The 170,888-nt window shown below is 70.0% G+C and carries 162 protein-coding genes, 1 pseudogene and 1 riboswitch; of the genes and pseudogenes, 60 read left to right on the forward strand and 103 right to left on the reverse strand.

All coding sequences use genetic code 11. From position 1 onward, the window contains the following. Window positions 1-93: 93 nt before the first annotated feature. The 5 genes from AC07OQ_RS07345 to AC07OQ_RS07365 form a co-directional block, all read right to left on the reverse strand. The gene (locus tag AC07OQ_RS07345; protein ID WP_495052450.1) at window positions 94-849 is read right to left on the reverse strand and encodes an ABC transporter ATP-binding protein; all 756 of its coding nucleotides are present in this window, start codon (window positions 847-849) and stop codon (window positions 94-96) included. Further along, window positions 846-1,685 (reverse strand): ABC transporter ATP-binding protein, encoded by an 840-nt coding sequence (locus AC07OQ_RS07350; RefSeq protein ID WP_495052451.1) that lies wholly within the window; start codon window positions 1,683-1,685, stop codon window positions 846-848. The genes AC07OQ_RS07345 and AC07OQ_RS07350 overlap by 4 nt, the downstream gene beginning before the upstream one ends. Window positions 1,686-1,696: 11 nt before the next feature. Then, window positions 1,697-2,611, reverse strand: coding sequence for an ABC transporter permease (locus tag AC07OQ_RS07355; protein ID WP_495052452.1), 915 nt, complete (start codon window positions 2,609-2,611; stop codon window positions 1,697-1,699). 5 nt (window positions 2,612-2,616) lie between these two features. Continuing rightward, window positions 2,617-3,660 carry an ABC transporter permease gene (locus AC07OQ_RS07360; protein ID WP_495052453.1) on the reverse strand — a complete coding sequence of 348 codons (1,044 nt, stop codon included), beginning with the start codon at window positions 3,658-3,660 and terminating at the stop codon, window positions 2,617-2,619. A gap of 117 nt (window positions 3,661-3,777) precedes the next feature. After that, window positions 3,778-5,406 (reverse strand): ABC transporter substrate-binding protein, encoded by a 1,629-nt coding sequence (locus AC07OQ_RS07365; RefSeq protein ID WP_495052454.1) that lies wholly within the window; start codon window positions 5,404-5,406, stop codon window positions 3,778-3,780. 207 nt (window positions 5,407-5,613) lie between these two features. Here AC07OQ_RS07365 and AC07OQ_RS07370 point away from each other — a divergent pair, with 207 nt between their 5' ends. From AC07OQ_RS07370 to AC07OQ_RS07380, 3 genes are read left to right on the forward strand one after another with little or no spacing between them, the layout of a single operon-like run. Next, a complete protein-coding gene (locus AC07OQ_RS07370) occupies window positions 5,614-5,895 on the forward strand; it encodes a DUF2164 domain-containing protein (RefSeq protein WP_495052455.1) in 282 nt (93 codons plus the stop codon). 30 nt (window positions 5,896-5,925) lie between these two features. Further along, the gene (locus tag AC07OQ_RS07375; RefSeq protein WP_495052456.1) at window positions 5,926-6,123 is read left to right on the forward strand and encodes a hypothetical protein; all 198 of its coding nucleotides are present in this window, start codon (window positions 5,926-5,928) and stop codon (window positions 6,121-6,123) included. A gap of 1 nt (window position 6,124) precedes the next feature. Next, on the forward strand, window positions 6,125-6,691 hold the full coding sequence (locus tag AC07OQ_RS07380) for a GNAT family N-acetyltransferase (RefSeq protein ID WP_495052457.1): 567 nt from the start codon (window positions 6,125-6,127) through the stop codon (window positions 6,689-6,691). Window positions 6,692-6,700: 9 nt separating this feature from the next. Here the strand turns inward: AC07OQ_RS07380 and AC07OQ_RS07385 are convergent, their stop codons facing one another. After that, window positions 6,701-7,951 (reverse strand): glycoside hydrolase family 18 protein, encoded by a 1,251-nt coding sequence (locus tag AC07OQ_RS07385; protein WP_495052458.1) that lies wholly within the window; start codon window positions 7,949-7,951, stop codon window positions 6,701-6,703. Window positions 7,952-8,077: 126 nt separating this feature from the next. Continuing rightward, entirely contained in the window at window positions 8,078-8,737 is a 660-nt protein-coding gene (locus AC07OQ_RS07390) for a hypothetical protein (protein ID WP_495052459.1), read from the reverse strand. 21 nt (window positions 8,738-8,758) lie between these two features. Between AC07OQ_RS07390 and AC07OQ_RS07395 the strand changes: the two genes are divergently transcribed. The 4 genes from AC07OQ_RS07395 to AC07OQ_RS07410 all read left to right on the forward strand — a co-directional run bounded on the left by AC07OQ_RS07395 (window position 8,759) and on the right by AC07OQ_RS07410 (window position 11,554). Beyond that, complete coding sequence (locus AC07OQ_RS07395) at window positions 8,759-9,706, forward strand: helix-turn-helix domain-containing protein (protein WP_495052460.1); 948 nt, start codon at window positions 8,759-8,761, stop codon at window positions 9,704-9,706. A 73-nt stretch (window positions 9,707-9,779) separates the two neighbouring features. Further along, complete coding sequence (locus tag AC07OQ_RS07400; protein WP_495052461.1) at window positions 9,780-10,565, forward strand: fumarylacetoacetate hydrolase family protein; 786 nt, start codon at window positions 9,780-9,782, stop codon at window positions 10,563-10,565. A gap of 48 nt (window positions 10,566-10,613) precedes the next feature. Further along, window positions 10,614-10,922, forward strand: a complete 309-nt coding sequence (locus tag AC07OQ_RS07405) for an EthD family reductase (RefSeq protein ID WP_495052462.1) — start codon at window positions 10,614-10,616, stop codon at window positions 10,920-10,922. Window positions 10,923-10,936: 14 nt separating this feature from the next. After that, window positions 10,937-11,554 (forward strand): flavin reductase family protein, encoded by a 618-nt coding sequence (locus AC07OQ_RS07410; RefSeq protein WP_495052463.1) that lies wholly within the window; start codon window positions 10,937-10,939, stop codon window positions 11,552-11,554. Window positions 11,555-11,576: 22 nt separating this feature from the next. Here AC07OQ_RS07410 and AC07OQ_RS07415 read toward each other — a convergent pair whose 3' ends face one another. Both AC07OQ_RS07415 and AC07OQ_RS07420 read right to left on the reverse strand, forming a co-directional pair. After that, on the reverse strand, window positions 11,577-12,452 hold the full coding sequence (locus tag AC07OQ_RS07415) for an EamA family transporter (protein ID WP_495052603.1): 876 nt from the start codon (window positions 12,450-12,452) through the stop codon (window positions 11,577-11,579). A gap of 57 nt (window positions 12,453-12,509) precedes the next feature. Then, on the reverse strand, window positions 12,510-13,037 hold the full coding sequence (locus AC07OQ_RS07420) for an Lrp/AsnC family transcriptional regulator (protein WP_495052464.1): 528 nt from the start codon (window positions 13,035-13,037) through the stop codon (window positions 12,510-12,512). Between the two features lie 229 nt (window positions 13,038-13,266). Between AC07OQ_RS07420 and AC07OQ_RS07425 the strand changes: the two genes are divergently transcribed. From AC07OQ_RS07425 to AC07OQ_RS07440, 4 genes and pseudogenes are all read left to right on the forward strand, one after another. Continuing rightward, window positions 13,267-16,836, forward strand: coding sequence for an indolepyruvate ferredoxin oxidoreductase family protein (locus tag AC07OQ_RS07425; RefSeq protein ID WP_495052465.1), 3,570 nt, complete (start codon window positions 13,267-13,269; stop codon window positions 16,834-16,836). 109 nt (window positions 16,837-16,945) lie between these two features. Next, on the forward strand, window positions 16,946-17,818 hold the full coding sequence (locus AC07OQ_RS07430; RefSeq protein WP_495052466.1) for a DUF2167 domain-containing protein: 873 nt from the start codon (window positions 16,946-16,948) through the stop codon (window positions 17,816-17,818). A gap of 6 nt (window positions 17,819-17,824) precedes the next feature. After that, window positions 17,825-17,968: pseudogene (locus AC07OQ_RS07435) on the forward strand (site-2 protease family protein); the annotation flags it as partial. A gap of 283 nt (window positions 17,969-18,251) precedes the next feature. Beyond that, window positions 18,252-19,796 carry a methyl-accepting chemotaxis protein gene (locus AC07OQ_RS07440; RefSeq protein WP_495052467.1) on the forward strand — a complete coding sequence of 515 codons (1,545 nt, stop codon included), beginning with the start codon at window positions 18,252-18,254 and terminating at the stop codon, window positions 19,794-19,796. Window positions 19,797-19,808: 12 nt separating this feature from the next. On the opposite strand, the gene AC07OQ_RS07445 is transcribed toward AC07OQ_RS07440, so the two are convergent. From AC07OQ_RS07445 to AC07OQ_RS07470, 6 genes are all read right to left on the reverse strand, one after another. Continuing rightward, complete coding sequence (locus tag AC07OQ_RS07445; protein WP_495052468.1) at window positions 19,809-20,024, reverse strand: hypothetical protein; 216 nt, start codon at window positions 20,022-20,024, stop codon at window positions 19,809-19,811. Further along, complete coding sequence (locus AC07OQ_RS07450; protein ID WP_495052604.1) at window positions 19,994-21,928, reverse strand: TRAP transporter large permease; 1,935 nt, start codon at window positions 21,926-21,928, stop codon at window positions 19,994-19,996. The genes AC07OQ_RS07445 and AC07OQ_RS07450 overlap by 31 nt, the downstream gene beginning before the upstream one ends. 2 nt (window positions 21,929-21,930) lie before the next feature. Then, window positions 21,931-22,554 carry a TRAP transporter small permease subunit gene (locus AC07OQ_RS07455; RefSeq protein ID WP_495052469.1) on the reverse strand — a complete coding sequence of 208 codons (624 nt, stop codon included), beginning with the start codon at window positions 22,552-22,554 and terminating at the stop codon, window positions 21,931-21,933. 66 nt (window positions 22,555-22,620) lie between these two features. Then, window positions 22,621-23,763 (reverse strand): TRAP transporter substrate-binding protein, encoded by a 1,143-nt coding sequence (locus tag AC07OQ_RS07460; RefSeq protein WP_495052470.1) that lies wholly within the window; start codon window positions 23,761-23,763, stop codon window positions 22,621-22,623. A 272-nt stretch (window positions 23,764-24,035) separates the two neighbouring features. Next, window positions 24,036-25,469, reverse strand: a complete 1,434-nt coding sequence (locus AC07OQ_RS07465) for an alpha/beta fold hydrolase (protein ID WP_495052471.1) — start codon at window positions 25,467-25,469, stop codon at window positions 24,036-24,038. Continuing rightward, on the reverse strand, window positions 25,460-26,686 hold the full coding sequence (locus tag AC07OQ_RS07470) for a PEP-CTERM sorting domain-containing protein (protein WP_495052472.1): 1,227 nt from the start codon (window positions 26,684-26,686) through the stop codon (window positions 25,460-25,462). The genes AC07OQ_RS07465 and AC07OQ_RS07470 overlap by 10 nt, the downstream gene beginning before the upstream one ends. A 138-nt stretch (window positions 26,687-26,824) precedes the next feature. Between AC07OQ_RS07470 and AC07OQ_RS07475 the strand changes: the two genes are divergently transcribed. Together AC07OQ_RS07475 and AC07OQ_RS07480 are read left to right on the forward strand one after the other, a co-directional pair. Further along, complete coding sequence (locus AC07OQ_RS07475; RefSeq protein WP_495052473.1) at window positions 26,825-27,751, forward strand: LysR family transcriptional regulator; 927 nt, start codon at window positions 26,825-26,827, stop codon at window positions 27,749-27,751. After that, window positions 27,732-28,682, forward strand: a complete 951-nt coding sequence (locus tag AC07OQ_RS07480) for a tripartite tricarboxylate transporter substrate binding protein (protein WP_495052474.1) — start codon at window positions 27,732-27,734, stop codon at window positions 28,680-28,682. The genes AC07OQ_RS07475 and AC07OQ_RS07480 overlap by 20 nt, the downstream gene beginning before the upstream one ends. A 22-nt stretch (window positions 28,683-28,704) precedes the next feature. Here the strand turns inward: AC07OQ_RS07480 and AC07OQ_RS07485 are convergent, their stop codons facing one another. Beyond that, on the reverse strand, window positions 28,705-29,382 hold the full coding sequence (locus tag AC07OQ_RS07485) for a TetR/AcrR family transcriptional regulator (protein WP_495052475.1): 678 nt from the start codon (window positions 29,380-29,382) through the stop codon (window positions 28,705-28,707). Between the two features lie 70 nt (window positions 29,383-29,452). Between AC07OQ_RS07485 and AC07OQ_RS07490 the strand changes: the two genes are divergently transcribed. From AC07OQ_RS07490 to AC07OQ_RS07500, 3 genes are all read left to right on the forward strand, one after another. Further along, the gene (locus tag AC07OQ_RS07490) at window positions 29,453-30,484 is read left to right on the forward strand and encodes a saccharopine dehydrogenase NADP-binding domain-containing protein (protein ID WP_495052476.1); all 1,032 of its coding nucleotides are present in this window, start codon (window positions 29,453-29,455) and stop codon (window positions 30,482-30,484) included. Window positions 30,485-30,585: 101 nt separating this feature from the next. Then, window positions 30,586-33,393, forward strand: a complete 2,808-nt coding sequence (locus tag AC07OQ_RS07495; protein WP_495052477.1) for a M16 family metallopeptidase — start codon at window positions 30,586-30,588, stop codon at window positions 33,391-33,393. 389 nt (window positions 33,394-33,782) lie between these two features. Further along, the gene (locus AC07OQ_RS07500; RefSeq protein ID WP_495052478.1) at window positions 33,783-34,511 is read left to right on the forward strand and encodes a hypothetical protein; all 729 of its coding nucleotides are present in this window, start codon (window positions 33,783-33,785) and stop codon (window positions 34,509-34,511) included. A gap of 107 nt (window positions 34,512-34,618) precedes the next feature. Here AC07OQ_RS07500 and AC07OQ_RS07505 read toward each other — a convergent pair whose 3' ends face one another. Then, window positions 34,619-36,016, reverse strand: coding sequence for a patatin-like phospholipase family protein (locus AC07OQ_RS07505; RefSeq protein WP_495052479.1), 1,398 nt, complete (start codon window positions 36,014-36,016; stop codon window positions 34,619-34,621). 262 nt (window positions 36,017-36,278) lie between these two features. Continuing rightward, window positions 36,279-37,190, reverse strand: coding sequence for a LysR family transcriptional regulator (locus tag AC07OQ_RS07510; protein ID WP_495052480.1), 912 nt, complete (start codon window positions 37,188-37,190; stop codon window positions 36,279-36,281). A gap of 184 nt (window positions 37,191-37,374) precedes the next feature. Between AC07OQ_RS07510 and AC07OQ_RS07515 the strand changes: the two genes are divergently transcribed. Next, window positions 37,375-38,241, forward strand: a complete 867-nt coding sequence (locus tag AC07OQ_RS07515) for an MBL fold metallo-hydrolase (RefSeq protein WP_495052605.1) — start codon at window positions 37,375-37,377, stop codon at window positions 38,239-38,241. Window positions 38,242-38,279: 38 nt separating this feature from the next. After that, on the forward strand, window positions 38,280-38,774 hold the full coding sequence (locus tag AC07OQ_RS07520) for a GNAT family N-acetyltransferase (RefSeq protein ID WP_495052481.1): 495 nt from the start codon (window positions 38,280-38,282) through the stop codon (window positions 38,772-38,774). A gap of 13 nt (window positions 38,775-38,787) precedes the next feature. Here the strand turns inward: AC07OQ_RS07520 and AC07OQ_RS07525 are convergent, their stop codons facing one another. The 14 genes from AC07OQ_RS07525 to AC07OQ_RS07590 all read right to left on the reverse strand — a co-directional run bounded on the left by AC07OQ_RS07525 (window position 38,788) and on the right by AC07OQ_RS07590 (window position 55,813). Continuing rightward, the gene (locus tag AC07OQ_RS07525) at window positions 38,788-39,165 is read right to left on the reverse strand and encodes a VOC family protein (RefSeq protein WP_495052482.1); all 378 of its coding nucleotides are present in this window, start codon (window positions 39,163-39,165) and stop codon (window positions 38,788-38,790) included. Window positions 39,166-39,187: 22 nt separating this feature from the next. Next, on the reverse strand, window positions 39,188-39,649 hold the full coding sequence (locus tag AC07OQ_RS07530) for a thioredoxin family protein (protein WP_495052483.1): 462 nt from the start codon (window positions 39,647-39,649) through the stop codon (window positions 39,188-39,190). Between the two features lie 14 nt (window positions 39,650-39,663). Next, window positions 39,664-40,146 carry a GNAT family N-acetyltransferase gene (locus AC07OQ_RS07535; RefSeq protein ID WP_495052484.1) on the reverse strand — a complete coding sequence of 161 codons (483 nt, stop codon included), beginning with the start codon at window positions 40,144-40,146 and terminating at the stop codon, window positions 39,664-39,666. Between the two features lie 82 nt (window positions 40,147-40,228). After that, window positions 40,229-40,732 (reverse strand): GNAT family N-acetyltransferase, encoded by a 504-nt coding sequence (locus AC07OQ_RS07540; RefSeq protein ID WP_495052485.1) that lies wholly within the window; start codon window positions 40,730-40,732, stop codon window positions 40,229-40,231. A 36-nt stretch (window positions 40,733-40,768) separates the two neighbouring features. Continuing rightward, window positions 40,769-41,662 (reverse strand): alpha/beta hydrolase, encoded by an 894-nt coding sequence (locus tag AC07OQ_RS07545; protein WP_495052486.1) that lies wholly within the window; start codon window positions 41,660-41,662, stop codon window positions 40,769-40,771. Between the two features lie 8 nt (window positions 41,663-41,670). Then, the gene (locus AC07OQ_RS07550; RefSeq protein WP_495052487.1) at window positions 41,671-42,210 is read right to left on the reverse strand and encodes a BON domain-containing protein; all 540 of its coding nucleotides are present in this window, start codon (window positions 42,208-42,210) and stop codon (window positions 41,671-41,673) included. Between the two features lies 1 nt (window position 42,211). After that, entirely contained in the window at window positions 42,212-42,640 is a 429-nt protein-coding gene (locus AC07OQ_RS07555) for a DUF3052 domain-containing protein (RefSeq protein ID WP_495052488.1), read from the reverse strand. A 120-nt stretch (window positions 42,641-42,760) separates the two neighbouring features. Then, window positions 42,761-44,473 carry an alkaline phosphatase D family protein gene (locus AC07OQ_RS07560; protein WP_495052489.1) on the reverse strand — a complete coding sequence of 571 codons (1,713 nt, stop codon included), beginning with the start codon at window positions 44,471-44,473 and terminating at the stop codon, window positions 42,761-42,763. Further along, entirely contained in the window at window positions 44,470-48,540 is a 4,071-nt protein-coding gene (locus AC07OQ_RS07565; protein WP_495052490.1) for a GMC oxidoreductase, read from the reverse strand. Before AC07OQ_RS07565 ends, AC07OQ_RS07560 begins: the two co-directional genes overlap by 4 nt. Further along, entirely contained in the window at window positions 48,506-50,293 is a 1,788-nt protein-coding gene (locus tag AC07OQ_RS07570; protein ID WP_495052491.1) for an ATP-binding response regulator, read from the reverse strand. The genes AC07OQ_RS07565 and AC07OQ_RS07570 overlap by 35 nt, the downstream gene beginning before the upstream one ends. Beyond that, window positions 50,283-50,687: a response regulator gene (locus AC07OQ_RS07575; protein WP_495052492.1), complete on the reverse strand. Its 405-nt coding sequence runs from the start codon at window positions 50,685-50,687 to the stop codon at window positions 50,283-50,285. The genes AC07OQ_RS07570 and AC07OQ_RS07575 overlap by 11 nt, the downstream gene beginning before the upstream one ends. 86 nt (window positions 50,688-50,773) lie before the next feature. Continuing rightward, window positions 50,774-53,161: a two-component system response regulator gene (locus tag AC07OQ_RS07580; RefSeq protein WP_495052493.1), complete on the reverse strand. Its 2,388-nt coding sequence runs from the start codon at window positions 53,159-53,161 to the stop codon at window positions 50,774-50,776. Continuing rightward, window positions 53,154-54,965: a PAS domain-containing protein gene (locus AC07OQ_RS07585; protein ID WP_495052494.1), complete on the reverse strand. Its 1,812-nt coding sequence runs from the start codon at window positions 54,963-54,965 to the stop codon at window positions 53,154-53,156. The genes AC07OQ_RS07580 and AC07OQ_RS07585 overlap by 8 nt, the downstream gene beginning before the upstream one ends. A gap of 281 nt (window positions 54,966-55,246) precedes the next feature. Continuing rightward, complete coding sequence (locus tag AC07OQ_RS07590) at window positions 55,247-55,813, reverse strand: HD domain-containing protein (protein WP_495052495.1); 567 nt, start codon at window positions 55,811-55,813, stop codon at window positions 55,247-55,249. A 139-nt stretch (window positions 55,814-55,952) separates the two neighbouring features. Here AC07OQ_RS07590 and AC07OQ_RS07595 point away from each other — a divergent pair, with 139 nt between their 5' ends. The 7 genes from AC07OQ_RS07595 (at window position 55,953) to AC07OQ_RS07625 (ending at window position 61,998) form a co-directional block, all read left to right on the forward strand. Beyond that, the gene (locus AC07OQ_RS07595; protein ID WP_495052496.1) at window positions 55,953-56,534 is read left to right on the forward strand and encodes a cytochrome b; all 582 of its coding nucleotides are present in this window, start codon (window positions 55,953-55,955) and stop codon (window positions 56,532-56,534) included. A gap of 37 nt (window positions 56,535-56,571) precedes the next feature. After that, window positions 56,572-57,138: a YceI family protein gene (locus AC07OQ_RS07600; protein ID WP_495052497.1), complete on the forward strand. Its 567-nt coding sequence runs from the start codon at window positions 56,572-56,574 to the stop codon at window positions 57,136-57,138. A 37-nt stretch (window positions 57,139-57,175) separates the two neighbouring features. Further along, window positions 57,176-57,745 carry a YceI family protein gene (locus AC07OQ_RS07605; RefSeq protein ID WP_495052498.1) on the forward strand — a complete coding sequence of 190 codons (570 nt, stop codon included), beginning with the start codon at window positions 57,176-57,178 and terminating at the stop codon, window positions 57,743-57,745. Between the two features lie 378 nt (window positions 57,746-58,123). Beyond that, the gene (locus AC07OQ_RS07610; protein ID WP_495052499.1) at window positions 58,124-59,518 is read left to right on the forward strand and encodes a histidine kinase; all 1,395 of its coding nucleotides are present in this window, start codon (window positions 58,124-58,126) and stop codon (window positions 59,516-59,518) included. Then, window positions 59,515-59,937, forward strand: a complete 423-nt coding sequence (locus AC07OQ_RS07615) for a hypothetical protein (protein WP_495052500.1) — start codon at window positions 59,515-59,517, stop codon at window positions 59,935-59,937. The genes AC07OQ_RS07610 and AC07OQ_RS07615 overlap by 4 nt, the downstream gene beginning before the upstream one ends. Window positions 59,938-59,959: 22 nt before the next feature. After that, window positions 59,960-60,808 (forward strand): LytR/AlgR family response regulator transcription factor, encoded by an 849-nt coding sequence (locus tag AC07OQ_RS07620; RefSeq protein ID WP_495052501.1) that lies wholly within the window; start codon window positions 59,960-59,962, stop codon window positions 60,806-60,808. A gap of 143 nt (window positions 60,809-60,951) precedes the next feature. Beyond that, window positions 60,952-61,998 (forward strand): questin oxidase family protein, encoded by a 1,047-nt coding sequence (locus AC07OQ_RS07625; protein WP_495052502.1) that lies wholly within the window; start codon window positions 60,952-60,954, stop codon window positions 61,996-61,998. Window positions 61,999-62,014: 16 nt separating this feature from the next. Here AC07OQ_RS07625 and AC07OQ_RS07630 read toward each other — a convergent pair whose 3' ends face one another. Further along, window positions 62,015-62,686: a lysoplasmalogenase gene (locus AC07OQ_RS07630; protein WP_495052503.1), complete on the reverse strand. Its 672-nt coding sequence runs from the start codon at window positions 62,684-62,686 to the stop codon at window positions 62,015-62,017. Window positions 62,687-62,736: 50 nt separating this feature from the next. Continuing rightward, window positions 62,737-63,948, reverse strand: coding sequence for an alanine transaminase (gene alaC / locus AC07OQ_RS07635; RefSeq protein ID WP_495052504.1), 1,212 nt, complete (start codon window positions 63,946-63,948; stop codon window positions 62,737-62,739). Window positions 63,949-64,259: 311 nt separating this feature from the next. On the opposite strand from alaC, the gene AC07OQ_RS07640 reads away from it, so the two are divergent. After that, complete coding sequence (locus AC07OQ_RS07640) at window positions 64,260-64,832, forward strand: PEP-CTERM sorting domain-containing protein (protein ID WP_495052505.1); 573 nt, start codon at window positions 64,260-64,262, stop codon at window positions 64,830-64,832. 111 nt (window positions 64,833-64,943) lie between these two features. Here the strand turns inward: AC07OQ_RS07640 and AC07OQ_RS07645 are convergent, their stop codons facing one another. Both AC07OQ_RS07645 and AC07OQ_RS07650 read right to left on the reverse strand, forming a co-directional pair. Continuing rightward, on the reverse strand, window positions 64,944-67,034 hold the full coding sequence (locus tag AC07OQ_RS07645; RefSeq protein ID WP_495052506.1) for an ATP-dependent helicase: 2,091 nt from the start codon (window positions 67,032-67,034) through the stop codon (window positions 64,944-64,946). A gap of 67 nt (window positions 67,035-67,101) precedes the next feature. Continuing rightward, window positions 67,102-69,567 (reverse strand): hypothetical protein, encoded by a 2,466-nt coding sequence (locus AC07OQ_RS07650; protein ID WP_495052507.1) that lies wholly within the window; start codon window positions 69,565-69,567, stop codon window positions 67,102-67,104. 79 nt (window positions 69,568-69,646) lie between these two features. On the opposite strand from AC07OQ_RS07650, the gene AC07OQ_RS07655 reads away from it, so the two are divergent. Both AC07OQ_RS07655 and AC07OQ_RS07660 read left to right on the forward strand, forming a co-directional pair. Next, window positions 69,647-70,444 carry a substrate-binding periplasmic protein gene (locus AC07OQ_RS07655; RefSeq protein ID WP_495052508.1) on the forward strand — a complete coding sequence of 266 codons (798 nt, stop codon included), beginning with the start codon at window positions 69,647-69,649 and terminating at the stop codon, window positions 70,442-70,444. A gap of 9 nt (window positions 70,445-70,453) precedes the next feature. After that, window positions 70,454-71,968, forward strand: a complete 1,515-nt coding sequence (locus tag AC07OQ_RS07660) for an alkaline phosphatase D family protein (RefSeq protein WP_495052509.1) — start codon at window positions 70,454-70,456, stop codon at window positions 71,966-71,968. A gap of 16 nt (window positions 71,969-71,984) precedes the next feature. On the opposite strand, the gene AC07OQ_RS07665 is transcribed toward AC07OQ_RS07660, so the two are convergent. After that, window positions 71,985-73,100, reverse strand: coding sequence for a serine/threonine-protein kinase (locus AC07OQ_RS07665; protein ID WP_495052510.1), 1,116 nt, complete (start codon window positions 73,098-73,100; stop codon window positions 71,985-71,987). 155 nt (window positions 73,101-73,255) lie between these two features. On the opposite strand from AC07OQ_RS07665, the gene AC07OQ_RS07670 reads away from it, so the two are divergent. Next, window positions 73,256-74,236 (forward strand): AEC family transporter, encoded by a 981-nt coding sequence (locus tag AC07OQ_RS07670; protein ID WP_495052511.1) that lies wholly within the window; start codon window positions 73,256-73,258, stop codon window positions 74,234-74,236. Window positions 74,237-74,269: 33 nt separating this feature from the next. Beyond that, entirely contained in the window at window positions 74,270-76,672 is a 2,403-nt protein-coding gene (locus AC07OQ_RS07675) for an alpha/beta hydrolase family protein (protein WP_495052512.1), read from the forward strand. Window positions 76,673-76,677: 5 nt separating this feature from the next. Here the strand turns inward: AC07OQ_RS07675 and AC07OQ_RS07680 are convergent, their stop codons facing one another. From AC07OQ_RS07680 to hemE, 3 genes are all read right to left on the reverse strand, one after another. Beyond that, a complete protein-coding gene (locus AC07OQ_RS07680; RefSeq protein WP_495052513.1) occupies window positions 76,678-78,138 on the reverse strand; it encodes a dihydrolipoyl dehydrogenase in 1,461 nt (486 codons plus the stop codon). Window positions 78,139-78,213: 75 nt separating this feature from the next. Further along, window positions 78,214-80,373: a replication restart helicase PriA gene (gene priA / locus AC07OQ_RS07685; RefSeq protein WP_495052514.1), complete on the reverse strand. Its 2,160-nt coding sequence runs from the start codon at window positions 80,371-80,373 to the stop codon at window positions 78,214-78,216. 319 nt (window positions 80,374-80,692) lie between these two features. Next, a complete protein-coding gene (hemE, locus tag AC07OQ_RS07690; RefSeq protein WP_495052515.1) occupies window positions 80,693-81,781 on the reverse strand; it encodes a uroporphyrinogen decarboxylase in 1,089 nt (362 codons plus the stop codon). Window positions 81,782-81,880: 99 nt separating this feature from the next. Between hemE and AC07OQ_RS07695 the strand changes: the two genes are divergently transcribed. From AC07OQ_RS07695 to AC07OQ_RS07705, 3 genes are read left to right on the forward strand one after another with little or no spacing between them, the layout of a single operon-like run. Then, the gene (locus AC07OQ_RS07695) at window positions 81,881-82,510 is read left to right on the forward strand and encodes a LemA family protein (RefSeq protein WP_495052516.1); all 630 of its coding nucleotides are present in this window, start codon (window positions 81,881-81,883) and stop codon (window positions 82,508-82,510) included. A gap of 14 nt (window positions 82,511-82,524) precedes the next feature. After that, complete coding sequence (locus AC07OQ_RS07700) at window positions 82,525-83,430, forward strand: TPM domain-containing protein (protein WP_495052517.1); 906 nt, start codon at window positions 82,525-82,527, stop codon at window positions 83,428-83,430. Further along, the gene (locus AC07OQ_RS07705) at window positions 83,430-83,936 is read left to right on the forward strand and encodes a TPM domain-containing protein (RefSeq protein ID WP_495052518.1); all 507 of its coding nucleotides are present in this window, start codon (window positions 83,430-83,432) and stop codon (window positions 83,934-83,936) included. Before AC07OQ_RS07700 ends, AC07OQ_RS07705 begins: the two co-directional genes overlap by 1 nt. On the opposite strand, the gene AC07OQ_RS07710 is transcribed toward AC07OQ_RS07705, so the two are convergent. From AC07OQ_RS07710 to AC07OQ_RS07795, 18 genes are all read right to left on the reverse strand, one after another. After that, window positions 83,937-84,521: a hypothetical protein gene (locus AC07OQ_RS07710; protein ID WP_495052519.1), complete on the reverse strand. Its 585-nt coding sequence runs from the start codon at window positions 84,519-84,521 to the stop codon at window positions 83,937-83,939. A 12-nt stretch (window positions 84,522-84,533) separates the two neighbouring features. Next, on the reverse strand, window positions 84,534-84,965 hold the full coding sequence (locus tag AC07OQ_RS07715; RefSeq protein ID WP_495052520.1) for a hypothetical protein: 432 nt from the start codon (window positions 84,963-84,965) through the stop codon (window positions 84,534-84,536). 263 nt (window positions 84,966-85,228) lie between these two features. Further along, the gene (locus tag AC07OQ_RS07720) at window positions 85,229-86,110 is read right to left on the reverse strand and encodes a D-hexose-6-phosphate mutarotase (RefSeq protein WP_495052521.1); all 882 of its coding nucleotides are present in this window, start codon (window positions 86,108-86,110) and stop codon (window positions 85,229-85,231) included. A gap of 57 nt (window positions 86,111-86,167) precedes the next feature. Next, window positions 86,168-86,839: a DUF799 domain-containing protein gene (locus AC07OQ_RS07725; RefSeq protein ID WP_495052522.1), complete on the reverse strand. Its 672-nt coding sequence runs from the start codon at window positions 86,837-86,839 to the stop codon at window positions 86,168-86,170. Between the two features lie 26 nt (window positions 86,840-86,865). Then, the gene (locus tag AC07OQ_RS07730) at window positions 86,866-87,249 is read right to left on the reverse strand and encodes a DUF4810 domain-containing protein (RefSeq protein ID WP_495052523.1); all 384 of its coding nucleotides are present in this window, start codon (window positions 87,247-87,249) and stop codon (window positions 86,866-86,868) included. 11 nt (window positions 87,250-87,260) lie between these two features. Next, window positions 87,261-87,941 carry a CsgG/HfaB family protein gene (locus tag AC07OQ_RS07735; RefSeq protein WP_495052524.1) on the reverse strand — a complete coding sequence of 227 codons (681 nt, stop codon included), beginning with the start codon at window positions 87,939-87,941 and terminating at the stop codon, window positions 87,261-87,263. Window positions 87,942-88,105: 164 nt separating this feature from the next. Beyond that, the gene (locus tag AC07OQ_RS07740; RefSeq protein WP_495052525.1) at window positions 88,106-88,519 is read right to left on the reverse strand and encodes a F0F1 ATP synthase subunit epsilon; all 414 of its coding nucleotides are present in this window, start codon (window positions 88,517-88,519) and stop codon (window positions 88,106-88,108) included. 129 nt (window positions 88,520-88,648) lie between these two features. Beyond that, window positions 88,649-90,061, reverse strand: coding sequence for a F0F1 ATP synthase subunit beta (atpD, locus tag AC07OQ_RS07745; RefSeq protein ID WP_495052526.1), 1,413 nt, complete (start codon window positions 90,059-90,061; stop codon window positions 88,649-88,651). A 47-nt stretch (window positions 90,062-90,108) separates the two neighbouring features. Further along, window positions 90,109-90,981, reverse strand: a complete 873-nt coding sequence (gene atpG / locus AC07OQ_RS07750; protein ID WP_495052527.1) for a F0F1 ATP synthase subunit gamma — start codon at window positions 90,979-90,981, stop codon at window positions 90,109-90,111. 54 nt (window positions 90,982-91,035) lie between these two features. Further along, window positions 91,036-92,595: a F0F1 ATP synthase subunit alpha gene (gene atpA, locus AC07OQ_RS07755; RefSeq protein WP_495052528.1), complete on the reverse strand. Its 1,560-nt coding sequence runs from the start codon at window positions 92,593-92,595 to the stop codon at window positions 91,036-91,038. 85 nt (window positions 92,596-92,680) lie between these two features. Continuing rightward, the gene (locus AC07OQ_RS07760) at window positions 92,681-93,214 is read right to left on the reverse strand and encodes a F0F1 ATP synthase subunit delta (protein WP_495052529.1); all 534 of its coding nucleotides are present in this window, start codon (window positions 93,212-93,214) and stop codon (window positions 92,681-92,683) included. Between the two features lie 2 nt (window positions 93,215-93,216). Continuing rightward, window positions 93,217-93,687: a F0F1 ATP synthase subunit B gene (locus tag AC07OQ_RS07765; protein WP_495052530.1), complete on the reverse strand. Its 471-nt coding sequence runs from the start codon at window positions 93,685-93,687 to the stop codon at window positions 93,217-93,219. A 38-nt stretch (window positions 93,688-93,725) separates the two neighbouring features. Continuing rightward, complete coding sequence (gene atpE, locus AC07OQ_RS07770; protein WP_058933479.1) at window positions 93,726-93,974, reverse strand: F0F1 ATP synthase subunit C; 249 nt, start codon at window positions 93,972-93,974, stop codon at window positions 93,726-93,728. Window positions 93,975-94,030: 56 nt separating this feature from the next. Continuing rightward, complete coding sequence (atpB, locus tag AC07OQ_RS07775) at window positions 94,031-94,909, reverse strand: F0F1 ATP synthase subunit A (protein WP_495052531.1); 879 nt, start codon at window positions 94,907-94,909, stop codon at window positions 94,031-94,033. A gap of 2 nt (window positions 94,910-94,911) precedes the next feature. Then, window positions 94,912-95,463, reverse strand: a complete 552-nt coding sequence (locus AC07OQ_RS07780) for an ATP synthase subunit I (protein ID WP_495052532.1) — start codon at window positions 95,461-95,463, stop codon at window positions 94,912-94,914. Window positions 95,464-95,580: 117 nt separating this feature from the next. Beyond that, entirely contained in the window at window positions 95,581-96,492 is a 912-nt protein-coding gene (locus AC07OQ_RS07785; protein ID WP_495052533.1) for an SMP-30/gluconolactonase/LRE family protein, read from the reverse strand. Between the two features lie 39 nt (window positions 96,493-96,531). Further along, window positions 96,532-97,023 (reverse strand): GNAT family N-acetyltransferase, encoded by a 492-nt coding sequence (locus tag AC07OQ_RS07790; RefSeq protein ID WP_495052534.1) that lies wholly within the window; start codon window positions 97,021-97,023, stop codon window positions 96,532-96,534. 17 nt (window positions 97,024-97,040) lie between these two features. Then, window positions 97,041-97,736, reverse strand: a complete 696-nt coding sequence (locus AC07OQ_RS07795; RefSeq protein ID WP_495052535.1) for a cytochrome b/b6 domain-containing protein — start codon at window positions 97,734-97,736, stop codon at window positions 97,041-97,043. Between the two features lie 148 nt (window positions 97,737-97,884). Between AC07OQ_RS07795 and AC07OQ_RS07800 the strand changes: the two genes are divergently transcribed. Beyond that, window positions 97,885-98,352, forward strand: a complete 468-nt coding sequence (locus AC07OQ_RS07800; protein ID WP_495052536.1) for a c-type cytochrome — start codon at window positions 97,885-97,887, stop codon at window positions 98,350-98,352. A 165-nt stretch (window positions 98,353-98,517) separates the two neighbouring features. On the opposite strand, the gene AC07OQ_RS07805 is transcribed toward AC07OQ_RS07800, so the two are convergent. The 7 genes from AC07OQ_RS07805 to AC07OQ_RS07835 all read right to left on the reverse strand — a co-directional run bounded on the left by AC07OQ_RS07805 (window position 98,518) and on the right by AC07OQ_RS07835 (window position 104,372). After that, a complete protein-coding gene (locus AC07OQ_RS07805; protein WP_495052537.1) occupies window positions 98,518-99,132 on the reverse strand; it encodes a glutathione S-transferase N-terminal domain-containing protein in 615 nt (204 codons plus the stop codon). A gap of 100 nt (window positions 99,133-99,232) precedes the next feature. Next, window positions 99,233-99,958: an alanyl-tRNA editing protein gene (locus tag AC07OQ_RS07810; protein ID WP_495052538.1), complete on the reverse strand. Its 726-nt coding sequence runs from the start codon at window positions 99,956-99,958 to the stop codon at window positions 99,233-99,235. Beyond that, complete coding sequence (locus tag AC07OQ_RS07815) at window positions 99,955-100,554, reverse strand: VOC family protein (protein WP_495052539.1); 600 nt, start codon at window positions 100,552-100,554, stop codon at window positions 99,955-99,957. The genes AC07OQ_RS07810 and AC07OQ_RS07815 overlap by 4 nt, the downstream gene beginning before the upstream one ends. Window positions 100,555-100,565: 11 nt before the next feature. Beyond that, window positions 100,566-101,414: a PhzF family phenazine biosynthesis protein gene (locus AC07OQ_RS07820; protein WP_495052540.1), complete on the reverse strand. Its 849-nt coding sequence runs from the start codon at window positions 101,412-101,414 to the stop codon at window positions 100,566-100,568. After that, window positions 101,411-102,628 (reverse strand): aminotransferase-like domain-containing protein, encoded by a 1,218-nt coding sequence (locus AC07OQ_RS07825; protein WP_495052541.1) that lies wholly within the window; start codon window positions 102,626-102,628, stop codon window positions 101,411-101,413. The genes AC07OQ_RS07820 and AC07OQ_RS07825 overlap by 4 nt, the downstream gene beginning before the upstream one ends. Then, complete coding sequence (locus AC07OQ_RS07830) at window positions 102,625-103,440, reverse strand: aspartate/glutamate racemase family protein (protein WP_495052542.1); 816 nt, start codon at window positions 103,438-103,440, stop codon at window positions 102,625-102,627. Before AC07OQ_RS07830 ends, AC07OQ_RS07825 begins: the two co-directional genes overlap by 4 nt. Then, on the reverse strand, window positions 103,437-104,372 hold the full coding sequence (locus tag AC07OQ_RS07835; protein ID WP_495052543.1) for a DMT family transporter: 936 nt from the start codon (window positions 104,370-104,372) through the stop codon (window positions 103,437-103,439). The genes AC07OQ_RS07830 and AC07OQ_RS07835 overlap by 4 nt, the downstream gene beginning before the upstream one ends. Window positions 104,373-104,449: 77 nt before the next feature. Between AC07OQ_RS07835 and AC07OQ_RS07840 the strand changes: the two genes are divergently transcribed. Beyond that, the gene (locus AC07OQ_RS07840; protein ID WP_495052544.1) at window positions 104,450-105,901 is read left to right on the forward strand and encodes an aminotransferase-like domain-containing protein; all 1,452 of its coding nucleotides are present in this window, start codon (window positions 104,450-104,452) and stop codon (window positions 105,899-105,901) included. On the opposite strand, the gene AC07OQ_RS07845 is transcribed toward AC07OQ_RS07840, so the two are convergent. Beyond that, window positions 105,898-106,719, reverse strand: a complete 822-nt coding sequence (locus AC07OQ_RS07845; protein ID WP_495052545.1) for a class I SAM-dependent methyltransferase — start codon at window positions 106,717-106,719, stop codon at window positions 105,898-105,900. The genes AC07OQ_RS07840 and AC07OQ_RS07845 overlap by 4 nt on opposite strands. A gap of 49 nt (window positions 106,720-106,768) precedes the next feature. Further along, a complete protein-coding gene (locus AC07OQ_RS07850; RefSeq protein ID WP_495052546.1) occupies window positions 106,769-108,337 on the reverse strand; it encodes a GGDEF domain-containing protein in 1,569 nt (522 codons plus the stop codon). A gap of 97 nt (window positions 108,338-108,434) precedes the next feature. Here AC07OQ_RS07850 and AC07OQ_RS07855 point away from each other — a divergent pair, with 97 nt between their 5' ends. Next, window positions 108,435-109,220: a glutaminyl-peptide cyclotransferase gene (locus AC07OQ_RS07855; RefSeq protein WP_495052547.1), complete on the forward strand. Its 786-nt coding sequence runs from the start codon at window positions 108,435-108,437 to the stop codon at window positions 109,218-109,220. Window positions 109,221-109,239: 19 nt separating this feature from the next. On the opposite strand, the gene AC07OQ_RS07860 is transcribed toward AC07OQ_RS07855, so the two are convergent. The 6 genes from AC07OQ_RS07860 to AC07OQ_RS07885 all read right to left on the reverse strand — a co-directional run bounded on the left by AC07OQ_RS07860 (window position 109,240) and on the right by AC07OQ_RS07885 (window position 115,663). Further along, on the reverse strand, window positions 109,240-110,916 hold the full coding sequence (locus tag AC07OQ_RS07860; RefSeq protein ID WP_495052548.1) for an FAD-dependent oxidoreductase: 1,677 nt from the start codon (window positions 110,914-110,916) through the stop codon (window positions 109,240-109,242). 103 nt (window positions 110,917-111,019) lie between these two features. Continuing rightward, the gene (locus AC07OQ_RS07865; RefSeq protein ID WP_495052549.1) at window positions 111,020-112,900 is read right to left on the reverse strand and encodes an ATP-binding cassette domain-containing protein; all 1,881 of its coding nucleotides are present in this window, start codon (window positions 112,898-112,900) and stop codon (window positions 111,020-111,022) included. A gap of 54 nt (window positions 112,901-112,954) precedes the next feature. Then, entirely contained in the window at window positions 112,955-113,341 is a 387-nt protein-coding gene (locus AC07OQ_RS07870; RefSeq protein WP_495052550.1) for a Rid family detoxifying hydrolase, read from the reverse strand. Window positions 113,342-113,398: 57 nt separating this feature from the next. Beyond that, complete coding sequence (locus tag AC07OQ_RS07875) at window positions 113,399-114,070, reverse strand: glutathione S-transferase (RefSeq protein WP_495052606.1); 672 nt, start codon at window positions 114,068-114,070, stop codon at window positions 113,399-113,401. Window positions 114,071-114,126: 56 nt separating this feature from the next. Continuing rightward, window positions 114,127-115,101: a tripartite tricarboxylate transporter substrate-binding protein gene (locus tag AC07OQ_RS07880; protein ID WP_495052551.1), complete on the reverse strand. Its 975-nt coding sequence runs from the start codon at window positions 115,099-115,101 to the stop codon at window positions 114,127-114,129. A gap of 43 nt (window positions 115,102-115,144) precedes the next feature. Beyond that, on the reverse strand, window positions 115,145-115,663 hold the full coding sequence (locus AC07OQ_RS07885) for a MarR family winged helix-turn-helix transcriptional regulator (RefSeq protein WP_495052552.1): 519 nt from the start codon (window positions 115,661-115,663) through the stop codon (window positions 115,145-115,147). A 71-nt stretch (window positions 115,664-115,734) separates the two neighbouring features. Between AC07OQ_RS07885 and AC07OQ_RS07890 the strand changes: the two genes are divergently transcribed. Further along, window positions 115,735-116,988 carry a flavin-dependent oxidoreductase gene (locus AC07OQ_RS07890; protein ID WP_495052553.1) on the forward strand — a complete coding sequence of 418 codons (1,254 nt, stop codon included), beginning with the start codon at window positions 115,735-115,737 and terminating at the stop codon, window positions 116,986-116,988. 13 nt (window positions 116,989-117,001) lie between these two features. Here the strand turns inward: AC07OQ_RS07890 and AC07OQ_RS07895 are convergent, their stop codons facing one another. Beyond that, complete coding sequence (locus AC07OQ_RS07895) at window positions 117,002-117,661, reverse strand: class I SAM-dependent methyltransferase (protein ID WP_495052554.1); 660 nt, start codon at window positions 117,659-117,661, stop codon at window positions 117,002-117,004. An 8-nt stretch (window positions 117,662-117,669) separates the two neighbouring features. Further along, window positions 117,670-118,422, reverse strand: a complete 753-nt coding sequence (locus tag AC07OQ_RS07900; protein WP_495052555.1) for a siderophore-interacting protein — start codon at window positions 118,420-118,422, stop codon at window positions 117,670-117,672. A 39-nt stretch (window positions 118,423-118,461) separates the two neighbouring features. Between AC07OQ_RS07900 and AC07OQ_RS07905 the strand changes: the two genes are divergently transcribed. After that, window positions 118,462-118,947, forward strand: a complete 486-nt coding sequence (locus AC07OQ_RS07905; RefSeq protein ID WP_495052556.1) for a MarR family winged helix-turn-helix transcriptional regulator — start codon at window positions 118,462-118,464, stop codon at window positions 118,945-118,947. A gap of 9 nt (window positions 118,948-118,956) precedes the next feature. Here the strand turns inward: AC07OQ_RS07905 and AC07OQ_RS07910 are convergent, their stop codons facing one another. Genes AC07OQ_RS07910 through AC07OQ_RS07925 form a run of 4 tightly spaced genes read right to left on the reverse strand, consistent with a single transcriptional unit; the run spans window position 118,957 to window position 122,623 of the window. Next, entirely contained in the window at window positions 118,957-119,697 is a 741-nt protein-coding gene (locus AC07OQ_RS07910; RefSeq protein ID WP_495052557.1) for a metallophosphoesterase family protein, read from the reverse strand. Window positions 119,698-119,714: 17 nt separating this feature from the next. Next, the gene (gene fghA, locus AC07OQ_RS07915; RefSeq protein ID WP_495052558.1) at window positions 119,715-120,566 is read right to left on the reverse strand and encodes an S-formylglutathione hydrolase; all 852 of its coding nucleotides are present in this window, start codon (window positions 120,564-120,566) and stop codon (window positions 119,715-119,717) included. Beyond that, window positions 120,566-121,672, reverse strand: coding sequence for an S-(hydroxymethyl)glutathione dehydrogenase/class III alcohol dehydrogenase (locus AC07OQ_RS07920; RefSeq protein WP_495052607.1), 1,107 nt, complete (start codon window positions 121,670-121,672; stop codon window positions 120,566-120,568). The genes fghA and AC07OQ_RS07920 overlap by 1 nt, the downstream gene beginning before the upstream one ends. A 15-nt stretch (window positions 121,673-121,687) precedes the next feature. Continuing rightward, window positions 121,688-122,623: a LysR substrate-binding domain-containing protein gene (locus AC07OQ_RS07925; RefSeq protein ID WP_495052559.1), complete on the reverse strand. Its 936-nt coding sequence runs from the start codon at window positions 122,621-122,623 to the stop codon at window positions 121,688-121,690. A 127-nt stretch (window positions 122,624-122,750) separates the two neighbouring features. Here AC07OQ_RS07925 and glyA point away from each other — a divergent pair, with 127 nt between their 5' ends. Then, window positions 122,751-124,100, forward strand: coding sequence for a serine hydroxymethyltransferase (gene glyA / locus AC07OQ_RS07930; protein WP_495052560.1), 1,350 nt, complete (start codon window positions 122,751-122,753; stop codon window positions 124,098-124,100). Here glyA and AC07OQ_RS07935 read toward each other — a convergent pair. Then, complete coding sequence (locus AC07OQ_RS07935) at window positions 124,066-124,188, reverse strand: hypothetical protein (protein ID WP_495052561.1); 123 nt, start codon at window positions 124,186-124,188, stop codon at window positions 124,066-124,068. The two genes, glyA and AC07OQ_RS07935, sit on opposite strands and share 35 nt — an antisense overlap. 139 nt (window positions 124,189-124,327) lie before the next feature. Here AC07OQ_RS07935 and AC07OQ_RS07940 point away from each other — a divergent pair, with 139 nt between their 5' ends. From AC07OQ_RS07940 to AC07OQ_RS07955, 4 genes are all read left to right on the forward strand, one after another. Continuing rightward, window positions 124,328-124,885: a P-loop NTPase family protein gene (locus tag AC07OQ_RS07940; protein ID WP_495052562.1), complete on the forward strand. Its 558-nt coding sequence runs from the start codon at window positions 124,328-124,330 to the stop codon at window positions 124,883-124,885. 64 nt (window positions 124,886-124,949) lie between these two features. Further along, a complete protein-coding gene (locus AC07OQ_RS07945; protein ID WP_495052563.1) occupies window positions 124,950-125,675 on the forward strand; it encodes a class I SAM-dependent methyltransferase in 726 nt (241 codons plus the stop codon). Window positions 125,676-125,710: 35 nt separating this feature from the next. After that, complete coding sequence (locus AC07OQ_RS07950) at window positions 125,711-126,124, forward strand: VOC family protein (protein WP_495052564.1); 414 nt, start codon at window positions 125,711-125,713, stop codon at window positions 126,122-126,124. A 38-nt stretch (window positions 126,125-126,162) separates the two neighbouring features. Further along, a complete protein-coding gene (locus AC07OQ_RS07955; RefSeq protein WP_495052565.1) occupies window positions 126,163-126,693 on the forward strand; it encodes a cupin domain-containing protein in 531 nt (176 codons plus the stop codon). On the opposite strand, the gene gshB is transcribed toward AC07OQ_RS07955, so the two are convergent. The 3 genes from gshB to AC07OQ_RS07970 form a co-directional block, all read right to left on the reverse strand. Then, window positions 126,690-127,652: a glutathione synthase gene (gshB, locus tag AC07OQ_RS07960; protein WP_495052566.1), complete on the reverse strand. Its 963-nt coding sequence runs from the start codon at window positions 127,650-127,652 to the stop codon at window positions 126,690-126,692. The two genes, AC07OQ_RS07955 and gshB, sit on opposite strands and share 4 nt — an antisense overlap. A gap of 71 nt (window positions 127,653-127,723) precedes the next feature. Further along, the gene (locus AC07OQ_RS07965) at window positions 127,724-128,062 is read right to left on the reverse strand and encodes a DUF6172 family protein (RefSeq protein ID WP_495052567.1); all 339 of its coding nucleotides are present in this window, start codon (window positions 128,060-128,062) and stop codon (window positions 127,724-127,726) included. Window positions 128,063-128,261: 199 nt separating this feature from the next. After that, window positions 128,262-129,443 carry a benzoate/H(+) symporter BenE family transporter gene (locus AC07OQ_RS07970; protein WP_495052568.1) on the reverse strand — a complete coding sequence of 394 codons (1,182 nt, stop codon included), beginning with the start codon at window positions 129,441-129,443 and terminating at the stop codon, window positions 128,262-128,264. Window positions 129,444-129,491: 48 nt separating this feature from the next. Between AC07OQ_RS07970 and AC07OQ_RS07975 the strand changes: the two genes are divergently transcribed. Next, window positions 129,492-130,277: a class II glutamine amidotransferase gene (locus tag AC07OQ_RS07975; protein WP_495052569.1), complete on the forward strand. Its 786-nt coding sequence runs from the start codon at window positions 129,492-129,494 to the stop codon at window positions 130,275-130,277. 7 nt (window positions 130,278-130,284) lie between these two features. Here AC07OQ_RS07975 and AC07OQ_RS07980 read toward each other — a convergent pair whose 3' ends face one another. The 7 genes from AC07OQ_RS07980 to gshA all read right to left on the reverse strand — a co-directional run bounded on the left by AC07OQ_RS07980 (window position 130,285) and on the right by gshA (window position 142,315). After that, complete coding sequence (locus tag AC07OQ_RS07980) at window positions 130,285-131,190, reverse strand: ChaN family lipoprotein (RefSeq protein WP_495052570.1); 906 nt, start codon at window positions 131,188-131,190, stop codon at window positions 130,285-130,287. Next, complete coding sequence (locus AC07OQ_RS07985) at window positions 131,187-131,507, reverse strand: DUF2149 domain-containing protein (protein ID WP_495052608.1); 321 nt, start codon at window positions 131,505-131,507, stop codon at window positions 131,187-131,189. Before AC07OQ_RS07985 ends, AC07OQ_RS07980 begins: the two co-directional genes overlap by 4 nt. A gap of 9 nt (window positions 131,508-131,516) precedes the next feature. Next, window positions 131,517-132,092, reverse strand: coding sequence for a MotA/TolQ/ExbB proton channel family protein (locus tag AC07OQ_RS07990; protein WP_495052571.1), 576 nt, complete (start codon window positions 132,090-132,092; stop codon window positions 131,517-131,519). A gap of 20 nt (window positions 132,093-132,112) precedes the next feature. Further along, window positions 132,113-136,195, reverse strand: a complete 4,083-nt coding sequence (gene cobN, locus AC07OQ_RS07995) for a cobaltochelatase subunit CobN (RefSeq protein ID WP_495052572.1) — start codon at window positions 136,193-136,195, stop codon at window positions 132,113-132,115. Window positions 136,196-136,316: 121 nt separating this feature from the next. Beyond that, on the reverse strand, window positions 136,317-138,578 hold the full coding sequence (locus tag AC07OQ_RS08000; protein ID WP_495052573.1) for a TonB-dependent hemoglobin/transferrin/lactoferrin family receptor: 2,262 nt from the start codon (window positions 138,576-138,578) through the stop codon (window positions 136,317-136,319). 410 nt (window positions 138,579-138,988) lie between these two features. Next, complete coding sequence (locus AC07OQ_RS08005) at window positions 138,989-140,836, reverse strand: potassium transporter Kup (RefSeq protein ID WP_495052609.1); 1,848 nt, start codon at window positions 140,834-140,836, stop codon at window positions 138,989-138,991. A gap of 183 nt (window positions 140,837-141,019) precedes the next feature. After that, a complete protein-coding gene (gene gshA, locus AC07OQ_RS08010) occupies window positions 141,020-142,315 on the reverse strand; it encodes a glutamate--cysteine ligase (RefSeq protein ID WP_495052574.1) in 1,296 nt (431 codons plus the stop codon). Window positions 142,316-142,434: 119 nt separating this feature from the next. Between gshA and AC07OQ_RS08015 the strand changes: the two genes are divergently transcribed. Together AC07OQ_RS08015 and AC07OQ_RS08020 are read left to right on the forward strand one after the other, a co-directional pair. After that, on the forward strand, window positions 142,435-143,361 hold the full coding sequence (locus AC07OQ_RS08015; protein WP_495052575.1) for a TraB/GumN family protein: 927 nt from the start codon (window positions 142,435-142,437) through the stop codon (window positions 143,359-143,361). Between the two features lie 16 nt (window positions 143,362-143,377). Beyond that, window positions 143,378-143,755, forward strand: a complete 378-nt coding sequence (locus AC07OQ_RS08020; RefSeq protein ID WP_495052576.1) for a response regulator — start codon at window positions 143,378-143,380, stop codon at window positions 143,753-143,755. Window positions 143,756-143,826: 71 nt separating this feature from the next. Here the strand turns inward: AC07OQ_RS08020 and amt are convergent, their stop codons facing one another. The 3 genes from amt to AC07OQ_RS08035 are packed head-to-tail and all read right to left on the reverse strand — an operon-like array spanning window position 143,827 to window position 146,473. Continuing rightward, window positions 143,827-145,344 (reverse strand): ammonium transporter, encoded by a 1,518-nt coding sequence (amt, locus tag AC07OQ_RS08025; protein ID WP_495052577.1) that lies wholly within the window; start codon window positions 145,342-145,344, stop codon window positions 143,827-143,829. A gap of 43 nt (window positions 145,345-145,387) precedes the next feature. Further along, the gene (gene glnK, locus AC07OQ_RS08030) at window positions 145,388-145,726 is read right to left on the reverse strand and encodes a P-II family nitrogen regulator (protein WP_195795606.1); all 339 of its coding nucleotides are present in this window, start codon (window positions 145,724-145,726) and stop codon (window positions 145,388-145,390) included. Window positions 145,727-145,753: 27 nt separating this feature from the next. Further along, window positions 145,754-146,473 carry a TorF family putative porin gene (locus AC07OQ_RS08035; protein ID WP_495052578.1) on the reverse strand — a complete coding sequence of 240 codons (720 nt, stop codon included), beginning with the start codon at window positions 146,471-146,473 and terminating at the stop codon, window positions 145,754-145,756. Between the two features lie 267 nt (window positions 146,474-146,740). Here AC07OQ_RS08035 and AC07OQ_RS08040 point away from each other — a divergent pair, with 267 nt between their 5' ends. The 9 genes from AC07OQ_RS08040 (at window position 146,741) to AC07OQ_RS08080 (ending at window position 155,233) form a co-directional block, all read left to right on the forward strand. Beyond that, entirely contained in the window at window positions 146,741-148,261 is a 1,521-nt protein-coding gene (locus AC07OQ_RS08040; RefSeq protein WP_495052579.1) for a YifB family Mg chelatase-like AAA ATPase, read from the forward strand. Between the two features lie 119 nt (window positions 148,262-148,380). Then, a complete protein-coding gene (locus tag AC07OQ_RS08045; RefSeq protein ID WP_495052580.1) occupies window positions 148,381-149,343 on the forward strand; it encodes a TRAP transporter substrate-binding protein in 963 nt (320 codons plus the stop codon). Between the two features lie 25 nt (window positions 149,344-149,368). Further along, on the forward strand, window positions 149,369-149,878 hold the full coding sequence (locus tag AC07OQ_RS08050) for a TRAP transporter small permease (RefSeq protein ID WP_495052581.1): 510 nt from the start codon (window positions 149,369-149,371) through the stop codon (window positions 149,876-149,878). An 18-nt stretch (window positions 149,879-149,896) separates the two neighbouring features. Then, window positions 149,897-151,195 (forward strand): TRAP transporter large permease, encoded by a 1,299-nt coding sequence (locus AC07OQ_RS08055; RefSeq protein ID WP_495052582.1) that lies wholly within the window; start codon window positions 149,897-149,899, stop codon window positions 151,193-151,195. 7 nt (window positions 151,196-151,202) lie between these two features. Further along, a complete protein-coding gene (locus tag AC07OQ_RS08060; protein ID WP_495052583.1) occupies window positions 151,203-152,576 on the forward strand; it encodes an acetyl-CoA carboxylase biotin carboxylase subunit in 1,374 nt (457 codons plus the stop codon). Continuing rightward, entirely contained in the window at window positions 152,573-153,283 is a 711-nt protein-coding gene (pxpB, locus tag AC07OQ_RS08065; protein WP_495052584.1) for a 5-oxoprolinase subunit PxpB, read from the forward strand. Before AC07OQ_RS08060 ends, pxpB begins: the two co-directional genes overlap by 4 nt. A gap of 8 nt (window positions 153,284-153,291) precedes the next feature. Further along, window positions 153,292-154,230 (forward strand): 5-oxoprolinase subunit C family protein, encoded by a 939-nt coding sequence (locus AC07OQ_RS08070; RefSeq protein ID WP_495052585.1) that lies wholly within the window; start codon window positions 153,292-153,294, stop codon window positions 154,228-154,230. Then, window positions 154,227-154,997, forward strand: coding sequence for a LamB/YcsF family protein (locus AC07OQ_RS08075; RefSeq protein ID WP_495052586.1), 771 nt, complete (start codon window positions 154,227-154,229; stop codon window positions 154,995-154,997). Before AC07OQ_RS08070 ends, AC07OQ_RS08075 begins: the two co-directional genes overlap by 4 nt. 8 nt (window positions 154,998-155,005) lie before the next feature. Continuing rightward, entirely contained in the window at window positions 155,006-155,233 is a 228-nt protein-coding gene (locus AC07OQ_RS08080) for an acyl-CoA carboxylase biotin carboxyl carrier protein subunit (RefSeq protein WP_495052587.1), read from the forward strand. Here the strand turns inward: AC07OQ_RS08080 and AC07OQ_RS08085 are convergent. From AC07OQ_RS08085 to metH, 4 genes are all read right to left on the reverse strand, one after another. Then, window positions 155,230-156,165: a LysR family transcriptional regulator gene (locus tag AC07OQ_RS08085; protein WP_495052588.1), complete on the reverse strand. Its 936-nt coding sequence runs from the start codon at window positions 156,163-156,165 to the stop codon at window positions 155,230-155,232. The two genes, AC07OQ_RS08080 and AC07OQ_RS08085, sit on opposite strands and share 4 nt — an antisense overlap. A 70-nt stretch (window positions 156,166-156,235) precedes the next feature. Then, window positions 156,236-156,676, reverse strand: a complete 441-nt coding sequence (locus AC07OQ_RS08090; RefSeq protein ID WP_495052589.1) for a glycine zipper 2TM domain-containing protein — start codon at window positions 156,674-156,676, stop codon at window positions 156,236-156,238. Between the two features lie 126 nt (window positions 156,677-156,802). Further along, a complete protein-coding gene (locus AC07OQ_RS08095; RefSeq protein ID WP_495052590.1) occupies window positions 156,803-157,429 on the reverse strand; it encodes a glycine zipper 2TM domain-containing protein in 627 nt (208 codons plus the stop codon). Window positions 157,430-157,509: 80 nt separating this feature from the next. Beyond that, complete coding sequence (gene metH, locus AC07OQ_RS08100; RefSeq protein WP_495052591.1) at window positions 157,510-160,251, reverse strand: methionine synthase; 2,742 nt, start codon at window positions 160,249-160,251, stop codon at window positions 157,510-157,512. A gap of 52 nt (window positions 160,252-160,303) precedes the next feature. Continuing rightward, window positions 160,304-160,397: riboswitch (S-adenosyl-L-homocysteine riboswitch) on the reverse strand. Between the two features lie 87 nt (window positions 160,398-160,484). Here metH and AC07OQ_RS08105 point away from each other — a divergent pair. Continuing rightward, window positions 160,485-161,687 (forward strand): HD-GYP domain-containing protein, encoded by a 1,203-nt coding sequence (locus AC07OQ_RS08105; RefSeq protein WP_495052592.1) that lies wholly within the window; start codon window positions 160,485-160,487, stop codon window positions 161,685-161,687. On the opposite strand, the gene AC07OQ_RS08110 is transcribed toward AC07OQ_RS08105, so the two are convergent. Beyond that, window positions 161,684-162,742, reverse strand: a complete 1,059-nt coding sequence (locus AC07OQ_RS08110; protein ID WP_495052593.1) for a homocysteine S-methyltransferase family protein — start codon at window positions 162,740-162,742, stop codon at window positions 161,684-161,686. The genes AC07OQ_RS08105 and AC07OQ_RS08110 overlap by 4 nt on opposite strands. A 36-nt stretch (window positions 162,743-162,778) precedes the next feature. Between AC07OQ_RS08110 and AC07OQ_RS08115 the strand changes: the two genes are divergently transcribed. The 3 genes from AC07OQ_RS08115 to AC07OQ_RS08125 all read left to right on the forward strand — a co-directional run bounded on the left by AC07OQ_RS08115 (window position 162,779) and on the right by AC07OQ_RS08125 (window position 165,841). After that, window positions 162,779-163,174 (forward strand): rhodanese-like domain-containing protein, encoded by a 396-nt coding sequence (locus AC07OQ_RS08115; protein ID WP_495052594.1) that lies wholly within the window; start codon window positions 162,779-162,781, stop codon window positions 163,172-163,174. 176 nt (window positions 163,175-163,350) lie between these two features. Then, on the forward strand, window positions 163,351-165,465 hold the full coding sequence (locus AC07OQ_RS08120) for a hypothetical protein (RefSeq protein ID WP_495052595.1): 2,115 nt from the start codon (window positions 163,351-163,353) through the stop codon (window positions 165,463-165,465). Between the two features lie 7 nt (window positions 165,466-165,472). Further along, window positions 165,473-165,841: a hypothetical protein gene (locus tag AC07OQ_RS08125; RefSeq protein WP_495052596.1), complete on the forward strand. Its 369-nt coding sequence runs from the start codon at window positions 165,473-165,475 to the stop codon at window positions 165,839-165,841. 45 nt (window positions 165,842-165,886) lie between these two features. Here AC07OQ_RS08125 and AC07OQ_RS08130 read toward each other — a convergent pair whose 3' ends face one another. From AC07OQ_RS08130 to AC07OQ_RS08140, 3 genes are read right to left on the reverse strand one after another with little or no spacing between them, the layout of a single operon-like run. Beyond that, complete coding sequence (locus AC07OQ_RS08130) at window positions 165,887-166,126, reverse strand: oxidoreductase-like domain-containing protein (protein ID WP_495052597.1); 240 nt, start codon at window positions 166,124-166,126, stop codon at window positions 165,887-165,889. A 43-nt stretch (window positions 166,127-166,169) separates the two neighbouring features. After that, window positions 166,170-166,844, reverse strand: a complete 675-nt coding sequence (locus AC07OQ_RS08135; RefSeq protein ID WP_495052598.1) for a DUF4197 domain-containing protein — start codon at window positions 166,842-166,844, stop codon at window positions 166,170-166,172. A 29-nt stretch (window positions 166,845-166,873) separates the two neighbouring features. Beyond that, the gene (locus AC07OQ_RS08140; protein ID WP_495052599.1) at window positions 166,874-168,013 is read right to left on the reverse strand and encodes an alpha-D-ribose 1-methylphosphonate 5-triphosphate diphosphatase; all 1,140 of its coding nucleotides are present in this window, start codon (window positions 168,011-168,013) and stop codon (window positions 166,874-166,876) included. A 30-nt stretch (window positions 168,014-168,043) separates the two neighbouring features. Here AC07OQ_RS08140 and AC07OQ_RS08145 point away from each other — a divergent pair, with 30 nt between their 5' ends. Then, window positions 168,044-168,736, forward strand: a complete 693-nt coding sequence (locus tag AC07OQ_RS08145) for a DUF1045 domain-containing protein (RefSeq protein WP_495052600.1) — start codon at window positions 168,044-168,046, stop codon at window positions 168,734-168,736. On the opposite strand, the gene AC07OQ_RS08150 is transcribed toward AC07OQ_RS08145, so the two are convergent. After that, window positions 168,705-169,649 (reverse strand): nucleoside hydrolase, encoded by a 945-nt coding sequence (locus AC07OQ_RS08150; RefSeq protein WP_495052601.1) that lies wholly within the window; start codon window positions 169,647-169,649, stop codon window positions 168,705-168,707. The genes AC07OQ_RS08145 and AC07OQ_RS08150 overlap by 32 nt on opposite strands. After that, a complete protein-coding gene (locus AC07OQ_RS08155) occupies window positions 169,646-170,653 on the reverse strand; it encodes a fumarylacetoacetate hydrolase family protein (protein ID WP_495052602.1) in 1,008 nt (335 codons plus the stop codon). Before AC07OQ_RS08155 ends, AC07OQ_RS08150 begins: the two co-directional genes overlap by 4 nt. Between the last annotated feature and the right edge of the window lie 235 nt (window positions 170,654-170,888).

Consider the following 170,888-nt stretch of genomic DNA (forward strand, 5'->3'; position numbering starts at 1 on the left):
GACCGCCCGGTGGTCCCCGTCCCGCCAATGCCTGCAGCCAGCCTCAAGCTCGCGCTCCCACCGTAGGCTGCCCGTCCCCCTGAGTAAGCGCCCTCACCCCACCCGCCGAAACCCCGCCGCCGCCTGCATCAGCTGCTTCGTGTAGCCCTGCTCGACCCGGCTCTCGGCCAGCGCCGCCGCGTCCAGCAGTTCCACCTCGCGCCCTCGCTGCATCACCATCAGGCGCTCGCACAGATGCGTCACCACGCCCAGGTCATGGCTGACCATCAGGAACGTCAGGCCGCGCTCGCGGCGCAGCGCCTCCAAGAGGTTCAGCACCTCGGCCTGCACCGAAGCGTCCAGCGCCGAGGTGGGCTCGTCCAGCAAGAGGATCTGCGGCTCCAGGATCAGCGCGCGCGCGATCGCGATGCGCTGGCGCTGGCCACCGCTCAACTGGTGCGGGTAGCGGAAGCGGAATCCCTGGCCCAGGCCCACCTCGTCGAGCGCGCGGCGGATGCGCGCCTCGGCATCGGCGATGCCGTGGATCGCCAGCGGTTCGGCCAGGATGCGGTCCACCGTGTGGCGCGGGTGCAGCGAGCCATAAGGGTCCTGGAACACCATCTGCACCCGGCGGCGGAAGGCCGCGCTGCCGGGCTCGGGCGGGCTGCCCTCGCCCGTCAGCCTCACCGTGCCGGCGCTGCGCGGCGCCAGGCCGCAGATCGCGCGCAAGATGGTGGACTTGCCGGAGCCCGACTCGCCCACCAGGCCGAAGCTCTCGCCCGGCGCCACCGCGAACGTGGCGTCATGCACCGCGGTGAACTCGCCGAAGCGCACCTGCAGGTTCCGGATCTCGATGCCGAGGCGACTCATAGCTTCCAGCTCTCCTGGCGGTCCAGCGTGGGCAGCGGATGGCGCGACTCGCCCAGCCGCGGCAGGCAGTTCATGAGGCCCTGGGTGTAGGGATGCTGCGCCTCATGCAGCGCGCCCGAGCGCACTTCCTCGACCACCCTGCCGGCATACATCACCAGCACGCGGTCGCAGAAGCTCGACACCAGGCGCAGGTCGTGCGAGACGAAGATCAGGCCCATGCCGCGCTCCTTGACCAGCTTGTCGAGGATGGACAGCACCTGCAGCTGCACCGTGACATCCAGCGCCGAGGTCGGCTCATCGGCGATCAGGAGCTGCGGCTCGGCGATCAGCATCATCGCGATCATCACGCGCTGGCCCATGCCGCCCGAGACCTCGTGCGGGTAGAGCCGATAGACGCGCTCCGGGTCGTCGATCGCCACGTCGGCCAGTGCCTGCAGCACGCGCTGTTTGGCCTCCCTGGCCGACAGCCGGGTGTGCACGCGCAGCGTCTCCCCGATCTGCGCGCCGATGCGCATCACCGGGTTCAGCGAGTATTTCGGGTCCTGCAGCACCATCGCGATGCTGCCGCCGCGCAAGGCCCGGCGCTCGGCCTTGCCGGCGGCCAACAGGTCGCGGCCCTTGAAGGCCAGGCGCCTGGCCGTGATGCGGGCCTCGGGCGCCGACAGGCCCAGGATCGCACGGCCGGTCTGCGACTTGCCGGAGCCGGACTCGCCGACGATGCCCAGTCGCTCCCGGCCCAAGGTGAAGGACACGCCGCGCACGGCCTCGAAGACGCCGCCGTTGCGGGTCGGGAAGCTGACGCGCAGGTCGTCGACTTCGAGCAGAGGCGGAGCCATCTCGGGACTACTCATTTTTTGGGGTCCAGCGCATCGCGCAGGCCGTCGCCCAGCAGATTGAAGGCCAGGCTGACGACGAAGATGGCAAGACCCGGCCCCGCCGCGACCCACCACTGGTCCAGCACATATTGCCGGCCGGCCGCGATCATCGCGCCCCATTCGGGCAGCGGCGGCTGCGCGCCCAGCCCCAGGAAGCCGAGGCCGGCGGCGGTCAGGATGATGCCGGCCATGTCCAGGGTGACGCGCACGATCACCGAAGGCAGGCACAGCGGCATGATGTGGCGCAGCACGATGCGGCCGTGCGAGGCGCCGACCAGCTGCACGGCCGCGATGTAGTCGGCCTGACGGATCGTCAGGGTCTCGGCGCGCGCGATCCGGGCATAGGGCGGCCAGGAGGTGATCGCGATCGCCAGCACCGCGTTCTCGATGCCCGGGCCGAGGGCCGCGACAAAGGCCAGCGCCAGGATCAGGCGCGGGAAGGCCAGAAAGATGTCGGTGATGCGCATCAGCGCGGCGTCGATCAGGCCGCCGCCGTTCGCCGAGGAATAGCCGGCCACCGTGCCGACCAAGAGGCCGATCGGCGCCGCCAGCACGGCCACCAGCACGACGACGAACAAGGTGATGCGCGAGCCGTGGATCAGGCGCGACAGGATGTCGCGGCCCTGGTCGTCGGTGCCGAACCAATGCGCGCCCGAGGGCGGCAGCAGGCGCGTGGTGCTGAGGTCGCCGACATTCGGATGGTAGGGCGCGAGCTGCGGCGCGAACGCGGCCATCAGCACCAGGCCCAGCACGATCACCAGGCCCGCCAGCGCCAGCCGGTTGCGCGCGAAATTGCGCCAGCCGGCATAGGCCCGGCCCAATGCGGCCTGGCGGCGCGACTCGGGCCGCTCCGACATCAGCCATTCATGAAGACTTTGTGCGCTCATGTCGTTCAGCGCGCCCGCGTGCGCGGGTCCAGCAGTCGGTACAGCAAATCGGACACCAGATTCAGGGCAATGAAGATCGAGCCGACCACCAGGGTGCCGCCCAGCACCGCGTTCATGTCGGCGTTCTGCAGCGAGTTGGTGATGTACAGGCCCAGGCCCGGCCAGGCGAACACGGTCTCGGTCAGCACCGAGCCTTCCAAGAGGCCGGCATAGGACAGCGCGATCACGGTGACCAGCGGCACCATCGCGTTGCGCAGCGCATGGCGCCAGACGATGCGCGCCTCCGAGAGGCCCTTGGCGCGCGCCGCCACCACGTACTCCTGGCTCAGCTCGTTGAGCATGAAGGAACGGGTCATGCGGCTGATATAGGCCAGCGAGAAATAGCCCAGCAGCGCGCCCGGCAGGGCCAGGTGCGACAGCGCATTGAAGAAGGCGTCCCAGCCGCCGCCGTCCAGCGCGCTCAGCATGGTATCCACCAGCATCAGCCCGGTCACCGGCGTGATGCTGTATTCAAAGGCCACATCGATGCGGCCCGGGCCGGCCACCCAATCCAGCCTGGCATAGAACACGACCAGGGCCATCAGGCCCAGCCAGAAGATCGGCACCGAATAGCCGACCAGGCCCATCACGCGCACCGCCTGGTCCGCCAGGCCGCCGCGCCGCACCGCGGCCCAGACGCCCAGCGGCACGCCGATGCCCGCGCCGAGGATGATGCCCACCGTGGCCAGCTCCAGGGTGGCCGGGAAGACGCGCTTGATGTCCTGCAGCACCGGGTTGGCGGTCAGGATCGAGGTGCCGAGGTCGCCCTGGACCACCTTGCCCAGGTAGATCCAGAACTGCTCCCACAGCGGCTTGTTGAAGCCCATCTCCTCGCGCACCCGTGCGATCAGGTGCTCGGGAGCGCGGTCGCCGACGATGGCCAGCACCGGGTCGACCGGCACCACGCGGCCGATGAAGAAGGTGACGGCCAGCAGCCCCAGATAGGTCAGCGCGATGGTCAGCAGGAAACTGCCCAGCGCGCGCGCGCCGGGCTTCATACGCAAAAACATCAGCACATTTCTCGTTCAACGCCGCGCCGTATTTACCCAGCAGAGCCCGAGGATCCGGCTCCGCCGGTCCTGCGGGCTCGCCCCCTTGAGGGGGCGCGCGCAGCGCGTAGGGGGTGGTTACTTCTTACTGATCGTGAACATGTAGTTGCTGCTGAAGGTCGGCCCCAGCTTCAGGCCTTCGACATTGCTGCGGTAGGCCGCCACCTCGGTCTGCTGGAACAGCATCACGAAGGGGCTCTGCTTGCGGAAGTCCGCCTGGATCTCCTGGTACAGCGCGGCGCGCTTCTTGGCGTCGCGCTCCAGCGCGGCGGCGTCGCTCTTCTTGGTCAGCTCGGGGATGTCCCAGGCATTGCGCCAGGCCAGCGGCTTGTTGGCCGCGCCATCGCTGTTGTCGGGGTTGCGCGCGAAGGTGTCGGCATTGGTGTGCGGATCCCAGTAGTCGGTGCCCCATTGGCCGATGTAGATGTCGTGGCTGCGCGCGCGGTACTTGGTCAGGGTCTGCTTGCCGTCGCCGGGGATGATCTCGATGTCGATGCCGGCGCGCTTGGCGGTCTGCTGGAAGCTTTCGGCGATGCCCTGCACCGGCTGCACGGTGCGCATGTCGATGGTCACCTTGAAGCCGTTCGCCAGGCCGGCCTTGGCCAGCAGGGCCTTGGCCTTCTCGACGTCGAGCCTGAAGGGCTTGTCGCTGCTGGCGCCCAGCAGGCCCACCGGCAGGAAGTTCTGGTGGATGCGGCCGATATGCTGGATCAGCGTGCTGCCGATGCCGTCGTAGTCCACCAGATACTTCATGGCCTCGCGCACCTCGGGCTTGGCGAGGTTTGCGTTCTTCATATTGAAGCTCATGTAGTAGACCGTGCCCTTGGGCTGGGTCGTGGTCTTCACGTCCTTGCTGGCGGCCAGGGCCGTGATGTCCTGCGGCGCCAGGTTGCGCGCGATGTCGATGTCGCCCTTCTCCAGCAGCAGGCGCTGGGTCGCAGCCTCTTTCACATGGCGGTAGATCACGCGCGCCAGCGGGGCCTTGGGTCCACCGGCGTAGCTGGCGTTGCGCTCCAGCGCGATGATCTCGTTGGCGCGCCACTCGCGCAGCTTGAAGGGGCCGGAGCCGGCATAGTTGGTCTTCAGCCAGGCGTAGCCCATGTCGCCATTGGCTTCCTTGCTCTGCACCAGCTTCTTGTCGATCACGGCGGCCACGTCGGCGGTCAGCGCGTTCAGCACCAGGGTGGTCGCATAGGCCTTGTCGGTCTCGATCGTCAGGGTCAGCGGGCCGGTCTGCTTGATGCGGTCCTTGACCAGGTCCTTCTTCAGGCCGAACTGGGTCAGGATGAAGGCCGGCGTCTTGTCCAGCAGCACGGCGCGCTGCAGCGAATAGACGACGTCCTCGGCTGTCAGCGCATTGCCGGATGCGAACTTCAGGCCGGGCTTCAGTTCGAACGTGAAGGTCTTGCCGTCGGCCGAGACGCTCCAGCCCTTGGCCAGGTCACCGACCTGCTTCGACGGATCCTTCAGGTCCAGGCGCAGCAGACGGTCATAGGTATTGCCCAGGATCTCGCCGGCCGACAGCTCGAAGGACTCGGCCGGGTCCATCGAGATGATGTCGTCGAAGGCGAAGGCCTGGACCAGCGTGTCCTTGGGCGTGGCGGCCTGCGCGCCCTGGATGCCATAGGCCAGCGCCAGGCTGGCGGCCAGCAGGCCGTGGACGGCGCGGCGGGAAATTTTCTTCGGGGTCGGCAGGGGGTGGCTCATACGCTCCTCGGCAGGCGGGACAAAACTGGGTGCGGCATCTTAGCCCGCTGATTTTGCCCGCGCAGGAGTCTGCGCCGCGGGTGGAAACCAGAAGCAAGGCCCGCGCGGCGATAGCGCTTGATCGGCCCGCCATAGCCTCAGGGAATGGCGCGTGCGCCAGGCGTGCGGCAGGCACCGGCCACGGGCTCCGCTGCACAATGCGGGCCCATGAGCATCGAACTTCCCAAGGACGCACGCCAGCGCGCGATCGACTCGATCCAGCGCTACTTCGAGGCGAACATGGACGAGCCGATCGGCAATATCGCCGCCGGCGCGCTGCTGGGCTTCATGCTGGAGGAGATCGGCCCCAGCATCTACAACCGGGCGGTGGCCGACGTGCAGGAAAGGCTGCAGCAGCGCGTGGCCGAGCTGGACCTCGAGGTGCACGAGGACGAGTTCGGCTACTGGCGCAAGATCGATGCTGCCGGCCGCAAGAAGACCGCCCGCTGAACCGATGCGCCGGAAGGGAAGTCCGCCGCCATGCTGAAGCTGCTGCTCTGGTGCCTGCTGTTCCTGCTGTGCTGGCCGCTGGCGCTGCTGGCCCTGCTGCTGTGGCCGCTGGTCTGGCTGATCTCGCTGCCCTTGCGGCTGATCGGCATCAGCGTCGAGGCGCTGTTCGCGCTGCTGCGCGCCCTGCTGATGCTGCCGGCGCGGCTGCTGAGCCGAAAGCCACGCTGACATGGACGCCATCGAATTCGACACCGCGCGGCTGCGCCTGCGCGCCTGGCGCGAGAGCGACCGCGAACCCTTTGCCGCGCTGAATGCCGATCCGGCCGTGATGGAATATTTCCCGGCCCTGCAGACCCGCGCACAGAGCGACGCCGGCATCGATGCCTGGATGGCGCAGTTCGAGGCCCGGGGCTGGAGCAACTGGGCCGTCGAGACCCTGGACGGCGGCGCCTTCGTCGGCTTCGTCGGCCTGTCGGTGCCGCGCCGCCCGCTGCCCTTCTCGCCCTGCGTCGAGATCGGCTGGCGCCTGGCGCGCCAGTTCTGGGGCCGGGGCTATGCCAGCGAGGCAGCCCGCGGCGCCCTGGCGCTGGGCTTCGGGCGCCTGCGGCTGGACGAGATCGTCTCCTTCACCGCATTGGGCAACCGGCGCTCGCGTGCCGTGATGGAGCGCATCGGCCTGCGCCCGGACCCGGCCGGCGAGTTCGACCACCCCGCCCTGCCCGAGGGCCATGTCTTGCGCCGGCATTGCCTGTACCGGCTGACGCGCGCCGACTGGGCGGCACGGCCGGGCCGCTAGGGCCTGACCTCAGCGGGTCGAAGGCAACAGCAGATTGCCCACGCCGGCGTTCATCGCGTTCAGGATATCGCCGTTGTCCTGGCTCAGCTCCCAGGCGAACAGGCCCGCCAGCCCCGCTTCGACCACATAGCGGCCCTTGGCCCGCACCGCGCGCGGGTCGTCGTAGCCGATGAAGAGCTGCAGCTTTGGGTGGTGGAGGTTCCAGGCCAGGGTCGTCGCGTCAAAGCCGGCCTCGAAGCCGCGCCGGCCCTGGCCCCGGCGGTCCAGGTAGCGCGTCGCGATCTCGCGGTAGCTGAGCGAGCCGTCGGCACCGGGATAGCCGGCCTTCTTGGCCGCGCCGGTGAGCGGGCGGGCCACGCCGGAGAAGCCGCGGCCATACATCGCGACGCCCGCCACCAGCTTAGGCAAGGGCACGCCGGCCGCCGTCATATTGCGCACCGAGCGCTCCAGGCTGTCGTCGGCCTCGGGCGCGCTGCTCCTGAGCGTCGTGTGGTGGCCCGCCGTCGCCGACCAGCCGCCGTAGAAGTCGTAGCTCATCATGAACACCAGGTCCAGGGACTTCTCGGCCTGCCTGAAGTTGACGCGGTCGACGATGGCACTGGTGGTGTTGACGGCGGTGGTGAGCAGGTAGGGCCGGCCGGTCTCGGCCGTCAGGGTGTTCAGGGCCGCGCGCAACTCCGTCATCAGCTCGGCGTAACCCTGGCCGTCGGCCGAGCTGCCGAGCTGCACGCCATTGGCAGCGCCATTGCCGCCCGGGTGCTCCCAATCGATGTCGATGCCGTCGAAGCCCGGATGCTCGCGCAGGAAGCGCAAGGCCGAGGCGGCAAAGACGGCGCGCCGCGCCGCGTCGTTGGCCAGGTGGAAGAAGGGGTCGGAGCCGCCCCAGCCGCCCACCGAGGCCAGCACCTTGATATGGGGCTGGCGCGTCTTCAGCGCCGCGAAGGCGGCATCGAAGCGCCGGTCCACCGGACCGCTGGCCAGCTCGAAATCCCGCTTGCCCGCGCATTTGGGCGCGTCGACCGGCAGCTGGCCGGGGCCGCAGAGGCGCAGGAAGGCATAGAGGATGTGGGTCAGGCTGCCGTCCCTGATGCGCTCGACCAGGGCCACCGGCTCCCAGTTCGGCACATAGGCGCCCACCACCTTGGCGCTGCTGCGCTCCACCGCCAGCGGGCCTGCGCCGAAGACGGGCTGGGCCTGGGCGGCAAGGCTGGCCCCCAACGCAAGAACGGTGCTGAGCAGCAGGGATCGGGTGGTTCTCATCGGTTTGGCCGGCGACAAAGAAGCACGAAGCCTATCACCAATCAGATACCAATCAAATACCAAAACACGCCATCGCGACGGCAGTGCCGGCGCTCCGTTCAGGCGCCGCTGCGATCCACCGGCCCCTCAGGGCGCCGCGCTGACCCGGACCTGCAGCTCGCGGCCGCCCTGCGACTCGGCATCGCGGCTGCCGATCGCGCCGGGCTCCGGCACATGCGGGCCGCCGCCGCGGCGCGCCACGGTCACCCATTCGCCCAGCGCCAGCTGTACGGTGGACAGGATCTCGGTCTCGCCGGCCCCGCCGGCCGGCGCCAGCGCGCGCAGCTCCACCCGCACCGGCTGGCGCCCGCCCGGCCACAGGGGCGTCAGCGCAAAGCCGCGCCGGCGCTCGACGGGCAGGCTGCGCGATTGCGCATGCAGGCGCGGCTGCGGCCGCGCCGGGCCACCGCGCAGCTCGACGCCGTAGTCCAGCCATTGCAGCAGCTCGGTTTCGGCCAGCATCACGCTGGCGGTCCGACCATTCAGCACCAGCAGCTGCTGGCTCTGGACGATGTCGTCCTCGACGCGCCGGGTCGACAGCGTCGTGCCGCCGGGCCGCGGCGAGACGCTGCCGGCCGTGCCCAGCACCACGCCGCCCTGGCGCGAGCCCGCGATCACGGCGCCGCTGACGCCGGATTCGACCCAGCGCAGCTCCACCAGCAGGTTCTGGCGCGGCGGCTCGGCCCGGGCCGCCGCCGGCGCGAGCAGCAGGCACAGCAGCAGCGAACGACGGCGCAGCGGACTCATGGGGCGAGCATACATGGCAGGATGCGCGCCATGGCCAAGACGACGAGCAGCAATAGCATGGTGCGTACCTACGCGATGGTGGAGCGCTCCGACCATCTGGACTTCGACATCCGCGACCAGGGCCAGCGCGCGCCGCTGACCCAGCCGCACAAGCACGAGTACTTCCAGATCCAGGTGAACCTGGCCGGCGAGACCCAGCAGCATATCGGCGGCACGGTGCGGCCCTTCCCGCCCCGCTGTCTGAGCTTCGTGCTGCCGCACCGCATGCATCTGGTGCCGCACCCGGCCGGCACGCGCTGGCTGGTGGTGAACTTCAGCCAGCGCTTCCTGCGCCCGGACCTGAGCGTCGATCCGCTGGACCTGGAGGACGTGCCGCTGGCCCAGGCCCCCGAGCTGGCGCCCTTCCAGTTCCAGGAGCATCTGGACTTCGTCTTCGACGCGGCGGCGTTCGGCGAGGTGCTGGCCCTGCTGGACATCATGCAGCGCGAGAACGCGGCGCGGCGCCTCGGCTCGGAAGCGGCGATCCGCGGCGCCCTGCTGCAGCTGCTGGCCCTGAGCTGCCGGCACCGCGAGCCCGAGCTGCGGGCGCTGGCCGCGGCCCAGGCCCAGCAGGGCAGCCGACGCGCCGCGCTGGCGCGGGTGCTGCGCTATCTGCGCGAGGAACTGGCCGGCGAGCCCACCTTGGCCGCGGCGGCCGAGGCCGCCTGTCTCTCGCCCAACTACCTGGCCCATCTGATCAAAAAGGAGACCGGCAAGACCTTCACCGAGCTGCTGACCGAGCGCCGCCTGGCGCTCGCCCAGGAACTGCTGCTGGCCACCGCGGACCGCATCTGCGAGATCGCGCGGCGCTGCGGCTTCGCCGACGAGGCCTATTTCGCGCGGCGCTTCCGCCAATGGCATGGCCAGAGCCCGCGCGCCTGGCGCGAGCAGCAGCGCCAGGGGCTGAATTCCGTCCAAGTCTTGCGTTGATGCGTCCTGGTGGCGCGCGCCGCGCGCCCCTAAGCTGGGTGCACAACAGATCCATCGCCAGGAGACAAGACCCATGGACCGTCGCCACATGCTGATCAACACCACCTCCGCCCTGGGCGGGGCCCTGGCCGCCGGTTGCGCCAGCGTCACCGCCACGCCCTCGCAGCCCGCACCCTTCGCGCTGAGCGTGCCCGCCGTTCCGATCGCTGGGTCCGGCGAGGTGTTCCCGGTGCACCGCATCTACTGCATCGGCCGCAACTACGCGGCCCATGCGCGCGAGATGGGCTCGGACCCGACGCGCGAGCCGCCCTTCTTCTTCCAGAAGCCCAGCGACGCCGTGCAGTTCGTCGCCCCCGGCAAGACCGCCGAGCATCCCTACCCCGCGTTGACCAAGAACTACCACTACGAGGTGGAGCTGGTGGCGGCGCTGAAGAGCGGCGGCCGCAACATCCCGATCGACCAGGCGCTCTCGCATGTCTACGGCTACGCGATCGGCCTGGACATGACGCGGCGCGACCTGCAGCGCGCGATGGGCGACCAGAAGAAGCCCTGGGAGATCGGCAAGAGCTTCGACCTGTCGGCTCCGATCGGCCCGATCCACAAGCTCGCGCAGACCGGGCATTTCCTGAAGGGCGCGATCTCGCTGTCGGTGAACGGCCAGGTCAAGCAGAACGCCGATCTCAGCTACATGATCTGGAGCGTGGCCGAGCAGATCAGCCGCCTCTCCGAGGCCTTCGAGCTGAAGGCCGGCGACCTGATCTACAGCGGCACGCCGGAGAACGTCGGCCCGGTGGTCAAGGGCGACTTGATGCTGGCGCGCATCGAAGGCCTGCCGGAACTCAGCTTGCGCGTGGTCTGAGCCCGGGCCTAGCATCGGGCTCCCTCTTCTGCTTCCGGGAGTCCGGTGATGGCCAAGCTGATCGCGCTCTACAACAAGCCGGCCGATGCGGCCGCCTTCGATGCCCATTACTTCGACCGCCATGTGCCGCTGGCCAAGACCATCCCGGGCCTGCGGCGCTACGAGGTCAGCGCCGGCGCGGTGATGACGCCGCAGGGCGAGGCGCCGCTGCACCTGGTGGCCCTGCTGGAGTTCGACTCGGTGCCGGCCATCCAGGCCGCGATGGCCTCGCCCGAGGGCGTCGCCACGGCGGCCGACCTGGCCAACTTCGCCCAGGCCGGCGTGCAGCTGCTGATCTTCGACAGCAAGACGGTCTGAGCTAGGCTCGGTGCATGAACGCCTCCGAGATGCATTTCTACGAACCACGGCTGGGCCACGGCCTGCCGCACGACCCCTTCAACGCCATCGTCGGGCCGCGCCCGATCGGCTGGATCGCCTCGCGCGATCCGGCCGGCCGCCTGAACCTCGCGCCCTACAGCTTCTTCAACGCCTTCTGCTACACGCCGCCGCTGATCGGCTTCGCCAGCACCAGCCGCAAGGACACGCTCAACAATATCGAGGCCAGCGGCGAGTTCGTCTGGAACCTGGCGACGCGCGAGCTGGCCGAGGCGATGAACGCCAGCTGTGCGGCCGTGCCGCCCGAGGTGGACGAGTTCGAGCTGGCGGGGCTGGCCACCGCGCCCTCGCGGGTGGTGGGCGTGCCGCGCGTGGCGGCCAGCCCGGTGGCCTTCGAATGCCGGGTGGCCCAGGTCATCCGGCTGCAGGGCGCCGACGGCGCGCCGACGGACAGCTGGCTGACCATCGGCGAGGTCGTGGGCGTGCACATCGCGCGGCCCCTGCTGGTGAACGGCATCTACGACACCGCCGCGGCCCGCCCGATCCTGCGCGGCGGCGGTCCGGCCGACTACTTCGAGCTGGGCGAGCGCTTTCGCATGCACCGGCCGCGCTGAGCGCGGGCGCCACGCCGCCCGCTCAGGCCGTGGCAATGCGCCGGCGCAGCGGCCACAGCAGATTGAGCGCCAGCCCGCTCAGCACCAGGGCCGCGGCACCGAGCTTCCAGGCCGGCAGCGCCTCGCCCAGCAGCAGCGCGGCGCTGCCCATGCCGAACACCGGCACCAGCAGGGCCAGCGGCACGACGGTGGCGGCGGCATGGCGGGCCAGCAGCCAGCTCCACATGCCGTAGCCGAACAAGGTGTTGCCCAGCGACTGCCACAGCACCGCGGCCCAAGTCCCCCAGCTCGCCTGCGCCAGGCCCTGGGCGATGGCCGCCGGCCCTTCGACCAGCAGGCTCAGCAGCAGCAGCGGCGGCACCGCGAACAGGCTGGTCCAGACCATATAGGCCAGCATGTTCACCCGGCCGGCGCGCTTGCCCACCATATTGCCGCAGGCCCAGCAGAGGGCCGCCAGCAGCACCATCGCGACGCCCAGCACCGTGGTGCTGCCATCCGTGTGCGCGGCGATCACCGCGATGCCGCCGGCCGCCAAGGCCAGCCCCGCCCATTGGTAGGCCTGCACCCTTTCCTTGGCCAGGCGCACCGCCAGCAGCAGCGTGAAGAAGACCTGGGTCTGCACCACCAGCGAGGCCAGACCGGGCGAGATCTGCGCGCGCATCGCGAGATAGAGCACGCCGAACTGGCCCACGCCGATCAAGAGGCCGTAGGCCGCCAGATTGGACCAGGCCACCGCCGGCCGCGGCAGAAAGAAGATGGCCGGCAGCACCGCGAAGGCGAAGCGCAGCGCCGCGAACAGCAGCGGCGGCAGCGCGCCCAGGGCCAGCTTGATGACGACGAAGTTGCTGCCCCAGATGGCGACGATGGCCAGGGCGAGCAGGAGGTGGCGCGGGGGCAGGGCGGCGGAGGAACTCATGGGCGCCAGCCTATCCGATCGCCGCTCGGCCGGCCGGTATCAGGTCTTGCCGGCCGCCTTCAGGTGCGCCAGCGGCAGCGCGCCGCTGGCCTTGACCTCGCCCAGCGAGAAGCTGGTGTGGATGTCCTTCACATTGGGCAGGTTCAGCAGCGTGTCGATCGAGAAGCGGCTGAAGGCATCGAGGTCGGTGGCCATCACCTGCAGCTCGAAGGTGCCGGCGCCCGAGATGTAGTGGCAGGCGATCACCTCGGGCAGCGCGCGGATGGCCGCCTCCAGCTGCTTGGTTGCCGCGCCGGCGCTGCGCTCGGCATCCACCCGCACAAAGGCCAGCACGCCCAGGCCCACCTTGCGGCGGTCGATCTCGGCGCGGTAGCCGGTGATATAGCCCTGCTCCTCCAGCCAGCGCACGCGCCGCCAGGTCGGCGCGGCCGACAGGCCGATGCGCGCCGCCAGCTCGGCGTTCGAGAGCCGCGCCTCGCGCTGCAGTTCGGCCAGGATGGCAATGTGGTAACGGTCCAGCCCCTCGCCCTGCTCCTCGGCGGGCGCCACGGCCGAATTGTTCCTCATGGTTTTCCCTGATTCGGGCTTTCTGGAAGCCAATCCAAATCTCCTTGGCTTAATTGAGCAAGATTATTGCTCCAACACCGGCTGCAGCGCGCCATTTAGAAAGCACCGCGCGGGCCGCTTTCCCTACACTGCGCGGCGGGCCTCGTCAGCCCATACTTGTCGAACGGGAAGGCCGCCACAAGCGGCCCGTTCTCGCTGCATCGACGCCCCCACAGGAGTCCCAAGCCACATGAATGCACCGCTGCCCGAACATATCCTGCGCGCCCTCGAGAAGGTCTCGCTGGACGACAAATACGCGCTGGACCATGGCCGCGCCTTCATGAGCGGCGTGCAGGCGCTGGTGCGGCTGCCGATGCTGCAGCGCACGCGCGACGCGATGGTCGGGCTGAACACCGCCGGCTTCATCTCCGGCTACCGCGGCTCGCCGCTGGGCGGCTATGACCAGATGCTGATGCAGGCCAAGAAGCACCTGGCCAAGCAGAACATCGTGTTCCAGCCGGGCGTCAACGAGGAACTGGGCGCCACCGCCGTGTGGGGCACGCAGCAGCTGGACCTGTTCCCCGAGAAGAACAAGTTCGACGGCGTGTTCGGCATCTGGTACGGCAAGGGCCCAGGCGTGGACCGCTGCATCGACGTCTTCAAGCATGCCAACATGGCCGGCACGGCCCGCCACGGCGGCGTGATCGCGGTGGCCGGCGACGACCATATCGCCAAGAGCTCGACCGCCGCGCACCAGAGCGATCATGTGTTCAAGGCGGTCGGCTTCCCGGTGTTCTTCCCCAGCAGCGTGCAGGACATCCTGGACATGGGCCTGCATGCCTTTGCCCTCTCCCGCTTCTCGGGCGTCTGGTCGGGCATGAAGACGATCCAGGAGATCGTCGAATCCTCCGCCTCGATCAGCGTCGACCCGGACCGCGTCAACATCATCCTGCCCGAGGACTTCCAGATGCCCGAGGGCGGCCTGCATATCCGCTGGCCCGACGCGCCGCTGGAGCAGGAAGCGCGGCTGATGGATTACAAGTGGTACGCGGCGCTGGCCTATATCCGCGCCAACAAGCTGAACTACAACGTCGTCAGCACGCCGCACGACCGCCTGGGGCTGATCGCCAGCGGCAAGGCCTGGAACGACACCCGCCAGGCCCTGCACGACCTGGGGCTGGACGACGACACCTGCCGGCGCCTCGGCATCCGCCTGCACAAGGTCAATGTCGTCTGGCCGCTGGAGGCCACGATCACGCGCGACTTCGCCCAGGGCCTGCAGGAGATCCTGGTGGTCGAGGAGAAGCGCCAGATGATCGAGTACCAGATCAAGGAAGAGCTCTACAACTGGCGCCCCGACGTGCGCCCGAACGTGCTGGGCAAGTTCGACGAGATCGCCGGCGACATGAGCGGCGGCGAATGGAGCCAACCCAACCCCAGCAAGAACTGGCTGCTGCGCCCGCAGGCCGACCTGACCCCGGCCATCATCGCCCGCGCGATCGCCAAGCGCCTGAAGAAGCTGGGCGTGGACGCCGATGTGCAGGCGCGCCTGGATGCGCGCGTCGCGATCATCGACGCCAAGGAGAACGCGCTGAAGGCGGAGGAGAAGACCGCCGGCGGCGCCGATCGCACGCCCTGGTTCTGCTCCGGCTGCCCGCACAACACCTCGACCCGCGTGCCCGAGGGCTCGCGCGCCGTGGCCGGCATCGGCTGCCATTACATGGTCAGCTGGATGCCGGGCCGCAACACCGCCACCTTCACGCAGATGGGCGGCGAGGGCGTGCCCTGGGTGGGCCAGCAACCGTTCACGACCGAAAAGCACATCTTCGCCAACCTGGGCGACGGCACCTACTTCCACAGCGGTCTGCTGGCGATCCGCCAGAGCATCGCCTCGGGCGTCAACATCACCTACAAGATCCTCTACAACGACGCGGTCGCGATGACCGGCGGCCAGCAGGTCGGCGAGCGCCCCGAAGGCCATTCGGTGATGCAGATCATGCAGAGCGTCACGGCCGAGGGCGTGGCCAAGCTCTGCATCGTCACCGACGAGCCGCAGAAGTACAACGGCGTCTCGCTCTTGGCCGGCGTCACCGTGCACCACCGCGACGAGCTGGACTCTATCCAGCGCCAGTTCCGCGAGATCCCCGGCACGACGGCCATCATCTACGACCAGACCTGCGCCACCGAAAAGCGCCGCCGCCGCAAGCGCGGCAAGCTGGTCGACCCGGCCAAGCGCGTCGTCATCAACGAGCTGGTCTGCGAGGGCTGCGGCGACTGCTCGATCCAGAGCAACTGCCTGTCGGTCGAGCCGCTGGAGACCGACTTCGGCCGCAAGCGCCAGATCAACCAGAACAGCTGCAACAAGGACTACAGCTGCGTCAAGGGCTTCTGCCCCAGCTTCGTCACGATCGAGGGCGGCGAGCTGAAGAAGCCGAAGAAGGACAAGAAGCTCAGCCCCTTCGACGCCGCGCTCGCGCCGATCCCGCAGCCGCTGATCCCGAACGCCCAAAGCGACACGGGTGGCGCCTGGGGCATCGTCGTCGCCGGCGTCGGCGGCACCGGCGTGATCACGATCGGCCAGCTCTTGGGCATGGCCGCCCACCTGGAAGGCAAGGGCGTGATCACCCAGGACGCCGCCGGCCTGGCCCAGAAGGGCGGCGCCACCTGGAGCCACATCCAGATCGCCAACGACCCCGCGGCGATCCACTGCACCAAGGTCGGCACGGCCGAGGCCGAGCTGGTGATCGCCTGCGACTCGATCGTCGCGGCCAACAAGAGCACCCTGGCCGTGATGCGCGAGGGCCGCACCTTCGTGGCCCTGAACACCCATGGCTCGCCGACGGCCTCCCTCGTCAACGATGCGAACTGGGCCTTCCCGGGAGCCGCCTGCGAGGCCGCCGTCGGCAAGGCCGTCGGCGCCGAGCATCTGGGCATGTTCGATGCCGAGGAAGTGGCGGTGAAGCTGCTGGGCGATTCGCTCTACACCAACCCGCTGATGCTGGGCTACGCCTGGCAGAAGGGCAAGGTGCCGCTGAGCTATGCCGCGCTGATGCGCGCGATCGAGCTGAACGGCGTGCAGATCGACAACAACAAGGCCGCCTTCGAATGGGGCCGCCGCTGCGCCCATGATCTGGCCGCCGTTCAGGCCCTCTATGCCGCGCGTCAGGTCATCAATATCGTCAAGCGCCCCGGCATCGAAGAGATCGTCGCCAAGCGCGTCGAGTTCCTGAGCGACTACCAGGACGCCGCCTATGCCGAACAGTACAAGGCCTTCGTCGACAAGGTGCGCGCCGCCGAGGGCCCGCTGAACTCGACCAAGCTCAGCGAGGCCGTGGCCAAGTACCTGTTCAAGCTGATGGCCTACAAGGACGAGTACGAGGTCGCGCGCCTGCACACCGACACGAAGTTCACCGACAAGATCGCGGCGCAGTTCGAGGGCGACTACAAGATCGTGCACCACCTGGCCCCGCCGCTCTTGGCCAAGAAGAACGACAAGGGCGAGCTGGTCAAGCGCCAGTTCGGCGCCTGGGTGCGCCCGGCCTTCGGCCTGCTGGCCAAGCTGAAGGGCCTGCGCGGCACGGCCTTCGACATCTTCGGCCACACCGAGGAGCGCAAGACCGAGCGCGCCCTGATCGGCGAGTACCGCGCCAGCATCGACGCGATCCTGGCCAAGGGCCTGACGGCCGAGCGCCTGCCTCTCGCCACCGAGATCGCCCGCATCCCCGAGGAGATCCGCGGCTACGGCCATGTCAAGCACCGCCACCTGCTGGCCGCGCGCGCCAAGTGGGAGGGGCTGATGGGGCAGTGGCGCCAGGCCTGATCCCTGCCGGCTCCCGACAGACCCGCAGCCCCTTTCCGAGGGGCCTGCGGGTTTTTTGTTGGGGCTAGGCTGGGCCGCCCATACCTACAAATCCCGAGGGAGTGCTCACATGAACAAGCTCAAGACTTGGCTGGCCGCCGCGCTGCTGGCCGGCAGCAGCCTGACACAGGCCGCCGATTCGGCCAAGGCCTGGGACGAGGCCCGGCAGGCGGCCAAGGCCGGTCCGCAGGACGTGGCCGTGGCCGGCCAGGCCACCCTGCACCTGCCCGAGGGCCGGGTCTTCATCCCGCAGCCGCAGGCGGCCCAGCTGCTGCGCGCTATGGGCAATCCCGGCGAGCATGCCGATCTGCAAGGCCTGGTGTTCCCGCAGGGCGACAAGAGCGGCTGGTTCGCCACCTTGCGCTACGAGGCTTCCGGCTATATCAAGGACGACGACGCCAAGGGCTGGAATGCCGACGAGTTGCTGAAGAGCTATCGCGAGGGCACGGAGGCCGCCAACGAGGAGCGCGCCAAGATGGGCGTGCCGGCCCTGGAGATCACCGGCTGGGCCGAGAAGCCCGCCTATGCGGCCGACACGCACCGCCTGGTCTGGGCCATGAGTTCGCGCAACAAGGGCGCGCCGGCCAGCGGGGAACAGGGCGTCAACTACAACACCTATGCGCTGGGCCGCGAGGGCTATCTGGGCCTGAACCTGATCACCGACCTGAAGGACCTGGGCGCGCACAAGGGCGAAGCGCAGAACCTGCTGGCGGCGCTGCAGTTCGACGAGGGCAAGCGCTACGCCGACTTCAACAGCGGCACCGACAAGGTGGCCGAGTACGGCCTGGCGGCCCTGGTGCTGGGCGTGGGCGCAAAGAAGCTCGGTTTCTTCGCGCTGGCCTTCGCCTTCGTGGCCAAATTCGCCAAGGTCTTCATCCTGGCCGCGGTCGCCTTCGGCGGCATCCTGATGAAATTCCTGCGCCGCGCCAAGCCGCAGGCCTGAGCCGCGATGAGCAAGCTGCTGCTCCTGCTGTTCTCCGGGCTGAAGTTCGGCAAGATCCTCAGCAGCGGCGGCACCATGCTGCTGTCGCTGGTGGTCTATGCCTTCGTCTACGGCTGGCGCTATGCGGCCGGCCTTGTCGCGCTGCTGGTCGCACCGCAGCTGGTGAAGGCCCGGCGCTACCGCGGCGACAGCGCCGAGGCGCGCGGCTACTACGCGGTACCGGCGGCGCTGAAATGGGAGTACGGCGGCGGCTGCATCGCGCTGGCGGCCTTCCTGGCCGTGATGAGCTACGAGGTGCACCAGATGCTGCCACGCTGAGCCCCATCCGCGGGGGGGACGGCGCAAGCCCTGACCCCATCCGGAGGTTGACAGCCGCGGCGCCGCGGCTTTCAATCGAAGCACCATCCCTCTCGAGGATGGGCAGGAGACAGCAATGGCGCGCATCGGCATCTCGTTCCGTCTCTGGCTGCCCACCCTGGTCACCGCCGCCGTGCTGGCCGCCGTGACCCTCGCCTCCAGCTGGCGCACCTTCAGCGCGCTGGCCGCCGAGCAGGCGGCGCAGGCCGAGCAGCGCGGCAAGGTCGAGATGGCGCTCAAATGGTCCGGCCTGACCCAGGCCAACGCGGCCCGCACGATGGCCGGCCTGATGGGCACGGACCTGGGCCTCGCGGCCCAGCTCAAGCCCGAGATGGACGCCACGTCGGCGCGCATCTCCGAGCTGCAGAAGAAGATCGAGGGGCAGGCCGGCAGCGCGGACGAGAAGGCCATCCTCGCCGACATCGCCAAGGCCCGCGGCGTCTATATCGCGGCGCGCAACGAGGCCGGCAAGGCGCGCGGCGGCGGGGCCGACATCGCGGACCGGCTGGGCGGCGTGCGCCGCGAGCTGGACGCCTATCTGGCCGCCCAGCAGCGCTTCGTCGAGCTGCAGGCCCAGCGGGCGGTGGATCTGGCGGGCGAGGTCGAGAAGGCGCGCACCCTGGACATCAGCGTGACGGCCGCCATCCTGGCGGCGGTGGTCGCGATGCTGCTCGCCAGCACCTGGCTGATGACGCGCTCGATCGTGCCGCCGCTGAAGAGCGCGCTGGACGCGACCCGGCGCATCGGCGCCGGCGACCTGTCGGTGCAGGTGGACGACCGCGGCCGGCGCGACGAGATCGGCAATCTGCAGCGCGGGCTCAACCAGATGGTGGTCTCGCTGCGCCAGCTGGTGCAGGACGTGCGCCACAGCGCCGAGAACATCCGCACCGCGGCCACCGAGATCGCCGCGGGCAACCAGAGCCTCTCCGAGCGTACCGAGGAGACCGCCAGCAATCTGCAGGAAACCGCCTCGACGATGGAGCAGCTGACCGCCACCGTGCGCATTTCCTCCGACTCGGCCGCCACCGCCAACCAGCTGGCGGCCGATGCCGCCCAGGTGGCGCAGAGCGGCGGCGAAGTGGTCGGCCAGGTGGTCACGACCATGGGCCGGATCCACGCCAGCTCGGGCCGCATCAGCGACATCATCGGCGTGATCGACGGCATCGCCTTCCAGACCAATATCCTGGCGCTGAACGCCGCGGTGGAGGCGGCGCGGGCCGGCGAGCAGGGCCGCGGCTTCGCGGTGGTGGCCGGCGAGGTGCGCATGCTGGCGCAGCGCAGCGCCGCGGCGGCCAGGGAGATCAAGACGCTGATCGGCAGCAGCGTCAGCGAGGTGGATGCCGGCTCGGCCCTGGCGGACAAGGCCGGCAGCACGATGAGCGCGGTGGTGTCCAGCGTGCGGCGCGTCACCGACGTGCTCGGCGAGGTCAGCGTCAGCTCGCGCGAGCAGAGCCAGAGCATCGCGCAGGTCAATATCGCCGTCGGTCAGCTCGACTCGATGACCCAGCAGAACTCCGCCCTGGTGGAGGAAAGCGCCGCGGCGGCCGCCAGCCTGCAGGAGCAGGCGCAGAAGCTGGCCGCAATGGTGGAGACCTTCCGGCTGGAGCGCGCCGCGGCCTGAGCGGGCAGGCCGTCAGTCCGGCTCGACCAGATCGCCGTAGGCGTGCCGGCTGGCGTGGGCCAGCCAGGGGAACACGACCACCAGGCCCGGCATCAGGGTGGCGAAGCCGATGGCCGTCAGGGCGGCGATCAGCAGGGCCGGCGCGAGATAGCTGGCCTTCCAGCCGGCCCCCGTCAGCAGCAGGCCGACTACGGCGATCAGCGCCCGTACAGCAGCTGCGGCAGCCACAGGCCGATGCCCGGCCAGAGATAGAGCAGCACGATCGCGATGACCTGGATGCCCATGAAGGGCAGCATGCCGGCGAAGATCTGGTTCAGGGTCACATGCGGCGGGCTGACGCCCTTCAGGTAGAAGGCCGCCATCGCCACCGGCGGACTCAGGAAGGCGGTCTGCAGGTTCAGCGCCACCAGCAGGCCGAAGAACAGCGGATCGACGCCGAAATTGTCCAGCAGCGGGATGAAGATGGGCATGAAGATCACGATGATCTCGGTCCACTCCAGCGGCCAGCCGAGGATGAAGATGATGAACTGCGACAGGATCAGGAACTCGGTCTTGCTGAGGTTCATCGACAGCACCCAGCGCTCCACCAGCTCCTGCCCGCCCAGCAGGGCGAAGGCGGCGGAGAAGATCGCCGAGCCGACGAACAGCCAGCAGACCATCGCGCTGGTCTTGGCGGTCAGGAACACCGACTCCTTCACCACCGTGAAGTTCAGCTGCTTGTAGGCCGCGGCCAGCAGCAGGCCGCCGGCGGCGCCCACGGCCGCCGCCTCGGTGGGCGTGGCCAGGCCGAACACGATGGAGCCCAGCACCGCCAGGATCAGCACCACCAGCGGAAAGAAGGAGGCCAGCAGCATCTTGAAGATTTCCAGGCGCTGGAAGCTCAGCAGCGCGTAGAAGCCGAAGAGCGCCAAGCCACCGACGCCCAGGCCGATCCAGTAGCCGTTCGGCGCGATGCGAGCCCCGCCATCGACAGCGGCCGGCGCGGAGGCCGCGGCATCGCCGGCAGCGGGCGCGCTGGCGGCCTGTTCCTCGGCGCCGGGCGGCAGAGCCAGGGCCCCGTCCGTCTTGGCCTCGGCGTCCTCTTCCTTGCTGCCGGGCGGCTCGGCCAGGCCGCCGGGCTCCTGCAGGCCGGTGCTGCCCTCGTCGACCTTGAGCTCCTCGGCCGGCTGGAAGCGCGCCTCCTGCACCAGCGGCGCGGTCACGTTGCGGTAGCTCCAGCCCGCGACCGCGACAAACAGCAGCGCCGGCAGCAGCACCACGAACAGCTGGCGCAGCACATGCCCCAGCGGCAGCTGCAGATTGCGCCGCCCCTTCAGGGCCGCCAGCAGTGCCGGCAGGGCGCGATTGGAGATCGCGTCGGCGATGCGCTGGGTCGGCGGCGACAGCGGCACGAAGCGCCCCTCGGCCGACAGCGGTGGCATCAGGTTCGGCCTGAGCTTGGCCAGGATGATCACGTAGACGATGTAGAGCCCGGCCAGCATCAGCCCCGGGAAGAAGGCGCCGGCATACAGCTGCACCACCGACACGCCGGCGGTGGCGCCATAGACGATCAGCATCACCGAGGGCGGGATCAGGATGCCCAGGCAGCCGCCGGCCGTGATCGCGCCGGCCGAGACGCGCACGTCGTAGCCGGCCTTCAGCATCTGCGGAAAGGCCAGCAGGCCCATCAGCGTGACCACCGCGCCGACGATGCCGGTGGCGGTGGCGAACACCGCGCAGGTGAACAGCGTGGCCACCGCCAGCGAGCCCGGCACGCGGGCCAGCGACAGGTGCAGCGAGCGGAACAGCTTCTCGATCAGGTTGGCGCGCTCGACCAGATAGCCCATGAAGACGAACAGGGGGATCGAGATCAGCACGTCGTTGCCCATCACCTTGAAGGCCGACTGCACCATCAGGGTCAGCGTCTTGTCGGTGTCGCGGTCGTAGGCCAGCCAGGTGAAGATCATGCCCATGCCCATCAGCGTGAAGGCCGTGGGAAAGCCCAGCATGATGGCCACCACCACCAGCGACAGCATCAAGAGGCCCAGATGCCCGCGCGTGATCTCGGCGCTGAGCAGCAGCATCGCGGCCACGCCGGCCAGGATCAGGGCCATCAGGCCGAAGCCGAACCAGAGTTCCTTGCGAATCTTGATGATCACCTGTGCGTCTCCGTCGGTGGCGTCACGTACTTGTCCAGCGCGGCAATGTCCTCGTCCTTGACCTGGACCATCGCCTTGAGCTTGTCGACGTCCACCTCCTCGACGTCCTGGCCGCGCGACGGCCATTCGCCGTCCCTGATGCAGCGGATGCAGCGCACGATCTCCACCAGGCCCTGCAGCAGCAGCATGGCGCCGGAGATCGGGATCACGAACTTGAAGGGATAGATGGGCAGCGGCTCGGCCGAGAAGGTCTGCTCGCGGATCGCCAGCGCCTCCTGCGCATAGCCCCAGCCCGCCCAGGTCAGCGCCACGATGCCGGGCAGGAAGAACAGCGCGTAAAGCACCAGGTCCACCCAGGCCTGGGCGCGCGGGCTGAAGAAGCTGTAGAGCACGTCGCCGCGCACATGGTTGTTCTTGGCCAGCGTGTAGGCGCCGGCCATCATGAACAGGGTGCCGTAGAGCATGATCTGCGCATCCAGCACCCAGGCATGCGGCTTGTTCAGCGCATAGCGGGAGAACACCTCCCAGGTGATCAACGCGGTGAGCCCCACGATCAGCCAGGCGAACAGCTGCCCCAGCCAGGTCGACAGCCGGTCCACCGCCAGCAGAATGCCTTGCATCGACGACGTCCTTGTTCTTGGAGGAAAGAAAAGCGGCCGGAAGGCCGGCCGCGTTCGGGAGGGGCGTCAGCCCTTCTTTCCAAAGTAATGGTTCCAGGCCATCTTGAAGTCGACCATATAGTCGTTCTGCCACTGGCCGGCGCGCTGCGCAAAGGCCTTCTGCGACTCCAGCACCTTCTTGAACAGCGCGTTCTCGCCGGCCTTCTTCTCGATCACCTTGTCCCAGGCCGCGAGCTGGGCGCGCAGGATGGCGTCGGGCGTCTTGTAGAAGTTGACCTTGTCCTTGGTCTTCAGCTCGATGTAGTCCTGCGAGTTGCGCTGGATCGCCTTCCAGCTCATGTCGGCACTGGCGGCCTGCACGCCATAGTCGATGATGGCCTTCAGCTCCGCCGGCAGCGCGTCGTACTTGCCCTTGTTGAACAGGATCTCGAACTGCTCGCCGCTCTGGTGGAAGCTCTGCAGCATGCAGTTCTTGGCCACGTCGGGGAAGCCCAGCACGCGGTCGCTGGAGGCATTGTTGAACTCGGCCGCGTCGATCAGGCCGCGGTCCAGCGCCGGCACGATCTCGCCGCCGGGCAGCGGGTTCACTGCGGTGCCCAGCTCGGTGAACACGTCGACCGCCAGGCCCACGGTGCGGAACTTCAGGCCCTTCATATCGGCCACCTTGGACACCGGCTTCTTGAACCAGCCCAGCGGCTGCGTCGGCATCGGTCCGTACAGATAGGACACCACGTCCATATTGATGGACTTGTAGATCTCCTCCAGCAGGGCCTTGCCGCCGCCGTAGCTGTGCCAGGCCAGCACCATGTTCGGGTCCATGCCGAAGGCCGGGCCCGAGCCCCACAGCGCCAGCGCCGAGTTCTTGCCGTAGTGGTAGGCCACCACGCCATGGCCGCCGTCCAAGGTGCCCTTGTTGACCGCGTCGAGCAGTTGGAAGGCCGGCACCACCGAGCCGGCAGGCAGCACCTCGATCTTCAGGCGGCCGCCGGCCATGTCGTTGACCTTCTTGGCGAAGTCCTGCGCGTACTCGTGGAAGATGTCCTTGGCGGGCCAGGTGGACTGGAAACGGAAACTGGTGGTCTGCGCGGTGGCGATCATCGGCGCGGCCAGCGCGCCGGCGGCGGCCGTGCCGGTGGCCGCCTTCTTCAGGAAGCGCCGGCGTCCGGCCGGGGTCTTCTCTGGGCAGTCCTTGCTGCTGTTGCTGCTCATCTCGGTCTCCTAGATTTTGATGTTCAAAGTCTTCGCGCCGGATTCGGAATCGCCTGAGGCTCGCTACTACGCCATCGGCCGTCTCTGTGGACCTCACCGCCTGCGCCGGCTCGAATATCGAAGCCCTGTAGTTCGGCAGCAACTGGGTCAAACCCGCGAAGCCCGGGATCGATGGACAGTTTCTGGACAGGCCGCCAGGCCCGAGGCCCCGCCGCCGCAACCGGCAGGCGGGGCCTCGGGACGAGGGGGCGCGACGCCGCGCGCCGGGGACCTCAGGGGCGCTGGCGCGCCGGCACGCGGGTTTCCAGCGCCATGGGCCGGTAGTCCGGCCGGAAGCGGCAGCTCGACGGGAACTTCGCCTGCGCCGCCGCGCAGCCCTGCGCCACCGTCGCCGGCGTGGGCTTGCGGCCCTCGCGCAACCAGGCCTTCAAGGCGTCCAGCAGCGCCACATAGCTGGCATCGCTGAGGTAGCTATGCTCGCGGTCGTCGCTGTAGGTCTGCACCAGCGCGTCGCCGCGCCCGGCCCGGGCCATGGTTTCGGCAAAGCTGTGCTGCATCTCGACGAAGGCGATCGGGTCGTGGATGCCGTGCACCGTCAGCACCGGCACCGGGACGCGGCCGTCCGGGTCGGCGTCGGCGCCGAAGCGCGCCACCGCGGCCGGGTCGGCCGCATAGCGCGGCACGCCGGCGTTGAGCGCGGCATCGTCGTCCGAGCCGAGGTAGCGCACGCCGATATTGCCGAACACATTGGCGCCGCCGCTGCGCCGCTCGGCGATGTCCTGGAAGTGGAAGGTGGCCCAGTTCAGATGGCCCTGGATGCTGCGCTCCGGGATGCGGATCACCTCGGTGATGGTCTTCAGCCTGCGCGCCTGCTCGGCGCTGCGCTCGGCGGCAGGCTTGTCGAGCGCCAGGCAGTCGTTGACGCGCCGCGCCAGCTCGGCCTGGTTCAGCATGCTGCCGGCGGGCAGACCCCGCCACAGCGGGTACTGCGGCTCGTCGGTGCGCGGATGGTTCCCGCACAGGTACTGGTAAACCACGCGCAGGTCCAGGCGGAAGTCGTAGGCGCGCGTGCCGCCGGCCAGCACGCCGCTGGTCAGCAGCACGCCGTCGTAAGGGCGCCCCCCGCCGGCGGGTACACCGTCGGCCCCCCGAGGGGGCTGCGCCGTCCTTGGGAGCGGCCCGGCGGACGGCGCCGACGGCTCGCCCGCCGCGAACATCTCGGCCGCCTTGGCTGCCACGCTGGCGCCCCAGGACTGGCCGTGCAGGATCGTCAGCGTCGGGGTGGCCACATGCCGCACGAACAGGCGGCGCAGGCGCTCGGTGTCCTCGGCAGCGGCGCGCACCGCCACCCCGCCCTGGCGAAAGCTGGAGCCGGCCCAGGCATAGCCGGCGCGCGGCATGATGGACCAGCGCTGCAGATCCTCCTCGATGCGCTGCATCGTCGGCGCGCCGAGGAAGGGGCCGCCATGGCTGTGCAGCACCAGCTCGCCCTGCCAACCCCCGGGGATCGCGATCAGGTAGAAGGCGCCGGCACTGTCCTGCCCGCCCAGGCAGCGCGTGTCGGACGGCACGCCGGCCGGGCAGGCCCGGGCCTGGGGCGGTGCCTCGGCGGACAGGTCGGGCGCCGGCGGCGGATGCCCGCAGCCGCTCAGCAGGGCCAGCGCGACGCCGGCCGACAGGTATCGGGCGACGGCCCCTACCACCATGCGCGTTGCCTCCGCGCGACGAAACCCAGCACGCCCAGCCCGGCCAGCAGTAGCGCAGCGCTCTGCGGCTCGGGCACCGGCGCCGCAAAACCCAGCTGCTCGCTGGCCACGCGCTGCAGCGCCAGCGCCTGCCGGGCCGTCAGCCCCAGATCGCGCGCGGCGATCTCGTCGGCGCCCAGCGAGGCCGGGTCCAGCCCGGTCAGGGTGCCGAACAGGGTCAGCGCGCTCAGATAGGAGCCGTATTTGCTGGCATGGGTGCCGTCGTCGAACCAGAGGTCGATCAGGCCGTCGGTGGCCGCACCCGGCGCATACCTATCGGGCGTCGCGACGCCGGCCGCGATCGCGCGCATAAAGCTCTCGCCCACCGGCGCAATGCCCTTGAAGCCGCCGCTGCCGTCCGCCGCGGCCTGCGCGGCCGCCGTCAGGTAGGCGCTGCGCAGGTCCTCGGTCATCGCCTGCAGCGAGCCGTAGAACGAGGGGGCCGGCGTGCTCGTGGTGTCGATCGCGCCGCTCACCGGGTCGGTCACCGTGGTGAAGGGCGCGTTGACCAGATTGGGCCGCGCCCAGGTCTGGTACAGGTACATCTCGGTGGCCGCGCTGGCGTTCGCGTTGGCCGGAATGCTGCGCAAGGTGCCGCAGGTGCCGGTGGAGGCGCCGGTGATCGCGGCGCATGCGGCGCTGGTGCCGCCGATCAGGTCGCGCTCGCGGTAGCTGAAGGCGCTGCCCTGGTGCACATGGTCCTCGATCAGATCGGCATAGCTCGTGAAATAGGCCGGGTTGGACGAGAGTCCGGCCTGCTTGCTCAGCGGCTCGTCGCTCTGCTCCTGCAGCACCAGCTTGCTCCATGGCTGCGAGGCGATATTGCCGCGCAGGTCCCAGCCGGCCGGGTTGCTGTTGAGGAAATGGCCGCGCAGCGAGGCGGCATTGCGGGTGGACAGGGCCACCTGGTAGTCCAGCCCGGCCTGCACCGTGAACTGCTTGAAGATGCCGGCCACGCCGCCCCAGGGATGGGGCTCGAAGGCATTGCTGCCGGTCGGATTGGCGGCCCACATCGCGGCCGTCAGGTCGCTGACATTGGCGGCGTTGTAGCTCATCACCGGGTCGACGCGACCGAAGGTGTAGCTGTTGCCGACAAACAGCACGCTGACCGTCTCGGCCCGCGCCGGCACCGCGGCGCCGGCCAGGCCCAGCAGCAGGATCGCGAATCTGGTTCTCATCGGGATCTCCTTTTGTTGCTCGGAAGCCGTGACGCGGGCCCGGGTCCAGGCTGTGCCGTCGGCCATGGGGGCGAACCTTAGGTTCCGTGCAACATCGCGTCAAATATACTGACAACGCAAGTTGAATATGTTTTTCATATGGACCTTCGCCAGCTGCGCTACTTCGTGACCGTGGCCGAGACGGGCCACATGACCCGTGCCGCCGCGCAGCTGGGCATCCAGCAGCCGCCGCTGAGCCAGCAGATCAAGGCGCTGGAGCAGCAGCTCGGCATGAGCCTCCTGCTGCGCCACCCGAAGGGCGTGGCGCTGACCGATGCGGGCCGCCTGTTCCTGGCCGAGGCGCGGCGCTTGCTGCAGGATTTCGGCGAGATGCGCGAGCGCATGGCGCGCCTGGCCAGTGGCCAGCAGGGCCTGCTGCAGGTGGGTTTCACCAGCTCGGCCGCCGCGCATGCCTACACGCCCGAAGTGCTGCGCGCCTGCCGCGGCCGCCATCCCGGCATCGCGCTGACGCTCAGCGAGGACAGCGCCGCCGCGCTGATCGAGGCGGTGGCGAAGGCACGCCTGCACTGCGCCTTCCTGCGCGTGCCGGTAGCGCGGCCGGAAGGGCTGGTGTTCGAGACCCTGCTCAGCGAGCCGGCCCTGCTGGCCGTGCCGCTGGACCACCGCCTGGCGCAGGGCCCGCGCGTGCGCAGCACCCCGATCGCCTGGGCGGACCTGGACGGCGAGGCCCTGATCCTGGTGCGCCGCCCCGGCGCGCCCGGGCTCTATGCCAACCTGCTGGCGCTGTGCGAGCGCGAGGGCGTGCAGCCGCGCATCGCCGCCGAGGTGGAACGCATGATGAGCAATGTCAACCTGGTGGCGGCCGGCGCCGGCATCTCGATCGTGCCGGCCTCGATGCGCGGCGTGCATGCGCACTCGGTGCTCTACCGGCCGCTGCCAAAGAACGCCGCACTGGAGGCGCCGCTGACCCTGGCCTACCGCATGGCCGACCATGCGGGGCCGATGCAGACCTTCCTGAACCTGGCGCGCCAGATCGCGGCCGAGCATGCGACTGCGGCGGCGTGAACTGCTGAGCGCGGCCGCGCTGGCCCTGCCCGGCGCCGCGGCCTGGGCCTGGCCGGAGCGCCCGATCCACCTGATCGTGGCCTACCCGCCCGGCGGCGTCAGCGACGAGACCGCGCGCCTGCTGGCCCAGGGCCTGTCCGCGCGGCTCGGGGTGCCGGTGCTGGTGGAAAACCGCGCCGGCGCCGGCGGCGTGGCCGCGATGGAGGCGCTGGCGCGCGCCGCGCCGGACGGCCACACGCTGTGCTACTCGGCCATCAGCCCGCTGGTGCTCGCGCCGCTGCTGATGAAGCCGGCCTACGACCCGCAGCGCGACTTCCAGCCGGTGATGGCGGTGATGCACACCCCGGTGCTGCTGCTGGCCGGCGCGGGCGTGCGGGCGCACACGCTGGCCGAGCTGCTGGCCGCGGCGCGCGCGGCGCCGGGCAGCCTGCGCTGGGCCACCTCGGGCCAGGCCACCGTCGGCCACATGGTGCTGGAGCAGGTGGCCCGGGCCGCCGGCGTCACGGTCACCCATGTGCCCTACAAGGGCGGCGGCCAGCAGCTCAACGACGCGCTGGGCGGCCAGTTCGAGATCCTCAGCTCCAATGTCGCGCCGCAGCAGCTGCAGTACCTGCGCCAGGGCCGGCTCAAGGCCATCGCGGTGGGGGCGCCGCAGCGCCTGGCGGCCCTGCCCGAGGTGCCCACCCTGGCCGAGCTGGGCTTCGCGCGCGCCAACCTGGTGTTGACCTTCGGCATCTTCGCGCCGCGCGGCGTGCCGATGGCGCGGGTGCGGCGCCTCAACCATGCGTTGAGCGAGCTGCTGGCCCGGCCCGCGCTGGCCGAGCGGCTGGCCGCCAGCAGCAATCTGCCGGGCGGCGGCAGCCCCGAGGACTTCGCGCTGCGCATCGCACGGGAACGCGAGCACAGCCTGCGGCTGCCCTTGGCGCGCTGATCCAGCACTGACCTCGCCGCGCTCAGCCCCCCGCCCGCGCTGCGGCCAGCAGGGCCTGCAGCGCCCCCTGCAGCACGGCCGTGGCTTCCGCGGCGCTGAGCAGGGCCGAGCTGACAAAGGCGCCGTTGACCAGCACCGCAAGCTGTGCGGCCAGTGGGTCGGGCCGGGCCACGTCCAGCCGCCTGGCGATGTCCTGCAGACGGCCGCGCAGCGCCAGCATGTGGCGCTGCGCGACCTGGCGGGCCGGGTGCTCCTGCTCGGCGAACTCGGCGGCCACATTGATCTGGGGACAGCCGCGGTAGTTGGCGCGGGCGAGGCGCTCACCGATCCAGCGCATGTGAGCGGCCAGTTCGCCGGCGGGGTCGCCGGCATGCTGCGCGGCCACGCCGTCCCACAAGGCCCAGAACTCGAGATCCTCGCGCTCCAGGAAGGCGACGATCAGATCGTCCTTGGTGGGGAAATAGCGGTACAGGCTGGTCTTCGCCACCGCCGCTTCCTGCACGACCAGATCGACGCCGACGGCGCGCACGCCGCGCTGATAGAACAGGGCCGACGCGGTGTCGAGGATCCGGTTGCGGACATCGGGGACCGGCTCGGCCGCGGCGCCGCCCGCGGCTCTCGCCGGGCGCTTCAAGGCCGCGGCGGCACGGCCGGTCACGGCGGGGTCGCGTGGCAAACGGGGAGCAGGGGGGGTGCGCATGCTTGACATGCTACAGACCTGTCTGTAATCTTCAAAGAACAGACAGGTCTGTATCTTTTGGAGAACCGCCATGCATCCCCTTCCCATCGGCCCGTTCATCGCCGTCTACGGCGCCACCGGTCACACCGGTCAATTCGTCGTCCATGAGGCGCTGCGCCGCGGGCTGCCGGTGGTGGCGGTCGGGCGCGACGCCGCGCGGCTCGAGCAGGCGTTTCCCACGGCGGCCGTGACCCGGCGCGTGGCCATGCTCGACGACCCGCTGAGTCTTGAGACGGCCTTCGCCGGCTGCGCGGTGGTCATCAACTGCGCGGGCCCCTTCCTCGACACCGCGGCGCCGGTGGCGCAGGCGGCGCTGCGTGCCGGCTGCCACTACATCGACGTGACGGCCGAGCAGGCCAGCGCGCAGGCCAGCTTTGCCGACCTCGATGCGCCGGCGCGCGCGGCCGGCCGGGTCGTGATGCCGGCGGCCGGCTTCTATGGCGGCCTGGCCGACCTGCTGGCCAGCGCGCTGGCCTCGGCCGGCCCCATCGACGCGATCACGGTGGCGATCGCGCTCGACCGCTGGTGGCCGACCGCCGGCACGCGCGAGACCGGCGAGCGCAACAAGGTGCCCCGCGTGGTGGTGGAGAACGGCCGCCTGACGCCGCTGGCGCCGGCGGCCGAGGCGCCGGACTGGGCCTTCTCCCTGCCGCTGGGCCTTCAGCCCATGGTCGAGCTGCCGTTCAGCGAGATCATCACGCTGGCCCATCACCTGCAGGCCGGCACGATCCGCTCGCTGCTCAACCGCTCGGCGCTCGCCGACATCCGCGATGCCGCGACGCCGCCGCCCACCGCGGTGGACGACAGCGGGCGCTCGGCCCAGCGTTTCGAGCTGGTGCTGCGGCTCGTGCAGGACGGCGTGACCAAGACGGCCGGGGTGCGCGGGCAAGACATCTATGCCGTGACGGCGCCAATCGTCATCGAGGCCGCCCAGCGCCTGCTGGCGCCCTCGTACCGGCACAGCGGCGCGCTGGCGCTGGCCGAGGCGGTCGACCCCGATGAGCTGCTGCGCGCGCTGCATGGCCGGGCGCTGGAGGTGTTCGGCGACGCCCTGCCCGGCTGAGAAGATCGCGCGCCGCGGAGCCTGCCGGCCTGGCTTTCGCCGGGCCGGCGGCCATGCTGCTACCCTGTGCGCCGCGCATCCCTTCACAGGAGCAGAAACGCATGCAATTGATGTTCACGATCCGCCGCGTCGCCCTGGTGCTCGGCGCGAGCCTCGTCGCCATGAGCGCCGCCGTTGCCCAGGCGCCGCTCGAGGCAACGCAGGGCCGCCCCAAGTTGCCTCAGCCCCCTCGGGGGGCGGGCGGGGCGCAGCCCGGCCCTGGGGGAGCGCTGACGCCGGTCACCAGCGTCGAAGGCATCACCGAGTACCGCCTGCCCAACGGCCTGCAGCTGCTGCTGGCGCCGGACGCTTCCAAGCCCAGCACCACGGTCAACGTGACCTACCGGGTCGGCTCCAAGCAGGAGAACTACGGCGAGACGGGCATGGCCCATCTGCTGGAGCACCTGATCTTCAAGGGCACGCCGACGCACAGGAACGTCTGGGCCGAGTTCGAGAAGCGCGGTCTGCGCGCCAATGGCAGCACCTGGCTGGACCGCACCAACTACTTCGCCAGCTTCGCCGCCAACGACGCCAACCTGCAGTGGTACCTGGGCTGGCAGGCCGACGCGATGGTGAACAGCTTCATCGCGCGCAAGGACCTCGACTCCGAGATGACGGTCGTGCGCAACGAGATGGAGATGGGCGAGAACAACCCCGGCAACATCGTGTTCGAGCGCCTGATGGCCACGATGTACCAGTGGCACAACTACGGCAAGAGCACGATCGGCGCGCGCGCCGATGTCGAGAACGTCGACATCCCGCGCCTGCAGGCCTTCTACCGGCAGTACTACCAGCCCGACAACGCGACGCTGATCGTCTCCGGCAAGTTCGAGCCGGCCAAGGTGCTGGCCTGGGTGCAGCAGAGCTTCGGCAAGCTGAAGAAGCCGGCGCGCAAGCTGCCGCATCTCTACACCCTCGACCCGGTGCAGGACGGCGAGCGCCTGGTCACGGTGCGCCGCACCGGCGGCGTGGCCAGCGCCACCGCGGCCTACCATGTGCCGCCCGGCCCGCAGCCCGACTATGCGGCCGTCGAGGTGCTGAACCTGATCCTGACCGAGCCGCCGGCCGGCCGCCTGCACAAGGCCCTGGTCGAGGGCAGCAAGACCGCCGCCTCGGTCAGCGCGTTCGCCGCGCCGCTGCACGACCCCGGTTTCACGATGATCGGCGCCGACCTGGCACCCGAGCAGTCGCTGGATGCGATGAGCCAGCAGATGCTGCAGGTCATCGAGGGCCTGGCGGCCCAGCCGATCACGGCCGATGAATTGAAGCGCGCCCAGACCCGCTGGCTGAACCGCTGGGAGCAGCAGTTCAGCGATCCCGAGCAGGTCGGCACCGCGCTGTCGGAGACGGTCAGCCAGGGCGACTGGCGACTGTTCTTCCTGCTGCGCGACCGCATCAAGGCGCTCAAGCTGGAGGACGTGCAGCGCGTCGCCAGGGAGCGCCTGATTCCGGCCAATCGCACCTTGGCCCATTACATCCCGACCGACAAGCCGCTGCGCGCACCGGCCCCGGCGATGGTCGACGTGGCCGAGCAGATGAAGAGCTTCGTGCCCGCCGCGGCGCAGGGCCAGGTGGCCGCCTTCGACGCCTCCCCCGCCAATATCGACCGGCAGACCCAGACCCATACGCTGGCCAGCGGCATGAAGCTGGCCCTGCTGGCCAAGCCCACGCGCGGCCAGGCCGTGCAGGGCCTGCTCACCCTGCGCTGGGGCGACGCCGAAAGCCTGAAGGGCCTGCGCGCCGCCGCCGACGCCAGCGCCGCGCTGCTGGACAAGGGCACGGCCACGCTGGACCGCCAGCAGCTGCGCGACCGGCTCGACGCGCTGAAGGTCGAGTTGCAGGTGGCCCCCGGCAGCGAAAGCGTCGGCATCGCCTGGGTGACGCGGCGCGAGCATGCGGCCGAGGCCGTCGCGCTGATCGGCGAGATGCTGCGCCGGCCCCGCCTCGCACCGGAAGGCCTGGAGGAGGTGCGCGCCCAGGCCCTGGCCGCGCTGCAGGCGCAGCGCCAGGAGCCGCAGGCCGTGGCCGCCAACGCGACCGCCCTGGCCTTCAACGGCCCCTACCAGCGCGGCGACGTGCGCCATGCCCGGACCTTCGACGAGATCGCGGCCGACACCCAGGGCGTCAAGATCGAGCAGGTGCGCGCATTCCACCAGCGCTTCTACGGTGCCTCGAACGCGCAGCTGGGCCTGGTGGGCGACTTCGATGCCGCGGCCGTCAGGCAGGCGGCCGACCAGGCCTTCGGCGACTGGAAGTCGCCCTCGCCCTTCACGCGCGTGCCGCGCCCCAGCATCAACCTGCCCGGCAGGCTGCAGCTGCTGGCCACGCCGGACAAGCAGAACGCCGTGCTGGCCGGCCGCATGCCGCTGGCCCTGAGCGACGAGCATGCCGACTACCCCGCCCTGTTGATGGCCAACTACCTGCTGGGCGACGGCGGCGACTCGCGCCTGTGGAAGCGCATCCGCGAGAAGGAAGGCCTGTCCTATGGCGTCTGGTCCTATGTGCAGTGGAGCACGCTGGACGACAACTCGCCCTGGAACCTGGGCGCGATCTTCGCGCCCAGCAACCGCGCCAAGGTCGAGACCGCGCTGCGCGAGGAAGTGGCCCGCGCGCTGAAGGACGGCTTCGGCGCCGACGAGGTGACTTCGGCCAAGCAGGCCATGCTGAGCCAGCGCCGCCTGCAGCGCGCGCAGGACGCCGGCCTGGCCCAGACCCTGGCCGCCAATCTCTACCTCGGTCGCACGCTGGCCAAGAGCCAGCAGGTCGACGAGGCGCTGGCCAGGCTGACGCCCGAGCAGATCAACGCGGCGCTGCGCAAGTACTTCAAGATCGAGGACTTCCAGCTGATCTTTGCCGGCGACTTCAAGTAGAGGGTGATCGATCGCCCGCGAGCCCGGCACCGGGCACGCGAGGAGCGGCCTGCGGGCCGCTTTTTTTTGGCGCTTTGCGTGTTGTTTGGTGATGCTGAAATGACGACGGCCTGGGCGCAGGAGGACGGGCAGACCTGCTTGGCCTTGCGTTTGGTTTTCTCCGCGAGAGCCCAGCGGTGGAGAAGCCGGGACGCCTCGGTGCAGGCTGCGAACCGGCACCACCGGCCGTTTGAATGAACCGCAGCCGACAGCGATGGGGCTTGCCCCTGCGATCGACTCCCGGTTACCCTCGTCGCCAAATGTCATCGTTTCGCCACAATTTTTCGATAGGACCCGTCGAAGCGGATGCGAGGGTGCTGTCGTGGTGGCGGGCTCTTCGCGCGCTTGCCGTGCTGAATGTTTGCCTGTGGCTGGCCGTACTGCACCTGGGGCCCGTCAGCGGTGTCCACGGAGGGCTGCAGCTGGCCTTGTCCGGTGTCTACGTGCTGGTGTGCGCCTACCGCTCGGTGCTTCCTCGGGTGGACCTCGAGCGGCTGGTGGTCGTGGACACGCGACTGTCCAGCATCTTCCTGGGCCGCGCCGCAGCCACGGTCGCCGAGATCTGCTTCGCGCTGCAGCTGGGCTTGCTGGTCCATCAGCTGGGCATGCATGCCGGCATGCCCTGGGTGCAAATGGCCGCGTGGGCGGTCCCGGTGTTCATGGTGGTGGCCCAGGTCTTCTGCTGGCACAGCGTATTGACGCTGAACCACATCACCCAGGCCGTCGAATCCATGCTCTGGGCCGCTGGCTTCTCCTGGATGGCGGCCCTGCTGGGCGTCATCGCCCTGGGCAGCAGCGGCTGGGTCAACTCGCTGGCCATCTTCGGGATCCTGGGCTCGCTGTCCTTTGTTGCCTATGTCCTGGGGGTGGATGTGCCGATGTACTGGCGTCGCTACCAGCACGGCCGCGCTCGCGGGCAGGCCTACATGCGCCTGGACCAGGGCGCGCGCGACGCTTGGCAGCGCCGCGTGCCAAGCGGCAGCTGGGCGGCCTGGAAGGCCGATGCGCTCTGGCTGACGCCCTACTTCAGCTTCGGCGTCTGGGTCAGCATCGCCATGGTGTGCGTTCCCAGCGCCTGAGGACCACGAAGGCGCGAGCCCGAGGCATCGCGGGCGACGTCTGGTCGGCCGCTCAAGGCGCTTCCATCGACGCAACAGCCATTGAGATTCGCGTCACCGATCTGCGTCTACCGGGTCGCTGGATTGCGAAGACGCTGTACGAAATTGCGCAGGACCCTTGACGCGACCGTCGCTTGCCGCCCGCCCTCTATGGCGGCATCGATGCTCTCCCGAGGCAGCGCCAGGCGCGTCTCGATGGCTGCAATCGTCGACCTCAGCGGGGGGGCGACGTGACTGACCGAGATGATGTCGAGATCGAACTGCACGTCGCTGCAGTTCCACCCCTTCGCCACGCCGCCAAGCGCTTCGAGCTCGCTGGCCGTCAGGCTGCAGCGATAGGTGACGATGGCGTCTCGCCATGTGTTGAGCACGGTATGGAACGAGTCTGCCGCCAGTCGAGCCGCAGCGTCGATCGCTGCATCCGTAGCGGCGATCGCGGAGTCGATGCCACCGGGCCCCTCCTGGCTCAGGGTCCAGTCCCCGCTGGGCCCGCGGCCGGCGTCGACGATGAGGAACACGAGGCGGCGCAGTCGTACCGCATCGCGCTTGCTCATGGGTCCGTACGGCGTCTGCAAGACTGACCGCGAAATCAGGATGCTGGAAAGACCGAAGTTGTCGGTAATGCCGCCATCGACCAGCTTCACGAACTGCGTGCGATCGGGAGCTCGATAGCTCTGTTGCGCCAGTGCGGCGGAGCGAACCAGCCGCGGTGCGGACGGGTCGGCAATCGCTGTGGCAACGAATCCCTGAAGCTCGGTCGGACACCCCACGGGATAGGTCTTCAGGACGATCGGAGAGAACACCAAGGGCACGGCCATCGACGCGGCCACCGCATCGGCCAGTGGGTAGCTGCGGATGTCGCTGCAGATCGCGTTGAACAGCGGCGGGATGAAGGGAAAGCTGGTGCGGTGGTAGAGGTCGCTTGCATTGATCCACACGTCGGGGCGGCCGCGCCGGTACAGCTCGGCGAAGGTCGCGCCGCGAAAGACGTCGTTGTCGAGCGCTTCGGCGAAGTTCGAGCGATCGTTCAGGCCACCCGTCAGTAGCCGAAGGAGATTGAAAGGTGACGAGGCGGAAACACGCATGGTCCGCTCGAAGTCGCGGTACAGCACCTCGTCGCGATAGCGCGGCAGCTGGTCGCGCCCATACAGGGCAAAGTAGGTCGAGGTCAGGGATCCACCCGACACGCTGCTGATGAACGTCACGTCGTCCAGCAGATCGCCGCGCGGTGTCTTGATCTCGGCCAAGCCGTGCAGCACACCGGCCGAAAAGGCGGCCGCGCGCAGACCCCCGCCGGAGAAGGACAACGCGACCACGGTTTCGCCGACGAAGTCTCGTGGCCGGTCCATGTCGACCGGCGTGCCCGGCCGTAGCGGCAGGTTCCTCGCAGGATTGAACACGGCCGTGGCGCAACCGGCGATCGTGCAAGCGAGCAGGAGCGTCGAGATCGACTTGGCCAGGTTCATTCGATGGCGCCTCGTGCGCAAGCCTGCGAGGCTGCCAACGGACCCGCGAGGAGGAAGAGACCGGGTTCGCATTCGACGACTCCTTGATGTCGTGCGCCAAGTTCGTGCGACGCCGGTCGATTCTGAAGCCTTGCGGTGGGATGCGAAAGCCATCGTTGCGCGCGGCCGGCGCGACGCCCCCGCAGCGCGTCGCGCCGTGCAATGTTGCGTGCTTGACGCAGCCCCCAGGGCCATGAGGCCATGCGCGACGCCTGTTCTCACCTCAGCCCGCATCCCAGTAAGGCCGCTCCGGATCGAAGCGCGCCGCCAGGAAGTCGACAAAGGTCCGCAGCAGCAGCGGCTGGTGGCGCCGGCTGGTGTAGACCGCGTGGATGCCCAGCTGCTCGGGTTCCCAGCCGGGCAGCAGGCGTGTGAGCGCGCCGCTCGCCAGCGCCGGGCCGGCCAGGTAGCTGGGCAGCAGCGCGATGCCGGCGCCGGCCAGCGCGCCCTGCAACAGCACCGTGGCCTCGTTGGCGCGCAGGCGCGGCGGTGAAGGCAGCGCCACGGCCTCGCGCGCGCCGTCCCGCCATAGCAGCCACTCGTCCACGCCGAAGCGCGCATGGCCCAGGCAGGCATGGGCGCGCAGCTGCTGCGGCTCGGTGGGCGTGCCGCGCGCCGCCAGATAGCTTGGGGCCGCGCAGAGCACCGAGCGGCAGACCGTCAGCCGGCGCGCGATCAGCGCCGGGTCCAGCTCGTTCGTGATGCGCAGCGCCAGGTCGATGCGGTCCTCCACCAGATTGACCGCATGCTCCGAGGCCAGCAGCTCGAGCTGGGTCTGCGGATGGGCGGCCAGGAAATCGGCCACCGCCGGGGCCAGGTGTTGTTGGGCGAAGGACATCGAGGCGCTGATGCGCAGGCGCCCGCTGACCTGCTGCTGGCGCGCGCCGGCCGCCTGGCGCGTCTCCTCGGCCAGCTCCACCAGCTGGCGGCAGCGCGGCAGCGCCTCCAGCCCGGCGTCGGTCAGGCTCAGGCGGCGCGTGCTGCGCTGCAGCAGGCGCGCGCCCAGCCAGCGCTCCAGCGCCTCCAGCTGGCGCGTGGCCATCGCGCGCGAGATGTCCAGCGCCTCGGCCGCCGCCGTCAGGCTGCCGCGCTCCACCACCTCGACAAAGACGCTCATCGCTTGCAACCGGTCCATATGCTCGAATCATGCAACAAACCTGTCGCACAACCGCTGTTTATCGGATGAATCGGCGCAAATACAGTCCACCACAAGCCATCCCTCAAGACAGGACCGCATGATGAACACCACGACCGGCCTCCCCCGCCTCCTCCCCCGCCTCCTCCACCGCCTCGGCCTCGCCAGCTCGCTGGGTCTGGCCATGCTGGCCAGCGCCGGCGCCCAGACCGCCCAAACCTCCCAAGCCGCCACGCAGGCCGCCGCCGCGCCGCTGGAGCTGAGGGTGATCAACCATGGTCCGGCCAGCTTCCATGTCAACTCGGTGCTGGTGCTGGGCGCCAAGGAGGCGCTGCTGCTGGACGCCGGCTTCACCCGCGCCGATGCGCTGCGCGTGGCCGCCGCGGTGCTGGACAGCGGCCGGACCCTGACGAGCATCTACATCTCCGCCGCCGACCCCGACTACTACTTCGGCCTGGAGGTGCTGAGGCAGGAGTTCCCGGCGGCCCGCATCGTCGCCGCCGCGCCCACCTTGAAGAAGATCGAGGCCTTGCTGCCCACCAAGCTGCAGGTCTGGGGCCCGCGCCTCGGCGCCAACGCGCCGCGCCGGCCGCTGCTGCCCGAGGCGCTGGCCGGCCACACGCTGACGCTGGAAGGCCAGGCCCTGGAGATCCGCGGCCTGGACGACGCCCTGCTGGCGCATCGCAGCTATGTCTGGATTCCGTCGATCAAGGCCGTGGTCGGCGGCGTCAACAGCTTCGGCGGCCTGCATGTGTGGACCGCCGACACGCAGAGCCCGGCCGAGCGCGCCGCCTGGCGTGCCAGGCTGGACGAGCAGCTGGCGCTGCGGCCGGCCGTCGTCGTGCCCGGCCATATGCTGCCGGGCACGGCCCAGGACGCCTCGGTGCTGCGCTACACCCGCGACTATCTGCAGCGCTTCGAGGCCGAGCTGCCCCGCGCCGCCAATGCCGCCGCGCTGATCGAGACGCTGAAGGCCGCCTACCCGCAGGCCGGACTGGGCATCGCGCTGGACATCGGCGCCAAGGTCAACAAGGGCGAGATGAAGTGGTAAGCAGGCCGTGCTGAGTGCGGGCCGGCTATGCTGGCCCGATGACGCCCCCGCTGCCGCTGCGCATCGCCCCCACCGACCCGCAGGGTCCCGAGGCCCTGGCCCTGCTGCAGGCGGCGGCGCTGGAGGCGCGCGCGCTCTACCCCGAGCTGTTCGCGCCCGATGCGCCGCTGCCCGGCAACGACCCGACGCCGCAGGGCGGGCTCTACCTGCTGGCCCGGGACGCGGCGGGCCGCGCGGTCGGCTGCGGCGCGTTCCGGCCGCTGGACGGGCGGAGCGCGGAGCTGCGCCGTCTGTATGTGCTGAAGGCCGCACGCCGCCAGGGCGTGGCCCGGGCCCTGCTCGCGCGACTGGAGACCGAGGCGCGGGCCATCGGCTATCGCCGCCTGGTGCTGGAAACCGGCTACCGGCAGCAGCCGGCGATGGCGCTGTACCGGCGCTGCGGCTTCCGCCCGATCGCGCCCTTCGGCGAGCATGTCGGCGACCCGACCAGCCGCTGCTTCGAGAAGCGGCTCCCGGGCTCGCGGGCGCCCTGATCCGCCGCGGGCCTCAGGAGCCGGCCGGCGGCTCCCACAGCTCGATGCGGTTGCCCTCGGGGTCCATCACCCAGCCGAACTTGCCGTACTCCGACTCATCGACCTTGGCGTCGACCGCGCAGCCTTCGGCGCGCAGCTGGGCCAGCAGGCCGTGCAGATCGGCGACGCGGTAATTGATCATGAAGGGTGCGGTGCTGGGGTCGAAGTAGGCATTGCCCTGCTCCATCACGCTCCAGACCGTCGTGTCGCCGCCGCCGCTGCTGAAGGCGCAGCCACCCCAGGGCTGCACGTCGATGCCCAGATGGCGGCGGTACCAGTCGCGCAACGCGGCAGCATCGCGCGCCTTGAAAAACACGCCGCCGATGCCCGCAACCTTGTGTCTGCCGTCCATCGGTGCCTCTCCTTCTTCGATCTCAGGCGCCGTTGCCGGCAACCATCTTGCTGAAGAACTCGTAGATACCCTGATCGCCCATCTTGCGCGCATCGGCCAGCTCGCCGGCGCGGGTGGCATAGATCGGCTGCCCCTGGGCCGACAGCACGGCCACCGCCGGGATGCCCTTCTTCAGCACGATGCCATAGGCCTCGGCGATGTCGGTGTTCTTCGTGAAGCGGCCCACATCGACCTTGACCACCTTGAACTGCCTGGCGATCAGCGGCGCGGCGGCGCCCTCCTTGAAGGCCAGGTCCAGCACCTTGCAGTCGCCGCACCAGTTGGCACCGAACACCACCAGCACCGGCCGCTTGTCCTGCTGGGCGGCCGTCAGCGTGGCCTTGATCTCGGCCCGGGCGTCGGCGGCCTCGTCATAGGGGCCGGTGGCGGCCAGGGAGGCCGCGCTCGCCGCGGCCAGCAGCAGGGAGGCAAGAAGCTTGCGCATCGCTTGGTGTTCCATCATGGCTTAGAAGGCGCCGATATTAGCCCGGGCCGGCGCAGCTCCAGCCGCAACTCGCCCGTGCCGGTGCGCGCCACCTCGCGCCAGCCGCGCCGCGCGTAAAAGCGCTGGGCCCGGGTGCCGGGGCCGGTGGTGAGCCACAGGCGCTCCAGGCCCTGCGCCCACAGCCAGTCGACCATCGCGTCATGCAGCCGCGTGCCATGGCCGCGCCCCTGGGCCTCGGGCAGCACGAACAGCGCCCAGATATTGCCCGACTGCGCATTGCCGATCGCGAAGCCGAGGATCTCGCCGTCGGCGGCCTCCACGACCCAGCCGCGGCCCGAGTCCTCGATCTCGGCGCGCACCTCCGCGTCGCTGATCTTGCCCGGCGCGAGCCGGTTCTCCTGCACCGCGTAGCGCACGCGCCAGATGGCGGGAATGTCGGCCGCCCGGGCCTGGCGCAGCAGGGCGGGCCGTGGTTCGTCGATCGGTGGTGGGTTCATCGTTCGGGGAGCGCGGGTGATCGGGGGCACCTGGCGCCGATTTTCGCGCCGGCCGTCATGCCGGCCATCGTGGCGGCGGCCATCAGCCCGACGGCTCCGGGCTGTTGTCGAAGCATTGCAGATGGCCGTCCCAGCGCTCGTCGTGCAGTTCGTGCTCGACGAAGCGACCCTGCGTGTAGCGGCCGATCACCGCGCGCCAGAAGGCCCGGGCCGCGTGGTTCAGCGGCATCTGGCCGACCTCCCATTTGCCGCGGTGCCGCTCGAAGATATGGACCGCCGCCCGCGCGCCGACGCCCAGGCGGCGGTAGCGCTTCATCACGAAGAACTGCCCCATCCAGAACTCGTTCTCCGGCAGCGACACGTCCGGATCCACCAGGCCGAAGCCGGCGTACTTGCCGTCCACCAGGAACAGGTAGGCACGCAGACGCGGGTTGCGCAGATAGCGGTCGAGCGCAAAGCCGTACTCGCCATGCAAGTTCAGGTCCTGCGGCCAGACCTCGGACAGGTCGTACTGGTACAGCTCCAGCAGGCGGGCCAGCACGGGGCGGTCCGCCCATTCGGCGACGCGAAAACTGATGTCGGGCATGGCGGGCTCCATGGGGCAGCGCTCATTCGTCCGTCGTCATTGTGCGGCCGGCCGCAGATGCCGGTCGAGGAAGGCGGCGACCGTCGCCTCGTAGGCGGTCCGGTCGAACTCGTGCAGATCGACATGCGCGGCCCCGTCCACCACCCACAGCGCCTTGGGAGCGCGGGCCGCGGCATAGAGGCGTCGGGTCTGCGCCAGCGGCGTGTGACGGTCCAGCGCGCCGGCGACCAGCAGCACCGGGGCGCGCAGCGCCGGCAGCGCCTCGATCGGCCGCAGCCGCTCCGGCGCGATGCCCGCGACCAGCGGCAGCTGCCACAGCAGCAGCGGCGCCAGCGGCGCGGCCCACGCCTGCAGATGCGGCCCCAGGTGCAGGCGCAGCCGGGCCGCCACCGCGTCCTCGATGGTGGGGTACATGGCCTCAAGCACCACCGCGCTGGGCGCCGGATCGTTGCGCGCCAGCACAAGGGCGGCGGCGCCCAGCGAGACCCCGATCACCCCCACCCGCTCGCCCGGCAGCTCGCGCGCCAGCAAGCCCAGCGCGGCCCGCACGCCCTGCGCCTCGTCGGCGCCGAAGGTGATGCGATCGGCCGGGCTCTCGCCATGCCCCGGCAGATCGATCAGCAGCACCGCATGGCCCGCCCGGCTCAGAAACGCGGCACGGCCCAGCATCTGGCGCCGGTCGGCGCGCAAGGCATGCAGCAGCAGCACGGCGCCGCCGCCCGGGCGCCCGCGGATCAGCCAGCCGCCGACGGGCCGGCCCTCGGCCGTGCGCAGCCGGATCGGGGTCGCAGCCAGGCCCGGCGGCGGCGCGCCGACCGCGCCCAAGACCGGGCGGCTCAGCACATGCCCTGCCAGTCCGAGCGTCGCGGCCAGCAGCGCCGCCGCCAGCAGCAGTACCGTGAGGATGATCCGTCGCGCGCGCATTGCCATCGGCCGGATCAGCGCGCGCCGCTGCCGGGCGGGGCCGGCGGCATGACACGATAGGGCACGGAGCCCGTCGGCGTGCTGCGGACGATGGCGATCGCCTGCTGGACATGCGGCAGGGACCGGGCCAGCGCTTCCAGCGCCGCGGCATCGCCGGCCCGAGCGACGCAGCCCTCGATATACACCACCCGGCCCTGCACCGTAGCCCACAGCGCGCTGCCGGGGAAGCGCACTGATGCCGCCGCGTCCCGGAACGCGGCCGCCAGCGCCTGCGCGATCTCCGCGTCGTAGGCATAGGCCCTGGGCCGCTCGGCCTCGCCCGCCAGCCAGGCCGTCGTGCCCTTCTCGGCGCGCCGGTGCGACTGCTGCATGCGCTCCCGCTGCGTGACAAAGGGTCCGGCCGGCTGCGGGCAGTCCGTGGCGGCATCGGCGCCGGTCAGTTGCAGGAATGGGTCCTCGAACCAGTTGCGCAGCGCCATGTCCTCGTCCTGGCCGATGGCGCGGCCGGCCGACGCGAGCAGCAGGGCCAGGGCGCCGGCGGCAGCATTGCGCATCTCAGCGCAGCGCCTTGCGCACGACGAGCAGGAGCCCGGACCAGACCGCATCGATCGCGCACACCTTGACATCGACCCAGCCCAGCGGCAGGGCCAGCGCGCGGATCCGGTCTTCCGTGACCGTCGTGGGCAGCCTGGCCGCCTTCTTGGGCCAGGAGATCCACAGGATGGCATTGGGCCGCAGGCTGGCCCGCAAGGCGCCGAGCTGTGCCGCCAGTGATTCCTCATGCATCACGAAGACATGCGCGATGTCGACCTGCGGCCCGGCCTGGTCCATGAACGTCACGCCCTCGGGCAGCGGCCGCAGCAGCGCCGCGAAGCCGGGCGGTGCATCGATCAGCAGCAGCCGGCTCGCGGCCTTGATGCCCAGCTTCCTCGCGAGCGGCGTGCCCGAGTAGCCGGCCGGACTGGGTGCGGGCGGTTCAGCCATGCAGCTGCTCCTGGATTGGATGCCGGAACCGCATGATCTTCGCAAATCGCCGCAAACGTTCATGGCAGACCATGGACCGGCCCCTCTCGCTCCCTGTCTTGCGGTTTCCAACGCCTTCGCTCAAGCCCTGCCAAGCCAGAACTCCCCGTCCGGCGCCGGCCAGCCGGCATCGTCCACCCCGATCTCGCCGCCGGCCTCGTGCAACGCCCGCCCCGCCCGGTCGAACCAGAGCCTGAGCCGGCCGCCGCGGCCGCCACGGTCGGCGCGCAGCAGCGCGAAGCCGTCGCCCGGGAAGTCGGTCCAGGCGCTGACCGTGCAGCGCAAGACCTGGCCCTGCGGGCCGGGGAAGCTGAAGCTGTCGGGCGCGGCAAGGTCGGCCGGCCGGGTGACCGCAAAGGGCCAGGGCGTGTAGAGGCCCGAGCTGTGGATGCTGAGCAGGCGCACCACATCGCCGCCCTCGCCGTCAGCATCGCCTTCGCGCCGGATCTCGGCGCTGACATAGCCCGAGCGGTGCTCGTCGCCGGACAGGAACACTACATTGTCGGCACGCCGCGCCCACAGCGCGCCGAGCAGCCAGTGCAGGCTGGCCGGATAGCCGTCCCAAGCGTCGGAACGCAGGGCGCTGGCCGGATGCTCGCGCGTGGCGCGGCGGCGCGGCAGCAGCAGCGAACCGGTCAGCACGAAACGCGGCCGGCCGGCCTTGTCGTCGGCCAGCCATTGCTCGAAGCCCGCCCGCTGGGCGGCGCTCAGCATCTGGGCCTCGGCCAGCCGCGCCGCATGGCGCGGCTGGCGCTCGGTGCGCGCATCGCCGACGAAGAAGGCCGCGCCGCGCCAGTCGAAGCGGTACCAGAAATGCTCCAGCACGCCCGCCCGCTCGCCGGCCTCCCAGCGCGCCGCCCAGGCCGCGGCCAGGGCCGCGTCGACCAGTGGGCCGCGCCGCTGGCCACCGGGTGCAGCCGGGTCGGCGACGGGCTCCCAGTTGTCCTCGATCTCGTGGTCGTCGGGCGCATGGACGATGCGCGCCAGGCTCGGCGGCAGATGGCGCGGCAGACCGGCCTTGAACTGCTGGTAGGGCCGCGCATAGCGGTCAACGCTGTTGCGGCCGTCGGCCAGACCGCCCGTCGAATCGGCATAGATCTGGTCACCGGCCAGCAACAGCAGCGAGACCTGGCGGCCGGCGGCCGTGCCGCGCGTGAAGGCCACCAGGCGCGCCAGGGCGGCCTGCCCGGGGCCGGCCTTGGCGGGATCGGCCTCGGCACCCAGGCTCATGTCCAGCATCTGCGGCGGGTACTGGCAGGCCGCCAGCACCAGACTCAGGCCGCCGTCGGCGCCTGGCGCCGTCTCGTCCTCGGGCGGCAGCGGCGTGAGCGCATGGCGCAGCGCCAGCCAGCCCATCGCCAGCGCGGCGCGCAGCGCCGCCTCCAGGCCGGCCTCGCCGGGTTCGCCCTCGCGCTGCTGGCCGCGCAGGTCGGCATAGACGAACAGGCACAGCAGGCCGCAGCGCCGCCCCTGCGCATCGCGCTCGGGCGGAAAGCGCTCGGCCGGCACGCTGCCGCGCAACGCGTCGCCGGGCGCGCCGAAGGCCGCATGCTCGAAGGGCTGCAGCAAGACCTGGCCCTCCAGCGGCTGGTCCTCCGCCAGCGGCCGCAGCGCTGCGCCGTCCTCCCGGACCGGCAGCCAGGCCCACAGGCGCGGCCAGCCCTGCTCGGGCCGCAAGGCGGTCAGCACGCGCACCTGGTCGGCGCCGGTCTCCGGGCAGACCGCGCGCGCGCGCTCGACCCGGTGCAGCGGCGGAAAGACGCTACAGAGCTCCGGCATCACCGGCGGCGTCATTGCAGCTCCTCCTGCAGGAAGGCGATGATGGGCGGAAACACCTCGGTTGCCAGGTTGCGGCCGATCAGGCAGTCCTGGTGGCCATGCCCGGGCACGACGAAATGCTTGTAGCGGCCCGGCGCGACGCGCTCATAGAGATCGGCGGTCAGCGCGCCGCTCTCTGCCTGGCACAGGCCGTTGTCCTGGCCATGCACCGAAAGCACCGGGAAGGCCTGCAGCTGGGCCAGGCTCTTGGCCATGTCGTCGAGATACAGGCTGGCGCCGCGCCAGTCGCTGATCTCGTGCTGGCGCGCGAAGTGCACGGCCTGGGCCACGGTGTCCATGTTCAGCGGACCGAAATGGTCGTCGATGAAGTCGAACACCGGCTGGTCGACATTCCTGATCGCGAAGTCGCGGCCGTAGAGCAGGTCCATGCGGTGGCGCGTCGCGGTCCAGGGCGTCTTGCGGAAGCTCGGGAAGGGCGGGTTCTCGATGTCGAACTCCTCGTCCGGGTAGGGCAGGCTGGCCAGCAGGCGGTCGATCAGCTGGTCCAGCAGACCCAACGGCGCGCTCTGCGGCCCGCCCGGCCGGAAGCTGTAGTCCTCCAGCGGCAGATAGGGTCGCAGCCACTGCATCAGGTAGGCGCGCAGCGTGTTGGTTGGCGAATAGATCATCTTCGGCGTGACCTGCGAGATCACCAGCCGGCGGATGCGCCGCTCCTTCATCAGCTTCTCGCGCAGCGGGAAGAAATGCTCGCAGCGCTGCGCCTGGGGCTGCAAGAGGGCCATGTGCAGCATCACCGAACCCATGCAATGCGCCAGCACGTCGACATTGGCGCGGCCGGTGGCGCGCAGCACATGGTCCACCGCCACCGGGATGTCGTTCAGCGCGCATTCCTCGAAGGTCCAGGGCAGCTTCGCGGTGGGCAGGCCGGCGCTGGTGCGCATGTCCAGCACCCAGATGTCGAAACCGGCGTCCCACAGCAGCTTGGCCGGTCCGGGCTGCACCGAATGATGGGCGAAAGTGGTGCCGCTGGCGCTGTAGCCATGGATCATCAAGAGCGGCTGGCCATGCGAGCGCTCGGCCGCGCGGTAGCGCGTCAGGCGCAGCATCACCGGCTCTTGGTCATCCGCGCGCGGCTTGCGGTCCACCGGCTCGCGCGAGGCGCCGGCATCGCCCCAGCGGCCCACCGCGATCTCGCGGATCTCGGGCGGCGGCAGGCCCGGCAGGCCTTCAGGCAGGCGCTTGATCTCGCGCGGCGGCGCGGCATCGGGCTTGCGGAAGGTCCAGATGTGTACGTCGATCAGCAGGCGCAGCAGATAGGCCACGAGCGAGCCCAGGTCGCGGATCGCGCTGGGCAGGTCCTGGGCCTGGGTGATGCGCAAGAGCGGCTGGCGCTGGCGCTCCAGATAGAACAGGTCCAGCTCCAGCTCGGGCCGGCCGCCGCCGTCGATGGCCTCGAAGGGCCCGTTCTCCAGACGCATGCGGCCGAGCTGCATCCAGGGGTTGCCGCGCCGCGTGTAGCTGATGCGCTTCAGGCCCCGGAGCTCGAGCCCCGCCAGGCCGCGGGTCCCGGGCGGCCCCGCGGCCATGCCGACGCGGATGTCGTATTCCATCAGCCGAATCTGCCCGCCATGCGTGGCCAGCGCCAGCGCATTGCGGGCGCGCGCCCTGACGGTCTGCCAGGCCGAGGGCGCGCCGGGCTTGGCGGCCTCTGTGCCGTTCAGGTAGGCGATGGCCGACTGCCAGCTGTCGCGCCAGCCGCGGTTCAGGAACCAGGCCTTCAGCGCGCGGCAGCGGCGCCGGCGCGGCGTGGAGGCCTCGCGATGGAACACAGCCAGCTCGGCGCGCTCGAGCGGCGCCACCCACAGCGCATCGGCATCGGCGCGCTCGGCATGCATCCACAGCTTGCCGGTGCCGCGCGCGCTGCCGGCCTTGACCACCATCCAGCGGCCCGGCGCGACCGGATCCGGCGCGGCCTCGAACAGGCGCAGCCGGCTCTCGGGCGCGCCGACCAGCCGGCGCTGCGGCCCGGCCTGCAGCAGCTGGCGCACCGGCAGCGGCCGGTAAACCAGGGTCAGTTCCAGATAGCGCGGCGCACCGTCCAGACTCACGAAACCGCCCAGGCGCTCGCGGACCTCGATCAGGGTCGGCAGCTGCGGCTCGGCCCTGCCGGGGTCGAGCTCGCGGTAGACCGGCCGCGGCCCGGGCTTGGGCAGGACCGCGTCGGGCGCGTCGCGCAGGCCCCAGTGGCGCTGCAGGGTGTCGAGCGCGCGCAGCGCCAGGGCCGTGATGGTCAGCGCCGGGTTGATGCCCAGGGCCGTGGGCAGGATGGAGCCGTCCAGCACCGCCAGGCCCGGATGCACGGCATTGCCGGCCAGGCCGATGAAGACCTGACCCCATTCGTCGACCACGCCATGCGCCGCATCGTCGGCCATCGCGCAGCCGCCCAGCGGATGCACGGTGATCATGGGCCCGCGCTGGTCGCCCAGCAGGAACTCCATGTCGGCCGGCAGCAGACGCCACAGCGGATTGGCCAGCAGCCGGGCGCCCTGCTGGTGCAGACGCGCCGCCAGCCATTCATGGCGGCGCTGCACCTCGGGGTCCTGGCGCGCCGAAGGCCAGTCGACCCACAGGCTGCCGGGCTCGGCCGGCTCCTCATCCTCGTCCGGCAGGCGCAGCCGGCCCTGCGCGCCGTCCAGGCCCATGATGGCCACCGGCAGCAGATGGGCGCCGCGCTGCGGGCGCACGCTCAGCGGGTCCTCGAACTCGACGCCGGCCGCATGCACGCTGTCGTCCGGCCGGGCCAGCGCGTCCAGCGACTCGGCCAGCGCAAAGCCCTCCTCCAGGGTCCAGCGCAGGCCGCCGGGAATGGCCAGGTCCTGGACGACGAAGCCGCCCTCGGCGCGCGCATCCAGCATCGCGGTGATCGTCGGCCCGGCCTGGCGCGCGGCCGGCGCCACCGCCTCGTCGGCCAGCGCGCGCAGCGGCTCGCGGGCGTCGAGGCCCAGCGCCAGCACATCGCCGTTGCCGCTGAACTGCCGGCCCAGCCGGTCGGACAGCTCCAGGCCCGCGGCCTTGGAGCGCATCAGGATCTCGCTGCTGCCCAGGGTGCCGGCGGCCAGCACGACGCGGCGCGCGCGCAGGCGCAACGGCCGGGTCGGCTCGCGCTCGTGCAGCAGCTCGTCGGTATAGCGCAGCAGCACGGACCAGCCCTCCGGCCCGGGCGCCGCGTCGCGCTCCAGCCGCAGCACCGTGGCGCCGGTGATCAGGCGCACGCCGCGCTGATGCGCCTGCAGCAGCAGATTGGTGTCCAGCGAGGCCTTGGCGCCATGGTTGCAGCCGGTCGCGCAGTCGCCGCAGGCGATGCAGCGCTTCAGGTCCAGGCCCGCCGGACTGACCGGCCGCTCGTCCAGCGCCACCGTGATCGGCACCGTGCGCGCCAGCGCCGGGTCGAGCTTGCGCAGGAACTCGGCGCGGCGCGGCGGGTACGGGTCCAGGCGCTCGATGGTGTTGGGCCGGCCCGCGGCGTCCAGGCTGCCCAGCGCGCGGCCGGCGCGCGCGTACCAGTCGCCCATCTGGCCGGGGTCGCGCCGCAGTCCGGCGGGCCAGGCACCGCCTGCGAAGACCTCGGGCCGGGCCGGCTCCATCACCCCGGCATTGATCAGCGAGCCGCCGCCCAGGCCGTTGGCCAGCGCGACGCACATGTCGGCGCCGACCCGGAAGTCGAACAGGGCCTCGCGATAGCCGCGCACCGCGCCCGAGCCCGGGGTGGCGAAGCGCACATGGCCCGGCAGATCCGCCATGCGCTCGGGAAAGGCGCCGGCCAGGTACTCGCGGCCGCGCTCCAGCACCGCGATGCGCAGCGCCTGCCCGTCCTCGCCGCGGCAGCGCGAGAAATGCTCCGCCGCCGCCGCGCCGCCATAGCCGCTGCCGACGATCAGGATGTCGAAATCCAGCCCGCCCGGCGCGGCCGCTCCTGCGAGCAGGCTCTCCAGCGGCTCTGACAGCCAGCGCGCGGCCTGTGCCGGGCGCCTGGACGCTGCGTCCTCTTCAGCCGACCGTTCCGGTTTCTCCCCGAACCGCATGTGTGACATTCCCTCGCTCCGCGATCGCTGCCCGGATGGCAGCCACCAGTTGTTCCGCCGATACCGGCTTGTGCAGCAAGGTCAGCCCGGCCGCATGGGCCTCGCGCAGGCGCTCGGGCGCCGTATCGCCGCTGATCAGCACGGCCGGCAGCCTGGGATGGGCCGAGCGCAGCGAACGGATCGCGGCCAGGCCATCGTCCGCGCCGCGCAGGCGCAGGTCGCTCAGCACGATGTCGGGCGTTTTCGTCAGGCCCTTGACCATGGCTTCGCGGGTACTGCCGGCCAGCAGCACCTCGCAGCCATAGCTCTCCAGCAGGGTCTGCATGGCCTGACGCACCGGCTCCTCGTCGTCGATCACCAGCACGCGCAGATTGGGCAGGCCCAGCCCCTCGCCGGCATCCAGCGTCGCGGGCGCATGGCGCGACTCGGTGGCCGCGATGCTGAGGCTGAAGCAAGACCCGACCCCGTATTGCGACTCCATCTCCAGATGCAGGTCCAGCAGGTCCACCAGGCGGCTGACGATCGACAGCCCCAGGCCCAGGCCCTTGGCGCGGTCGCGCTCGGGGTTGCCGATCTGGTAGAACTCCTCGAAGACGCGCGCCTTTTCCTCGTCGGCGATGCCGACCCCGGTGTCGCGCACCGCCACGCGCCAGAGCTCGCCCTGGCGCTGCGCGCTGATGTAGATGCCGCCGCTCTGGGTGTACTTGATCGCGTTGTCGATCAGATTGCGCACCACCCGCTCCAGCAGCACCGGATCGCTCTCCACCCAGGCCTGCGGCGGGCAGTCCAGGTGGATGCGCAGGCCCTTGCTGAGCGCCGCCGGCACGAATTCCTGCTGCAGCCGGGTCAACCAGCCCGACAGCGAGAAGGCCTCGTTGCCGACCTCCACCACCTGGGCATCGAGCTTGGAGATGTCCAGCAGCGCGTCCATCTGCGAGGCCAGCGAGCGCAGCGCCATGTTCATATTGCGGGCGATCTCGGCGCTGGGCTCGTCAAGGGGCCGCATCGTCAGCGCCGCGCCGAACAGGCTCAGCGTGTGCATGGGCTGGCGCAGGTCGTGGCTGGCCGAGGCGAAGAAGCGCGTCTTGGCGCGGATCGCCGATTCGGCCTGCTGCAGCGCCAGGCGCAGCTGCTGGTTGTTCTTCAGCTGCTGGGCACGGATATCGACCGACTCGACGAACACCCGCCAGGTGTCGCGCGCCAGGCTGGCCAGGATCCAGGCAAAGCCGGCGATCAGCCCGCCCAGCACCCAGTCCACCCAGCCGACCGGATGGACGCTGGCGCCGCCGCTGACCCAGGCCAGACCGTTGGCCAGCGAGACCGGGATCAGGAAGGCCAGGAACACGCGCGCATTGCCCGCCGTCGTAGCCACCGCGCCGGCGCACAGGCCCAGCAGCAGGATGGTCTGCACCATGCGCTGGTAGTCCGACAGATAGGGCGCGAAGCCCAGCGAGGCGCTGAACACCAGGCCGTTGAGCAGGCTCAGGCCCTCGGCCCAGCGCAGCCGGCGCGGCAACGGCTGCTCGTCCATGTCCGGCAGCCGCCCCAGCAGCCACCAGCGCAAGCCGAGCACCGCGAACACCAGGCTCACCCACACACCGGAGAACCAGGGCGAGACCCGGTCGCCGGCCATCACCGCGATCAATACGGCGGTCAGCCCGACCGGATAGGGCACGCGCCGGCCCTGCTTGGCCAGCAGTTGCAGCAGCGCCTCGTTGACGCCGACCTGTTCGGGCGCGATCTCAGCGGCCATCGCCGGCGCTCCCGATCGTGGCCGCGTGATTCGGCGCCGCGACCCGCTCCAGCAGGCGCTGCAGCGCCTCCAGGCTGGCCGCCGGGTCCATGTCGGCGGGCAGGAAGTCGTCGGCGCCGGCCGCCAGCGCCGCGCGCCGCAGCGCCGCATCGGGCAGGCCGCTCAGGGCCACCAGCAGCACGCGCGGAAAGCGCTGGCGCAGCAGGGCGAGGCCGGCCAGGCGATCCTCGCCCCGCACCGGCAGGTTCAGCAGCAGCAGATCGGGTGCCAGCGCGGCCTCGGCCTCGGCCGGCTGCGCCCGCTCCTCGCAGCAGGCCTCGGGCCGCAGCGCCCGCAGCAGCACGCGCAGGCCCTGCCGGAACATGGCTTGGTCGTCGACGATCAGAATCCGCATGCGCTGCGCCTCCTTGCCCTTGTTTTTATGGCTGCTTGCCTCGCGAAGCGCGCACCATAACACCGCCGCCGGCATCGGAACGCCGCTCATGGCGCCGGCAGCGGCAGCAGCACTTCCATGGCCGGCGCCGGCATGGCCGGGTGGAACAGCCAGCCCTGCGCGCTGCTCGCTCCCAGCCCCAGCAGGATGTGGCGCTGCGCCTCGGTCTCGACGCCCTCGGCCGTCAGCGCCAGGCCCAGGCTGCGCGCGAGCGTGACGATGGTCTGCACGATCGCCAGGCCGGGGCCGCCCGAGTCCAGCTCGGAGACGAAGCTGCGGTCGATCTTGAGCCGGTCCAGCGGCAGGGTCTTGAGCTGGCCCAGCGACGAGTAGCCGGTGCCGAAATCGTCCAGCGCAATCCGCACGCCCATGGCGCGCAGCTCGTCCAGCATCGGCCGCAGCGCCTGGGCGTTGCCGAACAGGCTTTCGGTCACCTCGATCTCCAGGCATTGCGGCGCCAGCCCATGGCGCGCCAGCGCCGTGCGCACCCGCCCGGGGATGTCATCCTGCTCGAACTGGCGCATCGAGACATTGACCGCGAGATGGAAGGCCGGGCATTGCCGGGTCCAGGCGGCCGCCTGTGCGCAGGCCTGGTCCAGCACCCAGGCACCGATCGGCACGATCAGGCCCAGCGCCTCGGCCACCGGAATGAAGCGCGCCGGCGAGACCCGGCCCAGCTGCGGATGCTGCCAGCGCAGCAGGGCCTCGGCGCCCAGCACGGCGCCGCTCTCCATGTCCACCACCGGCTGCCATTGCAGGCTCAGTTGGCGCCGCCGCAAGGCCTGGCGCAGCGCCTGCTCGATGCGCAGCTGCTCGCCGGCGAGCTCCGATTGCGCCAGCTCGTAGACCGCGCAGCGGTTGCGGCCACGCGCCTTGGCCACATACATCGCCGCGTCGGCCGCCTTCAGCAGCTGCTCGGGATCGTTGACATGCTCCGGGTACAGGGCCAGGCCGATGCTGGCCGTCACCAGCACCTGCTGGCCGGCCAGTTGCACCGGCGCGGCCAGCGCGTCCAGCAGCTTGCCGGCCAGGCGCTGCACGTCGAGCACCTGGCCCGGCTCGCGCAGCAGCACGACGAACTCGTCGCCGCCCAGGCGCACGGCCAGGTCCTCGCGGCGCAGCTGGGCGCGCAGGCGCCGCGCCAGCACCTTCAGCAGCTCGTCGCCGCGGTCGTGGCCCAGGGTGTCGTTGATGGTCTTGAAGCCGTCCAGATCGAGAAACAGCAGGGCCAGGCGTTCGCCGCTCTGCGCATGCAGGCGCTCCTGAAGCTGCAGGCGGTTGCCCAGACCGGTCAGCGCATCGTGCAGGGCCAGGTGCTGCAGCCTGAACTGGGTGTCGCGGACCTCGCTGATGTCCGAGAAGCTCAGCACATGGTGGCTGGCGCGGCCCTCGGCGTCGAGCACCACGCACAGATGCTCCAGCGCCGGAAAGGTGCGGCCGTCGCGGCGCCGGCAGGTCACCTCGCCCTGGCGCCGGCCGTCCTGCAGCGGGCGCTGCTGCCGGTCGCCCTGGCGCCGTGCATACAGGAAGCTCAAGGGGCGTCGGCCCCGCACCTCGGACTCGCTCCAGCCGGTGAGCTGGGTGAAGGCCGGGTTGGCGCTCAGCACGCGCTCGTTGGCATCGAGGAAGAGGATGGCCTCGTCGGTGGCGTTGAACACCACCAGCGCCTGGCGCAGCCGTGCCTCGCCCTCCATCTTGTCGGTGATGTCGCGCACCATGCCCATCACCAGGCCCTCGCGCTCGAAGCGCCGCGCATGGATCTCCAACCAGCGCGGCACAGCGTCGCCGGCCTGCCAACGGCAGTTCATGTCCACCGGCCGACCATGCTCGATCAGCTCCTGCAGCGCCCGCACCGCCGCCGGCTCCAGGCGCCGCTGCAGCTCGTCCAGGCTGAGCGTCTGGCCCAGTGGCGCCAGCTCGCCGCCCAGGCCGTGACCGCTCCAGCGCAGAGGGCGCCCCGCCTTCTCGTCCAGCTCCAGCACGGCCAGCCGCGCCGCCTCCAGCGCCAACAGCAGGCGGCGCTCGGCCTGCTCGGTCTTGAGTTCCTCGTGGCGGCGCGCCACCGCCATGCGCACGGTGGCATTGAGCTCGCGCAGCTCGAAGGGCTTGAGCAGGTAGCCGTAGGGTGCGGCCGCGGCGGCGCGCTGCAGGATCTCGGGCTCGCCGTAGGCGGTCAGGAAGATCACCGGCACGGACAGGCGTTCGCGGATCTGGCGCGCCGCGCTGATGCCGTCGCTGCCCTGGTCCAGATGAATGTCCATCAGCACCAGGTCGGGCATCTCGCGCTCGGCCAGGCGCACCGCATCGGGTTCGTTGGCGGCGATACCCACCACCAGGAAGCCCAGCTGCTCCAGCCCGCTGCGCAGGTCCAGCGCGACGATACGCTCGTCCTCGACGATCTGCACCCGCAACGGCCGTTCGGCGCATTCAAGCATGTAGGGTCTCCGGCTCCAGATGCAGCAGCAGCCGCGTGCCGCGGGCGGGCCGCGCCAACTCCAGGCGGGCGCGGCATTGCTCGGCCAGCAGCGGCAGCAGCTGCAGCCCCAGGCCGCGTCCCTGGCCCGGCTCCAGCCCGGCGGGCAGGCCGACGCCGTCGTCGGCCACCTCGATCACGCCCCGGTCCGGCCACAGCCGCACCAGGATCTGACCCGCGCGCCCGCCGGGGAAGGCATGCTTGACGGCATTGGTCACCAGCTCGGTGACCAGCAGGCCGCAGGGCACGGCGCGCTGCAGGTCGAGCCGGCAGCCCTCCTCGGGCGCATCGATATGCAGTTCGACGGCGGCCATGCTGCCCAGATAGGTCTCGCGCAACAGCACGCCCAGCCGCTGCAGGAAGGGCCCCAGTTCCAGACCGCTGAAGTCGCGCCGCTCGAACAGCAGCTGGTGCATCAGCGCCATCGAACGCACCCGGCTCTGGCTGTCGCGCAGCGCCGTCTGCACAGCGGGCACGGCATTGCGCGACTGCAGGTTCAGCAGGCTGGAGATCACCTGCAGATTGTTCTTGACGCGATGGTGGACCTCGTTGAGGAGCACCGTCTTCTCGACCAGCGCGCGCTCGATCTGGTTCTGCGCGGCACGGCGCTCCGAGACATCGCTGATGGTGGCCAGCACCTGCTGGGTGGCACTGCCGGGCAGCGGATTCAGGCCGATCTCCACCGCGAACTCGCTGCCATCGCGGCGCAGCGCATAGAGCTCCTGGCGCTTGGCCATGTAGCGCAGCGCCGGCTCGCGCATGAACTGCCGCACATGGGCGCCATGCCCGCCGCGCTGGCGCTCGGGCACCAGCTGGTGCACCGGCATGCCGGCCAGCTGGATGCGTGTGTAGCCGAACATCCGCGCCATGCTCTCGTTGGCCAGCAGGATGCGGCCCTCGGCGTCGATCAGGCCCATGCCCACGGTCGCGCCCTCGAAAACGCGGCGGAAGCGCTCCTCGCTGGCCAGCAGGGCCTGCTCGCTGGCGCGGCGCGCGCTGATGTCGATGCCCGAGGGGATCAGGTGGGTGATGCGGCCCTGCTCGTCGCGCAGCGGCGCCAGCATGAAGTCCACCGCCATGCGGCTGTCGCCCATCATGCGGGCGACCACGTCGCGGCGCACCGTCTCGCCGGCGGCGGCACGCTGCACCGCCTCGCGCAGCCAGAACTGCTCCTCCGGGTCATGGCTCCACCAGTAGGTCTCCCATAGCGGCAGACCGCGCACCTGCTCCAGCGAGACGCCGCCCGCCTCCAGCGGCGCGCGATTGGCCTCCAGCAGGATGCCGTCGGGGCTGAGCACGCCGACAAAGACGAACAGGCTGTCCAGCACGCGGCGCAGCTGCTGCTCGCCGCGCATCTGGGCCTGGCGGGCGAGGCGCTCACGCGTGCGGTTCAGCGCCTGCACCAGCACGCCGGCGGGGCGCCCGTCGGCGCCCGGAATCGGCAGATAGCTGGCCTCCCATTCGGAGGGTTCGCCGGGCAGGCTGGGCACCTCGGCCTCGATGCGGAAGTTGTGCATGGCGCGACCCTGCTCCAGCACCTCGTGCAGCAGGGGCAGCAGGGCATCTGCGGCCGCCGGCAGCACCTCGGCCACGCTGCGCCCCAGATGGTCCGCCACGCTGACGCCGTTGGCCTCGGCCAGGACGCGGTTGATGTGGCGGTAGCGCAGTTGCCGGTCCAGCACCGCCAGCCCCACCGGCATGTCGCTGGCCAACAGCACATTCAACGCGGCGCTGTCCAGCGCCTCGGCGGACCTGTCCTGCAACATGACGCCTCCCTTGGCGTGCACCAGACCCGCCTCCTGCAGCGGACGGGTTTCCGGGCTGCGTCCCTTATATCAAGCATGGGCGCAAATTGCACCCCTGGCACCCCCCTGAAATGACTATGCCGACCCGACAAGCCCCTTGCGGGACTTGCCGGGCCGGCACAGCACTCCTCCCCTTGACCGCCACACCGAGGTCCAGGCGGTGCAGCGATCAGCAGGCAGTATCCGGGCGCTCCCGCGGCGCAACCATCCCCCTCAAGTGGGAAGGCCGGCGCCGTCGCTGCTCAGGCGATCGCCACGCGTCGCGCCCGGTGTGCGTACAGGATCTCGTCGCGCAGCAGCGCCAGGTAATAGGCCAGCGGCGGGGTGCGCTTGGCCGGGATCTTGGCCAGATCGTCCCAGCGCCGCAGCTGCAGCGCGGCGGCGGCATGCGGGCGCGCCATGAAGACCAGCTGCTCCTCGGGCCGCATGCGACCGCCCTGCCGCGCCAGGCTGCGTTGCGAGGCCGGCGACAGCGCGGCCGCATAGCGCGGATCGGTGGCGACCAGGTAGCGCTTGGCCTGCACATGCAGGCGGATCGGCTCCAGCACGTCGGGCCCGAAGCCGCCGGCCAGCAGCGGCAATGCACGCAGCTCGTGCTGGTCGTCACGCAACGCTTCCTGCGGACCGCCATCCATCAGCTGGCCCAGGTCGTGCAGCAGCGCCGCCGCCACCAGGCTGCTGTCCGCATGGGCCCATTCGGCCAACTGCGCACATTGCAGCGCATGCGCCAGGGCGCTGACACCCTCCTCCCCGTAGTGGCAGGCGCCACGGCGGGCAAACAGGGCTTCGATCTTGGCCACCAGGTCCATGCGTTCCTCCTTGGACTGAACCGGGCCCGATCTTGGGCAGCCGGGATGACCGCGGCGTGACGGGCCCGGCCGAACCGTGGGCATTCAAATTCCGTGAACAATAGACTCAAGAGGCATGAACCGCCCTCTCCTTGCGGACATGCACACTACGACACATTGCCAGACATTGACCACCATGCAGGCCACGACTCCCGCCACCCGCTATGACACCGTCACCATCGCCTTCCACTGGCTGCTGGCGCTGGCCATCATCGGCGCCTTCGGCGTCGGCCTGTACATGGTGGACCTGCCCTTCTCGATCGGCCGGCTCAAGCTCTACAACTGGCACAAATGGGCCGGCGTGACGATCCTGGCCCTGTCGGCGGTGCGCCTGCTGTGGCGCCTGGCCCACCGCCCGCCGGCCGCGCTGCCGGCCCCGGCCTGGCAGCGACGCGCCTCGCAAGGGGTGCACGGCCTGCTCTATGTCTTCTTCTTTGCCGTGCCCCTGGCCGGCTGGGCCTACAGCTCGGCGGCCGGTTTTCCGATCGTCTGGTTCGGCATGCTGTCGCTGCCCGACTTCGTGTCCCCCGACAAGGCGCTGGCCGAAACCCTGAAGGCGGCCCACAAATGGTTCGCCTATGGGCTGGGCGCGCTGGTCCTGGTCCATGTGGCGGCGGCGCTGAAGCACCATTTCATCGATCGCGACGGCCTGCTGGCACGCATGCTGCCCGGCCGCTCCTGAATCCCTCTTCTCATCCATCACCCGAGGATTGACCGTCATGCGCCGTTTCATCGCCACCGCCCTGCTGTTCGCCGCCGGCCTGCAAGCCTCCGCGGTCCAGGCCCAGGTTCAGCTGCAGCCGGCCCAGAGCGAACTGAGCTTCACCAGCCGCCAGATGGGCGTGCCGGTGGATGGCCACTTCAAGCGCTTCGACGCGCAGCTGGCCTTCGATCCCAAGAAGCCCGAGACCGGCAAGGTCGGCTTCACGATCGACCTGACCAGCGTCAGCCTGGGTGCGCCCGAGCTGGAGACCGAGCTGGCCAAGGCCCCCTGGTTCGACAGCAAGAAGCTGCCCCAGGCCCAGTTCCAGAGCACGGCCGTCAAGGCCGTCGGCCCCGGCCGCTTTGACGTGGCTGGCAAGCTGACCCTCAAGGGCCAGACCCGCGACATCAGCGTGCCGATCACCCTGGCCCAGGCCGGCGGCCTGTCCACCGCAAGCGGTGGCTTCGTGCTCAAGCGCCTGGAATTCAAGATCGGCGATGGCGAATGGGCCGACACCTCGATGGTGGCCAACGACGTGCAAGTGAAGTTCAAGCTGGTGTTCAAGGGCATCGCCCCGCTCTGACCCCTCTCTCCCCCAACCCTCTCCACAAGGAAAACCCATGAAGAAAGCCCTGATCGCAGCCGCCGTGCTGGCCCTGAGCTCGCTGGCCCAGGCCGAGACCGTCAGCTACGCCATCGACCCCACCCACACCTTCGTGACCTACGAGATCGGCCACTTCGGCACCTCGACCAACCGCGGCCGCTTCGACAAGAAGGAAGGCACCGTGGCGCTGGACAAGTCCGCCAAGACCGGCAAGGTCGAGATCAGCTTCGAGATCGGCTCGGTCAACACCGGCGTGGCCCCGATGAACAAGCATCTGCTGAGCGACGATTTCTTCGCGGCCGAGAAGTTCCCGACCGCCAAGTTCGTCGGCAACAAGTTCGTCTTCAACGGCGACAAGGTCAGCGAAGTCAGCGGCCAGCTGACCCTGAAGGACAAGACCCAGCCGGTCACCCTGAAGGCCAGCAACTTCAACTGCTATGAGAGCCCGGTGCTCAAGCGCGAGGTCTGCGGCGGCGATTTCGAGACCACCATCGACCGCACCCAATGGGGCATCGATTACGGCCTGGCCTGGGGCTTCCCCAAGAACGTCAAGCTGGTGATCCAGGTCGAGGCCGTGCGCCAGTAAGCCGGACCGCTACACATCCTCACAAAGCGAGCGCCCCACCTACATCTTGGGAGGCTCAATAATGGGTAGACACCCTATGATGCACTGCAGCATTGGGAGGTCTTCCATGTTTCAACAACGCAGCGTTCAGTTCGCAGTCGCAATCCTGCTTCTGGTGATTCTGGTGGTGCAGGCGCTGGACTGAATCCTCGGTTCCAGCCACCGGCACCTCGCCGACTTGACGCCCCGGGGCTCGCCCCCCGGGGCGTTTCTCTTTGATCGGCGCCCCCGACCATCGCCGGCCGCTGCAGCCTGTCCCCCGCCCCAGGCAGCGTATCGCGCGGCCGTGGCGCCGCTGCGGGGCTTGCGTACAGTCCGGACCATTCAAAGGTCCCCTCGATGAACGCCGCCGCCCCTGCTCCCACCCTCTACGCCCGCTGGCAGACCCTCAGCGCCACCCTGATCCGGTACTTCCGCACCTATGCCAACTGGCTGGTCGGCATCACCTGGAAGCGCTTCGCGATGCTGTCGCTGCTGCTGCTGGTGGGCGCCAATGTGCTGGAAAGCCTGCCCCCGTTCACCTGGCGCCTGACCGAGCATGTGGAGGAGGTCGCGCCGCGCAAGCCGCGCGCCAGGCCCGCCAAGCCGGTCAAGCCGGCCAAGCCTGCGGAACCGGCCAAGCCGGCCTCCGGCGAGGGGATCCGCTACGAGGTGACGATCGACGAGCGCGGCGTGCGCGTGATCCCGCGCGAGATCGGCAAGGCGGCCTCGGCCGCATCCGCCGCCGAGGCCAGGGTGGACGGCCGCCTGCCCTCGATCGAGATCCGCCTGCCCGATTCGGTCAAGCCCGAGGAGGTGCGCGAGGCCATCGCCGAGGCCAAGCGGACGCTCGAGCAGGCCGCCCGCGACGCCCAGCAGGCCGTGGCGGATGCCGAACAGGCCAAGCACGACGCCGAGCAGGCCCTGCGCGACGCCCACGACAGCGAGGACGACGAACCCCGGGTGCGGGTGCGCGTGGTGCGCCTGGGCGATTTCCTGATCGACCTGGCGGTGTTCATCGTGATCGCCTCGGCCATCATCAAGATCACCTACAAGGGCCGCATCCAGGCCGAGGTCAAGGCCGCCCAGGCGACCGAGACGGCCGAGGCCGAATCGCTGAAGCGCCAGGTGGTGGAGGCGCGGATGGCCGCGATGCAGGCCCAGGTGGAGCCGCATTTCCTGTTCAACACCCTGGCCTCGATCGACCACCTGATCGAGACCGACCCGCCGCGCGCATCGACCATGCAGAAGAACCTGATCGCGTTGCTGCGCGCCTCGATGCCGACGATGCGCGAGGCCAATGCCAACGGCGGGCGCGACCTGGGCCGCGAACTGGCCGTGATCCGCCCCTATCTGGAGATCCTGAAGGTGCGCATGGAGGAGCGGCTGCAGACCGAGATCCTGGTGCCGGACGGCCTGCTGTCGGCCGAGTTCCCGCAAATGATGATCCAGGGCCTGGTGGAGAACGCGATCAAGCATGGCCTGGAGCCCAAGGCCGAGGGCGGCCGGCTGAGCGTCAAGGCCGAGATCGTGCACGGCAAGCTGGCCGTCACGGTGGCCGACACCGGCCTGGGCTTCGGCCGCGCCGCCACCGCCGGCACCGGCGTGGGCCTGGCCAATATCCGCGAACGCCTGATGCTGCTGTATGGAGCCAAGGCCGGCGTCACCGTCAGCGAGAACCAGCCCTCGGGCACGGTCGTCACGATCACCGTGCCCTACCGCAGCCGCAACGAGGAGCAAGGAGTCGCCGCATGAAGACGAAGCGCTTTTTCCAATGGATCCTGGCTTTCGGCCTGCTGCTGGCGGCGCTGGCGGTGGCCGGCGGCTGCGCGGTCTGGCAGGAGCTGGCCTCCCACCCCGAGCTCAGCGTCAGCATCAACGGCGAAGACCTGGCGCTGCACGAGCTGCATGCCGCGCATTGGGGCGGCCTGATGTTCGGCGGCCTGCTGGTCACGCTGGTGCTGCTGGTCGTGCTGCCGCTGGCCCTGGTGCTGGGGCTCGGCCTGCCGCTGCTGATCGTCGCCGCCGTGCTGGGCCTGGCCCTGCTGGCCCTGCTGAGCCTGGGCGGGCTGCTGCTGTCGCCGCTGCTGCTGCTCGGCCTCGTGCTGTGGCTGCTGCTGCGCGGCCGCAAGCCTCGGGACAAACCCCAGGCCGCCCCGGCCGCCCGGCCCTGAACGCGCGGCTAGCATTGCGCCCATGAGCGACACGACGAACACCCCCCGCATCCGGGCCGTGCTGGCCGACGACGAACGCCTGATGCGCGAGCAGCTGCGCAGCCGCCTGACCGAGGTCTGGCCCGAGCTGGACATCGTGGCCGAGGCCAAGAACGGTCTGGAAGCCGTCGAGCTGGTGCGCGAGCACAAGCCGGACCTGGTGTTCCTGGACATCCGCATGCCGGGGCTGACCGGCGTCGACGCGGCGCGCCAGATCGCGCAGTTGCCCGGCGACAGCGATGACGATGAATGGCTGGTGCCCGAGATCGTCTTCATCACGGCCTACGACCAGTACGCGGTCGAGGCCTTCGAGCAGGGCGTGGCCGACTATGTGCTGAAGCCGGCCGAGCGCGAACGCCTGCAGGTGACCGTGCAGCGCATCAAGAAGCGGCTGGCCCAGCGTCATCAGGAGGGCGACGAGGCGGCGGCCGACACCCGGAGCGCCGCGCCGCTGCAGCAGTTGCTGCACAAGCTCTCGGCCCAGCTGAACCCGGGCGGCAAGCCCGCCTACCTGCAATGGATCCAGGCCACCGTGGGCCAGGCGATCCAGATGATCCCGGTGGACGATGTGCTGTTCTTCATCAGCGACGAGAAGTACACGCGGGTGCAGACCGCCACCTTGGAGGCCCTGATCCGCAAGCCGATCAAGGAGCTGGTGGACGAGTTGGACCCGGCGATCTTCTGGCAGATCCACCGCTCGACCCTGGTCAACGTCAAGGCCATCGCCGGCGTCACCCGCGACTTCCGCGGCCGCCAGCTGGTGGGCGTCAAGGGCAACAACGAGAAGCTGGAAGTCAGCCGCAGCTACACGCATTTGTTCAAGGGGATGTGAGGGGCGTGCGGTGAGCTCTGACAGGTAGTCCGGACCACATGCCGTCGGCATAGGCATGTGAGGCAATGGCGCAGCAGCGCTTGACATCAAGTTAACTTGAGCTTTTACCGTGGAGGCCCGATCGCCACCACGAAGAAGCCAAGATGATGATGATGACAAAAGCCGACGACTCCGGCGCGGCCGCGCTGGCCACGCTGCACGAACTGCTGGATGAAGGGCTCAGTCTGGGCCCCGAATACGAGGATCAGCTCAGCTCGCACCTGCCAATGGCCCTGGATGCCTTGCAGGACCTGGGTGCCGACAGCGCGCGGCTGCACGAGTTCCGCCGGCGTTATGGCGCGCGCCTCGCCCCCCTGCCCGCGGTCCCGGACGCCTTCGCATCGCAACGCCCGGCGAGCTTCGGCCGCATCGAGGACTATCCGCAATGGCTCGCCCACTACCGTGCAGCGCTGCGCGGGCGGCCGGACCGCGATGCGCTGCTGCGTCGGGAGTTGCCCGCGCTGCTGCGTGGCGCCGGTGGCGCAGCCTTCCACGGCCTGATTCGCGCGGGCCATGCGCTGCGCCATGGCCATAAAGGCGAACTGGCCGCCGCGCTGGCCTATTGGGCCAGCCGCCATATGCCGCTGGCATGCGGCGAACCCGCCCGCGCCTCGTCGCCTCTTCCACCTCCGCTGCGCCTGCCCGACTGGCTCGCGGCGTTGAGTGCCTTGCCCGACCAGGAGCTCATGCCACAGCGCCGCCTGATCTCCCAGCGCATGACCGATTGGAGCCGGCGCGAGGACTGGCGCGCCCTCGCCGGTCGCCTGCCCGCCGGCGAACTGCCCGCCCTGGCCCGTTGCGCGGCCGCGCTCTATGCCCACACGGCCGATTTCACCGTGCTGCACCTGGTCACGGCCAGTGCGGCGCTGCATCAGCTATTGCCCTGGCTGAATGCGCAAGACCTGGCCCCTTTCACGGCGGCCACGGCCGCGGCGCTGTTGTCCAGCACCGCCGCGGCCCGCCGCGCCATAACCGACCCGCTGCCGGTGTCCGCGCCACGGCATGATTGGGCCCAACTCGCCAGCGCGGCGATCGCACAGCATGACGACCACGCAATCAAGCTGGTGGCCGCCTGTCGCGCGCTGGACCGGATGGATCCCGCGCCGGTGTGGCGCGCCGCGGCGGCAAGGGCGCTGAAGGGGCGGGTCTAGAAGAGCGTTGCGCGCATCAACCCTCGCGTGACGCCTGCGGCGTCGCCTTCGGCGCCAGCCAGCTCGCGATGCACCACTGCGCCGCCCAGTAGGTCACGAGCACCCACAGCGACGCCAGCGGCAGCGGCCCGGCGAACTTGTTGGTGGCCAGCAGCGCATCCGACACGACGAACAGCAGACCGCCCAGCGCCAGCCCCCATGCGCCGCGGCGGCGCCCCAGCACCGCGGCCTGCGCGCCCATCGCGGCCAGGCACAGCACATAGGCGACCACCGGCGGGCGCAGGTCCGCCGGCACGCCGGGCCAGAGCCGGGCGAGGATGAAGCCGGCCAGCAGCGCGTAGAACAGGAAGCTCCAGGGCCAGGGCGTGAAGAAACGCTCGACGCGAGTAAAAGCCCAGAGATAGCAGAGATGCGCCAACAGGAAGGACAGCAGGCCGGCGATGAAAAAGCCCTGCTGCGGCCACATCAGCGCCACGTCGCCGGCCAGCGAGAACGCGAGGCCCGTCAGCACCCAGCGGCGCGGTCGCGGCATGGCCCGGCCGCGCGGCCAGGCATGGGCGATCACGAGCAGCGTCGTCAGCGGCTTGAAGAGATAGACCAGCCAGGGCTGGGCGCTCAGGCCGCCGAGGATGGCCAGGCCGGCGCTGAGCAGGGTCAGCGCGGCGAGCAGGGGGGTGGAGAAACGCATGGTGGCGCATCTTGGCAGAGGCGCGCCACGCCGGTCCTAGTGGCTTGCCCTCAGCCCATCAGGCCGTCGGCCTTGAACATCGCCTTGATGCCGCGCACCGCCTGGCGGATGCGCGATTCGTTCTCGATCAGCGCAAAGCGCACATGGCCGTCGCCATGGTCGCCGAAGCCGATGCCCGGCGAGACGCAGACCTTGGCCTTCTCCAGCAGCTGGCGCGCGAATTCCAGCGAGCCGAGTTCGCGGTAGGGCTCGGGAATGCGGGCCCAGATATACATGCTGGCCTTCGGGCAGTCGACCGCCCAGCCGGCCTCGGTCAGGCCCTTGTGGAGCACATCGCGGCGGCGCTGGTAGCTGGCGGCGATCTCCTGCACGCATTGCTGCTCGCCCTCCAGCGCGGCGATCGCCGCGACCTGCAGCGGCGTGAAGGTGCCGTAGTCGTGATAGCTCTTGATGCGCGCCAGCGCGGCGACCAGGTCGGGGTTGCCGACCATGAAGCCGACGCGCCAGCCGGCCATGTTGTAGCTCTTGCTCAAGGTGAAGAACTCGACCGCCACGTCCTTCGCGCCGGGCACTTGCATGATGGACGGCGCCTGGTAGCCGTCGAACACGATGTCGGCATAGGCCAGGTCGTGCACCACCAGGATGTCGTGCTTCTTGGCCAGCGCGACGACTCTCTCGAAGAAGGCCAGGTCCACGCATTGCGCGGTCGGGTTCGACGGGAAGCCGAACACCATCATCTTGGGTTTCGGATAGCTGCCGCGGATGGTCTTCTCCAGCTCGGCGAAGAAGTCCACCTCGCTGGACACCGGGATGGCGCGTATGTCTGCGCCGGCGATCACCGCGCCGTAGATATGGATCGGGTAGCTGGGGTCGGGCACCAGCACCGTGTCGCCGCGGTCCAGGGTCGCGAGCATCAGGTGCGCCAGGCCCTCCTTGGAGCCGATCGTCACGATGGCCTCGCTGTCGGGGTCGATCGCGACGCCGTAGCGGCGCTGGTACCAATGCGAGATCGCGCGGCGCAGGCGCGGGATGCCCTTGCTGGCCGAATAGCCATGGGTGTCGGGCCGCTGCGCGACCTCGGTGAGCTTGGCGACGATGTGCGGCGGCGTGGCCCCGTCGGGGTTGCCCATGCTCATATCGATGATGTCCTCCCCGCGCCGGCGGGCGGCCAGCTTGAGCTCGGCCGTGATGTTGAAGACGTAGGGAGGCAGGCGATCGATGCGCGCGAAGCGGCGCTTGCTGCCGGAGGAGGCAGAAGTCATGTTTGGTTTTCTCACGTAAGCGCCCGGAACCGTCCGAGCGACGTGGCCGGCAATGGCGCCGGACCGGGGACGATGCTAACCGAAGACTCATTGCCGCGGAACAACGGCCGGGTCGCTGCCCATAAGGGTCGGGTCTTGCCGTGCATGCGCAGCCCGCCGGACTGTGGCCGGCCCGAGGGTCTTCCCATCCCCTCGGATACGGGGCGAGCCTGCGGCGAACTGCCGCCCAAGCCCTAGACTGCGCCTCGCGATGACTTGAGCGGGTGTCCTGCCGTCAGCATTGCCCGGTTTAATCAAAGAAAAGGTTCACGATGCTCTCGAAGAATACTTTCCGCTCCCTGCTGGCTTCTGCCCTGATGCTGGTGTCAGGTCTTGCCTGCGCCGGCGTGGTGAGCGTGTCCCATCTGTGGGACGGCAGCGAAGCCAGCGGTGCCACCCGCCTGTTCCGCGACGGCATCGCCAGCGTGGCCGGCAGCCAGAAGAGTTTCCCCGGCACCTTTGGCAACAACCCGACCTACTTCAAGGTCTGGCAGTTCGATGTGGCCGCGGGTTCGGTGTTCTCGCTGAGCTCGGTCAGCGGTGCGGCGGACGGCTTCTTCTCGGCCTATGACGGCGCCTTCGATCCGGCGAACCTGGCCGCCCATTACCTCGGCGATGCGGGGTCCTCGGGCCTGGTCTCGTTCAGCATCGACGCACCGACCAGCGGCCATGTCTGGCTGGTCGGCAGCAGCCTGGGCGGCAATGCCGCGCTGGGCCTGACCCTGGCAGCCGATGTGAGCTTCACGCCCGCCAACGGCGTGCCCGAGCCCTCGGCGCTGGCCCTGATCGGCGCCGCCGGCCTTGGCTTGCTGGTGACCGCCAGGCGCCGCCGCCGCGGCGCCTGAACTTCGACGGGCACGCCCGCAGATCGGGAAGGCCGGAACCCCGGGGTTTCGGCCTTTTGCTTTGTCAGGCCGCCGTATCGGGCACGGCCGGTGCTTGATGGCGCGCCGGAATCAATCGCCCTGCTTCTGCGCCGCCGTCGTCGCCGCGCCCTTGGCCGCCAGTGCCTCGCGCAGCTTCTTGAGCCGCTCGCGCGGGTCTTCCTTGCTGCCGCCCTCGTCGAGCTTCATCTCGGCGATGAAGCGGCTCGGGATGCCCATCACCATCTCGCGCGACTTCTTGCGCCGGCGCAGGGTCGAGACCGCCAAAGTCTTGCGCGCCCGCGTGATGCCCACGTACATCAGGCGCCGCTCCTCCTCCAGGCGCTGCGGCGTCATCTCCTCGTCGTCCGCCTTGAAGGGCAAGAGTCCCTCGTTGACGCCGGCCAGGAAGACATGCGGCCATTCCAGGCCCTTGCTGGCATGCAGGGTCGTCAGCACCACCTGGTCCTGCTCGTCGCCGCGCTCGGCCAGCGACAGGATCACGCTGATGGTCTGGGCCACGTCGAGCACCGACTTCTTAGGCTCCTCGAAGGTGCCGCCGCCGTCCTGCGTGATCTCGCCGCCGCAGCGCTTGGCCATCCAGTCGATGAAGTCCAGCACATTGCCCCAGCGCGCCACCGCGACCTTCTCGTTCTCCTCGTTGTCCAGCAGATGCTGCTCGTAGCCGATGTCGGCCAGCCATTCCATCAGCAGCGCCCTGGCCTCCTCGGCCCCCACCGCATGGCGGGCGCGGTACTCGAGGTCGTTCAGGTAGCGGCCGAATTCGTGCAGCGAGCCGATCGCCTTGGCGGAGAGCGCCGTGCCCAGGCTCTCGGCAAACAGGGCCTCGAACATGCTGGTCTTCCAGCGCCCGGCGAACTGGCTTAAAGCGCCCAGGGTCTGGTGGCCGATGCCCCGCTTGGGCGTCGTGATCGCGCGCAGGAAGGCGGGGTCGTCGTCCTGATTGACCAGCAGGCGCAGCCAGGAACACAGGTCCTTGATCTCGGCGCGATCGAAGAAGCTCTGGCCGCCCGACACCTTGTAGGGGATCTGGGCGCGACGCAGCGCCTGCTCGAAGATGCGGGCCTGGTGGTTGGCGCGATAGAGGATCGCGAAATCGCTGAAGTTCACCGCGGCCACGCCGTCCCCGCCGCCGCCGACGGTGCCGCCGTTGGCGCGGATCGCCTGGATGCGCGCCACCGCGCGCTCGGCCTCATGCTCCTCGCCGTCGGACTCGATCAGGCTGATCGGCTCGCCGTCGCCGAACTCGCTCCAGAGCTTCTTCGGAAAGATCTTCGGGTTGGAGCCGATCACATTGTTGGCCGCGCGCAGAATGGCGCCGGTGGAGCGGTAGTTCTGCTCCAGCGGGATCACCTTCAGGTTCGGATAGTCGACCGGCAGGCGCTTCAGGTTCTCGATCGTCGCGCCGCGCCAGCCGTAGATGCTCTGGTCGTCGTCGCCCACCGCGGTGAACATGCCGCGCTCGCCGACCAGCGTCTTCAGCAGCTCGTACTGCACCGCATTGGTGTCCTGGTACTCGTCGACCAGCACATAGCGCAGGGTGTCCTGCCATTTGCCGCGCGCCTCGGCGTCATCGCTCAGCAGGCGCAGCGGCAGCGAGATCAGGTCGTCGAAGTCCACCGCCTGGTAGGCGGCCAGGCGCTCCTGATAGCGCTCCATCACGATCGCGGCGGCGCGCTCGTCGTCGTCCCGGGCGATCGCCAGGGCCTGCCTGGCCGTCAGGTTCTGGTTCTTCCACAGCGAGATCGTCCATTGCCAGCGCTGCGCCTGCTTGGCGTCGACCGTGCCGCCGGCGTCGCGCAGCACCGAGAGCACGTCGTCGCTGTCGAGGATCGAGAACTGCTCCTTCAGCCCCACGCGCGTGCCCTCGCTGCGCAGGATGCGCACGCCCAGGCTGTGGAAGGTGGCGATCACCAGGTCCTTGGCGGCGCGCGGGCCGATCAGGCTCTTGGCGCGCTCGCGCATCTCCTGGGCCGCCTTGTTCGTGAAGGTGATGGCCGCGATGTTCTTGGCCTGGTAGCCGGACTGCAGCAGGCGGGCCAGCTTCTGCGTGATCACGCTGGTCTTGCCCGAACCGGCGCCGGCGATCACCAGGCAGGGGCCGTGCAGGTGATGGACGGCCTCCATCTGGGCGGGGTTCAGGGAATGGGACGCGTTGGCCATGGGGATTCGAGCGGCAAGGCCGCGCATGATAGCCAAGCCGCCCGCGGCGGCATGTGCTAGGAAAAGCTCAGGCCTTGGGCTTGGGCAGCGCCCGCAGCCCCAGGCCCAGGGCCAGCACCACGAAGAACAGGAAGCCGATGCGCGGCGCGTCGATCAGGCTGTCGAACAGCCCCACCACCAGAAAGCCCAGCAATCCGCCGGCCACCGCCGGCGCCAGCGGATGCCGGCGCGCATGGCCCAGCGTGCAGCGCCACAACGCCGCCGCCAGCAGGGTGCCGCCCAGCGCCAGGCCGACCAGGCCCTGTTCGAACAGCAGGTGCAGCGGCAGGCTCTTGATGTGCCAGGGCATGTGGTTGCGGTCGCTGGACGAGAACCAGCGTGCGAAGCCCCGCGAGAAGTCGCCATTGGCCAGCAGCGCGTCGCCGCGGGCGTCGCCGAGCTGCAGCGCCGCGATGTCCACCCGCTCGGCCACCGAGCCGAGCCCGATCGAGAACGTGATCAGCCGCGGTGACCACCAGCGCCCGCCCAGCGGCGGCGCCGCGCCCAGCTCGAGCTCGGCGTCCTGCCACTGGCCCGGCCGGCCCTTGATCGGAAGGCCGTTGGCCACGCAGACGTTGTTGTAGATCAGGTGCTTCTCGCAGACCTCCACCAGAATGCCCACGTCGTCGGCGCTGCGCACCCGCGCCTTCAGCCGCACCAGGCCCTGCGGCGCGTCCACGCGCTGGCTGACGCGGAAGATCTCGCCCCAGCCCAGCATATGGCGGCCGCTGCTCAGGCTCAGGTAGGGGGCCCGCGCGTCCTCGTGCAGCCGGTAGTCGCCCACCCGCTCGGCCTCCGGCCCGGCGTAGTAGTAGCTGTCGACGAAGCGGCCCGTGCCCTTGCCCAGCAGCCATTCCTCGGGGCCGTCCAGCAGACTCAGCCCCAGGCGCCAATGCGCCAGGCGTTGCTCCATGTCGTGGCGCCCGGTGCCCATGCGGTCGCCCATATAGCTGCCGCCGGCAAAGGTGGCGATCACGCCGCTGAGCAGCACGCAACCGGTCCACAGCAGGCCGCGATCGCGCCAGGACAGGGTCACCAGCGCGGCGCCGGCCGAGCCGGGCAGCAATTGCAGCCCGCCCCAGGCCAGGGCCAGCAGCGCCAGGGCCGGCCAGGCCCGCAGCAGCGCACCCTCGCCGCCCCAGTGACCGGCCACCACGCCGGCGCAGGCCAGGCTCAGGAACACCGCCGCCGCCAGCACACAGGCCTGCAGATGGCGGGTCAGGCCGGCGCGCCACCACCAGGCCAGTGCGAGCCCGCCCAGCACCACCAGCCCGTCCAGCACATAGGCCGCCTTGGCAATGCGCAGCGACAGCACCCAGAACAGCGCGGCCGCCATCGCCGCCAGCATCGCCGCCATCAGCAGCACGATCAGGCGCTGCGAGCGCCCCGTCTGCAGGCGCAGCGGCGGCATCGCGATCAGCAGCAGCGCGCTGCCCGCCAGCGCCAGCAGCGCGCGGTAGCCGCCGCCCAGGAACAGCGGCCAGGCCGCCAGGCCGAAGCCCAGCAGCAGGGCCAGCAGCACCGCGCGGCGCGGCCAGTGCGCCGACGCCCCGCCGTCGTGCCAGATGCCGACCTGGCCGCGCCGCTGCCAGGCCGACAGCGCCAGGCACAGGGCGGCGCCCAGCGGCAGGGCCAGATAGACGCCGCGCGAGAAGGTGGCCAGGGCCGCATAGCCGCCCAGCAGCAGCAAGGCCAGCAGCGCGACGAAGCGGCGCGGCCGCTGCTCCTGCAGCAAGCCCGCCAGCGCGAAGGGAAAGGTCAGCGCCAGACAGGCATCGAGCGGCGCACCGCCCACATGGGTCTCCCAGAACAGCGCCGTCGTGCGGTAGTCGGTCGAGAAATTGAGCAGGCCGGTGAAGGCCAGCCGCTCCCACACCGCGGCCAGCGCGGCCCCGGCCAGCGCCAGTTGCAGCGCCAGCGCCAGGCGCCGCGGCGCGGCCAGCGGCTGGCGTGCCGCGGCGGCCCGCCACAGCGGCAGCAGCAGCAGCACGAGGAACAGGCTCTTGCCCTGGCGCAGGCTGTTCATCGGCTCGTGATAACCCTGCCACCAGCCGAAGCGCCAGCCGCCGGCCTGCAGCCCGCCGCGCCAGATGGCCAGCAGCACCGAGGCCGCGAACAGCGCCAGCAGCACCTTGGTCAGGCCCGACCAGCCCAGCGAGCGCTGCCAGACCGGTGCGCGTTCGCTGTCGCGCCCGCCCAGGGCCAGCACCAGATAGCCGCCGGTGGCCACCGCCAGGACCAGCAGGTCCAGTTCCTCGAAGCTGAGCCAGCCGGTCCAGGGCGCAAAACCCACCAGGGGCACCAGGGCCGGCAGCAGCAGGGGCAAGACCTGCCACCGGGCAAAGGCCAGGCCCGCCAGCGCGAGCCACAAGAACAGCGCCAGCGGCCAGGCCAGCGGGTAGTGCCAGGCCAGGAAGAGACCGGCCGATGCGCTGCCCAGGGCCAGCAGCAGGGCCAGCCAGGCTTTGGGGTGATGAGGACGGGTGAGCGGCATGCAGCAAGGCCGGGCGGTCGGCGCATGATAGCCAAGCCGGCGCCCGAAACCACCGGTCCGGCACGCTACATTGCGGGGGATGGAACGGGAACAGGGTACGCCCCGCCGCGGCCGCAGCGCCTGGCTGCTGGCCGGCGCTCTGCTGTGGCTTGCCGCCGGCCTTGCGCAGGCGCGCGAGCTGCTGGTGGTCGGCACCCAGTTCCCGCGCATCTACGAGAGCGTCGAGGGCGCCGAGGGCGGCCGGCAGCAACCCACCGGCCTGGGCGTCGAGCTGCTGAACCGGGCGGCGCAGCGCATGGGCCACAGCCTGCGCTACGAGCTCTACCCCTGGCCTCGCGCGCAGCTGATGGTGGAGCGCGGCCAGGCCGACATCCTGGTCGGCCCCTACCGCACGCCCGAGCGCGAACAGCGCTTCACCTTCTCGCCGCAGGCCTTCTACGAGGACGCCCTGGTGTTCTACGTGCGCCGCGAGCAGGCCCAGCTGTGGCAGGGCGACTATGCCCGCCTGGCCGAGCATCCGATCGGCCAGGTGCAGGGCTGGGCCTACGGCGACGGCTTCGAGCAGGCCCGCGGCATGCTGCGGCTGAGCACCGCGCGCGACGTGATCTCGGGGCTGCAGATGCTGCGCCTGGGCCGCATCGACCTGCTGGCCAGCAACCAGCGCAACACCGAGCCGGTGCTGCAGCAACTGGGCCTGGAGCAGTTGCTGCAGATCAGCGGCCCGCCGATCGGCCAGCTGCGCGGCCATTTCGCCTTCCCGCGCGACGCCCGCGGGCTGGCGCTGCGCGACGCGCTGGACCAGGCGATGAGCGAGATGCGCACGCACGGCGAGCTGCGCGAGCTGTCGCGTCGCTGGAACGTCAAGATTCCCGACTAGGCTGTGCGCATGCACGCATTGACCTCCCGCCGCGGCCTGCTGCAGGCCGCCCTCGCCGCCGGCATCGCGCCGGCCCTGCTGCTGCGCCACGCCGAGGCCGGCAGCGCCCCGCTGTTCGCCCTGGGCGTCGCCTCCGGCAGCCCGCGCCCCGAGCGCCTGGTGCTCTGGACCCGCCTGCTCGGCGCCGAGCTGCCGCCCGAGGTGACGGTGCATTGGGAACTGGCCGAGGACGAGGGCTTCAAGACCGTGGCCGCCAGCGGCAGCGAACGCGCGGTCGGCGCCGATGCCCATTGCGTGCATGCCGAGCCGCAGGGCCTGAAGCCCGATCGCTGGTACTGGTACCGCTTCAGCGCGCAGGGGCAGCGGAGCGTCACCGGCCGCACCCGCACCGCCCCGGCCGCCGATGCCGCGCCGCAGCGCCTGCGTTTCGCGATCGCCTCCTGCCAGCGCTGGGACCATGGCGAGTACGCCGCCTGGGGCGACATGGCGCGCCAGGACCTGGACCTGGTGCTGTTCCTGGGCGACTACATCTACGAGAGCGCCAGCGCCCCGGCCAGCCAGGCGCCGCGCCAGCACGAGGGCGGGCTGTGCCGCACGCTGGACGACTACCGGCGCCGTTATGCGCAGTACAAGTCCGACCCGCAGCTGCAGGCCATGCACGCGGCCGCGCCCTGGATCCTGACCTGGGATGACCACGAGACCGAGAACGACTGGGCCGGCGACGTCTCCCAGCATCTGGAACAGGACTTCCGACTGCGGCGCAGCGCCGCCGCCAAGGCCTACTGGGAGCACCAGCCCTTCCCGAAATCGATGCGCCCGCGCGGCGCCGAGATGGTGCTGACCCGGCATTACGACTGGGGCCGCCTGGCCCGCCTGATCACCCTGGACGACCGCTCCTGGCGCACGCCGCAGGCCTGCCCCAAACCCGGCAAGGGCGGTTCCAACACGGTGGCGCTGCGCGACTGCCCGGCCCTGCTGGAGCCGGCGCGCAGCCTGCTCGGAACGGCGCAGGAGCGCTGGCTGGCCGACAGCTGGGACGCCGAGCGGCCCTGGAACCTGCTGGCCCAGCAGACCCTGATGGCGCCGCTGAACTGGCCCGCGCCCGAGGGCCAGCATTGGACCGACGGCTGGGACGGCTATCCGGCCGCACGCGAGCGCCTGCTGCGCGACCTGGCGGCGCGCCGGGTGCGCAATGCCGTGGTGCTGGGCGGCGACGTGCATGCCAACTATGTGGCCGAGCTGCGCGCGGCGCCGGATGCGCCCCTGCTGGCCAGCGAGTTCTGCGGCACCTCGATCAGCAGCAATGGCCTGGCACAGGCGCGCGTCGAGCGCATGCTGGCCGACAACCCGCATCTGCTCTATGGCCGCAGCGACGAGCGCGGCTATATGCGCTTCGAGCTGCAGGCGGGTCGGCTGGAGGCCGAGCTGCGCGGCGTGGTCGAACCCTGGAACGCGCTCAGCGCGGTGCGCGCCGGCGCACGCTTCGTCGTCGAGGCCGGACGGCCGGGGCCGCAGCAGGCCTGACCGTCGTCCGTTAGCCCTAGCGCTGCGGCGCCCCGCTGACGGGCGGCGCGCCGCTCACCGGCAGCGCCGTGATCTGGCGCTGAAAAACCAGATGGCCGGCCCAGCCGCCCACGGCCAGCAGGGCCAGCCCGCCGATCGCGAGCAGACGGTGCCAGCGTTTGCGGCGCGGCGCGGGCGGCGCCGGGCCACCGCGGGACTCGGGCGACGCGGGCGCCGGCGTCGGGCTGGGCATCGGCGCCAGGCTCAGGGCCGAGTGATTGCGGCCCTCCAGCCAGGCGTGCAGGTCCTCGCCCAACTCGCGCGCCGAGGGGTGGCGCTGCGCGGGCAGCTCGGCCATGGCCTTCAGCAGCAGGGCCTCCAGGCTGAAGCGCTCGGCCGTGCTCAGGCCGACCAAGCTGCTGGCCGAGGGACGGCGCACGCCATTGGCATCGGCGCGCGGCGCACGGCCGTTGATCAGCCAGCAGGCCAGCATGCCCAGCGCATAGGCCTCGCTGGCCAGGCTGGGCTGGCCGCCGTCGCGCAGCTCGGGCGCCACGAAGGGCAGCGCGGCCAGGCTGAAGACCGGCGTCGGCGTGCCCGGCTCGGGCGCCAGCTCGGCCAGGCCCAGGCCCATCAGGCGCAGCTTCGATCCGGCGGCCAGCCACAGCAGGCCGGGATCCAGCTCGCGCAGCAGCAGCCCTTCCTCATGGGCCTGCTGCAGGGCGTCGCAGAGCTGCAGCAACAGCCGCAGCCGCTGGCGCAGGGGCAGCGCCGCCGCCGCCACCAGCAGCGGCTGACCCTCGGCCGGCCAGGGCAGCACCAGATAGGGCAGGCCGCCGGGCGTGAGGCCGCTGTCCAGCGGCGCGGCGATCACGGCATGGTGGAAGCCGCCCTGCAGACCGGCCTGTTCGGCAAAGCGCAGCAGCACGGCCTGCGCATCCGCGCCCTGCGGATAGACCAGCATGGCGGCCGGCTCGTCGGCCGCCAGCGCATGCTCGGCGCGGTACCAGCGTCCGGTGTCGCAGCCATGCAGGGCCTGCGCGATGCGCCAGACGCCCAGTCGGTCGCCGGCCTGCAGAGGGGGCGGCAAGGCGGTGGCGGCGGCAACCTTGACGGGCGCGGGAAAGGAGGCGGAAAAACGGGCGGCAGGCATGGCGGGGAGGCTTTGCGGCGCATCCTAGGCGCAAGCCCGGCCGGCCGGCGCCCGGCCGCCCCCCTCAAAGCGGGGTGGGCCGCGCATTCGCTCACGCTTGGCGTCGACTTTGCACGCGGCCGCGGGCGGTGCCCGGCTTGCGATACTCCGCCCCCATGCAAGCGATCCTGGCCGTCACCCTGCCTTTCTTCGCCCTGGTGCTGTGCGGCTATCTGGCGGCGCGCCAGCGCGTGCTGGCCGAGAGCGCGATCCCCGGCCTGAACGGCTTCGTGCTGTTCTTCGCCCTGCCCTGCATGCTGTTCCGTTTCGGCATGAACACGCCGGTGCTGGAGCTGCTGAATCCGGCGGTGCTGGGCGTCTATGTGGCGGCGGCGCTGCTGATCGTGCTGCTGACGGTGCGGCTCACGCGCTCGGCCCGGGTGGACCTGAAGGACGCGGCCTTCGGCGCCCTGGTCGCGGCCTTCCCCAACACCGGCTTCATGGGCGTGCCCCTGCTGGTGGCCCTGCTGGGGCCGGCCGCGGCGGGGCCGGTGATCTGCACCATCCTGGCCGACCTCTTCATCACCAGCTCGCTGTGCATCGCGCTGGCGCGCGCGCATGACGCCACCGGCTCGACCGGCGGCGGCGATGCCCGCAGCGCGGCGCTGCTGGCGCTGCGCGGCGCGTTGTCGAACCCGCTGCCCTGGGCCATCGCGCTGGGCGCGCTGGCGTCCGGCACCGGGCTGCGCCCGCCGGGTCCGCTGGACGCGGTGATCAAGATGCTGGCCGATGCGGCCACGCCGGTGGCGCTGTTCACGATCGGCGCCGTGCTGTGGCGCGCCGGCCTGCATGCCCACACGCGCACGCCGCCGGCGCTGTACCTGCCGGTGGCGGCCATCAAGCTGCTCGTGCACCCCGCCCTGGTGTTCGGCCTGGGCGCGCTGGCGCAGGCCCTGGGCGCCGGCCCGAGCGCCTTCCAGCTCGGGGTGCTGACCCTGGCGGCGGCCCTGCCCAGCGCCAGCAATGTCTCGCTGCTGGCCGAACGCTACGGCGCCGACAACGGGCGGGTGGCGCGCATCATCATGGCTTCCACCGTGCTGGCCTTCATCACGTTCAGCCTGCTGGCCTGGCTGCTCGGCGCCGGCGCGCCGGCCTGATATGGTTGCGGGTCCCGCCTCCCTGCCGCCTTCATGCTCCGCCCCGTCCTGACGCTGATCCTCGCCCTGCTGGCCTTCGGGCCGAGCGCCGCCCAGCCCGCGGCCCAGGGCTATCAGCAGCCGTCGGCGGCGATGCGCGAGGTGCTGGACGCGCAGCCGCTGCCGCGCCTGCTGGTGGCGCCGGACCGCCAGACCCTGGCCCTGCTGGAGCTGAAGCGCTTCAACAGCCTGGCCGAGCTGGCGCGCCCGGCGCTGCGCCTGGCCGGCCTGCGCTTCGACGCCGCCAGCACCACGCCGCAGCCGCTGGCCACCGTGCAGCGCCTGCGCCTGCGCAGCCTGTTCAACCCCGAGGCGCCCGAACGCCTGGTCGACCTGCCCGGCGGCGGCTTCCACAGCTTCGCCTGGGCACCGGACGGCCAGCGCTTCCTGCTGGAGCGCCGCAGCGACGTGGCCAACGAGCTGTGGGTCGGCGACACCGCCAGCGGCAGCCTGCGCCAGGTGCCCTTCGTGCGCCTGAACAATGCGCTGGCCCAGGGCGAGCAGGCCTGGCTGAACCCGCGCGAGCTGGTGCTGCTGACCATCCCGAAGCGGCGCGGCGCGCCGCCGCGCCCCAGCACCAGCCCGGTAGTGCAGGAGAGCCTGGGCCGGGCCTCGCCGGAGCGCACCTATCCCGACCTGCTGAAGTCGCCGCATGACGAGGCCCTGTTCGAATACCACGCGCGCGCGCAGCTGACCCTGGTGGACCTGGCCAGCGCGCAGTCGCGCGACCTCGGCGAGCCGGCGCTGTTCTCGTCGATCAGCAGCGTCGGCGAGGGCCAGTACCTGCTGACCGAGCGCGTCGTGCGCCCCTTCAGCTATCACCTGACCTGGGACGATTTCCCGCTGGTCGCCGAGGTGCGCCAGCGCGACGGCAGGGTCCTGCGCGAGCTGGCCAAGCTGCCGCTGAAGGCGGGCGTCGCGATCGACGGCGCGCTGCCCGGCCCGCGCGTCTTCTATGCCTCGCCGACCCGGGACGCGGCGGTCTACTGGGTCGAGGCGCTGGACGGCGGCAACCCGAATGCACGCGTCGCCTTCCGCGACCGCGTGATGCGCCTGGACCCGCCGTTCACCGGCGAGCCGCTGGAGGTGCAGCGCATGCCGCACCGCTTCACGCGGCTGCGCTTCCTGGACGACGGCCAGCATGCGCTCTTGACCGAGACCGACCGCGTGCGCGCCTGGACGCGCACCTATCTGCTGCCGCTGCGCGGCAGCCAGAGCAAACCGCTGTTCGAGCATTCGGTGCGCGAACGCTACCGCCATCCGGGCGCGCCGCTGATGCGCACCCTGCCCAATGGCCAGAGCGTGATCCAGAGCACGCGCGACGGCGAGATCTTCCTGATCGGCCAGGGCGCCGGCCCGCGCGGCGAACGCCCCTTCCTGGACAAGCTGTCGATCCGGGACCTGAGCGTGCAGCGCCTGTTCCAGTCCGGCGAGGCGGCCTACGAGCTGCCGGTCGCGCTGCTGGACGAGCGTCGCCTGCTGCTGCAGCGCGAGAGCCCGGTGGAGCCGCCCAATCTCTATCTGCGCGACGGCAACAACGGGACGGCGACCTTGCAGGCCCTGACCCGCATCAAGGACCCCAGCCCGCAGCTGCGCAAGGTCAGGCGCGAGCTGGTCAGCTTCAAGCGCGCGGACGGCGTGGAGCTGTCCTTCTGGCTCTACCTGCCGCCCGACTACAAGGAGGGCGAGCGCCGGCCGGGCCTGGTCTGGGCCTACCCGCTGGAGTTCAACGACGCGCAGGTGGCCGGCCAGCTGAGCGGCGCGCCCAGCCGCTTCCCGAGCTTCCCGGGCATCAGCCCGCAGCTGCTGGCGCTGGACGGCTTCGTGGTGCTGAACGACGCCACCATGCCCGTGGTGGGCGACCAGCGCAGCATGAACGACGGCTTCGTCGAGCAGATCACGATGAACGCGCGCGCCATCATCGACAAGGCCGAGGAGCTGGGCGTGGTCGACCCCCGGCGCCTGGCGATCGGCGGCCACAGCTACGGCGCCTTCATGGCGGTCAATCTGCTGGCCCATACCCGCCTGTTCAAGGCCGGCATCGCGCGCAGCGGCGCCTACAACCGCACCATGACGCCCTTCGGCTTCCAGAGCGAACGCCGCTCGCTATGGGACGCGCGCGAAACCTATCTGAAGGTCTCGCCCTTCCTGTTCGCCGACCGCATCAAGGAGCCGCTGCTGCTGATCCACGGCGAGGCCGACGGCAACTCCGGCACCTATCCGATGCAGAGCGAGCGCCTCTACCAGGCGCTGGCCGGCCTGGGCGGCACGGTGCGCTATGTGCTGCTGCCGCACGAGGGCCATGGCTACACCGCGCGCGAGTCGGTGGGCCAGGTGCAATGGGAGATGCACCAGTGGCTGCGCGCCTACCTGGGTGACCCGCGCAACGGCAACTGAGGTCCTCAGCCCCCCGGGCCGCAGTCCAGGCAGCGTTCGACCGGCACCGGCCCCATGCGCAGCTGGCGCTGCAGCTGGCGCAGCGCGGTGCGCAGCCCTTCCTCGACGACCGGGTGGTAGAAGGGGCTGTCCAGCATCTGCTGCACCGTGTCGCCGCGCTGCGCGCACCAGGCCAGCAGGTGGCCCAGATGCTCGGCCGCCGGGCCGATCATCTCGGCGCCGAGGAAGCGGCCGGTCTCGCGCTCGCCATAGACATGCAGGGCGCCGCGATTCTTCAGCATCACGCGGCTGCGCCCCTGGTCGGCGAAGGACACCTCGCCGATCTCGAAGGCCGCGCCGGACTCCCGCAGCTCGGCATGGCTGGCGCCGGCCAGCATGATCTGCGGCTCGCTGAAGACGATGGAGAGCGGCGCGCGGCGCGGACGCACGCGCACATCGGGGAAGCGCCCGGCGTTGTCGCCGGCGATGCGGCCCTCGTCGGCCGCCTCGTGCAGCAGCTGGCGCTCGTCCAGCACGTCGCCGGCGATGAAGACGCCGCTGGCGCCGATCTGGCCGGTGCGGCGGTCGGCCTTGGGCACGCCGCCCGGTCCCAGCGGCAGGCCGGCCAGCTCCAGCGCCAGGCCCGCCACATTGGGGCCGCGGCCCATCGCGGCCAGCACATAGTCATAACGTTCGTCGATCGGCCCGCCCTGCGGGCATTCGCAGCGCAGCCGCACCCCGCCGCTCTCGCCACCATCGCCGTCCTCGCGCTCCAGCTGGATGTCGTGGGCACCGAGCGTCAGCGGCAGCTCGCCCGCCATCAGTTCGGCCGCCAGCGCCTGCAGCGCCGGGTCCGTCAGCGGCCCGACCCTGCGGCTGCGGCCCAGCAGGCGCACCCGCACGCCCAGCCGGTGCAGGGCCTGGGCCAGCTCCAGGCCGATCACGCCGGTGCCGATCACGGCCACCGAACGCGGCAGGTCCTGCCAGGCGAACACATCGTCGTTGACGATCAGCCGGTCGCCCAGCGCCTCGCGCCAGCCCTTGGGCACGACCGGATGCGAGCCGGTCGCGATCACGACGCGCTGGGCCCGCACCTGGGTATGTTCGTCCACCTGCAGCAGGCCCGGCGCGAGAAAGCGCGCCATGCCCCAGAGCTTGTGCTCGGCCGGCCAGCCGTCCACCGACTCGGTGACGAAGCCGACGAAGCGGTCGCGCTCGCCGCGCACCCGCTGCATCACCGCGCGGCCGTCGACCGCCTCCAGCTTGGCGCGCACGCCGAAGGCGCCGGCCGCGCCGACCGCATGCGCCGCCTCGGCGGCCGCGATCAGCAGCTTGCTGGGCATGCAGCCGACGCGTGCGCAGGTCGTGCCGTAATGAGCGCCCTCGATCAGCAGCACGCGCGGCGTGTGCTGCAGCGCGGCGCGATAGGCCGACATGCCGGCCGTGCCCGCGCCGATGATGGCGACATCGCAGTCCAATTGCTTCATGGCGCTCTCCGTTTGCACCCGCGATACTAGTTCAGCGCGCCCGGGCGCGTGTTTTCGGACAAAAGGCCGGCAGACTCAGATCGCCAGCGGATCCACGTCCACCGCCCAGCGCACCAGCCCCTTGTGCTCGCGCTTGAGCGCATGCAGCTCGGGCATCCACAGCCACAAGAGGCGCTGCAGCGCGCCGCGGCCGGGCGCCTCGACGAGCATCTGCATGCGCTCGACATTGGCCACGCGGGCGATGCTCATCGGCACCGGCGGGTAGACCAGCAGCTCGCGCGCCTCAGGCTGCGCCTGGGCCCAGCGCGCCGCGGCCGTCAGAAAGGCCTGGGCGGCCTCGGCCGTGCGGCCCTCGGCGCGCAGCAGGGCCAGGTGCGAATAGGGCGGCAGGCCGGCGCTTTCGCGTTCGGCCAGCTGGCTGGTCGCGAAGGCCTCGAAGTCGTGCTTCAGCAAGGCCTGGTAGAGCGCATGCTGCGGGTGCCAGGTCTGCACCCACATCTCGCTGCGCGCGGCCTGCTCGGCGTCGCGCCCGGCGCGGCCGGCGGCCTGCATCAGCAGCGCGAACAGGCGTTCGGGCGCGCGGAAGTCGCTGCTGAACAGCGCGCCGTCGGGGTTGACCGCGGCCACCAGGGTGATGCGGCGGAAGTCGTGCCCCTTGGTGATCATCTGGGTGCCGACCAGGATGTCCACCTCGCCCGCATGCACGGCCCCGAGCTGGGCCTCCAGCGCGCCCTTCAGCTTGGTGGAATCGGCATCGATGCGCGCGACGCGCGCGCCCGGCAGGCCTGCAGCCAGCTGCTCCTCCAGCTGCTCGGTGCCGCGGCCCAGCGGCGCGATGTCCTGGTTGCCGCAGTCCGGGCATGCATGCGGCACGCGCTGCGAGAAGCCGCAGTGGTGGCAGCGCAAGGTGCGATCGGCCTTGTGGAACACGCGGTAGGCGCTGCAATGCGGGCATTCGCTTTTCCAGCCGCACTCGGTGCAATGCAGCACCGGCGCATAGCCGCGCCGGTTCAGGAACACCAGGCTCTGTTCGCCGGCCGCGAGGCGCTGGCGCAGCGCGCCCAGCAGCGGCGCCGACAGTGCCGTGGTCACGCCCTTCTGGCGCGGCAGGCTGTTCATGTCGAACAGGCGCACGCGCGGCAGCGCGCCGCCGCCGATGCGCTCGGGCAACTTCAGGAGCTGGTAGCGGCTTTTCGAGGCCTTCGCCGGGCCGCTCCCAAGAAGGCCTTGGCCCCCTCGGGGGGCCGGCTGCGGCATTTGCGCGGCCGGGGGGCTCACGGGCTGGGCGTGCTGCCAGCTCTCCAGCGACGGCGTGGCCGAGCCCAGGATCACCGGCACCTGCTCCAGCCTTGCGCGGTAGACCGCCAGGTCGCGCGCCGAATAGCGCGCGCCGTCCTGCTGCTTGTAGGAGGGGTCATGCTCCTCGTCCACCGCGATCAGCCCCAGATTGGGCAGCGAGGCGAACACGGCCAGCCGCGTGCCGAGCACCAGGCGCGCCTGGCCCAGATGTGCGGCCAGCCAGTTGCGCAGGCGCTGGGCCGGCGTCAGGCCGCTGTGCAGCGACACCGTCGGCGTGCCTTCGAAGCGCTCGGCGAAGCGCGCTTCCAGCTGCGGCGTCAGATTGATCTCGGGCACCAGCACCAGCACCTGGCGGCCGCTGCTCAGCGCATGCTCGGCCGCGCGCAGATAGACCTCGGTCTTGCCGCTGCCGGTGACGCCGTACAGCAGCACCGGCGCCGGCGCGGCGCCCTGGCCGTCCTGCCCCAGCATCGCGTCCAGCCGCGCCAGCGCCTCGGCCTGGGCCGGGCTGAGCGCCGGGCGCTCGGCCGGGGCCCGAGGGTCAGGGCTTGCCTTGAGCAGCTTGTCGACCTTCTTCAGGCGCGCCTGCAGCTGTTTGCCGTCCAGCTCGCGCAGCTGCGGCGGCAGCACCGACAGCGCCACCTCGCCGATGCTGCGCTGGTAGTAGCTGGCGGCGAACTCGACCAGCTCGCACCAGCGCGCCGACAGCGGCGGCAGCGCGTCGAGCGCGGCGGTGATCGGGCGCAGCTGGCTCTCATCCAGCGCCTGGCCGGGTTCCGTGGCACCGGGCCAGACGATGCCGGTCAGCTCGCGCCGGCCCAGCGGCACCTGCACCAGGCTGCCGGGCGCGAGCGCACGCTCACTCAGGTAGTCCAGCGGACCGGAGATGCCGCTGTGCTGCGGCGCGTCGACGGCCACGCGCAGACGCAAACTCACCGGAACCTCCGCTCGAGCAGATTCTCAGGATTCAGGGCCAAGGCCATGATTTGGCGAGCTTTTCCCCAGAACCCCAAAATCTGTGGATAACTTTGTGGGTTAGTTGCTAACAGCGCCGCGCCGACAAGCTCCGTCCCGCGCGCCGGTCTGCAAAAGCCATTCCCCCCCAATGCGGTGCGGCCCATAAAAATCAATGACTTAGCCGTCCATCGGGGAAACCATGAGCTGCGCCGCAACACTGTCGGCCGCAGCCGCTCGCCGGCTACAAAGTGGGGATAAGTCAAGAGCTGAGCGCTCGCTCACCGGCCAGGCACGGCATTCAGCCGAGGCGCTGGGCACGCGAATGGCGGTGCACCTCGTCCACCAGCACCGCCACGCTTTCCGGCGGGGTGAACTGGCTGATGCCATGCCCCAGATTGAACACATGGCCGCCCCAGCTGCCGTCGGCCGCCTGCGGCCGGCCGAAGCTGTCCAGCACCGCGCGGGCCTGCTCGCGCACCGCCTCGGGCGGAGCGAACAGCACATTGGGATCGAGGTTGCCCTGCAGCGCCACCCTGGCGCCGACCCGGGCGCGCGCCCGGGCCAGGTTGACGGTCCAGTCCAGGCCCACCACGTCGGCGCCGGCATCGGCGATCTCGTCCAGCCACAGCCCGCCGCCCTTGGTGAACAGGATGCGCGGGATGCGCCGGCCCTCGTGCTCGGTCTTGACCTGCGCCAGCACGCGCTTCGAATAGTCCAGGCTGAAACGCTGGAACATGCCGTCGGCCAGCACGCCGCCCCAGGAGTCGAACAGCATCACGGCCTGGGCGCCGGCCTCGATCTGCGCGTTCAGGTACTGGGCCACCGCGTCGGCATTGACCGCCAGGATGCGGTGCATCAGGTCGGGGCGCGCATACATCAGGCTCTTGACCTGGCGGTAGTCGTCCGAGCCGCCGCCCTCCACCATATAGCAGGCCAGGGTCCAGGGGCTGCCGGAGAAGCCGATCAGCGGCACCCGGCCGTTCAGGGCGCGGCGGATCGAGGCCACCGCGTCGAACACATAGCGCAGCTTGGCCATGTCGGGCACGGCCAGCGCGGCGACCGCGGCCTCGTCGCGCACCACCTTCTCGAACTTCGGGCCCTCGCCCTGCGCAAAGGACAGGCCCAGGCCCATCGCATCCGGCACGGTCAGGATGTCGGAGAACAGGATGGCCGCATCGAGCGGGTAGCGCTCGAGCGGCTGCAGCGTGACCTCGGTGGCGTAGTCGGTGTTGGTGGCCAGGCCCATGAAGCTGCCGGCCTTGGCGCGGGTGTCGCGGTATTCGGGCAGGTAGCGGCCCGCCTGGCGCATCAGCCAGACGGGGGTGTGATCGGTGGGCTGGCGCAGGCAGGCGCGCAGGAAGTTGTCGTTTTGCAGAAGGGCGCTCATGGTTTGCCATTATCCGCTGCGATACTGGCTTGAATGCCGCCCAAGCGGCACCACCTGGCCGGTCAGCGACTGCCCAACAATCCACAGGAGGATTTGCTCATGATGGTTTCGACTGCCCAACCTGCCAAACGCGGCGCCCTGGCCGCCCTGCTGCTGGCGAGCAGCCTGCTGCTGTCCGGCTGCGGCTACAACGAGTTCCAGCGTCTGGACGAGCAGGTGGGCGCCAACTGGGCCGAGGTGCTGAGCCAGTATCAGCGCCGCGCCGACCTGATCCCCAATATCGTCAACACGGTCAAGGGCGAGGCCAATTTCGAGCAGGAGACCCTGACCAAGGTGGTGGAGGCGCGCGCCAAGGCCACCAGCATCCAGGTGACGCCCGAACTGGCCAACAACCCCGAGGCGCTGCAGAAGTTCCAGGCCGCGCAGGGCGAGCTGAGCGGCGCGCTGAGCCGCCTGCTGGTGGTCAGCGAGAACTACCCCAATCTGAAGGCCAACCAGGGCTTCCAGGACCTGCGCGTGCAGCTGGAAGGCACCGAGAACCGCATCACCGTGGCGCGCAACCGCTACATCAAGTCGGTGGCCGACTACAACGTGCACGCGCGCAGCTTCCCGAACAACCTGACCGCGATGGTGTTCGGCTACCAGGTCAAGCCCGGCTTCCAGGTGGACAACGAGGCGACGATCAAGACCGCGCCGGCGGTGAGCTTCGACAAGCCGGCCTCCAAGTAAGCGGCAAGCACCGCATGCGCTGGCTGCTGATGCTTGTGCTGTGCGCCTGGCAACTGCTGGCCGGGGCGCAGGATCTGCGCCCGGTGCCGGACCTGAGCGGCCGCGTGATCGACTCGACCGGCACCCTGACGGCTGCGCAGCGCCAGGCCCTGGACGACAAGCTCGCCACCTTCGAGCGCGCGGCCGGGCCGCAGATCGTGATCCTGATGCTGGCCGCCACGGCGCCGGAGGACATCACCGACTTCAGCCAGCGCGTCGGCGACGCCTGGAAGCTGGGCCGGCGCGAGGTGGGCGACGGCGTGCTGATCGTCGTGGCCAAGGACGAGCGCAAGGTGCGCATCGCGGTGGCCAAGGCGCTGGAGGGCGCGGTGCCGGATCTGGCCGCGCGCCAGATCATCCAGAACGCGATCACGCCGGCCTTCAGGCAGGGCGACTATGCGGGCGGCCTGAACCAGGCCGTGGACCAGTTGCAGGCACGCATCCGCGGCGAGAACCTGCCGGCGCCGAAGGCCCGGCCCGCGGGCGGCGACGGCGGCAAGGACAGCGGCTTCGGCATCGAGGAGCTGGCGGCCCTGTTCTTCATCGCCGTGCCGGTGCTGGGGGCGCTGCTGACCGGCGTGCTGGGACGCAAGCTGGGCAGCCTGGCCACCGGCGGCGCGGCCGGCGCGCTGGGCTGGTTCTTCAGCGCCAGCCTGATTGTGGCGGGCCTGGCCGGCGTCGCGGCCCTGGTGCTGGTGGGCGTGCTGGGCATCGGCGCCGCGCGCGGCATCGGCGGCCGGGGCGGCCGATCTGGCGGCGGGCATGGCCCGATCATCTGGGGCGGCGGTGGAGGCGGCGGCTGGGGCGGCGGCGACGGCGGCGGCTTCTCGTCGGGCGGCGGCGGCGATTTCGGCGGCGGCGGCGCCTCGGGAGATTGGTGATGGGTTTCTGGACGCGCTTCTTCAAACACCGGCTGTGGGACGAGGCCGATGCGCGCCGGGTGCTGCCGCCGGCGGCGCTGGAGCGGCTGCGCCGGCGCGTCGCGGCCAGCGAGGCCGGCCACAGCGGCGAGATCCGCATCTGCGTGGAGGCCAGCCTGCCGCTGTCCTATCTGTGGCGCCGCGCCGATGCGCGCGAGCGCGCCATCGCGATGTTCGGCAAGCTGCGCGTCTGGGACACCGAGCTCAACAACGGCGTGCTGATCTACCTGCTGCTGGCCGAACACCGCATCGAGCTCGTGGCCGACCGCGGACTGACGCAGCGCGTCGACACGGCCACCTGGCAGCAGATGCTGGCCGACATGAGCGCGGCCTTCAAGCGCGGCGAGTTCGAGGCCGGCCTGGCCGATGCCGTGGACCGCATCGGCCGGCTGCTGGACCGGCATTTCCCGCTGGACGCGGGCCGCACCAATGTCAACGAGCTGCCGGATCAGCCATTCCTCGGCTGATCAGCGAGCCAGTTGCACGCCGGCCCCTGCCAACTTGAGGCCAACCAAGGCATCAATCAGCTGTTGGATGTTGCTACGCACGGCCCCCTCATTCGCCAGCTTCAAGCGCTCCGAGCCCATGAAGGCGGCATTCCACTCGGCGGTATAGGGCGTGGCCATCGTGCGCTCGAACATAGTCTTGTTGCTGGCCTGCTCGACCAAGACATAGCGCACGGTAGCGGTAACGGTCATGCTGGCGCCAAACACGGGCTGATCCAATTTCTCCAGGTGGGCAATCAGCACGTATTTGCCGGCTTGTCGATTGGACGACCAGAGCCCCGCATCCTTCAGCGACGCTTCCAGCGCACGCTCGAAGTCACTGCTAGAAACATTGGAAATCCACAGCGGGTTGGTCTCCTTCCCGCCAGTGACGTCGCGGACAGCGACGTTCCCCCGCAACTCGGAGCTGCTCGCTGCGGTTCGGGTGGCCAACGAAGTACTGACCTGCATCTGGTCGACGCGTGCGGGTGCCGCGCATGCGACCAACAATGCAGCCATCGACATCACAAGCAGGCGCCCGACAAGGCGGGTATCAGGACGGTTCATGGTTTTCCTCCCTTAGTTAGTTGCGGCCGCGCTGGCTGCGGATGAAGCGGGGGCTAGCGCCGCCTGTTGAGGAGCGTTGCAACGTTTCTGTACACCGGTTTGCTGCACGGCGTCGTACTCGCCCTTGAGCCGCGCATACTCAGCTTCCTGCTGCTTGGTACCGCCTAGTGCGAACAGCGCCGGCCAGAACAAGATCATGCCGACACCGACCAAAGCCTTGTCGTTCGACGCAGCTTGATCCAGGCGTCCGCCCAGCTCCTGATACCGCGATTGGATTCGCTGCGACTCGGCTGCCAGTTGCTGGCAGTCATAGGCCTGATACTGCATGGGCGAGACATAGGTTGCGGAGATGTCCTTGGCGGCTGTTGAACAGCCTCCCAAGAAAGCTGTCAGACTGACGGCAAGGACGATGCGCTGCGCGGAGCAAGCGGCAAGATTGAGCATGAGACGTTCCCTGTGATTGGTTGACATGCGCGCGAACCACCCAGGCCGGGGCGGTCGCTGCCAACAGGAAACAGCCGGGGTGTACGCCACAAGGGCGCACGACGACAGCATCAGCGCATGTGCTTCTTGTAGGCGCCGCCTGCTGTCCCATGCCCCCTTCCCTGCGCCTGGTCAGCAGCGGAAGGATGTTAGTAGCCGTTACGGATCATGGGCACCAGCCGACCCCCATCAGAGGGGCAGGACTTTCCCCCTTCGGACTTGCCCTAAAGCAGCGTCAAAGACTGCAGGCCCGCCCAGCTCTCGCCCGGCGCCAGGCGCACCGGATGCTCGATCGCCGCGGCCTCGACGCACAGCATCTTCTTGTAGCCCTCGGCCGGCATGTCGGCGAGCTGCGCGCATTTCGCGGCACCGGGGTTCCACACCACCGCGTCGGCGAAGCCCTGCTGGCGGATCAGCACGCGGCGCTCGCTGCCGTCACCGCGCTGCTCGATCAGGGTCAGGTCTTGCTGCACCTGGTGGTAGATGCGGTCCAGGTCCTCGGTGCCGGGGCTGCCGGGCAGCAGCAGGTCGGTGCGCTGCTGCTTCTCGACATCGGCGACCGAATCCCAGTAATGCAGGCCCGAGAGGCCCTGCAGGCTGGCATCGCTCAGCTCGGTGAGGCCCAGATAGGTGTGCAGCGCGGCCGTGAAGTCGAAGGGCGCGTCGCCCTCCTGCCCCTTGTGCTCGCAGGCCAACTCCATCTCCAGCGTGCGGCCGGCAACGCGCACGCTCAGCTCGGCCTCGAAGGCATGCGGCCAGAACATGCGGCTGGCGGCATCGTCGGTCAGGCGCAGCACGGCCAGCGCGTCATCCTCACCCACCTCGGCCGACACCAGTTGCCAGGGCTTGGTGCGCGCGAAACCATGCTTCTGCAGGGGGCCGCGCTGCGCGAACTGCGGAAAGCACACCGGCACGCCGCCGCGGATCGCCTGGCCGGTCGTGAAGGCGCTGTTGGGCGACAGGTAAAGCTGTTCCTCGGCACCGGCAGGGATCCAGGACACGAGGTGGGCGCCATGCAGCAGCAGGATGGCGCGGGCGCCATCGGGGGCGGTGAGTTCCAGGGCTTCCAGGCCCTGGTAATGGGTGGGGACGATGCGTGTGCTCATGACAGAAAGAGAAAACCCACCGGCGGGCCGGTGGGTCGGGTCGCCGGAGCGCCGATTTTAGTTTTTTGCGGCAGCCGGGGCACGCGGACCCCGCAGTAACCCATTGGGCGTACCCGCCGTCAGCAGGCGCTGGCCGGCGATGCCGGCCACCTGATGACTGCGCTCGGTCAGGTTGTTGGCGATCTGATCGATCACCGCCTTCACCAGCAGGCCTACCAGGCCGCCCTGGTTGCTGTTGTTCTGTTCGGCGGTGGATGCAACAGCCTTGCCGTCCCACAGTTGCTGGCCCGTCTTGAGGTTCACCAGCTTGGCCTCGACCTCGACCGTGGCATCGCTGGACAGAACCTTGTAGACCGAACCGTAGCGCTTCACAACAACGTAAAGAGCGGCATCTGCCCCAAAGATCTGGCGCAGCTTGGCCGGGTCGATGGACTGGGCATCCGCGGCATTCACAACGCCGTTCTGGCGCAGCGTCTCGTCGACCAGCGACACCGGCAGTACGTAGTAGCCCGACTCCGCCAGGGGCTGCGTCAGCTGGGCATAGACGCTGTAGGTGGCAGCCACGTCGGGCGTGTCGTTCAGCGGCGGCAGCACCAGCAGCGAGGCCGGCTTGGCTTCCTTGAGCGCGGTGTAGTCATAGGGCTTGGCCGGCTGCGTGGCGCAGGCGGTCAGCGCGGCCAACCCGACCACCGCCAGCAGGCGGCGGAGCAGTTCATAGGGGCGGATCATGTATGGGTCTCCCGATTTCGTGAGGCTCAGGTCTTGGAGGCCGGCTTCGCGGCAGCGTTGCTGCTCTTGAGCAGGAAGTCGACATAGGCGGCCGACTCCGGGAACAGCGCGCGCTCGGCTTCCAGGTGCGTGCGGGCAGCTTGGTCGTTGCCGACCTTGCTGTACAGCAGCGCCAGATGGCCGTGCAGGCCAGGCGGCGAAGCTTCGCCGGCCGCCTTGTTTTTCTCCAGTTGCGCCTCCAAGGCGGTGATTTGCTCACCCGCGTTGGCGCCACCATTCTTGAAATACTCGTACAGACGCGGCTGGTAGCCGCTCCATTGATAGAGCGGCTTCTGGGGCGTGGCGCAGGCCACCAGCGATGCCGTCAGCGCCAGTGCGCCCAGGCGCACGCCAATATGACGAGGGAACATGATGCGACTCCTCACCGTTGCGGACGCCAGCTACCGGCGTCGACGCCGGCCACCAGGTTATTGACAGCTTCCTTGATGGCCAGGTCCAGCACCTTGCCGTTCAGGGTGGAGTCGTAGCTGGCGGTACCGCCGAAGCCGACCACCTCGCGCGTGGACAGGGTGTACTCACCCGCGCCCTGCACCGAGAACGCGACCTCGGAAGTCTGGCTGTTCACCACGTTCAGGGTGACCTTGGCATAGGCTACCTGCGACTTGCCCCGCCCCAGAATGCCGAACAGCTGCTGGTCGCCGACCTCCTTGCGACCGAACTCGGTCACGGCGCCGGCGACCAGATAGTCGGCGCCCTTGATGCTCAAGGCGCTGGCCTTGAACTGGGCTTCCTGCCTGGCCTCTTCGAGGTTGTCGCGGTCCAGCACATTGAAGCGCTGGCTCTGCTGCAGATGGGCGACCAGGATGGATTTGGATTGAGAACCCAGCCGGTCCAGGCCGTCCGAGAACATGCCGCGCATGAAGCTGGAGCGGTTGTCGAACTTGCCGACGGCGATGGGCGAACGGGCACCTTGGTAGGTCGGCGCGGCAACAGCGGGCTTGGGCACTTCGATCGTGCGCGATTGCTCGGTGGCGGCACAGCCGAAGAGTGCTGATACGGCCAGCGCCAAACCGGCCCTTTGGGCCCAGACGGAAACTTGCATAGAACTCCCTCGAATCTTCGTGCCCGCGCGATGAATTCCGGCGGGCTTGTAACTGTAGTGTTTCAAGTCGGCGCCACCGGAGCACTTAGCTCAAAGAGCAACGGCAGGAGTGCGACTTCTCGCACATCCTGCCGTTGCAGAGGGGGGTGCCCAGGGGGCTTGCTTTACTTCTTGCGGAACTTGCGCAGCGCCGCGATCTGGGCCGCCATCGCGACGAACTCGCTTTGCGCGGCGGCAAAGTCGATGTCGCTCTTGGCGTTCTTCATCGCTTCCTCGGCGATCTTCTTCGCCTCGGTGGCCTTGGCCTCGTCCAGGTCCTTGCCGCGGATGGCGGTGTCGGCCAGCACGGTGACCGTGCCGGGCTGCACTTCCAGGATGCCGCCGGCCACGAAGACGAACTCTTCGCCGCCATCGGCCTTCTCGATGCGCACGGCACCCGGCTTGATGCGGGTGATCAGCGGCGTGTGCTGGGGCAGGATGCCCAGCTCGCCGCCTTCGCCCGGCAGCGCGACGAACTTGGCCTCGCCGGAGAAGATCTGCTCTTCGGCCGAAACCACGTCAACGTGGATAGTTGCCATGTCAATCTTCCTTTAGCGTGTAAGAAGGTTCAGTAAGCGAGCAGACGGCGGGCTGGCTAGGCGCCGCGCGGAAGCGGGCTTCCTGCCCGCTGAGCACGGCAACGACGCCAGCGCGCCGTATGCGAAGTCTTACTGAATCTTCTTCGCCTTTTCGATGGCTTCGTCGATGGTGCCGACCATGTAGAAGGCCTGCTCGGGCAGGTGGTCGCACTCGCCGGCCACGATCATCTTGAAGCCGCGGATGGTTTCCTTCAGGGGCACGTACTTGCCGGGCGAGCCGGTGAAGACTTCGGCCACGTGGAAGGGCTGCGACAGGAAACGCTGGATCTTGCGGGCACGGGCCACGGCCAGCTTGTCTTCCGGCGACAGCTCGTCCATGCCCAGGATCGCGATGATGTCGCGCAGTTCCTTGTAGCGCTGCAGCACGGCCTGCACGGCGCGGGTCGTGTTGTAGTGCTCTTCGCCGACCACGTTCGGGTCCACCTGGCGCGAGGTCGAGTCCAGCGGATCGACGGCGGGGTAGATGCCCAGCGAGGCGATGTCGCGCGACAGCACGACGGTGGCGTCCAAGTGGGCAAAGGTCGTGGCGGGCGAGGGGTCGGTCAGGTCATCGGCAGGCACGTAGACGGCCTGGATCGAGGTGATCGAGCCCACCTTGGTCGAGGTGATGCGCTCCTGCAGGCGGCCCATTTCCTCGGCCAGCGTCGGCTGGTAGCCCACGGCGGAAGGCATACGGCCCAGCAGCGCGGACACTTCGGTACCGGCCAGGGTGTAGCGGTAGATGTTGTCCACGAAGAACAGCACGTCCTTACCTTCGTCGCGGAAGGACTCGGCGATGGTCAGACCGGTCAGGGCCACGCGCAGACGGTTGCCCGGCGGCTCGTTCATCTGGCCGTAGACCATGGACACCTTGGACTGGTCCAGGTTCTCCAGGTTCACGACGCCCGAATCGGCCATCTCGTGATAGAAGTCGTTGCCCTCGCGGGTACGCTCGCCCACACCAGCGAACACCGACAGACCGCTGTGGGCCTTGGCGATGTTGTTGATGAGTTCCATCATGTTCACGGTCTTGCCCACGCCGGCGCCGCCGAACAGACCCACCTTGCCGCCCTTGGCGAACGGGCAGATCAGGTCGATCACCTTGATGCCGGTTTCCAGCAGGTCCTGCGAGGGGCTCAGCTCGTCGTACGAGGGAGCTGCGCGGTGAATCGAGGCGGTCAGCTCCGAGGACACCGGACCACGCTCGTCGATGGGCGAGCCCAGCACGTCCATGATGCGGCCCAGCGTGGCCTTGCCCACCGGCACCTTGATGGTGTCGCCGGTGTTGTAGACCTCGGTGCCGCGGCGCAGGCCGTCGGACGAGCCCAGGGCGATGGTACGCACCACGCCGTCGCCCAGCTGCTGCTGGACTTCCAGCGTCAGCGCCGAGCCCTGCATCTTCAGTGCGTCATAGACCTTGGGCATCTGGTCGCGCGGGAACTCCACGTCCACCACGGCGCCGATGCACTGAACGATCTTGCCCACTTGTTGAGTGTTAGCCATTTCTTCGTTCCTTCAATTCCAAAACTTGTAGCGTTCGCTTGAGCGGATCAGCCCACGGCGGCCGCGCCACTGACGATCTCGGACAGTTCCTTGGTGATCGCGGCCTGGCGGGTCTTGTTGTAGACCAGCTTCAGCTCACCGATCAGGGTGCCCGCGTTGTCGGTAGCGGCCTTCATGGCCACCATGCGTGCCGACTGCTCGGACGCCATGTTCTCGGCCACGGCCTGGTAGACCAGGGCCTCGGTGTAGCGCACCAACAGCTCGTCGATGACGGTCGCGGCATCGGGCTCGTAGAGGTAGTCCCACGAGTGCGAACCGCCGCCGGTCTTCATGCCTTCGGTGGTCAGGGGCAGCAGCTGCTGCACCACCGGCTCCTGCTTCATCGTGTTGATGAAGCGGGTGTAGCAGAGGTAGACGGCGCTGAGCTTGCCTTCGGCATACGCATCCAGCAGCACCTTGACCGGGCCGATCATCTTCTCGATGTGCGGCTGATCGCCCAGCTGCGTCACCTGCGACACCACCTTGGCGCCGATGCGGTTCATGAAGCCCAGGCCCTTGTTGCCGATGGCAACGACCTCGGCCTTCTGACCGGCGGCTTCCAGCTCCTTGAGCTTGGTCGTCGTCGCGCGCAGCAGGTTGGTGTTCAGGCCACCGCACAGACCCTTGTCGGTCGTCACCACCACGAAGCCCACCGACTTGGCCTGGTCGTTGCTGACCAGGAAGGGGTGCTTGTACTCGGGGTTGGCCGTGGCGAGGTTGGCGGCGATGTTGCCGATCTTCTCGCTGTAGGGCCGCGCCGCGCGCATCCGCTCCTGCGCCTTGCGCATCTTGGAAGCGGCGACCATTTCCATGGCCTTGGTGATCTTCTTGGTGTTCTCGACCGACTTGATCTTGCCGCGAATTTCCTTGCTTGATGCCATGATTTCTCCTGTTAGGGCCGGGCCGTTCTTTTCATCACAGCCCGGTCATGGTCATTAGGCGAAGGACTTCTTGAACGCGGTGATGGCGGCGTTCAGTTCGGCTTCCAGCTTGCCTTCCTTGTCGAAGGCCCTGTCGGCTTCCAGCTTGGCCAGCAGCTCGGCGTGGCTGGTCTTCAGGAACTGGTGCAGGCCGTGCTCGAAGGCCAGGACCTTCTTCACGTCGATGCTGTCCATGAAGCCCTTGTTCACCGCGTACAGCGAAGCGCCCATCAGGCTGATCGACTGCGGCGAATACTGGGCCTGCTTCAGCAACTCGGTCACGCGGGCACCGCGGTCCAGCTGCTTGCGGGTCGACTCGTCCAGGTCGGAAGCGAACTGCGCGAACGCGGCCAGCTCACGGTACTGCGCCAGGTCGGTACGGATACCGCCGGACAGGCCCTTGATCAGCTTGGTCTGTGCTGCGCCACCGACGCGCGACACCGAGATACCGGCGTTGATCGCGGGACGGATGCCGGCGTTGAACAGGTTGGTTTCCAGGAAGATCTGGCCGTCGGTGATCGAGATCACGTTGGTCGGCACGAAGGCGGACACGTCGCCGGCCTGGGTCTCGATGATGGGCAGCGCGGTCAGCGAACCGGTCTTGCCCTTCACTTCGCCCTTGGTGAACGCTTCCACGTAGTCGGCGTTCACGCGCGCGGCGCGCTCCAGCAGGCGGCTGTGGAGATAGAACACGTCGCCCGGGAAGGCTTCGCGGCCCGGCGGGCGGCGCAGCAGCAGCGAGACCTGGCGGTAGGCCACGGCCTGCTTGGACAGATCGTCATAGACGATCAGCGCGTCCTGGCCGCGATCGCGGAAGTACTCGCCCATCGTGCAGCCCGAGTAGGCCGACACATACTGCATCGCAGCGGATTCGGACGCCGAGGCGGCCACGACGATGGTGTACTCCATCGCACCGGCCTGCTCCAGAGCGCGCACCACGTTCTTGATCGACGAAGCCTTCTGGCCGATCGCAACGTAGACGCAGGTCATGTTCTGACCCTTCTGGTTGATGATGGCGTCGATGGCCACGGCGGTCTTGCCGGTCTGGCGGTCGCCGATGATCAGCTCGCGCTGGCCACGGCCGACGGGCACCATCGAGTCGATCGACTTCAGGCCGGTCTGCACCGGCTGGTCCACGCTCTTACGTGCGATCACGCCGGGAGCGACCTTCTCGATCACGTCCGTCATCTTGGCGTTGATCGGGCCCTTGCCGTCGATCGGCTGACCCAGCGCGTTCACGACGCGGCCGATCAGCTCGGGGCCGACCGGCACTTCCAGGATGCGGCCCGTGCACTTGACGGTATCGCCTTCGGAGATGTGCTCGTAGGCACCCAGAATCACGGCGCCGACGGAGTCGCGCTCGAGGTTCAGGGCCAGGCCGTAGGCCGGCTGACCGCTGGCGTCGGCCGGGAACTCCAGCATTTCGCCTTGCATCACGTCGGACAGGCCGTGGATGCGCACGATGCCGTCGGACACGGACACCACGGTGCCCTGGTTACGGACGTCCGTCGAGGCACCAAGGCCCTCGATGCGGCTCTTGATCAGTTCGGAAATTTCAGCAGGATTCAATTGCATTGCTTGCTCCCATCTGGTCTAGCGTCTGTTACCAGAGCGCGGGGGTGACACAGGGGTGATTCGGTCAGTGTCGTCGCGCTTGATCTCAAGCGGTGAGCGCCACCTTCATGCGTTCCAGGCGGGCCTTGACCGAGGTGTCCAGCACCTCGTCGCCAACCACCACGCGGATACCGCCAATCAGTGAAGGCTCAAGCTGGACATGGGCTTCGAGCTTGCGACCGAAGCGCTTCTCCAGCGACCCCATCACATCGGCCAGCTGGGCGGCATCGATGGGATAGGCGCTGTAGATCTGCGCATCAGCCACGCCGGCCGCGGCATTGGCCAGGGCATGGAATTGCCCGACCACCGCCGGCAGCGCCGTCAGACGCCCGTTCTCGATCACCGCGCGCAGGAAGTTCTGCACCCCGTCGGCCAGCGGCAGCTTGGCCGCCGCGGCCATCACGTCGAACACCTGTTGGGGTGCGACCTTGGGGTTGTCGGCAAAGGAGCGCAGCTCGGCATCCTGGGCCACCTGGGCCAGCGCGTCGAGCTGCTGGCTCCAGGCTTTCACATCATGCTTGGCGGCGACCTGGAAGAGCGCTTCGGCGTAGGGCCGGGCAACGGTTGCGAGCTCAGCCATGATTACAGCTCCGTCTTCAGACGGCCCAGCAACTCGGCGTGCACGCTGGCATTGACCTCGCGCTGCAGAATTTGCTCGGCACCCTTGACGGCCAGCGCGGCGACCTGCTCGCGCAGGGCCTCGCGGGCACGCATGGCCTGCTGGTCGGCGTCGGCCTTGGCGGCGGCCACGATCTTCGCGCCTTCTTCCTCGGCACGCTTCTTGGCCTCGTCGACGATGGCGGCGGCACGCTTCTCGGCATCGGACAACAGCTTGGTCGTCTCGTTGCGAGTAGTCGCCAGCTGCTCGTCGACGCGCTTGTTGGCCGAAGCCAGCTCGGTCTTGGCCTTGTCGGCCGCGGCCAGGCCGTCAGCGATCTTCTGGGCGCGCTCGTCCAGCGCCTTGGTGATGGGCGGCCACACGAAGCGCATGGTGAACCACACCAGGATCGCAAAGACGATCGCCTGGATGAACAGTGTTGCGTTGATATTCACGGCACGATCCTTTCAAGTCGTGAAAGGTTCGGGAGGAATTAGCGCAGAACGAAGGGGTTGGCGAAGGCGAACAGCAGAGCGATAGCCACGCCGATCAGGAAGGCGGCGTCGATCAGGCCGGCCAAGATGAACATCTTGGTCTGCAGTTCGTTCATCAGCTCGGGCTGACGAGCCGAGGACTCCAGGAACTTGCCACCCATCAGCGCGATGCCGATGGAAGCGCCGATAGCGCCCAGACCAACGATGATGCCGCAAGCCAGTGCCACGAGGCCGAGGATGTTTTCCATTGTTTGCTCCTAGAGAAATGAAAGAGAGAAAGAAAAGAGAGAAGAGGAACCAGTGATCAATGCGCGTCGTGCGCCTGACCGATGTAGATCAGCGTCAGCATCATGAAGATGAAGGCTTGCAGCGTGATCACCAGAATGTGGAACAGGGTCCACACCGTACCGGCAACGATGTGGCCGATGGCCAGACCGATGCCCGTCGCCGTCATCGCGAACGCGCCGCCCATCAGCGCGATCAGCATGAACACCAGTTCGCCGGCAAACATGTTGCCGAACAGACGCATGCCGTGCGAGACCGTCTTGGCGACGAACTCGATCAGCTGCATCAGGAAGTTGAAGGGCCACAGGGCCGGGTGGGCGCCGAAGGGCGCGGAGATCAGCTCATGGCCCCAGCCGCCCAGGCCCTTGATCTTGATGTTGTAGAAGAAGCACATCAGCAGCACGCTGGTCGACAGGCCCAAGGTGGTGGACAGGTCGGCGGTCGGCACGACGCGCATATAGGCGTGGTGCGGGTCGTGGCCGGTGGCGGCGTAGTAGTCGCCCCACAGCTTGGGCAGCAGATCCACCGGCAGCATGTCCATCGCGTTCATCAGGAAGATCCAGATGAACACGGTCAGGGCCAGCGGCGACACCAGCTTGCGGCTCTTGGCGTTGTGGATCACGCCCTTGGCCTGGTTCTCGACCATCTCGGACAAGATCTCGACGGCGGCCTGGAAGCGGCCGGGCACGCCCGAGGTCGCCTTGGCGGCGGCGCGCCACAGGAAGAAGCAGCCGATCAGGCCCAGCAGCACCGAATAGATCACCGAGTCCAGATTGAACAGGCTGAAGTCGACGATATTGGTTTGCTTGACGCTCTCGAACGAGAAGTTCTTCTGCATGTGTTGCAGATGGTGAGTGATGTACTCACCAGCGCTGGGCGCGTGTCCTTCGGCAGCCATTTCTAGTTTCCGTCGCTAATTTTCTTGAATCGACCCCGCGTGAGCAGGGCCAGCCAATTGACCTTCAGGCACACGATCATGGTCAGCAGCAGGGCCAGCCAATCCAGATCGTCTGCAGTCTTGGCCACCGCCACCAGGATGGCAATGACCAGAAAAATCTTGATCAACTCCCAGAGCATCATCGAGAGCAAGGCCGCTCCCGCATGACTCACCGGTCGTCGCGTCGTACCCCACGCCATCAAGGCATTCGGCACCACCACCGCGATCGCGCCATACAGCGCCGACCACGCTTTGCCGCCCTCTTGCGTGAACAACCACCAGAGCGCGGCGCAAACCACCCCCGCGGCGGCTTGCGCCGCCACCACCCGCCAGGGCGAGAGGGAGGGATTCCTGGCCCTCAAGCCCTGCGCTTCTTCTCGCGTCAGGGCCTTGAAAGCCGCTTCATCGTCCGCACCTGTTTCACTGTCGGCGTCCCATCCGGGCTGCGCGGCTTGGTTTCGTGCGCGCATCTCGTTCGGGTCCACGGCGTTTAAGGGGCGGTCGGCAAAACCCAAAGATTATATGTGGAAACCCGCAGTTCCCTGACAAGCCCTTAAGGAGGCTTAAGGTGGGACTGTTGCGGAGCCACCGCGCGCGGGTAGCGCAGCCGTGCGTCGGCCGCCTACCGCCGCTTATGGCCGTGCGATCGCGGCCGGCAGCCCCGGCACCTCGACCCTGAGCTTCAGCACCGCACCGGCCCAGGGCTGGGCCGCCAGTTCCTGCTCCGGGCGCTGTTCGCGCGCGGTGGTGATATAGAGCGTGCGCAGGTCCGCGTCGCCAAAGGTCGGCATCGTCGGGCAGCGCACCGGCAGGCGCAGCTCCTGCAGCAGTTCGCCGTCGGGCGCGAAGCGCAGCAGGCGCTGGCCCTCGAACATCGCCACCCAGTAACAGCCCTCGGCATCGACCGCCGCACCGTCGGGCCGGCCGCCATAGTCCTCGAGCGACTGCCCCGGCACCCGTGCGGCGAAGCGCGCGAACAGGCGGCGCTCGCCCAGCGTGCCGCCGGCCGCATCGAAGTCCAGGCGGTAGATCTCGTGCGCCTTTGTGTCACTCCAATACAACTGGCGCTGGTCCGGGCTCCAGGCCAGCCCGTTCGAGGTGACGATGCCCGAGCCCATCAGCCGGAAGGCGCCATCGGCGAAGCGGTAGAGCGCGGCCTCGGGGGCGCGCGCGTCGTCGATCGTGCCGACCCAGAAGCGCCCTTGCGCGTCGGGCTTGCCGTCGTTGAAACGCTGGCGGGCCGCGTCGTAGGGCGCCGCGGCCAGTCGCGTGTGGGCGCCGTTGGCGGTGTCGAGTTTCCACAGCCCGTTGCGCTGCGCCACCAGCAGGCCGCCGCCGGCCAGGCGGGCGATGCAGCCGGGCTGGCTGTCGAGCTGCCAGTGTCGCGTCATGCCGCTGATCGGGTCCAGGCGCAAGACCTGGCGCTCGGCGATGTCCACGTAATAGAGGCACTGCTCCTGCTCATGCCACAGCGGCGATTCGCCCAAGGTGGCCCGGTGCGGGCCGGCGCATTCGATGGGGAACGGGCTTGCTTCTTCGCTCATGACGGCGATGCTAGGGCGGAAACCGCCCGTAACCGCCGCTCAGCCAAGGTCGGCCTTCAAATAATGAGCGCCCGGGACCGGGTTGAAATAGAAGGGCGGCACCTCATCGAAGCCCAGGCTTTCGTAGAGCCCGCGCGCGGCCTCCATATCGTCCAGCGTGTCCAGCAGCATCGCGGAATAGCCCGCCTCGGTGGCGCGGTCCATCAAGGCCTGCGCCAGGGTGCGCCCCAGCCCGAAGCGGCGAAAGGCCGGCCGGACATAGAGCCGCTTCATCTCGCAGGCGTTCGGGTAATCGGCATCGGGCAGGTTGCGGAAAGCGCCGCAGCCCGCCACCGCGCCGTCCACCAGGGCCAGCAGCATCAGGCCGGTGGGCCGCGCATAGTCGCCCGGCAGCAGCCGAAGCTCGGTCTCGAAGCCCTGGAAGCCCAGGTCCACCGCCAGGCTCTGGCTGTACTCCAGCAGGATCTCGCGGGTGGTTGCCCAGCCGGCCTCGTCCTCGGGGCTGATCAACAGGATTTCGGGATTGGACATCGCGGCAGCCAGTTTACTCAGGTCGTGCCCAGGCTCACCAGCCAGACCACGCCCGCCGTACAGGCGGCCAGCAGCAGCAGGGCCAGCAGCCGCGTGGCCGCACCGTCGCGCGCGGCCGGCACCTTTGCGTCCAGGCGCTTGTTGCCGGCCAGCATGGCCCCAAGCAGATTGCGGCGCTTGACGATGGCGTAGTAGCTCAGGGCCAGCAGATGCAGCCCCACCAGCAGGTAGAGCCCCCACTGCCCCCAGCTCTTGTGGTGCGAGGTCCAGCCCAGGCTGGTGTCCACGCTGACGAAGCGCGCCAGCGGCCCGGTGATCGCGATCTCGTCGTCGGCGATCAGGCCAGAACCCACCTGCAGCAGCAGCCAGCCCAGCATGGCCAGCACCGCCAGCGCACCCAGCGGGTTATGCCCCACCTCGGCATGGTCCGCGGGCCTTGATCGCCCGCGCAGATAGCGCCAGAGCTTGCCTGGGCCGGGCACGAAACTCGCGAAACGCGACCAGCGCCCGCCCACCAGACCCCACAGCAGCCGGAAGATCAGCAAAGCCAGCACCGCATAGCCCAGGCGCATATGCCAGACCATCGCGTTGCCGCCCAGCTTGGCGCTGATCACCGCGCCGATGACGCCGGCCGCCAGCAGCCAGTGAAACAGTCGGGTCGGCAGATCCCAGACCCGCACCACCGCATGCGGCACCGCTGCTGCTTCACTCATCCGGACTCCTGCCTAGCTGCTCGAGGGCACCCACGATAGCCGATGTCGCGCCGCTCGCACAGACCCACCCCAAAGCGGCTCGGTCCTCACTAAACTGCGTGGGGCCAGGTATTGCCCAACCCGCGTCAACCCCAGCAAGGACCCCAGCATGACGATCGTGAAACGAAGCCTGTTGATCACCGCAACCGCCGTCGCCGGCCTGTGCAGCGCCCTACCCGCTGTCGCGCAGTTCCAGAAGCCCGAGGACGCGGTCAAGTATCGCAAGGCCGCCTTCACCGTGATGGCCGCGCATTTCGGCCGCATCGGCGCGATGGCCCAGGGTCGCGTGCCCTTCGACGGCGCGGCCGCGGCCGCGAATGCCGAGATCGTCGCCGACCTGTCCAGGCTGCCCTATGCCGGCTTCGTCGAAGGCACGTCCGGCAGCGACAAGGGCCAGCCCAAGCCCAATGTCTGGAGCGAGCGCCCCAAGTTCGACGCGGCCGCCAAGAAGATGCAGGAGGAGGTGGCCAAGCTCGCCGCCGCGGCCAAGGCCAACAATCTGGACCAGCTGAAGGCCGCCTTCGGCAGCGCCGCCAACAGCTGCAAGGCCTGCCACGACGATTTCCGCAATCCTTGACCCACCCCCTACGCGCTGCGCGCGCCCCCTCCAGGGGGCCGAGGCCGGACACAAACAGTCCTGAGGGCTGTTTGTGCCTGCCGAGGGCCGAGGCCTCCGGCCCTGGCACATCCGCAGGACCGGCAAAGCCGGATCCTCGGATGTCGTGCGAGGAGCGCGCCGGCCTTATGGCCCGGCGTCGCGGCCATGGGTGATGAAGCCGGGTCGCGCCAGTAGCCGCTGGTAGTAGGCCTCGACGGCCGGCAGGTCCGGCCGCTCGATCGGCGCGGCGCGCCAGCGATGCGTCGACAGTCCGATCACGACATCGGCCAGGGTGAAGCGCGCGCCGGCGACAAAGGCGCCGGTCGCCTGCAACTGCCCCTCCAGGATCGCCATGTACCGGTTCCAACCGGCCACGCCGGCCTGCAGTTGCTGCGCATCCTGGTGCGCCGGACTCTGCCGCACCAGGCCCATGAAGGCATAGCGCCAGCTGTTGTTCAGCTCGGTGGCCTGCCAGTCCATCCAGCGCTCCACCAGCGCGCGCTCGCGCGGCGCGGCGGGCAGCAGGTCGGCGCGACCCGCGCGGCCGGCCAGGTAGCGGCAGATCGTGTTGCTCTCCCACAGCACGAAGTCCGCGCCGTCCAGCAGCACCGGCATCATCGCGTTGGGGTTCAGCGCCCGGAACTCCGGCGACTGCCAGTCGCGCTCCTCGCGCTCGAACGCCAGGCCCAGCTCGACGCAGGTCCACAAGACCTTGCGCACATTGATCGAGCCGGCGCGGCCCAGTACCTTGAGTGTCATGATGCAAAGCCCAGCACGACCCTGCGGGTCTTCGCACTCTTCTTCTGGTGATCGCTCACATCGGCTGCGCCGATATGAGCGCTCCCCGAAGAAATCGGCCTCATGCTTCGCATGACTGGGCAAAGCCCAGCACGACCCTGCGGGTCTTGGCCGATTTCTTCTCGATCTTCGTGACCACGACCTTGCCGATCTCGGCCGTGTTCGCCACATGCGTGCCGCCGCAGGGTTGCAGGTCCACGCCCTCGATCTTCAGCACCCGCACGCGGCCCGAACCGCGCGGAGGCTGCACGCTCATGCTGCGCACCAGGCCCGGGTTCGCGTCCAGCTCCTCGTCCGTGATCCAGCTGTGGCTGACCGCATGCGCACCGGCCACCAGGCGTGCGATGCCGGCCGTCAGTTCGTCCTTGTCCAGCGCCTCGGTCATGTGGAAATCGAGCCGCGCATAGGACGCGGTGATCGAGCAGCCGTCCACCGGATGCGGCACCAGCGCGCAGAGCAGGTGCGTCGCGGTGTGGAAGCGCATATGGGAAAACCGGCGCGACCAGTCGATGCGCGCGCGCAGGACCGCGTCCGGCGCCAACCCGTCCAGCGACTGGTCGCCGGCGGGGATGTGCAGGATCTCGCCGCCCTCCCCTTTCCGGGTGTCGGCGATCACGACCAGCTGCCCGTCGGCCAGCTCCAGCACGCCGGCATCGCCGGCCTGCCCGCCGCCCTGCGGATAGAACACCGTGCGGTCCAGCAGCAGGCCGCGCTCGTCGACGCGCAGCAGCCGCGCCGTGCATTCGCGCAGTTGCGCGTCCTCGCGGAACAGATCGATCGTCGTCATGCCAGCAGCTCCAGTTGCACCTCGCCGCGCGGCGTGGCCAGGCGCGCCGACAGGCCGTCGCGCGCCTCGAAGCTCAGCAGCCGCACGCCCACCTCCGGCAGGCTGTCGGCCGGGTGCACCGCGCCCCATTCGATCAGCACCGGCAGGCCCTCGCGCCGCAGGCGCCGGCCGTCCTCGCGCAGCGCGATGCGCCAGCTCAGCAAGCCTTGCGGCGTCTGGCGCGCAGCCGCCACCGCCTCGCCGGCGTCGATACCCTCGCCGCGCCATTGCGCCAGGCTGGCCTCCAGGCTGACCACCCGCGAGACCCAGTGGATCAGGCCCGGTCCGCGCTCGCGCAGCGCGGCCTGCAGGGCCGGCTGGTCCAGGTCGAACCAGCGCGCGCGGCCTTGCGGGGCCGGCGCCTCGGGGTCGATCGCGATGATTTCAAGATAGCAGCGCGGATAGGCCGGCGCGGCGCCGATGTTCAGCAGCCGGTTGTGCGTGCCCATCAGCGCATGCCGGCCGCCGGGCGCGGGCGTCACGCCCAGCACCCGCTCGCACCAAGCCACGCCCTCGTCCAGGGAGGCGGCGCCGACGACCAGATGATCGAGCTCCATCTCTATCCGGCTCAGAGCCTCACCTGCCCATGGATCAGCGGCACCACGTCGCCGCCGATCCAGGTGTGCTCGCCCTCGCGCGCCACATGCACCCTGCCGGCGCGGCCCAGCGCGGCACCCTGTGCGGCGACATAGCGCTCGGGAGCAAGACCCGACCCCTGCAGCCACAGCGCGATGCCGGCGTTCAGGCTGCCGGTGACCGGGTCCTCCGGCACGCCCAGGTCGGGCACGAAGGCGCGCACCTCGAACTGCGCCGGCGCGCCGGCCGGATGGGCGCCCACCACGCCCAGCTTCAGGCCCTTCATGGCCACATAGTCGGGCCGCAGCGCCAGCACCGTGGCGGCGTCCTTCAGGCGCGCGGCCATCCAGCCCGGGCCGTTGTCCACCCAGGCCAGCTCCAGCAGCTCGCTCTCGGCCAGGCGCAGCGAACGCGCCACCTGCGCGCGCAGCGCCGCATCCTCGACCGGCCCGCTGCGCTTCAGCGGCGGCGCCGCGAAGGCCAGGCGCGCGCCCTCGCGCTTGATCTTCACGAGGCCGATCGCGCATTGCTGCACCAGTTCGCCGGGCCGCTTCGGGTCGCCGCCGGTGGCGAGGAACGCATGGGCCGAGCCCAGCGTGGGATGGCCGGCGAAGGGCAGCTCGCCGCCGGGCGTGAAGATGCGCACCCGGTAGTCGGCGGCGGGGTCGCTGGGCGGCAGCAAGAAGGTGGTCTCGGACAGATTGGTCCAGCGCGCGAACGCCGCCATCTGCGCCTCGTCCAGGCCCTCGGCATCCACCACCACCGCCAGCGGGTTGCCTTTCAGCGGCCGGTCGGCAAAGACATCGACCTGCAGGAAGCGGCGCAGCAGCCCGGTGCTCAAGGCGTCGGCTCCACCGCGGCCTCGACCAGCGCCTCCTTCAGCACCTGGCCGAGGATGGCCACGCCGTCGGTGATCAGCTCGGGCGTCAGGGTCACGAAGGACAGGCGCAGCGTGCGCTCATCCGGCTTGTGCGCATAGAAGGCCGCGCCCGGCACATAGGCAATGCCGGCCTCGACCGCCTGCGGCAGCAGGGCCATCGCGTCGAAACCCTCGGGCAGGCGGATCCAGAAGAACATGCCGCCCTCGGGGCTCTGCCATTCGCAGCCGGCCGGCAGGTGCTGCTGCAGCGCCGTGGCCATCGCGTCGCGGTTCGCCTTGTAGCGGGCGCGGATGCTGGGCACATGCTGGTCCAGAAAGCCGTTCTTGATGACCTCGTGCACGACGCGCTGGTTGAAGCCGGGCGTGTGCAGGTCGGCGGCCTGCTTGGCCTGCAGCAGCTTCGGGTAGAGCTCGGTCGGCGCGACGACATAGCCCAGGCGGAAGCCGGGCGTCAGCACCTTGGAGAAGCTGCCCAGGTAGATCGAGCCCTCGGGCCAAAGCGAACTCAGCGCCGGCGGCGGCGCCTGGTCGAACCACAGGTCGCCATAGGGGTTGTCCTCGACGACGGGCACGCCGGCCTGGCGCGCCGCGGCCATCACGGCCTCGCGGCGGGCCTGGCTCATCACGCGGCCGGTCGGGTTCTGGTAGTTGGGCAGCAGGTAGGCGAAGCGCGTGCCCGGCGCGTCGTGCGGCAGGCGCTCGAAGGCCTCGGGGCGCACGCCCTCGCCGTCGCTGGCCAGGCTGGTGAAGATCGGCTCGTAGGGCGTGAAGGCTTGCAGCGCGCCCAGGTAGGTGGGCGTCTCGACGGCCACCGGCGCGCCGGCGTCGCACAGGATCTTGCCCACCAGGTCCAGGCCCTGCTGCGAGCCGCTGGTGATCAGCACCTGCTCGGGGCTGGCCTGGATGCCCAGCGACGCGACCTTGTGCGCCACCCATTCGCGCAGCGGCGCAAAGCCCTCGCTGGCGGCGTACTGCAGCGCCTCCTTGGCGTTCTTGCTCAACACCGTGTCGCAGGCCGCCTTCAGCGCGTCGACCGGGAAGGTGTCGGCCGAGGGCAGACCGCCGGCCATCGACAGGATGCCGGGCTTCTCGGTCACCTTGAGGATCTCGCGAATGATCGAGGGGTTCATGCGCGCGGCACGACGGGCTTGGGTCCAGGGACTGCTACGGCTCATGGTTTCGGGTCTCCAACAGAGTCTGACGATTGTGGCGCAGCCAGCCCCGTGCAGGCAGGCGCGGGGGCCTTCGCCAGGCGGTCAGACCTGCGCAGGCAGGTCTGACCGTCCGGGCTCAGCATCCAGTCCAATGCGGCCTGCGCATGGAGCGATGTGCTGTCGAACAGGGGAAGGGGGCCGGGGCGGGCCGGATCCAGCAGCAGGCAGACCTCGGTGCAGCCGAGGATCACGGCCTGCGCGCCGGCCGTCGCCAGCGCGGCCACCTGCCGCTCGTAGAAGGCGCGCGAGGCCTCGACGAGGCGGCCCCGGCACAGCTCCTCGTAGATGATGCGATGCACCTCGGCGCGGCCGGCCGCATCGGGCGTCACCAGCGCGATGCCATGGCGCCCGGCCATGCGGTCGCGATAGAAATCCTGCTCCATCGTGTAGCGCGTGGCCAGCAGGCCGGCCTTGGCGATGCCGGCGGCCTTCAGCGCCGCGGCCGTGGCGTCGACGATATGGAGCAGCGGCAGGCCGGAGCGGCGCTCGATCTCGTCGGCCACCCTGTGCATGGTGTTGGTGGCGATCAGCAGCGCCTCGGCCCCTGCCGCCTTCAGGCCCGCGGCGGCGCGGCCCAACTGCGCGGCCGCTGCCGCCCAGTCGCCGCCGCGCTGCAGCGCCTCGATCTCGGCGAAGTCCACGCTGTGCAGCACCAGCCGCGCGCTGTGCAGCCCGCCCAGGCGTTCGGCCACGCCCTGGTTCAGCAGCCGGTAGAGATGGGCGGTCGATTCCCAGCTCATGCCGCCCAGAATGCCCAGCGTTCGCATCATCATCTGTGCACCGGCATATTCTTGCCCACCCAGACGACGCCGATCACGGCCAGCGCGAACACCAGCGTCATCGCGTCCAGCCGCTCGCCCAGCACCGGCACCGCCAGCAGCATCGACAGGAAGGGCTGCAGCACCTGCACCTGGCTCACCCGCAAGGTGCCGCCGATCGCCAGCGCGCGATACCAGGCGAAGAAGCCCAGCCACATCGAAAACAGCGAGACATAGAGAAAGCCGCCCCAGGCCGACCAGGCCACCGGCTGGTCCGGCCAGGTCAGCAGACCCGCCGGCAGGGTGACGGGCAGGCTCAGCACCAGCACCCAGCAGATCACCTGCTGCGGCTGCAGGGCCTTGGACAGCTGGGCCCCGCCCACATAGCCGGCCGAAGCGCTCAGCACCGCCAGCAGCAGGAGGCCATCGGCCCATTGGAAACCGGCCGCACCGCGCCACCAGGCAAAGCCCAGCACCAGGGCCAGGCCCGTGACGGCGCAGGCCCAGAAACCAGGCGAGGGCCGCTGCCGCAGGGCCAGGGCCGCGATGGCCGCGGTGGCCAGCGGCAGCACGCCCGAGATCACCGAGGCATGCACCGCGTCGACATGGCGCACCGCCCAGCCCAGGAACAGGGGCCAGCCGAACACCACCCCCAGCGCGGTCAGCGCCAGGCCGCGCCATTGCGCCGCGCCCCGGGGTCGTGGCGCCCGGGTGAGGTACAGATAGGCGGCCGACAAGATCCCGGCCAGCGCCGCCCGCCCCAGCGCGACGAACACCGGATCGAGCTGCGGCGCCGTGGCCGTGCCGCCGGCCAGGCGCGTCATCGGGATGCTCAGCGCGAAGATGAACACGCCCAGCAGGCCCAGCAGCAGGCCGCGCCGCTGCTGCGCGTCGAGCGCGGGCGGCATCGGAGGCGGGGCGGGAGCGAGGCCGGAGCGCTGCATCATGGTGCGGCCCAGTCTAGCGCGCACAACCAATACAGAACCAGTACACTTTACGGCACACGCCACTTTTCTGTATTGGCATGAACACCAGCACAGCCCCGACCTCGCAGGCCGCCGCCCTCAGCCGCGGCGCCAGCACGCCGCTGGCCCAGCAGCTGGCCCAGCGCTTCGCCGAGCGCATCCAGCAACGCCTGCTGCTGCCCGGCGCACGCCTGCCCTCGGTGCGCGAATGCGCCAGGCACCATGGCGTCAGCCCCTACACCGTGGTGGCGGCCTACGACCAGTTGCTGGCCCAGGGCCTGCTGGAGGCGCGCAAGCAGCGCGGCTTCTTCGTGCGCGAGGCCCGGTCGGCGGCGCGCGAGCAGCCGCGGGCCGCCGGCACGCGCGCGGCGGCCGCCGCGCCGCGCGCGCCGCTGGATGCCACCGCGCTGATCCGCAGCATGTTCCAGGCCGATGCGCGCAGCGCGCCGGGCCTGGGCACCCTGCCGGCCGACTGGCTGGATCTGGCCGTGGTGCAGAGCGCGATGCGCAAGGTGGTGGCCCAGAGCGAGGGCGCCGACCAGCTGGCCCTGCAATACGGCGAGCCCGGCGGCGACATGCGGCTGCGCGAGGCCCTGGCCCAGCGCCTGGCCGATCTGGGCATCGCCGCCGCACCGGGCCAGATCGTCAGCACGGTAGGCGCCACCCATGGGCTGGACCTGATCACCCGCACCCTGCTCGCGCCCGGCGACGCGGTGCTGGTCGACGATCCCGGCTGGGCCATCGAGTACGCGCGCCTCACGCAGGCCGGCATGCGCTTGCTGGCCGTGCCGCGCGGCGCCGACGGCCCCGACCTGGCGGTGATGCGCCAGTTGGTCGAGCAGCACCGGCCGCGCATGTACGTCACCGTCTCGGTGCTGCACAACCCGACCGGCAACAGCCTGTCGCTGGCCGGCGCACACGAGATCCTGAAGCTGGCCGAGGCGGCGGACTTCCTGATCGTCGAGGACGACACCTATGCCTTCTTCGCGCCCAACCATGCGCCGCGCCTGTCGGCGCTGGACGGGCTGAAGCGCACGATCTATGTCTCGGGCTTCTCCAAGATCCTGACGCCCTCGTGGCGCGTCGGTTTTCTCGCCGCCAGCCCCGAGCGCATCGCCAAGCTGACCGAGCTGAAGCTGCTGTCCACGCTGACCACCAGCCCGCTGCTGGACCGCGCGGTGGCCATCTGCCTGGAGCAGGGCCAGCTGCGCCGCCATGCCGAGCGCGTGATGGGCCGGCTGGACGCGGCGCGGCTGCGCGCCGTGCGCCTGGCCGAGGAGGCCGGCTGTCCCTTCGTGACGCCGCCGCAGGGCCTGTTCGGCTGGGTCGATGCCGGCGTCGACACCGAGCGCCTGGCGCACCGCCTGCTGGACCGCGGCTGGCTGATCGCGCCGGGCCTGCTGTTCAGCGCCAGCCGCCAGGCCGGCACGCTGATGCGCATCAATTTCGCGACCTCGCAGGACGTGCGCTTCTGGCGGCTGCTGGAGCAGGAACGCGCCGCGCTGCGCTAAGCGCGTGTTTGCGATCCCCCCATCGGCACGCGGCCCTTGACCGCCCAGGCCAGCGCGGCATAGGAACGCGGACCGTCCGGCTCGCCGTCCAGATAGGCGGCCCGCACGGCCTCGCAAAGGCGCTCGCGCTCGGCGTCCGACAAGGACCGGACATGCTCGGCCCCGGGGCCATCCCCGCCGAGATAGGGCGCCCAATAGTCGGCAAAGGAGGTGAATTCCATGCGGATGCTTAGCACCGCTTCGTCGATGTCGACGAAGCCGGCGGCACGCCATGCCGCGACCAGCTCGCCCGGCCTGGTCATCGGCCGCGTGTAGTTCCTGGCGCGGCGCTCCCCGGCCCGGGCATCCAGGGCCGCGGCCGTGTCGAAGAAGAGCCGGTTGGCCACGAAGCCGCCGCGCGCATCCCAGACCGTGGCGGCCACCAGGCCACCGGGGCGCGTGACGCGGCGCATCTCGGCGATGGCCCGCTCGGCCTGCGGCACGAAATGCAGCACCAGCATGGCCAGCGCGGCATCGAAGCGCGCGTCCGGATGGTCGATGGCGCAGGCATCCCCGACCTGGAAGCTGATCCCGCGCTGCGGGTAATGCCGGCGGGCATGCTCGATATAGACCGGCGCCAGATCGATCGCATGGACCTCGGCCGCCTCGGCGACCAGCGCCCCCGCCAGATGCCCGGTGCCGCAGCCGACGTCGAGCACGCGCGCGCCCTGCGGCAGGCCCGCGAACCCGATGAAGGGCCCGGCCAGCCGGCGGCTCCAGCGGCCCATGTTCAGTTCGTAGCCGTCGCCGTCGGCGGCGACAAAGGTGGAATTGCTCATCGGCAGGCTCCCGCTGTGCAGCGACGAGTGTGCCACCGCCGCTGCACAGCTACTCCGCGACCCGGTCCCGCCCCTCCGCCTTGGCCCGGTACAGCGCCGCATCCGCGCGCTGATACAGGCTGTCCGGCGTCTCGTCCGGCAAGGCCTCGGCCAGGCCCATGCTGAGCGTCAGGCGGCCCGAGGCGCCGCCGGCCGCGTGCGTCACCGCGCGGCTGGCCAGCGCGCCGCGGATCTCCTCGGCGCAGTGGCGCGCGCCGGCCAGGTCGGTGCGCTGCAGCAGCAGCGCGAACTCCTCGCCGCCCAGACGCGCGACCAGGTCGCCGGGCCGGCGCGCCGCGCCCGCCAGGCAGGCGGCCACGGCCTGCAGCGCCAGATCGCCGCGTTGGTGGCCATAGCGGTCGTTGTAGGCCTTGAAATGGTCGACGTCGAGCAGCAGCAGGGTCAGGGCCTCGTTGCAGCGCTGGCGCTGGCGCATCGCCAGCTCCAGCCGCTCGGTGAAGCAGCGCCGGTTGGCCAGCCCGGTCAGCGCATCGGTCCGCGACAGCCGCTCCAGCACATGCACCTGGGCGGCGATCTCGCCCAGCAGGTGGTTGGCGCCGCCGGCAAGCTCGGTGATCTCGTCCTGGCCGCGCACCGTGACCTGGCGCCCCCAGTCGCGTTGCTCGCGGATGTCGGCAATCTCGCGGCGCAGCCGCACCAGGCGCGCCACCAGCAGCCGGTCGGCCGCCCACACCAGGCCGGCCGCCAAGGCCAGCGCCAGGCCCAGCATCACCCAGCGCACGCGCTGCAGCAGTTCCCGGCCCTGCTGCAGGATGTGGCGCGGCCAGCGCGTCTCCAGCACCGCCACCTGCGCTCCAGCCAGGTCGTGCAGCGGCCAGTAGATCACGAGCTGCGCCGACATGCGATCCAGCCGTGCCGGCCCCAGGCCGGTCTGCGAGCGCAGCTCGAGCGCCAGCGGCTCGCCCGGCAGGGCTTCGCCGGGGCGCAGCGGGTGCAGCTGCAGCTCCAGCCCGCTGCGCCGTGCCACCGCCAGCAGCACCGCCGGACTCAGCCATTCGGCGATCGCCACCGTGCCGCGCGCGGGTGCGCCGCCCAAGCCGTCCAGCAGCGGCCGCCGGCACACCATCATCAGGTCCCGCCGGGCCCGCGCCAGGCCGCAGGGCATGCTGGCGTCGAGGGCCGGCCGCGCCAGCAGGGCCTGCACCGCGGGGCCGAAGTCCGCGGGCAAATCCAGCCCGCTGGCCTGCCCGGGCGCGGCGATGCTGTGCCGCAGGGCGCCGTCGCGCGCATACAGCCCCAGCCAGTTGAGCCCCGAATTGCCGATGCTGGCCGCGTTGAGGTTCTGCGCGGCGAAACGCGCATTGCCGTCGGCCGCGTACTGGTAGAGATCGGGCCAGACGCTCCATTCGCGCAGCACCCGGTCGCGCAGCGCCAGCTCGTCGTCCAGGGTCTGCAGCAGGCGCACCAGGTCCGCGCGCACCGCGCGCTGCTCCAGCGCCAGGTGGTTCTGCTCGACGCTGGCATGCAGGAACCACAGCGCCAGTCCGCCCAGCGTGGCCGACAGCGACAGCACCCACAGCACCACCTTGACGCGCAAGCCCATCGCCCACCCGCTCACCGGAAGATCCGGTGAATCTACCCGAGTCCGGGCCCCGCGCCCGCCGCGCGACACAAGTCGATGCTTTGTCCCTTCGCTCTCTTTATGATGCGGCGCCATGCGCCCATGTCTCGCCCGCCTGCTGCTCGTTCTTTCGCTGTCCCTCCTTGCCGCGCTGCCGCCGGCCTGGGCGCAATACGCCCAGACGCCGCGCTACGGCGTGCAGGTGCTGAAGAAATACCCGCACGACACCGGCGCCTTCACCGAAGGCCTGTTCTACCGCGACGGCATGCTCTACGAGAGCACCGGGCTGGAAGGCCGCTCGGTGGTGCGCCAGGTGCGGCTGGAGAGCGGTGCGGTGCTGCGCGAGGAGGCCCTGCCGGCGCAGTATTTCGGCGAGGGCATCGTCGACTGGGACGAACGCCTGATCCAGCTGAGCTGGAAGAACGGCGTCGGCTTCGTGCGCGACCGCGCCACCCTGGCGCTGAAGTCCACCTTCCGCTACCCCGGCGAGGGCTGGGCGCTGACCCGCGACGAGCGCCGCATCATCATGAGCGACGGCAGCAACCAGCTGCGCTTCCTCGACCCGCAAAGCCTCAAGGAGATCGGCCGCGTCAGCGTGCGCGAGCAGGGCCGGCCGATCGACCGGCTCAACGAGCTGGAATACATCAAGGGCGAGGTCTGGGCCAATGTCTGGCAGACCGACGAGATCGTGCGCATCGACCCGAACAGCGGCCGCGTCACCGGTCGCATCGAGCTGGCGGGCCTGCTGACGCGCGAGGAGGCCGGCCGCGTCGACGTGCTCAACGGCATTGCCTACGACGCCCAGGGCGACCGCATCTTCGTCACCGGCAAGTTCTGGCCCTGGGTGTTCGAGATCCGGCTCAGGCCGCTGCCGCGCTGAGCGGCCCGCCGGGCCGCCCTTAGCGGGCGGCCAGGTACTGGTGGATCGAGGCCACCGCCGCCGCGCCCTCGCCGATGGCGCCGCCGACCCGCTTGACCGAGCCCGAGCGCACATCGCCCACCGCGAACACGCCCGGCACGCTGGTTTCCAGCGGCCCCGGCAGATAGGCGCCCGCGGCGGCCTCCGCGGCCGCGCCGGTGCAGACGAAGCCATGGGCGTCGACCGCGACGCCGCAGCCCTCCAGCCAGCGCGTCTCGGGCTCGGCGCCGACGAACAGGAACAGATTGCGGGTGTCGCAATCCCCCTGCTCGCCACTGCGGCGGTCGCGCCAGCTCAGGCCGCTGAGCTTGCCACCGCGCTCGCCGCGCAGCGCGCTCAGCTCGGTGTGGGTGAGCAGCTCGATATTGGAGGTGTTGGCGATGCGGTCGATCAGGTAGCGCGACATGCTGGCCGACAGGTCGGGCCCGCGCACCAGCATATGCACCTTGGCCGCATGCTCGGCCAGGAAGACCGCGGCCTGGCCGGCCGAGTTGCCGCCGCCCACCAGGGCCACCTCGGACCGGGCGCAGAGCTTGGCCTCCACCGTCGAGGCCCAGTACCAGACGCCGCGCCCCTCGAACTCGGCCAGCCGCGGCACCTCGGGCCGCCGGTAGCGCGCGCCGCTGGCCACGACGACGGTGCGGCCGCGCAGCCAGCGGCCGTCGGACATCTGCAGGCGCAGCTGGCCCTCGGGACCGGCCTGGCTGCAATCCAGCGCCTGGGCCTCGGAGGGGATCATCACGTCGACCCCGAACTTCTGCGCCTGCACGAAGGCGCGGCCCGCCAGCGCCATGCCGGAGATGCCGGTCGGGAAGCCCAGATAGTTCTCGATGCGCGCGCTGGCGCCGGCCTGGCCGCCGAAATGCCGGCAGTCCAGCACCACCACGCTGAGGCCCTCGGAGGCCGCATAGACCGCCGCCGCCAGGCCCGCCGGCCCGGCGCCGACGATGATCACGTCGAACAGCTCCTCGCGTTCGCGCATGTCCAGCATGCCGATGCAGCGCGCCAGCTGGGCCTCGCTGGGGTTGACCAGCACCGCGCCGTTCGGGCAGACCACCATCGCGTCGTCCGCCGCCACGCCGTACTGCTCCAGCAGGGTGGCGGTGGCCGAGCATTCGCTGGCCTGGATCTGCTGATGCGGCTGGCCGTTGCGACGCAGGAAACCCTGCAGGCGCACGATGGCGGGCGATTCGGGCGAACCCACCAGCACCGGCCCGCTGATGCCCGCCTCGATCAGGCCGACGCGGCGCAGGATCAGCGCGCGCGTGATGCGCTCGCCCAGATCGGCCTCGCCGATGATCAGCGCACGCAGCTGCTCGGTCGGGATCACCAGCGCGTCCAGGTCCTCCAGCACCTCGGCATCGACCAGGGCCGCGGCGCCCGACAGCTGGCCCACCTCGCCCAGGAACTGGCCGGGCCCGTTCTCGATGATGGGCACCACCTCGCCCAGGCCGTTGCGTTGCGTCAGCAGCACCCTGCCGCCGAGCTGCACCACCATGCCCGGCGGACGCTGGCCGGCGCGCACCAGGAAATGGCCGCGCTCGAAACGCTGCACCGTGCCGAAGCGGCTGATGCGCGCGATCTCGTCGGGCGTCAGCGTGGGAAACATCTGATGGTGCCGGTCGGCACGCATCTGCGTGGCAGATTCCTGGCTCATGGGTTCTCTCGACAGGGGCAGTCGAGCCATTGTTGAGCTTTTCGGCCCGTTTGCCGAGGCCCAGGGGGATGAATTCGGAGCTATGCCTTCGGAGGGAGTCCGTTCAGCGTGCCTCCAGCGTCTCCCAGCGCTCGAGCAGCGCCAGCAGCTCGGTCTCGATCTCGCCGGCCCGCTCGGTCACCTCGGCAATGCGGGCCGCCCCCTGGGCGTAGAGCTCGGTGCCATTGAGCAGGGCGTTGAGCTGGGTCTGCTCGGCCTCCAGCGCCGCCATCTTGCCGGGCAGCTCGTCCAGCTCGCGCTGTTCCTTGTAGCTGAGTTTTTTCTTCGTGCTGGCCACCACGGGCGCCGGTGCCGGCGCGGGCGGGGCAGCCGGTGCCGCGCCGGCCTGCCTGGCCCTTTGCTCCTGGATGGCGGCGGCACGCTTGGACTGGATCAGCCAATCCTGCACCCCGCCCTCGTACTCGCGCCAGCGGCCGTCGCCCTCGCTGACGATGGTGGAGGTGACCACGTTGTCGAGGAAACGCCGGTCGTGGCTGACCAGGAAGACCGTGCCGTCGTACTCGGCCAGCAGCTCCTCCAGCAGCTCCAGGGTCTCGATGTCCAGGTCGTTGGTCGGCTCGTCCAGCACCAGCACATTGGCGGGGCGGGCGAACAGGCGCGCCAGCAGCAGGCGGTTGCGCTCGCCGCCCGACAGGCTGGAGACCGGCGAGTTGGCGCGCGCCGGCGAGAACAGGAAGTCGCCCAGATAGCTCTTCACATGCTTCTTCTGCGTGCCGATCTCGATCCACTCGCTGCCGGGGCTGATGGTGTCCGCCAGGGTGGCGTCGAGCTTCAGCGTGTCGCGCATCTGGTCGAAGTAGGCCACGCTCATGCGCGAGCCCTGGCGCACCTCGCCGCCATCCGGTGCCAGCTCGCCGAGGATCATCTTCAGCAAGGTCGTCTTGCCGGCGCCGTTCGGGCCCACCAGGCCGACCTTGTCGCCGCGCAGGATGGTGGCGCTGAAATCGCGCACGATCACCCGCTCGCCATAATGCTTGGAGACGTTCTCCAGCTCGGCGACGATCTTGCCGCTGGCACCGCCGGTGTCGATGTCCAGCTTGACCTTGCCCTGCACATCGCGCCGCGCCGCATGGGCCTGGCGCATCGCCTCCAGGCGCTGGATGCGCGCCACGCTGCGGGTGCGGCGCGCCTCGACGCCCTTGCGTATCCACACCTCCTCCTGGGCCAGGAGCTTGTCGAAGCGGGCGTTGACCAGGGCCTCGTTCTCCAGCTCGTACTGCTTGGCGGCCTGGAAGGCGGCGAAGTTGCCCGGATAGCCGCGCAGCGTCCCGCGGTCCAGCTCGACGATGCGGTTGGCGACGTTGTCCAGGAAGGCGCGGTCGTGGGTGATCAGCAGCAGCGAGCCCTTGAAATCGTTCAGCAGGCCTTCCAGCCAGGCGATCGCGTCCAGGTCCAGATGGTTGGTCGGCTCGTCCAGCAAGAGCACGTCCGGCTGGGCCACCAGGGCGCGGCCCAGCGCGACGCGCTTCTTCAGACCGCCGGACAGGGCGCCGATGACGCGCTCGCCGTCCAGGCCCAGGCGGTGCAGGGTCTCGTCGACGCGCTGCTCCCAGTTCCAGGCGCCGATCTGCTCGATGCGCTCCTGCACCCAGGCCAGGTCGTCGTGCTCGTCATGGCGCTCGTAGCGCTCGCGCAGGGCCTTGGCCTCGGCCACGCCCTCGCTGACCACCTCGAAGATCGTCGCCTCGGGCCGCAGCACCGGCTCCTGCGGCACATAGACCGTGGTCAGGCCCTGCTGCAGCTGCAAGAGGCCGTCGTCGAGCTTCTCGAGGCCGGCCAGGATCTTCAGCAGCGAGGACTTGCCGGTGCCGTTGCGGCCGATCAGGCCGACGCGCTCGCCGGTTTCGAGGGCGAAATTGGCCCCGTCGAGCAGCGGCACATGGCCGAAGGCGAGATGGGCGTTGGAGAGGGAGAGGACTGCCATGGGCGCGATTGTCGTCGACGCGGCGGATCACGCCCCGGCAGTCGGGCGGCCGCCTCAGGGCGCGACCCTGGCCGTGACATCGATCTCCACCAGGGGCCCCAGCGGCAGACGGGACACCTCGACGCAGACCCGGGCCGGAAAGGCTCTCGGAAAATACCTGGCATAGACCGCATTGACGGCGGCGAAGTCGTCCATGTTCGTCAGGTACACCGCGGCCCGCACGACCTGCTCCAGGTCCGAGCCCGCGGCGGCCAGGATGGCCCGGATGTTCTGCAGCGCGCGCTCGGCCTGGGCCGCGGCATCCTGCCCGACGAGCTGGCCCGTCGTGGGGTCCAGCGCCACCTGGCCCGAGGTCCAGATCCAGCCATCCCATGCCACGCCCTGCGAGTAGGGCCCAACCGGGGCGGGCGCGGCCGGGGTTTCGATGACATGTCGACTCATGGCGGCCTCCAGCGAAACGAGACCCGAAAAGAATAGGCGAGCGCCGCGCCCGCGCGGCTAGACCCCGGCTTCCAGCGCGGGAAACGCCATGGCCAGCTGCGGCGCCAGCTTGGCCATGCAGGCCTCGAACAGGCGGCTGCCCAGCCAGCCGGCGAGCCAGGCCTGCAGCGCCGGCAGCGGCAGGCCGGCGAACCAGGCCGGCTCCACCGCGGCGAACTGGCGCACGAAGGGGAAGATCGCGAGGTCGGTGGCGCAGGGCGCAGCGCCGCCCAGATAGGGCCGGCCTTCCTGCAGCCGGCGCTCCAGCGGCAGCGGCAGCGCGGCCAGGGCCTGCGCGCGCTGCCGCTCGCGGGCCGTTTCCTCTGCACCGGCGTAGCGTTCGGGGTATTTGTAGCGATCGAGGTGATGCTTGAAGTCGCCGTCATTGCGGCGCAGCAGGTCGAGGTTCTCGCCCGATTGCGCCCGCTGCCACCAGCCGTCGCGATCCTCGGGCTCCAGCGCCCAGCGCATGATGTCCCAGCTCTCCTCCAGCACCCGGCCATCGGGCAGATGCAGCACCGGCACCGTGCCCTTGGGCGACAGGGCCAGCAGCGCCGCGGGCTTGGCGCGCAGCACGATCTCGAAGGCCTCGAAGTCCAGCCCGGCCCCGAGCAGGGCCATGCGCGCCCGCATCGCATAGGGGCAGCGGCGATAGCTGTAGAGCAGGGGCTTCGAGGGCGGGACTGGAATGCTGTTCACGCCGCGAGGCTAGCGCAAAGCCGCCGCGGCGGCGCGGCGGCGCTGGCTCAGTCGTCCGACGAGAACCCCGAGGCCTTCACGATCGGCCCCCATTGCTCGCGCTCCTTCGCGAGCCGGCGCGCATAGTCGCCGGGCGACAGGAACAGGGGCTCGAAGCCCAGCTTGGCCAGGCCCTCGGTGACCGCGCTCTCGCGCAGGGCCACGCGCACCAGGTCGGCGATGCGCTCGACGGTGGCGGTGGGCGTCCTGACGGGCAGGAACAGGCCATAGGTCTCGACCCCGTCGATCCCCTTGAAACCCTGCTCCTCGAAGGTCGGCGCGTCGGGCGCGAAGCGCGAGCGCCTGCCGTCGGTGACGCCCAGCAGGCGCACGCGCCCCGAGGCCAGATGGGGCAGGAAGTCGCCGATGCTGAAGCAGCCCGAGGCGATCTGGCCGCCCATCAGGTCCTGCATGCCCGGCGCCGCGCCGCGATACGGCACATGGGTCAGCCGGATGCCGGCGGCGCGCTCGAACTGGTTGCCCAGGAAATGCGGCATCGCACCGGCGGCCGGCGAGGCATAGGCGGCGCTGCCCGGGTTGGCCTTGGCCCAATCGACGAACTGGGCCAGCGTCTTCACCGCGGCCGGCACCATCGGGCCGACGCCGAAGCCGCAGGTGGAATGGGCCAGCGGCGCCACCGGGATCACGTCGGCATCGGGTCGATAGGCCAGCTTGCGATAGGCATGCGGGTAGATCGTGAACATCGACGAGGGGCTCAGCAGCAGGGTCTGGCCGTCCGGCGGCGCATCCTTCAGCGCCACGATGGCCAGGCGCCCGCCGGCGCCCACCTTCTGCTCCACCAGCACCGACTCGGCCATACGGCCGCGCCAGGCCTCGGCCACGCGGCGCGCGCTGGTGTCCACCGAGCCGCCGGCCGGGAAGCCGACCAGGATGCGCGGCAGATTGCCGGCCTGGGCGGTCGCACGCGCGGCCAGGCCGCCCAGCAGGGCGGTCAGGGCCGCCGAGAACGCTCGTCTTTGCATCGCTGTCTCCTTTTGTCGCTTATCGTTCTTGTGCCGGCCGGCGCTACCCGGGATGCGGCAGCGGCTGGGCCGCCGCCGTCGCCACCCAGGCCAGGCGCTCCAGATCGGCCTTCAGCCCGGAGCCGCGCTCGCCCAGGCCCTGCACCAGGGCGCGGTCATGCGCCAGCACGGCCTGCTGCAGCCTGGCCAGTCGGCGCCGGCCCGCGGCCGTCAGATGCAGGCCCCAGGAGCGCGCATCGGCCGGGTCGTCGCGGCGCTCCACCCAGCCCTGGGCCGTCAGCCAGTCGGTCAGGCGCAGCGCGCCGCTGCGATGCAGCCCCATCGCCTGGGCCAGCAGGCCCTGGCGCATGCCGGGGTTCTCGGCCACCAGCACCAGCGCGGCGAAGCGCTGCGGGCTGATGTCGGCGCCGGCCGTGGCGCGGTAGAAATCCAGGTAGAGCGCGTTCTGCGCGCGCCGCAGCGCATAGCCCAGCAGCTCGTCCAGCATGCCGTAGCGCAGGCCCGGCACCGGCAGCAGCAGGCCCTCCGGCGGCGCGGCCTCGGTGATTGGCGTCTTCGTCATGCCTTCAGCATAGATATCGTTGCATAGCGCAACAATCTCGCTTACCCTGATGAAAATCAAGGAGACAAGCCATGGCACTCGATATCCTGGTCGCCGGCGGCGGCATCGGCGGACTGACGGCGGCGCTGGCGCTGCACGCGCGCGGCCACCGGGTCACGGTCTGCGAGGCCGCCGCGCAGATCCGCCCGCTGGGCGTGGGCATCAACCTGCTGCCGCATGCGGTGGCGGTGCTGGACGAACTGGGACTGCTGCCGGCGCTGCGCGCGCTTGGCCTCGAGACCTCGGCCCTGCTGTTCGCCAACCGCCATGGCCAGACCATCTACCGCGACGCGCGCGGCCTGGCCGGCGGCTACAGCCATCCGCAGCTGAGCATCCATCGCGGCGAGCTGCAGAACCTGCTGTGGCGCGAGGCCGAGGCGCGGCTGGGCGCCGGGCGGCTGCGCTGCGGCGAACGGGTCGTCGCCGCGCACAACGAGGCCGGCAGCGTCGTCGCGCAGATCGAAGCGGCCGACGGCGGCCGCACCGAGCGCCGCGCCGAGCTGCTGATCGCGGCCGACGGCATCCATTCGGCGATCCGCCGCCAGTTCCATCCCGACGAGGGCGCGCCGCGCTGGAACGGCATGATGATGTGGCGCGGCACCTCCTGGGCCCGCCCCTTCCTGGACGGCCGCACCATGGTGCAGGCCGGGCATCGGCGCGCCAAGTTCGTCGTCTACCCGATCGCGCCGCCGCGCGCCGGCGACGGGCTGCAGCTGATCAACTGGATCTGCGACCGGCGCCTGCGCGAGGACGGCATCGGCGGCGGCCTGGCCGCGCCCGGCCGCGAGGACTGGAGCAAGCCCGGCAGCCTGGACGACCTGCTGCCGACCTTTGGCGGCTGGCGCTTCGAGTGGCTGGACGTGCCCGGGCTGATCGGCGGCGCGACCCAGCTGCTGGAATGGCCGATGGTGGACCGCGACCCGCTGCCGCGCTGGCGCCAGGGCGAACGCATCACCCTGCTGGGCGACGCGGCGCATCCGATGTACCCGATCGGCTCGAACGGCGCCACCCAGGCCATCCTCGACGCCCGGGCTCTGGCCGCGGCGCTGGCGGCCGCAAGCGACCTGCCGGCGGCGCTCGATGCCTACGAGAACGAGCGCCGGCCGCTGTGCGCGCGCATCGTCGAGATGAACCGCCAGGAGGGGCTGGACGCGATCCTGGACATGGTGGAGGAGCGCGCACCGGACGGCTTCGCGCGGCTGGAGGATGTGATCGATCCGGCCGAGGTCGACGCCTATGTCAGGCACTACAAGGCCGCGGCCGGCCACCACCAGCTGGCGGGCTGAAGCGTGGCTTCGCTCAGCGCTTGCGCGCCAGGCTCAGCCCGTCGCTGAAGGGCAGCAGCACCATGTCGACGCGGGTGTCCGCATGCAGTTTGCGATTGAAGGCCTGCAGGGCCCGGGTGTCGTCCGACTCGGCCGGCCGCGCCACCGCGCCGCCCCACAGGGTGTTGTCCACCGCGATCAGGCCGCCGGGACGCAGCAGCCGCAGGCAGCGTTCGTAGTAGGCGTCGTAGCTCACCTTGTCGGCGTCGATGAAGGCGAAGTCGTAATGCCCGGCCGCGCCCGCCGCCAGGCGAGCGTCCAGGGTCTGCTGCGCCGGCGCCAGCCGCAGATCGATCTTGTGCGCCACGCCGGCCTGTTCCCAGAAGGGCCGGCCGATGCGGGTGTACTCCTCGCTGATGTCGCAGGCCAGCAGCTCGCCGTCGTCCGGCAGGGCCAGCGCCACCGACAGCGCGCTGTAGCCGGTGAACACGCCGATCTCGATGGCGCGGCGCGCGCCGATCAGCCGCACCAGCAGGGCCATCAGCGCGCCCTGTTCCGGCGCGATCTGCATGCCGGCATAGCGGTGCGTGCGCGTGGCCTCGCGCAGCGCCGCCTGGGCCGGATGCTCGCGCAGCGAATGCGCCAGCACATAACGGTAGAGCTCGTCGTTCAGCGGCAGGTAGCGATTCGACATGGCAGGCCTCAGCTCGGGTCTTCAAGGTTCTCATGATGCGCGCTGGCGCCGCGCTTCCAGTAGGCGGCGGCGCGGATCGCATGGCGGTCATGGCCCTTTTCCTCCACCAGCAGCCTGCGCAGCGCGGCCATCGCGGCGGCCTCGCCGGCGCACCAGGCATAGCCCTCGCCCGCCGGCAGCGCCAGCGCGCGCACCGCGGCGATCAGCTCGGCATCGCTGGCCACCCAGTGCAGCTGCACCTCGGCGGCGCTGGCCAGCGCGCGGCGATCGGCCACCTCCGGCAGGTTCAGCACGACGAGGGCGCGGGCGCCGGCGGGCAGCTCCTCCAGGCGACGCGCGATCGCCGGCAGCGCGGTCTCGTCGCCGACCAGCAGATGCCAGGCGTAGTCGGTCGGGATGATGAAGGAGCCGCGCGGGCCGGCGATCGTCAGCCGCTGGCCCGGCGCGGCCCGCGCCGCCCAGCCGGCGGCGGGGCCGTCGCCATGCAGCGCGAACTCCAGCGTCAGCTCGTTGGCAGCGGCGTCATAGCGGCGCGGCGTGTAGTCGCGGCGCGCCGGCTCCGCTCCCTCGACCGCGGGGTCGAGGAAGAGCTTGATGTGGTCGTCGAACGAGGGGCTGAGGAAGCCGGGCAGGTCCTCGCCGGTGAGGGTAATGGCCCGCACATGCGGGCTGAGGGCATCGACGCGCTTGACCAGCAGCTCGCGCCGCTTGATCTCGTGGCGCACGCGCTGGACGCGGCTGCCCTGTTTTGGTCCGGACATGCTCGTGAGCTCCCGATATGGTTGACAATATCACCCATCATGCGCAAATCGATGGACAATGTCAACCATTTACCCGCCAAGGCCGAGCCGCGCCCGGAGCCGGACGATGTGCTGGAGCTGGTGCACCGGGTGATGCACCAGTACCGCTCGCAGCAGTACCAGGTGCTGCGCGACGGGCCGCACGACATCACGCATATGGAGAGCAAGGTGCTGGGCTATTTCGGCCGCCACCCGGGCGCGACCCAGAGCGAGCTGGCCGGCGACACCGGCCGCGACAAGGCCCAGCTGGCGCGCCTGATCAAGGGCCTGCGCGAGCGCGGCCTGCTGGACGGCAGCGCCGACGCGGCCGACCGCCGCCAGGTGCGCCTGAGCCTGACCGCGGCCGGCCGGGCGGTGCTGGCCAGCCTGCGCCAGCAGGCCGAGCGCCTGTCGGCCAAGGCGGTCACGGGCCTGCAGGCGGCGGAACGCGCGCAGCTGCTGGCGCTGCTGCAGCGCGTGAAGCGCAATCTGGACGAAGCCGACTGAGCGACCGCCTCAACCCATATAGCCGCTCAGCAGCGCGCGCTCCCAGTCAGGTCGTCCGCGCTGCTGCGCCAGCCGGGCCATCGCGCGGAAGTCGTAGGGCACGGCCAGCAGCTCGCTGTGCCAGCCCTCGGGGCGGCGTTCGATGATGGCGTAGCGCGCGTCGGTGGAGCCCATCTCGACCAGGTGGAAGACCGGATGATCGTCGTCATAGGCCTGCAGCCCGACGCTGCCGGGGTTCAGCAGCAGCTGCCCGGCGGGGCTGCGCAGGCTGCGCTGCACATGGGTATGGCCGCAGGCCACCACCGGCGCGGTCTCGCCGGCCAGGCGCTCGGCCACCTCGGCCGCGCTGGCCACCCGCACCGCGGGTGCCGCCACCGACTCCAGGAAATATTCGAGATCGCTGCGCGGCGTGCCATGGCATAGGAAGACCTCGTCCGTCAGCCGCAGGGTCGGCGGCAGGCTGCGCAGCCAGTCCAGCTCGGCCGCGCCCAGCTGGGCGCGCGCATAGGCGTCCGCTAGCGCGCCGGGGCGCTCGGGGCCGATCTCGAGGACCTGGCGCTCGTGGTTGCCGGCCAGCGTTGGCCAACCTTCGGCCATCAGGTACTGCGCCGTTTCCAGCGGCAGCAGCGGGCCGGAGAGGCTGTCGCCCAGGTTGACGATCCGGTCGACACCGCGGCGCCGGATATCGGCCACGACGGCCTCCAGCGCGGCCAGGTTGCCGTGGATGTCGGAGACCAGGGCGATGCGCATGATGATGATGGCGAAGGCTAGGGCTTCAGCAGCTGCGCCGCATGATGGCGCAGGTGATCGTCGACGAAGCTGGCGATGAAATAGTAGCCATGGTCATATCCCTGATGGCGGCGCAGGGTCAGCGGCTGGTGCGCCGCAGCGCAGGCGGCCTCGAAGGCCTCGGGGTGCAGCTGCTCGGCCAGGAACTTGTCGGCCAGGCCCTGGTCGACCAGGATGCCGCCCGGATAGGGCGCGCGGGTCTGCGCCCGCATCAGCGCGCTGGCATCATGCGCGGCCCAGGCCTGGCGGTCCCCGCCCAGATAGCCGGCGAAGGCCTTGTGGCCCCAGGAGCATTGCGTCGGCGCGGCGATCGGCGCGAAGGCCGAGACCGAGGCGAAGGCGCCCGGATGGCGCAGCGCCAGGGTCAGCGCCCCATGGCCGCCCATCGAATGGCCGAAGATGCCGGTACGCGCGGCTTGTTCGAAGCCGCACTCGCGCCGCACCTGGGGCAGCAGCTCCTTCAGCAGGTAGCTCTCCATGCGCCAATGCCGGGCCCAGGGTTGCTGCGTGGCGTCCAGATAGAAGCTTGCCGCCACGCCGAAGTCCCAGCTCTCGCTCTCGCCCGGCACCGCACGGGGCAAATCGGCGCCGCGCGGACTGGTGTCGGGCATCAGCAAGGCCAGGCCCAGCTCGGCGGCCAGGCGCTGCGCGCCCGCCTTCATCGTGAAGGTCTCCTCGGTGCAGGTCAGTCCGGCGAGCCAGACCAGCAGCGCCCGGGGCTTGGGTGGCAGAAACAGCGCGAAGCGCATGGGCAGGCCGATCTCGGCGGACGCATGTCTGTAGAAGCGCTGCGCACCGCCGAACGAGCCATGCTCGGACAGCAACTCCATCAGAACTCCACGACGGAACGGATCGAGTCGCCGCGCTTCATCAGCTCGAAGCCCTCGTTGATCTGCTCCAGCTTCAGCTTGTGGGTGATCAGGTCGTCGATGTTCAGCTTGCCGTCCATGTACCAGTCGACGATCTTGGGTACGTCGGTGCGGCCGCGCGCGCCGCCGAAGGCCGAGCCCTCCCATTTGCGGCCGGTCACCAGCTGGAAGGGCCGCGTGCTGATCTCGGCGCCGGCCTCGGCCACGCCGATGATGATCGAGCGCCCCCAGCCCTTGTGCGTGCACTCCAGCGCATCGCGCATGACCTTGGTGTTGCCGATGCACTCGAAGCTGTAGTCGGCGCCGCCATCGGTCAGCTGCACGATATGGTCGACCAGGTTCGGCACGTCCTTCGGGTTGACGAAGTGGGTCATGCCGAACCGGCGCGCAAGGGCCTCGCGCTTGGGGTTGAGGTCGACGCCGATGATCTTGTCGGCGCCCACCATCTTGGCGCCCTGGATCACGTTCAGGCCGATGCCGCCCAGGCCGAACACCACGACATTGGCGCCCGCCTCCACCTTGGCGGTGAACAGCACGGCGCCGACGCCGGTGGTGACGCCGCAACCGATGTAGCAGACCTTGTCGAAGGGCGCGTCCTCACGGATCTTGGCCAGCGCGATACCCGGCACCACGATGTGGTTCGCGAAGGTGGAGGTGCCCATGTAATGGAAGATCGGCTTGCCGTCGATCGAGAAGCGCGCGCTGCCGTCCGGCATCAGGCCCTTGCCCTGGGTGCTGCGGATCGCCTGGCAGAGATTGGTCTTGCGCGACAGGCAGAACTTGCACTGGCGGCATTCCGGCGTGTACAGCGGGATCACATGATCGCCGGGCTTCAGCCAGGTGACGCCCTCGCCCACCTCCAGCACCACGCCCGCGCCCTCGTGACCCAGGATCGCCGGGAAGATGCCTTCGGGGTCGGCGCCCGAGAGCGTGTAGTAGTCGGTGTGGCAGATGCCGGTGGCCTTGACCTCGACCAGCACCTCGCCGGCGCGCGGGCCGTCCAGCTGCACTTCCTCGATGGTCAGCGGGGCGCCGGCCTTCCAGGCCACCGCGGCACGGGTCTTGATCATGGGGCTTCCTTCCTAACTGCGGGATGTTGTCTGTGGCGGATCATCTTCGCATGGCGCGCCGCCGCCCAGGCGCTGCAGCGCCCGCACCAGTGCGAGGGTCGGCTCATGCCCGGCGCGCGGCCAGGGCAGCATCAGGTCGATGCTCTCCGGCAGCGGCAGGCGCAGCGGCCAGGGTGCGACCAGCCTGCCCTCGGCCAGCAGCGGCGCCACCAGCCGTTCGCGCCCCATCAGCACGCCCTGCCCCGCCAGCGCCGCCTGCAGGGCCAGGCTGTATAGCGAGAAGCTCGGCCCGGCGCCGGCCGCGACATCACCGCGCCCGGCCGCCTTCAGCCAGCGCGCCCAGTCCTGCGACCAGACGCTGTCGTGCAGCAGGGTCGTGCCGGCCAGCTCGGGCGCACCGCCGTCCGGCGCCAGCAGGGCCGGGCTGCAGACCGGCAGCAGCGCGTCGCGGGCCAGCACGATGCGCTGGCAGCCCCTGGGCAGGGACGGCGCATAGAACAGCGCCAGGTCGTAGGCCTCGCGGGTGAAATTGGGCGGCAGCTCCAGCGCGCTGAGCGACAGCTCCAGCCCCGGCAGCTCGCGCCGCAGCAGCGGCAGCAGCGGCGCCAGCCAGAGCTGGGCCAGGGCCGGCAGCACCGCCACATGCAGGCGCTGCGCGCCGGCCAGGCTGCGCAGGCCCTGCACCGCCAGGCCCAGCTGGTCAAGCGCGGCGGCCAGGGCCGGCTGTGCCTCGGCCGCCTGGGGTCGCAGGCGTAAACCCTGGCTGTGGCGCTCGAACAGCGGCTGGCCCAGCCACTGCTCCAGGCTCTTCACCTGGGCGGCCACGGCGGCCGGCGTCACGCACAGCTCCTCGGCCGCGCGCGCGAAGCTCTGGTGGCGCGCCGCGGCCTCGAAGGCGCGCAGCGCCAGGAAGGGCGGCAGGCGGGGGCTGGGCGGTTGGACGGCCATCGGCAACAGGGGGTGAAGGGCGGATCAGGCCTAGATTTCCTAGGCCTGAGGGCAAGAATAACTTGCTTGAGCGCGGCCCGGCTCGGCCTCAGCATCAAGACCTGACCCTGACCGAGAAAGCCATTCCATGACCGCAACGCTGCAGCCCCGCCCCTGGGTTCCCGCCACCGTGGAGGCCCATGTGCAGGCCATCGCCGCCGGCGCACGCGCGCTGGACCGGCCCGCCGCGCTGGATGCCGAGATCCACCGCCTGGTGGCCGAGAACCACCGCATCCACGATGTCGAAGGCATCAACCTCAACCCCGCCACCAATGTGATGAACCCGCGCGCCGAGGCGCTGCTGGCCGCCGGACTGGGCGCTCGGCCCTCGCTGGGCTATCCGGGCGACAAGTACGAGATGGGGTTGGAGGCGATCGAGCGCATCGAGGTGATCGCGGCCGAGCTGGCGGCGCGCGTCTTCAACGCCCGCTTCGCCGAGCTGCGCGTGGGCTCCGGCGCGCTGGCCAATCTCTATGTCTTCATGGCCTGCTGCCGGCCGGGCGACACCATCATCGCGCCGCCGGCCGAGATCGGCGGCCATGTCACCCACCACGCCGCCGGCGCCGCCGGGCTCTACGGCCTGCGCACCGTGCCGGCCCCGGTGCAGGCCGACGGCTACAGCGTCGACGTGCCGGCGCTGGCGCGCCTGGCCGCCGAGGTGCGGCCGAAGCTGATCACCCTGGGCGGCAGCCTGAACCTGTTTGCCCATCCGGTGGCCCAGGTGCGCGAGATCGCCGACAGCGTGGGTGCCCCCCTGATGTTCGACGCCGCCCATCTGAGCGGCATGATCGCCGGCGGCACCTGGGCCAATCCGCTGGACCAGGGTGCGCAGGTGATGACGATGAGCACCTACAAGAGCCTGGGCGGCCCGCCCGGCGGCCTGATCGTGGCCAACGACGCCGGGCTGGCCGAGCGGCTGGACGCGATCGCCTACCCGGGCCTGACCGCCAACTTCGACGCCGGCAAGACCGCGGCGCTGGCGCTGAGCCTGCTGGACTGGCGGGCGCATGGCGCCGCCTACGGTCGGGCCATGCAGGTCTGCGCGCGCGCCCTGGCCGCCGAGCTGATCGCGCAAGGCCTGCCGGTGTTTGCGCGCGAACGCGGCGGCACCGATTCGCACCAGCTGGCCATCGAGGCCGCGCCCTGGGGCGGCGGACAGGCCGCGGCCAGGCGTCTGGCCCGGGCCCGGCTGCTGAGCTGCGGCATCGGCCTGCCGCTGGCGCGCGTGCCCGCCATCGCGGGCGAGGTCAACGGCCTGCGCCTGGGCGTGCCGGAGATCGTGCGGCTGGGCTTCACGCCGGCGGAGATGCCCGAGCTGGCCGCGCTGATCGCCGGCACGCTGGCGTCGGACGAGGCCGCCGCCGCGCTGGCGTCGCAGGCCACGGCACTGCGACACAGGACGGTCAGGGGCCCGCTGCGCTTTGTGCGGACGGACTGAGGCCGAGGCGCATCACCACCTCGCCGGCGTCCAGCACAAGCAGTTCGGCGAGCTTGTGGCGGGTGATCTCGACCGGCTCAAGTTTCATCAAGGGCCTCCTGCCTGCCTGCTGCGGCCGACTCGTCGTTCCTGTGGATGGCATTCCGGCGCGGCGCCTGACATGCTTGCGCATCGGCATCGCGATGACGGAAACGCGCGATGAGCATAGCGAATGACAGGGGCGAGGCATGATGAAAAGGATCGCCGTCTTCGGCAACACCGGCGGTGGCAAGTCGACGCTGGCCAAGCGGCTGTCGACCTTGACGGGCCTGCCGCTGCACCCGCTGGACATCCTCCAGTACCGCCCCGGCGGCGGCCATATCCCGCACGAGGACTATCTGCGGGCCCATGCGGAGCTGCTGCGCCAGGAGGCCTGGATCATCGACGGCTACGGCTGCACCAGTTCCTCCTGGGAGCGCTTCGCCGCGGCCGACACCCTGGTCTATGTGGACCTGCCGCTGCCGCGACATTTCCTCTGGGTCACCAAACGCCTGTTCAAGGGCTTGCTGTTCGCGACGCCGGAGGGCTGGCCCGAGGGCAGCCCGATGATACGCAGCACGCTCACCGGCTACCGCGTGCTATGGCTGTGCGAGAAGCACCTGGCGCCGAAGTACCGCGCGCTGGTGGCCGAGCCGGCGACCCGGGCCAGCAAGCGCGTGCATCACCTGCGCTCCCTGGCCGAGATCGACGCCTTCGTGCGGCAGGTGCAGCGGGAGGCCCGGCGGGAGGTGCAAGCGGCCGAATGAGCCCCTCCGAGGGGCGAAGGGTTTGCCGCGTGGCGCCGGCGCGACCGGGCCGGCAGCATGCGGCATGACGATGAATTTCGCCGCACCGTTGTCCCCCGAAGATCTCGACGCGCTGGACGCGCGGCTGGCTGCGCACGAGAGCGGCCGCTGGGCCGGCTTCTACGAGGACCGCGCCAAGCCCTGCCCCTTCTTCACCGAGCATCCGGACGAGAGCCTCGCGCGCTGGGTCGAAGCGGGCCGGATCGCCGCGCCCGGCCTGGCGCTGGATCTGGGCTGCGGCCATGCGCGCAACGCGCTCTACCTGGCCCGCCAGGGCTTCGCGGTGCAGGCCGTCGACCAGTCAACCTCCGCGCTCGCCTGGGCCAGCGAGCGCATCGCGGCCAGCGGGCAGGCGGTCGCCGCGCGCATCCGGCTCGTCCAGGGCTCGGTGCTGGACTTCGAGCCCGGCGATGGCGTGCTGGCCGACCTCGTCTACGACTCCGGCTGCTTCCACCACATCGCGCCGTACCGCCGCCAGCAGTATGTCGGGCGCGTCGCCGCGCTGCTGAAGCCCGGCGGCCTGTTCGGCCTGGTCTGCTTCAAGCCCGAGGCCGGCAGCGGCTACAGCGATGCCGAGGTCTACGCGCAGGGCAGCCTGGGCGGCGGGCTGGGCTACAGCCAGGAGCAGCTGCGGGCCATCTGGTCGCCCCGCTTCGAGATCGAGGAACTGGCGGAGATGGCGGAACCCGCGGCCGCCACGCCACGCTTCGGACGCGCATTCCTGTGGACCTGCCTGGCGCGCCGGCGTTGAGATCCGGCGGCAACACCGCTACAAAGGGAGCATCCATGCCTGACGACACCACCACCCCACCCCTGCCGCCGACAAGCCTGGTGATCTTCGCCAAGGACCTGCAGCGCCTCGGCGCCTTCTACCGGCAGACCCTCGGCCTCGTCACGGTGGAGGCCGAGGCCTCCCATGAACTGCTGCGTGGCCATGGCGTCGAGATCGTGGTCCATGCCATCCCGCCCGCCTACGCGGCCGGGATCGTGATCGCCGAGCCGCCGCAGCCGCGCGAGGACACGCCCATCAAGCCGGTCTTCGCCGTCGACAGCCTCGACGCCGTGCGGGCCGCCACCATGGCAACCGGCGGGTACCTCAAGCCGGACAGCCAGGCCTGGCGCCTGCGCGGCTGCCTGGTGCTGGACGGCTGGGATCCGGAGGGCAATGTGGTCCAGTTCAAGCAGGCGGTCCGGGGCTGACGACGGCCCGGCCATCCCTCAACCCCAGGAGCAGCGCCATGCCCGATCCGATCAAGCCCCTGATGAACCTCGACGAGGTCGTCTACGACGACATCGAGGACAACGGCTACTTCACCTCCAAGCGCGGCCGGATCGGCGCCCACATCGGCGCCAGGCGGCTCGGCTACAACCTGACGGTGCTGCCGCCCGGCAAGGCGCAATGCCCCTTCCACAACCACCACGGCGAGGAGGAGATGTTCCTGATCCTGGCGGGCGAGGGCGAGCTGCGCTTCGGCGAGCGGCGCTATCCGCTGCGCCCGCACGACGTGATCGCCTGCCCCACCGGCGGCCCAGAGGTGGCGCACCAGATCATCAACACCGGCACGACGGAGCTGCGCTACCTGGCGCTCTCCAACATTGTGGACATCGAGGTCTGCGAATACCCGGACTCGGGCAAGCTGCTGGTCGCGTCCGACCGGCGCGGCAGGGAAGGCGGGGATGAAGCGCTGCGCAAGGTCTTCCGCGCCGAGGATGACGTGGACTATTACGTGCGGGAGAGCAATGTGCCGCCGCCGGCCGCGCAACGCTAGCAAGCCGCTGCCGCCGCCTCTTGCTCCAGCGCATCGACGAACAGCTTCGCCACGTCCACCCCGCTCTGGTTCGTGATCTCCTGGAAGCCGGTCGGGCTGGTGACGTTGATCTCGGTCAGGCAGTCGCCGATCACGTCCAGGCCCAGCAGCAGCAGGCCACGCGGCGCCAGCACCTTGGCCACGCCCTCGGCGATCTCGCGGTCGCGCGCGCTGATCGGCTGGGCCACGCCCTTGCCGCCGGCCGCCAGGTTGCCGCGGATCTCGCTGCCCTGCGGGATGCGCGCCAGGCAGTAGGGCACGACCTCGCCGCCGATCACCAGCACGCGCTTGTCGCCCTTGACGATCTCGGGCACGTAGCGCTGCACCATCACGGTCTCGCGGCCGCCCTTGTTCAGGGTCTCGGTGATCGAGCCCAGGTTCAGCGCATCGGGGCCGACGCGGAAAATGCCCATGCCGCCCATGCCGTCCAGCGGCTTCAGGATGATGTCCCGGTGCTCGGCATGGAAGGCCTTGATCGCGTCGGCGCTGCGGGTCACCAGGGTCGGCGCGATGTACTGCGGGAACTCCATGATCGCCAGCTTCTCGGGATGGTCGCGCAGCGCCGCCGGCTTGTTGAAGACCCGGGCACCTTCGCGCTCGGCCTGGCTCAGCAGATGCGTGGCGTAGAAGAACTCGCTGTCGAAGGGCGGGTCCTTGCGCATCAGAACGGCGTCGGTGCCATCGGCCAGCACCAGGTCCAAGGTCTCCTCGGTCCTGAACCAGTCGTGCTCATCGCCGGTCAGCGCGATGCGCCGCGCGCCGCGCGCCGTCACCTTCCCCCCGCGCAGCCAGACCAGGTCGGCCGGATGGCAGGCCCACAGCTGATGGCCGCGCTTGGCGGCCTCGCGCATCATCGAGAACGTGGTGTCCTTGTAGGTCTTGAACGACTCCAGCGGGTCGGCGACGAAGAGCAGGATCATGGCGGGCGCACTTTCTTTCTTCACAAAACAACGGCACGCAGTGTTGCACGACTGGCGTCGCGCCGCCCGGCTCAGGTTTCTTCTTCGTTCTGCTCGTTCGCGCCGGCCGCAGCGGCAGGAGGGCGCGGCTCGAAGCGGCGCTGCGCCGGCCTGGCCAGCAGTTCCAGGTAGAAGGCCGGCGCGCCCGCGGCGGCGGCCTCGTTGATGCGGTCCATGAAGGCGCCGACATGGATGACCTCGGCCTGCTCCTCGCTGAGGCCGAAGCGGCAGTCGAAGTCCCAGTAGTCCATCTGCGCGGGCAGGGCCTTGCGGCGCTCGCGCTTCAGGTACTGGCGGATCTCGTGCTTGATGGCCTCGAGCAGGCGCTCGGGATGCTTGCCTTCGATCTGGAGTTGGAACGTCTTCTTCATGGCAAGCCTCGGGTTCGGTAGGGCGAGGATTATCGGTCAGGCCCCATATCAGCGCTCCGTTCCGCGTGCGCGGCAGCGGGCCGAGCGCCGGGCCGCCCCAAGCCGGCCCGCCATGGCGATGTTCGTGGGGCAATCCCCGCGAACATCGCCGTCCCCTCGGGGGACCGGCCAAGGTACTCCTTGGACGCGGGGCCTCGTATCAGGTCCGCAGCCGCGCCACCAGCAGCGCCACGCTGCCCGCCACCACGCCCCAGAAGGCCGAGCCGATGCCCAGCAGGCTGACGCCGGACAAGGTGACCAGGAAGGTCAGGATGGCGGCATCGCGGTGCTGCTCCTCCTTCAGCGCGGCGCTCAGGCCCCCGGCGATCGTGCCTAGCAGGGCCAGGCCCGCCAGCGCCGCCACCAGCTCGCGCGGGAAGGCCGCCAGCAGGCCCACCACCGCGCCGCCGGCCAGGCCCACGGCGATGTAGAACAGGCCGGCCATCACCGCGGCGGTGTAGCGCCTGGCCGGATCCTCATGCGCCTCGCGGCCCATGCAGATCGCGGCCGTGATCGCGGCCAGGTTGAAGGCATAGCCGCCGAAGGGTGCCAGCACGAAGGTGGCCAGGCCCGTCACCGTGATGGCGGGCGAGACCGGCGTCTGGTAGCCCGAGGCGCGCTGCGCCGCCACGCCGGGCAGGTTCTGCGAGGCCATGGTGACCAGGAACAGCGGCAGCGCCACGCCCACCAGGGCCGCGACGCTGAAGCTCGGCGTGGTCCAGACCGGCAGCGCCCAGCCCCAGTCCATGGCGCCCAGGCGCAGCCGCCCCTGCGCGGCCGCCACAGCCACGCCCGCCAGCAGCACGCAAGGCACCGCATAGCGCGGGAAGAGGCGCTTGGCGCACAGATAGGTCGCGGCCATGCACAGCACCATCAGCGGCGCGCTCCTGACGGTCAGCACCGCGTCCAGCCCGAAGCGCGCCAGCACGCCGGCCAAGAGGGCCGAGGCCACGGCCAGCGGGATGCGGTCCATCACGCGCTCGAACCAGCGTGTCACGCCGAACAGCATGATCAGCGCGCCGCAGATCAGGAAGGCGCCGATCGCCTCGGGCATCGAGATGCCGGCCGTGCCGGCCAGCAGGGCCGCGCCGGGCGTGCTCCAGGCGGTCAGCACCGGCTGGCGGGTCCAGAGCGACAGGCCCAGGCTGGTGACGCCCATGCCCAGGCCCAGCGCCCACATCCAGGAGCTGGTCTGGGCCGGCGTCGCGCCCAGCGCCTGGGCGGCCTGGAATACGATTGCGACCGAACTGGTGAAACCCACCAGCACGGCGACGAAGCCGGCCACGGCGGCGGGGGCGGACAAGTCCTTGAGCAGATGGCGGGGGGCGGCAGCGGTCGTCATGGCGGCACAGCATAGCGGCCCGGCGTGGCCACGGAAGGATCCCGGGCGATGTGCAGATTCCTGGCCTATCTGGGCGAGCCGATCTATCTGGAGGACCTGGTGTGCAAGCCCAGGCACTCGCTGCTGCGCCAGTCGCTGCGCGCGCTGGAGGCGCAATGCGCGACCCAGGGCGATGGCTTCGGCCTGGGCTGGTACGGCGAGCGCGAGACGCCGGGCGTCTATCACGAGGTGATGCCGGCCTGGTCGGACGAGAACCTGCTGTCGCTGTGCGCCCAGGTGCGCTCGGGCCTGTTCTTCGCCCATGTGCGGGCCGCCACCGGTGGCGGCATCGCGCGCCAGAACTGCCACCCCTTCCGCCACGGCCGCTGGCTCTTCATCCACAACGGCCAAATCGGCGGCTATGCGCGGCTGCGCCGCGTGCTGGAGGCGCGGTTGCCGGACGCGCTGTACGAGCAGCGCCGCGGCGCCACCGACTCCGAGCTGCTGTTCCTGCTGATCGTCGCTCGGATGCAGGCCGGCGCGGACGCCGAGGAGGCGGTGCGCGCGGTGCTGGCCGAGACCCTGGCCGCGATGCGCGAGCGCGGCATCGAGGAGCCGCTGCGCTTTGCCGCGGCGCTGGCCGACGGCCAGCAGGTCTGGGCCTTCCGCTGGGCCAGCGACGCGGGCGCACCCTCGCTCTACCTGAAGCCCCAGCGCGGCGGCTGGGCGGTGGCCTCGGAACCGCTGGGCGACGACGCCGAGGCCTGGGTGGCGATCCCGCAGGGTCAGGTCGTGCATCTGCGGGAGGGGCGACAGCTCAGCCGCCCGCTGCCGCTCGGCCCGGAGGCGGCTTAGCAGGCGGTTAGGGCTTGGGCGCCGGCGCCGCCTGCTGCTGCTGTTGCTGCTGCATCATCTGCTTCATCCCCTCGCAGGGATCGCCGCGGCCGGCCGGCGCGGGCGTGAGCCAGACATAGCTGTAGGGCGCGCCCTGCACCTTGCCGGCGGCATCGACGAAGCCGACGCTGACCAGCCTGGCACCGGGCTGGGCCTGGCGCGCCAGCTGCGGCACGCCATAGTCCAGCCGCACATGGCCGTTGCCAGCCAGCAGCACGGCGGGTCTGGCCGCGGTGGCCACCTCGTGCAGGCTCAGCCACATCGCCGCATCGCGCGCGCGCTGGGCCCAGCGCATGCCGACCAGGCGTTCGCCGCCCAGCATGCCGCAATGGCCCTGTACCAGATCGGCGTCCAGCGCCGCGCGGGCCGCATCGTCCAGCGGTGCGGGCGTCGTCACGGCCTTCAGCTCGGCGGGCAGCGCGGCCTCGCCCTGGCGGGCCACCTGGCGCGCCAGCTCGCGCGGCAGGTTGCCGCCCAGCAGCATGTGGCCGGGCGCGGCCGCGGCGGCGAACAGCGGCTCGTGCAGCGGCCAGCGCCAGCCCTCGGCGTCGAAGCCGGCGGCCTCCAGGCGCGGCAGCAGCTCAGGCCCCGCCTCCGGCACGCGCAGGCCACGGGTCAGATGCTCGGCCACCACCGGCGCGCCGGCGCCCAGATCCCGCAGCAGCTCGCCGCGGCGCTGGTGGTGCAAGGCGTTGTCGTGCTGCTCGCCCAGCAGCACATAGTCGCTCTCGCGCAGCTTTTGCAGCAACTCGGCGCGGCCGAGCTCGCGGCCGGTGGCGACCTCGACAATGCGCTCGCCCTCGCTCAGCGGAAGCTGGGCACAGCCGGTCAGCGCCAGCGCGGCGATCGGGAAACTCAGACTCTTTTTGCTCATTGCGCCCCCTCCGGCACATAGATGATGGAGCCGTCCTTCATGCGGTAGGCGACACCGGCCTTCTCGCCGTCGCCGCTGCCCATCGAACCGCTGGACTTGTAGCGCTCGATCTTCTCGCCCTTCTTGACCGTGATCTCCATGTTCGGCTTGCCGGGATCGGTGATCACGGTCACGTCCTGCTTGCCGTTGAAGGGATTGATCATCGGGTTCTGCGCCACCGTGATCAGCAGCGCGGCGATCACGACCAGGAAGATGTCGATCAGGTTGACCACCGACAGGATCGGGTCGTCGGTCTCGGCCTCGTGCAGCAGCTTCAGCGCCATGACTCAGGCTCCCGCGGCCAGCGAAGGGCCGCTCCCGAGCGGCCGCACCCCCTCGGGGGGCAGCGACGGCGCAGCCGTCGCTTGGGGGCTCACAGTCTCGGTGCGCAGCTTGCCGATATGTAGCATCTCCTCGGCCAGCCAGCGGCGGCGCACGTTCACCACCCAGAAGGTGATCGACGCGGCGATCAGCGCCAGGATCACGGCCGAGAAGGCCACGGTCAGGTTCTGCGAGACGGCGGCCAGATTGCCGTCGGACAGCGAACGCAGGGCCGGCCCCATCGGGATCATCGTCGCGACCAGGCCCAGCATCGGCGTGACGCGGCTGGCGATGCGCGCGCCCTCCATCAGCTTGTGTGCCCGCAGGTCCAGCTCGTCCTCCGACAGGCCCTGCGGGCCGGCGGCGCGGTGCGCGGCCAGCAGCGGGCGGCCGCTTTGGCCGTCGCGCCGCCGCACGGCCTGCACCGCGAAGGCGCCCAGCACCCAGAAGGCGTAGAGGAAGAGGATGGCGATCAGGGCCAGGGTGGGCAGCAGGAAGAGCTGGGCCACCAGGTACATGCTGTGTTCGAGAAAGGAAGACATGGCGTTCGGGGTTCCGTGGATCAGAGAGAGGGAGAAAGGAGACGGCGGGCCGCGGCGTCATCGCTGCGCCAGGCGCGCCAGCCGCCGCCCAGCATGGCCAGCAGCAGCACGCCCAGGGCGGCCAGCGTGGAGCCCTGCACGAGCGCGGGCAGCGCCCGCTGCGCCACCTTCTCCAGCTTCATGCCCTGGATGGGCGGCGGGGGCGGCGGTTCGGCCATGGGCTGCTGCTGTTGAGCGGCCTGCGCCCGGGCGGCAGCCGTGACCTGCGGCGGCGCGACATTCGGGCCATAGCCGGCCTCGACGAACCGGTTGAAGGCCTGGTTGTCGGTCTTCACGTCGTAGCGCCGCGCCAGCTCGCGCCAGCGCTGCTTCAGTTCGGCGACGCTCTGCGCATCCGCTGTCTTCCATTGGCCCTGGCGCGCGGCCTCCAGCATGCGGGCTATGCTCTGCGCCAGCGCATGCGGGTTGTGGCCCTCGAACCAGCGCTTCAGCCCCAGCTGGTGCTTGTCGCGCACATAGACGTCCATGAACTCCTGCCACTGGTCGTCGCGCACGATCTCGCGCGCCACCGACTGCCAGCCGGCGAAGTTGTTGATGCCGTCCAGCACCTGCAGGGTGCCGGCGTAGCCCTCCTTCATCAGGCCCTCGATATAGCCGGGATGGAAGTTGCGCGTCGCCAGCTCCTTGGCCAGGAACTGAGCCGCGCCCTCGACCCTGGCGCCGCCCCCCGCCCCGGTCGCACGCAGATTGGAGATGTAGAGCTCCGGCGCCCTGCCGTCCAGCTGGCGCACCGCCAGCGCAATGCCGCCCAGGTACTGGAAGGGATCGTCGGTGGTCAGCATGCCATAGAGGTTGGAGCTGCGCGCCAGCACCGCGCCCTCGGTGCCGCGCAGATGCTCGGCATAGAGGTTGAGCTGCCCGGCCTTGCCGCCCTGCCCCGCCACGCCCCTGCTGCCCCACTCGGCCTCGTCCGGCCCGTAGGCGAACTGCATGCGTGAGAGGTACAGCTCGGCCAGCTTGCGGTCGCCCTCGGCTTGCGTCTTCCAGGTGTCGGTGGCCAGCGCCGCATCGTCCAGGCCGGTGCCGTAGCGGCCGGTCTCGGACGAGAAGATGCGCGTCTGGCCGGCGCGCTCGGCGGCCGCGGCATCGACGCCGCGCGCGAGCAGCTGCTGCTCGATGCGCTGCGCATTCGCGGCGACCGGGTTGTCCGCTTCCTTGGCTTCCGCGGCCAGCTTCGCGGCCTTGGCCAGCTGGCGCATCACATTTGGGAAATGGTCGCGGTACAGGCCCGTGGCCGAGAGCACGATGTCGATCCTCGGCCGGCCCAGTTGCCCGCGCGGGATCAGCTTCACGTCGCTGACGCGGCCGCCGGCGTCCCAGACCGGCTCGACGCCCAGCGCCCACAGGGCCTGCGCCTCCAAGAGGCCGAAATGGCGCATGGTCTCGACCGACCACAAGGTGAAGGTCAGCTTCTTCGGCGGCTTGCCACCATTCTTGGCCTGGTGCGCGGCGATCAGCTTGTCCATCGCCTCCTTGCCGGCCTCCCAGGCGGCCTTGGTCGGCACGCGCGAGGGGTCGAAGCCGTAGAGATTGCGGCCGGTCGGCAGGGTGTCGGGGTTCTTGATCGGGTCGCCGCCGTAGCTGGTCGGGATGTAGCGGCCGGCCAGCGCGTTCAAGAGGCCCTGCATCTCACTTTGGCCGCTCAGGGCCTCATACCACTCGCGCGCCTTCGCGACCTTGGCGCGGGTCGCCTCGGGCATTTTGGCGACGGCGGCATCCTGGCTCTTGTCGCCACGCAGGATCGCCTGCAGCTTGCGGAAGGGCGAGGACTCGGCCAGCTTCTTCCAGTCGCCGACCAGCATCTCGTCGGCCTCCTCGTCGGGGCCGGCCATGCCTTCCCAGAACTCGTGGCCCATCATCATCAACACGGTGGCGACGCGCAGTTGCTCCTCCGGCCCCTGGCCGAAGGTATGCAGGCCCAGCGGCTGGGCGCTGCGCGCCAGCTCGTGCAAATGGTCGTGCACCTCGGTGACGAAGGCCGGGAACTCGGCGGCGATGCGCGCCTCGCTCCAGCCCAGGTCGGCCGGGATGCGCTCCTTCCTCACCTTGGCCAGGAACTCGGCCCGGATCTTGTCCTTCACGCCGCCCTCCTCCTGCGCCAGCCATTGGTGCAAGAGGTCGTGGATCTCGGTCAGCGCGGCATGCAGGCCGGCCGGCGCGAACGGGGGCGTCTGGTGGCTGATGATGGTGGCACGGCCGCGGCGGCGCGCCTGCGTGGCCTCGCCGACGTTGTCGACGATATAGGGGTAGACGACCGGCACGTCGCCGACCGCCAGCATCGGGTAGTCGTGCGAGGCCGAGAGGCCGCGCTCCTTGCCCGGCAGCCATTCCTGGCTGCCATGGGTGCCGTAATGCACCAGCGCATCGGCGCCGAAGGCCTGGCGCGCCCACAGATAGGTGGCCATGTAGTAATGCGAGGGCGCGGCGCTGGTCGAGTGGTACAGCGCACGCTCCTTGTCGCCGCCACCTCTCTCGCCGCGGCCGGGCTGCGGCAGCAGGGTGATATTGCCCAGCTGCAGGCGCGGGATCACGAAGAAGCGCTCGCCGCCTTGATTCAACAGCATCGAGGACTTCTCGGGCTCGCCCCAGGACTCGCGCATCTGCGCCTGCACCGCGGGCGGCAGCGCCGCCAACCAGCGCTTGTAGTCGGAGAGCGTCAGGCGCCCGGCCAGGCCGTCGCGCAGCAGCTCGCGCAGCACGGCCTGGTTCTCCGGCGGCTCGTAGGCCGGCTTCAGGAGGCGCTGCAGCAAGAGGGTCAGCGGCTTCTCGTCCTGCGGCTCGGTGCGGTAGCCGGCGGCCTGCAGCGCGGCCAGGGTCGCAACGAAGCTCTTCGGCAGATTCATGAAGGAAGCGCTGAGGTTCTTCTCGCCGGCGGGGTAGTTCCAGAAGAACACCGCGACACGGCGATCCGCCGCGGCCTTGCGCTGCAGCTTCGCGAGGTTCAGCGCCTTATGAACCACCGCGGCGCTCTGCGCGGCGATCGGTTCGACCTGCTCGCCGCCCTTGCGCGTGGCGGCGGCGATCTGGATGTCGGTGATGCCGGCGTACTCGGCCTGGGCCAGGTAGAAGGGCACGTCCAGCAGCTGCACGCCCTGCGGGTCGGCGGCCCATTCGGCCGCGTCGCCGCGGCGGTAGGCCATGGCCTGGATCACCGGAATGCCCATGGCCTCGAATTCCTGGCGACGCGCCTCGGGGGCCAGGGTGATCTGGGTGTTGATCAGCACGTCGACCAGGGGGTTGCCGTCTGGCCTGCCGTCCAGCAGCACCATGCGGCGGATCGAGTCGGCATCCAGCACCGGGCTGTAGAAGGGCCAGGCAATCGCACCGCCGTCTTTTTCGATGCGCGCGATCAGGTCGTCGAGGAAGGCCGTCTGCTCGGCCGAGATGCTCTGCTGGTGGAAGGCGATGCCGATCACCGGCGGGCGCCTGGCCGGATCGCCCGGGGCATCGAGATTCAGGCCGCGCCATTTCAGGAAGGCCGCGGGCGTCGGTAGGACGATGGACGGCAGCTTCGGGTGGTACAGCGCGGCGGGCGGGAAGACGATCGGCTCGGGCAGCCTGGCCCAGTCCTGGTTGCCCGCGAGCTGGCTTTTCAGCGCGTGCAGGAAGGCGTCCATGTTCGAGCGACCGCCGTTCACGTAGTAGGCGTGCAGCCGCTTGGCGAAGGCCTCCGGCACATTGGCGCTCCTGGGTGCGGCGGTCGGCAGCCAGACCTGCGGCTTGGGCGCAAGCGCCGGCAGCGCGGCGCCCAGGCGCCGGCGCACATCGTCTTCGATGTGCTGGCGCGGTGCGTCGATCAGCACCAGATCGGCGCCGGCCCACAGCTTCGCGTCCACGTCGGGGCCGAGCTTCTCGGCGAAGCGCGCCTCGATGCGCAGCCCCAGCGGCTCGGCCGCCTTGGCCAGGGTGACGAACTTGCCCGGCGCCACCGGGCTGGCGGCGATGAAGAGCACGGTGGGCGGCTTGGCCGGCGTGGCCGCCGCGCCGGCGCCGCTCAGCAGCGTCAGGCTCGCGAGGAGAAGGAGAAAAAACAGGGTTCGCATCGGATGCTGGCGCCGCAGGAGCGGCGCGGCTGGCTGGCTAGGGAGTGGACTCAGCCGGCCCGCGTGTATCGCGTGCCGGCCTTCGCTAGCCACAGGCTCCTTCCGGAGCCTGTGTGCGAGCTCAGAACTGGTAGCGCAGGCTGGCGCTGATGTTCCGGCCCGGCTGGGTGTAGGCGTCCAGGGCCACCGCCGTCGGCGCGATGGCGCGCACATCCGACCACAGCGTGTACTTCACGTCGCCGATATTGCTGACGCCGACATTGAGCATCCACTGCTTGCCGATCTCGTACCAAGCGGAAACATCGCCGACCACGAAGCCCTTGGGCGTGTAGTTGGCGGCCGGATTCGGGTTGCGGCGCTGGCTCTTCATGCCGGTGACCGTCAGTTCGGCGCCCCAGACACCGGCCTGTTCGTAGCGCAGGCCCAGCACGCCCTTGTCGGGATCGATCGTGTCCAGCGCGGTCTTGCTGCCGTCGGCCGCCTCGCTGTCACCCTTGGTGTGGGCATAGCTGGCGCTGACGGTCCAGTTGGGCAGGAACATCCAGGCGCCGGACAGCTCGAAGCCCTGGATCGTGGCCTTGCTCAGATTGACCGACTGGAAGGTCTTGGTGGCGGCCGGCATGCCCGGCTCCAGCGGCACGGCGGTGGTGGCCGTCACGTCGACGTTGGAGGCGATGAAGTCCTTGTAGCGGCCCTTGAACAGGCTGGCGCTGTAGCGCAGCTGGTCGCTGCGGCCGCGCAGGCCCAGTTCGAAGGAGTCGCTGACCTCGGGCTTCAGGTTCGCGTTGCCGATCGAGCGGTAGGGCGTGGAGGCGCTCAGGTTGGTCACGCCGCCGTTGACCTGGGCGGGCGTGGGCGCGCGGAATCCGTGCGAGTACTGGCCGAACAGGCGCAGCATCGGCGTGTAGGTCCAGACCACACCCAGCTTGGGCGAGAGCTCCTGGTCGCTGAGCTTGGCCGGCTCGGTCTTGTTGTTGATCGTGTAGAGCGGGTCGCCCTTGCGCGGATCCAGCTCGAAACGGTCCAGCCGCAGGCCCGGGGTCACGCTGAAGCGGCCCAGCGTGATCTCATCCTGGATGAAGGCGCCGAACAGGCGGTAGTCGGTGTCGGGGAAACTCTTGTTGACCACGAAGGCATTGCTGCCGGTCGTGATCAGCTTGCCGTTCAGGTAGTTGGCGCCGTCCTTCAGCGAATACACCAGCGCGGTCGAGGCATCGACGCCGTAGACGATGCGCTGCCTGTTCAGATAGGTCTCGAACTGGGCCGAGCCGCCAACCATGCGCTCGGCGTAGTAGGCGTCGCGCGAGCGGCTGTTCCAGGCCGTGGTGTTGCTGCGCTCCTCATAGCCCAGCTGGCGGTTCTTGGCCTCCTGCCAGTAGATACTGGCCAGCGCGCGCTGGAAGAAGGGGCTGCTGCTGTCGGCGAACTCGTAGTCCAGCTTGGCCAAGCTGCGGTTGATGCGCTCGGCGGCATCGACGCGGGTGGTGGTCAGATAGGACGGGTCCTGGAACAGGGTGTAGACCGTGGTGTCGATGTCGCGGTCCATATGCTCCAGCGAGAGCTTGAAACGCTGGCGTGCATCGGGCTTGTAGATCAGCTTGCCCAGCAGGTAGTTGGACCCGATGTCCTGCGGATTGCCGACGGTACGGGTGCGGTTCTTCGCTTCGTTGTCGCCGCGCGTGTCGGTCTCATGGCCGCGGCGCAGGCTGGCCAGCAGCATGGCCTCGAACTGCTCGCCACGGAAGGCGTAGCTGGGCACCAGGGTGGCGGAGTCATCGATCGAGGAATAGCCCAGCTTCAGCGCGGCCTGCGAGTTCTTGCCCTTGGGCACCAGATCGACCGGGTCCTTGGTCGCGAAGCTCACGGCGCCGGCCAGGCCGTCGCTGCCGTAGGAGGTCGAGGCCGAGCCGCGCAGGATCTCCACCTGCTTGAAGGCCTCGACGTCGATGTAGTCGCCGCGGCCGGCCGCCACCGGCCCGCTGCTGTAGATCATCGGCAGGCGCACGCCGTCGGTCTGCAGCAGCACCTGGTTGCCTTCCAGGCCGCGGATGTTGATGCCCTCGTTGCCGCCCCGGCCCGTGGGCGAGAAGGCGGCCGAGCTGCGGTTCGGCTGCGAGCGCACCGAGATGCCGACCTCGTGGCGCAGCAGGTCCTTCACATCGGTGGCCTGCTTGCGCTCGACGTCCTTGGCCGTCAGGGTCGTGACGCTGGCCGCGACCTCGTCCTCCGAGGTTTCCAGGCGGGTGGCGGAGCTCACCACCTTGGGCAGGTCCTGCTCGGTCTTGCGCGGAGCCTGCTGCTGCTGCTGCGCCTGCGCGCCGACGCTGGCCGCCAGGGCAGCGGCCGCCAGGGCCAGGGGATGGGCCGCCCTCAAGGACCTCAAAGAGGCAAGGCGGGTGTTCGGGGGGAAGGAAGGGCAGCGAGCCATGGGCGCTCCATGTGGTGGTCGCTGCAGGGACCAGACCGCCGGCGCGGGCCTCGCCGCACCCCGGGACGCCCGGGCAGGGGCATGCCGGCGCCCACGGATGGCGCCTTGCCCTCGTTTCCCGGAACGACCGCCGTCGCGCGACGAAGCCTCGACATCGGCGGCAGGCGGGGGCCTGCGGCGGGTTGTTGGGCTTCGATCTTTTCGTCGAGCGGCGGGCGGAGGCTGGCGGGCTCAGTGCATCAGTCGGTACGCGACCCGGCACGCTGCTGACATGCCGGACTCGCGATCAGCCGCATTCTATATGAGAATAATTCTCATCACGACTGTCATTCGGCTACAAACGCTTACGCTTGTGCGAGGGCCGGCTAGATTTCGACCTTGGCGCCCAGTTCGACGATGCGGTTGGTCGGCAGGTGCAGGAAGTCGGCCGCCGCGGCGGCGTTGCGGTGCATGCTGGCGAACAGCTTCTCGCGCCAGGGCGCCATGCCGGAGCCGATTGTCGGGATCACGATGTCGCGCGACAGGAAATAGCTGGTCTCCATCTCGTCAAGATGCACGCCGCGCTGTTCCAGCAGCATCAGCGCATCCGGCACGTCGGGCTCGTTCTTGAAGCCGAAATGCAGGCTGACGGCCCAGCAGTCGTTGCCCAGGCTTTCCACCTGCACGCGCTTGTCGAAGCCGACCCAGGGCACCTCGTGGTGCTTGACGCTGACAAACAGGTTCTGCTCGTGCAGCACCTTGTTGTGCTTCAGGTTGTGCAGCAGCGCATTGGGCGTCACGCCCTGCTCTGCCGCCAGGAACACCGCGGTGCCGGGCACGCGGGTGGGCGGGCTGACGAACACGGCCTCCAGGAAACTGCTGAGGTCGATCGCATCCTCGCGCAGCTTGTTGCTGAGTTGGCGCCGGCCCTGCTTCCAGGTCAGCATCAGCGTGAACATGCCGATGCCGATCAAGAGCGGGAACCAGCCGCCATGCAGCAGCTTCAGCAGATTGGAGGCCAGGAAGGTGACGTCGATCACGAAGAAGGCACCGGTGGCCAGCACGCACAGGGCCAGCGGATAACGCCAGCCGTAGCGGATCACGAAGAAGGTCATCACCGTGGTGATGGTCATGTCGATCGTCACCGCCACGCCATAGGCTCCGGCCAGCTTGCTGGACGAGCCGAACAGCACCACCGCCAGCACGACGAAGACGAACAGGCCCCAGTTGACGAAGGGCACGTAGATCTGGCCGGTGTCGCGCACCGAGGTGTGCAGGATGCGCATGCGCGGCAGGATGCCCAGCTGCACCGCCTGCTTGGTCACCGAGAAGGCCGCGGTGATCAGCGCCTGGGAGGCCACGATGGCGGCCAGCGTGGCCAAGGCAAACAGCGGGATCTCGGCCCAGCCCGGCGCGATCAGGAAGAACGGGTTCTTGATCGCCTCGGGCTGCTGCAGCAGCAGCGCGCCCTGACCGAAGTAGTTGATCACCAGGGCCGGCATCACGAAACCGTACCAGGCGATGCGGATCGGCTTCTTGCCGAAATGGCCCAGGTCGGCATAGAGCGCCTCGCCGCCGGTCACCACCAGCACCACCGCGCCCAGGGCCACAAAGGCCACCCAACCGTAATGCACGCAGAAGTCGAATGCATAGCGCGGATCGATGGCGGCCAGCACCTGCGGGTTGGCGGTGATCTGCGGCAGGCCCAGCAGGGCCAGGCTGGTGAACCAGACCAGCATCACCGGCCCGAAGGCGCGGCCGACACCGCCGGTACCGAAACGCTGCACCGCGAACAGGCCGGCCAGCACGATCAGCGCCACCGGCACGATCGCGTCGTGATAGCCGGGCGCGTAGACATCGATGCCCTCCACCGCGCTGAGCACCGTCATCGCCGGCGTGATCACCGCATCGCCGAAAAAGATGGCGGTACCGAACAGTCCCACCAGCATCAGAGCGCGACGCAGCTTCGGCCGGCCGTTCACCGCATTGGTGGCCAGGGCCAGCATCGCGATCAGGCCGCCCTCGCCGTTGTTGTCCGCGCGCAGGATCAGCAGCACGTACTTCAGCGAGACCACGATGGTCATGGTCCAGAACAGCAGCGAGAGCACGCCCAGGACGTTGTCGTGCGTCAGCGGCACATGGGCGCCATGGAACACCTCCTTGAGCGCATACAGGGGGCTGGTGCCGATGTCGCCATAGACAACGCCCAATGCGCCAAGGGTCAGGCCCGCCATGGCCGTGGGGCTGCGGGCCGCTTGAGAGGAACTCACAGAAAACGCGGCGGCCGTGAAAGGCCGCCAGTTGCCGAAAGCGGCTATTTTGCGCCCGCCGTTGTGCAGCGCGTCAATCCACCCTGAACCCGGGGGGTGGGGCAGCGTTGCTATCCGGCACGGCCCGCTTGACGGGCCCGGCCGGGCTCAGGCATAGACCTCGGCCTCGGGATCGGTGACCTCCAGCTCGTAGCTGGCGGCCAGCATGGCCAGGCGCGCGATCACGCCGTACATATAGAAGCGGTTGGGCGCGCTGGCGCCGGGCTTGACGCCCGGACGCGGCAGCTGGGAGGACTCGGCGAAGGCCAGCGGCACGAAGCTGGAGCCCGGGGCATTGAGGTTCTCGTCGATGCCGCGCTCGGCATGCACGCGGTAGAAGCCGCCCACCACATAGCGGTCCATCATGTAGACCACCGGTTCGGCCACCGCGTCGTTGACACGCTCGTAGGTCGGCACGCCCTCCTGGATCAGGACCTCGCTGACCCTCAGGCCGTCCTTGCCGACGCCCATCCGGCCGCGCGCCTTCTCGCTCAGCCCGCTCAGGTCCTTGGCATCGCGCACGGTCATGACGCCCAGGCCATGGGTGCCGGCATCGGCCTTGACGATCACGAAGGGCTTCTCCTGGATGCCATATTCCTTGTACTTGCGGCGCACCTTGGTCAAGAGCGTATCGGCCTGGGCCTGCAGCGCCTCCAGGCCCTGGCCCTCACCGAAATCCAGCTCGCCGGTGGTGGCATACATCGGGTTGATCAGCCAGGGATCCATGCCCATCAGCTTGGCGAACTTCTTGGCCACCTCCTCATAGGCGCGGAAATGGTTGTGCTTGCGTCGCACCGCCCAGCCGGCATGCAGCGGCGGCAGCAGATACTGCTCGTGCAGGCCCTCCAGCACCGCCGGGACGCCGGCCGACAGATCGTTGTTCAGCAGGATCGTGCAGGGGTCGAAATCCTTCAGCCCCAGACGGCCGCGGTGGCGCACCAGCGGCTCGACGGTCAGGCTGTTGCCGTCGGCCAGCTGCAGCTGGGTCGGTGCGGTGATCTCGGGGTCCAGCGTGCCCAGGCGCACGTTCAGGCCCGCCTGGGTGAAGATGCGCAGCAGCGTGGCGACATTGGCCAGGTAGAAGGTGTTGCGGGTCTGGCCCTCGGGCACCAGCAGCAGGTTCTTGGCCTCGGGGCAGATCTTCTCGATCGCCGCCATCGCCGCCTGCACGGCCAGCGGCAGCATCTCGGGGTTCAGGTTGTTGAAGCCGCCGGGGAACAGATTGGTATCCACCGGCGCCAGCTTGAAGCCCGCATTGCGCACGTCCACCGAGCTGTAGAAGGGCGGCGTGTGCTCCATCCATTCGAGCCGGAACCAGCGCTCGATGGCCGGCATCGACTCGAGGATGCGCTGCTCCAGCTCGTTGATGGGGCCGTTCAGCGCGGTGATGAGGTGGGGGACCATGGGCTTGTGAAGCCCGGACCGGGCTTGGGAGGCGTGTTGAGACGATTCTAGGAGCAAGCTGGGGGCATTCGGCGCGACCTCAAGCCCCTCACCCGGGCCTCAGGCCTTAGAGTGCGGGCATGCCGATCCAAGCCCTTGCCTGCCTGCTGCTGCTCTGCACCGCCCTGGTGGCCCGCGCCGCCTGCCCGCCCAGCCCCGAGCCGCCCTCCACCGAGGCCCTGCAGGCCGCCCAGGCGCGCGCGCAGGACCGCGGCCTGCTGTGGCGCATCAGCAAGGACGGGCGCAGCGCCCATCTGTACGGCAGCATCCATGTCGGCAAGCTGGACTGGGCCATGCCCGGCCCGAAGCTGAGCGCCGCGCTGCAGCAGAGCGATATGGTGGCCCTGGAGCTGGACCCGGGCGACCCCGCCGTCCAGCAGCAGATGGCCGCGGGCCTGGCGCGTCGCCGCGTCGAGCCGGACGAGGCGCTGCGCCGCCGCCTGGCCCGCCACGAGGCCGAGGCCTGCCTGCCGGCCGGCGCGCTGGCCTCGCTGCATCCGCTGATGCAGGCCTTCACCCTGACGCTGCTGGCCGCGCGCTGGGACGGGCTGGACTCGGGCTATGCCCAGGAGCAGGTGCTCAGCGGCCTGGCCCGCACGCTGCAGCGGCCCGTGGTGTCGCTGGAGACGGTGGAACAGCAGCTGGCCGCCCTGCTGCCCCGGGAACGACCCCGGGCGCTGCGGATGACCCACGAGCTGCTGGACCTGCTGGAGCAGGACAAGGCGCGATCGGTGCTGCGCCGCATGGCCGAGGCCTGGGCCAGCAGCGATCTGCAGGCGCTGGAGGACTACGAGCGCTGGTGCGAATGCGCCCAGAGCGCCGAGGACCGCGCCCAGCTCAAGCGCCTGAACGACGATCGCAACCCCTTCCTGGCCGAGCGCATCGACGCGCTGGTCGGCGCCGGCCACCGGCCGCTCGCCGCCGTCGGCGCCCTGCACATGACCGGGCCGCAAAGCCTGCTGCGCCTGCTGGAGCGTCGTGGCTACCGCATCGAGCGGCTGCAGTAGCGCATACCATTGCGGCATGCAAGCCCGCATCCTGATCGTCGATGACCAGGCCGACACCCGGCGCTTGATCCGCTGGGCCCTGGAGGAGGTCGGCCACCGCCTGCACGAGGCGACCAATGCCGCGCTGGCACTGCAGATCGCGCAGGCGCTGCGGCCCGACCTGATGCTGGTGGACGTGGTGATGCCGGGCGAGATCGGCGGGCTGGAGCTGTGCGCCCTGGTTCGGCAAGACCCGACCCTGGTCGGCACCAGGCTGCTGGTACTGAGCGCCAGCGCCGCGCCGCGGGAGCGTCAGCGTGCACTGGCCGCGGGCGCCAACGCCTTCCTGGCCAAGCCCTTCAGCCCGGCCCGGCTGGTCGAGCTGATCGAAGACCTGCTGCGCGTGCCATCCTGAACAATAAAAAGGGCCGCCTCGCGGGCGGCCCTGGCTGGGAGCGGCGGGGCACGCCCCGCCGCAGCGCATCATCACTTGTGATACGCGGTCTCGCCGTGCGAGGTGATGTCCAGGCCCTCGCGCTCGGCCTCTTCCGAGACCCGCAGGCCGATCACCAGGTCGACGATCTTGAAGGCGATCAGCGACACCACGCCGGACCAGACGATGGTCAGCAGCACGGCCTTGGCCTGGATCCAGACCTGGCCGGCGATCGAATAGGCATCCGGCGCCACCATGGCCACCGTGACCCAGTCGCCGACGGCGCTGGGGCCACCCAGGTCGGGCGAGTTGAACACGCCGGTCAGCAGCGCGCCGACGATGCCGCCGACGCCATGCACGCCGAACACGTCCAGCGAGTCGTCCGCGCCCAGCAGCTTCTTCAGGCCCGACACGCCCCACAGGCAGGCGAAGCCGGCGATGAAGCCGATGATCAGGCCGCCCCCGATGCCGACATTGCCGGCCGCCGGGGTGATGGCCACCAGGCCCGCGACGGCGCCCGAGGCGGCGCCCAGCATCGAGGCCTTGCCCTTCAGCAGGGCCTCGCCGATGCACCAGGCCAGCACGGCGGCGGCGGTGGCGGCAAAGGTGTTCATGAAGGCCAGCGCGGCAAAGCCGTTGGCTTCCAGCGCCGAGCCGGCGTTGAAACCGAACCAGCCCACCCACAGCAGCGAGGCGCCGACCATGGTCAGGGTCAGGCTGTGCGGGGTGAAGGCTTCCTTGCCGTAGCCGATGCGCTTGCCCACCATGTAGGCGCCGACCAGGCCGGCCACGGCGGCGTTGATGTGCACCACGGTGCCGCCGGCGAAGTCCAGCGCGCCCCATTGCCAGATCAGGCCGGCCTTGCCGGTCATTTCCTCGGCCACATTGGCGGCCGCGTAGGCGTCCGGTCCCATCCAGAACCAGACCATATGGGCCATCGGGATGTAGCTGAAAGTGAACCACAGGGCCAGGAACAGCAGCACGGCGCCGAACTTGATGCGCTCGGCGAAGGCGCCGACGATCAGGCAGGCGGTGATGCCGGCGAAGGTGGCCTGGAAGGCGGCGAACAGCACCTCGGGGATGTAGACACCCTTGCTGAAGGTGGCCGCGTTGGCGAAGGTGCCGGCGGCGTTGTCCCAGATGCCCTTGAGCAGCACGCGATCGAAGCCGCCGACGAACTTGTTGCCCTCGGTGAAGGCCAGGCTGTAGCCGTACAGCACCCACAGCACGACGATCATCGAGAACGCGACCATCACCTGCATCAGCACCGACAGCATGTTCTTGCTGCGCACCAGGCCGCCGTAGAACAGGGCCAGGCCGGGCACGGTCATCAGGATCACCAGCAGGGTGGCGACCATCATCCAGGCGGTGTCGCCCTTGTTGGGCACGGGCGCCGGTGCGGCGGCCGCCGAGGCGGCCTCGGCCGGCGCGGAAGCAGCAGGAGCCGCGGCGTCGGAGGCTGCGGCCACCACGGCAGCGGCGGGGGCCGAGGCGGCATCCTGGGCCCAGACGGCCGGGGCCGGGGCGAACACCGCCGCGGCCAGCGCCAGGCTGGCAAGTAGTTTCTTCATGAGGGAATCTCCGGAAATTATTTGTTCGGTCTTGCGGGCGCGCTCAGAGCGCGTCCTGGCCGGTCTCGCCGGTGCGGATGCGCACCACCTGGTCCAGCGGCGACACGAAGATCTTGCCGTCGCCGATCTTGCCGGTACGGGCCGAGCTCTCGATCGCCTCGATGACCTGCTCGACCACGTCGTCGGCCACCGCCGCCTCGATCTTCACCTTGGGCAGGAAGTCCACCACGTACTCGGCGCCGCGGTACAGCTCGGTGTGCCCTTTCTGGCGGCCAAAGCCCTTCACCTCGGTCACGGTCAGACCCTGCACGCCGATGGCGCTCAGGGCTTCACGCACTTCGTCAAGCTTGAAGGGCTTGATGACGGCAGTGATCAGTTTCATGCGCTTCTCCTCGTCCACTCACTAGATTCAAAAGGTCTTCTTGACCGAGAACACAAAGGCATCCTTGCCCAGGTTCTTGTTCTTCGGCGCGTACACATAGGCGTCGGTGTCGGTGATGACGGCCGCCAGGCCGAAGACGAAGCCGGCGAACTCCTTGTTGACCGTGACCGAGTAGTCGGTATAGGAGAAGTCGCTGTTGTTCTTGACGCGCTGATAGCCGACATGGGGCGTGATCGTGTAGCCGTCGAACAGCTCGATGGTCGCGGCCGCCTCCAGGTACTGGCTGTTCTTGCTGTCGGCGAAGCCGAACAGATTGCTGACGCTGTGCGAGTACTTCAGCGTGGCCGGGCCCAGGCCCAGCGCACCGTAGATTTCCTGGGTGTTGGCGCTGGGATGCAGCTTGTTCTTGGGATAGCTGTAGGTCAGCACGCCCACATCGACCGTGACCCCCTTGAGCAGCTCGGTCTTGTAGCCGCCGTAGACGTCGATCTCGACGTCGGCATCGCCGCCGGCGTCCTTGATCCACTTGATCGACGAAGCCCAGGCGCCGACATAGAAGCCGCTGTCGTGGGCGTAGTCGATGCCGCCCTGCACGGCCGGACGCAGGCGGGTCTGGGAGATGCCGCGGTAGCGGTAGTCGGTCGTCAGGCTGACGTTGAAGGACAGGGGGCTGGCCTCCTGGGCCTGAACGACGGGCGCTGCGCCCAGGGTCAGGGTGGCGGCAAGCGCGGCAAGCATCAACTTCATCGCGGGACTCCTAGCTGGATTTGTGTATGGGGAGGCGGGACTTCGCAGCAGCGTTGCAGCTTCCGTGCCAGGCGCCGCCCCATCGGTCGGCCGTCATTCCATGCGAGAAGATCCCCCGGATTGCACCGTTTTGGTTCCGAAATGTCAAAGCTCCAGCTTGGTGCGTGCCCCTTTTCCGTGCATCACGGCGCCGCCACAAGCGCCTCGGCGGCGCCACAATCGACCCGGGAACTTGGTCTGCGCCACAGGCGCCGGGAGGGCCGTCCGATGTCCTTGGCCGTTGTCCACAGCCGCGCGCTCGATGGGCTGGCCGCCGTGCCGGTCAGCGTGGAGGTCCATCTGGCCAACGGCCTGCCCTCCTTCACCCTGGTCGGTCTGGCGGACACGGAGGTCAAGGAGGCGCGCGAGCGGGTGCGCGCGGCCCTGCTGAACAGCGGCCTGGGCTTCCCGCACAACAAGCGCATCACCGTAAACCTGGCGCCGGCCGACCTGCCCAAGGAAGGCGGCCGCTTCGACCTGCCGATCGCCCTGGGACTGCTGGCCGCCAACGGCCAGATCGACGCCGCACGCCTGGCCGGGCTGGAATGCGCGGGCGAGCTGTCGCTGGCCGGCGAGCTGCGCCCGGTGCGCGGCGCGCTGGCCATGGGTCTGGCGCTGCGCCATGGCGGTGCAGCGCGCGCCCTGGTGCTGCCCGAGGCCAGCGCGCAGGAGGCCGCCCTGGTCGGCGAGGCGCGGGTACATGGCGTGCGGCATCTGCTCGATCTGGTGGCGGCGCTGAGCCCCGGCAGCACCGAGACGCTCGCGCGGGCCCGGCCGGCGCAAGGCCCGGCCATGTCCGAGACGCCCCTGCCCGATCTGCGCGACATCAAGGGCCAGCCCGGCCCCAAGCGTGCCCTGGAAATCGCCGCGGCCGGGGCCTTGAGCCTGCTGCTGATCGGCCCGCCGGGCACCGGCAAGTCGATGCTGGCGCAGCGCCTGCTGGGCCTGCTGCCGCCGCTCAGCGACGAGGAGGCGCTGGAGTCGGCCACGGTGCTGAGCCTGGCCGGCCAGTTCGAGCCCGCGCAATGGGGCCGGCGCGTGCTGCGCGCGCCGCACCACAGCGCCTCCAGCGTGGCCCTGGTGGGCGGCGGCTCGCCGCCCCGCCCCGGCGAGATTTCGCTGGCCCAGCATGGCGTCCTGTTCCTGGACGAACTCCCCGAGTACCCGCGCGCCGCGCTGGAGGCCCTGCGCGAGCCGATGGAGAGCGGCCGCATCCTGATCGCCCGCGCGGCGCGCCGCGCCGAGTTCCCGGCGCGCTTCCAGCTGGTGGCCGCGATGAACCCCTGCCCCTGCGGTCAGCAGGGCAACCCGCTGCGTGAATGCCGCTGCACGCCCGACCAGGTGGCGCGCTACCAGGCGCGCCTGTCCGGCCCCTTCCTGGACCGGCTGGACCTGCTGGTCGAGGTGCCGGTGCTGGCGCCGCAGACGCTGGCGGCGGCGCCGGACGGCGAGGCCAGCAGCGTCGTGGCCGCCCGCGTGGCGAGCGCCCATGCCCGGTCGCTGGGGCGCCAGGGCTGCGCCAACGCGCAGCTGACGGCCGGCCAGCTGGAACAGCATGCGCAGGCCAGCCCGGCCGCCACCGCGCTGCTGCAGAAGGCCGCGGCGCGCCTGGGCTGGTCGGGCCGCGGCTACCACCGGGTGCTGCGGGTGGCCCGCACCATTGCCGACCTGGCCGCCAGCCCCGCCATCGAGCCCGCCCATATGGCCGAGGCCGTGCAGCTGCGACGCGGTTTGCAGGCCTCGGGTTAATACGGAGAACGCCCCGGCGATCAGCAAATGTTGAGTCCGATGATCATTATTTCTCGGTCGACCTTTGCGCCGGATTGCCGGACATTCGCGCCACTACCCATGCCCCAAGGAAGCCTCCGATGAAACGTCTGTTGCTCAGCGCCACCGCCGCCGTCCTGCTCTCCAGCGCCGCCCAGGCCGTCACCTGGAATATGTCGGCCGAACAGCCGGACGCCAACTACCTGACCCAGAACGTGCGCCAGTTCGCCGAGGACGTGAAGGCCGCCACCGCCGGCCAGCTGGAATTCAAGGTGCAGAGCAATAGCGTGCTGCTGAAGCGCCCCGAGGTGAAGCGCGGCGTGCAACAGGGCATCGTGCCGATCGGCGAGGTGCTGATGTCGGCCCTGGGCAACGAGGACGCGATGTTCGAGATCGACAGCGTGCCCTTCCTGGCCAGCTCCTTCGACGCCTCCGAGAAGCTCTGGAAGGCCGCCCGCGAGCAGATCGCGCAGCGCCTGGACAAGCAGGGCCTGGTGCTGGTCTACGGCTCGCCCTGGCCGCCGCAGGGCATCTACACCAAGAACCCGGTGGCCGCGATCGGCGACTTCAAGGGCGCGCGCTTCCGCGCCTACAGCGCCTCGACCAGCCGCATGGTGACGCTGATGGGCGCGGTGCCGACCACCATCCAGACCGCCGAGGTGCCGCAGGCCTTCTCGACCGGCGTGATCGACATGATGATCACCTCGCCGGCCACCGGTGTCGACACCCAGGCCTGGGACTACGTCAAGCATTACTACGACGCCCAGGCCTTCATCCCGCAGGCCATCGTCATCGCCAACAAGCGCTCGCTGGCGGCCCTGCCGCCGGCCCAGCGCCAGGCGCTGCTCGACGCCGGCAGACGAGCCGAGGCGCGCGGCTGGGCCCAGGCCCGCGAGCTGACCGCCAAGCTGACCCAGACCCTGGCGAGCAAGGGCATCTCGGTGCAGCCGGTGCCGGCCACCATCGCCACCGAGCTGAACAAGATCGGCGCGACGATGGCCGAGGAATGGACCAAGAAGGCCGGCCCGGACGGCGCCAAGGTCCTCGAAGCCTTCCGCAAGTAATCGAACCACAAGAAAGGCAATCACCATGGCTGTTCTCGACCGTCTCTCCAAGGCCTCCGGCGCGGCCTCGGCCATCGCGCTGGCCGCCATCGCCCTGGTGATCGCCGCGCAGATCGGCGCGCGCCTGGCCGGCCAGCAGATCCCGGCCGCCGACGACTTCGCCGCCTGGGCCATGGCCGCCTCGGCCTTTCTGGCCCTGCCCTATGCGATGCGCCATGGCGACCATATCCGCGTCACCCTGGTCCTGCATTTCCTGCCCAAGCGCTGGGAGCACGGCTTCGAGCTGCTGGCCTCGGCGCTGGGCGTCGCCTTGTCGAGCTGGGCCGCCTGGCACACGGTGAACTTCGTGCTCGATTCCTGGCGCTACGACGAGGTCGCGCAGGGCATGTTGCGCGTGCCGCTGTGGATCCCGCAGCTGTCGATGGCGATCGGCATGGCACTGCTGGCCCTGATGCTGATCGACCGCCTGTGGCGCGGCCTGCAGGGCCGGCCGCTGAGCGACTCGCCCGACGGCGAAGCCGCCCGCACCGAATAAAGAAAAAGGACTCCTCTCATGAGCGATCTTGCACAAGCGGGCGTCCTGATGGCCCTGCTCTTCCTGATGCTGGGCCTGGGCGTCTGGGTGGCGCTGGCCCTGATCGGCTGCGGCCTGGCCGGTCTGATCTTCTTCACCGACGCGCCGGCCGGCGTGCTGTTCGCCACCACCGGCTGGGGCTCGACCGCCAGCTGGGCCCTGACCGCCCTGCCGCTGTTCATCTGGATGGGCGAAATCCTCTACCGCACCCGCTTGGCCGAGGACATGTTCTCCGGCCTCGGGCCCTGGGTCCATGCGCTGCCGGGCCGGCTGGTCCATGTCAATGTGCTGGGCTGCGGCATCTTCGCCGCGGTCAGCGGGTCGTCGGCCGCCACCGCCGCGACGATCGGCAAGATCTCGCTGCCCGAACTGAAGGCGCGCGGCTACGACGAGAGCATCAGCATCGGCTCGCTGGCCGGCGCCGGCACGCTGGGCCTGCTGATCCCGCCGTCCATCGTGATGATCGTCTACGGCGTCGCGGCCCAGGTCTCCATCGTCAAGCTGTTCACCGCCGGCATCCTGCCCGGCATCATGATGATGCTGCTGTTCTCCGGCTATATCGCGATCTGGGCGCTGCGCAACCCGGGCAAGGTGCCGCGCGACGAGGAGCGCATCGGCTGGGGCGAGCGCTTCGGGCGCCTGCGTCTGCTGGCCCCGGTGGTGCTGCTGATCGCCGGCGTGATCGGCTCGATCTATGCCGGCATCGCCACCGCCACCGAGGCCGCCACGATCGGCGTGATCGGCTCGCTGATCATCGCCGGCCTGGGCGGCTCGCTGGACCGCAAGTCCTTTGTCGCCAGCCTGATGGGTGCGGCGCGCACCTCCTGCATGATCACCTTCATCCTGCTGGGTGCCGCCTATCTGACCAGCGCGATGAGCTTCACCGGCCTGCCGGCCAATGTGGCGCAGTGGATCGCGTCGATGCATCTGTCGGCCTATGGCCTGCTGACCGTGCTGACGCTGTTCTTCATCCTGCTGGGCTGCTTCCTCGACGGCATCTCCATCGTCGTGCTGACCACGGCCGTGCTCTTGCCGGCCGTGCAGGCGGCCGGCATCGACCCGCTGTGGTTCGGCATCTACCTGATCCTGGTGGTCGAGATGGCGCAGATCACGCCGCCGGTGGGCTTCAATCTGTTCGTGATCCAGGGCATCACCGGCAAGGGGCTGTTCACGCTGGCGCGCATGGCCTTCCCCTTCTTCCTGCTGCTGGTGCTGGCGACGGTGCTGATCACGCTGTTCCCGGACATCGTGATGGTGCTGCCGCGCGCGATGGGCTGAGTCCGCCATGAAACGCATACTGATTGCCAACCGAGGCGAGATCGCCTGCCGCATCATCCGCGCCTGCCAGGCGCTGGGGATTGAAACGGTCGCGGTGTATTCGGAGGCCGATGCGAACTCCTTGCATGTGGAGCTGGCAGACTTCGCCGAGCCCATCGGCCCGGCGCCGGCCGCGCAGAGCTATCTGAACGGCGCGACCATCCTCGAGGCCGCGCTGCGCCATGGCGCCGACGGCGTCCATCCCGGCTACGGCTTCCTGTCGGAGAACACCGGCTTCGCCCGCGCCGCCGAGGCCGCCGGCGTCACATGGATAGGCCCGGACCCCGACAGCATCGAGGCGATGGGCGACAAGCAGCGCGCCCGCGCGATCGCGGCAGGCGCCGGTGTGCCGACCCTGCCGGGCAGCCAGCGTTTCGCGGTGGACGCGCTGGACGGCATAGCAGCGGCGGCCCGGCAGGTCGGCTACCCGCTGCTGGTCAAGGCCACCGGTGGCGGCGGCGGCATCGGCATGCGCCGGGTCGATACGCCCGAGCAGCTGCTGGCCGCGGTGGCCGCGACCCAGGCCTTGGCCGCCAAGGCCTTCAAGGACGGGACGGTCTATCTGGAGCGCCTGGTCGCGCGCGCCCGCCATATCGAGATCCAGGTCTTCGGCCATGGCGACGGCACGGCGGTGCATCTGCTCGAGCGCGAGTGCTCGGTGCAGCGCCGCTTCCAGAAGATCGTCGAGGAAAGCCCGGCGCCGGGTCTGCCCGCGGCGATGGTCGAGCGCATGGCCGCGGCCGCCGTCGCGCTGGCCGCGCACCAGCGCTACCGCGGGCCGGGCACGGTGGAGTTCATCGTCGATGCCGACAGCTTGGAGTTCTTCTTCCTGGAGATGAACACGCGCATCCAGGTCGAGCACCCGGTCACCGAGATGGTCACCGGCTGGGACCTGGTGCAGGCGCAGATCCGGCTGGCCGCCGGCACCTTCGCGCCCACGCCGCAGGCGCAGATCGTGCCGCGCGGCGCCGCGATCGAATGCCGCCTCTATGCCGAGAACCCGGCCAAGAATTTCTTCCCTTCGCCCGGCCCTTTGAAGGTCTTCGGCCTGCCGCTGGGCATGGCTCATGTGCGCATCGACACCGGGGTGCGCGAGGGCGACCAGATCACGCCCTTCTACGACCCGATGATCGCCAAGCTGATCGTCTGGGGCGAGGACCGCGGGGCCGCGCTCTCACGGCTGCGCGCGGCGCTGGCGGCCAGCCGCATCGAGGGCGTCAAGAACAATCTGAGCTTCCTGGCCGCGGTGGCCGAGCATGCCGATTTCGTTGCCGGCGCGGTCGATACCGGCTGGGTCGAGCGCGAGCGCCAGGCTTTGCTGGCGGAAGTGGCGACCCTATGACCGAGACAGCTATGGATTGGCGCATCGATGCGGTCGGCGACCGCTGCCTGCTGGTGGGCTTGGGCACCACGGTGGACCCGGCCACCAGCGCCCGCGTGCATGCCTTCGTGCAGCGCCTGCGCGCCCAGCCGATTGAGGGCCTGCGCGACATCGTGCCGGCCTTCAGCACCGTGGCCCTGCACTACCGGCCCGAATGCTTCGGACCGACCCCGTTCGCCATGCTGAAGGCCCGGCTGCTGGAGCTGCTGGCCCAGCCGCTGGACGCCCAGCAGGCCGCGCCGCGCGTGATCGAGATCCCGGTCTGCTACGGCGGCGACTACGGGCCCGACCTGGAGGACGTGGCACAGCGCTGCGGCCTGAGCACCGAGCGCGTGATCGCGCTGCATCTGGAGTCGGCCCATCGCGTCTACATGCTGGGCTTCGCGCCGGGCTTCCCCTTCATCGGCGGGCTGAACCCGCTGCTGTCGATGCCGCGCCGACCGACGCCGCGCACCCATATCCCGCCCGGTTCGGTGGCGATCGCGCGCGAGCAGACCTGCATCTACCCGCTGGAGACGCCCGGCGGCTGGAACATCCTCGGCCGCACCCCGGTGCGCCTGTTCGAGGCCGGCGCCGAGCCGCCCTGCCTGCTCGGTCCGGGCGACGCGATCCGCTTCGTGCGCATCGACGCCAACACCTATGAGGCGATGCTGGAGGCACGGCAGTGAGCGCAAGCATGATCGAAGTCATCAAACCCGGCGCGCAGTCGCAGCTGCAGGACCTGGGCCGCTACGGCTATCAGCACCTGGGCGTGCCGGTCTGCGGCGCGATGGACGAGCTCTCGCACCGTTGCGCCAATCTGCTGGTCGGCAATCTGCAGGACGAGGCCACCCTGGAGATCGTGCTGATGGGTCCGAGCCTGCGCTTCGAGGCCGCCACCCAGATCGCGATCTGCGGCGCCGACCTGTCGCCCACCTTGGACGGCGCGCCGCTGGCGCTGAATCGGCGCATCGAGGTGCCGGCCGGCGCACTCCTGGCCTTCGGCCGGCGCGTCAACGGCCTGCGCAGCTATCTGGCGGTGCGCGGCGGCTTCCCGCTGGCGCCGCTGATGGGCAGCCGCAGCACCTTTGTGCGCGGCGGCTTCGGCGGCCATCTGGGCCGCGCGCTGCGCAAGGGCGATCGGCTGGAGATCGCCGCGTTCAAGCCGACCGGCATCGCGCTGCCGGACTTCCCGGTCGACAGCACCTTGCCGACGACCGAGATCACGCCGCTGCGCGTCGTGCTCGGCGAGCATTGGGCCGGCTTCACGGATCAGGCCCAGGCCCTGTTCGCCGAGGCCAGCTTTCGCATCAGCCCGCAGTCCGACCGCATGGGCTACCGGCTCGAAGGTCCGGCCTTGGCGCGCCGCGTGCCCGGCGAGCTGATCTCGGAGGCCGTCAACTTCGGCAGCATCCAGGTGCCGCCCGATGGCCAGCCCATCGTCCTGATGGCCGAGCGCCAGAGCACCGGCGGCTATCCGAAGATAGGCCATGTGATCAGCGTCGACCTGCCGCTGCTGGCACAGCTGGCGCCGCAGCAGGCGCTGCGCTTCGTGCCGGTCGCGCTGGAGACGGCGCAAACCCTTTATCTGCAACGCGAGCAGCGGTTCGCCGCCGCGCTGGGAGCCGCATCATGACAAGCACCAAGACCCTGGACCTGAACTGCGACATGGGCGAAGGCTTCGGCGCCTACACCATGGGCAACGACATCGCCATCCTCGACCATGTGACTTCGGCGAACATCGCCTGCGGCTTCCATGCCGGCGACCCGGGCACGATGCGCCGCATCGTCACGGCCGCCGTCGCCAAGGGCGTCGCGGTCGGTGCCCATCCGGGCCTGCCCGATCTGCAGGGCTTCGGCCGCCGCGAGATGAAGATCTCGCCGGCCGAGGCCTATGCGATGGTGCTCTACCAGATCGGCGCACTGGCCGGCTTCGCCAGGGCCGCCGGCGGACGCCTGAACCATGTGAAGCCGCATGGCGCGCTCTACAACATGGCGGTCAAGGATCGCAAGCTGTCCGACGCGATCGCGCAGGCGGTGCGCGACTTCGATCCCGACCTGATCTACTTCGGCCTGGCCGGCAGCGAGATGGTCAAGGCCGCCGAGGCGCTGGGCCTGCGCGCGGCCAACGAGGTGTTCGCCGACCGCAGCTACCAGGACGACGGCTCGCTGTCGCCGCGCGGCCTGCCCGGCGCGATGATCGAAGACCCCGATCGGTCGCTGGCCCAGGTGCGCCAGATGCTGGCCGGCACGGTCACCGCGCTGAGCGGCGCCGTCGTGCCGGTGCGCGCCGACACGCTGTGCCTGCACGGCGACCAGCCCGGCGCGCTGGAGTTCGCGCGCCATATCCGCGCCGCGCTGACGGCCGACGGCGTCGCGCTGCGGGCGCCCGCTCACCGATGAGGCCCGGCATGGCAGAACTCGGCGTCAATTCCGAAGCCAGCGGCAGCGTCTGGAAGATAGCGGTCGTGCTCGGCCAGCAGGTCGCCGAGGGCGACACCCTGCTGGTGATCGAGTCGATGAAGATGGAGCTGCCGCTGGCCGCACCGGCCGCCGGCGTCGTGGCGCAGATTCTGGTCGCCGAGGGCGCGATGGTCGAGGAAGACCAGCCGCTGCTGGTGCTGTCGCCGACGAGCTAGTCCCGATCGCCCAGCTGCGGCCGCACCCAGTCGGCGCCGACCCGCTCGCAGAAGTCGGCCACCACCTCGCGCACCAGGCCGGCGGTCTCGCGCACCGCCGTGCTCATGCGACTCTCGGTGATCGAGGTGATCAGCATCGAGGGCAGCGGCGGCCCCTCGCACTGCCATAGCCGGCCCTGCGCCAGCTGCTGGCGCACGAACACCGGCGGGATCGCCGCGATGCCATAGCCGTCGCTGGCCAGCTGGATGATGGACTCGACCGAGGGGAAACTGCAGACCCGCGGCTCGGTGTCGCGATCGACGAACAGCGCCCGCACATGGGCCTGCGGGCTGGAGGTCTTCGAGAAGGTCAGCACCGGCACGCGCTCCAGATCCTCCACCGTCAGCCGCCCGCTGGCCGGCAGCAGCTCGGGCTTGGCGACCCAGCGCAGCGGAAACTCGCACAGCGGCGTGACGCGGTAGTCCAAGGTGCCGATCGCCTCGGCAAAGGGATCGTTCTGGATCATCAGATCCAGCTTGCGCAGCCGGAACTGGTCCTGCAGATGGCGTGCGGTGTCGACCGTGATGTCGGGGTTGATCTGCGGATAGCGCTCGGCCAGCTGGCGTATCAGCGGCGACAGCCAGGTGTGCACCACCGACTCGATCGCGCCGATGCGCACCCGGCCGGCGGCCGGCGCATCGGGCCGGGTCGAGAGCTTCAGCTCGCGCTCCAGCGCCAGCATGCGTTCGGCCTGGCGCAGCACCTGCTCGCCGACCTGGGTCAGGGCCAGGCGGCGCGCGCTGCGGTCCACCAGATCGGCGCCCAGTTCCTCCTCCAGCGCGGCAATGCGCTGCGAGATTGCCGCCTGCGTGGTGATCATCACCTGGGCGGTCTCGCGGAAGCTGCCGACACGCGACAGCACGACCAGGGTTTCGAGGAATTTGGTGTTCACGGAGATCCTAGCGAGTCGGCGCAGCGGCGTCGCCGCGCGCCGACAAGTGTAGGACCTCGACTTCCGGGGATCAGCGGCGCTGCAGCTGGCCGTCGTGCAGCTGCACGGTGTCGCCGACCTTCAGCTTCGGGTCCTGGGCCTGCTCATGCTTGCGGCTGCGGCCGTCCTTGCCGACCAGCTTGACCACCCAGACCTTGTGGGACTTGGCGCTCTTCTCGATCTCGTTGCCGGCATAGCCACCGGCCACCGCACCGCCGACGGTGGCGATCTTCTTGCCGCTGCCGCCGCCGACCTGGTTGCCCAGCAGGCCGCCGACCACGGCGCCGCCGACCACGCCCAGGCCGCTGGCCTGGCCCTTGCGCTCCTCGGTGTGCACATTGGCCACCCAGGCGCAGTCATGGCACAGCTTGGCCAGCTGGGCCTTGCTGGGGCCGGAGGCGGCATGCCCGGGCTGGGCCATGGCACCGGCGCTCGCCAGCAGCAGAACGGGGAACAGGAAATACTTGGACATGACCGAGTCCTTATGAAGATAGGGCGGGTCCGAGCATGCCACGCGCGTCTTCGCGCGAGCAAATCCCGGCGCCCCGGATGTCCGTGCGGACGAAGGCGTTGACGAAGGAAGGCGCCGAGCGCCGGCTCAATGCTGCTGCAGCAGACCGTCGCGCAGCACGACGACATCGCCGGCCTGCACGTTCGGGTTCTGGGCCTGCTCATGGCGGCGCGTGCTGCCGTCCCGGTCGGCCAGCTTGACGACCCAGACGCGCGAACTCTTGTGGCGCTTCTCGATCTCGTTGCCGGCATAGCCGCCGGCCACGGCGCCGCCGACGGTGGCGATCTTCTTGCCGCTGCCGCCGCCCACCTGGTTGCCCAGCAGGCCGCCGATCACCGCGCCGCCGATCGCGCCCAGGCCGCTGCCCTGGCCCTGGCGCTCCTCGGACTGCACCGAGACGACGCGCGAGCATTCATCGCACAGGCGCGCCGGTGCGGCGGTGCTCGCGACCGGCTGCTGCTGATGATGCTGTTTCGCGGGAGCGGGCTTGCTGCTGTTGCTGACCGGCCGCGGGGCCGGTTCGGCCGTGGGCTCGGTGGCATTGGCCGCGAGCTTGTTGCTGCTGCCGACCGGGGCGGCGGGCTGTTCTTCCTTGACCGGCTCGGCCGGGGCGGTGCCTTGCGAGGACCGGCCCAGCGCAAAGGCGCCGCCCAGCAGCACCGCGGCGATCGCGGTGGCGGCAATGGTCTGGCTGGCGTTGAGGGGCATCTTCATATTCTTGAACTCCGAAAAACGAGGATGCCATTGCAACGCGGCAGCCCCCCGATCGGTTGCCTCGGAGTTGTAAGCGCCTGTCAGCCCAGCAAGGGCGCCAGCGCGCGCTGCGCGTCGGCACGGTCGAGCGCGCAGCGCGCCGCCCAGTCGGCCAGTTGGTCCTCGCCGATGCGGCCGACATTGAAGTAGCTCGCATCCGGATGCGCCAGGTAGAAGCCGCTGACGCTGGCAGCCGGCGTCATCGCCATCGCGTCGGTCAGGCCCATGCCGATCTCCTCGGGATTCAGGGCCTTGAACAGCTCGCGCTTGACCAGATGGTCCGGGCAGGCCGGGTAGCCGGGCGCGGGCCGGATGCCGCGGTACTTCTCGGCGATCAGTTCCTCGTTGCTGAGCGCCTCGTCCTGCGCATAGCCCCAGAACTCCTGGCGCACGCGCTGGTGCAGGCGCTCGGCAAAGGCCTCGGCCAGGCGATCGGCCAGGGCCTTCAGCATGATGGCCGAATAGTCGTCGTGGTCGGCCAGGAATTGCTGTTCCTTCTTCTCGACGTTCAGGCCGGCTGTGACCGCGAACAGGCCGATATAGTCGGGCACCGTGCCCTTGGCGGCGATGTAGTCGGCCAGGCAGCGGTTGGGCCGCTTCACGCCCTCGACCACCGGCCGCTCCGACTGCATGCGCAGGCCGCGCCAGCTCATCAGCACCTCGCTGCGGCTCTCGTCGGTATAGATCTCGATGTCGTCGTCATTGACCTGGGCGGCCGGGTAGAGGCCGCACACGCCGCTGGCCTGCAGCCAGCGCCCCTCGATCAGGCGCTGCAGCATGCGACGGCCGTCGCTGAAGACGCGCTGCGCCTCGGCGCCGACGATCTCGTCCTTCAGGATCGCCGGGAAGGGCCCGGCCAGATCCCAGGTCTGGAAGAACGGGGCCCAGTCGATATGCTGGGCCAGCTCGGCCAGGTCGTAGTTCCTGAACACGCGCCGGCCGATGAACTTCGGCACCGGCGGCCGGTAGGCCGACCAGTCCAGCTTGACCTTGTTCTCGCGCGCCTGCGCCAGCGTGACCAGCGGGGTCTGCTTCTTGCTGGCGTGCAGCCGGCGCACCTTCTCGTAATCGGACTTCAACTCGTCGATGAAGCGGGTCGCGCGCTCGTCGCTCAAGAGCTCGGTGCAGACGCCCACCGAACGCGAGGCATCGGGCACATAGACCACCGGGCCTTCGTAATGCGGGCTGATCTTCACCGCCGTATGCACGCGGCTGGTGGTGGCGCCGCCGATCAAGAGCGGGATCTTCTTCATGCGGAAGTAGTCGTCGCGCTGCATCTCGGCCGCCACATGCTGCATCTCCTCGAGGCTCGGGGTGATCAGGCCCGAGAGGCCGATGATGTCGGCGCCCTCGACCTTGGCCTTGGCCAGGATGTCCTGGCAGGGCACCATCACGCCCATGTTCACCACCTCGTAGTTGTTGCACTGCAGGACCACGGTGACGATGTTCTTGCCGATGTCGTGCACATCGCCCTTCACGGTGGCGATCACGATCTTGCCCTTGGGCTTGACGTCGCCGCCGCTAGCGGCCAGCTGGCGCTTCTCTTCCTCGATATAGGGCACCAGATGCGCGACCGCGCTCTTCATCACGCGAGCCGACTTCACCACCTGGGGCAGGAACATCTTGCCCTGGCCGAACAGGTCGCCCACCACGTTCATGCCCGCCATCAGCGGGCCCTCGATCACATGCAGCGGGCGGCCGCCGCCGGCCTGGATCGCCACCCAGGCTTCCTCGGTGTCCGCGACGATGAAGTCGGTGATGCCGTGCACCAGCGCATGCGAGAGCCGCTCGTTGACATTGCCGGCGCGCCAGGCCAGGCGCGCCGAATCGTCCTTGGCCGCGCCCTTGGCGCTTTCGGCCACCTCGATCAGGCGCTCACCGGCGTCGGCGCGGCGGTTCAGCACCACGTCCTCGACCCGCTCGCGCAGCACCGGCTCCAGATCGTCGTAGACGCCCACCATGCCGGCGTTGACGATGCCCATGTCCAGGCCGGCCTGGATCGCGTGGTAGAGGAACACCGTGTGGATGGCCTCGCGCACCGGGTCGTTGCCGCGGAAGCTGAAGCTCACGTTGGAGACGCCGCCGCTGACCTTGGCGCCGGGCAGGTTCTGCTTGATCCAGCGCGTCGCGTTGATGAAGTCCACCGCGTAGTTGTCATGCTCCTCGATGCCGGTGGCGATCGCGAAGATGTTCGGGTCGAAGATGATGTCCTCGGCCGGGAAGCCCACCTCGTCCACCAGCATGCGGTAGGCGCGCTCGCAGATCTCGATCTTGCGCTGGTAGGTGTCGGCCTGGCCCTTCTCGTCGAAGGCCATCACGACGGTGGCCGCGCCGTAGCGCTTGAGCAGCTTGGCCTGGCGCTTGAATTCGGCCTCGCCCTCCTTCAGCGAGATCGAGTTGACGATGCCCTTGCCCTGGATGCACTTCAGGCCGGCCTCGATCACCTCCCACTTGGAGCTGTCGATCATGATCGGCACCCGCGCGATCTCGGGCTCGGAGGCGATCAGCTTCAGGAAGCGCACCATCGCGGCCTTGCTGTCCAGCATGGCCTCGTCCATATTGATGTCGATCACCTGGGCGCCGTTCTCGACCTGCTGGCGCGCCACCGCCAGCGCCTGCTCGAACTGGCCGTTCAGAACCATGCGCGCGAAGGCCTTGGAGCCGGTGACATTGGTGCGCTCGCCGATGTTGACGAACAGCGTGCCGGCGCCGATCTGCACCGGTTCCAGGCCGGAGAGCTTCATCGGTGGCGGGGCGGTGCGGGCGGTGGCGGTAGTGGACATGGCGGCCTCAACGAGAGAGCGTGGCCGCGAACTCACCGCGGCCACGAGCGTGGATCGGTGAGCGTCGTTGGTCGGGACCTGCGGCTCTGCCGCAGCCCCTTGATCCGAGCCTGGCGGCATCAGCCGTCGCAACGCTCCTCGGACCGCGTGCGATTTTACGCTGAAGCCTGGTTCACCCTCTGAAGACCCGCCCTCGGCAGGCCGACAATCGGTGCAGAACGAAGCGAGATATCTTGGACCTGATCCCCCTGCCCCCGAACAGCCTGCGCATCGGCCAGCTGCTGGACTTCTCGGTGCGCGACGCCGACGGCAAGCTGCTGATCGCCCGCGGCCAGGTGCTGCACGACAGCCCCCTGGTGCAGGGCCTGATCGAGCGCGGCGCCTGGGTGCTGGCCGAGGAGACCCGTGCCTACCAGCGCGCCTTCGCCCACAAGGTCGACACCATGATGCACCGTGGTGCCACCCTGGGCGAGATCTCCCGGGCACGCGGCGATTTCAGCAGGGCCGTCGACAAGGCCGCCATCACGCAGCAGCTCAACAGCCAGGCGGCCTGGGCCGACCTGCAGCTGCGCTGCCACGCCCTGCTGCGCGAGCCGCGGCCGGAGGACTTCCTGGCGCGCTTCACGGCCCTGCGCCAGGAGATGGTCGAGCGCCTGCAGCAGCATACCGACGCCACACTGATGCTGCTGATCTTCGAGGCCAGCCAGGACTACCAGCGCTACAGCGCCCGCCATGCGCTGCTGAGCATGGTGCTGGCCGAACTGGCCGCGCGCCAGCTCGGCTGGGCGGACGACATCCGCGAGGTGCTGAGCCGGGCCGCGCTGTCGATGAACATTGCGATCAGCGCCCTGCAGGACCGCCTGGCCGGCCAGGCCGACCTTCCCGACGCGGCCCAGCGTGCCCAGCTGGACGCCCATGGCGATCGCGGCGCCGAGCTGCTGCGGGAGCTCGGCGTGCAGGACGCGCTGTGGCTGCAGATCGTGCGCCTGCATCACGAGGCCGGCCCCGGCCCGCTGGCGGGGCGCAGCATGGCCGAGCAGATGGCACGGGTGCTCAGGCGCGCCGACATCTATGGCGCCCGGCTCGCCCCGCGGCGCTCGCGCCGCGCGCTATCCGGCGCGCAGGCGGGCCGCGCCGCCTACCTGGACGAGCTGCAACAGCCGGACGAAGCCGGCGCGGCCCTGATCAAGGCCGTGGGCCTGTATCCGCCGGGCAGCCTGGTGCGCCTGGCCAATGGCGAGGTGGGCGTGGTGGCCAAGCGCGGCCACAGCGCCAACGAGCCGCTGGTCGCGGCCCTGCTGGGCCGTAGCGGCACGCCGCTGAGCGAGCCGGTGCCGCGCGACACCCGTCTGGCCGGCCAGGCCATCGCCGCCAGCCTGGCCCCGCACGAACTCAAGCTGCTGCTCAATATGGAAAAGCTGCTGAAGCTCTACTAGGCCTCGACCAGTTCGCTGAAGAAGCGCTGGCCGCAGGCACGCGGCCTGTAGGCCGAGACATTCTCGGCGATCGCCGCGATATGGGCCGGCGTCGTGCCGCAGCAGCCGCCGGCGATGTTCAGGAAGCCGGCCGCGGCGAACTCGCGCATCAGCCGGCCCGTGACCTCGGGCGTCTCGTCGAAGCCGGTGTCGCTCATCGGATTCGGCAGGCCGGCGTTCGGATAGCAGCTGACCGCGGTCTCGCCGGCCGCCTTGACCAGCTCCTCCACATAGGGCCGCATCAGCGTCGCACCCAGCGCGCAGTTCAGCCCGATGGCCAGGGGCCTGGCGTGGCGCACCGAATGCCAGAAGGCCGTGACGGTCTGGCCCGACAGGATGCGGCCGGAAGCGTCGGTCACGGTGCCGGAGATGATCACCGGCAGGCGCTCGCCGGTGTCGTCCATCAGCTCGTCCAGCGCGAAGATCGCGGCCTTGGCATTGAGCGTGTCGAAGATGGTCTCGACCAGGAACAGGTCGACGCCGCCGTCCAAGAGGCCCTTGGCCTGCTCGTAGTAGGCGGCGCGCAGGGTGTCGAAATCGACGTTGCGGGCGCCGGGGTCGTTGACGTCCGGACTGATGCTGGCGGTGCGCGGCGTCGGGCCCAGGGCACCGGCGGCGAAGCGCGGCTTGTCGGGCGTGCTGTACTTGGCGCAGGCGGCCCGCGCCAGCTGCGCGGCGGCGACGTTCATCTCATAGGCATGCTCGCCCAGCGCATAGTCCTCCTGCGCCACCGAGGTGGTGCCGAAGGTATTGGTCTCGATGATGTCGGCGCCGGCGGCCAGGTACTGCTCGTGAATCTCGCTGATCACCTCGGGCCGGGTCAGCACCAGCAGGTCGTTGTTGCCCTTCAGGTCCTTGCCGTGGTCGGCGAAGCGCTGGCCGCGGTAATCGGCCTCGGTGAGCTTGTAGCGCTGGATCATCGTGCCCATCGCGCCGTCCAGGATGGCGATGCGTTGTTGCAGAATCTCGGGCAGCTGCGCGCCACGCGTGTAGGTCGTCGAGGTGGGGGCGTTCATGCTCCCATTGTAAGAAGCGCGTCAATACCCCTGTTCATGAAGCACCTGCTCCCCCAAGAGGCCCACCTCTATCTGCAACAGCATCCCGAGGCGCTGTTCGTCGACGTGCGCATGGAACTGGAGTATCTCTACGTGGGCCACCCTCCCGGCGCAGTGCATGTTGCCTGGTACGAATATCCCGAGATGCACCCGGACCCGGCACGCTTCGTCGCGCAGGTCCGGCGCGAGGCTGGCGGCGACCTGGACCGCCCCCTGGTACTGCTGTGCCGCTCCGGCACCCGCACCATCGCGGCCGGCGAGGCGCTGGAGGCGGCCGGCTTCAGCGACATCGTCAATGTCGTCCACGGCTTCGAGGGCGACCCGGACGAGAACTTCCAGCGCGGCAAGCGCAACGGCTGGCGCTTCGACGGCCTGCCCTGGGAGCAGATGTAGCGTCGGCGCGTCGGCCTCGGCCGCAGGCAGCCCCAAGCTTCACCAAGGCAGCGGATACGGATGGCTGGAGGCCGCCGCAACGCCGCTGCTGTCATTTCGCCTGAGGATGAAAGGCACCGTCCGCGGCAACCACCATGGCGCCTGCTCGGCATTTCGAGCGCATGGAGGTGTAGCGTATGGACCCGAACCGATTCCCAGCCTGGACGCGTGCCCTTGCGGCGGTCCTCACAACGGCGATCCTCGTTGCCTGCGGCGGCGGTGGCGATGGCGGCAGCACCGCCGAGCCGGTCGCCAAACCATCCGAGGTCGCCAATGAGGTCGCGCGAGGCGAGATCAAGGCCGATGCCATTGCGGCGACGCTCATCAAGGTCGCCGACGGCACCGGCCCCCTCAAGGGTGCGACCATCGAGCTGCCGGTAGGGGCGGTGATCGAGGATGCGGAAGTACAGATTGGCTACGAAGATGCCCTGCCTGGCGCATTGCCCCAGCGAGCCCTGGATGCCGGTGCCACGCAGGTCTCCAAGGTGATCGTACTCAAGGTCGCGGAGGGCCGGGACAGCACGTTCAATCAGCCTGTCACCATCACGATTCCATACGATGCCGCAACGGCCGGCGACATGCCGCCAGCGGTGTTCTACTGGGATGAAGCGGCCGGCCGCTATCAGACGGTCGCGGTGGTCGCGGTCGATCGAACCGCCGGCACGGTGAGTTTCAGGACTTCGCATTTCTCCAAGTTCGTGGCCCTGGTGCTGCTGAAGCTCGGCATCGAGCCCGAGGTCGACACCGGCTTCAAGTTCGGCACCGATTCCATCCTGCATCAGAACTTCGGCTCGTATCAGTACGGTGGTCATTGCGCGGCGTTTGCGTCGATCTCCACCTACTACTACCGCAACGGCACGACGCTGCCGCTGTATTCGTTCGCCCAGGAGGGCGCAACCGAGCAGCCGGCGGACGACGAGATCACACGCTCGGCACTCGCCATGACCTATGGCGTGATCGTCAGCAAGTGGAACAGCGTTGCCGGCAGCATCGTGATCCCGCGCGCCGTGGATACCGGCCGGCTGATGCTGCAGTCGATGATCGTCACGGGGCAGCCCCTGCACCTGGTCATGCACTCGAACACGAAGACCGACGGTGGTCACTCGGTCACCGTCCATGGCTACGACGCCGTGGCCAAGGCCTTCCGTATCTACGACTCGAACTTCCCGAAGACAGCGGTCAACTACCCCTGGACGTTCGACGCGGGTTTCGGCACCTACTCGCGCGCTGCGAGCTACCCGGCCAAGATGTTCGACTACATCGGTTACGCGTCCGACGATACGTTTGCCGCACCGGCGCAGTTCGCCCAGATCATGAGCGACTGGAAATCCGGCAAGCTGGCCGACTACTTCAAGAATCTGCAAGTCACCGATCCAAAGGACTCGGCCTCAAGGGTGCTCGACATGAAGGCGGCGCTGAGCCTGGAGATTCCATACGAGGACGGCAAGACGGTCGATGGACAGGTCACCCGCCCGGCCGGCAGCACCAAGCCCTTGTTCCTGCATGTGTACAAGGACGGCGTGACGCAGGGCGATGGATTGCCGATTGCGGCAGACGGCAAGTTCAGCATCACTTTCCCGACCAAGCTGGAGAGCAAGGTCGAAGTGATGCTGCTCGTGACCGAGCACGCAAAGAGCCTGACGACCGGCTTCACCGCATTTGGCCGATTCTCGGTGCGCGCTGCGGGCAAGAATTTCTTCACCAATTTCGGCTTCGAGGCCGGCGACATCAGTGGATGGAGCGCCAGCACCTCGCGCCTGGGTGTGGCCTTCACGCCCACGAAGGCAACGGTGGTAGGGACCGGATTTGACAGCATCGCAGCCGATCTTCCTCTGTCGGTGTTCGGCAATCACGCCCTGCGAGTGAATGACGAAGACAACGGCTACCACATCACCTACGTTTCACAGCGCGCCACGGTACCGACGACAGGCAATCCCCAGCTTCGCTTCCAATGGGCCGCGGTACTGGAAGACCCACAGCACACCCCGGAGGACCAGCCCTATGTCGAAGTCACGGTGCGCAACGTGACGAAGGGAACCATCCTGTACAACCGCCGCTTCTATACGAGCGACCCGAATTTCACCGGATGGCAGAGCTATCAGGGCGGTAACTGGAAGGCCATCCCGTGGCAAACGGTCGTTGTCACGGGCTTGTCCAGCAGCGCCGGTGACGAGATTGAGCTGTCGGTCACCGGCGCCGACTGCGGCCTGGGCGGACACGGCGGCTATGTCTATCTCGACGGCGAGGAATAGCGGGGCCATGAGGACCGCCGGCACGACAGTTTGCAGCAGTAGCGGGCTGCTCCTGTCGTGGCTGGCGCTCCTTCACGCCGCCGAGGTGCAGGCAATGCGCGTTCCCGATGTTGTGCTCTATGCCACGCTGAACAGCGCGGTCGTCGCTCGGGTGGCCGGACATGAATGCGCGGCGCCGCCGGGCAGCCATGTCGCGTTGGTGAGCGAGCTCGCCGGCCCTGGCATTGCGCCCGGCGCTGAGCGGCGATGGTTCGTCCACGTGATTTCGGGGCCGTGCGCCGGCGCGGTGGCGACTTTGCCGGAAAGCAGCCTGCGCGATCAGCGCTCGCAGCCCGACCCCACCCACCCTGCGGCCCGATCTCGCCAAGCCCGATGACATGGCGACAGCGGGAGCCCATCCATTGCCGCCAAGTCATGCCTTTCATTCTCGCCGATCGACCACCTGCCATGTGTCCAGCCGCAGCAGCGCCTCGTCGCGCCAGTAGCCCATCTCGGCGTAGAAGGTCTCCCAGACGCAGGCCGCCTCGCAGCCGCTGTCGCAGCAGTTGTCGGGCTCGTCGGGCGGCTCGCTGAGCGCGATGCCGCGCTCGGCGGCCAGCGCCTGTAACTGGCGGCGTGCCGCGATGGCGCTGGCGCGGTCGGTGATCGGGGCAGACTCCATGGCCGCATTGGACCAGAGCCGCGCGCAGCGCGCAGGGGGTGGCCTACAAGCCCCCGAACACCTTCTTCAGGATGGCGCTGCCAGTGCCGACCGGGTCCTTGCGGATCTTCTTCTCCTCCTCGCCGATCATCAGGTACAGGCCGTCCAGCGCCTTGCCGGTCACGTACTGCTGGATATTGGCATCCTCGCCGCGCACCAGGCCGAGGCCGGCGGCCTTGCCGGCCACCGCGTTGTACTTGTCGGCCAGCGCCACCCGCTGCGTGGCGCGGGTGACGATGGGCAGGAACTTCTCGGCCAGCGGGGCACGCGTCTTGTCGGCAAAGAAGCGGGTGGCCGAATCGTCGCCGCCGCGCAGGATCTGCAGACCGTCCTCGACGCTCATATTCTTCACCGCCGCCACCAGCAGGCTCTTGGCCTCCGGCACCGCCGCCTCGGCGGCACGGTTCATCGCCGTGAGCAACTCGTCCACGCGCTTGCCCTGGCCGGTGGCCTTCAGCAGGCGGGCGCCATCCTTCAGATAGCCCGGCAGCTCGATGCGCACCAGCGGGTTGCCCAGAAAGCCGTCGGGCTTGCCCAGCAGGCCCACCGCCGCCACCGCCCCGCGCTCCAGCGCCGTGCGGATGCCGCTGGCCGCATCGCCCTCGCTGATGGCAGCCGCATGGGCCGCGCCCAGGGGCAGGCCCAGCATCGCCAGGCTCAACATATCGCGTCGCTGCATATCCATCTCCTTGGTCCGCAACATATCTCTCACATCACCCGTCGGCCGGCCACCAGGGTCTCGCGCACCAGCGGCAGGCCATCGAATTCGGACACCCGCAGCAGGTCGGCGCGCAGGCCCTCGGCGATCTCGCCGCGGTCGCCGAGCCCGCAGGCACGCGCCGGCTTCAGGCTCACCAGCTGCAAGGCCTCGCTGACCGAGAAGCCGGCCTCACGCTGCAGCCGCCAGGCGGCCTGCAGCAGGCTGGTCGGCACATAGTCGGAGGACAGCATGTCCAGCAGCCCCGCGCGCGCCAGCTCCAGCGCCGCCACATTGCCCGAATGCGAACCGCCGCGCAGCACGTTGGGCGCGCCGGCCACCGTGGCCAGGCCGAGGCTCCTGGCGCGGCGCGCCGCTGCCGGGCTGGTGGGGAACTCGCTGATCGTCGCGCCCAGGGCCTGCGCCTCCTCGACATGGGCCTCGGTCGTGTCGTCATGGGTGGCCAGGGTCAGGCCTTGCGCGCGCGCCACATCGGCGAACCAGGCGCGGTTGGGCCCCGCGTGCAGGGCCTGGCGCTGCGGCGCCAGGGCCACCTCGGCATCGAACTGGGCGTCGCTCCAGCCCTTCTTGCCGGTGTAGTAGATGCGCGCATGGTCCAGGTCGGCCCATTGGCGCTGACCCGGCGTGTGATCCATCAGCGACAGCAGCCGCAGGCGCGGGCTGCCGATGAAGGCCTCGAACAGCTCGCGCGCATTCGGCGCCGGCAGCTCGCAGCGGACATGCAGCCAGTGATCGACGCGCAGCGCGCCGGCGGCCTGCAAGCGGTCCAGGGCCACCAGCAGCCCGGCCTGGCTGCGCGCGCGAAAGCCCTGGCCATAGGGATCGCCGACCCCGATCGCATCGAACACGGTGGTGATGCCGGCCGCGGCGATCTCGGCGTCATGCGCCTGCAGCGCACCCAGCATCGGGAACACCACCTTGGGCCGCGGCATCACATGGCGCTCCAGATTGTCGGTATGGATCTCGACCAGGCCCGGCAGCAGCCAGTCGCCGCCCCAGTCCTCGGCCCGCGCGGCGGCCGGGGCCGGCCCGCGGCCGACCGCGGCGATGCGCCCCTCGCGCAGCAGCAAATGGCCCAGAAAGCTCTCGCCGGCCAGCACCAGGCGGGCGTTGCCAATCAATCTCTCCATGCGGCGACGATACCCGACAATGCGGCCCCGATGGCCGACACCCCCGGCGACAGCCCACGCTATGCGCTCTACTACGCGCCACCGGCCGCGCACCCGCTGTGGCGGGCCGGCTGCGCCTGGCTGGGCCGCGATCCGGACGATCCGGACGATCGGCGCGCGCCGCCGCCCGAACGCGGCGAACCCTGGCGCTACGGTTTCCATGCCACCCTGAAGCCGCCGATGCGCCTGTTGAAGCAGGGCGAGGCCGAGCTGCTGGCCGCCATCGAGACCCTGGCCGCCGCCACGCCGGCCTTCGCGATGCCAGCCCTGGAGGTGGCGCCGTTGTCCGATTTTCTGGCCCTGCGGCCGCGCCAGGCGCTGGCGCGCGAGCACCCCTTGTGGCGCCTGGCCGATGCCTGCGTGCGGGAACTGGACGCCTGGCGCGCGCCGCCCGACGCGGCCGAGACCGCGCGCCGCCGCGCGCATGGCCCGGACGCCGAGCAGCTGGCCCTGCTGGCGCGCTGGGGCTACCCGCATCTGCTGCAGCGCTGGCGCTTTCATCTGACGCTCAGCGACCGCAGGCCCTCGGCGGCGCTGGTGGACGCGGCACGGCTGCATTTCGCCGCCGCGCTGGCCCTGCCCCTGCGCTGCGAGGAACTCTGCCTCTTCGTCGAGCCCGCGCCCGGCGTGCCCTTCCGGCTGCGCCGTCGCTTCAGGCTGGCAGCAGCCGCAGGCGCTCGGTGAGCAGCGCGTAGAAGCCCTCGGCATCCACGCCGCCCAGCACATGGGCATTGGCCGGCCGGCCGGTGACGCCCCACCAGTCGATCACCGTCATGCCGCGGGTCAGCGGGCTCGCGGTCTCGATCGCCACATGGCAGTCGCGGCCGCTGAACAGCTCGGGGCGCAGCAGCCAGGCGATCACGCAGGGGTCGTGCAGCGGGCCGCCTGCCTGGCCGTATTTCTGCACGTCGAAGCGCTCGGCGAACTCCAGCCATTGCGCCACCGTCTCGGCCAGCGGCGTGCCGATCGCACGGATCGCGGCCACGCGGTGCGGCAGGGTCAGAGCCTGGTGCGTGACATCCAGCGGCGCCATCGTGATCGGCACGCCGCTGCGCAGCACCAGGTCGGCCGCCTGCGGGTCCACGTAGATGTTGAACTCGGCCGCCGGCGTGATGTTGCCGCCCTCGAAGCAGCCGCCGCCCATCAGCACGATCTGCCGGATGCGCGGCGCGATGCGGGGCTCGCGCATCAGGGCCAGCGCGATATTGGTCAGGGGCCCCAGCGGGCACAAGGTCACCGTGCCGGCCGCGCGCCGCATCAGCGTGTCGATCAGGAAGTCCACCGCATGCGCCTCGGCCAGCGGCTGCGGCGGCTCGGGCAGCGGCGGGCCATCCAGCCCGGTCTGGCCATGCACATGCTCGGCCGTCACCAGCGGCCGCAGCAGCGGCCGGTCGGCGCCGGCATGCACCGGCACCTCGGCGCGCCCGGCCAGCGCGCAGACGATGCGCGCATTGCGGCTGGTCAGGGCCAGCGGCACGTTGCCGGCCACCGTCGTGATGCCCAGCACCTCCAGCTCGGGGCTGGCCAGGGCCAGCAGGATCGCGACCGCGTCGTCCTGACCCGGATCGGTGTCGATGATGATCGGAGTTCTGCTCATGCGCCGGTCCGGGTTTCGGGCTCGTGCAGCGGCACCACGTCCTGGTCGATCGCGCCGAACAGGCTCTGTCCGTCCGGGCCCTTCATCTCGATGCGGATCGAGTCGCCGAACTTCATGAACCCGGTCTTGGGCTCGCCCTGCTCGAGGGTCTCGATCGCGCGCTTCTCGGCGATGCAGCTGTAACCCTTGCTCGAGTCCTGGTTGCTGACCGCGCCCGAGCCGACGATGGCGCCGGCGCGCAGGTTGCGCGTCTTGGCAAGATGCGCGATCAGCTGGCCGAAGTGGAAGTTCATCTCGGGCCCGGCGTCGCACTGGCCGACCTTGCGGCCATTCCACTGCGACTGCAGGCTTAAGAAAACGCGCCCGCCCTGCCAGGCCTCGCCCAGCTCATCGGGTGTCACCGCCACCGGGCCGAAGGCGGTGGCCGGCTTGCTCTGCAAGAAGCCGAAACCCTTGGCCGCTTCGGCCGGGATCAGGTTGCGCAGACTCCAGTCGTTCACCAGGGCCAGCAGGCGCACGCCCTCCAGGGCCTGCTCGGGCGAAGCGCCGATGGCCACGTCGCCGGTGATCACCGCGAGCTCGGCCTCGAAGTCGATGCCCATGGCCTCGGACACGAAGCGTGCCGGCTCCATGGCGCCGAGGAAGTCATCGCTGCCGCCCTGGAGCATCAGCGGCTCGCCGCGCAAGCTCTCGGACATCTCGGCGCCGCGCGCCCGCAGCACCAGCTCCACATGGTTCAGGTAGGCCGAGCCGTCGGCCCATTGGTAGGCGCGCGGCAGCGGCGCCATGCACTGCTTGGGGTCGAAATTGAAGGCATGGCGCAGCTTGCCATGGTTCAGGCCGACGTAGAGCTCCTCCAGCTGCGGCGACAGGAAGTTCCAGTCGTCGAGGACCTGCTGCAGCCGGGTGGCGATGCCGCTGGCGTAATGGGCCTGGCTGAGATCGCGCGACACCACGACCAGCTGGCCGTCGCGCGAACCGTCCCTGTAGGTGGCGAGTTTCATCGTTGGAAGAAAAGAAGAAAGAGGAGGATGAGGATGGAAAGCAAGTGGACTTGCGCGCAAGACCCCGGATGGCAGCATTGTCCGATGAGTCATCGCACCCGACGGCCGGCCCGCCTGGCAGCGGCGGCGGCGCTGGCCGTGGCGCTGCACGCCGGCCTGCTGGCGGCACTGCGGCCGGCGCCGCCCGAGAGCGCGCCGGCGCAGGCTCGGCCGCCGCCAACCCCGCTGCCAACCC

It is taken from the genome of Roseateles sp. GW821-FHT09B06 (genome assembly GCF_059418245.1).

Bases quoted from the DNA above. Each gene is read 5' to 3' on its own strand.
- AC07OQ_RS07965 (WP_495052567.1), bottom strand. From the start codon at position 128,062: ATGAAGAAGACGTTCCAACTCCAGATCGAAGGCAAGCATCCCGAGCGC.
- AC07OQ_RS07655 (WP_495052508.1), top strand. From the start codon at position 69,647: ATGGAACGGGAACAGGGTACGCCCCGCCGCGGCCGCAGCGCCTGGCTG.
- AC07OQ_RS08015 (WP_495052575.1), top strand. From the start codon at position 142,435: ATGCCGATCCAAGCCCTTGCCTGCCTGCTGCTGCTCTGCACCGCCCTG.
- AC07OQ_RS07565 (WP_495052490.1), bottom strand. From the start codon at position 48,540: ATGCGGTTCGGGGAGAAACCGGAACGGTCGGCTGAAGAGGACGCAGCG.
- AC07OQ_RS07990 (WP_495052571.1), bottom strand. From the start codon at position 132,092: ATGTCTTCCTTTCTCGAACACAGCATGTACCTGGTGGCCCAGCTCTTC.
- AC07OQ_RS08005 (WP_495052609.1), bottom strand. From the start codon at position 140,836: ATGGCGGGCCTGACCCTTGGCGCATTGGGCGTTGTCTATGGCGACATC.
- AC07OQ_RS07735 (WP_495052524.1), bottom strand. From the start codon at position 87,941: ATGCAAGTTTCCGTCTGGGCCCAAAGGGCCGGTTTGGCGCTGGCCGTA.
- AC07OQ_RS07700 (WP_495052517.1), top strand. From the start codon at position 82,525: ATGCGCTGGCTGCTGATGCTTGTGCTGTGCGCCTGGCAACTGCTGGCC.
- atpB (WP_495052531.1), bottom strand. From the start codon at position 94,909: ATGGCTGCCGAAGGACACGCGCCCAGCGCTGGTGAGTACATCACTCAC.
- AC07OQ_RS07975 (WP_495052569.1), top strand. From the start codon at position 129,492: ATGTGCAGATTCCTGGCCTATCTGGGCGAGCCGATCTATCTGGAGGAC.
- AC07OQ_RS08020 (WP_495052576.1), top strand. From the start codon at position 143,378: ATGCAAGCCCGCATCCTGATCGTCGATGACCAGGCCGACACCCGGCGC.
- atpE (WP_058933479.1), bottom strand. From the start codon at position 93,974: ATGGAAAACATCCTCGGCCTCGTGGCACTGGCTTGCGGCATCATCGTT.
- AC07OQ_RS08120 (WP_495052595.1), top strand. From the start codon at position 163,351: ATGGACCCGAACCGATTCCCAGCCTGGACGCGTGCCCTTGCGGCGGTC.
- atpG (WP_495052527.1), bottom strand. From the start codon at position 90,981: ATGGCATCAAGCAAGGAAATTCGCGGCAAGATCAAGTCGGTCGAGAAC.
- AC07OQ_RS07420 (WP_495052464.1), bottom strand. From the start codon at position 13,037: ATGAGGAACAATTCGGCCGTGGCGCCCGCCGAGGAGCAGGGCGAGGGG.
- AC07OQ_RS07355 (WP_495052452.1), bottom strand. From the start codon at position 2,611: ATGAGCGCACAAAGTCTTCATGAATGGCTGATGTCGGAGCGGCCCGAG.
- AC07OQ_RS08090 (WP_495052589.1), bottom strand. From the start codon at position 156,676: ATGTCCAAGTATTTCCTGTTCCCCGTTCTGCTGCTGGCGAGCGCCGGT.
- AC07OQ_RS07675 (WP_495052512.1), top strand. From the start codon at position 74,270: ATGCTCCGCCCCGTCCTGACGCTGATCCTCGCCCTGCTGGCCTTCGGG.
- glyA (WP_495052560.1), top strand. From the start codon at position 122,751: ATGACCGCAACGCTGCAGCCCCGCCCCTGGGTTCCCGCCACCGTGGAG.
- AC07OQ_RS07670 (WP_495052511.1), top strand. From the start codon at position 73,256: ATGCAAGCGATCCTGGCCGTCACCCTGCCTTTCTTCGCCCTGGTGCTG.
- AC07OQ_RS07485 (WP_495052475.1), bottom strand. From the start codon at position 29,382: ATGCGCACCCCCCCTGCTCCCCGTTTGCCACGCGACCCCGCCGTGACC.
- AC07OQ_RS07730 (WP_495052523.1), bottom strand. From the start codon at position 87,249: ATGTTCCCTCGTCATATTGGCGTGCGCCTGGGCGCACTGGCGCTGACG.
- AC07OQ_RS08145 (WP_495052600.1), top strand. From the start codon at position 168,044: ATGGCCGACACCCCCGGCGACAGCCCACGCTATGCGCTCTACTACGCG.
- AC07OQ_RS07570 (WP_495052491.1), bottom strand. From the start codon at position 50,293: ATGGCCGCTGAGATCGCGCCCGAACAGGTCGGCGTCAACGAGGCGCTG.
- AC07OQ_RS07910 (WP_495052557.1), bottom strand. From the start codon at position 119,697: ATGCGCATCGCCCTGGTCTCCGACATCCACGGCAACCTGGCCGCGCTG.
- metH (WP_495052591.1), bottom strand. From the start codon at position 160,251: ATGTCCACTACCGCCACCGCCCGCACCGCCCCGCCACCGATGAAGCTC.
- AC07OQ_RS07360 (WP_495052453.1), bottom strand. From the start codon at position 3,660: ATGTTTTTGCGTATGAAGCCCGGCGCGCGCGCGCTGGGCAGTTTCCTG.
- AC07OQ_RS07645 (WP_495052506.1), bottom strand. From the start codon at position 67,034: ATGGCCAACGCGTCCCATTCCCTGAACCCCGCCCAGATGGAGGCCGTC.
- AC07OQ_RS08035 (WP_495052578.1), bottom strand. From the start codon at position 146,473: ATGAAGTTGATGCTTGCCGCGCTTGCCGCCACCCTGACCCTGGGCGCA.
- hemE (WP_495052515.1), bottom strand. From the start codon at position 81,781: ATGAGCGCCCTTCTGCAAAACGACAACTTCCTGCGCGCCTGCCTGCGC.
- AC07OQ_RS07380 (WP_495052457.1), top strand. From the start codon at position 6,125: ATGGACGCCATCGAATTCGACACCGCGCGGCTGCGCCTGCGCGCCTGG.
- AC07OQ_RS07540 (WP_495052485.1), bottom strand. From the start codon at position 40,732: ATGCCCGACATCAGTTTTCGCGTCGCCGAATGGGCGGACCGCCCCGTG.
- AC07OQ_RS07980 (WP_495052570.1), bottom strand. From the start codon at position 131,190: ATGAGCAAAAAGAGTCTGAGTTTCCCGATCGCCGCGCTGGCGCTGACC.
- AC07OQ_RS07855 (WP_495052547.1), top strand. From the start codon at position 108,435: ATGCGCCCATGTCTCGCCCGCCTGCTGCTCGTTCTTTCGCTGTCCCTC.
- AC07OQ_RS07480 (WP_495052474.1), top strand. From the start codon at position 27,732: ATGCGACTGCGGCGGCGTGAACTGCTGAGCGCGGCCGCGCTGGCCCTG.
- AC07OQ_RS07520 (WP_495052481.1), top strand. From the start codon at position 38,280: ATGACGCCCCCGCTGCCGCTGCGCATCGCCCCCACCGACCCGCAGGGT.
- AC07OQ_RS07740 (WP_495052525.1), bottom strand. From the start codon at position 88,519: ATGGCAACTATCCACGTTGACGTGGTTTCGGCCGAAGAGCAGATCTTC.
- AC07OQ_RS07550 (WP_495052487.1), bottom strand. From the start codon at position 42,210: ATGCGCAATGCTGCCGCCGGCGCCCTGGCCCTGCTGCTCGCGTCGGCC.
- atpA (WP_495052528.1), bottom strand. From the start codon at position 92,595: ATGCAATTGAATCCTGCTGAAATTTCCGAACTGATCAAGAGCCGCATC.
- AC07OQ_RS07880 (WP_495052551.1), bottom strand. From the start codon at position 115,101: ATGCAAAGACGAGCGTTCTCGGCGGCCCTGACCGCCCTGCTGGGCGGC.
- AC07OQ_RS07810 (WP_495052538.1), bottom strand. From the start codon at position 99,958: ATGACGACGATCGATCTGTTCCGCGAGGACGCGCAACTGCGCGAATGC.
- AC07OQ_RS07455 (WP_495052469.1), bottom strand. From the start codon at position 22,554: ATGCAAGGCATTCTGCTGGCGGTGGACCGGCTGTCGACCTGGCTGGGG.
- AC07OQ_RS07395 (WP_495052460.1), top strand. From the start codon at position 8,759: ATGCGCGCCATGGCCAAGACGACGAGCAGCAATAGCATGGTGCGTACC.
- AC07OQ_RS07840 (WP_495052544.1), top strand. From the start codon at position 104,450: ATGAACACCAGCACAGCCCCGACCTCGCAGGCCGCCGCCCTCAGCCGC.
- pxpB (WP_495052584.1), top strand. From the start codon at position 152,573: ATGACCGAGACAGCTATGGATTGGCGCATCGATGCGGTCGGCGACCGC.
- AC07OQ_RS07515 (WP_495052605.1), top strand. From the start codon at position 37,375: ATGCTGGCCAGCGCCGGCGCCCAGACCGCCCAAACCTCCCAAGCCGCC.
- glnK (WP_195795606.1), bottom strand. From the start codon at position 145,726: ATGAAACTGATCACTGCCGTCATCAAGCCCTTCAAGCTTGACGAAGTG.
- AC07OQ_RS07580 (WP_495052493.1), bottom strand. From the start codon at position 53,161: ATGCTTGAATGCGCCGAACGGCCGTTGCGGGTGCAGATCGTCGAGGAC.
- AC07OQ_RS08150 (WP_495052601.1), bottom strand. From the start codon at position 169,649: ATGAGCAGAACTCCGATCATCATCGACACCGATCCGGGTCAGGACGAC.
- alaC (WP_495052504.1), bottom strand. From the start codon at position 63,948: ATGACTTCTGCCTCCTCCGGCAGCAAGCGCCGCTTCGCGCGCATCGAT.
- AC07OQ_RS07575 (WP_495052492.1), bottom strand. From the start codon at position 50,687: ATGCGGATTCTGATCGTCGACGACCAAGCCATGTTCCGGCAGGGCCTG.
- AC07OQ_RS07600 (WP_495052497.1), top strand. From the start codon at position 56,572: ATGCGCCGTTTCATCGCCACCGCCCTGCTGTTCGCCGCCGGCCTGCAA.
- AC07OQ_RS07950 (WP_495052564.1), top strand. From the start codon at position 125,711: ATGCCTGACGACACCACCACCCCACCCCTGCCGCCGACAAGCCTGGTG.
- AC07OQ_RS07845 (WP_495052545.1), bottom strand. From the start codon at position 106,719: ATGAGCAATTCCACCTTTGTCGCCGCCGACGGCGACGGCTACGAACTG.
- AC07OQ_RS07375 (WP_495052456.1), top strand. From the start codon at position 5,926: ATGCTGAAGCTGCTGCTCTGGTGCCTGCTGTTCCTGCTGTGCTGGCCG.
- AC07OQ_RS07940 (WP_495052562.1), top strand. From the start codon at position 124,328: ATGATGAAAAGGATCGCCGTCTTCGGCAACACCGGCGGTGGCAAGTCG.
- AC07OQ_RS07800 (WP_495052536.1), top strand. From the start codon at position 97,885: ATGACGATCGTGAAACGAAGCCTGTTGATCACCGCAACCGCCGTCGCC.
- AC07OQ_RS07720 (WP_495052521.1), bottom strand. From the start codon at position 86,110: ATGAGCACACGCATCGTCCCCACCCATTACCAGGGCCTGGAAGCCCTG.
- AC07OQ_RS07860 (WP_495052548.1), bottom strand. From the start codon at position 110,916: ATGAGCCAGGAATCTGCCACGCAGATGCGTGCCGACCGGCACCATCAG.
- AC07OQ_RS07815 (WP_495052539.1), bottom strand. From the start codon at position 100,554: ATGGAGCTCGATCATCTGGTCGTCGGCGCCGCCTCCCTGGACGAGGGC.
- AC07OQ_RS07365 (WP_495052454.1), bottom strand. From the start codon at position 5,406: ATGAGCCACCCCCTGCCGACCCCGAAGAAAATTTCCCGCCGCGCCGTC.
- AC07OQ_RS07870 (WP_495052550.1), bottom strand. From the start codon at position 113,341: ATGAGTCGACATGTCATCGAAACCCCGGCCGCGCCCGCCCCGGTTGGG.
- AC07OQ_RS07825 (WP_495052541.1), bottom strand. From the start codon at position 102,628: ATGAGCCGTAGCAGTCCCTGGACCCAAGCCCGTCGTGCCGCGCGCATG.
- AC07OQ_RS08080 (WP_495052587.1), top strand. From the start codon at position 155,006: ATGGCAGAACTCGGCGTCAATTCCGAAGCCAGCGGCAGCGTCTGGAAG.
- AC07OQ_RS07440 (WP_495052467.1), top strand. From the start codon at position 18,252: ATGGCGCGCATCGGCATCTCGTTCCGTCTCTGGCTGCCCACCCTGGTC.
- AC07OQ_RS07900 (WP_495052555.1), bottom strand. From the start codon at position 118,422: ATGTCCGGACCAAAACAGGGCAGCCGCGTCCAGCGCGTGCGCCACGAG.
- amt (WP_495052577.1), bottom strand. From the start codon at position 145,344: ATGAAGAAACTACTTGCCAGCCTGGCGCTGGCCGCGGCGGTGTTCGCC.
- AC07OQ_RS08075 (WP_495052586.1), top strand. From the start codon at position 154,227: ATGACAAGCACCAAGACCCTGGACCTGAACTGCGACATGGGCGAAGGC.
- AC07OQ_RS07370 (WP_495052455.1), top strand. From the start codon at position 5,614: ATGAGCATCGAACTTCCCAAGGACGCACGCCAGCGCGCGATCGACTCG.
- AC07OQ_RS07805 (WP_495052537.1), bottom strand. From the start codon at position 99,132: ATGACACTCAAGGTACTGGGCCGCGCCGGCTCGATCAATGTGCGCAAG.
- AC07OQ_RS07545 (WP_495052486.1), bottom strand. From the start codon at position 41,662: ATGGCAATGCGCGCGCGACGGATCATCCTCACGGTACTGCTGCTGGCG.
- AC07OQ_RS07905 (WP_495052556.1), top strand. From the start codon at position 118,462: ATGCGCAAATCGATGGACAATGTCAACCATTTACCCGCCAAGGCCGAG.
- AC07OQ_RS08040 (WP_495052579.1), top strand. From the start codon at position 146,741: ATGTCCTTGGCCGTTGTCCACAGCCGCGCGCTCGATGGGCTGGCCGCC.
- AC07OQ_RS08095 (WP_495052590.1), bottom strand. From the start codon at position 157,429: ATGAAGATGCCCCTCAACGCCAGCCAGACCATTGCCGCCACCGCGATC.
- AC07OQ_RS08130 (WP_495052597.1), bottom strand. From the start codon at position 166,126: ATGGAGTCTGCCCCGATCACCGACCGCGCCAGCGCCATCGCGGCACGC.
- AC07OQ_RS08060 (WP_495052583.1), top strand. From the start codon at position 151,203: ATGAAACGCATACTGATTGCCAACCGAGGCGAGATCGCCTGCCGCATC.
- AC07OQ_RS07610 (WP_495052499.1), top strand. From the start codon at position 58,124: ATGAACGCCGCCGCCCCTGCTCCCACCCTCTACGCCCGCTGGCAGACC.
- AC07OQ_RS07865 (WP_495052549.1), bottom strand. From the start codon at position 112,900: ATGGCAGTCCTCTCCCTCTCCAACGCCCATCTCGCCTTCGGCCATGTG.
- AC07OQ_RS07625 (WP_495052502.1), top strand. From the start codon at position 60,952: ATGATGATGATGACAAAAGCCGACGACTCCGGCGCGGCCGCGCTGGCC.
- AC07OQ_RS07665 (WP_495052510.1), bottom strand. From the start codon at position 73,100: ATGCCTGCCGCCCGTTTTTCCGCCTCCTTTCCCGCGCCCGTCAAGGTT.
- gshA (WP_495052574.1), bottom strand. From the start codon at position 142,315: ATGGTCCCCCACCTCATCACCGCGCTGAACGGCCCCATCAACGAGCTG.
- AC07OQ_RS08070 (WP_495052585.1), top strand. From the start codon at position 153,292: ATGATCGAAGTCATCAAACCCGGCGCGCAGTCGCAGCTGCAGGACCTG.
- atpD (WP_495052526.1), bottom strand. From the start codon at position 90,061: ATGGCTAACACTCAACAAGTGGGCAAGATCGTTCAGTGCATCGGCGCC.
- AC07OQ_RS07885 (WP_495052552.1), bottom strand. From the start codon at position 115,663: ATGACGAAGACGCCAATCACCGAGGCCGCGCCGCCGGAGGGCCTGCTG.
- AC07OQ_RS07560 (WP_495052489.1), bottom strand. From the start codon at position 44,473: ATGACGCCGCCGGTGATGCCGGAGCTCTGTAGCGTCTTTCCGCCGCTG.
- AC07OQ_RS08055 (WP_495052582.1), top strand. From the start codon at position 149,897: ATGAGCGATCTTGCACAAGCGGGCGTCCTGATGGCCCTGCTCTTCCTG.
- AC07OQ_RS07345 (WP_495052450.1), bottom strand. From the start codon at position 849: ATGAGTCGCCTCGGCATCGAGATCCGGAACCTGCAGGTGCGCTTCGGC.
- cobN (WP_495052572.1), bottom strand. From the start codon at position 136,195: ATGCGAACCCTGTTTTTTCTCCTTCTCCTCGCGAGCCTGACGCTGCTG.
- AC07OQ_RS08155 (WP_495052602.1), bottom strand. From the start codon at position 170,653: ATGAAACTCGCCACCTACAGGGACGGTTCGCGCGACGGCCAGCTGGTC.
- AC07OQ_RS07680 (WP_495052513.1), bottom strand. From the start codon at position 78,138: ATGAAGCAATTGGACTGCGATGTCGCCATCATCGGCGCGGGCACGGCC.
- AC07OQ_RS07530 (WP_495052483.1), bottom strand. From the start codon at position 39,649: ATGCGCAAGCTTCTTGCCTCCCTGCTGCTGGCCGCGGCGAGCGCGGCC.
- AC07OQ_RS07935 (WP_495052561.1), bottom strand. From the start codon at position 124,188: ATGAAACTTGAGCCGGTCGAGATCACCCGCCACAAGCTCGCCGAACTG.
- AC07OQ_RS07705 (WP_495052518.1), top strand. From the start codon at position 83,430: ATGGGTTTCTGGACGCGCTTCTTCAAACACCGGCTGTGGGACGAGGCC.
- AC07OQ_RS07475 (WP_495052473.1), top strand. From the start codon at position 26,825: ATGGACCTTCGCCAGCTGCGCTACTTCGTGACCGTGGCCGAGACGGGC.
- AC07OQ_RS07615 (WP_495052500.1), top strand. From the start codon at position 59,515: ATGAAGACGAAGCGCTTTTTCCAATGGATCCTGGCTTTCGGCCTGCTG.
- AC07OQ_RS07510 (WP_495052480.1), bottom strand. From the start codon at position 37,190: ATGGACCGGTTGCAAGCGATGAGCGTCTTTGTCGAGGTGGTGGAGCGC.
- AC07OQ_RS07895 (WP_495052554.1), bottom strand. From the start codon at position 117,661: ATGTCGAATCGCTACCTGCCGCTGAACGACGAGCTCTACCGTTATGTG.
- AC07OQ_RS07715 (WP_495052520.1), bottom strand. From the start codon at position 84,965: ATGCTCAATCTTGCCGCTTGCTCCGCGCAGCGCATCGTCCTTGCCGTC.
- AC07OQ_RS07390 (WP_495052459.1), bottom strand. From the start codon at position 8,737: ATGAGTCCGCTGCGCCGTCGTTCGCTGCTGCTGTGCCTGCTGCTCGCG.
- AC07OQ_RS07710 (WP_495052519.1), bottom strand. From the start codon at position 84,521: ATGAACCGTCCTGATACCCGCCTTGTCGGGCGCCTGCTTGTGATGTCG.
- AC07OQ_RS07525 (WP_495052482.1), bottom strand. From the start codon at position 39,165: ATGGACGGCAGACACAAGGTTGCGGGCATCGGCGGCGTGTTTTTCAAG.
- AC07OQ_RS07425 (WP_495052465.1), top strand. From the start codon at position 13,267: ATGAATGCACCGCTGCCCGAACATATCCTGCGCGCCCTCGAGAAGGTC.
- AC07OQ_RS07400 (WP_495052461.1), top strand. From the start codon at position 9,780: ATGGACCGTCGCCACATGCTGATCAACACCACCTCCGCCCTGGGCGGG.
- AC07OQ_RS07955 (WP_495052565.1), top strand. From the start codon at position 126,163: ATGCCCGATCCGATCAAGCCCCTGATGAACCTCGACGAGGTCGTCTAC.
- AC07OQ_RS07495 (WP_495052477.1), top strand. From the start codon at position 30,586: ATGCAATTGATGTTCACGATCCGCCGCGTCGCCCTGGTGCTCGGCGCG.
- gshB (WP_495052566.1), bottom strand. From the start codon at position 127,652: ATGATCCTGCTCTTCGTCGCCGACCCGCTGGAGTCGTTCAAGACCTAC.
- AC07OQ_RS07835 (WP_495052543.1), bottom strand. From the start codon at position 104,372: ATGATGCAGCGCTCCGGCCTCGCTCCCGCCCCGCCTCCGATGCCGCCC.
- AC07OQ_RS07945 (WP_495052563.1), top strand. From the start codon at position 124,950: ATGACGATGAATTTCGCCGCACCGTTGTCCCCCGAAGATCTCGACGCG.
- AC07OQ_RS07890 (WP_495052553.1), top strand. From the start codon at position 115,735: ATGGCACTCGATATCCTGGTCGCCGGCGGCGGCATCGGCGGACTGACG.
- fghA (WP_495052558.1), bottom strand. From the start codon at position 120,566: ATGGAGTTGCTGTCCGAGCATGGCTCGTTCGGCGGTGCGCAGCGCTTC.
- AC07OQ_RS07585 (WP_495052494.1), bottom strand. From the start codon at position 54,965: ATGTTGCAGGACAGGTCCGCCGAGGCGCTGGACAGCGCCGCGTTGAAT.
- AC07OQ_RS07505 (WP_495052479.1), bottom strand. From the start codon at position 36,016: ATGAACCTGGCCAAGTCGATCTCGACGCTCCTGCTCGCTTGCACGATC.
- AC07OQ_RS07725 (WP_495052522.1), bottom strand. From the start codon at position 86,839: ATGATCCGCCCCTATGAACTGCTCCGCCGCCTGCTGGCGGTGGTCGGG.
- AC07OQ_RS07430 (WP_495052466.1), top strand. From the start codon at position 16,946: ATGAACAAGCTCAAGACTTGGCTGGCCGCCGCGCTGCTGGCCGGCAGC.
- AC07OQ_RS07470 (WP_495052472.1), bottom strand. From the start codon at position 26,686: ATGAGAACCAGATTCGCGATCCTGCTGCTGGGCCTGGCCGGCGCCGCG.
- AC07OQ_RS07650 (WP_495052507.1), bottom strand. From the start codon at position 69,567: ATGCCGCTCACCCGTCCTCATCACCCCAAAGCCTGGCTGGCCCTGCTG.
- AC07OQ_RS08115 (WP_495052594.1), top strand. From the start codon at position 162,779: ATGAAGCACCTGCTCCCCCAAGAGGCCCACCTCTATCTGCAACAGCAT.
- AC07OQ_RS08045 (WP_495052580.1), top strand. From the start codon at position 148,381: ATGAAACGTCTGTTGCTCAGCGCCACCGCCGCCGTCCTGCTCTCCAGC.
- AC07OQ_RS07405 (WP_495052462.1), top strand. From the start codon at position 10,614: ATGGCCAAGCTGATCGCGCTCTACAACAAGCCGGCCGATGCGGCCGCC.
- AC07OQ_RS08110 (WP_495052593.1), bottom strand. From the start codon at position 162,742: ATGAACGCCCCCACCTCGACGACCTACACGCGTGGCGCGCAGCTGCCC.
- AC07OQ_RS07640 (WP_495052505.1), top strand. From the start codon at position 64,260: ATGCTCTCGAAGAATACTTTCCGCTCCCTGCTGGCTTCTGCCCTGATG.
- AC07OQ_RS07555 (WP_495052488.1), bottom strand. From the start codon at position 42,640: ATGGCTGAACCGCCCGCACCCAGTCCGGCCGGCTACTCGGGCACGCCG.
- AC07OQ_RS07970 (WP_495052568.1), bottom strand. From the start codon at position 129,443: ATGACGACCGCTGCCGCCCCCCGCCATCTGCTCAAGGACTTGTCCGCC.
- AC07OQ_RS07590 (WP_495052495.1), bottom strand. From the start codon at position 55,813: ATGGACCTGGTGGCCAAGATCGAAGCCCTGTTTGCCCGCCGTGGCGCC.
- AC07OQ_RS08125 (WP_495052596.1), top strand. From the start codon at position 165,473: ATGAGGACCGCCGGCACGACAGTTTGCAGCAGTAGCGGGCTGCTCCTG.
- AC07OQ_RS07925 (WP_495052559.1), bottom strand. From the start codon at position 122,623: ATGGCCGTCCAACCGCCCAGCCCCCGCCTGCCGCCCTTCCTGGCGCTG.
- AC07OQ_RS07785 (WP_495052533.1), bottom strand. From the start codon at position 96,492: ATGAGCGAAGAAGCAAGCCCGTTCCCCATCGAATGCGCCGGCCCGCAC.
- AC07OQ_RS07465 (WP_495052471.1), bottom strand. From the start codon at position 25,469: ATGGTGGTAGGGGCCGTCGCCCGATACCTGTCGGCCGGCGTCGCGCTG.
- AC07OQ_RS07385 (WP_495052458.1), bottom strand. From the start codon at position 7,951: ATGAGAACCACCCGATCCCTGCTGCTCAGCACCGTTCTTGCGTTGGGG.
- AC07OQ_RS07695 (WP_495052516.1), top strand. From the start codon at position 81,881: ATGATGGTTTCGACTGCCCAACCTGCCAAACGCGGCGCCCTGGCCGCC.
- AC07OQ_RS07660 (WP_495052509.1), top strand. From the start codon at position 70,454: ATGCACGCATTGACCTCCCGCCGCGGCCTGCTGCAGGCCGCCCTCGCC.
- AC07OQ_RS07350 (WP_495052451.1), bottom strand. From the start codon at position 1,685: ATGGCTCCGCCTCTGCTCGAAGTCGACGACCTGCGCGTCAGCTTCCCG.
- AC07OQ_RS07790 (WP_495052534.1), bottom strand. From the start codon at position 97,023: ATGTCCAATCCCGAAATCCTGTTGATCAGCCCCGAGGACGAGGCCGGC.
- AC07OQ_RS07410 (WP_495052463.1), top strand. From the start codon at position 10,937: ATGAACGCCTCCGAGATGCATTTCTACGAACCACGGCTGGGCCACGGC.
- AC07OQ_RS07620 (WP_495052501.1), top strand. From the start codon at position 59,960: ATGAGCGACACGACGAACACCCCCCGCATCCGGGCCGTGCTGGCCGAC.
- AC07OQ_RS07830 (WP_495052542.1), bottom strand. From the start codon at position 103,440: ATGATGATGCGAACGCTGGGCATTCTGGGCGGCATGAGCTGGGAATCG.
- AC07OQ_RS07630 (WP_495052503.1), bottom strand. From the start codon at position 62,686: ATGCGTTTCTCCACCCCCCTGCTCGCCGCGCTGACCCTGCTCAGCGCC.
- AC07OQ_RS07490 (WP_495052476.1), top strand. From the start codon at position 29,453: ATGCATCCCCTTCCCATCGGCCCGTTCATCGCCGTCTACGGCGCCACC.
- AC07OQ_RS07460 (WP_495052470.1), bottom strand. From the start codon at position 23,763: ATGAGCAGCAACAGCAGCAAGGACTGCCCAGAGAAGACCCCGGCCGGA.
- AC07OQ_RS07795 (WP_495052535.1), bottom strand. From the start codon at position 97,736: ATGAGTGAAGCAGCAGCGGTGCCGCATGCGGTGGTGCGGGTCTGGGAT.
- AC07OQ_RS07605 (WP_495052498.1), top strand. From the start codon at position 57,176: ATGAAGAAAGCCCTGATCGCAGCCGCCGTGCTGGCCCTGAGCTCGCTG.
- AC07OQ_RS08135 (WP_495052598.1), bottom strand. From the start codon at position 166,844: ATGCAGCGACGCGATATGTTGAGCCTGGCGATGCTGGGCCTGCCCCTG.
- AC07OQ_RS07535 (WP_495052484.1), bottom strand. From the start codon at position 40,146: ATGAACCCACCACCGATCGACGAACCACGGCCCGCCCTGCTGCGCCAG.
- AC07OQ_RS08140 (WP_495052599.1), bottom strand. From the start codon at position 168,013: ATGGAGAGATTGATTGGCAACGCCCGCCTGGTGCTGGCCGGCGAGAGC.
- AC07OQ_RS08050 (WP_495052581.1), top strand. From the start codon at position 149,369: ATGGCTGTTCTCGACCGTCTCTCCAAGGCCTCCGGCGCGGCCTCGGCC.
- AC07OQ_RS07595 (WP_495052496.1), top strand. From the start codon at position 55,953: ATGCACACTACGACACATTGCCAGACATTGACCACCATGCAGGCCACG.
- AC07OQ_RS07760 (WP_495052529.1), bottom strand. From the start codon at position 93,214: ATGGCTGAGCTCGCAACCGTTGCCCGGCCCTACGCCGAAGCGCTCTTC.